Annotated in this window: 181 protein-coding genes, 7 tRNA genes and 1 other RNA gene; 98 read left to right on the top strand and 91 right to left on the bottom strand. The window is 70.8% G+C overall.

The genetic code is table 11. The features are described 5' to 3' along the window. Positions 1 to 380: tyrosine-type recombinase/integrase (locus tag BLT43_RS12960; protein ID WP_165612611.1), on the top strand; the 380-nt coding region annotated here is incomplete at its 5' end. Between the two features lie 92 nt (positions 381 to 472). Here the strand turns inward: BLT43_RS12960 and BLT43_RS12955 are convergent. After that, positions 473 to 562 (bottom strand) — tRNA-Ser (locus tag BLT43_RS12955). A gap of 301 nt (positions 563 to 863) precedes the next feature. Between BLT43_RS12955 and BLT43_RS12950 the strand changes: the two genes are divergently transcribed. The 3 genes from BLT43_RS12950 (at position 864) to BLT43_RS19155 (ending at position 3,605) form a co-directional block, all read left to right on the top strand. Next, positions 864 to 1,877 carry a LacI family DNA-binding transcriptional regulator gene (locus tag BLT43_RS12950; RefSeq protein WP_090113479.1) on the top strand — a complete coding sequence of 338 codons (1,014 nt, stop codon included), beginning with the start codon at positions 864 to 866 and terminating at the stop codon, positions 1,875 to 1,877. Between the two features lie 116 nt (positions 1,878 to 1,993). Further along, positions 1,994 to 3,295, top strand: a complete 1,302-nt coding sequence (gene xylA / locus BLT43_RS12945) for a xylose isomerase (protein WP_090113477.1) — start codon at positions 1,994 to 1,996, stop codon at positions 3,293 to 3,295. Positions 3,296 to 3,443: 148 nt separating this feature from the next. Continuing rightward, positions 3,444 to 3,605: an RSP_7527 family protein gene (locus BLT43_RS19155; protein WP_165612610.1), complete on the top strand. Its 162-nt coding sequence runs from the start codon at positions 3,444 to 3,446 to the stop codon at positions 3,603 to 3,605. A gap of 79 nt (positions 3,606 to 3,684) precedes the next feature. Here BLT43_RS19155 and BLT43_RS12940 read toward each other — a convergent pair whose 3' ends face one another. Next, positions 3,685 to 7,113 carry an indolepyruvate ferredoxin oxidoreductase family protein gene (locus BLT43_RS12940; protein WP_090113476.1) on the bottom strand — a complete coding sequence of 1,143 codons (3,429 nt, stop codon included), beginning with the start codon at positions 7,111 to 7,113 and terminating at the stop codon, positions 3,685 to 3,687. A 130-nt stretch (positions 7,114 to 7,243) separates the two neighbouring features. Here BLT43_RS12940 and BLT43_RS12935 point away from each other — a divergent pair, with 130 nt between their 5' ends. Further along, on the top strand, positions 7,244 to 7,708 hold the full coding sequence (locus tag BLT43_RS12935; RefSeq protein ID WP_090113474.1) for an Lrp/AsnC family transcriptional regulator: 465 nt from the start codon (positions 7,244 to 7,246) through the stop codon (positions 7,706 to 7,708). Here the strand turns inward: BLT43_RS12935 and BLT43_RS12930 are convergent. The 12 genes from BLT43_RS12930 to paaG form a co-directional block, all read right to left on the bottom strand. Continuing rightward, positions 7,705 to 8,313 (bottom strand): acyltransferase, encoded by a 609-nt coding sequence (locus BLT43_RS12930; protein ID WP_090113472.1) that lies wholly within the window; start codon positions 8,311 to 8,313, stop codon positions 7,705 to 7,707. The genes BLT43_RS12935 and BLT43_RS12930 overlap by 4 nt on opposite strands. Further along, on the bottom strand, positions 8,313 to 10,358 hold the full coding sequence (gene paaZ, locus BLT43_RS12925; protein WP_090113471.1) for a phenylacetic acid degradation bifunctional protein PaaZ: 2,046 nt from the start codon (positions 10,356 to 10,358) through the stop codon (positions 8,313 to 8,315). Before paaZ ends, BLT43_RS12930 begins: the two co-directional genes overlap by 1 nt. 3 nt (positions 10,359 to 10,361) lie before the next feature. Then, positions 10,362 to 11,432, bottom strand: a complete 1,071-nt coding sequence (locus BLT43_RS12920; RefSeq protein WP_090113469.1) for a 2Fe-2S iron-sulfur cluster-binding protein — start codon at positions 11,430 to 11,432, stop codon at positions 10,362 to 10,364. Then, positions 11,432 to 11,917 (bottom strand): 1,2-phenylacetyl-CoA epoxidase subunit PaaD, encoded by a 486-nt coding sequence (gene paaD / locus BLT43_RS12915; RefSeq protein WP_165612609.1) that lies wholly within the window; start codon positions 11,915 to 11,917, stop codon positions 11,432 to 11,434. The genes BLT43_RS12920 and paaD overlap by 1 nt, the downstream gene beginning before the upstream one ends. A 5-nt stretch (positions 11,918 to 11,922) precedes the next feature. After that, positions 11,923 to 12,672 (bottom strand): 1,2-phenylacetyl-CoA epoxidase subunit PaaC, encoded by a 750-nt coding sequence (gene paaC / locus BLT43_RS12910; protein ID WP_090113466.1) that lies wholly within the window; start codon positions 12,670 to 12,672, stop codon positions 11,923 to 11,925. Further along, on the bottom strand, positions 12,672 to 12,956 hold the full coding sequence (gene paaB / locus BLT43_RS12905) for a 1,2-phenylacetyl-CoA epoxidase subunit PaaB (protein ID WP_090113464.1): 285 nt from the start codon (positions 12,954 to 12,956) through the stop codon (positions 12,672 to 12,674). The genes paaC and paaB overlap by 1 nt, the downstream gene beginning before the upstream one ends. A 5-nt stretch (positions 12,957 to 12,961) precedes the next feature. Continuing rightward, complete coding sequence (paaA, locus tag BLT43_RS12900) at positions 12,962 to 13,936, bottom strand: 1,2-phenylacetyl-CoA epoxidase subunit PaaA (protein ID WP_090113463.1); 975 nt, start codon at positions 13,934 to 13,936, stop codon at positions 12,962 to 12,964. A 12-nt stretch (positions 13,937 to 13,948) separates the two neighbouring features. Beyond that, entirely contained in the window at positions 13,949 to 15,157 is a 1,209-nt protein-coding gene (pcaF, locus tag BLT43_RS12895) for a 3-oxoadipyl-CoA thiolase (protein WP_090113461.1), read from the bottom strand. A 151-nt stretch (positions 15,158 to 15,308) separates the two neighbouring features. Next, entirely contained in the window at positions 15,309 to 16,160 is an 852-nt protein-coding gene (locus tag BLT43_RS12890) for a PaaX family transcriptional regulator (protein ID WP_090113460.1), read from the bottom strand. Positions 16,161 to 16,215: 55 nt separating this feature from the next. After that, positions 16,216 to 17,526, bottom strand: a complete 1,311-nt coding sequence (paaK, locus tag BLT43_RS12885) for a phenylacetate--CoA ligase PaaK (RefSeq protein ID WP_090113458.1) — start codon at positions 17,524 to 17,526, stop codon at positions 16,216 to 16,218. A gap of 49 nt (positions 17,527 to 17,575) precedes the next feature. Next, the gene (paaI, locus tag BLT43_RS12880) at positions 17,576 to 18,022 is read right to left on the bottom strand and encodes a hydroxyphenylacetyl-CoA thioesterase PaaI (RefSeq protein ID WP_090113456.1); all 447 of its coding nucleotides are present in this window, start codon (positions 18,020 to 18,022) and stop codon (positions 17,576 to 17,578) included. After that, positions 18,019 to 18,816, bottom strand: coding sequence for a 2-(1,2-epoxy-1,2-dihydrophenyl)acetyl-CoA isomerase PaaG (gene paaG / locus BLT43_RS12875; RefSeq protein WP_090113455.1), 798 nt, complete (start codon positions 18,814 to 18,816; stop codon positions 18,019 to 18,021). The genes paaI and paaG overlap by 4 nt, the downstream gene beginning before the upstream one ends. Positions 18,817 to 19,019: 203 nt before the next feature. Here paaG and BLT43_RS12870 point away from each other — a divergent pair, with 203 nt between their 5' ends. The 6 genes from BLT43_RS12870 (at position 19,020) to BLT43_RS12845 (ending at position 24,543) form a co-directional block, all read left to right on the top strand. Next, entirely contained in the window at positions 19,020 to 20,162 is a 1,143-nt protein-coding gene (locus tag BLT43_RS12870; RefSeq protein ID WP_090113453.1) for an ABC transporter substrate-binding protein, read from the top strand. A 15-nt stretch (positions 20,163 to 20,177) separates the two neighbouring features. Further along, a complete protein-coding gene (locus BLT43_RS12865; protein ID WP_090113452.1) occupies positions 20,178 to 21,050 on the top strand; it encodes a branched-chain amino acid ABC transporter permease in 873 nt (290 codons plus the stop codon). Further along, on the top strand, positions 21,050 to 22,087 hold the full coding sequence (locus tag BLT43_RS12860) for a branched-chain amino acid ABC transporter permease (protein WP_090113450.1): 1,038 nt from the start codon (positions 21,050 to 21,052) through the stop codon (positions 22,085 to 22,087). Before BLT43_RS12865 ends, BLT43_RS12860 begins: the two co-directional genes overlap by 1 nt. After that, entirely contained in the window at positions 22,084 to 22,872 is a 789-nt protein-coding gene (locus tag BLT43_RS12855; RefSeq protein ID WP_207497529.1) for an ABC transporter ATP-binding protein, read from the top strand. Before BLT43_RS12860 ends, BLT43_RS12855 begins: the two co-directional genes overlap by 4 nt. After that, positions 22,865 to 23,575 (top strand): ABC transporter ATP-binding protein, encoded by a 711-nt coding sequence (locus BLT43_RS12850; protein ID WP_090113497.1) that lies wholly within the window; start codon positions 22,865 to 22,867, stop codon positions 23,573 to 23,575. The genes BLT43_RS12855 and BLT43_RS12850 overlap by 8 nt, the downstream gene beginning before the upstream one ends. Before the next feature lie 71 nt (positions 23,576 to 23,646). Further along, positions 23,647 to 24,543 (top strand): dihydrodipicolinate synthase family protein, encoded by an 897-nt coding sequence (locus tag BLT43_RS12845; RefSeq protein WP_090113446.1) that lies wholly within the window; start codon positions 23,647 to 23,649, stop codon positions 24,541 to 24,543. Positions 24,544 to 24,597: 54 nt separating this feature from the next. Here BLT43_RS12845 and BLT43_RS12840 read toward each other — a convergent pair whose 3' ends face one another. From BLT43_RS12840 to BLT43_RS12820, 5 genes are all read right to left on the bottom strand, one after another. Continuing rightward, a complete protein-coding gene (locus BLT43_RS12840; protein ID WP_090113445.1) occupies positions 24,598 to 25,629 on the bottom strand; it encodes a dipeptide ABC transporter ATP-binding protein in 1,032 nt (343 codons plus the stop codon). Further along, complete coding sequence (locus tag BLT43_RS12835; RefSeq protein ID WP_090113443.1) at positions 25,626 to 26,603, bottom strand: ABC transporter ATP-binding protein; 978 nt, start codon at positions 26,601 to 26,603, stop codon at positions 25,626 to 25,628. The genes BLT43_RS12840 and BLT43_RS12835 overlap by 4 nt, the downstream gene beginning before the upstream one ends. Before the next feature lie 4 nt (positions 26,604 to 26,607). Next, positions 26,608 to 27,516 (bottom strand): ABC transporter permease subunit, encoded by a 909-nt coding sequence (locus BLT43_RS12830; RefSeq protein WP_090113442.1) that lies wholly within the window; start codon positions 27,514 to 27,516, stop codon positions 26,608 to 26,610. Continuing rightward, positions 27,516 to 28,523, bottom strand: coding sequence for an ABC transporter permease subunit (locus tag BLT43_RS12825; protein WP_090113440.1), 1,008 nt, complete (start codon positions 28,521 to 28,523; stop codon positions 27,516 to 27,518). Before BLT43_RS12825 ends, BLT43_RS12830 begins: the two co-directional genes overlap by 1 nt. 313 nt (positions 28,524 to 28,836) lie before the next feature. Continuing rightward, entirely contained in the window at positions 28,837 to 30,420 is a 1,584-nt protein-coding gene (locus BLT43_RS12820; protein WP_090113438.1) for an ABC transporter substrate-binding protein, read from the bottom strand. Between the two features lie 199 nt (positions 30,421 to 30,619). Between BLT43_RS12820 and BLT43_RS12815 the strand changes: the two genes are divergently transcribed. The 4 genes from BLT43_RS12815 to nadC all read left to right on the top strand — a co-directional run bounded on the left by BLT43_RS12815 (position 30,620) and on the right by nadC (position 35,607). Then, positions 30,620 to 32,071, top strand: a complete 1,452-nt coding sequence (locus BLT43_RS12815) for a hypothetical protein (RefSeq protein WP_090113437.1) — start codon at positions 30,620 to 30,622, stop codon at positions 32,069 to 32,071. Positions 32,072 to 32,148: 77 nt separating this feature from the next. Beyond that, on the top strand, positions 32,149 to 33,201 hold the full coding sequence (gene nadA, locus BLT43_RS12810; RefSeq protein ID WP_090113435.1) for a quinolinate synthase NadA: 1,053 nt from the start codon (positions 32,149 to 32,151) through the stop codon (positions 33,199 to 33,201). A 7-nt stretch (positions 33,202 to 33,208) separates the two neighbouring features. Beyond that, a complete protein-coding gene (locus BLT43_RS12805; RefSeq protein WP_090113433.1) occupies positions 33,209 to 34,768 on the top strand; it encodes an L-aspartate oxidase in 1,560 nt (519 codons plus the stop codon). Next, positions 34,765 to 35,607: a carboxylating nicotinate-nucleotide diphosphorylase gene (gene nadC, locus BLT43_RS12800; protein ID WP_090113431.1), complete on the top strand. Its 843-nt coding sequence runs from the start codon at positions 34,765 to 34,767 to the stop codon at positions 35,605 to 35,607. The genes BLT43_RS12805 and nadC overlap by 4 nt, the downstream gene beginning before the upstream one ends. Here nadC and BLT43_RS12795 read toward each other — a convergent pair. Genes BLT43_RS12795 through BLT43_RS12780 form a run of 4 tightly spaced genes read right to left on the bottom strand, consistent with a single transcriptional unit; the run spans position 35,604 to position 40,380 of the window. After that, complete coding sequence (locus BLT43_RS12795; RefSeq protein WP_090113429.1) at positions 35,604 to 36,797, bottom strand: OpgC family protein; 1,194 nt, start codon at positions 36,795 to 36,797, stop codon at positions 35,604 to 35,606. The genes nadC and BLT43_RS12795 overlap by 4 nt on opposite strands. Continuing rightward, positions 36,790 to 38,571: a glucans biosynthesis glucosyltransferase MdoH gene (gene mdoH / locus BLT43_RS12790; RefSeq protein WP_090113427.1), complete on the bottom strand. Its 1,782-nt coding sequence runs from the start codon at positions 38,569 to 38,571 to the stop codon at positions 36,790 to 36,792. The genes BLT43_RS12795 and mdoH overlap by 8 nt, the downstream gene beginning before the upstream one ends. Before the next feature lie 4 nt (positions 38,572 to 38,575). Continuing rightward, a complete protein-coding gene (locus BLT43_RS12785; protein ID WP_090113424.1) occupies positions 38,576 to 38,767 on the bottom strand; it encodes a hypothetical protein in 192 nt (63 codons plus the stop codon). After that, positions 38,767 to 40,380 (bottom strand): OpgD/OpgG family glucan biosynthesis protein, encoded by a 1,614-nt coding sequence (locus tag BLT43_RS12780; protein WP_090113422.1) that lies wholly within the window; start codon positions 40,378 to 40,380, stop codon positions 38,767 to 38,769. Before BLT43_RS12780 ends, BLT43_RS12785 begins: the two co-directional genes overlap by 1 nt. 429 nt (positions 40,381 to 40,809) lie before the next feature. Between BLT43_RS12780 and BLT43_RS12775 the strand changes: the two genes are divergently transcribed. Both BLT43_RS12775 and argE read left to right on the top strand, forming a co-directional pair. Further along, positions 40,810 to 41,994, top strand: coding sequence for a M24 family metallopeptidase (locus BLT43_RS12775; protein ID WP_090113421.1), 1,185 nt, complete (start codon positions 40,810 to 40,812; stop codon positions 41,992 to 41,994). Between the two features lie 2 nt (positions 41,995 to 41,996). Beyond that, positions 41,997 to 43,115 (top strand): acetylornithine deacetylase, encoded by a 1,119-nt coding sequence (argE, locus tag BLT43_RS12770; protein ID WP_090113420.1) that lies wholly within the window; start codon positions 41,997 to 41,999, stop codon positions 43,113 to 43,115. Between the two features lie 18 nt (positions 43,116 to 43,133). Here argE and BLT43_RS12765 read toward each other — a convergent pair whose 3' ends face one another. Continuing rightward, positions 43,134 to 43,697 (bottom strand): copper chaperone PCu(A)C, encoded by a 564-nt coding sequence (locus BLT43_RS12765; protein WP_090113419.1) that lies wholly within the window; start codon positions 43,695 to 43,697, stop codon positions 43,134 to 43,136. A 192-nt stretch (positions 43,698 to 43,889) separates the two neighbouring features. On the opposite strand from BLT43_RS12765, the gene BLT43_RS12760 reads away from it, so the two are divergent. Both BLT43_RS12760 and BLT43_RS12755 read left to right on the top strand, forming a co-directional pair. Beyond that, entirely contained in the window at positions 43,890 to 44,909 is a 1,020-nt protein-coding gene (locus tag BLT43_RS12760; protein WP_090113418.1) for a glycosyl transferase family protein, read from the top strand. Next, positions 44,906 to 45,871, top strand: coding sequence for an NAD(P)-dependent oxidoreductase (locus tag BLT43_RS12755; protein ID WP_090113417.1), 966 nt, complete (start codon positions 44,906 to 44,908; stop codon positions 45,869 to 45,871). The genes BLT43_RS12760 and BLT43_RS12755 overlap by 4 nt, the downstream gene beginning before the upstream one ends. Here BLT43_RS12755 and BLT43_RS12750 read toward each other — a convergent pair. The 5 genes from BLT43_RS12750 to BLT43_RS12730 form a co-directional block, all read right to left on the bottom strand. Beyond that, entirely contained in the window at positions 45,858 to 46,400 is a 543-nt protein-coding gene (locus tag BLT43_RS12750) for a L,D-transpeptidase (protein ID WP_090113414.1), read from the bottom strand. The genes BLT43_RS12755 and BLT43_RS12750 overlap by 14 nt on opposite strands. A gap of 171 nt (positions 46,401 to 46,571) precedes the next feature. After that, a complete protein-coding gene (locus tag BLT43_RS12745; protein WP_090113412.1) occupies positions 46,572 to 48,068 on the bottom strand; it encodes a replicative DNA helicase in 1,497 nt (498 codons plus the stop codon). A 211-nt stretch (positions 48,069 to 48,279) separates the two neighbouring features. Continuing rightward, complete coding sequence (locus BLT43_RS12740) at positions 48,280 to 48,954, bottom strand: orotate phosphoribosyltransferase (protein ID WP_090113410.1); 675 nt, start codon at positions 48,952 to 48,954, stop codon at positions 48,280 to 48,282. A gap of 22 nt (positions 48,955 to 48,976) precedes the next feature. Beyond that, positions 48,977 to 50,029 carry a dihydroorotase gene (gene pyrC / locus BLT43_RS12735; RefSeq protein ID WP_090113408.1) on the bottom strand — a complete coding sequence of 351 codons (1,053 nt, stop codon included), beginning with the start codon at positions 50,027 to 50,029 and terminating at the stop codon, positions 48,977 to 48,979. A 61-nt stretch (positions 50,030 to 50,090) separates the two neighbouring features. Then, positions 50,091 to 51,047 carry a hypothetical protein gene (locus BLT43_RS12730; RefSeq protein WP_090113407.1) on the bottom strand — a complete coding sequence of 319 codons (957 nt, stop codon included), beginning with the start codon at positions 51,045 to 51,047 and terminating at the stop codon, positions 50,091 to 50,093. 244 nt (positions 51,048 to 51,291) lie between these two features. Between BLT43_RS12730 and BLT43_RS12725 the strand changes: the two genes are divergently transcribed. Both BLT43_RS12725 and BLT43_RS12720 read left to right on the top strand, forming a co-directional pair. After that, entirely contained in the window at positions 51,292 to 53,589 is a 2,298-nt protein-coding gene (locus tag BLT43_RS12725; RefSeq protein ID WP_110559018.1) for an OmpA family protein, read from the top strand. Between the two features lie 206 nt (positions 53,590 to 53,795). Then, on the top strand, positions 53,796 to 54,122 hold the full coding sequence (locus BLT43_RS12720; RefSeq protein ID WP_090113403.1) for a GYD domain-containing protein: 327 nt from the start codon (positions 53,796 to 53,798) through the stop codon (positions 54,120 to 54,122). A gap of 174 nt (positions 54,123 to 54,296) precedes the next feature. Here the strand turns inward: BLT43_RS12720 and infC are convergent, their stop codons facing one another. After that, positions 54,297 to 54,878: a translation initiation factor IF-3 gene (gene infC, locus BLT43_RS12715; RefSeq protein WP_090113401.1), complete on the bottom strand. Its 582-nt coding sequence runs from the start codon at positions 54,876 to 54,878 to the stop codon at positions 54,297 to 54,299. A gap of 143 nt (positions 54,879 to 55,021) precedes the next feature. Between infC and BLT43_RS12710 the strand changes: the two genes are divergently transcribed. Continuing rightward, entirely contained in the window at positions 55,022 to 55,594 is a 573-nt protein-coding gene (locus BLT43_RS12710; RefSeq protein WP_090113399.1) for a hypothetical protein, read from the top strand. Positions 55,595 to 55,703: 109 nt separating this feature from the next. On the opposite strand, the gene BLT43_RS12705 is transcribed toward BLT43_RS12710, so the two are convergent. From BLT43_RS12705 to BLT43_RS12685, 5 genes are all read right to left on the bottom strand, one after another. After that, positions 55,704 to 56,534, bottom strand: a complete 831-nt coding sequence (locus tag BLT43_RS12705; protein WP_090113398.1) for a ferredoxin--NADP reductase — start codon at positions 56,532 to 56,534, stop codon at positions 55,704 to 55,706. A 55-nt stretch (positions 56,535 to 56,589) separates the two neighbouring features. After that, the gene (locus BLT43_RS12700; RefSeq protein WP_090113397.1) at positions 56,590 to 56,997 is read right to left on the bottom strand and encodes a DUF934 domain-containing protein; all 408 of its coding nucleotides are present in this window, start codon (positions 56,995 to 56,997) and stop codon (positions 56,590 to 56,592) included. A 63-nt stretch (positions 56,998 to 57,060) separates the two neighbouring features. Continuing rightward, complete coding sequence (locus tag BLT43_RS12695) at positions 57,061 to 57,804, bottom strand: phosphoadenylyl-sulfate reductase (protein WP_090113396.1); 744 nt, start codon at positions 57,802 to 57,804, stop codon at positions 57,061 to 57,063. Then, positions 57,794 to 59,476, bottom strand: a complete 1,683-nt coding sequence (locus BLT43_RS12690) for a nitrite/sulfite reductase (protein WP_090113395.1) — start codon at positions 59,474 to 59,476, stop codon at positions 57,794 to 57,796. Before BLT43_RS12690 ends, BLT43_RS12695 begins: the two co-directional genes overlap by 11 nt. 2 nt (positions 59,477 to 59,478) lie before the next feature. Then, positions 59,479 to 59,778 carry a DUF2849 domain-containing protein gene (locus BLT43_RS12685; RefSeq protein WP_090113394.1) on the bottom strand — a complete coding sequence of 100 codons (300 nt, stop codon included), beginning with the start codon at positions 59,776 to 59,778 and terminating at the stop codon, positions 59,479 to 59,481. A 142-nt stretch (positions 59,779 to 59,920) separates the two neighbouring features. Here BLT43_RS12685 and BLT43_RS12680 point away from each other — a divergent pair, with 142 nt between their 5' ends. Continuing rightward, complete coding sequence (locus tag BLT43_RS12680) at positions 59,921 to 60,382, top strand: Lrp/AsnC family transcriptional regulator (protein WP_090113393.1); 462 nt, start codon at positions 59,921 to 59,923, stop codon at positions 60,380 to 60,382. On the opposite strand, the gene BLT43_RS12675 is transcribed toward BLT43_RS12680, so the two are convergent. From BLT43_RS12675 to BLT43_RS12645, 7 genes are all read right to left on the bottom strand, one after another. Continuing rightward, entirely contained in the window at positions 60,379 to 61,548 is a 1,170-nt protein-coding gene (locus BLT43_RS12675; RefSeq protein WP_090113392.1) for a cytochrome P450, read from the bottom strand. The two genes, BLT43_RS12680 and BLT43_RS12675, sit on opposite strands and share 4 nt — an antisense overlap. Positions 61,549 to 62,032: 484 nt before the next feature. Beyond that, on the bottom strand, positions 62,033 to 62,782 hold the full coding sequence (gene tpiA, locus BLT43_RS12670) for a triose-phosphate isomerase (protein WP_090113391.1): 750 nt from the start codon (positions 62,780 to 62,782) through the stop codon (positions 62,033 to 62,035). 180 nt (positions 62,783 to 62,962) lie between these two features. Further along, positions 62,963 to 63,343 (bottom strand): HesB/IscA family protein, encoded by a 381-nt coding sequence (locus BLT43_RS12665; protein WP_090113390.1) that lies wholly within the window; start codon positions 63,341 to 63,343, stop codon positions 62,963 to 62,965. Between the two features lie 62 nt (positions 63,344 to 63,405). Then, the gene (locus BLT43_RS12660) at positions 63,406 to 65,058 is read right to left on the bottom strand and encodes a mechanosensitive ion channel family protein (RefSeq protein ID WP_090113388.1); all 1,653 of its coding nucleotides are present in this window, start codon (positions 65,056 to 65,058) and stop codon (positions 63,406 to 63,408) included. Between the two features lie 141 nt (positions 65,059 to 65,199). After that, positions 65,200 to 65,556 (bottom strand): SUF system Fe-S cluster assembly protein, encoded by a 357-nt coding sequence (locus BLT43_RS12655; protein ID WP_090113386.1) that lies wholly within the window; start codon positions 65,554 to 65,556, stop codon positions 65,200 to 65,202. A 143-nt stretch (positions 65,557 to 65,699) separates the two neighbouring features. Next, positions 65,700 to 66,746: an ACR3 family arsenite efflux transporter gene (gene arsB, locus BLT43_RS12650; protein WP_090113384.1), complete on the bottom strand. Its 1,047-nt coding sequence runs from the start codon at positions 66,744 to 66,746 to the stop codon at positions 65,700 to 65,702. Beyond that, positions 66,743 to 67,087: an ArsR/SmtB family transcription factor gene (locus BLT43_RS12645; RefSeq protein ID WP_090113382.1), complete on the bottom strand. Its 345-nt coding sequence runs from the start codon at positions 67,085 to 67,087 to the stop codon at positions 66,743 to 66,745. Before BLT43_RS12645 ends, arsB begins: the two co-directional genes overlap by 4 nt. A 111-nt stretch (positions 67,088 to 67,198) precedes the next feature. On the opposite strand from BLT43_RS12645, the gene tgt reads away from it, so the two are divergent. The 4 genes from tgt (at position 67,199) to BLT43_RS12625 (ending at position 72,377) form a co-directional block, all read left to right on the top strand. Further along, positions 67,199 to 68,323: a tRNA guanosine(34) transglycosylase Tgt gene (gene tgt, locus BLT43_RS12640; RefSeq protein ID WP_090113380.1), complete on the top strand. Its 1,125-nt coding sequence runs from the start codon at positions 67,199 to 67,201 to the stop codon at positions 68,321 to 68,323. A gap of 179 nt (positions 68,324 to 68,502) precedes the next feature. Continuing rightward, on the top strand, positions 68,503 to 69,600 hold the full coding sequence (locus BLT43_RS12635) for an alkene reductase (RefSeq protein WP_090113378.1): 1,098 nt from the start codon (positions 68,503 to 68,505) through the stop codon (positions 69,598 to 69,600). 179 nt (positions 69,601 to 69,779) lie between these two features. Then, the gene (gene lon, locus BLT43_RS12630; RefSeq protein WP_090113376.1) at positions 69,780 to 72,194 is read left to right on the top strand and encodes an endopeptidase La; all 2,415 of its coding nucleotides are present in this window, start codon (positions 69,780 to 69,782) and stop codon (positions 72,192 to 72,194) included. A gap of 108 nt (positions 72,195 to 72,302) precedes the next feature. After that, positions 72,303 to 72,377, top strand: a tRNA-Val gene (locus BLT43_RS12625). Between the two features lie 53 nt (positions 72,378 to 72,430). Here BLT43_RS12625 and BLT43_RS12620 read toward each other — a convergent pair. Further along, on the bottom strand, positions 72,431 to 73,324 hold the full coding sequence (locus BLT43_RS12620) for a 5'-methylthioadenosine/S-adenosylhomocysteine nucleosidase (RefSeq protein ID WP_090113374.1): 894 nt from the start codon (positions 73,322 to 73,324) through the stop codon (positions 72,431 to 72,433). Positions 73,325 to 73,403: 79 nt separating this feature from the next. Further along, positions 73,404 to 73,661 carry a hypothetical protein gene (locus BLT43_RS12615; RefSeq protein ID WP_090113372.1) on the bottom strand — a complete coding sequence of 86 codons (258 nt, stop codon included), beginning with the start codon at positions 73,659 to 73,661 and terminating at the stop codon, positions 73,404 to 73,406. Positions 73,662 to 73,737: 76 nt separating this feature from the next. On the opposite strand from BLT43_RS12615, the gene soxR reads away from it, so the two are divergent. From soxR to BLT43_RS12590, 5 genes are all read left to right on the top strand, one after another. Next, positions 73,738 to 74,205 (top strand): redox-sensitive transcriptional activator SoxR, encoded by a 468-nt coding sequence (gene soxR, locus BLT43_RS12610; RefSeq protein WP_242652294.1) that lies wholly within the window; start codon positions 73,738 to 73,740, stop codon positions 74,203 to 74,205. Then, positions 74,202 to 74,798: a histidine phosphatase family protein gene (locus BLT43_RS12605; protein WP_090113370.1), complete on the top strand. Its 597-nt coding sequence runs from the start codon at positions 74,202 to 74,204 to the stop codon at positions 74,796 to 74,798. The genes soxR and BLT43_RS12605 overlap by 4 nt, the downstream gene beginning before the upstream one ends. Positions 74,799 to 74,810: 12 nt before the next feature. Further along, positions 74,811 to 74,886: transfer RNA gene (locus BLT43_RS12600), tRNA-Val, on the top strand. 210 nt (positions 74,887 to 75,096) lie between these two features. Then, positions 75,097 to 75,173, top strand: a tRNA-Asp gene (locus tag BLT43_RS12595). 29 nt (positions 75,174 to 75,202) lie between these two features. Then, a tRNA-Asp gene (locus BLT43_RS12590) sits at positions 75,203 to 75,279 on the top strand. 209 nt (positions 75,280 to 75,488) lie between these two features. Here the strand turns inward: BLT43_RS12590 and BLT43_RS12585 are convergent. Continuing rightward, positions 75,489 to 76,871, bottom strand: coding sequence for a M20/M25/M40 family metallo-hydrolase (locus tag BLT43_RS12585; RefSeq protein WP_090113368.1), 1,383 nt, complete (start codon positions 76,869 to 76,871; stop codon positions 75,489 to 75,491). 209 nt (positions 76,872 to 77,080) lie between these two features. Here BLT43_RS12585 and hemA point away from each other — a divergent pair, with 209 nt between their 5' ends. The 5 genes from hemA (at position 77,081) to BLT43_RS12560 (ending at position 82,627) form a co-directional block, all read left to right on the top strand. Continuing rightward, positions 77,081 to 78,304 (top strand): 5-aminolevulinate synthase, encoded by a 1,224-nt coding sequence (hemA, locus tag BLT43_RS12580; protein WP_090113367.1) that lies wholly within the window; start codon positions 77,081 to 77,083, stop codon positions 78,302 to 78,304. A gap of 122 nt (positions 78,305 to 78,426) precedes the next feature. Continuing rightward, positions 78,427 to 79,713, top strand: a complete 1,287-nt coding sequence (locus BLT43_RS12575) for a helix-turn-helix domain-containing protein (protein ID WP_090113364.1) — start codon at positions 78,427 to 78,429, stop codon at positions 79,711 to 79,713. Between the two features lie 44 nt (positions 79,714 to 79,757). Further along, a complete protein-coding gene (gene ispG / locus BLT43_RS12570) occupies positions 79,758 to 80,891 on the top strand; it encodes a flavodoxin-dependent (E)-4-hydroxy-3-methylbut-2-enyl-diphosphate synthase (RefSeq protein ID WP_090113362.1) in 1,134 nt (377 codons plus the stop codon). A 169-nt stretch (positions 80,892 to 81,060) separates the two neighbouring features. After that, the gene (locus tag BLT43_RS12565) at positions 81,061 to 81,783 is read left to right on the top strand and encodes a DUF1236 domain-containing protein (protein ID WP_090113360.1); all 723 of its coding nucleotides are present in this window, start codon (positions 81,061 to 81,063) and stop codon (positions 81,781 to 81,783) included. Positions 81,784 to 81,931: 148 nt separating this feature from the next. Next, on the top strand, positions 81,932 to 82,627 hold the full coding sequence (locus BLT43_RS12560) for a lysozyme inhibitor LprI family protein (RefSeq protein ID WP_090113359.1): 696 nt from the start codon (positions 81,932 to 81,934) through the stop codon (positions 82,625 to 82,627). Here BLT43_RS12560 and BLT43_RS12555 read toward each other — a convergent pair. Next, positions 82,624 to 83,073 carry a GNAT family N-acetyltransferase gene (locus BLT43_RS12555; protein WP_090113358.1) on the bottom strand — a complete coding sequence of 150 codons (450 nt, stop codon included), beginning with the start codon at positions 83,071 to 83,073 and terminating at the stop codon, positions 82,624 to 82,626. The two genes, BLT43_RS12560 and BLT43_RS12555, sit on opposite strands and share 4 nt — an antisense overlap. A gap of 144 nt (positions 83,074 to 83,217) precedes the next feature. On the opposite strand from BLT43_RS12555, the gene BLT43_RS12550 reads away from it, so the two are divergent. After that, entirely contained in the window at positions 83,218 to 83,829 is a 612-nt protein-coding gene (locus tag BLT43_RS12550) for an SH3 domain-containing protein (RefSeq protein ID WP_090113357.1), read from the top strand. Between the two features lie 54 nt (positions 83,830 to 83,883). On the opposite strand, the gene BLT43_RS12545 is transcribed toward BLT43_RS12550, so the two are convergent. Next, a complete protein-coding gene (locus BLT43_RS12545) occupies positions 83,884 to 84,633 on the bottom strand; it encodes a DsbA family protein (RefSeq protein WP_090113356.1) in 750 nt (249 codons plus the stop codon). A gap of 122 nt (positions 84,634 to 84,755) precedes the next feature. Between BLT43_RS12545 and BLT43_RS12540 the strand changes: the two genes are divergently transcribed. Together BLT43_RS12540 and BLT43_RS12535 are read left to right on the top strand one after the other, a co-directional pair. Continuing rightward, positions 84,756 to 85,916 (top strand): pyridoxal phosphate-dependent aminotransferase, encoded by a 1,161-nt coding sequence (locus tag BLT43_RS12540; protein WP_090113355.1) that lies wholly within the window; start codon positions 84,756 to 84,758, stop codon positions 85,914 to 85,916. Then, complete coding sequence (locus BLT43_RS12535) at positions 85,913 to 87,142, top strand: N-acetylmuramoyl-L-alanine amidase (RefSeq protein WP_090113354.1); 1,230 nt, start codon at positions 85,913 to 85,915, stop codon at positions 87,140 to 87,142. The genes BLT43_RS12540 and BLT43_RS12535 overlap by 4 nt, the downstream gene beginning before the upstream one ends. Positions 87,143 to 87,197: 55 nt before the next feature. On the opposite strand, the gene BLT43_RS12530 is transcribed toward BLT43_RS12535, so the two are convergent. After that, positions 87,198 to 87,869 carry a class I SAM-dependent methyltransferase gene (locus BLT43_RS12530; protein WP_242652293.1) on the bottom strand — a complete coding sequence of 224 codons (672 nt, stop codon included), beginning with the start codon at positions 87,867 to 87,869 and terminating at the stop codon, positions 87,198 to 87,200. 154 nt (positions 87,870 to 88,023) lie between these two features. Here BLT43_RS12530 and BLT43_RS12525 point away from each other — a divergent pair, with 154 nt between their 5' ends. The 3 genes from BLT43_RS12525 to BLT43_RS12515 all read left to right on the top strand — a co-directional run bounded on the left by BLT43_RS12525 (position 88,024) and on the right by BLT43_RS12515 (position 92,967). Continuing rightward, complete coding sequence (locus tag BLT43_RS12525) at positions 88,024 to 90,546, top strand: penicillin-binding protein 1A (protein WP_165612607.1); 2,523 nt, start codon at positions 88,024 to 88,026, stop codon at positions 90,544 to 90,546. A 95-nt stretch (positions 90,547 to 90,641) separates the two neighbouring features. After that, on the top strand, positions 90,642 to 91,766 hold the full coding sequence (gene prfB / locus BLT43_RS12520) for a peptide chain release factor 2 (protein ID WP_090113353.1): 1,125 nt from the start codon (positions 90,642 to 90,644) through the stop codon (positions 91,764 to 91,766). A 130-nt stretch (positions 91,767 to 91,896) separates the two neighbouring features. After that, a complete protein-coding gene (locus tag BLT43_RS12515; RefSeq protein WP_090113352.1) occupies positions 91,897 to 92,967 on the top strand; it encodes an FAD-dependent oxidoreductase in 1,071 nt (356 codons plus the stop codon). A 62-nt stretch (positions 92,968 to 93,029) separates the two neighbouring features. On the opposite strand, the gene BLT43_RS12510 is transcribed toward BLT43_RS12515, so the two are convergent. The 4 genes from BLT43_RS12510 to bcp all read right to left on the bottom strand — a co-directional run bounded on the left by BLT43_RS12510 (position 93,030) and on the right by bcp (position 96,361). Beyond that, a complete protein-coding gene (locus tag BLT43_RS12510; protein ID WP_090113351.1) occupies positions 93,030 to 93,533 on the bottom strand; it encodes a bactofilin family protein in 504 nt (167 codons plus the stop codon). Continuing rightward, a complete protein-coding gene (locus BLT43_RS12505; protein ID WP_090113350.1) occupies positions 93,523 to 94,851 on the bottom strand; it encodes a M23 family metallopeptidase in 1,329 nt (442 codons plus the stop codon). The genes BLT43_RS12510 and BLT43_RS12505 overlap by 11 nt, the downstream gene beginning before the upstream one ends. A gap of 212 nt (positions 94,852 to 95,063) precedes the next feature. Next, positions 95,064 to 95,891 carry a ferritin-like domain-containing protein gene (locus BLT43_RS12500; protein ID WP_090113349.1) on the bottom strand — a complete coding sequence of 276 codons (828 nt, stop codon included), beginning with the start codon at positions 95,889 to 95,891 and terminating at the stop codon, positions 95,064 to 95,066. Beyond that, positions 95,888 to 96,361: a thioredoxin-dependent thiol peroxidase gene (gene bcp / locus BLT43_RS12495; RefSeq protein WP_423222127.1), complete on the bottom strand. Its 474-nt coding sequence runs from the start codon at positions 96,359 to 96,361 to the stop codon at positions 95,888 to 95,890. Before bcp ends, BLT43_RS12500 begins: the two co-directional genes overlap by 4 nt. A 181-nt stretch (positions 96,362 to 96,542) precedes the next feature. On the opposite strand from bcp, the gene BLT43_RS12490 reads away from it, so the two are divergent. From BLT43_RS12490 to uvrA, 7 genes are all read left to right on the top strand, one after another. Beyond that, positions 96,543 to 99,815 carry a YhdP family protein gene (locus BLT43_RS12490; protein ID WP_090113347.1) on the top strand — a complete coding sequence of 1,091 codons (3,273 nt, stop codon included), beginning with the start codon at positions 96,543 to 96,545 and terminating at the stop codon, positions 99,813 to 99,815. Then, a complete protein-coding gene (gene queA, locus BLT43_RS12485) occupies positions 99,812 to 100,864 on the top strand; it encodes a tRNA preQ1(34) S-adenosylmethionine ribosyltransferase-isomerase QueA (RefSeq protein ID WP_090113345.1) in 1,053 nt (350 codons plus the stop codon). Before BLT43_RS12490 ends, queA begins: the two co-directional genes overlap by 4 nt. A gap of 102 nt (positions 100,865 to 100,966) precedes the next feature. Beyond that, entirely contained in the window at positions 100,967 to 102,244 is a 1,278-nt protein-coding gene (locus BLT43_RS12480; protein WP_090113343.1) for an MFS transporter, read from the top strand. A gap of 85 nt (positions 102,245 to 102,329) precedes the next feature. After that, positions 102,330 to 102,944 carry a DUF924 family protein gene (locus BLT43_RS12475; RefSeq protein WP_090113341.1) on the top strand — a complete coding sequence of 205 codons (615 nt, stop codon included), beginning with the start codon at positions 102,330 to 102,332 and terminating at the stop codon, positions 102,942 to 102,944. A 104-nt stretch (positions 102,945 to 103,048) separates the two neighbouring features. After that, the gene (gene lpdA, locus BLT43_RS12470) at positions 103,049 to 104,443 is read left to right on the top strand and encodes a dihydrolipoyl dehydrogenase (RefSeq protein WP_090113339.1); all 1,395 of its coding nucleotides are present in this window, start codon (positions 103,049 to 103,051) and stop codon (positions 104,441 to 104,443) included. A 155-nt stretch (positions 104,444 to 104,598) separates the two neighbouring features. Beyond that, on the top strand, positions 104,599 to 104,961 hold the full coding sequence (locus tag BLT43_RS12465) for a peptidoglycan-binding domain-containing protein (protein ID WP_090113337.1): 363 nt from the start codon (positions 104,599 to 104,601) through the stop codon (positions 104,959 to 104,961). Between the two features lie 205 nt (positions 104,962 to 105,166). Further along, positions 105,167 to 108,043, top strand: a complete 2,877-nt coding sequence (gene uvrA, locus BLT43_RS12460) for an excinuclease ABC subunit UvrA (protein WP_090113489.1) — start codon at positions 105,167 to 105,169, stop codon at positions 108,041 to 108,043. Between the two features lie 84 nt (positions 108,044 to 108,127). Here uvrA and BLT43_RS12455 read toward each other — a convergent pair whose 3' ends face one another. From BLT43_RS12455 to BLT43_RS12440, 4 genes are all read right to left on the bottom strand, one after another. Continuing rightward, entirely contained in the window at positions 108,128 to 108,760 is a 633-nt protein-coding gene (locus tag BLT43_RS12455; RefSeq protein ID WP_090113335.1) for a hypothetical protein, read from the bottom strand. A gap of 38 nt (positions 108,761 to 108,798) precedes the next feature. Beyond that, positions 108,799 to 109,950, bottom strand: coding sequence for a carboxylate-amine ligase (locus BLT43_RS12450; protein WP_090113333.1), 1,152 nt, complete (start codon positions 109,948 to 109,950; stop codon positions 108,799 to 108,801). Positions 109,951 to 110,052: 102 nt separating this feature from the next. Continuing rightward, complete coding sequence (locus BLT43_RS12445; RefSeq protein ID WP_090113331.1) at positions 110,053 to 110,388, bottom strand: cupredoxin domain-containing protein; 336 nt, start codon at positions 110,386 to 110,388, stop codon at positions 110,053 to 110,055. 111 nt (positions 110,389 to 110,499) lie between these two features. After that, on the bottom strand, positions 110,500 to 111,999 hold the full coding sequence (locus BLT43_RS12440; RefSeq protein ID WP_090113329.1) for a CoA-acylating methylmalonate-semialdehyde dehydrogenase: 1,500 nt from the start codon (positions 111,997 to 111,999) through the stop codon (positions 110,500 to 110,502). Between the two features lie 114 nt (positions 112,000 to 112,113). Here BLT43_RS12440 and BLT43_RS12435 point away from each other — a divergent pair, with 114 nt between their 5' ends. The 5 genes from BLT43_RS12435 (at position 112,114) to BLT43_RS12415 (ending at position 116,419) form a co-directional block, all read left to right on the top strand. Further along, positions 112,114 to 113,019, top strand: coding sequence for a LysR family transcriptional regulator (locus tag BLT43_RS12435; RefSeq protein ID WP_090113327.1), 906 nt, complete (start codon positions 112,114 to 112,116; stop codon positions 113,017 to 113,019). Between the two features lie 49 nt (positions 113,020 to 113,068). Continuing rightward, positions 113,069 to 113,503 (top strand): CBS domain-containing protein, encoded by a 435-nt coding sequence (locus BLT43_RS12430; protein WP_090113324.1) that lies wholly within the window; start codon positions 113,069 to 113,071, stop codon positions 113,501 to 113,503. Positions 113,504 to 113,594: 91 nt separating this feature from the next. Then, positions 113,595 to 114,089 carry a pantetheine-phosphate adenylyltransferase gene (coaD, locus tag BLT43_RS12425; RefSeq protein ID WP_090113322.1) on the top strand — a complete coding sequence of 165 codons (495 nt, stop codon included), beginning with the start codon at positions 113,595 to 113,597 and terminating at the stop codon, positions 114,087 to 114,089. Between the two features lie 78 nt (positions 114,090 to 114,167). Then, entirely contained in the window at positions 114,168 to 115,487 is a 1,320-nt protein-coding gene (locus BLT43_RS12420) for a L,D-transpeptidase family protein (protein WP_090113320.1), read from the top strand. Beyond that, positions 115,484 to 116,419 carry an extensin-like domain-containing protein gene (locus BLT43_RS12415; protein ID WP_090113318.1) on the top strand — a complete coding sequence of 312 codons (936 nt, stop codon included), beginning with the start codon at positions 115,484 to 115,486 and terminating at the stop codon, positions 116,417 to 116,419. Before BLT43_RS12420 ends, BLT43_RS12415 begins: the two co-directional genes overlap by 4 nt. A gap of 47 nt (positions 116,420 to 116,466) precedes the next feature. Here the strand turns inward: BLT43_RS12415 and gap are convergent, their stop codons facing one another. Further along, entirely contained in the window at positions 116,467 to 117,468 is a 1,002-nt protein-coding gene (gene gap, locus BLT43_RS12410) for a type I glyceraldehyde-3-phosphate dehydrogenase (protein ID WP_090113317.1), read from the bottom strand. Positions 117,469 to 117,691: 223 nt separating this feature from the next. On the opposite strand from gap, the gene BLT43_RS12405 reads away from it, so the two are divergent. Continuing rightward, positions 117,692 to 118,195: a DoxX family membrane protein gene (locus tag BLT43_RS12405; protein WP_090113315.1), complete on the top strand. Its 504-nt coding sequence runs from the start codon at positions 117,692 to 117,694 to the stop codon at positions 118,193 to 118,195. On the opposite strand, the gene tkt is transcribed toward BLT43_RS12405, so the two are convergent. Then, entirely contained in the window at positions 118,152 to 120,167 is a 2,016-nt protein-coding gene (gene tkt, locus BLT43_RS12400) for a transketolase (protein WP_090113313.1), read from the bottom strand. The genes BLT43_RS12405 and tkt overlap by 44 nt on opposite strands. Positions 120,168 to 120,408: 241 nt before the next feature. On the opposite strand from tkt, the gene BLT43_RS12395 reads away from it, so the two are divergent. Together BLT43_RS12395 and BLT43_RS12390 are read left to right on the top strand one after the other, a co-directional pair. Further along, entirely contained in the window at positions 120,409 to 120,870 is a 462-nt protein-coding gene (locus tag BLT43_RS12395; RefSeq protein ID WP_090113311.1) for a hypothetical protein, read from the top strand. Further along, entirely contained in the window at positions 120,870 to 121,271 is a 402-nt protein-coding gene (locus BLT43_RS12390) for a cell division protein ZapA (protein ID WP_090113308.1), read from the top strand. Before BLT43_RS12395 ends, BLT43_RS12390 begins: the two co-directional genes overlap by 1 nt. A 42-nt stretch (positions 121,272 to 121,313) precedes the next feature. On the opposite strand, the gene BLT43_RS12385 is transcribed toward BLT43_RS12390, so the two are convergent. Continuing rightward, positions 121,314 to 122,006, bottom strand: a complete 693-nt coding sequence (locus BLT43_RS12385; protein WP_090113306.1) for a winged helix-turn-helix transcriptional regulator — start codon at positions 122,004 to 122,006, stop codon at positions 121,314 to 121,316. Between the two features lie 231 nt (positions 122,007 to 122,237). Here BLT43_RS12385 and BLT43_RS12380 point away from each other — a divergent pair, with 231 nt between their 5' ends. Continuing rightward, on the top strand, positions 122,238 to 122,729 hold the full coding sequence (locus tag BLT43_RS12380) for a cupin domain-containing protein (RefSeq protein WP_207497527.1): 492 nt from the start codon (positions 122,238 to 122,240) through the stop codon (positions 122,727 to 122,729). Positions 122,730 to 122,793: 64 nt separating this feature from the next. On the opposite strand, the gene grxD is transcribed toward BLT43_RS12380, so the two are convergent. The 6 genes from grxD to BLT43_RS12350 all read right to left on the bottom strand — a co-directional run bounded on the left by grxD (position 122,794) and on the right by BLT43_RS12350 (position 128,040). Continuing rightward, entirely contained in the window at positions 122,794 to 123,168 is a 375-nt protein-coding gene (gene grxD, locus BLT43_RS12375; RefSeq protein WP_090113301.1) for a Grx4 family monothiol glutaredoxin, read from the bottom strand. Between the two features lie 53 nt (positions 123,169 to 123,221). Beyond that, positions 123,222 to 123,464: a BolA/IbaG family iron-sulfur metabolism protein gene (locus BLT43_RS12370; RefSeq protein WP_090113299.1), complete on the bottom strand. Its 243-nt coding sequence runs from the start codon at positions 123,462 to 123,464 to the stop codon at positions 123,222 to 123,224. Positions 123,465 to 123,546: 82 nt separating this feature from the next. Next, positions 123,547 to 125,736: a phosphoribosylformylglycinamidine synthase subunit PurL gene (gene purL / locus BLT43_RS12365; protein ID WP_090113297.1), complete on the bottom strand. Its 2,190-nt coding sequence runs from the start codon at positions 125,734 to 125,736 to the stop codon at positions 123,547 to 123,549. A gap of 80 nt (positions 125,737 to 125,816) precedes the next feature. After that, complete coding sequence (locus BLT43_RS12360; protein WP_090113294.1) at positions 125,817 to 126,344, bottom strand: hypothetical protein; 528 nt, start codon at positions 126,342 to 126,344, stop codon at positions 125,817 to 125,819. 122 nt (positions 126,345 to 126,466) lie between these two features. Continuing rightward, entirely contained in the window at positions 126,467 to 126,856 is a 390-nt protein-coding gene (locus tag BLT43_RS12355) for a glyoxalase superfamily protein (RefSeq protein WP_090113292.1), read from the bottom strand. A 278-nt stretch (positions 126,857 to 127,134) separates the two neighbouring features. Further along, on the bottom strand, positions 127,135 to 128,040 hold the full coding sequence (locus BLT43_RS12350; protein ID WP_090113291.1) for a LysR family transcriptional regulator: 906 nt from the start codon (positions 128,038 to 128,040) through the stop codon (positions 127,135 to 127,137). A gap of 333 nt (positions 128,041 to 128,373) precedes the next feature. On the opposite strand from BLT43_RS12350, the gene murI reads away from it, so the two are divergent. The 8 genes from murI to BLT43_RS12310 all read left to right on the top strand — a co-directional run bounded on the left by murI (position 128,374) and on the right by BLT43_RS12310 (position 135,306). Beyond that, on the top strand, positions 128,374 to 129,186 hold the full coding sequence (gene murI / locus BLT43_RS12345; protein WP_090113290.1) for a glutamate racemase: 813 nt from the start codon (positions 128,374 to 128,376) through the stop codon (positions 129,184 to 129,186). Between the two features lie 136 nt (positions 129,187 to 129,322). Continuing rightward, positions 129,323 to 130,351 (top strand): N-acetyl-gamma-glutamyl-phosphate reductase, encoded by a 1,029-nt coding sequence (gene argC, locus BLT43_RS12340; RefSeq protein WP_090113289.1) that lies wholly within the window; start codon positions 129,323 to 129,325, stop codon positions 130,349 to 130,351. Beyond that, complete coding sequence (ccmE, locus tag BLT43_RS12335) at positions 130,351 to 130,809, top strand: cytochrome c maturation protein CcmE (RefSeq protein WP_090113288.1); 459 nt, start codon at positions 130,351 to 130,353, stop codon at positions 130,807 to 130,809. Before argC ends, ccmE begins: the two co-directional genes overlap by 1 nt. Before the next feature lie 45 nt (positions 130,810 to 130,854). After that, positions 130,855 to 131,466 carry a holin-associated N-acetylmuramidase gene (locus tag BLT43_RS12330; protein WP_090113287.1) on the top strand — a complete coding sequence of 204 codons (612 nt, stop codon included), beginning with the start codon at positions 130,855 to 130,857 and terminating at the stop codon, positions 131,464 to 131,466. Further along, complete coding sequence (locus BLT43_RS12325; RefSeq protein WP_090113286.1) at positions 131,457 to 131,990, top strand: holin family protein; 534 nt, start codon at positions 131,457 to 131,459, stop codon at positions 131,988 to 131,990. Before BLT43_RS12330 ends, BLT43_RS12325 begins: the two co-directional genes overlap by 10 nt. A gap of 57 nt (positions 131,991 to 132,047) precedes the next feature. After that, on the top strand, positions 132,048 to 134,021 hold the full coding sequence (locus BLT43_RS12320; protein WP_090113285.1) for a heme lyase CcmF/NrfE family subunit: 1,974 nt from the start codon (positions 132,048 to 132,050) through the stop codon (positions 134,019 to 134,021). Further along, on the top strand, positions 134,018 to 134,461 hold the full coding sequence (locus BLT43_RS12315) for a cytochrome c-type biogenesis protein (RefSeq protein ID WP_090113284.1): 444 nt from the start codon (positions 134,018 to 134,020) through the stop codon (positions 134,459 to 134,461). The genes BLT43_RS12320 and BLT43_RS12315 overlap by 4 nt, the downstream gene beginning before the upstream one ends. A 68-nt stretch (positions 134,462 to 134,529) precedes the next feature. Continuing rightward, the gene (locus BLT43_RS12310) at positions 134,530 to 135,306 is read left to right on the top strand and encodes an enoyl-CoA hydratase-related protein (protein WP_090113283.1); all 777 of its coding nucleotides are present in this window, start codon (positions 134,530 to 134,532) and stop codon (positions 135,304 to 135,306) included. Between the two features lie 59 nt (positions 135,307 to 135,365). Here BLT43_RS12310 and BLT43_RS12305 read toward each other — a convergent pair whose 3' ends face one another. The 3 genes from BLT43_RS12305 to gltX form a co-directional block, all read right to left on the bottom strand. Next, the gene (locus BLT43_RS12305; RefSeq protein WP_090113282.1) at positions 135,366 to 135,947 is read right to left on the bottom strand and encodes a hypothetical protein; all 582 of its coding nucleotides are present in this window, start codon (positions 135,945 to 135,947) and stop codon (positions 135,366 to 135,368) included. Between the two features lie 449 nt (positions 135,948 to 136,396). Continuing rightward, complete coding sequence (locus BLT43_RS12300; RefSeq protein WP_090113280.1) at positions 136,397 to 137,692, bottom strand: citrate synthase; 1,296 nt, start codon at positions 137,690 to 137,692, stop codon at positions 136,397 to 136,399. 109 nt (positions 137,693 to 137,801) lie between these two features. Continuing rightward, entirely contained in the window at positions 137,802 to 139,205 is a 1,404-nt protein-coding gene (gene gltX, locus BLT43_RS12295; protein WP_090113278.1) for a glutamate--tRNA ligase, read from the bottom strand. A 51-nt stretch (positions 139,206 to 139,256) separates the two neighbouring features. Between gltX and BLT43_RS12290 the strand changes: the two genes are divergently transcribed. After that, a complete protein-coding gene (locus BLT43_RS12290; RefSeq protein WP_090113276.1) occupies positions 139,257 to 141,386 on the top strand; it encodes a ComEC/Rec2 family competence protein in 2,130 nt (709 codons plus the stop codon). 62 nt (positions 141,387 to 141,448) lie between these two features. Here the strand turns inward: BLT43_RS12290 and lexA are convergent, their stop codons facing one another. The 7 genes from lexA to BLT43_RS12255 form a co-directional block, all read right to left on the bottom strand. Further along, positions 141,449 to 142,129, bottom strand: a complete 681-nt coding sequence (gene lexA / locus BLT43_RS12285) for a transcriptional repressor LexA (protein WP_090113274.1) — start codon at positions 142,127 to 142,129, stop codon at positions 141,449 to 141,451. A 69-nt stretch (positions 142,130 to 142,198) separates the two neighbouring features. Then, the gene (locus BLT43_RS12280; protein ID WP_090113272.1) at positions 142,199 to 143,371 is read right to left on the bottom strand and encodes a molybdopterin molybdotransferase MoeA; all 1,173 of its coding nucleotides are present in this window, start codon (positions 143,369 to 143,371) and stop codon (positions 142,199 to 142,201) included. After that, positions 143,368 to 143,838 carry a cyclic pyranopterin monophosphate synthase MoaC gene (gene moaC / locus BLT43_RS12275; protein WP_090113270.1) on the bottom strand — a complete coding sequence of 157 codons (471 nt, stop codon included), beginning with the start codon at positions 143,836 to 143,838 and terminating at the stop codon, positions 143,368 to 143,370. Before moaC ends, BLT43_RS12280 begins: the two co-directional genes overlap by 4 nt. After that, positions 143,838 to 144,644, bottom strand: coding sequence for an indole-3-glycerol phosphate synthase TrpC (trpC, locus tag BLT43_RS12270; protein ID WP_090113268.1), 807 nt, complete (start codon positions 144,642 to 144,644; stop codon positions 143,838 to 143,840). Before trpC ends, moaC begins: the two co-directional genes overlap by 1 nt. 9 nt (positions 144,645 to 144,653) lie before the next feature. Then, on the bottom strand, positions 144,654 to 145,343 hold the full coding sequence (locus BLT43_RS12265; RefSeq protein ID WP_090113266.1) for a uracil-DNA glycosylase: 690 nt from the start codon (positions 145,341 to 145,343) through the stop codon (positions 144,654 to 144,656). A gap of 7 nt (positions 145,344 to 145,350) precedes the next feature. Further along, a complete protein-coding gene (gene trpD / locus BLT43_RS12260) occupies positions 145,351 to 146,367 on the bottom strand; it encodes an anthranilate phosphoribosyltransferase (protein ID WP_090113265.1) in 1,017 nt (338 codons plus the stop codon). Continuing rightward, positions 146,364 to 146,969 (bottom strand): anthranilate synthase component II, encoded by a 606-nt coding sequence (locus tag BLT43_RS12255; RefSeq protein ID WP_090113263.1) that lies wholly within the window; start codon positions 146,967 to 146,969, stop codon positions 146,364 to 146,366. The genes trpD and BLT43_RS12255 overlap by 4 nt, the downstream gene beginning before the upstream one ends. 160 nt (positions 146,970 to 147,129) lie before the next feature. On the opposite strand from BLT43_RS12255, the gene BLT43_RS12250 reads away from it, so the two are divergent. Together BLT43_RS12250 and BLT43_RS12245 are read left to right on the top strand one after the other, a co-directional pair. Next, complete coding sequence (locus BLT43_RS12250) at positions 147,130 to 148,863, top strand: divergent polysaccharide deacetylase family protein (RefSeq protein WP_090113261.1); 1,734 nt, start codon at positions 147,130 to 147,132, stop codon at positions 148,861 to 148,863. Between the two features lie 94 nt (positions 148,864 to 148,957). Then, a complete protein-coding gene (locus BLT43_RS12245; RefSeq protein ID WP_090113259.1) occupies positions 148,958 to 149,368 on the top strand; it encodes a DoxX family protein in 411 nt (136 codons plus the stop codon). 71 nt (positions 149,369 to 149,439) lie between these two features. On the opposite strand, the gene trpE is transcribed toward BLT43_RS12245, so the two are convergent. The 5 genes from trpE to fabI all read right to left on the bottom strand — a co-directional run bounded on the left by trpE (position 149,440) and on the right by fabI (position 155,568). Continuing rightward, positions 149,440 to 150,951: an anthranilate synthase component I gene (gene trpE / locus BLT43_RS12240; protein ID WP_090113258.1), complete on the bottom strand. Its 1,512-nt coding sequence runs from the start codon at positions 150,949 to 150,951 to the stop codon at positions 149,440 to 149,442. An 8-nt stretch (positions 150,952 to 150,959) separates the two neighbouring features. Beyond that, entirely contained in the window at positions 150,960 to 152,858 is a 1,899-nt protein-coding gene (locus BLT43_RS12235; protein ID WP_165612606.1) for a peptidylprolyl isomerase, read from the bottom strand. Positions 152,859 to 152,949: 91 nt separating this feature from the next. Further along, positions 152,950 to 154,122 carry an aminotransferase gene (locus BLT43_RS12230; RefSeq protein WP_090113254.1) on the bottom strand — a complete coding sequence of 391 codons (1,173 nt, stop codon included), beginning with the start codon at positions 154,120 to 154,122 and terminating at the stop codon, positions 152,950 to 152,952. A 129-nt stretch (positions 154,123 to 154,251) separates the two neighbouring features. Beyond that, positions 154,252 to 154,755, bottom strand: a complete 504-nt coding sequence (gene gpt, locus BLT43_RS12225; RefSeq protein ID WP_090113252.1) for a xanthine phosphoribosyltransferase — start codon at positions 154,753 to 154,755, stop codon at positions 154,252 to 154,254. A 6-nt stretch (positions 154,756 to 154,761) separates the two neighbouring features. Continuing rightward, positions 154,762 to 155,568 (bottom strand): enoyl-ACP reductase FabI, encoded by an 807-nt coding sequence (fabI, locus tag BLT43_RS12220; RefSeq protein WP_090113250.1) that lies wholly within the window; start codon positions 155,566 to 155,568, stop codon positions 154,762 to 154,764. Positions 155,569 to 155,750: 182 nt separating this feature from the next. Between fabI and pdxH the strand changes: the two genes are divergently transcribed. From pdxH to BLT43_RS12185, 7 genes are all read left to right on the top strand, one after another. Further along, positions 155,751 to 156,356 (top strand): pyridoxamine 5'-phosphate oxidase, encoded by a 606-nt coding sequence (pdxH, locus tag BLT43_RS12215; RefSeq protein ID WP_090113248.1) that lies wholly within the window; start codon positions 155,751 to 155,753, stop codon positions 156,354 to 156,356. A 100-nt stretch (positions 156,357 to 156,456) separates the two neighbouring features. Further along, a complete protein-coding gene (locus BLT43_RS12210) occupies positions 156,457 to 157,017 on the top strand; it encodes a cold-shock protein (protein ID WP_090113246.1) in 561 nt (186 codons plus the stop codon). Further along, positions 157,014 to 157,493 (top strand): DUF192 domain-containing protein, encoded by a 480-nt coding sequence (locus tag BLT43_RS12205; protein ID WP_090113244.1) that lies wholly within the window; start codon positions 157,014 to 157,016, stop codon positions 157,491 to 157,493. Before BLT43_RS12210 ends, BLT43_RS12205 begins: the two co-directional genes overlap by 4 nt. A 64-nt stretch (positions 157,494 to 157,557) precedes the next feature. Beyond that, positions 157,558 to 157,634 (top strand) — tRNA-Pro (locus BLT43_RS12200). 645 nt (positions 157,635 to 158,279) lie between these two features. Beyond that, on the top strand, positions 158,280 to 160,286 hold the full coding sequence (locus BLT43_RS12195; protein WP_090113242.1) for a hypothetical protein: 2,007 nt from the start codon (positions 158,280 to 158,282) through the stop codon (positions 160,284 to 160,286). A gap of 61 nt (positions 160,287 to 160,347) precedes the next feature. Further along, complete coding sequence (locus BLT43_RS12190) at positions 160,348 to 160,941, top strand: exopolysaccharide biosynthesis protein (RefSeq protein ID WP_090113240.1); 594 nt, start codon at positions 160,348 to 160,350, stop codon at positions 160,939 to 160,941. Positions 160,942 to 161,010: 69 nt separating this feature from the next. Further along, positions 161,011 to 163,074 (top strand): NAD(+) synthase, encoded by a 2,064-nt coding sequence (locus BLT43_RS12185; protein ID WP_242652292.1) that lies wholly within the window; start codon positions 161,011 to 161,013, stop codon positions 163,072 to 163,074. Here the strand turns inward: BLT43_RS12185 and BLT43_RS12180 are convergent. After that, on the bottom strand, positions 163,071 to 163,736 hold the full coding sequence (locus BLT43_RS12180) for a hypothetical protein (protein WP_090113238.1): 666 nt from the start codon (positions 163,734 to 163,736) through the stop codon (positions 163,071 to 163,073). The genes BLT43_RS12185 and BLT43_RS12180 overlap by 4 nt on opposite strands. Positions 163,737 to 163,904: 168 nt before the next feature. Between BLT43_RS12180 and BLT43_RS12175 the strand changes: the two genes are divergently transcribed. From BLT43_RS12175 to BLT43_RS12120, 12 genes are all read left to right on the top strand, one after another. Next, on the top strand, positions 163,905 to 164,936 hold the full coding sequence (locus BLT43_RS12175; protein WP_090113236.1) for a cytochrome c oxidase subunit II: 1,032 nt from the start codon (positions 163,905 to 163,907) through the stop codon (positions 164,934 to 164,936). After that, positions 164,933 to 167,503 carry a cytochrome c oxidase subunit I gene (ctaD, locus tag BLT43_RS12170; protein ID WP_090113234.1) on the top strand — a complete coding sequence of 857 codons (2,571 nt, stop codon included), beginning with the start codon at positions 164,933 to 164,935 and terminating at the stop codon, positions 167,501 to 167,503. Before BLT43_RS12175 ends, ctaD begins: the two co-directional genes overlap by 4 nt. Positions 167,504 to 167,513: 10 nt before the next feature. Continuing rightward, positions 167,514 to 167,939, top strand: coding sequence for a hypothetical protein (locus BLT43_RS12165; protein WP_090113232.1), 426 nt, complete (start codon positions 167,514 to 167,516; stop codon positions 167,937 to 167,939). Further along, complete coding sequence (locus BLT43_RS12160) at positions 167,936 to 168,514, top strand: cytochrome c oxidase assembly protein (protein ID WP_090113231.1); 579 nt, start codon at positions 167,936 to 167,938, stop codon at positions 168,512 to 168,514. Before BLT43_RS12165 ends, BLT43_RS12160 begins: the two co-directional genes overlap by 4 nt. Then, entirely contained in the window at positions 168,511 to 169,668 is a 1,158-nt protein-coding gene (locus BLT43_RS12155) for a c-type cytochrome (protein ID WP_090113230.1), read from the top strand. Before BLT43_RS12160 ends, BLT43_RS12155 begins: the two co-directional genes overlap by 4 nt. Positions 169,669 to 169,778: 110 nt before the next feature. Then, complete coding sequence (locus BLT43_RS12150) at positions 169,779 to 171,008, top strand: ABC transporter substrate-binding protein (RefSeq protein ID WP_090113229.1); 1,230 nt, start codon at positions 169,779 to 169,781, stop codon at positions 171,006 to 171,008. Continuing rightward, entirely contained in the window at positions 170,980 to 171,840 is an 861-nt protein-coding gene (locus BLT43_RS12145) for an ABC transporter permease (protein ID WP_242652291.1), read from the top strand. Before BLT43_RS12150 ends, BLT43_RS12145 begins: the two co-directional genes overlap by 29 nt. Before the next feature lie 2 nt (positions 171,841 to 171,842). After that, positions 171,843 to 172,640, top strand: a complete 798-nt coding sequence (locus BLT43_RS12140; protein ID WP_090113227.1) for an ABC transporter permease — start codon at positions 171,843 to 171,845, stop codon at positions 172,638 to 172,640. Then, complete coding sequence (locus BLT43_RS12135; RefSeq protein WP_090113226.1) at positions 172,637 to 173,686, top strand: ABC transporter ATP-binding protein; 1,050 nt, start codon at positions 172,637 to 172,639, stop codon at positions 173,684 to 173,686. The genes BLT43_RS12140 and BLT43_RS12135 overlap by 4 nt, the downstream gene beginning before the upstream one ends. A gap of 103 nt (positions 173,687 to 173,789) precedes the next feature. After that, a complete protein-coding gene (locus tag BLT43_RS12130) occupies positions 173,790 to 174,545 on the top strand; it encodes a cytochrome c biogenesis CcdA family protein (protein ID WP_090113225.1) in 756 nt (251 codons plus the stop codon). A gap of 67 nt (positions 174,546 to 174,612) precedes the next feature. After that, on the top strand, positions 174,613 to 175,827 hold the full coding sequence (locus tag BLT43_RS12125; protein ID WP_090113224.1) for a hypothetical protein: 1,215 nt from the start codon (positions 174,613 to 174,615) through the stop codon (positions 175,825 to 175,827). Beyond that, positions 175,824 to 177,170, top strand: a complete 1,347-nt coding sequence (locus BLT43_RS12120; RefSeq protein ID WP_090113223.1) for a cytochrome P450 — start codon at positions 175,824 to 175,826, stop codon at positions 177,168 to 177,170. The genes BLT43_RS12125 and BLT43_RS12120 overlap by 4 nt, the downstream gene beginning before the upstream one ends. Before the next feature lie 45 nt (positions 177,171 to 177,215). Here BLT43_RS12120 and BLT43_RS12115 read toward each other — a convergent pair whose 3' ends face one another. The 9 genes from BLT43_RS12115 to BLT43_RS12075 form a co-directional block, all read right to left on the bottom strand. Continuing rightward, complete coding sequence (locus tag BLT43_RS12115) at positions 177,216 to 177,446, bottom strand: N-(5'-phosphoribosyl)anthranilate isomerase (RefSeq protein ID WP_090113221.1); 231 nt, start codon at positions 177,444 to 177,446, stop codon at positions 177,216 to 177,218. A gap of 23 nt (positions 177,447 to 177,469) precedes the next feature. Continuing rightward, positions 177,470 to 177,688, bottom strand: coding sequence for a ribbon-helix-helix domain-containing protein (locus tag BLT43_RS12110; protein ID WP_090113219.1), 219 nt, complete (start codon positions 177,686 to 177,688; stop codon positions 177,470 to 177,472). Then, positions 177,681 to 177,857 (bottom strand): DUF4169 family protein, encoded by a 177-nt coding sequence (locus tag BLT43_RS12105; protein WP_090113217.1) that lies wholly within the window; start codon positions 177,855 to 177,857, stop codon positions 177,681 to 177,683. The genes BLT43_RS12110 and BLT43_RS12105 overlap by 8 nt, the downstream gene beginning before the upstream one ends. Further along, positions 177,854 to 179,245 (bottom strand): class II fumarate hydratase, encoded by a 1,392-nt coding sequence (fumC, locus tag BLT43_RS12100; RefSeq protein ID WP_090113215.1) that lies wholly within the window; start codon positions 179,243 to 179,245, stop codon positions 177,854 to 177,856. The genes BLT43_RS12105 and fumC overlap by 4 nt, the downstream gene beginning before the upstream one ends. A gap of 63 nt (positions 179,246 to 179,308) precedes the next feature. Continuing rightward, complete coding sequence (locus BLT43_RS12095; protein WP_090113486.1) at positions 179,309 to 179,740, bottom strand: SspB family protein; 432 nt, start codon at positions 179,738 to 179,740, stop codon at positions 179,309 to 179,311. Positions 179,741 to 179,867: 127 nt separating this feature from the next. Continuing rightward, positions 179,868 to 180,536, bottom strand: coding sequence for a DUF1194 domain-containing protein (locus BLT43_RS12090; protein ID WP_090113213.1), 669 nt, complete (start codon positions 180,534 to 180,536; stop codon positions 179,868 to 179,870). A gap of 101 nt (positions 180,537 to 180,637) precedes the next feature. After that, positions 180,638 to 180,991: a transfer-messenger RNA gene (ssrA, locus tag BLT43_RS12085) on the bottom strand. Positions 180,992 to 181,022: 31 nt separating this feature from the next. Continuing rightward, positions 181,023 to 181,304 (bottom strand): hypothetical protein, encoded by a 282-nt coding sequence (locus BLT43_RS12080; protein ID WP_090113211.1) that lies wholly within the window; start codon positions 181,302 to 181,304, stop codon positions 181,023 to 181,025. Between the two features lie 121 nt (positions 181,305 to 181,425). Beyond that, entirely contained in the window at positions 181,426 to 182,469 is a 1,044-nt protein-coding gene (locus BLT43_RS12075) for an ABC transporter substrate-binding protein (RefSeq protein ID WP_090113209.1), read from the bottom strand. A gap of 157 nt (positions 182,470 to 182,626) precedes the next feature. Here BLT43_RS12075 and BLT43_RS12070 point away from each other — a divergent pair, with 157 nt between their 5' ends. The 8 genes from BLT43_RS12070 (at position 182,627) to BLT43_RS19455 (ending at position 193,796) form a co-directional block, all read left to right on the top strand. Then, a complete protein-coding gene (locus BLT43_RS12070; protein WP_090113207.1) occupies positions 182,627 to 183,616 on the top strand; it encodes an MDR family oxidoreductase in 990 nt (329 codons plus the stop codon). A 140-nt stretch (positions 183,617 to 183,756) separates the two neighbouring features. Beyond that, on the top strand, positions 183,757 to 185,472 hold the full coding sequence (locus tag BLT43_RS12065; RefSeq protein ID WP_090113485.1) for a BCCT family transporter: 1,716 nt from the start codon (positions 183,757 to 183,759) through the stop codon (positions 185,470 to 185,472). Between the two features lie 319 nt (positions 185,473 to 185,791). After that, positions 185,792 to 187,213, top strand: a complete 1,422-nt coding sequence (locus BLT43_RS12060) for a cryptochrome/photolyase family protein (RefSeq protein WP_090113205.1) — start codon at positions 185,792 to 185,794, stop codon at positions 187,211 to 187,213. Between the two features lie 76 nt (positions 187,214 to 187,289). Beyond that, positions 187,290 to 188,498, top strand: coding sequence for an SAM-dependent methyltransferase (locus tag BLT43_RS12055; RefSeq protein WP_090113203.1), 1,209 nt, complete (start codon positions 187,290 to 187,292; stop codon positions 188,496 to 188,498). A gap of 16 nt (positions 188,499 to 188,514) precedes the next feature. Then, entirely contained in the window at positions 188,515 to 188,955 is a 441-nt protein-coding gene (locus BLT43_RS12050) for a TrgA family protein (protein ID WP_090113201.1), read from the top strand. Beyond that, entirely contained in the window at positions 188,952 to 190,094 is a 1,143-nt protein-coding gene (locus tag BLT43_RS12045; protein WP_090113199.1) for an NUDIX domain-containing protein, read from the top strand. The genes BLT43_RS12050 and BLT43_RS12045 overlap by 4 nt, the downstream gene beginning before the upstream one ends. A gap of 52 nt (positions 190,095 to 190,146) precedes the next feature. Then, positions 190,147 to 191,181 (top strand): cysteine synthase A, encoded by a 1,035-nt coding sequence (locus tag BLT43_RS12040; RefSeq protein ID WP_090113197.1) that lies wholly within the window; start codon positions 190,147 to 190,149, stop codon positions 191,179 to 191,181. After that, complete coding sequence (locus BLT43_RS19455) at positions 191,178 to 193,796, top strand: DUF3772 domain-containing protein (protein WP_090113196.1); 2,619 nt, start codon at positions 191,178 to 191,180, stop codon at positions 193,794 to 193,796. The genes BLT43_RS12040 and BLT43_RS19455 overlap by 4 nt, the downstream gene beginning before the upstream one ends. Here BLT43_RS19455 and BLT43_RS12030 read toward each other — a convergent pair. Continuing rightward, positions 193,793 to 194,947, bottom strand: coding sequence for an AI-2E family transporter (locus BLT43_RS12030; RefSeq protein WP_242652290.1), 1,155 nt, complete (start codon positions 194,945 to 194,947; stop codon positions 193,793 to 193,795). The two genes, BLT43_RS19455 and BLT43_RS12030, sit on opposite strands and share 4 nt — an antisense overlap. A gap of 116 nt (positions 194,948 to 195,063) precedes the next feature. Here BLT43_RS12030 and BLT43_RS12025 point away from each other — a divergent pair. After that, positions 195,064 to 195,153, top strand: a tRNA-Ser gene (locus BLT43_RS12025). Positions 195,154 to 195,229 lie beyond the last annotated feature (76 nt).

The raw sequence follows: 195,229 nt of genomic DNA, 5'->3' as shown, positions 1-195,229 counted from the left end.
ACCGACTGCGCTATCGGCGGCTGAAGACGGAAGACAGCGGGGGCGTTCTGATCGACATACCCATCCATCCTGAACTCCAAGCGGTTATCGACGCTTGCCCCGATCAGGCCTTCACCTTCCTGGAAACCGCAGGCGGAAAAAGTCGGTCTCCAAACGGTCTGGGCAACAAGATGCGGAAATGGTGCGACGAAGCGGGTCTGCCTAAATGCACTTCGCACGGTCTACGGCGCGCGATCGCCAGGCGCCTGGCAGAGGCCGGGGCGCCACCGCACGAAATCATGGCCGTCACCGGCCACCGCACCCTTGCAGAGGTGATGCGCTATACTCAGGACGTAAACCGACCCGCTCTGGCCACTGATGCCATCACAAGGCTAAGGTAGAACATAAATTGAACGACGCTATGGCGAACCTTACAAATAGGTTCGCCAGAATGAAGCATAAGCCACTGAAAAGGAATAGAAAATGGTGTGTATGGCGGAGACGAAGGGATTCGAACCCTCGAGACGGTTTCCCGCCTGCACCCTTAGCAGGGGTGTGCCTTCGACCACTCGGCCACGTCTCCGCCGGTGTGTCTATGCAAGCGCGGGAGGGGAAACAAGGGCTTTCTTGGCGTGAAGCACGAAGAGCGTGCGATGGGCCGGTCGCACCAGCCCTGCCGGCCGCCCGGGCCGCGCGCCGTCGCCGGGGTTGGTCTTGCGCCGGAACGCCGGAAAGGCGGGACCGGGTACGTGGTCCCGCGACGGGTTCGACCCCTTCGGCGGGCTGGGTCGCGGCATCGGCGCGTCGGTCGCCTGCCTGACTTACGTTGCCCATGGATGGCGCCGGGGCTAGGGTCAGGACGAGGGCTGCAGAAGGATGATGCCATGGCACGGCCGACCATTCACGACGTGGCCCGCCGGGCCGGGGTCAGCCTCTCGACGGTCGACCGGGTGCTCAATGGCCGGGCCGGAGTGCGGGCGGCGACGCGCGAGCGGGTGGAGACGGTGATGCGCGACATCGGCTTCGTGCGCGACCTCGCGGCGGCCAACCTGTCGAAGCGCCGCCGCTACCGGTTCCTGTTCCTGCTGCCGCGCGGCGACAACGCGTTCCTGCGCGGGCTGGAGGCGGCGCTGCGGGCCGAGTGCCCCGGCGCGCTCGCGCAGCGCATGGAGATCGCCTGCGAAACGGTGCCGCCGCTCGACCCCGACGCGCTGGCGCGGCGGCTCGACGCGGTCGAGCCGGGGGTCGACGGCGTGGCGCTGGTCGCGACCGAGGGGGCGGCGCTGCGCGAGGCGGTGCGCCGGGCCGCGACGCGCGGCCTCGCCGTGGTGACGCTGGTCTCCGACCTGCCGGGAACGGCGCGGGCGGGCTTCGTGGGCATCGACAACGTGGCGGCCGGGCGCTGCGCGGCGGGGCTGCTCGGCCGGTTCTGCCGGGGGCGCAGCGGGCCGGTGGCGCTGCTGGCCGGTGCTATGGTGCTGCGCGACCATGCGGAGCGGCGGCTCGGCTTCGAGCAGGTGATGCAGGCCGAGTTCCCGTGCCTCGAAGTGCTGCCGCCGCTCGAGGGCCGCGACGAGGACGGGCGGGTGGAGCGCCTCGCCCGCGATCTGCTCGATCGTCACCCGCGTCTTGCCGGGATCTACAGCCTCGGGGCGGGCAACCAGGGGCTGATCCGGGCGCTGGAAGGCCGGGCCGATCCGCCCTGCGTCGTCGCGCACGAGCTTGCCGACCACACCCGCGAGGCGCTGATCTCGGGGCGGATCGACGCGGTGCTGCACCAGGATCCGGGCGCCGAGATCCGCGCCGCCATCGCCATGCTGCGGGCGCAGGCGGATGGCGAGGCGATGCCGGCGCCGCGGATCGGGATCGAGGTCTTCCTGCGCGACAACCTGCCCTGAGCCGGGGCGTGCGCTTCTCGCAAGAGCATTTCTGATGTACGTTAGTCAGAAATGCGGATTCGTCCGGTGGACGCACCCGCGCAGCGCCGCCGCGCGCGGCAGGGGAGGGCCGACAGATGAGCGACTTTTTCAAGGATATTCCCGAGATCCGCTTCGCGGGGCCGGACAGCGATTCGGAGTTCGCGTACCGCCACTACGACCCGGACGAGACGGTCCTGGGAAAGCGGCTGGAGGACCAGCTGCGCTTTGCCGTGGCCTACTGGCACAGCTTTGCCTGGGAGGGCGGCGATCCGTTCGGCGGGGCGACCTTCGAGCGGCCCTGGTTCGGTAACGGCATGGCGCAAGCGAAGCTGAAGGCCGACACCGCCTTCGAGATGTTCCGCATCCTCGGCCAGCCCTATTTCTGCTTCCACGACGCCGATGTGCGGCCCGAGGGCGAGAGCTTCGCCGAGAACACCCGCGCGCTGCGCGAGATCACCGACCACTTCCAGAAGAAGATGGAGGAGACCGGCACCAGGCTGCTCTGGGGTACGGCCAACCTCTTCTCGCACCGCCGCTACATGGCGGGCGCGGCGACCAACCCCGACCCGGACGTCTATGCCTTCGCCGCGGCGACGGTGAAGAGCTGCATCGACGCCACCCACCAGCTGGGCGGCGAGAACTACGTGCTCTGGGGCGGGCGCGAGGGCTACGAGACGCTGCTCAACACCGACATGGGGCGCGAGCGGCAGCAGGCCGGCCGCTTCCTGTGCCAGGCGGTGGAGTATGCCCGCAAGATCGGCTTCGAGGGCACCATCCTGATCGAGCCCAAGCCGCAGGAGCCGACCAAGCACCAGTACGACTACGACGTCGCCACGGTCTACGGCTTCCTCAAGGATTTCGGGCTGGAGCGCGAGGTGAAGGTCAACATCGAGCAGGGCCACGCGATCCTCGCCGGGCACAGCTTCGAGCACGAGATCGCGCTGGCGCGCGAGCTGGGGATCTTCGGTTCGATCGACATGAACCGCAACGACTACCAGTCGGGCTGGGACACCGACCAGTTCCCCAGCAGCGTGCCCGAGGTGGCGCTGGCCTATTACGAGATCCTGAAGGCCGGCGGCTTCACCACCGGCGGCACCAATTTCGACGCCAAGCTGCGGCGCCAGTCGCTCGACCCCGAGGACCTGATCCTCGCCCATGCCGGCGCGATGGATGTCTGCGCGGCGGGTTTCAAGGCGGCGGCGCGGATGTGGGAGGACGGCCGGCTCGAGGCGGCGCGCGAGGCGCGCTACGCGGGCTGGGACACGCCGCAGGCCAAGGCGATGCTCGACGGCGACCTCGAGGCCATCGCGGCCCGGGTCGAGGCCGAGGGCATCGCGCCCGCGCCGCGCTCCGGGCGGCAGGAGCGGCTCGAGAACCTCGTGAACCGCTACCTCTGAGACGGGCCGCGCGGGCAGGGGCCGCCCCGCCCGCGCCACCGGTGTCATGCGGATGCTGCATGGCGGCATTGACTGGCTTTTCCGGGCCCATGGGGCCATTTGCAGGGCACGGGCGATGAGGCCCGCGATGACCCGACAAGAGCCGACAATGACCCAGACCGTCCGCTACACCCAACCGACCCAAGCCGAGCTTGACACCATCATGGCCGAGGCGCGCCAGCTGCGTTCCGACATGATCGCCGCCGCCTTCCGCGGCCTCGGCGTCCGCATCCGCGGCCTGTTCGCCGCCGGCAAGCCGGCCCACGCCTGATCGCAGGCGCGACCGGCGCCGAGCGCCGGATCGAATGCAAGCGGGGGCCGCGAGAGCGGCCCCCTTGCCGTTTCCGGGGTCAGGCCAGCGCGGCGCGCGCCGTCTCGACCCGCTCGCGCGTCTCGCGCGCGGCCTTCTCCTTCACCGGCCCGAAGCCGCGGATCTCCATCGGCGCGGCGAGGATCTCGCGCGATGCCTCCAGCCGGTCCGGACCGGCCTTGGCGCAGTCTGCCATCAGCCCCTCGAACCAGCCGATCAGCTCGCGCTCCATCCGCCGCTCGGCGGTGTAGCCGAACGGGTCGAGCGCGGTGCCGCGCAGCCGCTTCATCCGCGCCAGCGCCTTGAAGCCCGGCCTGATCCACGGCCCGAAGGCGCGCTTGCGCGGCCGGCCGCGGTTGTCCTTGCCGAGCGGCAGCAGCGGCGGGGCAAGGTGGTGCTTGACGGTGAAGTCGCCCTCGAACTCGGCCTTGAGCCTGTCGTCGAAGCCGGTCTCGGTGTGCAGTCGTGCCACCTCGTACTCGTCCTTGTAGGACATCAGCTTGAACAGCGACTTGGCGGCGAGGCGGGTCAGCTCCTCGGCCTCCGCCTCGGGCAGATCGAGGCTCTGGCAGAAGGCCGAGAGCCGGTCGCGGTAGCGCTGGGCCCAGGCCTCGTCCTGGTAGTCGGCGAGGAAGGCCGCGCGACGTTCGATCAGCCGCTCCAGCGTGTCCTCGGGCGCGGGCGCCCGGCCCAGCGCCGGCTCCAGCACCTCGGGCCGCGCCGCCATCAGCCGGCCATAGGCCAGCGCCGTGCGGTTCTTCTCGATCGCGACGCCGTTCAGCTCGACCGCCTGCTCCAGCGCGGCGAGGCTGACCGGCACGAGGCCGCTCTGCCAGGCATGGCCCAGCATCATCACGTTGGAGAAGACGCTGTCGCCCAGAAGCGTCTCTGCCACGGCGTTGGCGTCGAAGGCGTCGAGCTTCTCGGCCCCGACCGCCTGCGCGATCGCCGCCTCGCGCGCGTCGACCTTCAGGTCGGCGTCGCGGTGCAGCACCAGATCGCCCGTCGGCATCTCGGCGCGGTTCAGCACGACGCGGGTGCCCTTCCGGTAGCAGACGCTGGCCTTGGGCGAGGAGGAGGCGACGATGTCGCAGGCGATCACCGCGTCGGCCGTGCCCGCCTCGATCCGCACCTGGTGGATCTCGTCGGGGGTGCGGGCGAGGCGGATATAGCTCAGCACGGTGCCGAACTTCTGCGCGAAGCCGGTGAAGTCGAGCACGCTCGACCCCTTGCCCTCAAGATGCGCGGCCATGGTGATCAGCGCGCCCACCGTGACGACGCCGGTGCCGCCGACGCCCGAGACCAGAAGCTCGTAGGGCTTCGACAGGCTCGGCAGTTCTGGCAGCGGCAGCTCGCGCGCCAATGCCTGCGCGTCGAGACCGGCGCCCTCGCGCTTCTTGCGGGTCGCGCCCTCGACGGTGACGAAGCTCGGGCAGAAGCCCTCGAGGCAGGAGAAGTCCTTGTTGCAGCTCGACAGGTTGATCTTGCGCTTGCGGCCGAACTCGGTCTCCTTCGGCTCGACCGAGAGGCAGTTCGAGGCGACCGAGCAGTCGCCGCAGCCCTCGCAGACCAGCTCGTTGATATAGGCGAAGCGCTTGGGGTCCTCCATCGTGCCGCGCTTGCGGCGGCGCCGCTTCTCGGTGGCGCAGGTCTGTTCGTAGATCAGCACCGTGACGCCGGGGATCTCGCGCAGCTCGCGCTGGATGCGGTCGAGCTCGCGGCGGTGGTCGATGGTGGTGCCCTTCGGGAAGTCGGCGTGTTCGAACTTCAGCGGGTCGTCCGAGACCAGCGCGATGCGTTCGACCCCCTCGGCGCGGCAGGATTGGGCGATGGCCTGCACGCTGACCGGCCCGTCGACCGGCTGGCCGCCGGTCATGGCGACGGCGTCGTTGTAGAGGATCTTGTAGGTGATGTTGGTCTTCGCCGCGACGGCCTGCCGGATGGCGAGGCTGCCCGAGTGATACCAGGTGCCTTCGCCGAGGTTCTGGAAGATGTGGCGGTTGCCGTTGAACTTCGAGGTCACGGCCCATGGCACGCCTTCGCCGCCCATCTGCGCGTAGCCCAGCGTCTCGCGCTCCATCCACGACGCCATGACGTGGCAGCCGATGCCGGAATTGGCCTGGCTGCCCTCGGGCAGCTTGGTCGAGGTGTTGTGCGGGCAGCCCGAGCAGAAATAGGGGGTGCGGGTCGCGCCGGGAATGGTCAGCACCGGCGGCGGCGTTTCGGTCAGCGCGCGCGCCTTGGCCGGGAAGCCCTCCTCGGGGAAGAGCTTGTCGAGGCGCTGGGCCAGCGCGGGCAGCAGCACCTTGGGCGACAGCTCGCCGGTCCAGGGCAGCAGCGCGTCGCCCGGCCCGTCGAACTTGCCGACCATGCGCTCGGGCTTGTGGCCGGGCCAGTCGTAGAAATACTCCTTGAGCTGGCTCTCGATGATGCCGCGCTTCTCCTCGACGACGAAGACCTCCTGCTTTTCCTGCACGAAGTCGAGCGCCGCCTTGCGCGCCAGCGGCCAGACCATGCCGACCTTGTAGATGTCGATGCCGAGCCGGCGGCAGGCCTCCTCGTCGAGGCCCAGAAGCCGCAGCGCCTCCATCAGGTCGAGATGGCCCTTGCCGGTGGTGACGATGCCGAAGCGCGCATCCTCGATGCCGTAGATCGCGTGATCGATCGGGTTGGCCTCGGCGAAGGCCTGCACGGCGGCGAGCTTGTGCTGCATCCGCGCCTCGATCTCGGGCGAGGGCAGGTCGCGCAGGCGCACATGCAGCCCGCCCTGCGGCGCGGTGTAGTCGGGCTGCACGAAGTGGCGGTCGGGGCGCAGATCGACCGACTGGCCGCTCTCGACCGTCTCGGAGATTGCCTTGAAGCCGACCCATGTGCCCGAGAAGCGCGACAGCGCGAAGCCCCATTCACCGAAGGGGAGGTATTCGGCGACCGAGGCCGGGTTCAGCACCGGCATGAACCACGCCATGAAGGCGACGTCGGACTGGTGCGACATCGAGGACGACACGCAGCCATGGTCGTCGCCCGCCACCACCAGCACGCCGCCCTTGGCCGAGGAGCCATAGGCGTTGCCGTGCTTGAGCGCATCGCCCGAGCGGTCGACGCCGGGGCCCTTGCCGTACCACATCGAGAACACGCCCTCGACCTCGCGGCGCGGGTCGAGCGCGACCTGCTGGGCGCCGAGCACGGCGGTGGCGCCGAGATCCTCGTTCACCGCCGGCAGGAACTCGATGCGGTGGTCCTTGAGCTGCTTCTCGCCGCGCCACATCTCCATGTCGAGCGCGCCCAAGGGCGAGCCGCGATAGCCCGAGACGAAGCCGGCGGTGTTCAGCCCCGCCTTGCGGTCGCGCCGCGCCTGGTCGAGCATCACCCGCACCAGAGCCTGCGTGCCGGTCAGGAAGACCCGGCCCTCGGTCCGCTCGTAGCGGTCCGAAAGCTTGTAGCTACGGAAACTGTGCGACTGGTCTGTCATGGCGGAGCCCTCCCTCGACTCTGGCTGGGGCCAGCATGGACCCCGCCGGCTGGATATTGCTTTCAGTTTCGCGCGATTGGCGGTAGTTTGCGGAATGCCGTTTCAGGCTGCTGCCCGTTTCCGGAATGCTATGGTCACGACCCTCGATCCCGCCGACATCCGCATCCTGACCGCGTTGCAGGAGGACGGCCGCCTCTCTAATGCCGATCTGGCCGAGCGCGTCGGCATGTCGGCCTCGTCCTGCTGGCGGCGGATGCGGGCGCTGGAGGAGGCGGGCGCGATCGAGCGGCCGGGCGTGCGGCTCAACCCCGAGGCCTGCGGGCTGGGCTTCCAGGCGATCGTGCATGTCAGCCTCGTGCGCCACGAGATGCGGCCCGTCGAGGATTTCATCCGCGCGGTGCAGGCGCGGCCCGAGGTGCAGGAATGCTACGCCACGACCGGGCAGGCGGACTACCACCTGCGGGTGCTGTGCCGCGACCTCGCGGCCTACAACGCGTTTCTCGAGCAGTTCCTGTTCCGCCAGCCGGCGGTGGCCAGCGCCCAGACCAACATGGTGCTGCGCGCCGTCAAGACGCGCAGCAAGCTGCCGCTCTAGGGCTTCGGCGTGGCGAGGTATTTCGGGTCGTAGGCCGGGGCCTCGATCCGCTTCCGCCCCTCCTCGGCGCGGGGCAGGGGGTCGCAGGCCACGAGCTTCTCGCCCGCTTCCGCCGCGAGGCGGGTGTAGATCGCGGTGCCCTGGCTCTTCCAGGCGACCTCGTCCTCGGTCAGTTCGCGGATGACCTTGGCGGGCATGCCCACGACCATGGAACGCGGCGGGATCTGCATGCCGGCCTTCACGAAGGCCAGTGCGGCGACGATGCTCTCGGCCCCGATCACCACGTCGTCCATGATCACCGCGTTCATGCCGACCATGGCGTTCTCGCCCACCCGGCAGCCATGCAGCACCGCGCCGTGGCCGACATGGCCGCGTTCCTCGATCACCACGTCCTTGTTGGGGAAGGCGTGCATGACGCAGGTTTCCTGCAGGTTGGCGTTGGCGCCGACGACCACGCGACCGAAATCGCCGCGCAGGATCGCGCCGGGGCCGACATAGGCGCCGGGGCCGACATGGGTGTCGCCGATCAGTACCGCTTCGGGGTGGACGAAGGCCGTCTCGTCCACCACCGGCACGACGCCATCATAGGCGTAGACCTTGGCCATCAGAGATCGCGCGGCTGCTTGGCGACCAGCGTCAGCACGTCGTACTGCGCCACCACCTCGGCATCGTCGCGCAGCACGGTGCAGTCCCAGCGGACCTCGCCGTAATCGTCGGTCTCGCGCGGGTTGATCTGCTTGGCGGTGAGCTGGACGCGCAAGGAGTCGCCTGCGTTCACCGGGGTCATGAAGCGCAGATTGTCGACGCCGTAATTGGCCAGCACCGGCCCCTCGTCGGGCTGCACGAAGAGCCCGGCGGCGAAGGAGACGATCAGGTAGCCATGCGCGACGCGGCCCTCGAAGAACGGGTTCCGCTTGGCGGCCTCCTCGTCCATGTGGGCGTAGAAGGTGTCGCCGGTGAAGTTGGCGAAATGCTCGATGTCCTCAAGCGTGACCTTGCGGGCCTCGGTGACGACGGTGTCGCCGATCTCCAGCTCGGCCAGCGACTTGCGGAAGGGGTGGACGTCCGTTTCGCGACGGCTCGCGCCCGGCATCCACTGGCCGATCACCGCCGTCAGCTGGTCGGGCGTGCCCTGCAGCGCGGTGCGCTGCATGAAGTGCTTGACCGCGCGCATGCCGCCCAGCTCCTCGCCGCCGCCCGCGCGGCCGGGGCCGCCATGCACCATCTGCGGCAGGGGCGAGCCGTGGCCGGTCGAAGTCTTGGCCGAGAGGCGGTTGCCGAACAGCACCCGGCCATGCAGCTTGGCGATGCCGCGGCCCAAGGTCTTGGCGACCTCGGTGTCGTCGGTGAAGACCGAGGCCACGAGCGAGCCCGCGCCGCGGTTGGCGATGGCGATGGCGTCCTCGAGCGTGTCGTAAGGCATCAAGGTGCAGACCGGGCCGAAGGCCTCGATCTCGTGCGGCGCCTTGGCGGTGAGCGGCTCGTCGCAGACCAGCACGCAGGGCGACACGAAGGCGCCTTTCTCCGGCACAGGCCCCGGTGCGATGGCGACGCGCGCCTCGGCGCCGATTGCCTCGACCGCCTTCCGCACTTCCTCGACCTGGTCGGTCGAGGCCAGCGCGCCCATGCGGGTGGCCGCGTCGCCGGGATGGCCGATCACGGTCTTCTCGATCCGGGCGCGCAGCGCCTCGACGGCCGGCTCGACCAGCGCGCGCGGCAGGATGGCGCGGCGGATGGCGGTACATTTCTGGCCCGCCTTGGCTGTCATCTCGCGATGCACTTCCTTGACGAAAAGCTCGAATTCCGGGCTATCGGGCGTGGCATCTTGACCGAGGATGCAGGCGTTCAGGCTGTCCGCCTCGGCTGTGAAGCGCACCGCGTTCTCGATGATCGCGGGCGTGTTGCGCAGCTTGCGCGCGGTCGCGGCCGAGCCGGTGAAGGTCACCACGTCCTGGCAGGTCACGCGGTCCAGCAGGTCGCCGGTGCGGCCGCAGATCAGCTGCAGCGCGCCCTCGGGCAGCTCGCCGGTCTCGAGGATCAGCCGCACGCAGGCCTCGGTCAGATAGGCGGTCTGGCTGGCGGGCTTCACGATGGCGGGCATCCCCGCGAGCCAGGTGGGGGCGAGCTTTTCCAGCATGCCCCAGACCGGGAAATTGAAGGCGTTGATGTGGATCGCTACGCCCTCGAGCGGCATCAGCACGTGCTGGCCGATGAAGCTGCCGTCGCGCGACAGGATCTCCGGCGTGCCGTCGGGGATCACATGGGCGTTGGGCAGCTCGCGCCGGCCCTTCGAGGCGTAGGAGAGCATCGTGCCGATGCCGCCCTCGATGTCGATCCAGCCGTCGGAGCGGGTGGCGCCGGTGGCGGTGGAGATCGCGTAGAGCTCTTCCTTGCGCTCCATCAGCGCGAGGCCGATGCGCTTCATCATCATGGCGCGCTGATGCGTCGTCATCTCGCGCAGGGCGGGGCCGCCCACCTCGCGGCCGTGGCGCAGCATCTCGCCCATGTCGAGGCCGGTGGCATCGACACGGGCGACCGGGTCGCCGGTCGCGGCGTCGGCGACGACCTGGCCCTCGCCGGTGCCGGCCTGCCAGCGGCCCGCGACGTAGCTTTCAAGGCGGCGCGGCTCGGTGGGGATGGCGTCCAGCATGTCTCAGTGTCCTTCGTATTCGATGACGATCTCGTCCGAGAGCGGCAGGCACTGGCAGGTCAGCACCAGCCCGTCCGCCACCTCGTGATCCTCGAGAGCGTAGTTCTGCATCATTTCCACCTCGCCCGACTTCACCCGGCCGATGCAGGTCGAGCAGACCCCGGCCTTGCAGGAGTAGGGCGCGTCGATGTCGTGCTCGCGCGCGGCATCGAGCACCGACTGGCCGGCGCGCGGCATGCGGAACGAGCGCGACACGCCGTCGAGGATGACGGTGGCTCGCACCATCTCGCCGCTCTCGCGCGCGGCCTCTGCGGCGGCCCGCATTTTGGCGCGGCCCGGCTGGGCGGCGCCGAACAGCTCGAACTTGATGCGGTCCTTCGGCATGCCTGCCGCCTCGAGCGCGGAGGCCACGTCCTTCATCATCGCCTCGGGGCCGCAGATGAAGGCCATCTCGGCCTCGGGGCTGACCCAGGGGCCGAACAGCGCGTGGCACTTCTCGGCGTCGATCCGGCCCGAGAACAGCTCGATCTCCTGCGCCTCGCCCGAGAAGACATGCACGATGTTCAGCCGGTCGAGATAGCGGTCCTTGAGGTCGCCCAGCTCGGACTTGAACATCACCGACGACAGCTGCCGGTTGCCGTAGACCAGCGTGAAGCGCGCCTGCTTCGATCCCTGCAGGATGCTCTTGGCGATCGACAGGACCGGCGTGATGCCCGATCCGGCGGCGAAGCCCAGATAGTGCTTCTCGCCGGCCTCCTCGGGGGCGTGGAAGCGGCCCTGCGGCGGCAGCGCGTCGAGCGTGTCGCCGACCTTCAGCTCGTGCTTGGCAAAGCTCGAGAAGGCGCCGCCATCGACCTTCTTGATGCCGACGCGCAGCCCCTCCTCGGGCGTGGCGCAGATCGAGTAGGAGCGGCGCAGCTCCTCGCCGTCGAAGTCGCGGCGGAAGGTCAGGTACTGGCCCGGGCGGAAGCGGAACTTCTCGCAATCGCCCTTGGCGGGCGCGAGCGAGACCACCACGGCGTCGCGGGTGTCGTGGTCGATGCCGGTGACGGTCAGCGGAAAGAACTCTTGCATCAGATCGCCTTGAAATAGTCGAAGGGCTCGCGGCAGTCGCGGCAGCGGAACTGCGCCTTGCAGGGGGTGGAGCCGCGGCCCGCCAGCATCTCGGTGTTCTCCGAGCCGCAGATCGGGCAGGCGGCGGACTGGGCCGAGAGCATCCCGGCGCAGTTGGCCGCGTTCAGCTGCGGCGGCGCGATGCCGTAGTCGAGCAGCTTCTGCCGCCCCTCCTTCGTGATCCAGTCGGTCGACCAGGGCGGCGACATCTTGCGGCGCACCTCGACCTTCTCGACCCCGTGCTCGCGCAGCGCCGTCTCGATGTCGAGCGCGATCACCAGCGTCGCGGGGCAGCCGGCATAGGTGGGCGTGACGTCCACCACCAGCGTGTCGTCCTCCCAGGCCACGTCGCGGACGATGCCGAGATCGACCACCGAGATCGCCGGGATCTCGGGGTCGGGCACCTCGCCCAACCAGTCGCGCACGGTGTCGGTGTCGGGCCGCATGGCGCTCACCAGCGGGCGTCGGGGTAGGTGCGCGGGATCGACTGCATCTCGGCCAGGATGTAGCCCATCGTCTCGGTGTGGATCCCGGTGCGGCCGCCGGTGCGGGCGTGGCCGTTCTCGGGGACAGCCAGCGTCGCGCGGTCGAGCGTCGCGGTGGTCTCGGCCTCGAAGGCGCGCCGCACCCGGTCGAGATCGGGCAGCACGCCCTGCTCGGAGAGCGTCGCCTCGACCTCGTCGGTCGCCATCAGGTCGGCGGCGTAGGGCCAGAGCGCGTCGAGCGCGGCCTGCATCTTGGCCCGGCTCTCGTCCGAGCCGTCGCCCAGCCGCACGATCAGGTCGCGCGAGCGGTCGATGTGGTAGCGCACTTCCTTGACCGATTTCTGCGCCAGCTCGCGGATGCCGTCATGGCCGCTTTCGCACAGCGCCTCCTGCATCGGCAGGTGCCAGGCGTCGAACAGGTATTGCCGCATCAGCGCGTGGGCGAAGTCCACGTTGGGCCGCTCCACCAGCTGCGCGTTGAGGAACTGCCGCTCGGTGCGGAAAAAGGCGAGGTCGTCGGGCGTGCGGCCCTTTCCCTCGGCCTCGGAGGCCAGCTCGTACCAGAGCTGGGTCTGGCCGATCAGGTCGAGCCCCATGTTGGCGAAGGCGATGTCCTCCTCCAGCACCGGCGCGTGGCCGCACCACGCCGCCGTCTGCTGGCCGAGGATCAGCGTCGTGTCGCCCATCCTGAGACAGAAGGTGACGAGCGGATCCATCACATCGCCCCCACGTCTTCGGGGATGTCGAAGAAGGTCGGGTGGCGGTAGACCTTCGACTTCGGCGCGGCGAAGTTGTGCTCGGCCGCGTCGGGGTCGAAGGCGGTGATCTTGTTCGACTCGACCACCCAGATGCTCACGCCCTCGTTGCGCCGGGTGTAGACGTCACGCGCGTTCTTCAGCGCCATCTCGGCGTCGGGCGCGTGCAGCGAGCCCACGTGCCGGTGCGACAGCCCATGCTGGCCGCGGATGAAGATTTCCCAAAGGGGCCATTCCTTGCTCATCGAAGTCACTCCGCCGCGATGTTGTGCTGTTGCTGTTTCTCGGCATGGGCGGTGAGCCCGTCGCGGAACCATTCGCCGTCGTCCCAGGCCTTGTTGCGGGCCTCGAGCCGGTCGCGGTTGCACGGGCCGTTGCCCTTGATCACCTCGAAGAACTCGGACCAGTCCGGTTCGCCGAAATCGTAGCCGCCCTTCTCCTCGTTCCACTTCAGCTCCGGGTCGGGCACGGTCAGGCCCAGCCACTCGGCCTGCGGCACGGTCTGGTCGACGAATTTCTGCCGCAGCTCGTCATTGGTGTTCTGCTTGATGCCCCACTTCATCGACTGCTCGGAATGCACCGAGTCCTTGTCGGAGGGGCCGAACATCATCAGCGAGGGCCACCACCAGCGGTTCAGAGCGTCCTGCGCCATCGCCTTCTGGTCGTCGGTGCCTTGGCAGAGCTGGCGCATGATGTCGAAGCCCTGCCGCTGGTGGAAGCTCTCTTCCTTGCAGATGCGGATCATCGCGCGCGAGTAGGGGCCGTAGGAGCAGCGCTGCAGCGGCACCTGGTTCATGATCGCCGCGCCGTCGACCAGCCAGCCGACCGCGCCCATGTCGGCCCAGGTCAGGGTCGGGTAGTTGAAGATCGAGGAATACTTGGCCTTGCCCGACAGAAGCTGCGCGGTCATCTCGTCGCGCGAGATGCCCAGCGTCTCGGCGGCGCAGTAGAGGTAGAGCCCGTGGCCCGCCTCGTCCTGCACCTTGGCCAGAAGGATGGCCTTCCTTTGCAGCGAGGGCGCGCGGGTGATCCAGTTGCCCTCGGGCAGCTGGCCCACGATCTCGGAATGGGCGTGCTGGCCGATCTGGCGGATCAGCGTCTTGCGGTAGCCCTCGGGCATCCAGTCATTGGCCTCGATCCGCACGCCGCGGTCGATCTTGGCCTGGAATTCGAGCTCCTGCTCGGTGCCTTCCGACTGTCCGGTCTCGACGAGTTGCGCATACATGGATCGATCTCCTCAGTCTGCGGCTTCGATGATGGTGGCGATGCCCTGGCCGACGCCGACGCACATGGTGCAAAGCGCGTAGCGTCCGCCACGGCGGCGCAGCTCATAGGCGGCGGCGGTCACGAGGCGCGCGCCCGACATGCCGAGCGGATGGCCGATCGCGATCGCGCCGCCATTGGGGTTGATATGGGGCGCGGCAGGGTCGAGGTCGAGGTCCCGCAGCACGGCGAGCGCCTGCGCGGCGAAGGCCTCGTTCAGCTCGATCACGTCCATCTGGTCGAGCGTGAGCCCCGCCTTGTCCAGAACCTTGCGCACCGCCGGCACCGGGCCGATGCCCATGACGCGGGGCGGCACGCCGGCGGCGACGGTGGCGACGACGCGCGCGATCGGCTTCAGACCGTTGCGCTTGGCGCTCTCGGGCGTGGCCAGAAGCAGCGCCGCCGCGCCATCATTGACGCCGGAGGCGTTGCCGGCGGTGACGGTCAGGTCCGGGCCGTTCACGCCCTTGAGCTTGGAAAGCTTGGCGGCATCGGTGCCGGGGCGGGGATGCTCGTCGCGGTCGACCACGACCGGGTCGCCCTTGCGCTGCGGGATCGAGACGCTCATCAGCTCCTCGGCGAAGAGGCCCTTCTCCTGCGCCGCGGCCCAGCGGGACTGGCTTTCGGCGGCGAAGGCATCCTGGTCTTCGCGCGAGATGCCCCATTGCTCGGCCACGTTGTCGGCGGTCTCGGGCATCGAATGGGTGCCGTATTCCGCCTTCAGCTTCGGGTTCGGGAAGCGCCAGCCGATGGTGGTGTCGTAGATCTCCGCCTTGCGCGAGAAGGGGGTCTCGGCCTTGCCCATCACGAAAGGCGCGCGCGACATGCTCTCGACGCCGCCGGCGAGCACGAGGTCGTAGTCGCCGCAGCGCAGGCCGCGCGCCGCCATGCCGACCGCGTCCATGCCCGAGCCGCAGAGCCGGTTGATCGTGGTGCCGGGCACCTCGACCGGAAGGCCCGCCAGCAGCGCCGCCATGCGTGCGACGTTGCGGTTGTCCTCGCCGGCCTGGTTGGCGCAGCCGTAGATGACGTCGTCGACCGAGGCCCAGTCGACGCCGCCATTGCGCTCGAACAGCGCGCGAATCGGCATCGCCGCGAGATCGTCGGCCCGCACATTGGCCAAAGCGCCGCCATAGCGGCCGATGGGCGTGCGGATCGCGTCGCAGATCAGGGCCTCGGTCATGTCGCCTCACATGTTTCGTCGTGTCTCGGGGATAATGTGACACGTGACGTGTCACAAATCAAGTCAGGTATGGGCGCAAGCGTGATGTATCGGCGCGGCGCCGCGCGAGACCGCGGGCGGCGCTTCGCGTCACGGCTGCCGGGGGCAGGGATCAGTGGTAGGAGAGATCGGCGATGCGCCGGGCGATCCGGGTCGGATCGGCGGTCAGCGGGCCGTCGCGGTCGACGAAGTCGCGCGCCACGGCGCGGTCGGCCTCCGGCGTGAGCTGAAGGTAGAGCCGCGCGAAGAGCGCCCGCACCTCGGGCCCCTTCCAGCCCTCGGGCAGAAGGCCCAGCGGCAGGGCCGGGTCCGACAGCGCGATGTCGCGGTAGACATGCACCAGAAGCAGCCGCAGCCCGAGCGCCTCTTCGGGGCTGCAGAGGATGCCTTCGAGTGGCGCGAAGCCCGCCACGAAGCGCTCCATCCGCTCCGACAGCGCCTCGAGCGGCCATGCGGCGCGGGCCATCTCCGTGAGGTCGTCCTCGGTGGTGGCGCGGAAATGCGGCGCGCCCAGAGGGGGCAGGGGGTCGCCCCGGTCGGGCAGGATCGCGAGATAGGGCTCGGCCATGCCGAAGCGCAGCCGGGTCAGACGCGCCACCAGCGCCTCGCGCCCCGGCCCCTGCGGCAGCGCCACGAGATGCCAGCCCTGCAGCGGCTCGGCGCGCGGACGGCGATAGATCAGCCGGGCGGCGCGCTGGAATTCCTTCTCGGCGGCGGGGGTAAGCCGGTAGTAGCTCTTGCGCCCGTCCTTCACCCCCTCGATCCGCTCGGCCGCCACCAGCCGCGACACGGCGGTGCGCACGCGGCTTTCGCTCAGCCCCACGGCGGCGCAGGCGCTGATGATGTTGCCCATCCAGATCTCGCCACCGCGCGGCGCCACCACGTCGCCGTAGAGCGTCACGATGAAGGCCCCGGCGCTGACCGGGAAGGCGGCGAGTGTGGCGTGCAGGGCGTCGGGGGACATGGCGGCTCCGGGGCTTGCGCGAGGGCGGTCTAGCGCCCTCGCGTCAAGGGGGCAATCAGCCCTTGGGCCGGGCGTCGACGACGCGCTTGGCCTTGCCCTCGGACCGCTGGATCGAGCCCGAGGGTTTGATCTCGACCTTGCAGGACACGCCGACCACGCTTTTCACATGGCCCATCAGCTCGCGCGCGGCGGCCTGGGCCGCAGCCTCGTCGCCATCGGTCTTGCACTCGCAATGGATGCACATCTCGTCCATCCGGCCCTTGCGGGACAGGTGGATCTGGTAATGCGGGGCGAGGCCCGCGCATTTCAGGATCTGCTCCTCGATCTGGGTCGGGAAGACGTTGACGCCGCGCAGGATGATCATGTCGTCGCTGCGCCCCGTCACCTTCTCCATCCGCCGCATCGAACGCGCGGTGCCGGGCAGAAGCCGCGTCAGGTCGCGGGTGCGGTAGCGGATGATCGGGAAGGCCTCCTTGGTGAGCGAGGTGAAGACCAACTCGCCTTCCTGCCCGTCCTCGACCGGCTCGCCGGTCTCGGGGTCTATGATCTCCGGGTAGAAGTGATCCTCCCAGATGTGCAGCCCGTCCTTGGTCTCGACGCATTCCTGCGCCACGCCCGGGCCCATCACCTCAGACAGGCCGAAGATGTCGACCGCGTCCATGTCGAAGGCCTGCTCGATCTCCTCGCGCATGGCGTTGGTCCAGGGCTCGGCCCCGAAGATGCCGGTCCTGAGCGAGCTTTGCCGCGGGTCGAGCCCGGCGGCGCGGTAGGCGTCGAGGATCGACAGCATGTAGGAGGGCGTGACCATGATGATCGAGGGCTTGAAATCCTCGATCAGGGTGATCTGCCGCTCGGTCATGCCGCCCGAGACCGGCACCACGGTGCAGCCCAGCCGCTCGGCCCCGTAATGTGCGCCCAGGCCCCCGGTGAAGAGGCCGTAGCCATAGGCCACGTGGCAGATGTCGCCCGGCGCGCCGCCCGCGGCGCGGATCGAGCGCGCCATCACGTCGGCCCATGTGTCGATGTCGTTCTTGGTGTAGGCCACCACGGTCGGCTTGCCGGTGGTGCCCGACGAGGCGTGCAGCCGCGCGATCTGGCTCTGCGGCACGGCGAACATGCCGAAGGGATAATTGTCGCGCAGGTCCTGCTTCACGGTGAAAGGAAACTTCTTCAGGTCCGACAGCGACTTCAGGTCGTCCGGGTGGACGCCGGCTTCGTCGAACTTGGCGCGGTAGAAGGGCGAGCCCTCATAGGCGCGGGCCAGCGTCTGCTTCATCCGCTTGAGCTGCAGCGCCGAGATCTCGTCGCGCGAGGCGGTCTCGATCGGGTCGAGGGGCGCGCGCGCCCCGGTGGGTCTGGTGAGCATGTCGTCCTCCCTCTGGCGCGTCGCCGCGCCTCTCTCATCCGGTCGCGGGTCAGCCGTCCTTGGGCACCCGCACGATCCGCGAATTGCCGCGGAAACTGGCGATCAGCGTGCCGTCCTCGCGGTGCACCGCCACGTCGTAGAGCCCCGAGCGCCCGGCCCGCGTCACCTCGGTGCCGGTGCCGATCAGCATGTCGCCCAGCCGCCCCGGCGCGTGGTAGGTGATGTCGCAATGGCTGCCGACGGCCTGGTAGTCGTAGCTGTTGGCCGCGAAGGCGAAGACGCTGTCGGCGAAGGCGAAGGTGAGCCCGCCATGCAGCGTGCCGTGGCCGTTCACCATGTCCTCGCGCACCCGCATCCGCATCTTGGCGTAGCCGGGGCCGACCTCCAGAAGCTCCATCCCCATGGCCTTGCTGGCGGTGTCCTCGTCCCACATTTCCTGCGTGCGCTTCTCGGCCTGGGCCTGCGGATCGAGCTTCATCTGCACCGCCCCGCTCATTGCGCGCGCCCGGTGAAGGCCGGCTCCCGCTTTTCGGTGAAGGCGCGCACGCCCTCGGCATAGTCGGGCGAGAAGCCCGCCTTGCGCTGCAGATCGCGCTCGAGATCGAGGCTGGCGTCGAGATCCTGCCCGCCCGCGGCCTGGATCGCCTGCTTGGTCAGGCCGAAGCCGTAGGTCGGCCCCTTGGCGAGGCTGCCCGCCAGCGCCTCGGCCTCCTCGATCAGCGCCGCATCCGGCACGGCGCGCCAGATCAGGCCCCATTCGGCCGCCTGCGCCGCGCCGAGCGGCTGGCCGGTCAGCGCCAGCGCCTTGGCGCGCGCCTCGCCCAGCGCCCGGGTCAGGGTCCATGTGCCGCCCGAATCCGGCACGAGGCCGAGCTTGGCGAAGGACTGGATGAAGCGCGCGCTCTCGCCCGCCAGCACGATGTCGCAGGCGATGGCGAGGTTGGCGCCGGCGCCGGCCGCGACGCCGTTGACCGCGCAGATCACCGGCTTGGGCAGGGCGCGGATCGCGCGCACCAGCGGGTTCCACAGCGTGCCGATGGTCTCGCCCAGATCCGGCGCGCCGCCCTCGGCGTCGGGATGCCGCTGCCCGAGATCCTGCCCGGCGCAGAAGCCGCGGCCCGCCCCGGTGAGCAGCACCGCGCGCACCGCGTCGTCCTCGGCCGCCCGGGCGATCGCGGCGCGCAGCGCGGCGTGCAGTTCGGGCGTGAAGGCGTTCAGCCGGTCGGGCCGGTTGAGCGTCAGGCGCAGCACGCCATCCGATTGCTGCTCGAGCAGAACTGGCTCGGTCATGGTCCCTCCCTCAGGTCTCCCGCGCCCGGTCCGCCGACCCGTCTTCCGACCGGTCCTCGGCCCGTGCCCTCCCCTCAAAGGGGCACGGAAACGGGGCGCTTTCGGGAAAAATGTGTTGCATGACGGACGCGCTTGGTCAATGAATAAAGCGTCACGGAATGCCGAAAATGCGTGCGTCGATGTGATGAAAAGGGAGGAAAGACATGACAAGACAAGCCGTTGCCGCCGGTGTTTCGGCGCTGGCCCTGCTGGCGGGCGCCCCCGCCATCGCCGAGATCAAGATCGGTGCCACGCTCGCCGTCACCGGCCCGGCGGCCTTTCTGGGCGACCCCGAGGCCAAGACGCTCGAGATGCTGGTCGAGGAGCTGAACGCCAACGGCGGCATCGACGGCGAGGAGGTCGAGCTGGTCCTCTATGACGACGGCGGCGACCCCAACAAGGCGCGCACCTTCGCCACCCGCCTGATCGAGGAGGACGAGGTGGTCGCGGTGATCGGCGGCTCGACCACCGGCGCGACCATGGCGATGGCGCCGCTCTTCGCCGACTACGAAATTCCCTTCATCTCGCTCGCGGGCGCGGTGGTCATCATCGACCCGGTGCAGGAATACGTCTTCAAGACGCCGCACACCGACCGCATGGCCTGCGAGAAGATCTTCGCCGACATCACGGCGCGCGGCCTGACGAAGGTCGGCATGATCTCGGGCACCGGCGGCTTCGGCGCCTCGATGCGCGAGCAGTGCCTCGACGTGGCCGGCGCCGCCGGCGTCGAGATCGTCGCCGACGAGACCTACGGGCCCAACGACAGCGACATGACCCCGCAGCTCACCAACATCGCCGGCACCGACGGCGTCGAGGCGGTGGTGAACCCGGGCTTCGGCCAGGGCCCGGCGGTGGTCACCCGCAACTACGCCCAGCTCGGCCTCGAGATGCCCTTCTACCAGAGCCACGGCGTCGCCTCCGACGAGTTCATCAAGCTCGCCGGCGACGCGGCCGAGGGCGTGCGCCTGCCCGCCACCCCGCTGCTGATCCCCGACCAGCTGGCCGAGGACGACGTGCAGCGCCAGCCGGTGCAGGACTACATCGCCGCCTACGAGGCCGCCTACGGCGAAAAGCCCTCGACCTTCGGCGGCTACGCCTACGACGCCTTCCACCTGCTGACCCACGCGATCCGCGAGGCCGGCGCCGAGGACCCGGCGGCAATCCGCGACGCGATCGAGGCGATCGAGGGCCATGCCGGCGTCACCGGCGTCTACAGCTTCACCCCCGAGGACCACATGGGCCTCGACCTCTCGGCCTTCCGCATCCTCGAGATCAAGGATGGCGGCTGGACCCCGGTCGAGCAGTAACGAAAGGATCCCGGCTTGTCGGAGCTTCTGCAATTCCTGATCTCCGGGGTCACGGTGGGCGCGATCTACGCGGCCATCGCCCTCGGCTTCACGCTGATCTACAACGCCTCGGGCGTGGTGAACTTCGCCCAGGGCGAGTTCGTGGTGATCGGCGGGATGACGGCGGCCGCGCTGATCGCCGCGGGCGTGCCGGTGATCCTCGCCGCGCCCATCGCCGTGGTGGCGGGCACGCTGGTGGGCATATTGCTCTACCGGCTGGCGATCCGGCCCGCCGGGCAGGCGCCGCTTGTGACGCTGATCATCATCACGATCGGCGCCAGCATCTTCCTGCGCGGCGCGATGCAGGCGGTCTTCGACAAGCAGATCCACCGCTATGACGGCTTCTCCGGCGACGCGCCCCTGCGCGTCGGGGGCGCCACCATCCTGCCGCAGAGCCTCTGGATCGTCGGCGGCAGCATCGCGGTCTTCGCCTTCCTCGCCTGGTTCCTGAACCGGACCCGCGCGGGGCGGGGCATCAAGGCCACCGCCTCGAACCGCATGGCCGCAGCCCTCGTCGGCATCAACACCGGGCGGGCGATGAACCTTTCCTTCGCGCTCTCGGCCGGCATAGGCGCGCTCGCGGGCGTGCTGGCGACGCCCGTGACCTTCACCAGCTACGACGTCGGCGTGCTGATGGCGCTCAAGGGCTTCTCGGCCACCATGCTGGGCGGCGTCGGATCGCCGCTGGGCGCGCTGGCGGGCGGCCTGCTGATCGGGCTGATCGAGGCGCTGACCGCGGGCTACATCTCGTCAGACTACAAGGACGCCGCCGCCTTCATCGTCATCCTTCTCGTGCTGTTCCTGCGCCCGCAGGGCCTGTTCGGCGCGCGCATCGTGGAGCGGGTGTGATGGCCGGGCAGGGGACGACCACCGACGTCGCACCGGCCGGAACCGGGCGCCGCGAGTATTCGAAGAGTGAAGGCGCGGGGCGCCGGCGCATCGGGCCGGGCCTGCGCACCTTCCTGATCTTTGTCGCGCTCGTCGCGCTGGGCGCGCTGATCTTTCCGTCGAGCTACTTCTACCGGGTCGGCACGCTGGTCTGGATCAACACGCTCGCCGTCACCGGCATCGTGGTGCTCCTGGGCTATGTCGGCCTCGTCAGCCTCGGCCATGCCGGCTTCTTCGCCATCGGCGCCTATGTCACGGCGATCGGGCCGAACTACGGCATCCCGTCGCCGCTCGCCATGGCCGGGGGCGTGGCGCTGGCCGGGCTGCTCGCGCTGATCGTGGGGCGGCCGATCCTGAAGTTGTCCGGCTACTACCTCGCCATCGCGACGCTGGGCCTCGGCATGCTGATCTGGATGGTGCTGTCGAAGGAAGCCTGGCTCACCGGCGGCCCCGACGGCATGGTCGTGTCGGGCATGAACGCCCGCAACCTCTTCAAGATGGTCGGGCTGAGCCTGAAATCGGCCGAGGCATGGTACTGGGTCGCGGGCCTCGTCGCCGCCATTGGCGCGGCCATCGCCGTGAACCTCGCGGGCAGCCCCTCGGGCCGCGCGCTCCGGGCGATCCATGACAGCGACGTCGCCGCGCGCTCGCTTGGCGTCGACGTGGCGAAGGCCAAGTCGCGCGCCTTCGTGATCTCGGCGATCTACGCCGCCGTGGCCGGCGCGCTCCTGGCGCTGGCCAACGGCTACATCACGCCCGACACCGGTGGCTTCATGCACTCGGTCGAGATGGTGACCATGGCGGTGCTGGGGGGCGCGGCCTCGGTCTACGGCGCGCTCGTGGGCGCGCTGATCCTCACCGCGCTGCCGCAGGTGCTCACCGTCTTCGCCGATTACGAGCACATGGTGCTCGGCGGCATCATGGTCCTGACCATGATCCTGATGCGCCGCGGCCTCGTGCCCTTCATCGCCGACCTCTGGAACCGGAGGAAATCATGAGCCTCGAGATCGACGGCATCGGCATCAGCTTCGGCGGCATCAAGGCCGTGGACGATGTCAGCTTCACCGCGAAACCGGGCGAGGTGACATCGATCATCGGCCCCAACGGCGCCGGCAAGACCACGCTCTTCAACCTCGTCTCGGGCGTCTATGCCGCGAGCGCGGGCCGCGTGCGGATCGACGGGAAGGACGTGACCGGGCTGCCCGCCCACGCGCTGGCGCGCCGCGGCATGGCGCGCACCTTCCAGAACCTGCAGGTCTTCCCGCAGATGAGCGCGCTCGACAACGTCATGACCGGCTGCCACATGCAGGAGAAGTCGAACCTGCTCGCCGACCTCCTGGGCCTCGGCCCGGCGCGGCGCGAGACCGACAGGAGCCGCGCGAGCGCCATGGCGGCGCTGGAGCGGGCGGGCCTCGCCGAGCTGGCCCACCGGCCGGCCTCGGAGATGTCCTACGGCCAGCTCAAGCGGCTGGAGATCGCCCGCGCGCTGGTCACCGGCTGCACCATCCTGCTGCTCGACGAGCCGGCGGCGGGCTGCAACGCGGTCGAGACCCGCGAGGTCGACGACCTGATCCACGCCATCGCCGACGAGGGCAAGACCGTGGTGCTGATCGAGCACGACATGCGCATGGTGATGCGCATCTCCTCGCACATCGTGGTGCTCGACCAGGGCCGCAAGATCGCCGAGGGCGGCCCGGAGGACATCCGCACCGACCCGCACGTCATCGCCGCCTATCTCGGCGCCCATGGCGCCGCCGAAGCCGAGGCCGCCGCTCATGCCTGAACCGCTTCTGTCCATCGAGGGCCTGCGCACCGCCTACGGCCCGATCGAGGTGCTGCACGGGGTCGACCTGACCGTGAACGAGGGCGAGATCGTCTCGCTCGTCGGCGCCAACGGCGCGGGCAAGACCACGCTGATGCGCTGCATCTCGGGCGTGCAGCCGGTGAAGGCGGGCGCGATCCGCTTTGGCGGCGCCGACCTCACCCGCCAGCCCGACCACGCCCGCGCCGGCCTCGGCATCGCCCATTCGCCCGAGGGGCGGCAAATCTTCGGCGACCTCAGCGTGGTCGAGAACCTGCGGCTTGGTGGCTACCACCGCACCGACGATCTCGGCCCCGATCTCGAGGAGGTCTACGGCCTCTTCCCGATCCTGCGCGACAAGGCCGATCTGCCCGCGGGCGGGCTTTCGGGCGGCCAGCAACAGATGCTCGCCATCGGCCGCGCCATCATGGGCCGGCCGAAGCTGATGCTGCTCGACGAGCCTTCGATGGGTCTCGCCCCGGTGCTGGTCGACCAGGTGCTCGCGGTGGTCAAATCGCTGCGCGACCGCGGCGTGACGCTCTTGATGGTCGAGCAGAACGCCTATGCCGCGCTGTCGATCGCCGATCGCGGCTACGTCATGGAGCAGGGCGAGATCACCCTTGAGGGCAAGGCCTCCGACCTGATCGCCGATCCGCGCATCCGCGAGGCCTATCTCGGGGCCTGATGGGCGGGGCTCTTGTTCCGCCGGACGAATGCAGGGAAGGTCCTCCCGAGCCATGCCACGGGAGGGCCTTCATGACGATCTTCACCGGCCTCTCGGCCTTTCCGATCACCCCGGCCGATGCCGAGGGACGCGTCGACGCCGATGCGCTTTCGCGCCTGCTGGAGCGGCTCTGCGCGGCCGGGGTCGACTCCATCGGCCTGCTCGGCAGCACCGGCGGCTATGCCTATCTCTCGCGCGAGGAACGCGGACGCGCGGTCTCGGCCGCGGCTGAGGCCGTGGCGGGGCGGGTGCCGCTGATCGCGGGCGTCGGCGCGCTGCGGACCGATACGGCGATGGCGCTGGCGCGGGAGGCCGAGAAGGCCGGGGCCGACGGGCTGCTGCTCGCCCCGATGTCCTATACGCCGCTGACCGACGAGGAGGTGCACGAGCATTTCCGCGCCGTCGCGGCGGCGACGAGCCTGCCGCTCTGCATCTACAACAACCCCGGCACCACGCATTTCCGCTTCGGCCTGCCGCTGTTGCAGCGGCTCGCCGATCTGCCCGGCGTCGAAGGCGTGAAGATGCCCCTGCCGGCCGGCACCGCTCTGGCCGAGGATCTCGCCGCCCTGCGCGCAGGCCTGCCCGAGGGCTTCGCCGTCGGCTACAGCGGCGACTGGGGCTGCACCGAGGCGCTGCTTGCGGGGGCGGATGCGTGGTTCAGCGTCGCGGGCGGGCTCTGGCCCGGACCCACGCTGGAACTCGCCCGCGCCGCTCAGGCGGGCGACCGCGACGGGACGGCGCGGATCGAGGCGGCCTTCATGCCGCTTTGGGAGCTGTTCAAGGAGTTCGGCAGCCTGCGCGTGGTCCATGCGGCGGCCAACCTCATGGATCTGACGCAGGCCCGGCCGCCGCGCCCGATCCTGCCGCTGACGGGGGCGGATCTCGACCGCGTCGCCGCGGCGCTGGCGCGGGTCGAGGCCGTCGCCTGAACGCAAAACGCCGCCGGAGGACCGGCGGCGTTTCTCGTCAACGGGATCGTGGCTTCAGCTCTTCGGCGCCTCGGGCGAGGCCGTGCCGTCGCCCTCGGGGAAGAAGCAGGCCGATTTCTGCGTCGCGCCGTCGAGCAGCGGCCGCGCGGCGCGGCACTTGTCCTGCGCCTTCCAGCAGCGCGGCGCGAAGGCGCAGCCCGGCGGCACCGCGAGCGGCGAGGGCAGCTCGCCCTGCAGCTTGATCCGCTCCTTGCCCGCCTCCGGGTCGGCGCGCGGCGTCGCCGACAGGAGCGCCTTGGTGTAGGGGTGCTGCGGGTTGTCGAAGATCATGTCCTTCGGACCCGTCTCCACCGCCCGGCCCAGATACATCACCGTCACGTCGTCGGCGACGTGGCGCACCACCGACAGGTCGTGGCTGATGAAGAGGTAGGCCAGCTGCATCCGCTCCTGCAGGTCGATCAGCAGGTTCAGCACCGAGGACTGGATCGACACGTCGAGCGCCGAGACCGGCTCGTCGAGCACCAGCACTTCCGGCTCCAGCATCAGCGCCCGGCCGATGGCGACGCGCTGCCGCTGGCCACCCGAGAACATGTGCGGGTAGCGGTCGAAATGCTCGGGCCTGAGGCCCACCAGCCGCAGCATCTCGCGCGCCTTCTCCTCGCGCTCGGCCGCCGGCATCTGCGGGCGGTTGATCAGCAGCGGCTCCATCAGGATCTGGCCGATCCGCTGGCGCGGGTTGAGCGAGCCGTAGGGATCCTGAAACACGATCTGCACCTTGGAGCGCAGGCTCTTCCAGGCGTCGGGCGTGGCCTTGGTGCCGTCGATGCTCAGATCGCCGCGCGTCGGCTCCTCGATCAGCGTCACCACGCGGGCGAGGGTGGACTTGCCGCAGCCGGACTCGCCCACCACCGCCAGCGTGCGGCCCGGGGTCAGCTCGAAATCGAGCTCGGACAGCGCGCGCACGGTCTTGGGCTTGCCGAACAGGCCGCCGCCCACCTCGTAGTGGCGGGTGAGACCCTTCGCGGTGACGACGGGGCCGGCTTGGGGCCTTGTCGTGTTCGGGGCGTCTGTGGTCACGGCACTCACGAGGCGAGCCTTTCGTCGGTGTTGAGCGGGTAGTGGCAGCGCGCCAGGCCGAGATCGGCCCCGCGCGGCTCGGGCGGCACCTTGCGGCAGTGGTCGTCCGCGAACTTGCAGCGCGGCGAGAACAGGCAGCCCTTCGGCCGGTCGAACTGCCCCGGCACCACGCCCGGGATGGTCGGAAGCCGCTTGTCGGTGGCGCGCTCGGGCAGGGCGGCGAGCAGCGCCGAGGTGTAGGGGTGGTGCGGCGCGCGGAACAGCGGGCGCACCGGCTGCTCCTCGACCTTCTGGCCTGCGTAATGCACCGAGACGCGCTGCGCGGTCTCGGCCACCACGCCCATGTCGTGGGTGATCAGCACCAGCCCCATGCCGGTCTCGTCGCGCAGCTTGACCAGCAGGTCGAGGATCTGCGCCTGGATCGTCACGTCGAGCGCGGTGGTCGGCTCGTCGGCGATCAGGAGCTTGGGATTGCACGAGATCGCCATGGCGATCATCACCCGCTGGTTCATGCCGCCCGACATCTGGTGCGGGAAGGCCTTGAGCCGCTGTTCGGGGTCGGGGATGCCGACGAGGTCGAACAGCTCCACCGCGCGCTTCTGCGCGGCCTTGCGGTCCATGCCGAGATGGATGCGCAGCGTCTCGCGGATCTGGAAGCCCACGGTGAAGCAGGGGTTCAGCGAGGACATCGGCTCCTGGAAGATCATCGCCATGTCCTTGCCGACGATCCGGCGGCGGCCGCGCGCCGAGAGCTTCGACAGGTCGTGCCCGTCGAAGGTCATCTCGTCGGCGGTGACCTTGGCGGTCCAGGGCAGGAGCCCCATCAGCGCCAGCATCGACACCGACTTGCCCGAGCCGCTCTCGCCGACGATGGCCAGAACGTCGCCGCGGTCGACGTCGAGATCGACCTTGTCGACGGCCCGGAACCGGCCGCCGGTGGTGGCGAACTCGACCGAGAGGTTGCGCAGTCTCAGAAGACTCATGAGATCAGCTCCGCTTCAGTTTCGGGTCGAGCGCGTCGCGCAGACCGTCGCCCATCAGGTTGATGGCGAGCACGGTGATCAGGATCGCGAGGCCGGGCAGGGTGACCACCCACCAGGCGCGCAGGATGAACTCGCGCGCCTCGGCCAGCATGGTGCCCCATTCCGGCGTCGGCGGCTGCGCGCCCATGCCGAGGAAGCCCAGCGCCGCGGCGTCGAGGATCGCGGTCGAGAAGCTGAGCGCCGCCTGCACGATGATCGGGGCGAGGCAGTTCGGCAGCACGGTGACGAACATCAGCCGCCACAGCCCCGCGCCCGCGACCCGCGCCGAGGTCACGTAGTCCTTGTTCAGCTCGCCGATCACGCTGGCGCGCGTCAGGCGCACGTAATGCGGCTGCAGCACGATCGCGATGGCGATCATCGCGTTGATCAGCGACGGCCCGAGGATCGCCACCAGCACCAGCGCCAGAAGCAGCGACGGGAAGGCGAGGATGATGTCCATCAGCCGCATGATGATCGCGTCGAGCCATTTCGGCGAGAAGCCCGCCAGCAGGCCGATCAGGATGCCGCCCGAGGCCGCCACCACCACGACGACGATGCCGACGAAGAAGGAGTAGCGCGCGCCGTTCAGCAGCCGCGAAAGCATGTCGCGGCCCAGAGGGTCGGTGCCGAGCGGGAAGGTCCAGCTGCCGCCCTCCTGCCATACCGGCGGCAGCAGCGTGTATTGCCGGAACTGCTCGGTCGGGTCGTGCGGCGCGATCCACGGCGCGGTCGCGGCGATGAAGACGAAGGCCACGAAGACCCAGAAGCCGAACACGGCGCCGCGGTTTTCGCGGAAGTAGAACCAGAACTCGCGCAACCGGCCGGGGCGCTTCTCGACCTGGGTTTCCACTTCTTCGGAGAGTGCGTGGTCCATCAGCGCTTCCTGATCTTGGGATTGATGAGGCCGTAGAGCAGGTCGACGGTCAGGTTCACGATCATCACCATCACGGCGATCAGCAGCAGCCCGCCCTGCACGACCGGGTAGTCGCGGCGGAAGATGCTGTCGACCATCCACTTGCCGATGCCCGGCCAGCTGAAGATGGTCTCGGTCAGGATCGCGCCCGCGAGCAGCGTGCCGACCGACAGGCCGATCACGGTGATGACGGGGATCAGCGCGTTCCTGAGCGCGTGCAGGCCGTTGATCCGGCCCGGCGGCAGGCCCTTGGCGCGCGCGGTACGGATGTAGTCCTCGCCCAGCACCTCGAGCATCGCCGAGCGGGTCTGGCGCGCGATCACCGCCAGCGGGATGGTGCCCAGCACGATGGTCGGCAGGATCAGGTGCCGCACCGCCGAGCCGAAGGCGCCGTCCTGGCCCGACAGCAGGCTGTCGATCAGCATGAAGCCGGTGACGTTGTCGAAGTAGTAGAGCAGGTCGATCCGGCCCGAGACCGGGGTCCAGCCGAGATTGCCCGAAAACACGATGATCAAGAGCAGCGCCCACCAGAAGATCGGCATCGAATAGCCTACGAGCGCGGTCGACATCAGCGTCCGGTCGAAGAACTTGCCGCGGTTCATCGCGGCGATCACGCCGGCCGGCAGGCCCAGCGCCACCGCGAAGATCATCGCGCAGATCGACAATTCCAGCGTCGCCGGGAACAGGGCGAAGAACTCGTCCCAGACCGGTTTCTTGGTGACGTAGCTGTTGCCGAGGTCGCCCTGGAGTACGCCTGTCAGGTAGTCCCAGAACTGGACGAAGATCGGACGGTCGAAGCCGAACTGCTTGACCAGCTCGTCGTAGCGTTCCTGCGTCATGCCGCGCTCGCCGGCCATGACGATGATCGGGTCGCCCGGCAGCACGCGGATGAAGGCGAAGGAAATGAGGGTCACGCCGATGAAGGTCGGCACGAAGGTCGCGAAGCGCGACAGCACGTAGCGCAGCATTTAACGGCCCGCCTTGCTGGGGCCCGGGCGCGCGGGTGCGGCGGGGCCGGTGGGGTGGGGGATGACCATGCCGGAACGGGTCTCCTGTTGCTTGGCGATCGGGGTCTCGGAAAGGGGCGGCCCGATGGGCCGGTCCTTGAAGCGGGCCGCATATCACGCGGATCGCGGTTCTGTCGAGTTTTCGTGATCCGTGACGCGGGGTCTGTCCCAGCCTGCGCCCGGCGCGACGCGCCGGTCAAGCGGGCTGGCCCGGATACGAGAAGGGTCCGGGGCCATGACGGCCCCGGACCCCCGGGTCACGATTTCGCGCGGATTACTCGGCGATCGAGACGTTGTCGAAGATGTGGCCGCCCAGCGGGTGCACCACGTAGCCCTCGACTTCGGAGCGCATCGGCATCGCCACGACCGAGTGGGCGATGGTGGCCCAGGGCGCCTGGTCCTTGAAGACCTGCTGCGCCTCTTCGTAGATCGCGGCGCGCTCTTCCTGGCTCGACTTGGTCTTGGCGTCCTGGATCAGGGCCTCGAACTCCTCGTTGCACCACTGGGCGCGGTTCGAGCCGCCGACGCCGTCACAGCCCAGCAGCACGGCGAGGAAGTTGTCCGGGTCGCCGTTGTCGCCGGTCCAGCCCAGCAGCACCGCACCGTCGCGCTCGACGTCCTTCGAACGCTCGAGATACTCGCCCCACTCGTAGGACACGATCTCCACGTCGACGCCGATCTCGGCCATGTCTTCCTGGATCAGCTCGGCCATGCGCCGGGCGTTCGGGTTGTAGGGGCGCTGCACCGGCATCGCCCAGATCTTCATCGACAGGTCCTCGACGCCGGCATCCGCGAGCATCTGCTTGGCGGCTTCCGGATCGTAGGGGTCGTCCTCGATGGAGTCGTTGTAGGACCACATGGTCGGCGGGATCGGGTTCTTGGCGACCTCGCCCGAGCCCTGGAACACCACGTCGAGGATCGCCTGCTTGTCGATCGCCATGTTGAGGGCCTTGCGGACCTCGGGCTGGTCGAACGGCGCCTGCTGGGTGTTGTAGGCCAGGTAGCCGACGTTCAGGCCTTCCTGCTCCATCACCTCGATGCCCTCGGCCTCCTTCATCGCGGCGATGTCGGCGGGGTTCGGGTAGGGCATGACGTGGCACTCGCCCGCCTGCAGCTTCTGGTAGCGCACGGAGGCGTCGGGCGTGATCGCGAAGATCAGGTTCTCGACCTTGGCGGGCTCGCCCCAGTAGTCGTCGAAGCGCTCGAAGCGGATCACCGCGTCCTTCTGGTAGGCCACGAACTCGAACGGGCCGGTGCCGATCGGCTGCTGGTTCAGCATCTCGGGGCTGTCGGCGACGCTGTCGGCGTATTCGGCCGAGAGGATCGAGGCGAAGTCCATCGCGAGGTTGGCGATGAACGGCGCCTCGGGGCGGGTCAGCCGGAACACCACGGTGTAGTCGTCGACCTTCTCGATGCTCTCGATCAGGTCGGGCATCGACATGCCCTGGTAGTATTCCCAGGTGCCGCCCGAGGCCATGTGGAACGGGTGGTCGTCCTGGCCCTGGCGCTGGAAGGTGAACAGCACGTCATCGGCGTTGAAGTCGCGCGACGGCGTGAACTGGTCGTTCGAGTGGAACTTCACGCCCTGGCGCAGGGTGAAGGTGATCTCGGTGCCGTCCTCGGACACTTCCCAGCTCTCGGCCAGGCCCGGCACGACGTTGGTGGTGCCGGTCTCGAACTCGACCAGCTGGTTGTAGACCGTGTGCGACGAGGCGTCGAAGGTGGTGCCGGAGGTGTAGAGCGCCGGGTCGAAGCCCTCGGGGCTGCCTTCCGAGCAATAGACGAGGTTCTGCGCCTGCGCGGCGCTCGCGAGGGCAATGGTGGCTGCGCCGGCGGCGAGCCAAGTCTTCATCTTCATAGCAATCTCCCTGTCTGCCCGGCCCTGGCGCGGCAAGAGCCGGCCGGTCCGATGCGTTGTGCGGTCAACCTGTCCCACCCCGCGCCGGCAGGCAAGTCCCTTGCCCCTGTTTCCGCTGCGGCAGCGGCGGCCCGCCCGGCGCGCTTGAAGCCGGCTTTGGCGGGCGCTAGGTCCGAAGGGAGTTCCCGGAGCCCTCGACATGGTCTTCCCCTTTCGCCGCCCGGCGGCCGCCGCGGCGACCACGCCCGCCGGCGCGCCGCCCGACACGCCGGCCGCGTCGCGCCCCGCGCCGCTTCTCGGCGTGGTGCTGATGGTGCTGGCGCTGCTGGCGACGTTGAAGGAATGGGCGCCGGGCTCGCCCGCCGCGACGGCGGCCGCGCTCGCGGTGCCGCTGGCGGTGGCGCTGCTGGCGCTGCGGCTCGGGACCCGCCGGCTCGGCTTCGTGCTGGTGGCGCTGGCGATCACCGCCGGGCTCTGGGCCGAGGGCGGCGACTGGAGCGCGCCGGTGATGCAGGGGCTCGGCTCGGCCGCCTTCATCGGCGCCTTCTTCACCGCGCTGGCCACGCTGCGCTCGGCGGCCGAGAGCTCGCCCGCGATCCGCGCCTGCGGGCTCTACCTCGCCCAGCAGCCGCCGGGGCGGCGCTACGCTGCGCTGACGCTGGGCGGGCAGGCCTTCTCGGTGCTGCTGAACTACGGCTCGATCGCGCTTCTGGGCAGCCTCTCGGTTGCCAACGCCGCGCAGGACAAGGACCCCGAGATCCGCTTCCACCGCTCGCGCCGGATGCTGCTCGCGGTGCAGCGCGGCTTCATCTCGATCCTGCCCTTCTCGCCGCTCTCCTTCGCGGTGGCGATCACCGGCGGCTTCCTGCCCGACGCGCCCTATGCCCAGACCGCGCTGCCGGCGCTGGTCACCGGCGCGATCGTCGCGGGCACCGGCTGGGCGATGGACACGATCTTCAAGCCGCGCCTGTCGAAACCCGCCCCGGCCCGGGCCGCGCCCGAGGGCGGCCCGTCGGTGGTGCTGCCGCTGCTCGGGCTGCTGGCGCTCCTGGGCGTCGCGGTGCTGGCGCTGCATTTCGCCTTCGGGGTGCGCGTGGTCGGCGCGGTGCTGGTGGTGGTGCCGACGATCGCGCTGGGCTGGCTTCTTTTGCAGGAAGGCCCGCGCGGCGCCGCGCGCCGGGTTTGGCGCTACACCAGCGTCGAGCTGCCGGGCTACCGCTCCGAGTTGCAGCTTTTGATGCTCGCGGGCTATATCGGCACAGCCGGCGCGGCGCTGCTCGTGCCACGCGCCGCGGCGCTCGGCCTCGACCTGACGCAGATCCCGGCGCCTCTGCTGCTGGCGGGGCTCGTCTGGCTGATCCCGCTCACCGGGCAGATCGGCATGAACCCGATCCTCTCGGTGTCGCTGCTCTTCCCGCTTTTGCCGTCGCCCGAGGCCATGGGCGTGAGCCCGGTCGCGCTCTTCCTCGCGATCACCGCCGGCTGGACGCTGTCGGGCATCACCTCGCCCTTCACCGCGACGACGCTCCTGATCGGCAACTTCGCCGGGCGCAGCGCCGCCCATGTCGGCCTGCGCTGGAACGGCGCCTACGCCGCCGTCACCGGCGCGTTGCTGACCCTGTGGGTGCTGGGCTTCGCCTTTCTTCGGTAAGCCGCGCCGCGTCTGGAACTCTTGGTTCGGGGGCTGTAAGCAACCACCCCATCGGTTGACGCAAGGGGACCCCCGAAATGATTGAGACCCGGATCATGCGCGACGCGCTCGCGCGGCACTACGACCTTGCGCCCTCGCTCGCGGCGGCCGAGCGTCAAGCCGATCTCTACGCGCGCATGGACAAGGTGCTGAGCCCGGCCGACTGGGCGATCCACGCGCCCTATGTCGAGGCGATCAACCGGCTCAAGCGCGAGCGCGGAGCGGTGATCCTCGCCCACAACTACATGACGCCCGAGATCTATCACGGCATCGCGGACGTGGTGGGCGACAGCCTGCAGCTCGCGATCGAGGCGACGCGGGTGGAGGCGGACGTGATCGTGCAATGCGGCGTGCATTTCATGGCCGAGACCTCGAAGATCCTGAACCCCGCCAAGACCGTGCTGATGCCCGACATGGAGGCCGGCTGCTCTCTGGCCGAGAGCATCGACGCCTCCGGCATCGCCGAGATGCGCGCCAGGTACCCCGGCGCGCCGGTAGTGAGCTACGTCAACACCACCGCCGAGGTGAAGGCGGCCTCCGACATCTGCTGCACCTCCTCGAACGCGCTGCAGATCGTCGAGGCGCTGGATGCCGAGACCATCATCATGACCCCCGACCAGCACCTCGCGCGCAACGTCGCGAAGGCGTCCTCGAAGCGCATCGTCTGGTGGGAGGGCAGCTGCATCGTGCACGAGCAGTACACGGCCGAGGAAATGCGCGCCTACCGCGCCGCCGACCCCGAGGTGAAGATCATCGCCCACCCCGAGTGCACGGTCGAGGTGACGGCGGAAGCGGACTTCACCGGTTCCACCAGCGGCATCATCGACTGGATCGACCGCGAGCGCCCCGCGAAGGCGCTGCTGGTGACCGAGTGCTCGATGGCCTCGAACATCACCGACGCCTTCCCGGACGTGACCTTTCAGAAGCCGTGCAACATGTGCCCCTACATGAAGATGATCAGCCTCGAGAAGGTGCTCTGGTCGCTGCACACCATGTCGCCCGAGGTGGTGGTCCCCGAGGAGGTCGCCGCCCCCGCCCGCCGCGCGGTGGAGCGGATGATCGACCTGTCGCGCAGCCTGGCCCGGGCCTGACAGGGGCATGACCCGGCTGCGCACCGAACGCGTCGTCATCATCGGTGCCGGTCTCGGCGCGATCTCGGCGGCGCTGGCGCTGGCGCCGCGCCCGGTCCTGATGATCGCGCCCGAGCCGCCGGGGCAGGGGGCGAGCAGCGCCTGGGCGCAGGGCGGCGTCGCCGCCGCGATGGACGCGGCCGACAGCGCCGAGGCCCATGCCGCCGACACGGTGGCCGCAGGCGCGGGCACGGTCGATGCCGCCATCGCCGCGATGGTCACCGCGGCCGCGCGCGACCACATCCACGGCCTCACCGATCTCGGCACCCCCTTCGACCGCGACGGCGCGGGCGGCTACGTGCTGTCGCGCGAGGCCGCGCATTCGGCGGCGCGGGTGGTGCGGGTCAAGGGTGACCAAGCCGGGCGGCGGATCATGGACACGCTGGTCGCGGCGCTCGACGCGACGCCATCGGTGCAGGTGCTGCCCGGCGCGCTGCTGACCGGGATCGAGACCCGCGCGGGGCGCGTCACCGGCGTGCGGATCGAGGCCGCCGAAGGCTCCGCGCCGGTCGTGGTCGAGGCCCCGGCGGTGCTGATCGCCGGCGGCGGCTCGGGCGGGCTGTGGCTGCACACCACCAACCCGCCGCGCATCCGCGGGCAGGCGATCGGCGCGGCGGCGCTGGCCGGGGCCGAGATCGCCGATGCCGAGTTCGTGCAGTTCCACCCCACCGCCATCGCCAGCGGCGAGGACCCGCTGCCGCTCGCGACCGAGGCGCTGAGGGGCGAGGGCGCGTGGCTGGTCGACCGCGACGGCCGCCGCTTCATGCGCGGCCTCCACCCCGACGCCGAGCTGGCGCCGCGCGATGTCGTCGCCCGCGCCGTCTTCGCCGAGCGGCAGGCCGGGCGCGCGCCCGCCCTCGACACCCGCGCCGCGCTGGGCGCCAGCGTCACCGAGCGCTTCCCGGCCGTGGCCGAGGCCTGCGCGCGCGCCGGGATCGACCCCGTGGGCGGCACCATTCCCGTGGCCGCGGCCGCGCATTACCACATGGGCGGCATCGCCACCGACGCGCGCGGCCGCGCCAGCCTGCCGGGCCTCTGGGCCTGCGGCGAGGCGGCCTCGACCGGGCTGCACGGCGCCAACCGGCTGGCCTCGAACGGGCTTCTGGAGGCGCTGGTCTTCGCCCGCGCCTGCGCAGAGGACATCGCCGCGACACTCGGGCCTGCCCCCGTGGCCCCGGCGCTCGACATCGCCTTCGCGCCCGGCGGGCGGGCGGCCGACCCCGCGGCCGTGGCCCGCCTGCGCCGCGTGATGACCGACCATGTCGCCGTGCTGCGCGACGGCAAAGGGCTGCGGACCGCGCTGGCGGAGATCGCCGTGCTGGAAAGCGCCCATGACGCGCCCGCCTTCCGCACCATGTCCGCCACGGCCACGCTTGTCGCCGCCGCCGCGCTGCGGCGCACCGAGAGCCGCGGCGGGCATTGCCGCACCGATTTTCCCGACACCGACCCCGCGCAGGCGCGGCGCAGCCGCATGACGCTGGCCGAGGCCCTGACCATCCGCGCCGACTGCGCGAAGGAGACCGCATGACCGAGATCCCCGACCTGCTGCTCGAGCCGATGGTGCGCCACGCGCTGCACGAGGATCTCGGCGGCTACGGCGACGTCACCACCCGCGCGGTGATCCCCGCCGGGCTGACCTACCGCGCGAAGCTCAATGCGCGCGAGGCGGGCGTGGTCTCGGGGCTGCAGATCGCGGCCATCGCCTTCCGGCTGGTCGACGCGACGCTCGAGATCACCGCCCGCAAGCGCGACGGCGAGGCCTGCGCGCCGGGCGACACGCTGATGGAGGTCGCGGGGCCCGCGAGCGCCATCCTTTCGGCCGAGCGCGTGGCGCTGAACTTCGCCGGGCGGCTTTCCGGCATCGCCACGCTGACCTCGGAATTCGTGGCCGAGACCCGTGGCACGAACACCCGCGTCACCTGCACCCGCAAGACCACGCCGGGGCTGCGCGCGGCCGAGAAGCTCGCCGTGCTGCATGGCGGCGGCTTCAACCACCGCTACGGTCTTTCGGACGCGATCCTGATCAAGGACAACCACATCGCCGCCGCCGGCGGCATCCGCGCCGCGCTCGCGGCGGCGAAGCTTCATGCCTCGCACATGCTCAAGGTCGAGATCGAAGTGGATACGCTCGACCAGCTGGCCGAGGCCCTCGACGAGGGCGGGGCCGACGTCGTGCTGCTCGACAACATGTCGACGCCGGATCTCGCGGAAGCCGTGCGCATGGTCGGGGGCCGTCTGGTCACCGAGGCCTCGGGCAACATGCGGCGCGAGCGGGTGGCCGAGGTCTGCGCGACCGGGGTGGACTACGTCTCCTCCGGCGCGCTGACCCACTCGGCCCGCACGCTCGATCTGGGCCTCGACTTCTAGGCGGCACGCTTCGTCTCGGGCGCGGGCACCGCGACGGGCTTTCGCGCGTCGCGGTCCGCGGGCCAGTACTGCCGCGCCGCCGCCAGCGCCAGTTGCAGCGCGAGGCCGCCCGCGAGCATCGCGGTGTCGAGCGCGAAGTTCTCGCCCGTCTCGGTCTTGATGCCCTGCAGCAGGTAGGCCAGCACCGAGCCCAGCGCGAAGACCGGCAGCGCCTGCCGCCCCAGAAGCGCCAGAGGCGCGGCGATGCGCGAGCCGCAGGCGCGGCGCACGGCGGGCCACGACGCCAGCACGTAGAAAAGCGCCAGCACGTGCAGCAGGCGCGGCACGTTGAGATAGGGCTTGGAAAACGCGGTGAAGAAGCCCGGCACCCCGTGTTGATGCGCGAGCCAGAGCCCGTGATTGCCCGCCTTGCCGACCGGCGGCACGTTCATCCAGACCAGCGACAGCACCAGAAAGCCCACCGCCAGCGCCATCAGCCAGGGCTTGGCCGGGACCAGCCGGCGGCCCTGCTTGGCGGCGATGCCGGCGACGAGGCCCAGCACGAACAGGAGCTGCCAGGCGAAGGGGCTGAACTGCCAGCCGCCCGCAGGCCAGGCCGGCATGTTGATCCGCCAATGCGCCGCCACGGCCCAGAGCGCAACCGACAGGCCCAGCGCCCAGAGCGGCCGACGCAGCGCGCCCCAGATCGCCAGCGGCGCGGCCATCAGGAGCACGAAGTAGAGCGGCAGGACGTTGGCGTAGCCGATCTGGAACAGCAGCGTCGGCACGCCGACGAGAAAGCCCAGCGGGTCGCGGAACAGCAGCCCGATGCCGTGTTTCCACGTGAGCCCCGGCGCCTCGGCGAAGAGCGCGAGCCCGGCGGCGATGCCGAGCGCCGCGAAGGTGATCAGCAGGTGGACGAGGTAGAGCGTCCAGGCCCGCCGCCAGACCCGCGCCAGCCCGCGCCACGGCCAGCGCACGCGGAAGTCGCTGGAATAGGCGAGGCCGGCCGAGATCCCGGCCATCAGCACGAAGCCCTCGGCCGCGTCGGAGAATCCGAAATTGCGGCTGGTGAAGTCTTCCCAGAAGTTGCCCGGCACGTGGTTGATGAAGATCATCACCAGCGCGAGGCCGCGCAGCACGTCGAGGCGCGGGTCGCGCGCGGACGGCATCCGGGTCGCGACCGGGATGGAGACGGGGGCGTCAGGCATGCTGCGGCTCCGCGGCGGGGGCGGGAAGATCGGGGGCGGCCGGGGCCGACCAGCGGGCGGCGATCCGGGCCTGCCGGTGCAGGATCGGCGTGGGGGCGGTCTCCGACGGCACGGCGTAGAGCCAGCTCGTGCCGGGGCGCGAGCTCCACCAGATCACCAGCGGCGCCGCGATCATCGGGCCCGCGACCGGCAGCAGCCAGCCCACCAGCGCGGGCGAGAGCCACCATGCGGCGCCGAGCCCGGCGAGGCCCGAGGCGGTGATCCAGCGGCTCGCATCCCACGAGGCGCGCAGCGAGAGCGCGCCGTCGCCGCGGGCGCTGGCCGGCCAGCCGCCGTCGCGGCCCATCAGCACCTGCACGACCGAGCGGGTCTGGAACATCAGGAAAATGGGCGCGGTGACGCTGGAGAGCGCCAGCTCCGACAGCATCGAGGCGAGCGCCCGCACCCCGCCGCCGAAACCCGCCGCCCGGCCGCGCCGCCACGCGTCAAGCGCGATCAGGAGCTTGGGCAGCACCAGTAGGCCGAGCACGCCCACGATCAGCCCGGCGGTGCGGGTGGCCTCGTTCGGCGGCAGCACCGGGAAGGGCCAGTGCGGCAGCGGGAAGTAGTCGGGCAGGGTGCGGAAGGAGGGCGCGAGGATCGAGGTGACGAGGAAACCCAGCCAGAACAGCGACGACAGATAGGCGAGGATGCCCTGCACGAAGACGAAGCGGCTCCAGGGCTTCAGCCCCGGCGCGGCCAGCAGCCGCGCGTGCTGCAGGTTGCCCTGACACCAGCGCCGGTCGCGCTTGGCATGGGCGACGATGTTCTCGGGGCCTTCCTCGTAGGAGCCCGCCAGATCCTCGTCGATCCGCACGGTCCAGCCGGCGCGCGCCAGAAGCGCCGCCTCGACGTAGTCGTGGCTCAGGATGTGGCCGCCGAAGGGCGGCGGGCCGCTCAGGTCGGGCAGGGCGCAGCTCTGAGCGAAGGCGCGCACGCGGACCATGGCGTTGTGGCCCCAGAACGGGCCGGTCTCGCCCTGCAGCGCCGCGACGCCGCGCGCGAAGACCGGCGAGTGCAGCGCCGCCGAGAACTGCATCGCCCGGCCGAAGCGCGAGCGGGCGTGGATCACGCCGGGCAGGCTTTGCAGCAGGCCGAGATCGGGGTCGGCCTCCATGCGCCGCGCCATCTCGATGACGGTTTCGGCCTCCATCAGGCTGTCGGCGTCGAGGATCAGCGCGTAGTCGTAGGCCGCGCCGGAGCGGCGGATGAATTCCTCGATGTTGCCGGCTTTGCGGCCGGCGTTGGACTCGCGGCGGCGGTAGAAGATCCGGCCTTCGGCGTCGCGCTCGCGCAGAAGCCGCAGGAACCACTGCGCCTCGCGCGCAGCACCCGCCTCCGAGCGGGTGTCCGACAGGATGGCGAAGTCGAAGCGGTCGGCCCATTCGGTCGCGGCCAGCGCCTCGTCCATCGCGGCGACCCGGCCGAAGGTGGCGGCGGGGTCTTCCTCGTAGACCGGCACGAGGATCGCGCAGCGGCCCGCGATCGGCGCGGACGGGTCTGCCGGGACGGGGCGGCGGTGCGTCAGGAGGCCGGTCAGCGCCTGCGCGGCGCCCCAGGCCAGCCAGAAGGTCGCGGCGAAGATGAACAGGCTGCGCAGGAACTCGATCGCCAGGCCGCCGGTCTGCCGTTCGGCGAAGAACAGCGTGAAGGCGCCGGCGGCGGCGGCGAGGCTCGCGCCGAGGGCAACGGCCCTGGCGCGGAACACGCGCCGGGCCTCGGCCGGACGGGTCATGGCGTCAGGCCCCGAGGCGCTGTGCGAAGAGGCCGATCAGGCGCGGCAGCAACGGGCCGCGGGCCGGCGCGCGTTCGAGCACCTGCCGCGGCATGGCGAGGGCGGCGTCGGGCAGGGCGCCCAGCCGCGCGGCCTCGCGCTCGGTCGAGGCGGGATCGGTCGCGATCCCGACGGGGATGGCGGTCGGTTGGGACATCAGGCGTTGATCCATTGATAGAGCCAGGTCTCGGAGAGCTTGCGGTCGAAGCCCGCGACATGGGCGGCCAGCTCGACCGTCTCGCCCTCGGGGGCGGTGACGTCGAGCACGACCCTCCAAACGCCGTTCGCCTCGATCCGTTCCAGGGTCTGCGAGATAATTTTGCCGCCCTTGGCATTGGCCTTGAGCGTCACCTCGGCATCGGCGGGCAGATCGGCCAGCAGGCCTCCCTCGAGGTCGATCACGAACTTGCGGCTGTTGGCCTCGGCCTCGACGCCCGAGACGCCGCCCGCGCCGGCGCGGGTCTCGGCGACATGGGCGATCTCGGCGGCGGGGTCGACCGGCAGGTCGCCCCAGCGCAGCCGGTAGGCGTATTCGCGTGCCTCGCCGGCCTCGACCTTCTTCTCGGGCACCCAGAAGGCGACGATGTTGTCGTTGGCTTCGAGGTCGGTGGGGATCTCGACGAGGCGCACCGCGCCGCGGCCCCAGTCGCCCTGCGGCTCGACCATCAGCGAGGGTCGGCGCTCGTAGCGTGCGCCGCCGTCCTGATAGGCCTCGAAGTCGCGGTCGCGCTGGTGCAGGCCGAAGCCGCGCGGGCTCTCTTCCGAGAAATACGAGCCCGACAGCCGCGGCGGGTTGTTCAGCGGCCGCCAGATCACGTCGCCGTCGCGGCGCCGGATCATCAGACCGTCGCTGTCATGCACCGCCGGGCGGTAATCGTCGAAATCGGCGCGGTTCTTCTCGGAATAGAGGAACATCGAGGTCAGCGGCGCCACGCCGAGCTGCTCGGGCGCGCGGCGGAAGAACAGCCGGGCGGTGACGTCCATCACCGTCTCGGCGCCCGGCGTCACGACGAAGCGGTAGGCGCCGGTGAGGCTCGGGCCCTCGAGCGCGGCGTAGATTACCACGCTCTTGCCCGCCTTCTCCAGCCAGAAGCGCGAGAAGCGAGGGAATTCCTCGGCCTCCGAGGTCGCGGTGTCGATCGCCACGCCGCGCGCGCTCAGCCCGTAGCGGCTGTTCTTGCCCAGCGCACGGAAGTAGCTCGCGCCGAGGAAGGCCACCAGCTCGTCCTCGCGGTCGGGGCGGTTGAGCGGGGCGTTCAGCCGGAAGCCGGCGACGCCGGGCAGCTCGTCCACGGTCTCGGCCTTCTTCTCCAGGGGGCCGTGATAGCGGAAATCCTCGGTGGTGAAGGCCAGCGGCCGGGCCAGACCGTCCTCCACCTCGTAGAGGCGCACGGGCTCCTGGAACAGCCAGCCCATGTGGAAGGCATGCACGCGGTAATCGGTGTCGGCGTCGTCGCGCCAGCGGGCGCGGTCGGGCCGGAAGGCGATCATCCGGTAGTCGTCATAGCCCAGCTCGCCCAGCCCCGAGCCGACGGTCTCGGGCTCGGGGGCGGGCCGCGTGGCGGCGGCGCGCATCGTCTCGGTCAGCGCGTCGAAGCTGAAGGTCTCGGGCTCGGGCGCGGCGCCGCTGGGCGGAATCACCCGGGGGGCCTCGTCGGCCATGGCGGGGCCGACCCGACCGATCCCGGCGAGCACCGGCGCGGTCAGTGCCAGCGCCTGCAGCAGGGCACGGCGGTCGATCGTCGAGGGGGCAGGGCGGGTCTTGGTCATGTCAGGTCTTCTAAGGCGATGGAGTCGCGCGGGAATCGGCAGTGATGTTGCACGATCCCATGATCCAGCCTGGAGCGGCTTGCAATGCGCTTGCCGAAGGGGGTGCCATGCAAGCAGAGGGGCTTGACAGGCCGATTTCCGCCATTGAACGGCGCAAGCCCTTGCCGCGTTGGCCGAAACCGGGTCGGCAAGGGTTTGCCAAGGCTCGGCGAGGTTTCGCGAAGCGGGCCGCGGGCCTGCCATCGCGCCAAGGCGCAGGGCAGGAAGATCGCCGCTGCCGGCCCTGCCTGCCAGGAATGGCTCTTCCATGACGTGTTTTCCGGCGCGCGAACTCATCCGGTCGTTTTCGTCACCTGCGGCGCCGCCCCCGGCCTAGACCGGGGGGTGCGCGGCGGGGTTCGGTGAACGCGTCGACCGCGAGGAGGAGCCATGGGACCGCACACCGCGCCGTTCAGCCGCGCCGAATACGAACGCCGCCTGTCGAAGACCCGCCGCGCCATGGAGGCCGCCGGGGTCGACCTGCTCTTCGTCACCGACCCGTCGAACCAGAACTGGCTCACCGGCTATGACGGTTGGTCCTTCTACGTCCACCAGGGCGTGCTCCTGCCGCTCGACGGCGAGCCCTGCTGGTGGGGCCGGATGCAGGACACCGCCGGCGCGCAGCGCACGGTTTGGATGCCGGAAGCCTGCATCCTCGGCTATGCCGACCACTACGTGCAGTCGGTCACGCGCCACCCGATGCAGGACCTCGCCGCGCAGATCCTGCGGATGGGCCACGGCGGCGCCCGGATCGGCGTCGAGATGGACAACTACTATTATTCCGCCAAGGCCCATGCCGTGCTGCAGACCGCGCTGCCCAATGCCGAGTTCGTCGATGCGACGGCGCTCGTGAACTGGCAGCGGCTGGTGAAGTCCGATGAGGAGATCGACTTCATGCGCCGCGCCGCGCGGATCTCCGAGACCATCGCCCGGCTGGCGATCGAGCTGGCCGAGCCGGGCCGGCGCAAGAACGAGCTGGTGGGCGAGGTGATGCGCGCCGCCGTGCGCGGCACCGGCGACGACTGGGGCGACTATGCCGCGATCGTGCCACTGATGCCCTCTGGCGCCGATGCCAGCGCGCCGCATCTCACCTGGAACGGCGAGGAGATGAAGCGCGGCGAGGCCACCTTCTTCGAGCTGTCGGGCTGCGTGCGCCGCTACCACGCGCCGCTCTGCCGCACCGTGCATCTCGGGCCGCCGCCCAAGGCGATGGCCGAGGCGTCGGAGGCGCTGAACGAGGGCCTTGCCGCCGGGCTCGAGGCGGCGCGGCCCGGCAACACCACGCAGGACATCGCCGCCGCGCTGCATGCGCCGCTCAGGCGCATCGGCATCCACCGCCCGAACCGCTGCGGCTACCCGGTGGGGCTGAGCTACCCGCCGGACTGGGGCGAGCGCACCGCGAGCCTGCGCAAGGGCGACCTGACGGTGCTGGAGCCGGGCATGACCTTCCACTTCATGCCGGGCATCTGGATGGAGGAGTGGGGGCTCGAGACCACCGAGACCATCCTGATCCGCGAGAGCGGCCCGGCCGAGACGCTCTGCGACCTCGACCGCCGGCTCTTCGTAAAGGACTGAGGATGCTGGAGGACGCCATCGACCTCTTGGCGCAGATGGTGGCGCATCCGACCGTGTCGGACCGCCCCAACCGCGCGCTGGCCGAGATGCTGGCCGACCGGCTGCGTGGCGACGGCGCGCGGGTGCGGCTTCTGCCCGACGCCACGGGCGAGAAGGCGAACCTCGTGGCCTCCTTCGGCCCGGATCGGCCCGGCGGGCTGATGCTGTCGGGGCATCTCGACGTGGTGCCGGCGGGCGAGGGCTGGTCGTCCGACCCGTTCCGGCTGCGTCGCGAGGGCGGGCGCCTTTACGGACGCGGCAGCTGTGACATGAAGGGTTTCGTGGCGGCCTGCGTGGCGCTGGGCCCGCGTTTCGCCGCCGCCGATGCGCCGGTCCACATCGCGCTCACCCATGACGAGGAGGTGGGATGCGTCGGCGCGGGGGCGCTGGCCCAAGCGATGCGCCGTGAAGTGCCGCGCCCCGCTCTCTGCATCGTCGGAGAGCCGACCCGGCTCGGCGTGGTCGAGGGGCACAAGGGCTGCTGCGAATACACCACCCGTTTCACGGGCCGCGACGGCCACGGCTCGGCGCCCGAGCGCGGTATCAACGCCGCCGAAGCCGCGGCGCGCTTCGTGACGCGGCTCTCGGCGCTGGCGCAGGAGCTGAAGGCGATGCGCCCCGATGGACCGTTCGACCCGCCATGGGCGACGATCAATGTCGGCCGGGTCGCGGCCGGGGCGGCGCGCAACGTGATCGCGGGGCAGGCCGAGGTCGAATGGGAGATGCGGCCGGTCTCGCAGGCCGAGGCGTCGCACGTGAAACGCGCGCTCGCCGATCACGTCGCGGCCGAGACGACGGCACGGCCGGGGCTCGGGATCGAGACCGAATGCTTCGGCGAGGTCGAGGGGCTGCGGCCCGTGCCGGAAAACGCCGCGCGCGACCTGCTGGCCGAGCTGACGGGCGCCGCCCCCGGTCTCGTCGCATTCAGCACCGAGGCCGGCATCTGGCAGGGCCTCGGCATCGACACGGCGATCTGCGGACCCGGCGACATCGCGCAGGCGCACCGGCCCGACGAGTATCTCGAGGAGGCGCAGCTCGCCGCCTGCCTCGACCTGCTGCAGCGCGTGGCGGCCCGGATCTGACACCGGGCCAAGGCGGGCTCAGAGCGCGCCGTGGTCCCCGGCCTCGGCGTCGTGCGCCGTGTCGTCATGCGTCATGTCGCCGTGATCCATCGTGCCATGCTCCATGTCGTCATGGTCCATGTGGTCGTGACCCGTGGCGCTGCCGCGCGGCTCGACCACGAACTCGACCGCGATCTCGCCGGCCTGCTCGAACACCAGTGTGGCGGGGAAGCGTTCATCGACCTCGAAGGGGTCGCCGTCGAGCCCCATGAACATCACATGCGCGCCGCCGCCGGGGGCCAGCGTCACGGTCTCGCCCGGCGCGATCTCGATGCGCTCGAGCGGCAGCATCTTCATCACGCCATCCTCCTCGACCGAGTCGTGCAGCATGACCTTCGGAAAATCCGCCTCGACCGCGATCAGCGCGTCGGCGGTCTCGCCGTCGTTGCGGATCTCGAAATAGCCCGCCCCGGTCAGCGCGCGCGCGGGCGTCTCGATCGCGTAGGGGTGCAGCACGGCAATGTCGCCCGCGTCGTAGTCATGCGCCGCGGCGGCGGCGGGCGCGAGGGCGGCCAGAAAGGCGAGCGGGCGGAGAATGGTCATGTTGCGGTCCTTGTCGTCCTGTGCCGGGTCGGCACGGCCCCGCGATACCAGCCCGGTCGGGCGGGAAAAAGCGGCCCGTTGCCGCAGCTTGCCTCGAAGAAGGCGGCTCCGCATTGACCGTTCGGTTTCCCTTCGGCCCCGTTCGGCCCTAGGTATCGAACCGATTCCGGTGCCTGACGCGAGGAGAGCGACATGACCCAGCCCATCGACAGCCCGGCCGGTCGCACGGCGCTCGCCCCCTTCGTGCGGACCGTGGCGCGCGGTCCGGGGCGCGGACGCGCCCTGACGCGCGAGGAGGCGGCCGAGGCGCTCGGCCTCGTGCTCGACGGCACCGCAGCGCCGGAGGCGGCGGGGGCGCTGCTGATGGTGATGCGCTACCGCGGCGAGGCGGCCTCCGAGATCGCGGGCTTCGCCGATGCGCTGGCCTCGGGGCCCGACTGGCGGCAGGCGCGGCCCGATCTCGACTGGCCGAGCTACGCCGCCGGCCGCACCCGCGGGCTGCCGTGGTTTCTCCTGGCCGCCAAGCTGGTGGCCGGCGCCGGGCACCGGGTGACGCTGCATGGCTGGAACGCGCATCGCCACGAGATCCGCGACGCGCTGCCGGGCCTCGGCATCCCCGTGGCCGAGAGTGGCGATGCGCTGGGCCGCGCGCTCGACGCCCAGTCCATCGCTTACGTGCCGCTCGAGGCCTGGTCGCCCGGCGGCCACCGGCTGATCCGGCTGCGCGAGGTGTTCGGGCTCAGATCCTGCATCAACACCGTGCTGCGCGTCGCCAACCCCTTCGGCGCGCGGGCGCAGGTCGAGGGCGTGTTCCACCCGCCCTATCGCGGGCTGCAGACCGATGCGGGGGCGCTGATGGGGCAGCAGAACCTGCTGATCATCAAGGGCGCGGGCGGCGAGTTCGAGCGCAACCCGTCGAAGGAGATCGAGCTGTTCGGCCTGCTCGACGGCGCGGAGGTCGACCTGACCGCGCAGGCGCTGCGCGAAGAGACGCGGCGGCTCGCCGACCCGGGCGGCACGCCCGAGGACCTGCGGCGGCTCTGGACCGACGCGCTGGAGGATGAATTCAGCCGGGCGCTGGTCACAGGCACGGCGGCGCTGGCGCTGCTGGCCCTGCGCGCCGCGCCCGATCTCGCGCGTGCCGAGGCGATGGCCGAGGAGTTGTGGGAGGGCCGCGACCGCGAGGCGCTGCCCGAGGGAGACGTGGCATGAAGGCCTTTCCGATGTTCCTCGCCACCACGGGTCGGCGGATCGTGATCCTCGGCGGCGGCGAGCAGGCGGCGCAGAAGGCGCGGCTGGTGATCCGCACCGATGCCGAGATCGTCGTGGCCGGGCTCGATTTCGACGACGAGCTGCGCGCGCTGGCCGATGAGGGCCGGGTTCGGCTGGAGGATGCGCGCGAGATCCGGGCCGATCTGTTTAAGAACGCCGCGCTGGTCTTCGTCGCCACCGGTTCGGCCGGGGCGGACGGGGCGCTGCACGCGCTGGCCAAGGGCATGGGCGCGCCGGTGGTCAACGTGGTCGACCGGCCGGCGCTGTGCGACGCGCTGACGCCCTCGATCGTCGACCGCGACCCGGTGGTGGTGGCGATCGGCACCGAAGGCACCGCCCCGGTGCTGGGCCGCCAGATCAAGACCGCGGTCGAGACCATGCTCGAGCCGCGGCTCGGTGCGCTGGCGGCGCTGGCGGGGCGGATGCGGGGTGCCGTCGGGCAGCGGCTGTCGTCGCGGGCGCGGCGCGACTTCTGGGTCTGGGTGTTCTCGGGTCCGGTGCGCGCGGCGCATACGGCCGGCCACGAGCAGCGCGCGGCGAAACTTCTGAAGGCGCGGCTCGACGAGGGGCCGGGGGCTGCGGAGGGTTCGGTCGCCTATGTCGGCGCGGGGCCGGGCGCGGCCGATCTGGTGAGCCTGCGCGGCGTGCGGCGGATGCAGGAGGCGGATGTGATCGTGCACGGGCCCGACCTGCCGCGCGAGATCCTCGAACTGGCCCGCCGCGACGCCGAGCGCGAGATCGCGGCCGACCCGGTGGCGGCCGCGCTCGAGGCGGCGCGCGAGGGCCAGCGCGTGGTGCTCTTGGTGCCCGGTGCCGCGGCTGAGCTGCCAGAGACGCTCGCCGCCGCGCAGGGCGCGCTGGCGGTCGAGCACGTTCCGGGGGTGGCGGCTAGACCACCGTGACCCAGCTGCCGAGCGGCACCTGCTCGTAGAGCGTCATCACGTCCTCGTTGCGCAGGCGGATGCAGCCGTTCGAGACCGAGCTGCCGATGGTCTCGGGGTTGGTGGTGCCGTGGATGCGGTAATAGGTGTCGCGCCCGTCCTTGTAGAGATAGAGCGCCCGCGCCCCGAGCGGGTTGTCGGGCCCGCCCGGCACCCCGTCGGAATATTTCGCGTATTTCTCGGGCTCGCGCGCGATCATCGCGTCGGTCGGCCGCCAGGAGGGCCACTCCGCCTTGCGCTCGATCTTGGCCTCGCCCTTGAACTCCAGCCCCGCGCGCCCGACGCCGACGCCGTAGCGCATCGCCACGCCGGGGCGGCGGATGTGGTAGAGGTGGAAGTCTTCGGGAATGACGTAGATGTCTCCGACGCCGAGCCTGGGATGCACGCGCACCTCGCGCGGCAGCAGCTCGGCGCGGGCCTGGGCCGCGAGCGGCCGCGCGATCGGCGTGGTCAGCGCGGCGAGCAGCAGGCCGCGGCGGGTGATGGTCATGGTCGTCGTCCTTCTCAGTCCCGTTGCCCCAGTCCTGACAGGAACCCCCTTTGCCCATCTCCTCGCATATCGCGGCGGGGCAGGGCACATCACGAAACGGGGAGCGACCACGCGCTCCTCGCAACTTCTTTCTAAAAATACGCGGATCTGACGCCGCGGCTTGGCACGCGATCAGAAGTCGCGCGCGCCGCCTTCCTGCTGCCACGGCTTGATGAGGTTGCCGAAGCGGGTGAAGCGGCCCTCGAAGCTGAGATCGACCGAACCGATCGGGCCGTGACGCTGCTTGCCGATGATCACCTCGGCCTTGCCGTGCAGGCGCTCCATTTCTTCCTGCCAGACGGCCATCTTGTCCATCTCGTGGTCGCCGGGCTTCTCGCGCTCCTTGTAGTATTCCTCGCGGAACACGAACATCACCACGTCGGCGTCCTGCTCGATTGAGCCGGATTCGCGCAGGTCCGACAGCTGCGGCCGCTTGTCGTCTCGGCTCTCCACCTGGCGCGAAAGCTGCGACAGCGCGACCACGGGGATGTCGAGTTCCTTGGCGATGGCCTTGAGGCCCTGCGAGATCTCGGAGATCTCGTTCACCCGGTTCTCGCCCTTGCCGGTGCCCTTCACCAGCTGCAGGTAGTCGACGAAGAGCGCGTCGAGGCCGTGGGTCCGCTTGAGCCGCCGCGCGCGGGCGGCAAGCTGCGAGATCGGCAGCGCCGGCGTGTCGTCGATGTAGAGCGGACAGCTCTCGAGCTGCTTGGCGGCGTCGACGAAGCGGCGGAACTCGGCCTCGGTCATGTCGCCGCGGCGGATCTGCTCGGACGGCACCTCGGAGGCTTCCGACAGGATACGGGCGGCGAGCTGCTCGGCCGACATCTCGAGGCTGTAGAAGCCCACCACGCCGCCGTTGATCGCGCCCTCCGAGCCGTCGGGCATGGTGCCGCGCTTGTAGGCCTTGGCGATGTTGAAGGCGATGTTGGTCGCGAGCGACGTCTTGCCCATCGAGGGGCGGCCGGCGAGGATCAGAAGGTCCGAGCGGTGCAGGCCGCCGAGCTTCTTGTCGAGATCGACGAGGCCGGTCGAGACGCCGGCGAGGCCGCCGTCGCGCTGGTAGGCGGCGTTGGCGACCTTCACCGCGTCGGTCACGGCGCGCAGGAAGGACTGGAAGCCGCTCTCGGAGGTGCCCTGCTCGGCCAGCTTGTAGAGCTTCTGCTCGGCCTCGACGATCTGCTCCTTGGGCTCGGAGGAGACCTCGACCTTGGCGGCGCGGTCGGCGATGTCGCGGCCGAGCTGGATCAGCTCGCGGCGAATCGCGAGGTCGTAGATCATCTGCGCGTAGTCGCGCGCCGCGAAGCCCGAGATCGCCGCACCGGCGAGGCGGGCGAGATAGGCCGGGCCGCCCAGCTCCTTCAGCCCCTCGTCATCCTCGAGGAAGGTCTTGAGCGTCACCGGCGAGGCCAGCGCGTTCTTGGCGATGCGCTGGGCCGCGACGTCGAAGATGCGGGCGTGGACCGGGTCGTAGAAGTGATCCTTCGACACGATCATCGCGATCCGGTCGAAGACATCGTTGTTGATCAGGATCGCGCCCAGCAGCTGCTGCTCGGCCTCGATCGAATGCGGCAACGGGTCGGGCTTTGCCTCTTCGACCTCGCCCGGCCGGAAAGTCGTGATCTCGTTCATTGCCGTCACCCTTTGCCCGTCGTGGCGCCTGCGCGCCGCGTGACCTCGCTGATAGACAGCGCCGGGGCGGGGACGCAACTTGTATAAGCCTGTGGACAAGTTGTGGGAAAGCCGGCCCCTGCCACATCTTGGCCCGACACTCTCCCGCAGGTCAACATCTTGTTGACGTGGCGGCAATCCGGCCAGCGGATTGCCGCCACGGCGTCACATCTCAGCCACGCGAGGCGGCCCAGCCGGCGGGGTCGCGCAGGTAACGCTCGACCTCGTCGAGCGTGGCTGCGTCGAAGGCCTCCGACGCGCGCGCCTCCGCCAGAACGTCCCACCAGGTGCACAGGTGAATGAGCCCGATGCCCTTCTCGGCCAGCGCCTCGGTCACGCCCTCGAAGATGCCGTAGTAGAAGATCACCGCCGTCCAGTCGCAGGTGGCGCCGGTCTCGCGGATCGCCTCGACGAAGCTCAGCTTCGAGCCGCCATCGGTGGTCAGGTCCTCAACCAGCAGCGCGCGCTGGCCTTCCGACATCGCGCCCTCGATCCGGGCGTTGCGGCCGTAGCCCTTGGGCTTCTTGCGCACGTAGCTCATCGGAAGCGCCATGCGCTCGGCCACCATGGCGGCGAAGGGGATGCCCGCCGTCTCGCCGCCGGCGATATTGTCGAAGGCCTCGAAGCCCGCCTCGCGCATGATCGATACGGCGAGGAAATCCATCACCGTGGCGCGGATGCGCGGGAAGGAGATCAGCTTGCGGCAGTCGACATAGGTCGGCGCCTGCTTGCCGGAGGCATGGGTGAAGGGCTCGGCCGCGTTGAACTGGACCGCGCCGATCTCCAGCAGCATCCGGGCGGTCAGCCGCGCGATCTCGTCCTTCGGGGGGTAGCCGGTGGGAATCATGTCTGTCTCTTCGTCGTGGGGATCAGTCTTCGACGCGCCAATGCAGCGGGAAGCCGGGGTCGAAGACGGTGACCGGGCCGTCGCCGGTCTCGATCTTCGCGGGGTAGGCGACGGGCGCGCCCTTCACGAGCGTCACCGTGTCCTCGTTGACCGGCAGCCGGTAGAAGCGCGCGCCGTTCAGCGCGGCGAAGGCCTCGAGATGGTTCAGCCGGCCCGCCGCCTCGAACACCTCGGCCAGGCAGGACAGCGTGTTGGGCGCGGTGAAGATGCCGGCGCAGCCGCAGGGCTGCAGCTTGGCCGGGTCGCTGTGCGGCGCGCTGTCGGTGCCGAGGAAGAAGCGCGGATCGCCCGACACCGCCGCCTGCACCAGCGCCACGCGGTGGCGTTCGCGCTTGGCTACCGGCAGGCAGTAGAAATGCGGCCGGATGCCGCCCGCCAGGATGTGGTTGCGGTTGATGATCAGGTGATGCGTGGTGATCGTCGCGGCGAGGTTCTTCGGGCTGTCGCGCACGTAGTCGACGGCGTCGGCCGTGGTGACGTGCTCCATCACGATGCGCAGGTCCGGGGTCTTCTTGCGGATCGGCTTCAGCACGCGCTCGATGAACACCGCCTCGCGGTCGAAGATGTCGATCGCCGGGTCCGTCACCTCGCCATGCACGCAGAGCGGCATGCCGATCTCGGCCATGGTCTCGAGCACCGGGCGCACGCGGTCGAAGTCGCGCACGCCGGAGGCCGAGTTGGTGGTGGCGCCGGCCGGGTAGAGCTTCACCGCCGTGGCTATGCCCTGCTGATGCGCGCGGCGCACCTCGGCCGGGTCGGTCTCCTCGGTGAGGTAGAGCGTCATCAGCGGCGTGAAGCGGCTGCCCTCGGGCAGGGCGGCGCGGATGCGGTCGCGATAGGCCTCGGCCTGCGCGGCTGTGACCACCGGCGGCACGAGGTTCGGCATGACGATGGCGCGGCCGAAATGCCGGGCGCTTTCGGGGGCGACGGCCTTGAGCATCGCGCCGTCGCGCAGGTGCAGGTGCCAATCGTCGGGGCGGCGGATCGTGATCCGGTCGAGATGCGCGTCTTTCATGGCACGGGCCATACACCCGCCCGCCGGTCCTGACCATAGGTCACGGCTGCGGGCGGCGCATTCATCCCGCCCGCGGCACGGGCGGCGAGCGGTGCTGCGGCGCGGCGGCCTGAAGCACGGCGAGCTTGCGGGCGAAGAGCGCCGCGTCGGGCGTGGTCAGGCCATGCCGGCAGAGCCGCGCCAACAGGCCGGGGCGCCCGGCCTCCTCGAGCCGGCGCAGCATCAGTCGCAGGTAATGCGGGCTCGCGCGGCGGGCGCGCCACAGCCGGGCGAAGCTCTCGACGTCGAGCCGGTCCTCCATCGCCGCCTCGATCAGCGGCGCCACCAGCCCCTCGGCCTCGAGGATCATCTCGAGCCGGCTGCCGGCATGGGCGGCGCGCAACGGCGTGACGTTGGGTCGGCGGAACAGCGCGGCATGGATCGCGTCTGCCGGGTGCAGCGGGTCGTGCAGCACATGCACCTCATGCGCCGCCTCGACCATGTCGGGCGCGTAGCCGTAGCGGCTGGTGAAATCGAGCCGCCGCTGCGCGAGGTGGCGCCGGTCCCAGCCGGCGACGGCCGGGTCGAGCGTGGCGACGGGGCGCAGCGCCAGCACCCGCGCGCCCGGCGCGGCGACCGAGTAGGCCGCGGCCGCGTAGCCGCCGGCATGGTGGCCGAAGAACAGCACGCGCTCGAAATCCTCGAAGAAGCCGTCATCGACCAGCCGGTCGACATAGCCCCAGACCTGCGGCGTGCGGAACCAGCCCTCGTCATCCGAGATCAGCGCCAGCAGCGACCAGCCGTTGCGGCGCACCAGGTCGAAGCCGCGCGGCGCGCCGTCGGGCCGGCGGGCGATGGCGTCGCGGGTCTCGAAGGTCACCAGCAGCCGCGGGCCGGCATCGACGAACAGCGCCATGTCGGCCTCGCCCAGCGGTTCGCAATAGCCGTGTTCCTCGCCGATCGCCTCGATCCGGGTCTGCCATTCCCTGTCCGACAGGCCGGTCAGGTCGATCTCCAGATCGGGGGCGGAATGGGTCATCGGGCGCTCCGTTGATGCGAATGGCGGCGGGCCGGGCCGGTCTCGATGGTTGGGAAAATCCTGCGCGATTGCGGCGGAAGTTGGCAAGCGTGGTGCTCATTTTCGGTTGGGCGGGGCCCGTCCGGGGCGCAATGGCGGCCGGTTATCGGATAACCGGGGGCCGCGCGGAACCGGAATGCGCCCTGCCGGAGTTGCAGTCGCGACGCTGCCCCCGCGAGGGGGCGGTCCGAAAGGAGCCATGTCCATGAAACCAAGTTTCCGAACCACCACCGCGCTGGCGGCCAGCCTGTCGCTGATGATGCCGCAGATCGCCGGGATCGCGCAGGCCCAGTCCGCCGGCCAGCCCGGCACGCTCTACTGCCTCGACGGCGCCGAGCCGCCCTGCGCCGAGGGCCCCGAGGCCGGGCTGCCGCTGCTCGAGCTCGACGTCGAGACGCTGCGCGAGCTGGCGGCCGCTGGCCGGATCGATGCCGGGGCGCTGGCCCCCTACGGGCTGACGCCGGAGCTGCTGCGCGACGGCGACCCGGCCGACATTGCCGCGGCGCTGGATGCAGCGCGCGGTGGTGCCGCGCCGGCCGCGAGCGCCGCGCCCGAGGCTGATGCCGCGGCCGGTGTGGCGCCCGCCGAAGCGGTGACGGAAGAGGCCGCCGACCCGGCCGCGACCGCGCCGGCCGAGCAGCCCGTCGCGGAACCCGCCGCGCCGGCCGAAGCGGAACCGGCCGGCGAGGCCGCCGCCGAGAGCGTGCCGGCCGAGACCCAGGCCGCGCCCGAGGCCGCCCCCGAAGCCCAGGCCGAGGCTGAGGCAGCAGCCCCGGCCGAGACCGAGGCGCAGGACGACCAGGCCCGGCGCGATGCGCTCGCCGCCGAGGTCGAGGCCCTGGCCCAGGAACAGGCCGCATCCGAGGCGCAGGCCGACACGGCCGCCGCGCCCGAGGCGGAAGCCGTGGCTGAACCGGAGGCGCAGGCCGAGGCGCCGGCCGAGGCCGAAGCCGTGCCGGCCGAGACGGAAACCGATGCGGCCGCCGCGGCCGAGGCGCCGGCCGAAGCCGAAGCGCCGGCCGAGCCCGACATGACCGGCGAGACGGCCGAAGCCGAAGCGCCCGCCGCGACCGAGGCCGAGTCGACCGGCACCGGCGAGGCCACCGACGCGCAGGCCGCGCCGGAGATGACGGACGAGGCCCCGGCCGATCCGGCGGCGCAGGCGGAGGCCGGTGCCGATGCGGCCGCGGAGACCGACGCGCCGCAAGCGGATGCGGCGACCGAGGCCGACAGCACGGCCGAGACGGAGCAGGCCGAGACGACCGACCCGCAACCCGAAGCCGAGGCGACCGCCGAAGCCGGTGCCGAAGCCCCGGCCGCGACCGAGGCCGAAACCGCTGCCGAGGCCGAGGCCGAGGTCGACCCGACCGTGGAGGACACGCAGCCCGTCGCCGCGGCCGCCGCGACCGAGGACGCGCCAGCCGAGGTCAGCGAGGAGCGGATCGACGAGACCAACTCGCGCCAGAGCGACGAGGAGTTCGACACCGAGGTCGCCGCGACCGCCGCTGCCGATGCGGCGACCGGGGACGAGGCCGGTGACGAGGCCGGCGCGCAGCCCGAGGCCGACGCGACCGCCGAGACCGCCGAGGCCGGCTCGGATGACGACGGCATGTCCGACTTCCAGAAGGCGCTTCTGCTGGGCATCGGCGCCGTCGCGGTCGGCTCGCTCCTGAAGAACGGGCAGGAGGTCGTGGCCAACACCGGCGACCGCGTGGTGGTCGAGGGTGAGAACGGCCTGACGATCTACCGCGACGACGACGCGCTGCTGCGCCAGCCCGGCGCCGACCTGCGCACCGAGACCTTCTCGGACGGCTCGACCCGCACGACGCTGCTGCGCGAGGACGGCACCAAGGTGGTGACGATCCGCGACGCGCAGGGCCGCGTGCTGCGCCGCAGCCGGATCTTCGCGGACGGCACCGAGATCGAGCTGTTCGACGACCTCGCCCAGGCCGAGCCGGTCGACATCCGCAGCCTGCGCGAGATCGAGCCGCGCCCGGTGACGCTGTCGGCGCGCGAGGCGGACCGCGAGGCGCTGCTGCAGGCGCTGCGGGCCGGGGCGGTGGCCGACACCGGCCGCAGCTACAGCCTGCGGCAGGTGCGCGAGATCGAACCGGTGCGCCAGCTGGTGCCGGCGATCGACCTCGACACGCTGACCTTCGACACCGGTTCGGCGGCGCTGCGACCCGAGCAGACCGACGCGCTGGTCGATCTGGGCCTGCTGATCGAGGAGTTCCTGCGCGAGAACCCGCGCGAGGTGTTCCTGATCGAGGGTCACACCGACGCGGTGGGCGATGCCGCCTACAACCTCGCGCTCTCCGACCGGCGGGCCGAGACGGTGGCGCTGGCGCTGACCGAGACCTTCGACATCGCGCCCGAGAACCTCGTGGTGCAGGGCTACGGCGAATCCTTCCTGAAGGTCGAGTCGCAGACCGCCGAGCAGGCCAACCGCCGCGCGACGGTGCGCCGGATCACGCCGCTTCTGCAGACCGCCGCGGCGCAGTGATCCGCCGGATATGGTGACGATGACGGGCCGCCCTCGGGCGGCCCGTCTTTTTTGCGCTGTTGCTCATGGCGGGCCGGGCGACGCCGATCCCGGCCCGCCACGGCCTTCATTCGTGATAGGATCGCCGTCACGGGGCTGCGGGACCAGACGGGCGGGCGTCATGCCCGGCCGCGCTTTGCCATCCAGGCTGATCCGAGGAGGCCGAAATGCCGAGATACATCGTGACAGGTCGATATTCCGCATCCGCCCTGAAGGGGATGATCGCCAAGCCCAGCGACCGCGAGGCCGCCGCCCGCGCCGTCGTCGAGGCCGCCGGCGGCCGGCTGGAGCGCTACTTCCTGACCACCGGAGAGACCGATTTCTCGATCGAGGTGACGATCGACGAGGTGAGCGACCTGATCGCCGGGCTGATGGCGGCCGGGGCGAGCGGGGCGGTCGAGGGGTTCAAGACCGTGCAGGCCTTCACCACGGCGGAGTTCACAGCGATGCAGGAAAAGGCGGGCGAGATCGCGAAGGCCTATTCGGCGCCCTAGCGCGGCGCAGCCGGTCGTATCGCGATCGGTGCCTCGCCGCCCAGGACCACTGCCAGCGGATGCCGCGGTGCCTGCGGTCGCGGCATCCGAATGCCCAAGGGGCAGGGGGCTTCTGTCACCCGAAACGAAAAAGGCCGCCCCGGTGGGCGGCCTTCGCGTCCATGCGGACCCGTCTCACTTCTGGGTCGGGCCGATCATCATGACCATCTGGCGGCCTTCCATCTTCGGCATGTTCTCGACCTTGCCGATCTCGGCGACGTCTGCGGCGACGCGCTGCAGCAGCTCGCGGCCGAGCTCCTGGTGCGCCATCTCGCGGCCGCGGAAGCGCAGAGTGACCTTCACCTTGTCGCCCGCCTCGAGGAACTTAAGCACGTTCTTCATCTTGACGCTGTAGTCGTGCACGTCGGTGTTGGGGCGGAACTTGACCTCCTTGATCTCGAAGGTCTTCTGCTTCCGGCGCGCCTCGGCCTCTTTCTTCTGGGTCTCGTACTTGAACTTGCCGAAATCCATGATCTTGCAGACCGGCGGCGAGGCGTTGGGCGAGATCTCGACCAGGTCGAGACCGGCCTCCTCGGCCAGGGACAGGCCGCGATCCGGCGTGACCACGCCGAGGTTTTCGCCTTGGGCGCCGATCAGGCGGATTTCGGCCACGCGGATACGTTCGTTGACGCGGGGGCCGGTGTCGCGCGTCGGGGGCGCGTTGTGAGGTCTGCGGGCTATGGTGAACGTCCTTCGGTTGTTCGCTTGAATGGGCAAAAAGGTAGTCGCCCCGGTAGTGCGTTTCAAGCCGCAAAACAAGGGGCCGCGCGCGTATCGCGCGTTCCGGTCGGGGTGGCCCGCGCCGCATCGCGCCCTAGTTGACCTCCCGAGATCCGAAGGAATTTACGAGGAAGAACGCTATGATGAGGATACTCGCCATCGTCGCGGCGGCCGTGCTCGCGGTGATCGCGGTGACCATGCTGGTCGGGCAGGACGAAGGGACGGAATCGCTGGCCGAGGGCAGCGAGGTCGACCAGCTGGCCGAGCCCCCGACCGCGGACATCGTCGACGAGGAAGGCGGGGCCGACGCCGAGCCGGTCGAGGAGCTGGGCGAGGAGCCGGTCCCGGCCGCAGACCAGACCACCACCGAGGCGATGACCGACGAGGTCGAGGAGGAAACCGTCCCCGCGGCCGAGGGCACCGAGCCCGAGGTGGTGCAGAGCGATGTCGGCCTCGCCGAGGAGGTCGAGACCGAGGCCGAGGCGAAGCTCGGCACCGAGCTGGCGGGCAGCGCCGAGGGTCTGGAGCGGCTCGATGCGCTGCTCACGCCAGAGGGCTTCGACTACGACGCCGTGCAGGAGGCCATCTCGAACTCGGATCTGGAGCAGAGCCGCAAGGACCAGCTCGCCAACGCGCTGGAGAAGGCCAACCCCTACCGGCCGCTGCGCGACGCGCTGCTCGAGGACATCCGCGCCGATCTCGGGCTGGACTGAGCCCTGCCCGTGCCGGCCCCGCCCGTGCCGACCACGGCCGGGCCGGCACATGAAAACGCCGCGCGGAGGATGCCGCGCGGCGTGAATTGCGACCGGCCCGAAGGCAAGGTCAGCCGACGAAGGCCTTCTCGATCACGAACTCGGCCGGGTCGGAGTTCGCGCCCTCGCGCAGGCCCGCCTTCTCCAGCAGCGCCTTGATGTCGAGGTTGAAGGCGAGGCTGCCGCAGACCATGGCGCGGTCGGTTTCGGGGTCGAGCGCCGGCACGCCGAGATCCGCGAACAGCTCGCCATTCTCGATCAGGTGGGTGATCCGGCCCATCTTCGGGCTCTCTTCGCGGGTGGTGGTCGGGTAGTAGACCAGCTTGTCGAGGTTCTCCTCGCCGATCAGCTCGCGCAGCATCTCGTCGGTCTTGACGCTCTCGACCAGCTCGCGGCCATAGGTCAGCTCGGCCACGTCGCGGCAGGTGTGGGTGACGATCACCTGCTCGAACTTCTCGAAGGTCTCGGGGTCGCGCAAGAGCGAGGCGAAGGGCGCGAAGCCCGTGCCGGTCGAGAACAGCCACAGCCGCTTGCCGGGGATCAGCGCGTCATGCACCAGCGTGCCGACGGGCTTGGGGCGCAGGATCAGGTGGTCGCCGGGCTGGATGTGCTGCAGCTTCGAGGTGAGCGGGCCGTCCTGCACCTTGATCGAGTAGAACTCCAGCTCCTCGTCCCAGTTGGGCGAGGCGATCGAATAGGCCCGGAGCAGCGGCTTGCCGTTGTCACCCATCAGGCCGATCATCACGAACTCGCCCGAGCGGAAGCGCAGGCTCTGCGGCCGGGTCACGCGGAACGAGAACAGGCTGTCGGTGTAGTGGCGCACGCTCGTCACCACCTGGGCGTCGGGCGAACGGGCCACATGGGTGGCGGCGGTCTGGGTCACGGGGCTTTGCTCGGTCATTCGTGTCTCTCGCTCGGCTCAATAGGGGAAAGCGGACGGCGGGGAAAGGCGGCGCTCAGCCGCGCAGCCGTGCCTGGTAATGATGGGCCTGCCAGTCGGCGCGGGCGAGCCACTGCGCCTCGGGCTGGCGGGCGGCCAGATCGTCGGAGATCTCGACCTCGTCGAAGCCCGAACGCCGGGCCATGGCGTATTGATCCGCGATCACGTGGCCCGCCGCGCGCAGCCGGCCGGTGAAGCCGAGCTGGCGCAGGTCGCGCGCATGGGTGAAGCCGCGCCCGTCCGAGAAGGCCGGGAATAGCACCCGGATCGCGGCGATCTCGCCCAGCCGGCCGACCAGCTCGCGCGGGTCGTCGGCCGGGGCGATCTCGACCGCGGTGTCGGCCTCGCCCAGCTCGGCCAGCGGCACGAAGCCGCCGGTGAAGTCGTCGGGGGCAAAGCCCTTGTCGGTCACGATCACGGTCATGTCGTCCTCATCGGGGCCCGTGCCCCTGCCTGTCTTTCTGTCTGTGGCGTCCGCCGGTCCGGCTCAGGCCTCGGCGGGCTTGCCGCGCACCATCCGGCCGTTCACGAAGTGGATGCCGCACTCTTCCTTGTCGCTGTCGCGCCAGCGCCCGGCGCGCGGATCCTCGCCCGGCGCGACCTTGCTGGTGCAGGGCTGGCAGCCGATCGAGGGGTAGCCTTTCGCCACCAGCGGGTGCCGGGGCAGGCGGTTCTCGGCGATATAGTCCTGCAGGTCGGTGCTGGTCCAGTGCGCGAGCGGGTTGATCTTGATGCGCAGGTCGTCCTCGTTCTCGAAGAACTCCAGCGCCGCGCGGGTCTTGCCCTGGTAGCGCTTGCGCCCGGTGATCCAGCTGTCGAAGCCCGAGAGCGCCCGCTGCAGCGGTTCGGTCTTGCGGATGGCGCAGCACAGGTCGGTGTCGGACTTGTGCAGGATCCCCTCGGGGTCGTGCTCGGCCAGCGCCTCGGGCCGGGCGCGGATGGTGCGCACCTCCTTGAGGTTCAGCCGCTCGGCCAGCTCCATCTGGTATTCGAGCGTCTCGGTGAACAGCATCTCGGTGTCGATGAACAGCACCGGCGTGGTCCGGTCGATCACCGAGACGAGGTGCAGCAGCACCACCGATTCCGCCCCGAAGGAGCTGACCAGGGCGATCCGGCCGAGCGCGTGCTCGGCCAGCGCCTTCTCCAGCACCGCGGTCGCGCCGTGATGGCGGTAGCGGGCGTTCAGCTCGGCGACGGTCTCGTCGATCCGGTGCGGGGTCTCATGCAGCATCGGCCCTCTCCCGCTTCGCCTCCTGCTCGGGGTAGAGCACCGCCTTGAACGGCGCGGGCCCGAGCCGGCGATAGGCCTGCAGGAAGGTCTCCTCGGGGCCCGCGCGCAGGTCGAGATAGCCCAGCACCAGCCGCTCGATCGCCGGCACGATCTCGTCGGCCGAGAAGCCGGGGCCGGCGCGCTCGCCGATGCTCGCGGTCTCGTCGCCCGAGCCGCCCAGCGTCACCTGGTAGTTCTCGACCCCGGCGCGGTCGAGGCCGAGGATGCCGATATGGCCGACATGGTGGTGGCCGCAGGCGTTGATGCAGCCCGAGATCTTGATCTTGAGCGGGCCGACATCGTGCTCGAGCTTCAGCTCCTCGAAGCGCAGCGCGATCTGCTGCGCGACCGGGATCGAGCGGGCCGTGGCCAGCGCGCAGTAATCCATGCCGGGGCAGGCGATGATGTCCGAGACCAGCCCGATATTGGCGGTGGCGAGGCCGTGCTCGCGCAGCTTCGCGTGCAGCTTCGGCAGGTCCGACTTGTGGACATGCGGGAGGATCACGTTCTGCTCGTGGCTGATGCGCAGCTCGTCATGGCCGAAGTCCCGGGCGAGATCGGCCAGCACGCGCATCTGCTCGGCGGTGGCGTCGCCCGGGGTCTGGCCCGGCTTCTTGATCGAGACCGAGACGATGGCATAGCCCTCGGCCCGGTGGGCTGCGAGGTTGGTGTCGGCCCAGCTGCGGAAGACCGGGTCGGCTCGGTAGGCCGCGTCATAGGCGTCGGTCGGCGCGTTGCGCCAGGCCGGCGGCGCGAACTGCGCGCGGATTTCCTCGAAGAGCTTTACGTCGACGCCGGTGAAGGCGGCCTTGGTGCGCTCGAACTGGGCGAGGACGGCGTCGCGGAAGGTGTCGAGGCCGTTCTCGAACACGGTGATCTTGATCCGCGCCTTGTACTTGTTGTCGCGCCGGCCCATCAGGTTGTAGGCCGCGACGATCGCCTCGCAGTAGGGCAGCAGGTCTTCCTGCGCCACGAACTCCTCGATCACCTTGCCGATCATCGGGGTGCGGCCGAGGCCGCCGCCGACCAGCAGCTTGTAGCCGATCTCGCCGTGCGCGTTCTCGACGATCTGGATGCCGATGTCATGCGCCTGGATCACCGCACGGTCATGCGCGGCGCCGGTCACGGCGATCTTGAACTTGCGCGGCAGGAATTGGAACTCCGGGTGGTCGGTCGACCACTGGCGCAGCAGTTCGGCCACCGGGCGCGGGTCGGCCACCTCGTCGGCGGCGGCGCCGGCGAAGTGGTCGGCGGTCACGTTGCGGATCGTGTTGCCGGAGGTCTGGATCGCGTGCATGCCGACATCGGCCAGCGCCTGAAGCATGTCCGGCACGTCCTTCAGCGCCGGCCAGTTGTACTGGATGTTCTGGCGCGTGGTGAAATGGCCGTAGCCGCGGTCCCACTTCTCGGCCAGCAGCGCCAGCGTGCGCATCTGGTCGGAGCTGAGCGTGCCGTAGGGGATCGCCACGCGCAGCATGTAGGCGTGCAGCTGCAGGTAGAGGCCGTTCATCAGCCGCAGCGGCTTGAACTCGTCCTCGGTGAGCGAGCCGTCGATGCGGCGCTCGACCTGGGCGCGGAACTGGTCGACGCGCTCTTGCACGAAGGCGCGGTCGAAGTCGTTGTAGTGATACATGCTCAGAGCTCCACCTGCTTGCCGTGGGTGTAGTTCGACGGGCCGCGCGTGCGGAAGGTCTCGCGGAAATGCGTGGGCTCGGGGCCCTCGGCTCCGGGCCGGGCGTCGGCGAGATAGGGGCCGACCACCACGTCCGGCTGGCTCTGCGCGAGCAGCAGCCGCAGCTCGGCATGGGCCTCCTCGTCCAGAAGCTCGGCCTCGCGCATGTCCGGCGTCCAGCGACCGTCTTCGGTGAGCCACACGGCATCGCCTTCGAGCAGGCGGTTCGCGGTGACGACCTTGGGCGTGAACTGGCGGGGCATGGCACTGACTCCGTCTTTGGGCTTGAAGGCTGATATAGGACATTCGTCTTGCTTCTGGCCATGGGGGCGGGCAGATAAGGAATGTATGTTCCTGAAGGCGCCCTTTCTGGAACGGACGTCCCAATCTGCGACGGAGGTGCGAATGTCGTTCCAGCCCGACGAGACCGACCGGAAGATCCTGATCGAGCTGCAGCGCGACGCGGGCCGTTCGCTCGACGAGATCGCCAAGGCGGTGGGCTCCTCGAAGACCCCGGTCTGGAACCGGATCCGCAAGATGCGCGAGCGCGGCATCATCGGCGCGCAGACCGTGCTGCTCGATGCCGAGGCGCTGGGCTTCGACGCGACCTTCTTCGTGCTGATCCGCACCTCGGAGCACGACGCCGAATGGCAGGCGCGCTTCCTCAGGGCGCTGCGCGACCGGCCCGAGGTGCAGGAGGCGCACCGTCTGGCGGGCGACATCGACTACATCCTGAAGGTCCGGGTGCGCAACGCGCGGGCCTATGACGTGTTCTATCAGGCGCTGATCGCCGAGGTGAAGGTGCAGAGCGTCACCGCGCTTCTGTCGATGGAGGAGATCAAGTCGACGGTGGCGCTGCCGCTCTAGCCTGCCGCCACGTCGAGCCGTTCCAGCCCGTGGAAATGGTAGAGGTCGGCGTAGCGCGGCCGCGCGGTCAGGCGCAGCTTCGGGCAGCGCTCGAACAGAATCTTCAGCGCGATCTCCATCTCCAGCCGCGCCAGCGGCGCGCCGACGCAGAAATGGATGCCCGCCCCGAAGGCCAGATGCGCGGGCCCGGAGCGGCCGGGCAGGAAGCGGTCGGGCTCGGCATAGGCGGCCGGGTCGCGGTTCGCCGCGCCGAGCAGGCAGGCGATGCGGTCGCCGCGCCGGAAGCTCTGGCCGAGGATCTCGAGATCCTCGTAGACCCAGCGGGTGAATATGTGCAGCGGCGGGTCGAAGCGCATGATCTCCTCGATCACCGGCGCGTCGATCTCGCGGATGTCGCGCCCCAGCAGCGCCTTCACCCCGTTGCCCATGGTGTGCACCGTGGCCTCGTGCCCGGCGTTCAGGAGCAGGATGCAGGTCGAGATCATCTCCTCGGTCGAGAGCTTCTCGCCCTTTTCCTCGACCGCGATCAGCTCGGAGATCAGGTCGTCGCCCGGCACGCGCCGCTTCTCGGCGATGTAGACGCCGAGGAAGTCGCGGAAGGCCTGCGTCGCCATCTCGGCTGCGTCCTCCATCGTGCGGGTGCGCCGCGCCTGGTACATGCCGACCATCGCGTTCGACCAGGCCAGCAGGTCGTCGGCGCGGCTTTCGGGCAGGCCCATCAGCCGCGCGATCACGATCACCGGCACCGGGCGGGCATAGGCCTCGAGCAGGTCGAAGGACGCATCGCGCGGGAACGCGTCGACCAGCCGGTGGCACAGCGCCTCGATCTTCGGCGCCAGCGCCGCGACCCGGCGCGAGGTGAAGGCACGCAGCACCAGACCGCGCAGGCGCGTGTGGCTCGGCGGTTCCAGCTCCAGCATCGAGTTCGCCTCTGTGGCGTAGAAGGCGGCGAGGTGGTCGGGGATGTCCCTGATCCCATCGACCGGGGCCTCGCGGCCCATCCGCCGGTCGCGCAGCACCAGCGAGGCCGCCTCGAAGCCCGGCGCGCAGGCCATGCCGTAGTCGCTCCAATGGAAGAACGGCCCCAGCGCCCGGGCCCGGTCGTAGAACGGATAGGGGTTCTGGACGAATTTCGGCTCGGTCGGGTCTTGGGACAATGTTTCCATGCAAGAACCGTGGCCTGCGGCACCGGGCTTGGCAAGCATCAAGCCGCCGGGGCGCGCCGCTGCGGTGTGGAGGATCGCTGCGGTGACCCCCGGCCCATGAGCCTGCGAGCGATGCGCCGGACGCTTGCTGCGCGGGGTCCGTTATGGCGGACGCGAGCAGGGCCAAGCGTTACCGCGCGCGCGGGGCAGGGGGCCGGTTTCACCGGGCGTCGGCCGATCCCCGCCGATGCTTCACGTCTGCGGGAACGGCGATGCCTGACGCGCGTTGCCAGTCTGCTGTCCGCACTAGGTGCGGATTTGAGGACCCAGCAACCGGCCGGGATCGCGGATCGCCACCGGGGCCGGGTCATCGGGGCCTGCTGCCTGACACCGGCGTCGTCAGGCGAAGGCAGTTGCCGCGGGGCTGCTCCCGACCGTGCTCGGGGGATCGTGGATATGGCCGGCGCTCATGCGCCGGCCATCATGCATTTGCCCGGGGCGGGTCTCAGAGGCTGGATTCGAGCGCCGAGACGATGGGCGAGAAATCGGTCGATTTCAGGCTCGCCCCGCCGACCAGCGCGCCGTCCACATCGGCGGTGGCGAAGATCGCCTCGGCGTTGTCGGCCTTGACCGAGCCGCCATAGAGCAGGCGGATGCCGTCGGCTTCCTCGCCGAAGCGCTCGCGCAGCTTGTCGCGGATCGCGCCGTGCACCTCGGCGATCTGCTCGGTCGAGGGCACCTTGCCGGTGCCGATCGCCCAGATCGGCTCGTAGGCCACGACGGTGTTCTGCGCCGTCGCGCCGTCGGGCAGCGAAGCCGCGAGCTGCCCGGCCACCACGTCGAGCGTCGTGCCGCCCTCGCGCTGCTCGAGGCTTTCGCCGACGCAGACGATGGCGGTGAGCTTGGCGCGGTGCGCCGCCTCGACCTTGGCGTGGACGATGGCGTCGGTCTCGCCGTGATCGGCGCGGCGCTCGGAATGGCCCAGGATCACATGCGTGGCCCCGGCCTCGGCCAGCATCTCGGCCGCCACGTCACCGGTATGCGCGCCGCTCTGCTCGGCGTGGCAGTCCTGGCCGCCGACCCGGATCGGCTGGCCGCCCAGGGTGAAGGCCACGCGCGAGACCAGCGTCGCGGGCGGGCAGACCACGATCTCGACCCGGGGCGCGGCCCAGGCGATCCCCAGCGCGTCGATCTCCTTGAGATCGGCGCCGGTGCCGTTCATCTTCCAGTTCCCCGCGACCAACTTGCGACGCATCTGCTGTCCTTTCCTGTGAGAAGAGTTGCGCCTGTGTAGCGCACCGCCACGGAAGTCTAAACCGCCCAGCCCGCGGGCGGGCGATCCCCTACGCAGGATCGGCGGAAATCCCGGCCCGGCACGCCGTCGCGGCGCACCGGCCCCCGGCGGGGCGGTGCCGCATCGGCCGGGCGCCGGGCCTCAGCCCTCGCCGCGCTCGGCGGCCAGCTCCTCGACATCCTTGAACTTGATCGACTCGCCGCAGCCGCAGGCGTCGGCGACGTTCGGGTTGCGGAACTTGAAGCCCGATTCCAGCAGCGAGGTCTCGTAGTCGATCTCGGTGCCGAACAGGAACATCTGCGCCATCGGCGCGATCAACACCCGCGCGCCGTCCTGCTCGACCGTCTCGTCGTTCGGGTCGGCGTCGTCGACGTAATCCATGGTGTATTCCATGCCCGCGCATCCGCCCTTCTTGACGCCGATGCGCAGCCCCGCATGACCGCCCTTCTGCATCAGACGCGAGATCTGCTGCGCGGCGGCGGGGGTGATCGAGACGGCCTGCTTGCCGGGAATCGAGAACATGGGGGCCTCCTGGATTGGCACCTTGCAACATAAGCCCCCGGGCGCGCCGTCTCAAGCCGGGGTCAGGCGGCCTCGGCCGGGTTGGCCCGCGGAAACATCGGCCGGCCGTCGCGCGCCATGGCGCGGGCGCGGTCCAGAAGCGCCTCGCGCACCTCGCAAGACAGCATCCAGGCGGTGTCGGCCTTGGCGCAGGCGAGGCAGAACCAGACCTCCTGGCCGAACACGTCCTGGTCGGCCACCATCACGAAATGCTGGTCGCGGTCCTGCACCTCCTTGGGGTCCTGTTCGTCGATGATCTCGAAGAAGGCCTCGCGCAGCGGCTGCACCTCGGTGTCATGCGCGAGCTTCACCTTGATCGTGCGGATCATCGAGGGGTCGTTCATGGTCCAGTTCTCGAAATGCTCGGCCACGAACTCCGAGACCGGCACCACCAGCCGCACCCCGGTCCAGTCGAGCAGCTGCACATAGGTGAAGTTGATCCGCTCGACCGTGCAGATGTGGCCGCGGAACTCCAGCTTGTCGCCGATCTTGGCCGAGCGGTTCATCGCGATCTGCAGGCTGGCGAGGATGTTGCCGAGGATGTGGCGCGCGGCGAAACCGATCAACAGCGTCAGCGCACCGGCCGAGGCGAGGATCGACAGGCCGAGCCCGCCGAAGAACTGCGCCTCCGACAGCACGATCGCGCCGCCGATCAGCACGATCGCCACGATCAGCACCCGCCGCCAGGCGGCGATGCGGGTGGCGAGGTTGCGGCGCGCCTCCATGCGCGGGTCAGACAGGGTGTCGTCCTCGAAGGGCACGATGCGGTTGAGCACGGCGTCGACGCCGTTCATCACGAAGATCAGCGCCGCGGCGGTGAAGCCCAGCGCGATCATCGGCCCCAGCACCGAGTTGATCCGGCCCGAGAAGATGAACAGCGAGTTGCTCAGCACCAGCAGGATCGCCGAGCAGGTCGCGAGGATGATCGGCATCCGCGTGGCGCGCAGCACGTCCGTGGCGAGGCGCGAGCGGACCCGTCGGGCGAGCATGGCCTGCGCCCGCCCGGCCGCCCAGCCGGCGCCCCCCACAAGCGCCAGCATCGCAGGCAGCGCGACCAGCTCCCAGCGCCTGAGATCCCAGAAGGTCTCGACCCGCCAGAGGTCGGGCAGCTCCTCCTCGAACCAGGTCGGGCCGTAGAGTGCGTGTAGTCGCGGGATGTTGGCCACGGTCTGGCGCGAGAACACCCAGACCGCGTCGCCGTCCGCGGGCTTCAGCCGGTTCAGGCGGATCGCCACCGGCCGCTTCCCGGTCTCGACCACGTCGATCAGGATCGAGCGCTGCACCTGTCCCGCGACCGGGCTTTCGGCATTGGCATTGGCGTCGAGCGCGTCCGGCCGCTCCAGCAGTTCGGTCCAGTTGATCACCGCCTTGCGCTGCAGCACGTCGACGAGGTCGGCGGCGAGCCGCGCGCCGCGCTCGGGCTGCTCCTCGGGCGGGACGTCGCGCAGGTCGAGCAGATGCGCGGCCAGGCCGGGCTGGCCCGCCGCCACGAGGTCGAGCAGCGCCTCCATCGCCGATTGCGGCGTGTCGCGGTCCAGGCTCTGCGGCGGCTCGGGCAGCCCCTCGTTCAGCGTGTCGACTTCGAAGAAGCGGGTCTCCTGCGCCTGCGCCGTCAGGGCGAGACACGCCCACAGGAATAGGGCGGCGCAGAGGCGGATCGGCGCGGCAGGGGTCACGAGGCGTCTCCCGGTCTTTGACCGGTCCAACCGGGTGGCGGCCGGGGGGGTTCCGGCCGCGCGGGGCGCTGTGCGGGCGCGCACGAAAAAGGGGCGCGTGATGCGCCCCCGTTCCAAGGTCGTCTCAGGCGGCGCGTCGCCTCACATGAAGCCGAGCTCGAGCCGCGCCTCGTCGGACATCATCTCCATGCCCCATTGCGGCTCCCAGACGAGGTCGACATCGACCTGCTTGACGCCCGGCACGGCGCCGACGGCGTCGGCGACCCAGCCCGGCATCTCGCCCGCCACCGGGCAGCCCGGCGCGGTCAGCGACATCTTGATGTCGACCGCGTTCTCGGCGTCGATGGCGACCGTGTAGACCAGCCCGAGGTCGTAGATGTTGACCGGGATCTCGGGGTCGTAGACCGAGCGGCAGGCTTCCACGACCTGCTCGTAGAGCGGGTGGTCGGTCGAGGAGGGCGCGATCAGCGGGGTGCCTTCGAGTTGCGTGTCGGGCATGGGCGGTCCTTGGCTTGAATGCGCGGTCCGGCGAGCGGCGCCGATACCTGAGCGATCATATAGGAAAACGCGCGCTCGGGGTAAAGGGCGGGGCGGCGCGCGGCGCCGTGTTCCCCGCCGGGCCGGACGACATGCCGCGCCGCTCAGGCCGCCGCGAAACGCGCCCGCGTGCGGTTGGCGAAGGCCACGAGCGACAGCATCACCGGCACCTCGACCAGCACGCCGACCACGGTGGCGAGCGCGGCGCCCGAGTTCAGCCCGAACAGGCTGATCGCCACGGCGACGGCCAGCTCGAAGAAGTTCGAGGTGCCGATCAGCGCGCAGGGCGCGGCGATGCGGTGCGGCACCTTCAGGGCGAAGGCCGCGGCATAGGCGATGGCGAAGATGCCGTAGCTCTGCAGCAGGATCGGCACCGCGATCAGCGCGATGACCAGCGGCCGGTCGAGGATCACCTCGCCCTGCAGGCCGAACAGGATCGCGACCGTGGCGATCAGCCCCAGCGCCGAGACCGGCTTCACCTTGGCCTGCACCTCGGCGATGCGCTCGGCGCGACCCAGCATCCGCCGGGTCAGCAGACCGGCGGCGAGCGGCAGGGCGACGTAGAGCAGCGTCGCCAGCACCAGCGTCTCCCACGGCACGACGATCTCGGTCACGCCCAGAAGCAGCGCGACGATCGGCGCGAAGGCCACGACCATGATCAGGTCGTTCACCGAGACCTGAACCAGCGTGTAGGTCTCGTCGCCGCGGGTGAGCTGCGACCAGACGAAGACCATCGCGGTGCAGGGCGCGGCCCCGAGCAGGATCAGCCCGGCGATGTACTGCGCGGCGTCCTCGGGCGCGACGAAGGGGGCGAAGACATGCTCGAAGAACAGCACCGCCAGGAGCGCCATGGTGAAGGGCTTGATCAGCCAGTTCACCGCCAGCGTGATCATCAGCCCCTTCGGCTGGCGGGCGATGCCGCCCAGCGCCGCCGGATCGACCCCCAGCATCATCGGGTAGACCATCGCCCAGATCAGCACCGCCACGACGAGGTTGATCGAGGCGATTTCGGCCGCGGCGATGGCGGCGAAGAGCCCCGGCACCCAGGCGCCCAGCGCGATGCCGCCGATCATGGCGAGGCCCACCCAGAGGCTGAGCAGCCTTTCGAAGCCCGCCATGGCGGCGGGCGGTTGCGCGGTGGTGTCGGTCATTCGGTCTCCGGGGGGCAGCAGGCGACCCGCTCCATCAGCGGCTGGCAGATCTCGGGGCGGCCGCCGCAGCAATCCTCCATCAGGAAGGACAGCAGGTCGCGGGTGGTGTCGTAATCGGCGAAGTAGCGGATCGAGCGCCCCTCGCGGGCGTTGCGCACCAGCCCGGCGGCGTGCAGCACCGAGAGGTTGGCCGACATGGTGTTCTGACGGGCGTCGAGCGCCGCGGCGATCTCGCCGGCCGCCATGCCGTCGGGGCCGGCCTGCACCAGCAGCCGGAAGGCGGCGAGCCGGGTCGGCTGGGCCAGCGCCTGGAAGGCAGAAATCGCGTTTTTCTCATCCATGAATCCGGAAGTATCGATATATGGGGGCGCGGTCAATCGGCCGCGGCGTCGCGGGGCGCCTGCCATGCCGCCGCGATTGCGCGGGCGCGTCCGAGCCGCTATCGCGGCGCCATGAGCTTTTCCTTCGCCCTGAACGCCACCGACGGCGCCGCCCGCACCGGGGTCATCTCGACCCCGCGCGGCGAGATCCGCACCCCCGCCTTCATGCCCGTCGGCACCGCCGCCACGGTGAAGGCGATGATGCCCGAAAGCGTGCGCCAGACCGGCGCCGACATCCTTCTGGGCAACACCTACCACCTGATGCTGCGCCCCACGGCCGAGCGGATCGACCGTCTCGGCGGCCTGCACAAGTTCATGAACTGGGAGCGGCCGATCCTCACCGACTCGGGCGGCTTCCAGGTGATGAGCCTCGCGAGCCTTCGCAAGCTCACCGAGCGCGGCGTCACCTTCAAGAGCCATATCGACGGCTCCAAGCACGAGATCACGCCCGAGCGCTCGATGGAGATCCAGCGACTTCTGGGCTCGGACATCGTCATGGCCTTCGACGAATGCCCGGCGCTGCCCGCCGACCGCGCGCGCATCGCCGAGTCGATGCGGCTGTCGATGCGCTGGGCGCGGCGGAGCCGCGACGCCTTCGGCGACCGGCCGGGCCATGCGCTGTTCGGTATCCAGCAGGGCGGGCTCGAGCGAGACCTGCGCGAGGAAAGCGCCGAGGCGCTGAAGGAGATCGGCTTCGAGGGCTACGCCGTGGGCGGCCTCGCGGTGGGCGAGGGGCAGCAGGCGATGTTCGGCGTGCTCGACTACGCGCCCGCGCAGCTGCCCGTCGACAAGCCGCGCTACCTGATGGGCGTCGGCAAGCCCGACGACATCGTCGGCGCGGTCAAGCGCGGCATCGACATGATGGACTGCGTGCTGCCCTCGCGCTCGGGCCGCACCGGACAGGCCTGGACCCGGCGCGGACAGGTCAACCTGCGCAACGCGCGCCACGCCGACGACCCGCGCCCGCTCGACGAGGACTGCAGCTGCCCGGCCTGCCGCAACTACAGCCGCGCCTACCTGCACCACGTGACCCGCAGCCAGGAGATGATCGCCGGCATGCTGCTCACCTGGCACAACCTGCACTACTACCAGGAGCTGATGGCGGGGATGCGCGAGGCGATCGCGGCGGGGCGCTTCGCCGCGTGGGAGGCGGAGTTCCACGCCCGGCGCGAAGAGGGCGACATCGAGCGGCTCTGAGACCCGGCAGTGCGGGCGCGGGCCCGCAACCCTGCGCCGAACAGGCGGCGGGTTCCCCCTGCATCGGTGCGGCGGCGCACATGCGACCGCACGGCGCGGCCGTCTTGTGGTGACGGGGCGCGGGCCTAGCTGCCTCGCGTCCCCGACACCCAAGCCTGACATTCAGGAAGGACCGCAGAATGACCGACAAGCTGTTCACCCAGGGCCGCCTCGGCGAGGTGGATCTGAAGAACCGCGTCGTGATGGCCCCGATGACGCGCAACCGCGCCCAGGACGGCACCGACGCGCCCTACGACATCCATGTCGAGTATTACCGCCAGCGCGCCGGCGCGGGCCTCATCATCACCGAGGCCACGCAGATCACCCCGGAGGGCAAGGGCTACATCAAGACCCCCGGCATCCATAGCGACGAACAGGTCGAGGGCTGGAGGAAGGTGGTCGAGGCCGTGCAGGAAGAGGGCGGCAGGATCGCGCTGCAGCTCTGGCATGTCGGCCGGATCAGCCACGTCTCGCTGCAGCCCGATGGCCAGCAGCCGGTCGCGCCCTCGGCGATCCGGGCCGAGGCGCAGACCTTCACCGAGAACGGCTTCGAGGCGACCTCCGAGCCGCGCGCGCTCGGGCTCGAAGAGATGCCGCGCATGGTCGAGGACTGGCGCCGCGCCGCCGAGAACGCCAAGCGCGCCGGCTTCGACATGGTCGAGATCCACGCCGCGAACGGCTACCTGCTCGACCAGTTCCTGCGCGACGGCGCCAACAAGCGCGACGACGCCTATGGCGGCTCGCCCGAGAACCGTTCGCGGCTGGTGCTCGAGATCGTCGACGCGGTGGCCGAAGTGATGGGCGCGGGCCGCACCGGCATCCGCCTGTCGCCGCTGGTCGAGGTCGCCGACCTCAAGGACAGCGACCCGCTCGCGACCTACGGCCACCTGATCCCCGAGCTGAGCCGCCGCGGCCTCGCCTACCTGCACATGGTCGAGCCGGGCACGCGGGGCGATCTCTCGACCGAGGGCGGGCAGACCACCAAGCTGTTGCGCGAGCTGTTCGAGGGCGCCTACATCGCCAATGCCGGCTACGACCGCGAGAGCGGCATCCGTGTGGTCGAGCAGGGGCAGGCCGATTTCGTGGCCTATGGCCGGCCCTATATCGGCAACCCGGACCTCGAACGTCGCCTTGAGCTGAACGAGCAGATCGCCGAGAGCGACCAGTCGAGCTGGTATGGCGGCGGGCTCGAGGGCTACATCGACTACCCGACATTATGGGAACAGAAGGCCGCCTGACGGTCTTGAGACATCGGGCGGGGATGCGTCCCCGCCCGGACACGCCGCCGCGACCGGCACGTCCGTCGCGCTTGAACTGTCAGGCCGCTTCACCCAAGTAAGATGCCGGACAGGAGACGGCCCGGATGCTGCCGCGCAGCGGGGCATGGCCGTCTTGCCAAGAACAAGGAATGACGAGCATGCAAGAGCCCCTCAGCCCCTCCTACCCGGTGCTGCCTCTGCGCGATATCGTGGTCTTCCCGCACATGATCGTGCCGCTTTTCGTGGGGCGCGAGAAATCCGTGCGCGCGCTCGAGGAGGTGATGGCGGAGGACAAGCAGATCCTGCTGTCCAGCCAGGTCGACCCCGCCGTCGACGAGCCCACCGCCGAAGGCATCTACAAGGCCGGCGTGCTGGCCAACGTGCTGCAACTCCTGAAACTGCCGGACGGCACCGTGAAGGTGCTGGTCGAGGGCAAGGCGCGCGTCCGCATCACCGAATTCGTCGAGAACGAGAACTTCTTCGAGGCCAAGGCCGAGTATCTCGACGAGCAGCCGGGCGACCGCGACATCGTGGCGGCGCTGGTCAACAGCGTCGGGCAGGAGTTCGAGCGCTATTCGAAGGTGCGCAAGAACATCCCCGAGGAGGCGCTCGCCGCGGTCACCGAGACCACCGAGTCCGCCAAGCTGGCCGACCTCGTCGCCGGCCATCTCGGCATCGACGTCAAGCAGAAGCAGGACCTCCTTGAGACGCTCGACATCGGCGAGCGGCTGGAGAAGGTCTATGGCCTGATGCAGGGCGAGATGTCGGTCCTGCAGGTCGAGAAGAAGATCAAGACCCGCGTCAAGTCGCAGATGGAGAAGACCCAGCGCGAGTATTACCTGAATGAGCAGATGAAGGCCATTCAGAAGGAACTCGGCGACGGCGAGGAGGGCGGCAACGAGGTCGCCGAACTCGAGAAGCGGGTCGAGGAGACCAAGCTTTCGAAGGAGGCGCGCGAGAAGGCCGAGGCCGAGATCAAGAAGCTCAAGAACATGAGCCCGATGTCGGCCGAGGCCACGGTGGTGCGCAACTACCTCGACTGGCTGCTCTCGATCCCGTGGAATGCGCCTTCCAAGACCAAGAAGGACCTGAATCACGCCCAGAAGGTGCTCGACGGCGACCATTTCGGCCTCGAGAAGGTCAAGGAACGGATCGTCGAGTATCTCGCGGTGCAGCAGCGCTCGAAGACGCTGAAGGGGCCGATCATGTGCCTCGTCGGCCCGCCGGGCGTCGGCAAGACCTCTCTAGGCAAGTCGGTCGCCAAGTCGACCGGGCGCGAGTTCATCCGCATCTCGCTCGGCGGCGTGCGTGACGAGTCCGAGATCCGCGGTCACCGCCGGACCTATATTGGCTCGATGCCGGGCAAGATCATCCAGGCGCTGAAGAAGGCCAAGACCTCGAACCCGCTGATCCTCTTGGACGAGATCGACAAGATGGGCCAGGACTTCCGCGGCGACCCGGCGAGCGCGATGCTCGAGGTGCTCGACCCCGAGCAGAACGGCACCTTCGTCGACCACTATCTCGAGGTGGAATACGACCTGTCGAAGGTGATGTTCCTGACCACGGCGAACTCCTACAACATGCCGGGGCCGCTTCTGGACCGGATGGAGATCATCTCGCTGGCCGGCTACACCGAGCAGGAGAAGCGCGAGATCGCCCGCCAGCACCTGCTGCCCAAGGTCTTGAAGAACCACGGGCTGAAGGAGAAGGAGTTCGCGATCGACGACGGGGCCCTGACCGAGATGATCCGCACCTACACCCGCGAGGCGGGCGTGCGGAACCTCGAGCGCGAGCTGTCGAAGCTGGCGCGCAAGGCGGTCACCAAGATCGTCCGCAAGGAGGTCGACGCGGTCGAGATCACCTCGGACAACCTCGACGACTATCTCGGCGTCAAGCAGTTCCGCTACGGGCTGGCCGAGAAGGAGGACCAGGTCGGCGTGGTCACGGGTCTGGCCTGGACCAGCGTCGGCGGCGACCTTCTGTCGATCGAGGCGCTGCGCCTGCCGGGCAAGGGCCGGATGAAGACCACCGGCAAGCTGGGCGACGTGATGAAGGAATCGATCGATGCGGCGTCGAGCTACGTCCGCTCGATCGCGCCCTCGATCGGCGTCAAGCCGCCGCGCTTCGACCGGATGGACATCCACGTCCACGTCCCCGACGGGGCGACCCCGAAGGACGGGCCCTCGGCCGGTCTCGCCATGGTGACCTCGATCGTGTCGGTGCTGACCGGCATCCCGATCCGCAAGGACATCGCCATGACCGGCGAGGTGAGCCTGCGCGGCAACGCCATGCCGATCGGCGGCCTGAAGGAGAAGCTCCTGGCCGCGCTTCGGGGCGGCATCAAGACGGTGCTGATCCCGGAGGAGAACGAGAAAGATCTCGCCGAGATCCCCGACGTGGTGAAGCAGGGGCTGGAGATCATCCCGGTCGCGCATGTGTCGGACGTGCTCAAGCACGCGCTGGTGCGCCAGCCCGAGCCGATCGAATGGGATGAGGAGGCCGAGGAGGCCGCCGCCGCGGCGCGGGCGCTCGAGGCCCGCGAGGGCGGGGCCGGGACGTCGGCCCATCACTGAGACGGAAGGAGGCGCCCCGCGGGGCGCCTCTTTTTTTCCGGCGCGGGCAAGATTGCCGCGAGGGAGGTCTTGCGCCCCGCCGCGGGCCCCGCTAAATGACGCGCCAACGGGTGATTAGCTCAGTGGTAGAGCGCTTCGTTCACATCGAAGATGTCAGGAGTTCGAATCTCTTATCACCCACCATGATACGGAAGGCGCGCCCCTCGGGCGCGCCTTTTGCGTTTCAGGCCCCCCGTTCAGTCCACCGCTTCGGGCAGCCGCGCCAGCACCGCCCGCATCAGCCGGGCCGAGTTCTCGGCCGCGACCGACATGAAGGCCACCATCTCGTTCTCGTCGCCGCCGCCGCCCGCGAGGTCCGACAGCGAGCGGAAGGCGATGAAGGGCACGCCGTTGGCATGCGCCACCTGCGCCATCGCCGCGCTTTCCATGTCGAGCACGCGCGCCTCGAAGGCCGAGAAGACGTGCTCGCGGAAGGCGGCGTTGTCCATGAAGACCGGGCCGGTGACGCCGTTGCCGCCCAGGATCACCCGCGCGGGCGCGTCGCCGCAGCGCTCCAGCTCGACCTCGCGGGCCGCGTCGCGCGCGATCTCCATCAGCCCCGGGTCGGTGTCGAACCAGAACCGGCTTTCCGGCGCGCTGGCGCCCGCCGGCAGCACGCCCACCGGGCAGGCATGCATCATGCCGTAATTCGCCACCGGTGCGCTCATCCAGCCCGGCAGCACGTAGCCGGCCGCGGTCTCGCGCGCGAAGGCGCCCTCGAGGAACTGGCCCCAGCGTTCCGGCACCACCACGTCGCCGATCCCGAGCGAGGGGTCGACGCCGCCGGCGATGCCGGAGAACAGGATCGCGCTGACGCCGAAATGGTCGAGCGCGGCCTGCGTGGTCATCGCGGCGTTGACGGTCGAGATGCCCGACAGGAACAGCACGATCTCGCGCCCGTCGAGCCGGCCTGTGATGTAGCGCGCCGGGCCGATGCGATGCGTCTCGCCATCCTCGAGCGCGGCCTCGAGCAGCGCGATCTCCGGCGGGAAGGCCGAGATGACGGCGATTCGCGGCGTGGCGTCGGGCGGGCCGGAGGCGGCGGGCAGGGGGCGCCCGCCGGGCGCGAGCGAGCTGGGGAAGTGGGTCATGCAGGTCTCCGCGGCTGGTGCGACGGCCCCAGCTACGGCGCGGACGGCCCCGGCGTCCAGTGCCGCCGGGGCCGCGCGCTCAGAACAGCCGCCCGCCCGGCCCGACCACGGGGCGGTGGCTGTCGGGCTCGGCCTCCAGCCCCATGTCGCGGGCGAGGTGCCGGTTGAGCCGGATGTCGCGCAGCCGCACGAGATCCGCGCCGTGGCGCAATGACTGCACCTCGTCCGCCACCGCGTCGTCGAGCGGTGTCCGGGCGCGGCCGCGCGGCGCGAGGAGGAGGGCGATCCGGCGCAGCGCGCCGAGCGGCCGTGCGGGGCGGGGGAAGGTGGCGGTCATGATGGCTCCTCAAGGCTTGCGATTCTCGCTCAAGGCCCACAAGCTGCGGCCTCAAGTAAGGTTGAGGTCAAGCGCCATGCCGGGGAAAACCGTGCCGAACGATCTGAGCGTCGGGCAGATGGCCGAGCGCGCCGGCGTGCCGGTCTCGACGCTGCATTTCTACGAGGCGGAGGGGCTGATCCGCAGCTGGCGCACCGACGCCAATCACCGCCGCTACGACCGGCGCGAACTCAGGCGCGTGGCGATCATCAAGGTGGCGCAGTCGGTCGGCGTGCCGCTGTCGGAGATCCGCGAGGTGCTCGACCGGCTGCCGCGCGAGCGCGCGGTGTCGGCCCGCGACTGGGCCGAGGCCGCCGCGCCCTGGCGCGCCATGCTCGAAGAGCGGATCGCGCTGCTGACGCGGCTGCGCGACCAGATGGGGCACTGCATCGGCTGCGGCTGCCTCTCGCTCGACAGCTGCCCGCTCTACAACGCGCAGGACCGTCTCGGCGGAACGGGCCCCGGCCCGCGCCGCTGGACCGGCAGCCGGGAGGAGCGGGCATGAGCTACCCCGAGATCTACGTGCTGCGCCATGGCGAGACCGAGTGGAACGCCGCGCGACGGATGCAGGGCGGCCTCGATTCGCCGCTGACGCCGCTGGGGCGCGCGCAGGCCCGCGCCATGGGCCGCGCGCTCGCGGCGCGGGGAATCACCGCCGTCACGCACCGGGTGCTGACCTCGCCGCAGGGCCGGGCGCGGGCCACGGCCGAGCTGGCGCTGGGCCCGGATCACGCGCCCGAGCCCAGGCTGCGCGAGATCGCGATGGGCGACTGGTCGGGCCGCGACCGGGCCGAGATCGACCGCCGCTGGCCCGGCCCGCCGGGCGAGCATTTCCTCGACTTCTACGCCCGCGCGCCGGGCGGCGAGGGATTCGCCGCGCTCTGGGCGCGCTGCGCGCTGCTCTTGGCCTCGCTCGACGGCCCGGCGGTGCTGGTGACGCATGGCATGACCTCGCGCGTGCTGCGCACCATCGCCACCGGCGGCGGTCGCGCGGACCTCGCGGCGCTGCCGGGCGGGCAGGGGGTGGTGTTCCGGGTGGCGCAGGGGCGGCACGAGCTGATCCCCGCGCCTCTTGCGGGGGGCGCCGAGGCGGGCTAGACCCGCCGCCGCGGGTGGTTAGCTCAGTTGGTAGAGCGCTTCGTTTACACCGAAGATGTCGGGGGTTCGAGCCCCTCACCACCCACCATCCCCCCACGCCCGATCCGAACGACCGGCCCCTTCGGCGCCGCGCCTTTGCGCGGGCCCGGCCGCCTGCCACGGGCCGTATGCGCGATTGCCGCGCGGTCATCCCGACAATCGTCCCGCTCCGCGTTTTTTGCGTCGATCTTCGCTTGACGCCCCCCGCCACTGTGCCTAGAACCCGCCTCACGTTCGGCGCTGCCGGACGACGAGATGCGCGGTTGTAGCTCAGTTGGTTAGAGTACCGGCCTGTCACGCCGGGGGTCGCGGGTTCGAGCCCCGTCAACCGCGCCATTCTCGTCTTCCGAAACGTACGACCGTGTGCGGTTGTAGCTCAGTTGGTTAGAGTACCGGCCTGTCACGCCGGGGGTCGCGGGTTCGAGCCCCGTCAACCGCGCCACCAACGCCATCACGGCCCCGTCGCTCATCCGAGCGCGGGGCCGTTTGCGTTTCAAGGCCATGCGGGGCGCCGGCCGCAGCCCGGGGATCCGAGTGTTTTCGGAGCAAAGTAACCCGATCCCGCGGTCATCGCGCTGCGGCCTACTTTACTCCTGAAATACTCACGGCGACCGGCGGGCCGTCCCGCCCGCCGGTCCGGTCCTTGGCGGCTCAGCCCTTCTCGGACAGCGCCGCCAGCACGCGCGCCCAGCTGCGGATGCCCTTGTGGAAGCTCCGCAGGTCGTATTTCTCGTTCGGGCTGTGGATCAGGTCGTCATCGTTGCCGAAACCGATCAGCATCGAATCCATTCCCAGCTCGGTCTTGAAATAGCCCGCGATCGGGATCGATCCGCCGGCGCCGACGAAGGCCGCCGGGCGCGGCCATTCGGCGCTGAGCGCCTGGCGCGCGGTCTCGAAGGCGGGGTCGTCGGTCGCCATGACGCTCGCGGGCGCGGCGCCGTGCTCGTGGAACTCGACCTTGCAGTCCTCGGGCAGCATCTCGCGCACCCGGGCGCGGAACGCGTCGCGGATCGCCAGCGGGTCCTGCCGACCGACCAGCCGGAAGCTGATCTTGGCGCTGGCCTTCGAGGGCAGCACGGTCTTGAAGCCCGCCCCGGCATAGCCGCCGGCGATGCCGTTCACCTCGCAGGTCGGCCGCGCCCAGAGCATCTCGAGCGGGCCGCGATCCGCTTCGCCCGCGGGCCTGGAGAGGCCCACCGCGCCGAGGAAGCCCTCGGCGTCGAATCCCAGGCCCTCCCACTGCGCGCGCATCTCGTCCGAGATCTCGGGCACGCCGTCGTAGAAGCCGGGCAGGGTGACGCGGCCGTCCTCGTCATGCAGCGAGGCGATGATCCGGCTCAGCACCTTGATCGGGTTCGCCGCCGGGCCGCCATAGGCGCCCGAATGCAGGTCGCGGTCGGGGCCGGTGATAATCACCTCCTCGCCGACGAGGCCGCGCAGCATGGTGGTGATGGCGGGCGTGTCGCGGTCGAAGAGGCCGGTGTCGCAGATCAGCGCGAGGTCGGCGCGCAACTCGTCCGCATGCGCGCGCAAAAACGGCACCAGCGAGGGCGAGCCGGATTCCTCCTCGCCCTCGAACAGGATCGAGACGCGGGCGGGCAGGGCGCCATGCACCGCCACCCAGGCGCGGCAGGCCTCGAGAAAGGTCATCAGCTGGCCCTTGTCGTCCGAGGCGCCGCGGCCGCGGATCACCTTGCCGGCGGGCGTGTCCTCGAGCGCCGGCTCGAAGGGCGGGCTGTCCCACAGCTCGAGCGGGTCGGCCGGCTGCACGTCGTAATGGCCGTAGAACAGCAGGTGGCGCGCGCCCTCACCCATGGTGCCGGTGACCATCGGGTGTCCGGGCGTGTCGCGCCGCGCCGCGTCGACGAAGCCGATCTCCTTCAGATCCTCGACCAGCCAGTCGGCGGCGGCGCGGCACTCGTCGCGATAGGCCGAATCGGTCGAGATGGAGGGGATGCGCAGGAGCCGCAGCAGCCGCTCCACGGCGCTCTCGATATTGGCATCGATATGGGAGAGGACGGGGTCGAGTGTCATGAAAACTCCTGCTAAACTTGGCCGCACAGTGACGGGCGCCCCCGCGGCTGTCCAGCGTCCGCAGGGGTTGCGTGACGCGCAGGGCACCCATGCCGCGGGGCGGCATATTGTAGCGTGTTGTCCGCCCGGGATCGCGCCTATATGGAACTTGACCTGAAGACGGGGCACGCGTCCGCCCGGCCCGCCAGACGAAAAGGGGAACATCGCCCGTGGATTACGAAGCAGGGCTCGACGCCGCCATCGGCAAGCTGCACAGCGAAGGCCGCTACCGCACCTTCATCGACATCGCCCGCCGCAACGGCCAGTTTCCGCATGCCACCTGGCACAAGCCGGACGGCACCGAGGCACCGGTCACGGTCTGGTGCGGCAACGACTATCTCGGCATGGGCCAGCACCCCGTCGTGCTCGCCGCGATGCACGAGGCGCTCGAGGCGGTGGGGGCGGGCTCCGGCGGAACCCGCAACATCTCGGGCACCACGATCTACCACAAGAAGCTCGAGGCCGAGCTGGCCGACCTGCACGGCAAGGAAGCGGCGCTGCTGTTCACCTCGGCCTACATCGCCAACGACGCGACGCTGTCGACGCTGCCGCGGCTGTTTCCCGGGCTGATCATCTACTCCGATGAGCTGAACCACGCCTCGATGATCGAGGGCATCCGCCGCAACGGCGGCGCCAAGCGGGTATTCCGCCACAACGACGTGGCGCATCTGCGCGAGCTTCTGCAGGCCGACGACCCGGCCGCGCCCAAGCTCATCGCCTTCGAGAGCGTCTACTCGATGGATGGCGATTTCGGCCCGATCGCCGAGATCTGCGACCTCGCCGAGGAGTTCGGCGCGCTGACCTATCTCGACGAGGTGCACGCGGTCGGCATGTACGGGCCCCGCGGCGGCGGCGTCTCCGAGCGCGACCGGCTCGCGCACCGGGTCGACATCATCAACGGCACGCTGGGCAAGGCCTACGGCGTGATGGGCGGCTACATCGCGGCCTCGGCCAAGATGGCCGACGCGGTGCGCTCCTACGCCCCGGGCTTCATCTTCACGACCTCGCTGCCGCCGGCGGTGGCGGCCGGCGCGGCGGCGAGCGTCGCGCATCTGAAGACCGACCAGGCGCTGCGCGACGCGCACCAGACCCAGGCGAAGATCCTCAAGACCCGCCTGCGCGGGCTCGGCCTGCCGATCATCGACCATGGCAGCCACATCGTGCCGCTGATGGTGGGCGATCCGGTGCACACCAAGCTCATCTCGGACATGCTGCTGGCCGATCACGGCATCTACGTGCAGCCGATCAACTTCCCGACCGTGCCGCGCGGCACCGAGCGGCTGCGCTTCACCCCGTCGCCGGTGCATGGCCCGCGCGAGATGGATGCGCTGGTGAGGGGATTGGACAGTCTATGGTCGCATTGTGCGCTGAATCGCGCCGAACTCACCGGCTAGCAATATAGCCCCGTGCGGCCGAGTCCGGCCCGTGCTATGATGAACCTTAAGGCCGCCCGGGAGTTGTGCGAAGAACAGCCCCGGAGGGCCGTCGGGGGCGGGCAGAGACGGGAACACTCGATATGATCGGGCGGAGCTTCAGGCGCGCAAGTGTCGCTGAGGAGGCCGAAGTCAAGGGCTTCGACGCCTTCGAACTGCGCTTGGGTGACATGATGCGCGGTGAGCGCGCGACCTTGGGCAAGAGCCTGCTCGACGTGCAGCGCGAGCTGAAGATCAAGGCCGCCTACATCGCCGCGATCGAGAACTCCGACCCCTCCGCCTTCGACACGCCGGGCTTCATCGCGGGCTATGTGCGCTCCTATGCGCGCTACCTGAAGATGGACCCCGACCGCGCCTACGAGACCTTCTGCCGCGAGTCGGGCTTCACCACCGCGCATGGCATGTCGCACGCGGCCAAGCCGCGGGCCGAGGCCGGCGCCGTGCCCTCGAGCAGCCTCGGCAAGGACATCTTCTCCGACGCCGCCACCCCCTTCCTGCCGCCGGCCGAGCGCATCCTCGCCGGCTTCGAGCCGCGGGCGCTGGGCTCGGTGGTGGTGCTGCTCGCGCTTCTGGGCGGGCTCGGCTATGGCGGCTGGTCGATGCTGCAGGAGGTGCAGAAGGTGCGCCTCGCCCCGGTCGAGCAGGTGCCCGAGGTGGTGGCCGAGGTCGACCCGCTGGCCGGCGGCACCCGCCAGGGCGACACGCCCGAAACCGGGATCGAGACCGCCTCGGTGGCGCCGGCGGCGCCCGACGTGCTCGACCGGCTCTACCGTCCGCAGGCGCTCGACCTGCCGGTGATGACCCCGCGCGACGGGCCGATCGCGGCGCTGGTGACCCAGCCGCGCCGCCCCGGCCAGCAGGACACCGCGCCCTCCGACGTGGAGCGCGCGCTGGCCGAGGCCGGTGCGAACGGCGCGGGCGCCAGCCCGATGCTGGCCGCGCTCGACGCCGCACCCGGCGCGACCGAGCCGGAAGTGGCGCTGCCCGAGGTCGCCCTGGCCGAGCTGCCCAGCGTGCAGGTCACCGAGGAGCCCGACCCCAAGGTGCGGATGGTCGCGGTGCGCCCGGCCTGGGTGCGCGTGAACTCCGCCGACGGCACCACGCTCTACGAGGGCATCATGAATGGCGGCGACAGCTGGGAGGTGCCCGCGCTCGAGACGCCGCCCAACGTCCGGGTGGGCGAATCCGGCGCCGTCTACTTCGCCATCGGCGGCCAGCATTACGGCCCGGTCGGCGATCCCGGCGTCGTGACCAAGAACCTCGCCTTGTCGGTGGACAATCTGACCTCCAGCTATCAGGTTGCCGACCTGGAAAGCGACTCGGACCTGGCAGAGCTGGTTCGCGTGGCCGAGGTCGCGTCCGAAGAATGACGCCGCGCCGCTGACCCGCGCGGCCAGATCCGCGAGAGGTCCCGATGTCCCTGCACGCCGTCCGTCCCTGGCGCGAGATCCAGCGCCGCAAGTCGCGCAAGATCATGGTGGGCTCCGTGCCCGTGGGCGGCGACGCCCCGATCTCGGTGCAGACCATGACCAACACCGAGACCACGGACGTGCCCGGCACCATCGCCCAGATCACCCGCGCCGCCGAGGCCGGGGCCGACATCGTCCGGGTCTCGACCCCCGACGAGGACAGCACCCGCGCCCTGAAGGAGATCGTGCGCGAAAGCCCGGTGCCGATCGTCGCGGACATCCATTTCCACTACAAGCGCGCCATCGAGGCGGCCGAGGCGGGCGCCGCCTGCCTGCGGATCAACCCCGGCAACATCGGCGACGCCAAGCGCGTGGCCGAGGTGGTGCGCGCCGCCCGCGACCATGGCTGCTCGATCCGCATCGGCGTCAACGCCGGCTCGCTCGAGCGGCACCTGCTCGAGAAATACGGCGAGCCGTGCCCCGACGCGATGGTCGAAAGCGGCCTCGACCACATCAAGCTTCTGCAGGACCACGACTTCCACGAGTTCAAGATCTCGGTGAAGGCCTCCGACGTGTTCCTTGCCGCCGCCGCCTACCAGCAGCTGGCCGACGCCACCGATGCGCCGATCCATCTGGGCATCACCGAGGCGGGCGGGCTGATGTCCGGCACGATCAAGTCGGCCATCGGCATGGGCAACCTTCTCTGGATGGGCATCGGCGACACGATCCGCGTCAGCCTCTCGGCCGATCCGGTCGAGGAGGTGAAGGTCGGTTTCGAGATGCTGAAGTCGCTCGGCCTGCGCCATCGCGGCGTCAACATCATCTCCTGCCCCTCCTGCGCGCGGCAGGGCTTCGACGTGATCAAGACGGTCGAGACGCTCGAGAAGCGGCTCGAGCACGTCAAGACGCCGATGTCGCTCTCCATCATCGGTTGCGTGGTCAACGGCCCCGGCGAGGCGCTGATGACCGATGTCGGCTTCACCGGCGGCGGCGCCGGCAACGGCATGGTCTACCTTGCAGGCAAGCAGAGCCACCGCATGTCGAACGAGCAGATGGTCGACCACATCGTCGAGCAGGTCGAGAAGAAGGCCGAGGAGATCGAGGCCCGCAACGCCGCCGCGAAGGCCGCGGCCGAGTAGCCCTGACGCGAGGTCACGAGGCGTCGGACGGACCTTGCCGACGCCTCGGCGGAATGCCGCAAATATCTGCGATCGGGCGGCTTTCCGGAGTGAAACCGGATGCCTCGTTCGGCGTTTCTGCTCCATCCCGAGGCCGGGACACCCGGCCCCGAACGATTGGAGACGAATTATGCTGAAGAGCAAACTCCTGATGACCTCCGCGGCCGCGATCCTCGCCGCCGCCCCGGTGCTGGCGCAGACCGCCACCACCACCACCGAAGCCACCGCCAACGCCGAGACGGCGGTTGCGGGCACCACCGCGATGGCCGCGACCGAGCTCAACCTGCGCGCGGGTCCGGGCCCGGACATGGAGATCATCGACGTGATCCCCGCCGATGGCGAGGTGACGGTCGAGGGCTGCCTGGAGAGCGCCAACTGGTGCCAGGTGACGCTGAACGGCACCACCGGCTGGGCCTATGGCGATTACCTGACCGTGCAGCAGGCCGAGGCCGCCGAGCCGGTGATCCTCTACGACAACCGCACCGAGCTCGAGGTCGCCACCGTGACCTACGACAACGAGGCCAATGACGGCGGCGCGGCGCTGGCCGGCGCGGCCACCGCCGCCGGCACCGCCGCCGCGCTGGCGGCCGGCCCGGCCGGCGTGATCGGCGCCGCGGTGATCGGTGCCGCGGCGGGCGACGCGCTCAACCCCGACCAGGAAACCGTGACCTATGTGCGCGAGAACCCGGTCGACCCGGTGCTTCTGCAGGGCGAGGTCGTGGTCGGCGCGACCATCCCGACCGAGGTCGAGCTGACGCCGATCCCGGATGCCGAGTACAGCTACCTCTACCTCAACGGCACCCCGGTGCTGGTCGAGCCCGAGGCGCGCGAGGTGGTCTACATCGTCCGCTGATCCGCCAACGGACTGACGCATGGGGGGCGGCCTTCGGGCCGCCCCTTTCTTTTGGTCGAGACCGGATGATCGGGCAGACCCGGCCCGCCGGGACGTGACAGCCTGTATGGGGCACGCCGCGCCGGCGCCGTCCAGACAGGAGGCCGCCATGTTCCGCCCGATCGCCATCCTTCTCGCCCTTCTTTCCCTCGGCCTCGCGGGGCCCGAGGCCGAGGCGCAGCCCAGCTTCGACTGCGCCCGCGCCGGCACCGCGACCGAGCACGCGATCTGCGGCTCAGGCAGGCTCTCCGCCCTCGACCGCGAGATCGCGGCCGCCTATGCCGCGGCGCGCGGCTCGGCCGGCGCGGCGCAGCGCGAGGCGATCCGGGCCGACCAGCGCTGGTGGCTCGGCGCGCGCGACGGCTGCGGCAACCAACCCGAATGCCTCGAGAAAGTGATGCGGCGGCGGCTCGATGCGCTGCGCGGCATCGATGGCGGCGCGCCGATGCGCGGCGACCTGACCGGTCTCTACTGCCCGAACGAGGCCGCGCATCTTTCCGTGGTCCATCGCGGCGACCGGCTGGATTTCGAGTTCGGCTATTTCGGCGCCAATGGCCATTCCTGCGGCACGCCGCTCATGGCCGGGCGGCGCGCCGGTGACGGCTGGGTGGCGCGGCGGGACGGCTGCGAGCTGGTGCTGCGACAGGTCGGCTCCGAGATCGTGGTCACCACCACCACCTTCGAGGCCTGCCGGCAATTCTGCGGCGCGCGCACCGCGATCCGCGAGTTCCGCGTGCCGCTCAGGAGCCGCAACCCCGCCATCACCGACGTGGCCGGGCACAACTGGTGGGAGCGGGGCTGCTAGTTCAGCGGCTTCTTGAAGCCGACATGGCTGGCCGCGTAGCCCGCCGCCTCATAGAACCGCCGCGCATCGGCGCGGGTGGCGTTGCTGGTCAGTTGCATCAGCGCGCAGCCGGCCGCGCGGGCGCGGGCCTCGGCATCCGCGAGCAGCCGCCGCCCGAGACCCTGGCCGCGCATCTCCGCCGCCACGCGCACGCCCTCGATCTGCGCGCGCCGCGCCGCCGCCAGCGACAGGCCCTGGATGAAGGCCAGCTGGTAACAGGCGACGACCCGCTCGCCCGTCACCGCGACGTAGAGCCGGTTGCCCGGCTCGGCCTGCATCGCGTCGAAGGCGGCGAGGTAGCCCGCCATGTCGCCGGTCTCGCGCCCGCGCCCCAGCGCGTCGTCGGCCAGAAGCGTCACCACCTGCGGCACGTCCTCTCGCTGGGCTTCGCGGAATTCGGTCTTCATGCGCCTGTCCTTCGCTTGCGTGTCATGGCCGTCCGGCCACAGCCGGCGCCCCCCGCAACCGGGCACGGGATCGCATCGGGCGCAAGCGCGTTTGGCCTGCGACAAGCGCGGGCCGCGACGGCCCCCGCAACCCGGAGACAGTTCATGACTTCCCGAATCCTCACCCTCGCCGCCGCAGGCGCGCTCTCCACGCTCGCGCTGCCGGCCTTCGCGCAGGCCACCGCCAGCGCCACCGCCGATCTCAACATCCGTTCGGGCGCGGGCCCGGCCCACGAGGTGGTCGGCATGATCCCCGCCGGGCAGGAGGTCGAGGTGTCCGGCTGCCTCGAGCCCGCCACGTGGTGCGAGGTCACGCATGACGGCGTGACCGGCTGGGCCTCGGGCGGCTACCTGACCGCCATCATCGACACCACGCCGGTCGTGATCTACGAGAGCGCCGACGCCGCCGGGATCACCACGATCACCTACGACCCGACGCTGCCCGACGGCACGGTGACGCTGAACGGCGCGCTGATCGCCGCCGACACCACGGGGCAGGGCGCGCAGGTCGAGATCGACGACGGCGCGATCACCTATCTCAACGACAACCCGGTCGAACCGATCTACCTCGACGGCGAGGTGGTGCTGGGCGCCGGCCTGCCCGAGACGGTGACGCTGACCCCGGTGCCCGAAAGCGCGCTCGCCTACGCCAACATCAACGGCCAGGCGGTACTGGTCGCGCCAGAGACGCGGCGCGTGGCCTATATCGCGCGCTGACACGGAAAGGGGCGGCCCATGGGGCCGCCCCTCACCCCGTCCGTTCGGGTCGGATCACTCCGCGCGCAGCTCGGACACCATCTGCTGCATCTGCTGCAGCGGCAGGTAGCCGCGCAGCATCCGGTCACCCATCACGAAGCTCGGCGTGCCCGAGATCTGCATCGCCTGCGCCAGCTCGTAGTTCTCCTGGATCACCTCGGCGACCTCGCGCGAGCCCATCTTCTCCTGCACGTCGGCGAACTCGATCCCGAGCCCGTCGGCCAGCGCCGAGAGCGAATTCTCGTCGACATCGGCGCGCATGGTCATCAGCGCGTTGTGCGCCTCCTTGTAGGCGTCGTCGCCCTCGAGCATCCGCACCGCCAGCGCGAAGCGCGAGGCCATGAGCGACTGCTCGCCGAGGATCGGGAACTCCTTCAGCACGTAGCGGATGTTGCCGTCGCCCTCGACCAGCTCCTCGACCTCCGGGAAGGCGCGTCGGCAGTAGCCGCACTTGTAGTCCATGAACTCGACCACGGTGATGTCGCCCTCGGGGTTGCCGCCGACCCAGTCGCCCTCGTTCTCGAACAGCGCCTCGGCGTGCTGTTCGATCATCGCGCTGTCGCCCTGCGCGGCGGCCTCGGCCTGGCGCTCGTCGAGCACGGCGATCGCCTCCATCAGCACCTCGGGGTTCTCCAGCAGGTAGGCGCGCACCTCGGCGCGGAACGCCTCGCGCTCGGCGTCGCTCATCGCGTCGAGATCGAGCGCGGCGGCGGGGGCGGCCAGCGCCAGCAGCGCGGGGACGGCGCGGGTGAGATTGCGCAGCATCTGGAATATCCTCTCTCGTGTCGGGGTCGGACAGACCACATCCCGCGCCCCCTGCCAAGCGGGGCCATTGACCTGGGGGGGGCGGGATTGGCACAACCCGGCCGAACCATAGGAGGGGCGAGATGCGGAACTCAAGGCGCGGCCAGGTCGATCCCTTCATCGTGATGGACGTGATGGAGGCCGCAAGGCAGGCCGAGGCGGCGGGCCGCCACATCATCCACATGGAGGTCGGCCAGCCCGGCACCGGCGCGCCGCGCGAGGCGGTCGAGAAGCTCGCGCGCGAGATGCAGGCCGGGCCGATGGGCTACACCGTGGCGCTGGGCCTGCCCGAGCTGCGCGCCCGGATCGCCCGGCATTACGGCGAATGGTACGGCGTCGATCTCGACCCGGCCCGCGTCGTCGTCACATCGGGCGCCTCGGGCGCGTTCCTGCTGAGCTTCACCCAGCTCTTCGACACCGACGCGCGCGTCGGTCTCGGCGCGCCCTGCTACCCGTCCTACCGGCAGATCCTGAAGGCGCTCGACATGACGCCGGTCGACATCCCGACCCGGCTCGCGCACCGGATGCAGCCGGTGCCCGGCGACGTCGCGGCGCACGAACTCGACGGGCTGATCGTCGCCTCGCCCTCGAACCCGGCGGGCACCATGCTCGACCGCGACGGGCTGCGGGCGCTGTCCGACGCCTGCGCCGCGCGCGACGCCGCGCTGATCTCGGACGAGATCTATCACGGGATCGGCGGGCGCGGCGTCTCGGCGCTGGAGGTGACAGACGAGACCCACGTGATCGGCTCCTTCTCCAAGTATTTCTCGATGACCGGCTGGCGCGTCGGCTGGCTGATCGTGCCGCCCGAGCACGTGCGCGGCATCGAGCGGATCGCCCAGAACATGTTCATCTGCACGCCGCACGCCTCGCAGCGGCTGGCGCTGCACGCGATGGACGCGACCGAGGAGCTCGACGCCAACGCCGCCGTCTACGCCCGCAACCGCGAGCTGATGCTGGAGCGGCTGCCGAAAGCGGGCTTCACCCGCTTCGCGCCGCCCGACGGCGCCTTCTACGTCTATGCCGACGTCTCCGCCTTCACCGGTGACAGCCGCGCCTTCGCCGCCGAGATCCTCGATGAGGCGGGCGTCGCGGTGACGCCGGGGCTCGATTTCGACCCCGCGAACGGCCACCGCTGGATGCGCTTCTCCTATGCCCGCTCCACAGCCGACATCGAGGAGGGGCTCGACCGGCTGACCCGCTTCATGGCCGCGAGGGGCCACGCGGAGGCGGGCGCGGCATGACCCCCCGCGGCGGGCGCGGTCCGCGCCTCAGGGGGCTGCTCGCATGCGCGGCGCTGGCGCTGCTGCTGGCCGCGCCCGCCGCCGCGCAGCCCTTTTCCGGCCTCGCCCGACTCGACGTGGCCGAGAGCCATGTCCGCGACGCCCGGCGCGGCGGGCTGGAAGTCGAGCTGGCGCTGAGCCAGCCTGTGCCGTGGCGGGTCTTCACGCTCGACGCGCCGCGAAGGCTGGTGCTGGATTTCGCCGAGGTCGACTGGGCCGGGGCCGACCCGGCGGCGCTGCTCTCGGGCGAGCGCGCGGCCGGGCTGCGGCTGGGGCAGGGGCGGCCGGGCTGGTCGCGGCTGGTGCTCGACCTCGCCGGGCCGATGCTGGTCGAGACGGCCGAGATGCGCGCCGGCGACGGCACGAGCGGCGCGGTGCTGCGGCTGCGGCTCGTCCCCACCGATGCCGAGAGCTTCGCCGCGGCCGCCAAGCCCGCCGACCCGGCCGGCGCGACGCTCGACGCGCCGCTGCCCGAGGCGCCGGGGCCGCTGGTGGTGGCGATCGATCCCGGCCATGGCGGCGTCGATCCGGGCGCGATGCGCGAGGGGCTGGTCGAGGCCGACCTGATGCTGGCGCTGGCGCGCGAGACCGCCGAGGCGATCGACCGCTCGGGCACGATGCGCGCGGTGCTGACCCGCGACGCCGACGCCTTCGTGTCGCTGGCGCAGCGCATGACCATCGCCCGCGCCGCCGGGGCCGACCTGCTCATTTCGCTGCATGCCGACGCGCTGGAGGTGGACGAGGCCTCCGGCGGCGCGGTCTACACCCTGTCGGACGAGGCGCTCGACCGCGCCTCGGCCCGCATGGCCGAGCGCCACCAGCGCGGCGACCTGCTGGCCGGCGTGGACCTGTCGGGGCAGGACGACCGGGTGGCGACCGCGCTGATGGATCTCGCCCGTCTCGACACCGTGCCGCAGAGTGAGCGCCTCGCCGGCGCGCTGATCGAGGGGCTGCGGCAGGCCGGCGCGAAGCTCAACGGCACGCCGCACCGCGCGGCGCCCCTGGCGGTGCTGAACGCGGCCGACTTTCCTTCGGTGCTGGTCGAGGTGGGATTCCTGTCGAATGCCGGCGACCGGATCCGGCTGACCGAGCCCACGGGCCGGGCGGCGATCGTCTCGGGGCTGGTCGCGGGGCTGCAGGCTTGGGCCGCCGAGGAGGCCGCCCGCGCGCCGCTGCGCCGGCGCTGAAACGCGAAACGGCCCGCGCGGTGGCGGGCCGTTCGAAGCGCGTCCGGGCGGTGGCTCAGCCCTTCTTCGGGGCGTCCTCGCGCGGCAGGCCGTCGAAGCGCGCCAGCCAGACCGAGTGCATGCCGCAATCGGGATCCTCGGGGATGAAGGCCAGCGGCTTGAAGCCGTGCATCTCCAGAAGACCCTTGTAGGTCTTGGGGCTGAGGCTTTCGTGGAAGATCGGCTTGCCCGCCACGTCGCCGATCGCGGTGCCGGCCGAGGGGCCGGAGGTGAACATCAGCGCGCAGCCGGGCGCGGCGTGTTCGGCGAAGACCGGGAACATCGCCTGCTGGTCGGGGGCCGCGAGGTGGAAGAAGCTGTCCCATGCCAGGATCGCGTCGAACTTCTCGTTCAGCTTCAGCCCGCGCATGTCGAGATGGAAGGCCCGCGCCTCCGGCAGGTTCTGCTGGAACATCGCCAGCATCGAGCGCGCGGCGTCGACGCCGGTGACCACCGCGCCGCGTTCGGCGAGGTAGGAGGCCAGCGGCTTGCCGCTGCCGCAGCCGAGGTCGAGCACCCGGCGCCGTCCGACATGGCGCGGCGCCGCCGCCAGCATGCGGTCGAGCCAGCGCCGCTCGATCAGGCGGCGGTCGCGCCCCTTGGCCCAGTCCGGACCTGCGGCGTCGTAGGTCGCGATCACGTCGTCGGGCGTGGCGCGGCGGGAAGGTGTCGAGTCGGTGGGCATCATGACCATCGTTTTGGGTTCCCTCGGGCGAAAGGGCAATCCCCTCGCCAAAGCGTGACCCCCTGTTCCGGCGTTTTCGCGCCGATTTCAAGCCTTGCGGTTTTGACCCGACCCGCCGCGAGGCCTATAAGCGCCCGAGCCTTCCCGGAGACCTCCCTTGCTGCGCTTTCTCATGTCCTTCCTCGGCGGCATCTTCTCGATGCTGACGCTCGGCCTCGCCATGGGTGCGCTGACCCTCGGCGCGATCTTCTACGTCTATGGCCGCGACCTGCCCAGCCACGAGGTGCTGGCGCAGTACACGCCGGCGACGATCAGCCGGGTCTATGACGGCGAGGGCCGGATTCTCGACGAGTTCGCCACCGAGCGGCGGCTGTTCACCCCGGCCGAGGAGATCCCCGAGCTGGTCAAGCACGCCTTCGTCTCGGCCGAGGACCAGAACTTCTACCGCCATGGCGGCTTCGACGTGAAGGGCATCGTCGCCGCCGGCGTCGAGGCGGTGCGCTCGCGCGGGCAGGAGCTGCGCGGCGCCTCGACCATCACCCAGCAGGTGATGAAGAACTTCCTGCTCGACGGCTCGCGCACGATCGAGCGCAAGATCAAGGAGCTGATCCTCGCGGTCCGGATCGAGGGCGCGATGGACAAGGAGCGCATCCTCGAGCTGTATCTGAACGAGATCTTCCTCGGGCAAAACTCCTACGGCGTCACCGCCGCCGCGCAGAGCTACTTCAACAAGCCGCTGTCGCGGCTCGCGCCGGGCGAGGCGGCCTATCTCGCGGCGCTGGCGCAGCGGCCCGGCAACCTGCACCCGGTGCGGCAATACGAGGACGCGGTGAACCGCCGCAACTACGTGCTGCGCCGCATGGCCGAGGACGGCTACATCGAGGAGGCGGTCTACCGCGAGGAGCGCGGCCGCCCGCTCAACACCGTGCAGTCGGGCGACATCGACAGCTTCCGCTCGGCGCTGCCGCCGCGCGACTACTTCACCGACGAGATCCGCCGCCAGCTGTCGGCCGAGTTCGGCGAGGAGGAGTTCTTCTCGGGCGGCCTGTCGGTGCGCGCCACCATCGACGACGAGCTGCAGACCGAGGCCGCGCATGCGCTGCAGCGTGCGCTCGAGCAGTACGACCGGGGCTTGGGCCGCTGGCGCGGCACCGGCGAGACGATCCCGGTCGAGACGCTCGGGGACGAGGTCGCATGGCGCAAGGCATTGTCGGAGGCCGACGTGCCGCGCGACGTGACGCTCGAGGGCGAGTGGCGCCCGGCTGTGGTCATGGCGGTCGAGGAGAACCAGCTGCGCCTCGGCATCGAGGGGCTGGCCGATGACGGCAGCGAGCCGCATGTCGTGCCGCGCGACGACATCGCCTGGATGCGCGGCGACTTCTTCGAGAACTTCGAGGTGGGCGACGTGGTGCTGGTGCGCCGGATGACCTCGGACAGCGACGGCAGCTTCATCCGCTGGAGCCTGCGGCAGGTGCCGCAGGTGCAGGGCGCCTTCGCGGCGATGGACGTCAACACCGGCCGGGTGCTCGCCATGCAGGGCGGCTTCTCCTACCAGGACAGCGTGTTCAACCGCGCCACCCAGGCGCAGCGCCAGCCCGGCTCGTCCTTCAAGCCCTTCGTCTATGCCGCCGCGCTCGACAGCGGCTACACGCCCGCGACGATTGTCGTCGACGCGCCGATCGAGATCAACACGCCGCAGGGCATGTGGCGGCCGCAGAACGCCTCGAACCGCTTCTACGGGCCGACGCCGCTGCGCACCGGCATCGAGCAGTCGCGCAACATCATGACGATCCGCCTCGCGCAGGAGGTCGGCATGGACACGGTGGCCGATTACGGCGAGCGCTTCGGCGTCTACGACGATCTCGGCCCCTACCTGTCGAACGCGCTGGGCTCGCAGGAGACGACGCTCTACCAGATGGTCGCGGCCTACGCGATGTTCGCCAATGGCGGCGAGCGGGTCGAGCCGACGCTGGTGGACCGGGTGCAGGACCGCTACGGCCGCACGCTCTACCGCCACGACCAGCGCAACTGCGTCGACTGCACGCTGGCCGCCCTGCCGGCGGGCGAGGCGCCGACGATCCAGTCGAACCGCGAGCGGATCATGAACGCGGTCACCGCCTACCAGCTGACCTCGATGATGGAGGGGGTCGTGCAGCGCGGCACCGCGCGCGGCATCAACCTGCCGGTGCCGATCGCCGGCAAGACCGGCACCACCAACGACGCCAAGGACGTCTGGTTCGTGGGCTTCTCGTCGAACATCGTGGCGGGCTGCTACATCGGCTACGACAACCCGCGCTCGCTGGGTTCGGGCGCCTCGGGCGGCGGCATCTGCGGCCCGGTGTTCGAAAGCTTCATGCGCCGCGCGATCGACCGCTTCGGCGGCACCCAGTTCCCGGTCCCCGACGAGTGCCAGTTCATCAAGATCGACCGCTTTTCCGGCGCGCGTCTGCCCGACAGCGCCTCGGGCGACAACGTGATCTCGGAATGCTTCCGCATCGGCGAGGAGCCGCTCTTCGGCGTGGCCTTCGACGGCGGCTTCGAGATGTCGGGCGACCTGCCGCTCTATGACGAGGTCGGCGGTTCGCAGCCGGCCAAGCAGGTCACCAAGTCGACCGGCGGCACCGCCACGGTCGGCCCCAAGGCCAGCTTCGGCACGCTGTCCTCGGGCGGGCTCTACTAGGCTTCGGCGCGCCGTCACGCGGCGCGCCCGGCTTGCCGGGAGCCGAGGGGCGCGCTATCACGCCCCTCAATTCCGCCATTGCGAGAGAACCGATCATGCGCGCAGAGACGCAAGCCAACATCGCCGCCATCGAGAAGTCGCTCGCGCTGCTGGCCAAGCGCATGGACCGCGAGACCGCGGCGCACCGGCTCGAGGAGTTCGACGCCCGGGTCGAGGACCCGACGCTGTGGGACGACCCGGCCGCGGCGCAGAAGCTGATGCGCGAGCGGCAGATGCTGGTCGACAAGATCGGCACCTATGATTCGATCGCCCAGCAGCTCAAGGACAATGCCGAGCTGATCGAGATGGGCGAGATGGAGGGTGACGAGGAGATCGTGGCCGAGGCCGAGGCGGCGCTGAAGTCGCTGCGCGAGGCCGCCCGCGCCAAGGAGCTCGAGGCGCTGCTCGACGGCGAGGCCGACGGCAACGACACCTTCCTCGAGATCAATGCCGGCGCGGGCGGCACCGAGGCCTGCGACTGGGCGCAGATGCTGCAGCGCATGTATGTGCGCTGGGCCGAGAAGCGTGGCTACGAAGTCGAGATGCAGTCCGAGGAGGCCGGCGGCGAGGCCGGCATCAAGTCGGTCGCCTACAAGATCACCGGCCCCAACGCCTATGGCTGGCTGAAATCCGAGAGCGGCGTGCACCGGCTGGTGCGCATCTCGCCCTTCGGCAAGGGCACGCGCGAGACCTCCTTCGCCTCGGTCTGGGTCTACCCGGTGGTCGACGACAACATCGAGATCGAGGTGAACCCCTCCGACATCCGGGTCGACACCTACCGTTCCTCGGGCGCGGGCGGCCAGCACGTGAACACCACCGACTCGGCGGTGCGGATCACCCACCTGCCCACGGGCATCGTCGTGACCTCGTCGGAGAAGTCGCAGCACCAGAACCGCGACATCGCGATGAAGGCGCTGAAGTCGCGGCTCTACCAGCAGGAGCTCGACCGCCGCAACGCCGAGATCAACGCCCAGCACGACGCCAAGGGCGATGCCGGCTGGGGCAACCAGATCCGCTCCTACGTGCTGCAGCCCTACCAGATGGTGAAGGACCTGCGCACCGGCCACGAGACCTCGGACACGCAGGGCGTGCTCGACGGCGATCTCGACGGCTTCATGGCGGCGACGCTGGCGGGGCAGGTCTCGGGCAAGAGCCGCGCCGAGGCGACATCCGAGGACTGACGCCCCGACTTCACTCCCGAAATACTCCGGGGTCCGGGGCGGAGCCCCGGTCCCGCATCTGCCCCTTCGCGCGCCGCGTCTTGCCCGGCCGGCCCGCGCCTCCCTAGACTGGCGCGGGGGAGGAAAGCCGATGAAGGTGCTGATCTGCGGCGCCGGACCGACCGGTCTCACCGCCGGGGTGGAGCTGGCCCGGCGCGGCGTCGAGGTGACGGTGTTCGAGAAGCGCACCGCGCCCTCGCCGCTGTCGCGCGCGGTCGGCATCAACCCCGAAAGCCTGCAGCGGCTGGAGCCCTCCGGCGTCACCGCCGCGCTCCTGGCGGAAGGTGTCAGTTATCGCGGCCTCGTGCTCTACCGCGGCGACCGGGTCTGGACCACGCTCGATTTCGACGCCGCCCGGCCCGAGCGCTTCGGCCGGCGCCACATGTTCGGCCTGCCGCAGGACCGCACAGAGGCGATCCTCGCCGCCGCGCTCGAGCGCCATGGCGGCACCTTGCGGCGCGGCTGCGAGGTGACGGGCGTGGCGCAGGACGAAGGCGGCGTCCGGGTGACGCTGTCGGATGGCAGCGAGGCGCGGGGCGGCTGGCTGGTGGGCGCCGACGGCACGCATAGCCGGGTGCGCGAGGCCGTGGCGATCGGCTATCCCGGCCACCGCCTGCCGGATGTCTGGTCGATCGCCGACATCGACGCGCCCGGCTGGCCGCATCGCGACCGCGTGGCGCTGGCGCTCTTGCCCGAGGGCCGCCTGGCCGCCGTGGTGCCTCTGGGCGGCGCGCGGGTGCGGATGATCTCCAACACCGAGGACGCGCTCGCCGCCGAGCCGTTCGGCGTCACGGTCGCGGCGCGGCATGACAGCGGCCAGTTCCGCGTCGCGCTGCGCATGGCCGAGCGGTTCCGGGCGGGGCGGGTGCTTCTGGCGGGCGACGCGGCGCATTCGCATTCGCCGGCGGGCGGGCGCGGCATGAATCTCGGCATCGCCGATGCCTGCGAACTGGCCGAGCGGCTGGTGGTGGGCGAGATCGACGGCTATGGCGCGGCGCGCCGGCGCGCGGACGCCCGGATCATCGCCGGGGCCGAACGGATGCGCCGCGTGGTGACCGCGCGCAGCCACGCGGCGCGGCTGGCGACGCTGGGCCTGTTGCGGCTGGCGACGACGCTGCCGCCGCTCAGGGCGCGGCTGGCGTCGAACTTCCTCTACGGCTGAAACGGAAACGGGCGCCCCGGTCTCCCGGCGCGCCCGTCATCCCGTGATCCCGAAGGTCCGCGTCAGCTCTGCTCGTCCAGCGAGGGCTTCGGCAGCGGCTTCGGCGTGCCGGTGTTGTTCAGCGGGTCGTCCTGCCGCTGCACCGAGCCCTCGAAATGCGCGCCGCTCTCGATCGCGATGGTCTTGTGGATGATGTCGCCCTCGACCCGGGCGGTCGAGGTGAGGCGGACCTTGAGGCCGCGCACCCGGCCGACGATGCGGCCATTGATCACCACGTCGTCGGCGACCAGTTCGCCCTTGACGGTGGCGCCCTCGCCGACGGTCAGCAGGTGGGCGCGGATGTCGCCCTCGATCTGGCCTTCGACCTGGATGTCACCGGTGGTCTTGATGTTGCCCTTGATGTGCAGGTCGGCCGACAGCACCGAGGCGGGCGGCTTGGCCTTGGGGGCGGCGGGGCGGTAGTCTTGCTGGCCCTGCGGCTGCGCGGGCTTGGTCGGCGCGTCCATCTGGGGGGTCCCTTCGGCTGTCCTCGGTCCGGGCTCGTTGATCTTGCTCTTAGAAAACATCTTTTCCAGCTCGTATGTAGGTCATGGGATTGACGGGAGTCCCCCCGACGCGCACCTCGTAATGGAGGTGGGGTCCGGTCGATCGTCCGGAGTTGCCCATATCACCGATCCGATCGCCGCGCGATACCCTTTGGCCGACCTTGACCCGGATCTTGTTCAGGTGCGCGTAACGGGTCTCGATCCCGAACTCGTGCTGGATCTTGATCAGGCGGCCATAGCCCGAGGCCCAGCCCGCCTCGGTCACCACGCCGTCGGCGGTGGCGACCACGGGGGTGCCGATCGGGGCCGCGAAATCGGCACCGGCATGCAGCCGGCCCCAGCGCTGGCCGAAGCCGCTGGTGAAGCGGTAGGAGGCGTTCACCGGGTTGCCGAAGGGCGCCTTCTCGGCGGCGATGCGGTAGAGGTTGATCTCGTCCATCCGGTCGAGCAGGGCGTTGGCGCGCTCGGCGTCATGCGCGCCGTGGCCGGCATGGCCGCCCATGGTCGAGAACTGGATCGGCGTCAGCGCGCCGCCGCCGATGCCGGAATAGCCCTTGCGGACCTGCTTGAGCATGCTGTCGGGGTCCATGCCGGCGGCGCGGAACATGTCGCCCAGCGGCTCGACCGAGACGGTCATCGCCTCCTCGAGCTTGCGGAAGATCTCGTCGTTGCGCTCGGTCATCAGCCGCAGCTCGAGCTGCAGCTCGTTGGCCTGCTCGAAGGCCAGCTCGGCGTCCTCGGCGAGGCTGTCGCGCTCCTCGGCGGTGTCGGCCAGCGCGCCCGACAGGATGTCGAGCGTGTTCTCGATCGCCTGCGCGTCGGCGCCGCCGGGCAGGCTGCCGCCCTCGGCCAGCGCCAGTTCGAGCCGCTCGGCCGCCTCGCGCGCGGTCTCGCGCTCGAGCATGGTGCGGCGCAGCGCGCCCTGCACCACGCCGAGGCCGGTTTCCATCTCGCGCGAGCGCTCTTCCGAGGCCAGAAGCTCGCTCTGCATGTTCGAGATGGTCTCCAGCGCGGCGGAGAAACGCTCCTGCGCGGCGGCGGCTTCGCTGGCGCGCAGGTCGCGCTCCTGCGACAGGGCGTTCAGCCGCTCCTCGTAGATCATCTGGTCGCGCTGCGCCTGGGCGCGGAAATTGCCCGCCCCGATCGAATCCATCAGCACGATCGCGGTGGCGGTGATGGTCCATCCCACGGTGAGCGTCGCGCCCGCCCATGCGACCAGCTGGGTCGAGGGGTGCAGCCGGATGAACCGGGTCTCGGTGTCGGAGCGCAGGAAGAGACGCTTCTCGGGAAACCGGCGCTCGAGCGCCGCGTGAAGTTTCTGTGCCAGCTTGATCCGCACCCGTCTGTCCCCGTGTTGCCCCGGTCACAGCCTCCCATTTTTCGAGAGTGCCGCCACGGAGGTGTTACCGACCGGGTCCCGGCCTCGCAACAGCTTTGGCCGGGATCGGGGGCGCTCAGCCGACCATGGCCCAAAAGTGGCGGATTCCCGCCGAAACCGAAGCCCGTGTGGCACTGTTGCGTCAGTGCAACTCTCGAATTCGCTTGCCTTTTTCAGCGACGGCCCTGCTCGGCCTCCTCGGCGAGCGGCCAGTAGAAGTCGGGCGGCAGCCCGGCCTCGGCGCGCTTTTCCTCGTTGAAGGGCGGCTTGAGCTTGGCGTGGAAATGCCGGCGCACGAGGTCGCGGAACACCGGCGCGGGGTCGAGGTCGTGCCGCCCGCACAGGAAATGGAACCACTTCGAGCCGTAGGAGACGTGGTGGACTTCCTCTGCGTAAATGATCTCGAGCGCCGCGACGGTGTCGGGATCGCCGGCCTTGCGGAAGATGTCGATCATGCCCGGCGTCACGTCGAGCCCGCGCGCCTCGAGCACCATCGGCACCACCGCGAGCCGCGCCATCAGGTCGCCCGCCGTGTCTTCGGCCGCGCGCCACATGCCGGCATGGGCGGGCAGGGCGCCGTAATGGCTGCCCAAGCTCTCCAGCCGGTCGCAGAGCAGGTTGAAGTGCTTCGATTCCTCGTCCGCCGCCTGCACCCAGTCGTCGAAATAGCCCATGGGCAGCGGCGTCGCGGCGAAGCGCGCCACCGCGTCCCAGTGCAGGTCGACGGCGTTCAGCTCGATATGCGCGACGGCGTGGATCAGCGCGATCCGGCCATGCTCGGAGCCGGGCCGGCGCTTGGGCATGTCGCGCGGCGCCAGAAGCTCGGGCCGCGCCGGCCGGGCCGGGCGGTCGGGCGGCGTCGCGCCGCCGATCTCCAGCGGCGTGCCCGCCGCGCGGCTGTCGCGCCAGAGCTTCGCCGCCGCGTGGCTGCGCGCGGTCTTCTCGCGCCCGTCGGCGGTGCTCAGCACCTCGACCGCCAGCTCGGTGAGCGTCGGGCTCATAGCGCGCGCACCGCGTCGAGGACCTCCTCGGCATGGCCCGCGACCTTCACCTTGGGCCAGACCTTCGCGACCTTGCCCTCGGCGTCGATCAGGAAGGTGGCGCGCTGGATGCCCATGAAGGTCTTGCCGTACATCTTCTTCTCGACCCAGACGCCGTAGCGCTCGGACACGTCGCTCTCGGCATCCGACAGAAGCGCCACGGCGAGGCCGTACTTGTCGCGGAACTTCTCGTGCTTGGCGATGCTGTCCTTCGACACGCCCAGCACCCGCGCCCCGGCAAGCTGGAACTCGGGCATGTGCTCGGTGAAGCCCTGCGCCTCCTTGGTGCAGCCCGAGGTGTCGTCGCGCGGGTAGAAATACAGCACCACCGGTGCGCCGCGATGCGCCGAGAGGCTGACCTCCTCGCCGCCGTCGCGCGGCAGGGTGAAGTCGGGGGCGTCCTGTCCCGGTTCCGGCATCTGGTGGCTCATGGCGCGTCCTCTCGCTCGTGATCGGCAGGCGGTGGTCACCGCCGTCAGAGGACTCTACGGTGGGGGCGAGGAAATCAAGGGGCCCCGGCCTGTCTTGCAGCACCATGTGACGAGGCCAAGGAGCCAACCGCCCCGAACGGGGCCGAAACGCGCCGCGCCGCGCGGGTCGCGCGGCGGCCGGGTGGCTTCGCTGCTGCGCGCGGCGATCGGGGTCGGGATGACGCTGGTGGCGCTGCCGGCCGCCATGGCGCTGGTGTTTCCGCTCTTGCTGATCGGCCAGACCGTCACCGCGCCGAGCTGGATCACCGCGCGGGTCGAGGCGCAGGCCGACGCGCTTTTGGCGGGGGGCGCGGTCGATTTCGGCGCGATCACCCTGACGCTCGGCACCGACCTGCATCCGCGCATCGGCCTGCGCGACACGGTGCTGCGCGACGCCTCGGGCGCGGTGCTGGCGCGCGTGCCGGAGGTCGAGGCGCTGGTCAGCCCGCGCGGGCTGCTGTTCGAGCGGCAGGCGCTGGCGCAGGAGGTGGTGCTGCGCGGCGCGGAGATCGGGCTCAGGCGCGACACGGACGGCCGGGTGGCGGTCAGCTTCGAGCGCGATCCCGGCCCCGCGATCGTGGTCGAGGACGGCCGCGCCAGCGGCCTCGCCGGGCTGTTGCGGCAGGTCGATCTGGTGCTCGACCGCCCGGCGCTCGCCGCGCTCGAGCAGGTCCGGGCCGAGGCGCTGGTGATCAACTACGCCGATGCCCGCGCCGGCCGCAGCTGGACCGCCGATGACGGCCGCCTCGCGATCGACCTGCGCGGCGGCCGCACCGACCTGTCGGGTCGGATGTCGATCCTGTCGGGACGCGACTACGCCACCGCGCTGGCCGTGGGGTACGAGCGCGCCGACGGCGCCGACGACGCCGAGGTCTCGGTCCGCATCGACCGGGCGCCGAGCTCCGACCTCGCCACCCAGCACCCGGCGCTGAGCTTCCTGTCGGTGCTCGACGCGCCGCTCTCGGCCGCTCTGTCGGGCCGGATCGGCATCGACGGCCGCCCAGGGCCCTTCAGCGCAGCGCTCAGGATCGGCGCGGGCGCGGTGGCGCCGGGCGGGGCCGGGGCGGATGCGCTGCGCTTCGACAGTGCCCGTCTCTACATGCGCTTCGACCCGAACCGCGACGAGATCGCCTTCGACGAGATCGCGATCGACGGCGAGAGGGTGCATCTCGACGGGCGCGGCAAGGCCTGGCTGCGCGAGATGCGTGACGGCTGGCCCGGCGCGCTGGTGGCGCAGCTGTCGCTGGCGGGGCTCACGCTCGACCCGCTGGGCGCGCTGCCGGCGCCGGTGGCGCTGGAGGAGGGCTGGCTCGACCTGCGGCTGCGCGCGCGGCCCTTCGGGCTCGAGATCGGCGGCTTCGGCGCCACCGACACCGAGACCGGCGCGCGGCTCGGCGGCTCGGGGCGGCTGGATTACCGCGACGACGGCTGGCACGCCGCGCTCGACGCGGAAGTCGACCGGCTGACGCCCGAACGCCTGCTCGATTTCTGGCCCGAACCCGCGAAGCCGCGCACCCGCGACTGGATCGCCACCCGGATCGAGGCGGGCGAGATGCGCGACGTCTCTGCCGCGCTGCGCATCCGGCCCGGCCAGCAGCCCGAGATCGGCCTGACGCAAAGCTTCGAGGGCGCCACCGTGCGCCCGCTCGACGGGCTGCCGCCGATCACGCAGGCGCGCGGCCATGCGAGCCTCGGCGGCAAGACCTTCTCGGTCACGCTCACCGGCGGCGGGGCCGAGGCGCCCGAGGGCGGGCGCGTCGATCTCGCCGGCAGCAGCTTCACCATCCCCGAGCTGGGCGGCCCGCGCCCCGATGCAAAGATCGCGCTCGAGGCCGAGGGGCCGGTCACGGCGATGCTGTTGCTGATCGACCAGCCGCCCTTCCGCTTCATGACCAAGGCGAACCAGCCGGTCGACCTGATCGATGGCCGCGCCCGCGCCAGCGCCGCCATCGCCCTGCCGCTCGGCAAGCCGGCGAGCCCCGAGGAGATCGACTGGAATGTCGCGGGCGAACTCAGCGACGTGGAAAGCGACCGCATCGTGCCCGGCCGCCGCGTCGCCGCCGGGCGGCTCGACGTCGCGGTCGGCCGCGACGCGCTGGAGGTCGCGGGGCCGGTGACGATCGACGGCCTGCCCGCCGATGTCGCCTTCCGCCAGCCGCTCGGCCCCGGCGCGGGGGCGGCGCGGCTCGACGGCACGGTCGAGGTCTCGCAGCGCTTCCTCGACACCTTCGGCATCGCGCTGCCCGACGGCACGCTGAGCGGCGAGGGCCGCGCCGATGTCGCTATGACGCTGGCCAAGGGCGCGCCGCCCGAGGTGGTGCTGTCGAGCCGGCTCGACGGCATCGGCCTCGCGATCCCGGCGCTGGGCTGGCGGCTCGCGCCCGGCACCACCGGCGACCTGGAGATCGCGGGGACGCTCGGGGCCACGCCCCGCATCGACCGGATCGCGCTCGACGCGGGCGGGCTCTCGGCGCGCGGATCGCTGAGCCTGCGCCCCGAGGGCGGTCTCGAGCGCGCCAGCTTCTCGCGGCTGCGGCTGTCGGACTGGCTCGACGTCTCGGCCGATCTCGTCGGCCGCGGCCCGGGCGAGACGGTGGGCGTCGAGATCGGCTCCGGCGCGCTCGACCTGCGCCGCGCCAGCTTCGGCAAGGGCGGCGGCGGGGCGGGCGGGCCGATCCGCCTCGCGCTCGACCGGCTGCGCGTGACCGACGCCATCGCCCTGACCGGACTGCGCGGCGATTTCTCGACCGTGGGCGGCTTCTCGGGCCGGTTCGAGGCAGAGGTCAATGGCGGCGCGCCGGTCTCGGGGCTGGTGGTGCCGGAGGCCGACGGCGCGGCGGTGCGGATCACCGGGCCCGATGCGGGCGCGGTGCTGCGCTCGGCCGGGCTCTACGGCACCGCGACGGGCGGCGCGCTCGACCTCGCGCTGCTGCCCGAGGGGCCGCCGGGGCACTACTCGGGCGAGCTGTCGGTCGCGGGGCTTCGGGTGCGCGACGCGCCCGCCATCGCGCAGCTGCTCGACGCCGCCTCGATCGTCGGTCTGCTGCAGCAACTCGACGGCCGGGGTCTTGCCTTCGACCGCATTCGCGCCGATTTCCGCATCACGCCGCAGACCCTGACCATCGCGCAGTCGAGCGCGGTGGGGCCGGGCCTTGGCATTTCCCTCGACGGGGCCTACAGCCTCGCATCCCGGCAGATGGAGTTCCGTGGCGTGGTGTCCCCCTTCTACATCCTCAACGGCATCGGTTCGCTGCTGACCCGCCCGGGCGAGGGGCTGATCGGCTTCAACTACACGCTGCGCGGCACGCCCGAGGACCCGGCGGTCTCGGTCAACCCGCTCTCGGCGCTGACGCCGGGGATGTTCCGCGAGATCTTCCGCCGGCCCGTGCCGACCCGCCAGGAGACAGCCCGATGAAGCTTTCGGATTTCGACTTCGACCTGCCCGAGGAGCTGATCGCGACGCGGCCGGCCAAGCCGCGCAGCTCGGCCCGGCTGCTGCTGGCGCGCGGCGACGCGATCGACGACCGCCACGTCTACGACCTGCCCGAGATCCTGCGCCCGGGCGACCGGCTGGTGCTGAACGACACCAAGGTGATCCCGGCGCGGCTTTCGGGGCTGCGCACCCGCCCCGGCGCCGAGGGCGAGGGGCAGGCCCGGATCGAGGTGACGCTGCTCACCCCGCGCCCCGACGGCACCTGGACCGCGCTGATCAAGCCCCTGCGGAAGCTGCGCGAGGGCGAGGTGATCGAGTTCTCCGACCGGCTCTCGGCCGAGCTGGTGGCCCGCGACGAGGGGCAGGGGGTGCTGCGCTTCGACCTCGAGGGCGACGCCTTCGACCGCGCTTTGCAGCAGGTCGGCGCGATGCCGCTGCCGCCCTACATCGCCGCCAAGCGCCCGGCCGACGAGGCCGACCGCGAGGATTACCAGACCGTCTGGGCCGCGCGCCCCGGCGCCGTGGCCGCGCCCACCGCCTCGCTGCATTTCGACGCGGCGCTGATGGCGGCGCTCGAGGCGCGCGGCGTCTCCTTCACCCATGTCACGCTGCATGTCGGCGCGGGCACCTTCCTGCCGGTCAAGGTCGACGACATCTCCGAGCACCGGATGCATGCCGAATGGGGCGAGGTGACCGAGGCCGCCGCGGCCGAGATCGCCGCCACCCGCGCCGCGGGCGGGCGGATCATCCCCGTGGGCACCACCGCGCTCAGGCTGATCGAGAGCGCGGCGCAGGGCGGCCAGATCGGGCCCTGGCGCGGCGAGACCGACATTTTCATCACGCCGGGCTTCGAGTTCCGCGTGGCGCACGGGCTGATGACCAATTTCCACCTGCCGAAATCGACGCTGATGATGCTGGTCTCGGCGATGATGGGCATGGACCGGATCCGGGCGATCTATGGTCACGCGATCGCCGAGCGCTACAGGTTCTTCTCGTATGGCGACGCCTCGCTGCTGCTGCCGCGCGGCTGAGACGCGGCCCGTTCGCAAAACCGCAGCGAATCGTCGCTACGTGGACAGATGGGGGCGGCCGGCCCCGCTAGCCGGGCGGCAGCCGGCGGAAAGGACAAGGCGATGATTCAGGTACTCGGGAGCTCCTGGGCGCTTCTGCTCGGCATGTTCATGCTGATGATCGGCAACGGCCTGCAGGGCACGCTGCTGGGCCTGCGCGGCGAGATCGAGGGCTTCTCGACGCTCGAGATGTCGGTGATCATGTCGGCCTATTTCGCGGGCTTCCTCTTCGCCTCGCGCTACGCGCCGATGATGATCCGCCGGGTCGGCCATGTCCGGGTCTTCGCGGCGCTGGGCTCGACCATCTCGGCGGTGCTGATCCTCTACCCGACCCTGACCGAGCCCTGGGCCTGGACGCTGGGACGGGTCGCCATCGGCTTCTGCTTCTGCGGCGTCTACATCACCGCCGAGAGCTGGCTCAACGACGCCGCCTCGAACGAGAGCCGGGGCAAGGCGCTGTCGCTCTACATGATCGTGCAGATGGCCGGCATCGTCATGGCCCAGTACCTCGTCACGCTGGGCGACGTGTCGGGCTTCGTGATCTTCATCATCCCCTCGGTGCTGGTGTCGATGGCCTTCGCGCCGATCCTTCTGTCGGTCAGCCCGGCGCCGGTCTTCACCACCACCAAGCCGCTGCCGCTCAAGCGGCTGATCGAGGCCTCGCCGCTGGCCTGCATGGGCATGTTCCTCTTGGGCGGCGTCTTCGCCGCGCAGTTCGGCATGTCGGCGGTCTACGGCGCGCGCGCCGGGCTGTCGGTGGCGCAGATCTCGCTGCTGGTCTCGGTCACCTATGTCGGCGCGCTGGTGCTGCAGTTCCCGATCGGCTGGCTGTCGGACCGGATCGACCGGCGCTGGCTGATCCTCGGCCTCTCGGCGGTGGGGGGCCTGGGCGCGATGCTCTCGGTCATGCTGCCGGGGCAATACGCGCTGATCCTCGTCTCGGCGGCGGTGGTCGGCGGCAGCTCCAACCCGCTCTACGCGCTGCTCATCGCCTATGCCAACGACTATCTCGACCGCGAGGACATGGCGGCGGCTTCGGGCGGGCTGCTGCTGATCAACGGCACCGGCGCGATCGCCGGCCCGATCGTGGTGGGCTGGATGCTCGACAACATCGGCCCGGCGGGCTTCTGGGCCTTCATCGCCTTCCTGATGCTGGGCCTCGCGGGCTACGCCGCCTGGCGGATGCTGCGCCGCCCCGATCGCGGCGTCGAGGTGGGCGACACCGTCTCCTACGCGCCGGTCACCCAGACCGCGACGCCGGTGGTGCTCGAGGTCGCGCAGGAGGTCTATATCGAGCACGAGATCGAGCAGCAGGAGGAGGGGCGCGACCACGCGGCCTAGGCGGCGGGCCGCGCGGGCCCGTCACGATGCTTGACCCGGCGCGGGGATGGGGCAGGTTGTTCCGGACACGGATCAGGAGGACGCCATGACCGCCACCCCCGTCACATCGGCCGCCGAGGCGCCGACCGAGGCCGAGAAGGTGCTGACCTTCTGGCTCGAGGAGGTCGAGGAAAAGCAGTGGTACATCCAGGACGACGCGCTCGACGCGACGATCCGCGACCGCTTCGAGACCTTCTGGCACCGGGCCGAGGCCGGCGAGCTGGGGCATTGGCTGACCGAGCCGCGCGGCGCGCTGGCCTACATCGTCGTCACCGACCAGTTCGCGCGGAACATGTTCCGCGGCGACGCCCGCAGCTTCAAGCTCGACGACCAGGCCCGCGCCGTGGCCAAGCTCGCGATCGACCGCGGCTGGGATCTCGAATTCGTGCCGCCGGGGCGGCAGTTCTTCTACCTGCCCCTGATGCATGCCGAGAACCTCGTCGACCAGGACCGCGCGGTGCGGCTGTGCTGCGACCGCCTGCCGGGCGCGGAGGACAACCTGCTGCATGCCCGCGCCCATCGCGAGGTGATCCGCGAGTTCGGTCGCTTCCCGCATCGCAACGAGACGCTGGGCCGCGAGACCACCCGCGCCGAGCGCGCCTTTCTTGAGGCGGGCGGCTACCGCACGGTGCTGGAGCGGCTGAAGGCGGAGGGCCACTGAGCCTTCCGCCCGGCGCAGGGCGGCCATGAGCGCGGATGGCTGGCAGCCCTCGGGAAACTAGTTTAACGTCAAACCAATTTTTTGGGATCGCCAGGAGGACACCGATGGCCGCCAGGAATTTCGACGTGATCGTGATCGGGGCCGGCCCCGGCGGCTACGTGGCCGCGATCAGGGCCGCGCAGCTCGGCAAGAAGGTCGCGATCGTCGAGCGCGAGAATCTCGGCGGCATCTGCCTGAACTGGGGCTGCATCCCGACCAAGGCGATGCTGCGCTCCTCCGAGGTGTTTCACCTGATGCACCGCGCCAAGGAGTTCGGGCTCAAGGCCGAGAGCGTCGGCTACGATCTCGACGCCGTGGTCAAGCGCTCGCGCGGGGTGGCCAAGCAGCTCTCCTCGGGCATCGGCCACCTGATGAAGAAGAACAAGGTCGAGGTGGTGATGGGCGAAGCCACCATTCCCGCCAAGGGCAAGGTCACCGTCAAGACCGACAAGGGCAGCGAGGAGCTGACCGCCAAGGACATCGTGCTGGCCACCGGCGCGCGCGCCCGCAACCTGCCCGGGCTCGAGGCCGATGGCGACCTCGTCTGGTCCTACCGCCACGCGCTGGTGCCGCCGCGGATGCCCAAGAAGCTCTTGGTGATCGGCTCGGGCGCGATCGGCATCGAGTTCGCTAGCTTCTACAACACGCTCGGCGCCGAGACGACGGTGGTCGAGGTGATGGACCGGATCCTGCCGGTCGAGGATGCCGAGATCTCGGCCTTCGCCAAGAAGCAGTTCACCAAGCAGGGGATGAAGATCCTCGAGAAGGCCACGGTCGAGCAGCTCGACCGCGGCAAGGGCAAGGTGACGGCGCATATCGAATCGGGCGGCAAGACCGAGACCCACGAGTTCGACACCGTGATCTCGGCGGTCGGCATCGTCGGCAACACCGAGGGGCTCGGCCTCGAGGAGCTGGGCGTCAAGATCGACCGCACCCATGTCATCACCGACGAATACTGCCGCACCGGCGTCGACGGGCTCTATGCCATCGGCGACATCGCCGGCGCGCCCTGGCTCGCGCACAAGGCCTCGCATGAAGGTGTCATGGTGGCCGAGCTGATCGCCGGCCAGAAGCCGCATCCCGTCAAGCCCGAGAGCATCGCCGGCTGCACCTACTGCCAGCCGCAGGTCGCCTCCGTGGGCTATTCCGAGGCCAAGGCCAAGGAGCTGGGCTACGACGTCAAGGTCGGGCGTTTTCCCTTCATCGGCAACGGCAAGGCGATCGCGCTGGGCGAGCCGGAGGGCCTGGTCAAGACCGTGTTCGACGCCAAGACCGGCGAGCTTCTGGGCGCGCACATGATCGGCGCCGAGGTGACCGAGCTGATCCAGGGCTACGTCGTCGGCCGCACGCTCGAGACCACCGAGGCCGAGCTGATGGAGACGGTGTTCCCGCATCCGACGCTGTCCGAGATGATGCATGAAAGCGTGCTCGACGCCTATGACCGGGTGATCCACTACTGATCCCCCGCCGTCCCGGCGCCGCTTACCGCACCCTTCTTGCACCCTTGCTGTGCGCCGCGGCGCAGCATCACATCCTCCCGACCGGGTCCGGTCGGGGGGATTTTGTGGTATGGTGTCCCGGCCCGGTGCTGTTGCCGGGAGAGGGGGTATCCACCATGATCAGTGCCTATTGTTTCGCGGCCGCGCTCGCTGCGAGCGTCGCCGTGACCGCGCCGGGCGCCCAGGCCGCCCTCGGGATGGAACCGCCCGAGGTGGCCCGCGCCCAGTTGCTGCTGGATCACCTTGGTTACGATCCGGGCGACATCGACGGCAGGGAGGGGCCGCGTCTCGCGGCCGCGATTGCCGCCTATCAGCGTGATCATGGCATGGCCGTGACGGGACGGCTCGACCGGGCGCTGGCGCACCGGCTGCTCGATCATGTCGCACGCCAGCCCTCGCAGGCGCTGCGCGCCACCGCGCCGCCCCGCATGGGGTTCCATCAGCGCTTTGCCTGGCCTTCCCGCATGGGAGGCTGGTGAGGCTTCGACCCCGTCGCGACGACATCGTCGCGACCGGCGCCCCTGCAGGGTTTCGCGGGGGCGTCGCCCGGCCTGCGACGCGAGGTCGCGCCGGGCGCGATGATCCGCGCAGCCCTGCCATGCGTTCACTTTAGGTTCTCATTTTGAGGTTGGAGAAACGGCGCCGAAGCCCTATCTTGCGGCCTTGACCAAGGTGGGGACCTTCATGGCCGAGCTGAAGCGGATCGAGGTGCGCGGCGCGCGCGAGCACAATCTCAAGAATGTCGACGTGGACATCCCGCGCGACGAGTTGGTGGTGATCACCGGCCTGTCGGGCTCGGGCAAGTCCTCGCTCGCCTTCGACACGATCTATGCCGAGGGGCAGCGCCGCTACGTCGAGAGCCTGTCGGCCTATGCGCGGCAGTTCCTCGACATGATGGAAAAGCCCGATGTCGACCATATCGCCGGCCTGTCGCCGGCGATCTCGATCGAGCAGAAGACCACCTCGAAGAACCCGCGCTCGACCGTCGGCACGGTCACCGAGATCTACGACTATCTCCGCCTGCTCTTCGCCCGCGTCGGCACGCCCTACAGCCCCGCCACCGGCCAGCCGATCGAGGCGCAGCAGGTGCAGGACATGGTCGACCGGGTCATGGCGATGGAGGAGGGCACGCGCGGCTACCTGCTCGCCCCGATCGTCCGCGACCGCAAGGGCGAGTACAAGAAGGAGTTCGTCGAGCTCCGCAAGCAGGGCTTCCAGCGCGTCAAGGTGAACGGCGAGTTTTACGAGCTCGAGAGCCCGCCTGTGCTCGACAAGAAGTTCCGCCACGACATCGACGTGGTGGTCGACCGCATCGTCGTGCGCGAGGGGCTGGAGACGCGGCTGGCGGATTCGTTTCGCACCGCGCTCGACCTCGCCGACGGCATCGCCGTGCTCGAGACCGCGCCGCGCAAAGGCGAGGGCGAGCCCGAGCGTGTCACCTTCTCCGAGAAGTTCGCCTGCCCGGTCTCTGGCTTCACCATCCCCGAGATCGAGCCGCGGCTGTTCTCGTTCAACGCGCCCTTCGGCGCCTGCCCGGATTGCGACGGCCTCGGCGTCGAGCTGTTCTTCGACGAGCGGCTGGTGGTGCCGGACGTGACGCTGAAGGTCGCCGACGGCGCCATCGCGCCGTGGCGCAAGGGCAAGACGCCCTATTTCCTGCAGACCATCGAGGCGATCTCCAAGCATTACGGCGTGTCCAAGACCGCCCGCTGGAAGGACCTGCCCGAGAACGTGCGGCAGGTGTTCCTGCACGGCTCGGGCGAGGAGAAGATCGACTTCCGCTACGACGATGGCGGCCGGGTCTATAAGGTGTCGCGCCCCTTCGAGGGGGTGATCCCGAACCTGCAGCGCCGCTACCGCGAGACCGACAGCGCCTGGATCCGCGAGGAGATGGAGCAGTACCAGAACAACCGCGCCTGCGGCACCTGCCACGGCTACCGCCTGCGCGAGGAGGCGCTCGCGGTGAAGATCGGGTCGCGCGAGGACCTGCGCCATGTCGGCCAGGTGGTGCAGATGTCGATCCGGGAGGCGCATGACTGGTGCGAGACGGTGCCGGCCGCGCTCACCAACCAGAAGAACGAGATCGCCCGCGCCATCCTCAAGGAGATCCGCGAGCGGCTGGGCTTCCTTAACAACGTGGGCCTCGACTACCTGACGCTGTCGCGCAATGCAGGCACGCTCTCGGGCGGCGAGAGCCAGCGCATCCGGCTGGCCTCCCAGATCGGCTCGGGCCTGACCGGCGTGCTCTACGTGCTCGACGAGCCCTCGATCGGCCTGCACCAGCGCGACAACGACCGCCTGCTGACCACGCTCAAGAACCTGCGCGACCAGGGCAACACGGTGATCGTGGTCGAGCATGACGAGGAGGCGATCCGCGAGGCCGACTACGTCTTCGACATGGGGCCGGGCGCGGGCGTGCATGGCGGCGCCATCGTCGCCCACGGCACGCCGCAGGAGATCATGGCCAACCCGGATTCGGTTACCGGCCAGTATCTCGTCGGCACCCGCGAGATCGCGGTGCCGACCGAGCGGCGCCCCGGCAACGGCAAGGCGCTCACCGTCCAGAAGGCCACCGGCAACAACCTCAAGGAGCTGACGGTCGACTACCCGCTGGGCAAGTTCGTCGCCGTCACCGGCGTGTCGGGCGGCGGCAAGTCGACGCTGACCATCGAGACGCTCTACAAGAACGCCGCGATGAAGCTCAACGGCGCGCGGCAGGCGCCGGCGCCTTGCGAGACCATCAAGGGCTTCGAGCATCTCGACAAGGTGATCGACATCGACCAGCGGCCGATCGGCCGCACCCCGCGCTCCAACCCCGCGACCTATACCGGCGCCTTCACCCCGATCCGCGACTGGTTCGCGGGGCTGCCCGAGGCCAAGGCGCGCGGCTACAAGCCGGGGCGCTTCTCGTTCAACGTCAAGGGCGGCCGCTGCGAGGCCTGCCAGGGCGACGGCGTCATCAAGATCGAGATGCACTTCCTGCCCGACGTCTACGTCACCTGCGAGACCTGCAAGGGCCAGCGCTACAACCGCGAGACGCTGGAGGTGAAGTTCAAGGGCAAGTCGATCGCCGACGTGCTCGACATGACGGTCGAGGACGCGCAGGAGTTCTTCTCCGCCGTGCCCTCGATCCGCGAGAAGATGGACGCGCTCTGCCGCGTCGGTCTCGGCTACATCAAGGTCGGCCAGCAGGCGACGACGCTCTCGGGCGGCGAGGCACAGCGGGTGAAGCTGTCGAAGGAGCTGGCGCGCCGCTCCACGGGCCGCACGCTCTACATCCTCGACGAGCCGACCACCGGCCTGCATTTCGAGGATGTGCGCAAGCTGCTCGAGGTGCTGCACGAGCTGGTCGAGGCCGGCAACACCGTCGTGGTGATCGAGCACAATCTCGACGTGGTGAAGACCGCCGACTGGATCATCGACATCGGCCCCGAGGGCGGCGATGGCGGCGGCACGCTGGTCGCGACCGGCACGCCCGAGCAGGTCTGCGAGGTCGAGGCCAGCCACACCGGGCGCTACCTCAAGCCGATGCTGAAGCCGCGCAAGATCGCGGCGGAGTAGGGCGCACGCTCCCGGGCGCAAAGTCCCCGAATGCAGAAAGGGCCGGCGGATCGCCGGCCCTTTTCCGTAGCAGACGGGTGTGGGTCAGTAGCCCGTCGGCCCGCTGAAGCTGCTCTCGACCCCCGCGAAGGGTTCCGAGGCCATCGCCGTGCCGCCGGCGCTGGGCGCGGGGTAGGTGACGGGCGTCGCGGTCGCGCCCGGCGTGCGTTGCATGTCCACCGTCGAGACCGTGGTCACGCCCGGTTGCTGCGGCGCGCTCTGGATCTGGGCGCTGCTGGTGGTCTCGACCCGGCGGCCGTCGCGCAGCGTGGTGACGGGCGGCGTGTCCTCGACGGTCGCCACCGCCGCGAGCGCGGGGTCCGTCGCCTCCGGGGCGGTCAGCGTGCTGGGCAGGTCGCCGCGGGCGCGCGGGCGCTGGCCGATCTCGACGGGGGCGAAGCGGCGCTCCGGGGCCGCCGCCGGGGCAGGGGCGGCCGCGGCCTGCTGCTGCGGCGCGCCGCGCGCCGCGACACCGCCCGCCGCGAGCGCCACGCGCGCCGCGGCCTCGAGGTCGCCGCTCTCGGCCGCCTGGCGCAGCCCGCGCTCGATCTGGCGGATCTCCTTCGACTGCGCGCCGGTCAGGCCCTGCAGCAGCTGCATCACGTCCGGGCTGGCCGGGGCGATGGCGGGGGTGAGCGCGAGGCCCAGTGCCGCGCCGTATTTGACGATCGTCTTCATGGGATCGATCTCCGTTCCGGTTTCGCGGTGCAAACACCTCAACCTGCGCGGCTGTTCCCGCCGACGCCTTCGCGGAACTCCTCGGCCGCGCCGCGCAGCACCTCGCGCAGCGCCTCGCGCGGCTCGGCCCCGGCCTCGCGCGCGGCGGCGAAGACCGCGCGCTGGCGCGCCGCGCTGTTGCCGCGCTCGGCGATCGTCATGCAGCCGCGCAGCTCGTCGAGGCAGCCCAGCGCGTCGGCATCCTCAGACATCATCTCGACCAGCTCGCCCAGCAATTCGCGCAGCGGCGCCAGACGGTTGCGGCCGAGATCGATCAGTGTGCCCTCGGTGCCGTAGCGCTGCGCCCGCCAGCGGTTCTCGCCGATCAGGAAGCGCTCATAGGTGCGCCAGCGCTGGTTGCGGGTCTTCAGCCGGTACAGCATCCGGATGGTCGACTGCACGAAGGCCGCGACCGACAGCGCCTCCTCCATGCGCGGCATCACGTCGGCGATCCGCGTCTCGAGCGTCGGCCAGGCCTCGGACGGGCGCAGGTCCCACCAGATCTTCGAGGCGTCCTCGATGATCCCGGTGCCAACCAGAGTCTCGACCATCTTGCGGTACTCGGCCCAGCTGTCGATCCGCGGCGGCAGGCCCGAGCGCGGCGTCTGGTCGAACACGTTGAGCCGCCAGCTCGACAGCTGCGTGTCCTCGCCGCGCCAGTAGGGCGAGGAGGCCGAGAGCGCCAGCACGAAGGGCAGGAAGAACACCGTCTGCTGCATCAGGTCGGCGCGCAGGTCGTGGTCCTCGCCCAGTCCCACATGCACATGCATGCCGCAGGTCATCAGCCGCCGGGCGATGCCGCCGATATCCTCGGCGATCTTGTCGTAGCGCGCGCCATGGCCGGTGCCGCGGCTCTCCGGGTCGGCCCAGGGGTGGCAGGAGACGGCGACGAGCGCGAGGCCGCGCTCCTCGGCCAGCTCGGCCAGCCCGCCGCGCAGATGCGCGAGATCGGCGCGGGCTTCATCGATGTCGGCCGCGACCGAGGTGCCGATCTCGATCTGGCAGTCGCGGAACTCGGGGCTGACATGGTCGCCGAGCCGCCGGCGCGCGGCCTCGAGCATGGTGTCGGGCACCGCGGCGAGATCCATCGTCGTCGCGTCGACGACGAGATACTCCTCCTCAATGCCGAGGCTGAAGGTCGGATCGGACATGCGCGGGCTCTCCTGCTTGCGGTGCAGCAGGCCAACGCCGCGGCGGCGTTCGCGGGTCCTGTCAGGACCGGTTCCGTGTCCTGTCGGAATCGGTCCCGTGTCCTAGCGGACCTGGATCGCGCCGCGCATCCGCGGGTGGATGGCGCAGAAATAGGGATAGCTGCCGGCGGCGGGGAAGGTCATCCGCACCGACTGGCCCATGCCGAGCCGGCCGCTGTCGAAGGCGCCGCTCTCGGCGGTCACCGTGTGCGGCGCGAGGTCGCGATTGGTGAAGACGACGCTGTCGCCGGGCGCGAGGCTGATCCGTGCGGGCACGAAGGCGAAGCCCTGGATCGTCACCTCGTGCACCATGCCCTCGGCGCGGGCCGAGACGACAAGGACGGGCAGCGCGCCGAGCGCGGCGAGGCTGCTGGACAGGACGGAGCGGCGGGTCGGCATGGCGGGTCTCCTTGGCGCCGAAGGGCGCGACGCCGAAAGCGTCGCGCCCCTCGCGCGGTCGGTCCAGCCACAATGGCGTGCTTCACGGCCCGCTGATGGGCCGTGACGGCCTCACTCCATCGGCTTGAAGTTGAATTCGCCGCCGTCCTTGATGCCCGAGGGCCAGCGCGCCGTGACCGTCTTGGTCTTGGTGTAGAACTTGAAGCTGTCGGTGCCGTGCTGGTTCAGGTCGCCGAAGGCCGACTTCTTCCAGCCGCCGAAGCTGTGATAGGCCAGCGGCACCGGGATCGGCACGTTGACGCCGACCATGCCCACGTTCACCCGGTTGGCGAAGTCGCGCGCGGCGTCGCCGTCGCGGGTGAAGATCGCCGTGCCGTTGCCCATCTCGTGGTCCATGGCGAGCTTCAGCGCCTCCTCGTAGGAGCCCGCCCGCACCGTCGAGAGCACCGGGCCGAAGATCTCCTTGCGGTAGATGTCCATGTCCGGGGTGACGCGGTCGAAGAGATGCGGCCCGAGGAAGAAGCCGTTCTCGTAGCCCTGCAGGCGGAAGTCGCGCCCGTCGACCACCAGCTCGGCGCCCGCATCGACGCCCGACTGCACCAGCTTGAGGATGTTCTCCTTGGCGGCGGCGGTGACCACCGGGCCGAAATCGACGTCGTCGCCGGAGGTGTAGGGGCCGACCTTCAGCTTCTCGATCCGCGGCTTGAGCGCCGCGACCAGCCGGTCGGCGGTCTCCTCGCCCACCGGCACGGCGACCGAGATCGCCATGCAGCGTTCGCCCGCCGCGCCGTAGCCCGCGCCCACCAGCGCGTCGGCGGCCTGGTTCATGTCGGCGTCGGGCATGACGATCATGTGGTTCTTGGCGCCGCCGAAGCACTGCACGCGCTTGCCGTGGCTGCAGCCCTTACCGTAGATGTACTCGGCGATCGGGGTGGAGCCGACGAAGCCCACCGAGGCGATGCCCTCATGCTCGAGGATCGCGTCCACCGCCTCCTTGTCGCCGTTGACGACCTGCAGCACGCCCTTGGGCAGCCCGGCCTCCTCCATCAGCTCGGCCAGCATCAGCGGCACCGTCGGCGCGCGCTCGGACGGCTTGAGGATGAAGGCGTTGCCGCAGGCGATGGCGGGCGCGAACATCCACATCGGGATCATGGCGGGGAAGTTGAACGGCGTGATGCCGGCCGAGACGCCGAGCGGCTGGCGCATCGAGTACATGTCGATGCCGGGGCCGGCGCCGTCGGTGTACTCGCCCTTCAAAAGATGCGGCGCGCCGATGCAGAACTCGGCCACCTCGAGCCCGCGCTGCACGTCGCCCTTGGCGTCGGGCAGGGTCTTGCCGTGCTCGCGCGACAGCGCCTCGGCCAGCGCGTCCATGTCGCGGTTCAGAAGCCGCACGAATTCCATCATCACCCGCGCCCGGCGCTGCGGATTCACCGCCGCCCATTTCGGCTGCACCTCGTGGGCGATCTGCACCGCGCGGTCGATCTCCTCGGCCGAGGCCAGCGGCGCCTGCGCCTGCACCTCGCCGGTGGCGGGGTTGAACACGTCCGCGAAGCGGCCAGAGCGGCCCTTCACGTGCTCGCCGCCCATGTAATGCGTCAGTTCCTGCATGTCCGGCCCTCCCGAAGCCGTGTCATCATCTGTCGAGACACAGGATAGCCTTGCGGGAATGCCGGTAAAAGGCGCAGTATCCCAAAACGGTCTTGCAATAATGTCGGGACGGCGATGGAGAACTGGGACGACATCCGCGTCTTTCTGGCGGTGGCGCGGGCCGAGAGCCTGTCGGGCGCGGCGCCGGCGCTGAAGATGGACCCGGCGACGCTGAGCCGGCGCATCGCGCGGCTCGAGGACCGGCTCGGCGCGGCGCTGTTCCTCAAGAGCCCGCAGGGCTACGCGCTGACCGAGCGCGGGCTCAGGCTGCAGGCGCATGCGGCGCGGGCCGAGGCGGCGCTGGCGCTGGTGGCCGAGACCGGCGAGGCCGAGCGCGGGCTCACCGGGCAGATCCGGATCGGCGCGCCCGACGGCTGCGCCAATTTCGTGCTGCCGCAGGTCTGCGCCGCGATCCAGGCCCGCAATCCGGGGCTGGAGCTGCAGATCCTCGCCCTGCCGCGGGTGGTGAACCTGTCCAAGCGCGAGGCCGACATGGCGATCACCGTGAGCCGGCCCGAGACGGGGCGGCTGATGGTGCAGAAGGTGACGGACTACCGGCTGCACCTCGCGCAGCGGCGCGACGCGCCGGTGCCCGAGAGCCTCGCCGCGCTCGGGGCGCGGGCGATGGTCGGCTACATTCCCGACATGATCTTCGACCGCGAGCTCGACTATCTGGGCGATCTCGGGGCCACGGCGGTGCCGCTGGCCTCGAACTCGGTCTCGGTGCAGCTGCAGATGCTGCGCCATGCCGGGATCGGCATCGTGCACGACTTCGCGCTGCCCTTCGCGCCGGAGCTGACCCGCGTCCTGACCGACCAGCTCAGCCTGACCCGGGCCTTCTGGCTGGTGCGCCACGCCGCCGATCGCCGCTCCGAGCGGCTCAACCGCTTCGCGGCGATGCTGCTGGCGGGTCTGCGCGCCGAAGTCGCCCGGCTCGAGGCGGGGCGCTTGACAGAGGGCATAACCCGGCGCGACGGTTGAATTAATGGTCCCGGCCGAGCGGGCCGGGGCATGAGCCAAGGAGGGCGCCATGCTCGTGCAACAGATCCTGAAGTCCAAGGCCAACGACGCGGTCGCGACCGTTCCCCCCGACGCCAGCGTCCGCAAGGCCGCCACCCTGCTGTCGGACAAGCGGATCGGCGCGCTGGTGGTCTCGAAGGACGGCAGGCACGCGCTGGGCATCATTTCCGAGCGCGACATCGTGCGGGAGATCGGCAAGCGGGGCCCCGGCTGCCTCGACGAGCGGGTCGAGCAGATGATGACCGGCGAGATCGAGACCTGCCACCGCGACGAGGTGGCCGACGAGGTGCTCAAGCGGATGACCGAGGGCCGCTTCCGCCACATCCCGGTGGTCGAGGGCGAGGAGATGGTCGGGCTGATCTCGATCGGCGACGTGGTCAAGGCGCGCCTGTCGGAGCTGTCGATGGAGAAGGATGCGCTGGAAGGCATGATCATGGGCCACTGAGCCCGCTTGCGGGCCGCGACCGGGCCGGGGCCTTGCATCCCGGCCCGCCATGGTGTCGTGTGCGCGCGCAACTTGCGGCGGGGGAGGCGTCATGCGCATCGGTCTTTATCCCGGGACCTTCGATCCGGTCACCTTGGGCCACACCGACATCATCCGTCGCGCCTGCACGCTGGTGGACCGTCTGGTGATCGGCGTCGCGATCAACCGCGACAAGGGCCCGCTCTTCTCGCTCGAGGAGCGGGTGGCGATGATCGAGGCCGAGACCGCGCCGATCGCCGCGGCCAGCGGCTCCGAGATCGTGGTGCACCCGTTCGAGAACCTGCTGATCGACGCGGCCAACGACGTCGGCGCCAGCGTCATCATCCGCGGCCTGCGCGCGGTGGCGGATTTCGAGTACGAGTACCAGATGGTCGGCATGAACCGGATGCTCGACAAATCGGTCGAGACGGTCTTCCTGATGGCCGAGGCGCGCCACCAGGCGATCGCCTCGAAGCTGGTCAAGGAGATCGCCCGCCTCGGCGGCGACGTCTCCTCCTTCGTGCCCGACGGCGTGGAGGCGGCGCTGAGGACACGGCTCGGCCGCTGAGGCGCTCCCGGTCCGGATCCCACCGGACCCCACGGGCCGCGGCGGCGTTGGACCTGCGACGATCCGCAGGAGACCGACATGACCGCCAGCCGCCTATCCCTGACCCTCTCCGCCGCGACGCTCGCCCTTGCCGCCGCCGGCGCGACCGCGCAAGAGGGCTCGACCGATCCCGCGCAGATCGCGGAAGAGACCCGCCGGGTGCTGGAACAGAGCGGCGGCGAACCGGCCACGCCGCAGGGCGAGGCCGGGGCAGCCGCGACGGAGGCCCCCGCGCCGCAGGGCGAGGCTGGCGCATCCGGCACCGCGCAGACGCAGACACAACCGGCGCAGCCGCAGCCGGGGCAGGGCGACCCTGCCCAGCCGCAACCCACCATGCCGCCCGCCTCCAGCAACGCCCAGCCCGAGACGCTGCGCATGCTCGGCCAGCCCGCGCCCGAGGCCGCGCCGGTCGAGAACGGCGCGATCAGCCTGCCCGGGGCCGGGCAGGCCTCCGACGGCGCGCCGACGCCGAACGAGATCGAGGCCGCCACCTACCAGGGCGGCCCGCTGCCCGAGGGCCAGTCGGCCCTGACCGCCAAGCTGCAGATCCTGCTCGACCGCGCGCATGTCTCGCCCGGCGTGATCGACGGCTGGAAGGGCGGCATGAGCCAGAGCGCCATCGCCGCCTTCGAGACGCGCGAGGGGCTGGCCGTGGACGGCGAGCTCGACCCTGAGGTCTGGCAGGCGCTGGGCGGCACCGCGACAGGGCCGGTGCTCAGCGCCTACACGATCACCGCCGAGGACGTCTCGGGCCTGAACCCGCCGCTGCCCGAGGATTACGCCAAGCTCGCCGAGATGCAGCGGCTGGGCTACGCCAGCACCGCCGAGAAGCTGGCCGAGCGCTTCCACATGGACGAGGGCTTCCTGAAGGAGCTGAACCCCGGCGCGACATGGGCCGAGGGTGAGAGCATCACCGTCGCCGACCCCGGCCCGCGCGCCGAGACGCGGGTGGCGCGGATCGAGGTGCGCAAGCAAAGCAACCGTCTCGCCGGCTTCGACGCCGAGGGGCGGATGGTGGTGAACTACCCCGTCACCATCGGCTCGGACCAGACGCCCTCGCCCTCCGGCACGGTCGAGGTGGTCGCGGTGGCGATGGAGCCGACCTACACCTACCGCCCCGACGTGAACTTCCAGCAGGGCGACAACGACGAGACGCTGATCCTGCCGCCGGGGCCGAACGGGCCCGTGGGCTCGGTCTGGATCGACCTGTCGCAGGAGACCTACGGCCTGCACGGCACCTCCGACCCGGATTCGATCTTCGACGCCGCCAGTCATGGCTGCGTGCGGCTGACCAACTGGGACGTCGAGGAGCTGGCCCACCTCGTCTCCGAGGGCGTCACGGTCGAGTTCGTCGAATGAGGGGGGCGGTACTGGCGCTGACGCTGCTGGCCCTGCCGGCGGCGGCGCAGGAGACGACGCCCGAGACCGTGCCGCTGCCCGAGCCCCGCCCCGAGGGGCTGGGCGAGGCGGCCGATGCCGCGCAGGGGGCGGCCGGGTCGGAAGAGGCCTCGGAGGATGCTGCCGAGGCCGAGGATGGCGCGGGCGAGGCGGATGCGGAGGCCGCGGACGAGGCACCCGACGACGCGCCCGGGGCGGAGGCCGAGGCCGCGGACGAGGCCCCTGAGGACGCGCCCGGCGCCGATACGCCGGCGGAGACCGGCGAAGGCGCGGATGCCGAGGCCGCCGAAACCCCGGAGGACACCGACCCGCCCGTGCGCGCGCAACTCGCCGCCTCGGAGGCCGATCGCGCCGCCTGCCGCGCCGCACTCGACGCGCTGGGCGCGGTCTGGGAGGAGGTCGACCCGGTGACGGACCCGGAGGTGGCCGATTGCGGCATCGACCACCCGCTGCGGCTCTCGGCGGTGCGGCCCGGCGTGGCGCTGTCGCCGCCCGCACCGATGCGCTGCGAGACGGCGCTGGCGTTGGCGCGCTGGAGCGCGGGTTTCATCGAGCCCGCCGCCGAACGGCTCGGACGCGGCGCGCTGACCGCGATCAGCCATGGCACGACCTACAATTGCCGCGGCCGCAGTTCCGATGCCGGAACTCTGTCCGAGCACGCCTTCGGCAACGCCGTCGACGTGATGGGGTTCGAGTTCGCGGAGGGCGCGCCCGTCGCGGTCGAGCCGCGCGAGCGCGACGGCACCATGGCCGAGGCCTTCCAGGACGCGGTGCGCGCCACCGCCTGCCTCGAATTCACCACCGTGCTCGGCCCCGGCACCGACGCCGCCCATGCCGACCACCTGCATCTCGACGTCAAGGCGCGCAACGGCGGCTTCCGGCTCTGCCAATGAAAAAGGCCGCCCGAGGGCGGCCTTTCCGTCTTGGAGCGGGCGGGCGATCAGCCCAGCTTGCCGAGCGCCACGGCGGTGTCGGCCATGCGGTTCGAGAAGCCCCACTCGTTGTCGTACCAGCTCAGGATGCGGCACATGGTGCCTTCCATGACCTTGGTCTGGTCGGTGTGGAACACCGAGCTGTGCGGGTCGTGGTTGAAGTCCGAGCTGACCAGCTTCTCGTCGGTGTAGCCGAGGATGCCCTTGAGCGGGCCGTCGGCGGCCTTGCGGATCGCCTCGTTGATCTCCTCCACGGTGGTCTCGCGCGCCGCCACGAAGGTCAGGTCGACGACCGAGACGTTCGGGGTGGGGACGCGGATCGCCACGCCGTCGAGCTTGCCGTTCAGTTCGGGCAGGGCGAGGCCCACGGCCTTGGCGGCACCGGTCGAGGTCGGGATCATCGACAGGCCGGCGGCGCGGGCGCGGTAGAGATCCTTGTGCATCGTGTCCAGCGTCGGCTGGTCGCCGGTGTAGCTGTGGATCGTGGTCATGAAGCCCTTCTCGATGCCGATGGCGTCGTTCAGGACCTTGGCCACCGGGGCGAGGCAGTTGGTGGTGCAGGACGCGTTCGAGACGACCTTGTCCTCGGCGGTCAGGCTCTCGTGGTTGACGCCGAAGACGATGGTCTTCTCGGCGCCCGAGCAGGGCGCGGAGACCAGCACCCGCTTCGAGCCGTTCTCGAGATGCAGCGCCGCCTTCTCGTGGGTGACGAAGATGCCGGTGCATTCCAGCGCCACGTCGACGTCGGACCAGGGCAGCTCCTTCGGATCGCGGATCGCGGTGACGCGGATCGGGCCGCGGCCGACATCGATGGTGTCCTCGCCGACCTTCACCTCGGCCGGGAAGCGGCCATGCACGCTGTCGTAGCGCAGCAGGTGGGCATTGGTCTCGACCGGGCCGAGATCGTTGATCGCGACGACCTCGATGTCGGTGCGGCCGGATTCGATGATGCCGCGCAGGACGTTGCGCCCGATGCGGCCGAAGCCGTTGATTGCAACCTTGACAGCCATGGGAGTCTCCTCGGAATTGCCGGGCAATGGGTTCGGCGCCAAGATCGGCATTTGCGGCGCGGCGTCAACCGCAGATCACGCCCGCGCGACGCCGTGAGCGCTGCCGTTTGCGCCAACGGCGCCCGCTTTCGCGCGGGCCGGGCGGCGCGCCGCGATGGCCGCCGCCGCCGCGGGCGCTAGGCTTGGCGGCACCGGGACGGGAGCAGGCGGCATGGCATCGAGTATGGCATCGAGGCAAGGGGGCGGGGCGGCGCGGGCCGACGACTGGCTGCTTCTGGCCGGGCGGCTGCTCATCGCGGCGCTGTTCCTGGGCGGCGCGGCGCAGAAGGCGCTCGAACCGGGGCAGGTGGCGGGGCTGCTGGCGGGCTGGCGGCTGCCGGGCGGTCTGGTCTGGGCGGCGTTGGCCTACAACGCGGCGGCCGGGGCGGCGCTGGCGCTCGGGCTGGCGGTGCGGCCCGTGGCGCTGTCGCTCGCGGCCTATTGCGGGCTCACCTCGTTTTTCCACCTGATCCCGTCAGACCCGTGGCAGATGACGATCTTCGTCAAGAACTGGGCCATCGCCGGCGGTTGCCTCGCGCTGGCCGTGGCCGGGGCGGGGCGGATCGCGTGGCGGCGCGGCCCACGGGCCGCGCATGAAAAAGGGCGGCCCGCGGGCCGCCCTTTCCGTCGATGGATCTGCCGTCTCAGAGCAGCGACTTCACCTTCTCGGCCACGGCCTCGGCGGTGATGCCGAACTCCTTGTAGAGTGTCTCGGCCGGGGCGGAGGCGCCGAAGCCCTCCATGCCGACGAAGCCGGCCTTCTGCTCGCGGCCGCGCTCGCCCAGCAGCAGGCGGTCCCAGCTCTGGCGCACGCCGGCCTCGACCGCGACCCGCACCGGCCCTGCGGGCAGCACGCGCTTGCGGTAGGCCTCGTCCTGCGCGGCGAAGAGCTCCATGCAGGGCACAGAGACCACGCGCACGCCGATGCCCTCGGCCTCGAGGATCTCGCGCGCCTTGACCGCGATCTCGACCTCGGAGCCCGAGGCCATGAGGATCGCCCGGCGCTTCTCGCCGGCCTCGCGCAGCACGTAGGCGCCCTGCTGGCTGAGGTTCTTGGTCTTGTGCTCGGTCCGCACCGGCGCGAGGTTCTGGCGGCTCAGCGCCAGCACCGAGGGCCGGTCGGCGGTCGACAGCGCGATCTCCCAGGCCTCGGCGGTCTCGACCGTGTCTGCGGGGCGGAACACGTAGGTGTTGGGCGTGGCGCGCAGCATCGACAGGTGCTCGACCGGCTGGTGGGTCGGGCCGTCTTCGCCGAGGCCGATCGAGTCGTGCGTCATCACGTAGACCACCGGCTGGTGCATCAGCGAGCTGAGCCGCATCGCGCCGCGGGCATAGTCGGTGAAGGCCATGAAGGTGCCGCCATAGGGCCGCAGGCCGCCATGCAGCGAGATGCCGTTCATCACCGCCGCCATGCCGTGCTCGCGGATGCCGTAATGGATGTAGCGGCCCTTGCGGTTGTCGGGGCCGAACACCTCCATGTCGCCGGACTTGGTGTTGTTCGAGCCGGTCAGGTCGGCCGAGCCGCCCACCGTCTCGGTCATCACTGGGTTGATGACGCCGAGCGCCATCTCCGACGACTTGCGGGTCGCGACCGACTTGGCCTCTTCCACGGCCTGCTTCTTGAAGCTGCGGATCTTCGAGGCCAGCGCCTTCGGGGTCTCGCGCGCGAAGGCGCGCTCGAACTCGGCCTGCTTGCGCTCGGACAGCTCCGCGAAGCGCTCCTTCCACTCGGCATGCGCCTTGGCGCCGCGCTCGCCCATCTTCTCCCAGGTCGACTTGACGTCGGCGGGGATCTCGAAGGGGCCGTGCTCCCAGCCATAGGCGGCCTTGGTGTCGGCGATCAGCTTGGCGTCGGTCAGCGCACCGTGGCCCTTGGCGGTGTCCTGCGCGGACGAGCCCAGCGCGATGTGGGTCTTGCAGGCGATCATCGAGGGGCGGTCATCGGCCTTGGCGGCCTCGATCGCGGCGTCGATCGCCTCCGGGTCGTGCCCGTCGATCGACTGCACGTGCCAGCCCGAGGCCTCGAAGCGCTTGGCCTGGTCGGTGACGTCGGCGATCGAGACCTTGCCGTCGATGGTGATGCCGTTGTCGTCGAAGAAGACGATCAGCTTCGACAGCTTCTGCATGCCCGCGAGCGCGATCGCCTCCTGGCTCACGCCCTCCATCAGGCAGCCGTCGCCGGCCATCACCCAAGTGTAGTGATCGACGATCTTGCGGCCGTACTTGGCGCGCAGCATCTCCTCGGCGATGGCGAAGCCCACGGAGTTGGCGATGCCCTGGCCGAGCGGGCCGGTGGTGGTCTCGACGCCGGCGAGATACTCGCTCTCGGGGTGGCCGGCGGTCTTCGAGCCCCACTGGCGGAAGTTCTTGATCTCCTCCAGCGGCACCTCGTCGTAGCCGGTCAGGTGCAGCACCGAGTAGAGCAGCATCGAGCCGTGGCCGACCGACAGGATGAAGCGGTCGCGGTCGGCCCAGTCGGGCGCCTTGGGGTCGAAGGTCGCGTGCTTGCCGAACAGCACGGTCGCCACGTCGGCCATGCCCATCGGCATGCCGGAATGGCCGGAATTGGCGGCGGCGACGGCGTCGAGCGTCAGCGTGCGGATGGCCGCGGCGGTCCGCCAGTGCTCCGGGTGCTTCTCGCGCAGGGCAGCGATGTCCATGGGTGTCCTCCGGTTTGGGCCGGGGCCGCGCCCGCGGCCCCCGTCGCGCAGGTATTGGCAGGCGGGCGGCGCGAGTTCAAGCGCGGCGCCTCGCGCGCCCGCGGGGGAGGAGCGCGGATTCGTGCGGTTTGCGGGCCGCGGGGGGCTGGTCTAGGTTCTCTCGGAACGCGGCTCGATTCGACGCGCCGGGGCCGGCCAGCGGCCCGGCGCGCGGCGGCCGGGGCAGGCAGGCAGGGGCGAGATGACCGAGATCACCGAATTGGAAAGCCGTCTCTCGGCGGCGCTGGACCGGATCGGCCGCGGGCTCGACCGGATCGAGGGCGGCACGCGCGAGGATGCGCGGCTGAGCGCCGAGCTGAGCCAGCAGCAATCGGCCAATGCCGAGCTCGAGAGCCGGCTCAGCGCGCTCAAGGCCGACCAGGACGGCCGGCTCGCCGCGCTCGAGGCCCGGATCGAGGCGCAGACCGCGCAGATGGTCGATCTCGACGGCCAGCTGCAGGTGCTGCGCCGCTCCAACGCCGAGCTGCGCGACGTCGCCTCGGCGCTGCGCGAGGCGATGGAGGCCGAGCTGACCGATCCCGAGCTGATCGACCGCGCCATGGCGGCCGAGCTCGACGCGCTCAAGGCCGCGCGCGAGGCCGAGGTGGCCGAGCTCGATGCCGTGCTGTCGGAACTGAAACCCCTGGTCGAGGAGAACGAGTGATGCCGCAGGTCGAGATCTCCGTCGGCGGCCGCGCCTTCACCGTGGCCTGCCAGCCGGGCGAGGAGCCCTATCTCGAGGCCGCGGCGCGGCTGCTCGACGACGAGGCGCAGACGCTGGTCGACCAGACCGGCCGGATGCCCGAGGGCAAGATGCTCTTGATGGCCGGGCTGATGCTGGCCGACCGGGCGGCGGGGCTCGAGGACCGGCTGCGCGCCGCCGAGGCGCATGTCAACCAGGTCGAGCGCCGGCTGACCCACACAGAGGCGGCGCTGGGCAAGGCGCGGGCCGAGCCCGAGCGCGTCGAGGTGCCGGTGATCCCGCACGGCCTGGTCGAGATGCTGGCCGAGATGACCGCCCGGGCCGAGGCGCTGGCCGAGCGGGTGGAGAAGGCCGGGGTCTGAGCCGCGATCCCGGTCCCCCGGATCGCCCCGCGGCGTCGCGGCTCAGCCCGCCAGCTTCGGCTCCCGCGCGAACACGCTGAAGCCGAGCCAGCGCCGCATCGTGGCGGCCAGCTCGCGCGAGCCGTCGAGCGCGATCTTCATCCCGGCCTGCTCGAGCGTTTCCAGACCCATCCACACCGCCGTCATGGTGCGCAGGTCCGTTGTGACGAAGAGATCGACCTCGAAGCCGGGATCGGCGGCGCAGAGATCGACCGCGCCATCGGGCTCCACCACCAGCCAGTAGTCGCGCCGGCTGGCGGGCAGCTCGGGGTAGCGGAACCTGACCGTCACCCGGCGGCGCGGCAGCGGCGCCGGGTCGAGGTTGCGGCGCATGTCCCACATCAGCAGCGAGGCGTCGAGATTGCGCAGCGAGACGCTGGCCTCGATCCAGCGCTGGCCCCAGGCCCCCATCGCCTGCACCACCGGGGCGAGGTCCTCTCCCGCCGGGGTCAGGCGGTACTCGCTGATCGCGGGCTCCCCCGGCGCCGGCTCGCGCATCAGCACGCCGGCCGCCTCCAGCTCCTTGAGGCGCTGCGACAGAAGCGTCGGCGACATGCGCGGCACGCCGCGGCGCAGGTCGTTGAACCGGGTCGAGCCGGCCACCAGCTCGCGCACGAGCAGCATCGTCCAGCGCTTGCACAGCACCTCCGCCGCCATCGCGACCGGGCAGAACTGGTGGTAGCTGTCCTGGCTCATGACCCGTCCCCACGCCCCACCGGGCAGGCGCCAGCATATCACGTTGCAGGCAGGCAGCCTGCCTCACCCATTGGGTGATACAGTTCCTGCACTCGTCAGCGGCCGCCCAAGGGCGCATTGTGCGGGAATCGGGCGGCCGGTCCCTCGCGCGGGGGTCGGTGCCGCACCCGACGAACGCAGCCCGCCCGCACCGGCGCGCGGCCGGCCGGGCCACTCCGGATGGAGCCCGTCATGATCCAGTTCCTCGTTTCCCCCCGCGCCCTGCTCATGATCGTCGCCGCCGCGATCTGGACCAGCTGGCAGGTCGTCCCGAGCTTCGCCGAGAGCGGCGAGCACGTGCTGCTGCCGCCCGAGGCGGTGAGCTTCCAGCCCGGCCCCGCGACGCTGCCCGAGGGCGCGCAGATCGCGGTGCTGTTCGGCAGCCCGGCCGAGGAGGGCCCCTTCGTGATCCGCCTGAAGTTCCCGGCGGGCTACGAGGTGCCGCCGCACCGCCATTCCAAGGCGGAAAATGTCACCGTCGTCTCGGGCCGCTTCGGCATGGCGACCGGCGAGAGCCACGACAAGAGCGCCGCCACCCCGATGGCGGCGGGCGGCTTCGTGCACATCCCGGCCGGGCATCCGCATTTCGCCTGGGCCGAGGAGGAGACCGTGGTGCAGATCAACGGCACCGGCCCGTTCGACGTGATCTATGTCGACGAGGCGGACGACCCGCGCATCAACTAGCGCCGGACATGCGAAGGGCCGCGCCTCGCGGCGCGGCCCTACGTCATGCGGTGCCAGGGGCGGTTCAGCCCTTGTTGGCCTCGCGGATCTTCTCTGCGGCGGCCTTGTCGAAGCTCACGCCGTTCTGCTCGAACAGCTGGTCGAGCTCGCCCGACAGCGTCATCTCGGTGATGATGTCGCAGCCGCCCACGAACTCGCCCTTCACGTAGAGCTGCGGGATGGTCGGCCAGTCGGAGTAGTCCTTGATGCCCTGGCGGATCGCGTCGTCGGCCAGCACGTTCACGTCCTGGTACTCCACGCCCATGAAGTTCAGCACGCCGGCGACGCGGCTGGAGAAGCCGCATTGCGGCATGGTCTTGGTGCCCTTCATGAACAGCACCACGTCGGTGCCGGTCACGGTGTCGCGGATCTGGGTCTGGGCGTCGGCGGTCTCGGCCATCGTCGTCTCCTGGTCTGTCTGGGGGGCCGCGCGGGGGCGCGCGGCGATGTGGCTCAGTCCGGCGCCTTGGTGGTCAGCGCCAGCGCGTGCAGCTCGCCCGCGGGGCCGTCCATCCGGCCCTTGAGCGCGGCGTAGACGGCGCGCTGCTGCTGCACGCGGTTCTTGCCGCGGAAGCTTTCGTCGATCACTTCGGCAGCGTAGTGATTGCCGTCACCGGCGAGGTCGGTGATGGAGATCTTCGCCTCGGGAAAGGTCTCGCGGAGCAGATCCTCGATTTCCTGCGCGCTCATCGCCATGTGGGGTCGTCCTCGCCTGTTTCCTTGCCCAAGATGTAGGCGGCGCCCCGGCGGCACGCAAGGCCGCCGCCGGGGCAGCGGCTCAGACCGCCAGCTCGGCCAGCGCGTCGGGCAGGTGCAGCGCCCGCTCGAAGGCGGTGCGGTAGAGATCCGACAGCCCGGCCAGCGGCGCCTCGGCGTCCCCGAGCTTCACCCGGTCGCCGCCGAAGCGTCCGACGCGCGCCAGCGGCAGGCCTGCGGCGCCGGCGGCCGCCTCCAGCAGCGCCGCGCTCTCCTCGTCGGCGGCGATCAGGTAGCGGCCCTGGTCCTCGCCGAACAGCGCCGCCGTGCCGGTGACGCCGATCTCGACGCCCAGCCCCGCGCCCTCGGCCATCTCGAAGGCGGCCAGCGCCAGCCCGCCATCCGACAGGTCGGTGCAGGCGCGGATGGTGGCGTGGTTGTCGCGGATGAAGAGGCCGTGCGCCTTTTCGGCCGCGAGATCGACGCGCGGCGCGTCGCCCTCGGCACGGCGCGCGGTCTCCCACAGCAGGGCCGACTGGCCGAGATGGCCCTCGGTCACGCCCAGCACCAGCGCCACGTCGCCCTCGCGCGGGGTGGTGCCGATGGCCCGGCCCGCCGTCTCGATCAGCCCGACGCCGCCGATGGTCGGCGTCGGCAGGATGCCGGTGCCGTCGGTCTCGTTGTAGAGCGAGACGTTGCCAGAGACGATCGGGAAGTCGAGCGCGGCGCAGGCCTCGCCGATGCCCTTGATGGCGCCCACGAGCTGGCCCATGATCTCGGGCTTCTCCGGGTTGCCGAAGTTCAGGTTGTCGGTCGCCGCCAGGGGCTTGGCGCCGGTGGCGACGAGGTTGCGCCAGGCCTCGGCCACCGCCTGCTTGCCGCCCTCATAGGGGTTGGCCTTGACGTAGCGCGGCGAGACGTCGGAGGTGAAGGCCAGCGTCTTGTCGGTGCCGTGCACCCGCACCAGACCCGATCCCGCCCCCGGCGCGCGCGCCGTGTCGCCCATCACCATGTGGTCGTACTGCTCCCAGACCCAGGACTTGCGGGCGTGGTTCGGACTGCCGATCAGCGCCTTCAGGCCCTCGATCGCGTCGATCTCCTCGACCGGGCCGAGCGGGGCCGCGGCCGGGGTCTCGACCCAGGGGCGGTCGTATTCCGGCGCGGTGCCCGACAGCGCCTTCAGCGGCAGGTCGGCCTTGGTCTCGCCGCCATGCACGATCAGGAAGCGGTCCTCGGGGATGGTCTCGCCGACGATGGCGAAGTCGAGGTCCCACTTGTCAAAGATCGCCCGCGCCTCGGTTTCCTTTTCCGGGCGCAGCACCATGAGCATCCGCTCCTGGCTCTCCGACAGCATCATCTCGTAGGCGGTCATGCCCGGCTCGCGGCAGGGCACGCGGTCGAGGTCGAGGCGGATGCCCAGATCTCCCTTGTCGCCCATCTCCACGGCCGAGCAGGTGAGGCCGGCCGCGCCCATGTCCTGGATCGAGATCACGGCGCCCGACGCCATCAGCTCGAGGCAGGCCTCCATCAGCCGCTTCTCGGTGAACGGATCGCCCACCTGCACGGTCGGGCGCTTCTCCTCGATCGTGTCGTCGAACTCGGCCGAGGCCATGGTCGCGCCGCCGACGCCGTCACGGCCGGTCTTGGCGCCGAGATAGACCACCGGCATGCCGACGCCCGAGGCGGCCGAGTAGAAGATCGCATCGGCATCCGCGAGGCCGGCGGCGAAGGCGTTGACGAGGCAGTTGCCGTTGTAGCTGGGGTGGAAGCGCACCTCGCCGCCCACGTTCGGCACGCCGAAGCAGTTGCCGTAGCCGCCGACGCCCGAGACCACGCCCGAGACGAGGCTGCGGGTCTTGGGGTGCTCGAGATCGCCGAAGCTCAGCGCGTTCATCGCCGCGATCGGGCGCGCGCCCATGGTGAAGACGTCGCGCAGGATGCCTCCCACCCCGGTCGCGGCACCCTGGTAGGGCTCGATGTAGCTGGGGTGGTTGTGGCTCTCCATCTTGAAGACCACCGCCTGGCCGTCGCCGATGTCGACCACGCCCGCATTCTCGCCGGGGCCGCAGATCACCTGCGGACCGGTCGTGGGCAGGGTGCGCAGCCATTTCTTCGACGACTTGTAGGAGCAGTGCTCGTTCCACATGGCCGAGAAGATGCCGAGCTCGGTGAAGCTCGGCTCGCGCCCGATGATCCCGAGGATGCGCTGGTACTCGTCGGGCTTCAGCCCGTGCGCGGCGATGAGGTCTTCGGTGATCTGGGGGTCGGACATGCGGGGGCTCTCCTGCTGGTCGCGCGCGTCATAGCGCCGCGACGCCGCAGGGGAAAGCGGGTTTCGACGCGGGCCGTCCCTCAGGCCGGCGCGCCGACCGCCCGCCGGGCGATCCAGCGCCGCGCGAGGAACAGGCCGAGCAGGGCCGCGGCGGCGTTCAGCGGCAGCTCCGCGACCGGCGGCCGCGCCAGCAGCAGCGCCGCGACGAGGGCCAGGAGCAGCAGCGCCAGAGAACCGCGCCGGCTGCCCGCGCCGGCCCGCCCGACGAAGCCCGAGGGCGTCAGCAGCGTCAGCGCCGCCCCGGTCAGCGCCACGGTGACGAGCAGCGCCGGCCGCAGGTGATCGAGCAGCAGCCGGCCCTGCGCGCCATGCCCGAGCAGGTGGAGCGTCTCGACCAGCGGCGCGCAAAGCAGGGTGAAGAGGTTGAGGCCCAGCGCGATCGTGTCCGGCCTCCGTCCGCGCCAGCCGAGCCACAGCATGAGCGCCAGCGCCAGCATGGCGCCGGTCCAGCCGGCGAGGCGCAGATCGTCGGTCAGAAGCAGCACCGCCAGGAAGCCGAGCCCCGGATAGCTTTCGGCCAGTCGCGCGGCGATCTTCGGACGGGGCATGGCGGATCACTCGCTGGCAGGTGTTGGACGGGCTGCGGGCCAAGATCCGGGCAGCCGCCCTGCGGGTCAAGCCGGGGCGGGCCGGTGAGCGGGGGGCCGTGGCGCGGCGGCCGCAGCCGCGCTCAGCGCTCCTCGCAGAAGCGCAGCCGGTTCGAGAAGGGGTCGATCACGATCATCTCGTCGCCCCAAGGCCGGGTCTCGATGTCGGGGCGGGCGTTGGGGTGGCGCTTGGCCAGCAGCGCGTCGCGGAAGGCGCCGAGCCCCTCGACCGGCAGGTAGGCGGCAGCACCCGGGCAGGCGTCGCCGTGATGGCCACTCAGATGCAGCACCGCGCCGCCGCGCGCGATCTCGGCATAGAGCGGCTTGCCGGGGGCGAAGCGATGCTCCCAGCGCACCTTGAACTCGAGAAAATCGACGTAGAAGGCGCGCGCCACCGCCTCGTCGAAGATGCGGAAGATCGGCACCGGCATGGCGAAGCGCGGCGGCAGGGACTTCGGATCGAAATTCCGCATGGTGCCGCCCTCCTGCTGCAACTGGCCTCAGCCTGCGCCGCGGCGGCACGTCAGGCAAGATGCCAGCGCCCAAAGGCGAGGCAAAAAAAAGCCGGGCACACAGGCCCGGCAAGTCCAACAGGGAGGTATGAAGCGATGCGCCGCAAAGCAGCATCGGCTTCGAAAGGTGAAATAGTGGGCAGTAAGTGAACGATCAAGTTCAAAACCCCTGACATGGGGGCAAGCCCGCCATGCGCCCGACGCATGTCTTGCGATTGAGCGGTTTCGGGGGCGTCTGCCTAATTTTCGCGCTGTTCGCGAAGACGACGGCGATGCGCCTGCACCTCCTCCTGCACGAAGTCGCGGAAGGCGGCGACGCGCTTGGACTGCCTGAGCTCCTCGGGATAGGCGAGGAACACCGGCACGTCGCCCGACTCCACCTCGGGCAAAACCCGCTCGAGCGAGGGGAAGTGCTGCGGCAGGTAGTCGGGCAGCACGCCGACGCCGAGATCGTTCAGCACCGCCTGCAGCACGCCGAAATAGTTGTTCACCGTGAGCAGCGAGGGGATGTTGTAGCTCATCAGCTCCTGCACCATCGCGGCCCCGGCCGAGACCTGCGCCGAGCTGGGGTTCTGGCAGACCAGCCGGTGGTTCTCGAAATCCTCGAGCGTCTCGAGCGCGCCGGCCTTCTCGAGATAGGAGCGGGTGGCGTAGAGCCGCATCTTCACGCTCATCAGCCGCTTGCGGATCAGGTCGGCCTGGCTCGGCTCCTTCATCCGGATCGCCACGTCGGCCTCGCGCATCGGCAGGTCGAGCACCCGCTCCTCGAGGATCAGGTCGATCTTCAGGTTGGGGTAGCTCTCGTAGAGCTTGCGCATGCGCGGCGCCAGCCACAGCGTGCCGAAGCCGATCGGCGTCGTCACCCGCAGCTCGCCGAACACCTCCTCCTCGCTGTCGCGGATGCGCGCGGCGGCGGCGTCGAGCCGCTTGGTCATCGCCCGCGTCGCGTCGAACAGGAGCTCGCCCTGCTCGGTCAGGATCAGCCCGCGCGCGTGGCGATGGAACAGCGTGGTGTTGAGCTGTTCCTCCAGCGCGCGGATCTGCCGGCTGACCGCCGACTGGCTCAGATGCAGCGAATCGCCCGCGTGGGTGAGGCTGCCGGCATCCGCGACCGCGTGAAAGATGCGCAGCTTGTCCCAGTCCATGTGCTGTCCAATCCCGTCCGTGTCGTCGCGCCGCGCAACTAGGCTGCGGCGGCTGCCTTGCAAAGCGCCTGCGCGGTTTTCCGCGTCGGCGCCAGCGCTTATGGCCATACCATAGCGGCTAAATATGAAAATTGGTCATTTTCTGACCGCCGGGACGCCGGGTCGCACCCGGCGCGGGCGGCGCCGGGGCCGCGCCGGCCGGGGGCGGCGGACGATCCCGGGCCCGAGACCGCCAAGTCGCGCCGCGGCCGATGGATTTCCCCGCCAAAGCCCCTTAAGGCTGGACCGACCCCCAATGGGGGGGGAGGAACGCAACAGGACACGGGGTGCGCGATGGCGGTCGGGATCTTCGATAGCGGGCTGGGCGGCCTGACGGTGCTGGACGCCGTGGCGAAACGCCTGCCGGAGGTGCCGCTGGTCTATTACGGCGACAACGCGCACGCGCCCTACGGCGTGCGCACCGCCGACGACATCTTCGACCTGACCACCCGCGCCACCGAGCGGCTGTTCGACGCCGGCTGCGACCTGGTGATCCTGGCCTGCAACACGGCTTCGGCCGCCGCGCTCCGGCGGATGCAGGAGGGCTGGGTGCCGCAGGGCAAGCGGGTGCTGGGCGTCTTCGTGCCGCTGATCGAGGCGCTGACCGAGCGGCACTGGGGCGACAACTCGCCGCCGCGGGAAGTGGGCGTGAAGCATGTCGCGCTCTTCGCCACCCCTGCCACGGTGCGGAGCCGCGCCTTCCAGCGCGAGCTGGCGTTCCGCGCCATCGGCGTCGACGTCGAGGCGCAGGCCTGTGGCGGCGTGGTCGACGCGATCGAGGAGGGCGACATGATCCTCGCCGACGCGCTGGTGCGCAGCCATGTCGACGCGCTCAAGCGCAAGATGCCGAACCCCGACGCGGCGGTGCTGGGCTGCACCCATTACCCGCTGATGGAAGAGGTGTTCCAGGATGCGCTCGGCCCGGAGGTCAAGGTGTTCAGCCAGGCCAGCCTCGTGGCCGAGAGCCTCGCCGACTATCTCGAGCGCCGGCCCGAGATGCGCGGCCCCGGCACCGAGAGCGCGTTCCTCACCACCGGCAACCCCAAGAACGTCTCGAACCGCGCGACCCAGTTCCTGCGCCGCCGCATCGAGTTCGTCGCGGCGTGACGCCGCGCCCACGATACCAGCGGCGTGACGCCGCGCCCATGATGACAGCGGCCCGATGCCGCGGCGTTTCCGGCCCGCGCGCCTCTGGTGCCGGGCCGCTTCGCTCCCCATCTGACAGGCCGACAGGAGCCGTGACATGACCCATTCCGCCGCCATCCTCGGGGCTTCCGGTTACACCGGGGCCGAGCTCGTCCGCCTGATCGCGACCCATCCGGGGATCGGGATCGCGGCGCTGTCGGGCGACCGCAAGGCCGGCATGGCGATGGGCGATGTCTTCCCGCATCTCGGCCATCTCGAGCTGCCGCCGCTGTGCAAGATCGAGGAGATCGACTTCTCGAAGATCGACATCGCCTTCTGCGCCCTGCCGCACGCGATGAGCCAGGCGGTGATCAAGGACCTGCCGCGCGACCTGAAGATCGTCGACCTCTCCGCCGATTTCCGGCTCAGGAACGACGGCGAATACGAAAAGTGGTACGGCAAGCCCCACGCCGCGATGGATCTGCAGGAAGAGGCCGTCTACGGCCTGACCGAGTTCTACCGCGACGAGATCCGCGCCGCCCGGCTGGTCGCCGGAACGGGGTGCAACGCCGCCACCGTGCAGTTCGCGCTGCGCCCGCTGATCGAGGCGGGGCTCATCGATCTCGACGACATCGTCTGCGACCTGAAGAACGGCGTCTCGGGCGCCGGCCGCTCGCTCAAGGAGAACATGCTGTTCTCCGAGCGGAGCGAGGACGTGCTGGCCTATTCCGCCGGCGGCACCCACCGCCACCTCGGCGAGTTCGACCAGGAGTTCAGCCAGATCGCCGGTCGCGACGTGCGCATCCTCTTCACCCCGCATCTGGTGCCGGTGAACCGCGGCATCCTCGCCTCCTGCTACGTCAAGGGCGACCCGCAGGCCGTGCACGAGGCGCTCGCGTCGCGCTACGCAACGGAGCCCTTCCTGCGGGTGCTGCCCTTCGGCAAGCTGCCGGGGATGAGCCACGTGCAGGGCTCGAACTTCTGCCATCTGGGCGTCGCGGGCGACCGGGTCTCGGGCCGCACGCTGGTGGTCTCGACGCTCGACAACCTGTGCAAGGGCTCCTCGGGCCAGGCGCTGCAGAACGCCAACCTGATGCTCGGCCTGCCTGAGACCGAGGGGCTGATGCTGGCCCCGGTGTTCCCCTGATGCGCAGCCTGAAGAAGACCCGCCGCGTGCAGGTGATCCTGCTCGCTGCCGTGGCGCTGGCGCTGGCGACCGCGATCATCGGCTACGCGATGCGCGATGGGATCAACTACTTCCGCTCGCCGAGCCAGGTGCTCTCCGAGCCCCCGGCGCCAAACGAGGTGTTCCGCATCGGCGGGCTCGTCGAGCCCGACAGCCTCGTGCGCGGCGAAAGCGAGACGGTGCGCTTCAACGTCACTGATGGCGGCGCCAGCGTGCCCGTGACCTATACCGGCATCCTGCCGGACCTCTTCGAGGAAGGGCAGGGCATGGTCGGGCAGGGGCGCTGGACCGGCGAGCGTTTCGAGGCGGTCGAGATCCTCGCCAAGCACGACGAGAGCTACATGCCGAAAGAGGTGATCGACGCGCTCGAGGAGCAGGGCGTCTACCGGGCACCGGACGCTGCCGCAGCGGCGGATTAACCTCCTTGTGACAGTCTTCCCCGCGGCTGGCGAAAGGGGGCTGGAATGCAGAGCGTGAGAGAGATCGCCGAGGCGATCGTCGCCCGAGAGGGCGGCTACGTGAACGACCCGGACGATCCCGGCGGGGCGACCAAGCACGGCGTGACGCTGGGCACGCTGCGCCGCCTCGGGCGCGACCTCGACGGCGACGGGCGCGTCACCGAGGCCGACGTGAAGGCGCTGACGCCCGATCAGGCGGTCGAGATCTTCATCGAGCACTACTACCGCCGCCCGCGCATCGACGCGCTGCCCGAACCGCTCCGGCCTTCGGTCTTCGACATGTATGTCAATGCCGGCGCCAACGCGGTGAAGATCCTGCAACGGCTCTTGCGCGACATGCGGATCGAGATCGCGGTCGACGGCATCATCGGCCCGCAGACCATCGCCGCGGCCGCGCGCGCGCAGCAGGCCGCGCCCGAGCATTTCGCCGACGCCTACGGCATCGCCCGGCGCAACTGGTACTACCGCCTCGCCGACCGCCGCCCCAGGAGCCGCAAATACGCGCGCGCCCGTGACGGCGGCAAGGGCGGCTGGATCCGCCGGGCCGAGGAGTTCATATCGCCGCGCTACCATCTGAGCGAGGCCGAGCATCGCGAGAGGGTGGCGTCATGGGGATGATCGGCGGGGTGATCGGCAGCGTCTTCGGCGCGCTCTTCGGAGAGCGGCGCAACGTGGTGGCCGAGACGGTCGAGGTCTTCCGCGAGAACGCCGAGGCCGGGGCGGGGCGGGCGGCGGAGCATCGCGCCCGCGTGCTGGCGCAGTTCGCGGCCGAGATGGCGCGCGAGCGGCGCGGGGGCTGGGACCGCTTCATCGACGGGCTGAACCGGCTACCGCGCCCGATGATGGCCTTCGGCACGCTCGGGCTGATCGGCGCGGCGATGGCCGACCCGGCGTGGTTCTCCGAACGGATGGCCGGCCTCGCGCTGGTGCCCGAGCCGCTGTGGTGGCTGATGGGGGCGATCGTCAGCTTCTATTTCGGCGCCCGGATGCAGGCGCATGGACAGGGCTTCGAGCGCGCCGTCGTCGCGGCGCTGGCGCAGGCGCCCGCGCCGCCCGGCCCGCGCCCGCGCGCCGGGCCGGCGACGACCGCCACGCCCGACCCCAACGCCGCGCTCGAGGACTGGCGCCGCACGCAGCCGTGACACCCTGTCCCGTTCCGCCCGATGGCGGGTCGGACGGGGATCGGATAGAGAGAAGACATGCTGGTAGAGCTTGGACATTTCGCCCTGATTCTGGGCTTCGTCACCGCCATCGTGCAGATGGTGGTCCCGATGGTCGGCGCGCAGAAGGGCTGGCGCGCCTGGATGGCGGTGGCCGAACCCGCCGCCACGGCGCAGTTCCTGTGCACCGGCTTCGCCTTCGCGGCGCTGACCGTGGCCTTCGTCACCTCGGATTTCTCGGTGGCGCTGGTGGTGGCGAACTCGCATTCGCTGAAACCGATGATCTACAAGATCAGCGGCGTCTGGGGCAATCACGAGGGCTCCTTGCTGCTGTGGCTGCTGATCCTGTCGGGCTTCGGCGCGGCGGCCGCATGGTTCGGCGGCAACCTGCCCGAGCGGCTGCGCGCGCGCGTGCTCTCGGTGCAGGGCGCGATCGGCGTCGCCTTCTTCGCCTTCATGCTCTTCACCTCGAACCCGTTCCTCAGGGTCGAGGTGCCGCCCTTCGACGGGCGCGACCTGAACCCGCTCCTGCAGGACCCCGGCCTCGCCTTCCACCCGCCGTTTCTCTACCTCGGCTATGTCGGCCTCTCGATGGCCTTCTCCTTCGCGGTGGCCGCGCTGATCGAGGGCCGGGTCGACGCCGCATGGGCGCGCTGGGTGCGGCCCTGGACGCTGGCGGCCTGGCTGTTTCTGACCATCGGCATCGCCCTGGGCTCGTGGTGGGCCTATTACGAGTTGGGCTGGGGCGGCTTCTGGTTCTGGGACCCGGTCGAGAACGCGAGCTTCATGCCTTGGCTCTTCGCCGCCGCGCTGCTGCACTCGGCCATCGTCACCGAGAAGCGCGAGGCGCTGAAGAGCTGGACCGTGCTTCTCGCGATCATCGCCTTCAGCTTCTCGCTCTTGGGCACCTTCATCGTCCGCTCGGGCGTGTTGACGAGCGTGCATGCCTTCGCCAACGACCCCGAGCGGGGCGTGTTCATCCTCGCCATCCTCGCCGTCTTCACCGGCGGCGCGCTGACGCTCTATGCCGCGCGGGCGCATGCGATGGAGGCCAAGGGCGTGTTCGGGCTCCTGAGCCGCGAAAGCGCGCTGGTGGCCAACAACGTGCTTCTGGCCGTCGCGGCGCTGGTGGTCTTCGTCGGCACGGTCTGGCCGCTGGTGGCGGAGATGGCCTTCGGCCGGGTGCTCTCGGTCGGGCCGCCCTTCTTCGACGCGGCCTTCACGCCCTTCTTCGTGGCGCTGGGCGTGCTGCTGCCCTTCGGCACGCTCTTCGCCTGGAAACGCGCGACCGGGGCCCGCGTCGCCCGCCAGCTCTGGCCCGCCGCGCTGCTGGCCGCCTCTGCTGCGCTTCTGGGCTACGCGCTGGGCTCGGGCCGTTCGGCGCTGGGGCCCTTGGGCCTCGCGCTCGGGGCCTGGGTGATCGGCGGCGCGCTGGTCGACATCTGGAGCCGCACCGGCCGCGGCGCCCCTGCCGCCCGGCTGAAGCGCTTGGCCCGCGTGCCGCGCGCCGATTGGGGCCGGGCGCTGGCGCATGGCGGGCTCGGCGTCACCATCATCGGCATCGCCGGGCTGCTGGCCTGGGAGCGCGAGGACATCCGCGTGGCCCAAATCGGCGACAGCTGGCAGATCGGCCGCTACGAGGTCACGCTCGACGCGGTGCGCGAGACCGAGGGGCCGAACTACCTGACCACCATGGCCGACATGACGCTGCGCGCGGACGGCGCCGAGATCGCGACGCTGCATCCCGAGAAGCGCTTCTACCCGGTGGCCGGCATGCCCACCACCGAGGCGGGGATCGATGGCGGCCTCTGGCGCGACCTCTACGTGGTGATCGGCGAGGAGCAGGATGGCGGCGGCTGGGCGGTGCGCTCGCACGTCAAGCCGATGGCGAACTGGATCTGGGGCGGCGCGATCCTGATGGCGCTGGGCGGGGGGCTGTCGCTCACCGACCGGCGGCTGCGGGTCGCCGCTGGCGCGCGGCGCGCGGCCCCGAGCGCGGTGGCGGCGCAATGAGGCGGCTGGCGCTCGCGCTCGCGCTCGTGGCCGCGCCGGCCTTCGCGGTCGAGCCGGACGAGATCCTCGACGACCCGGCGCTGGAAACGCGCGCCCGCGACATCAGCGCCGGCCTGCGCTGCCCGGTCTGCCGCAACGAGAACATCGACGACAGCAATGCCGGCGTCGCCCGCGACCTGCGGCTCTACGTGCGCGAGCGGCTGGTGGCCGGCGACAGCGACGCCGAGGTGGTGCAGGCGGTGGTCGACCGCTACGGCGAATACGTGCTGCTGAGCCCCGACGCCTCTGGCGCCAACCTCGTGCTCTGGCTCGCGGCCCCGGTGCTCCTGCTGGTCGCGGGCGGGGTGGCGGTGGTCTCGATCCGCCGCCGCGCCAAGGGGCCGGAGGACCGCCTCTCGGAAGAGGAGGAGGCGCGGCTGCGCGACATCCTCGACCGCTGACGCCGGGTCGCACCTTCCGTGCGCGTCAGCCCGGGTGCAGGCTGCGCCCGAACAGCGGAGGGACCCAGATGGACTACCAGACGATCACATTCGAAATCGAGGCCGGCACGGCGGTGCTGACGCTGAATCGGCCCGACAAGATGAACGCGCTCAACGGCCAGATGCGGGCCGAGATCACCCACGCGGTGCGCGCCGCGGCCGAGACCGCCCGCGTGCTGGTGCTGACCGGCGCGGGCCGCGCCTTCTGCTCGGGGCAGGATCTGGGCGACGCGGGCAACGCGGCGGCGACCGATCTCGAGCGGGTGCTGCGCGACGAATACGTGCCGATGCTCAACGCCATCACCGAGTGCCGTTTGCCGGTGATCGCCGCCGTCAACGGCCCGGCGGCCGGGGCGGGCGCGAACCTCGCGCTGGCCTGCGACGTGGTGATCGCCTCGCAGGAGGCCTATTTCACCCAGGCCTTCACCCGGATCGGCCTGATCCCCGATGCCGGCGGCACCTGGACGCTGCCGCGGCAGGTCGGTCTGGCGCGCGCCATGGGCGCCACGCTCTTCGCCGACAAGGTCCCGGCGCGGCAGGCGGCCGATTGGGGCATGATCTACGAGGCGGTGCCGGAAGAGGGCTTCGCGGCGCATTGGCGCGCGCGCGCGGCGCAGCTGGCGCAGGGGCCGACCGAGGCCTATTCGCATCTCAAGCAGGCGATGCGGGCGAGTTTCGAGAATTCCTATGCCGATCAGCTGACGCTGGAGGCGCAGCTGCAGGGCGCCTGCGGCCGCAGCCGCGATTTCAAGGAGGGCGTGGTCGCCTTCCTGCAGAAGCGTCCCCCGGCCTTCGAGGGCCGCTGAAGGGCCTCTGAAGCGCCCCTGACGGCCCCGGCAGGCCCTTTAGGGGCCTGTCCGGCGGCTCAGGCGATGCGGCGGGCCGGCTGGGCCGGCGCGGTGAGGGCCATGATCTCGTCCATGACGCCGCCGAAGACCGAGCCGTCGGTCGAGCGCCCGGCGCCCGGCACCGCCGCCGGGCGGGTGGGGAAGCGGCCGGTCACGGTCAGCCCGTCGCAGGCGGCGTGGTTGGCGGCCACCGGCGCGAGACGGACCACGAAGTCCTGGCCGGCCAGATCGTCGAGCGTGAGCACCAGGCTGTCATGGGCCAGCACCATCGCGGTGCGGCGCAGCGGCTGGCCGCGGCGGCTGTGCGGATGGGCGAGCAGGGCGGTGCAGTCATGGCCGCGCGAGCCGGCACCGAAGCGCTGCGCCCGCAGCTCGGGGCCCGACAGGCTCAGCCGGGGCAGCAGCTCGGCGGCGGCGAAGTCGAACTGCACGGCGGTGATGCCGAGCCCCTGCGCCTGATCCTCGTCCATCTGCAGGTCGATCATCAGACCGCCATCGCCGAGCTCGTGCAGCACCACCCGGATGTCGGCCGCGCCCGTGACGGTGGCTTCGCAGCTCTCGGCGGCGGGGGCGGGGTAAATATGGGCCTGAATGGTCATGCTCTTAATCCTTCCTGGCAATCACTCGGTAAAGCGAGATGGCGTCTGCAACGCTATCTATATCGGCACGAATTGCGGCGATGGCGTGGCAGAGCCTCGGGGCGTCCGGAAAAAATGCATTGCCTGTCAGGGCCTTAACCATTTGGACAAGTCCCTACGGATGGGTCGAAATGAGGGCTTTGCACGGAACACAACAAAAAAAGGGCTCCCAGCTAACGTGCGCGTTACCCCCTATCTGCCCGGACATGTCCGATTAGACAGGTCTTTTTGGCGACAGTTTCCTTGCGAGCGGGTGCATTGTTGCCGGTTTCGACCCCGCGTTTCGGGGCGCTTCGGCCGCTCATGGGAATGTGTCGGAATCATGGCGGGGGCCATGTTTTCGGCCCCACGAAAAAGGGCCCGGCGCTGCCGCCGGGCCCTTGCGATTCCTCCGCTTTCCTTACTTCAGGTCAGCGGTTCTCGATGTCGACGTAGTCGCGCTGCGCCGCGCCGAGATAGAGCTGGCGCGGGCGGCCGATCTTCAACTGCGGGTCGGCCAGCTGCTCCTTCCACTGCGACACCCAGCCCACGGTCCGCGCCAGCGCGAAGATCGGGGTGAACATCGAGGTCGGGAAGCCCATCGCGTCGAGGATGATGCCCGAGTAGAAGTCGACATTCGGGTAGAGCTTCTTCTCGGCGAAGTAGGGATCCTCCAGCGCCACGCGCTCGAGCTCCTTGGCGACCTGCAGCGTCGGGTTGTTCTCGACGCCCAGCAGGTCGAGCACCTCGTCGGCGCTTTCCTTCATCACCTTCGCGCGCGGGTCGAAGTTCTTGTAGACCCGGTGGCCGAAGCCCATCAGGCGGAACGGGTCGTTGCGGTCCTTCGCGCGGGCGATGAACTCGGGGATCCGGTCCGGCGTGCCGATCTCGCGCAGCATCTCGAGGCAGGCCTGGTTGGCGCCGCCATGCGCCGGGCCCCAGAGGCAGGCGATGCCGGCCGCAATGCAGGCGAACGGGTTGGCGCCCGAGGAGGAGGCGAGACGCACGGTCGAGGTCGAGGCGTTCTGCTCGTGGTCGGCGTGCAGCGTGAAGATCCGGTCCATCGCGCGGGCGAGGATCGGGTTCACCTCGTATTCCTCGGCCGGGACCGAGAAGCACATGCGCAGGAAGTTCGACGCGTAGTCGAGGTCGTTGCGCGGATACACGAAGGGCTGGCCGATCGAGTACTTGTAGGCCATCGCCGCGATGGTCGGCATCTTGGCGATCAGCCGGATCGAGGCGACCTCGCGCTGGTGCGGGTCGTTGATGTCGGTGCTGTCATGGTAGAAGGCCGACATCGCGCCGACCACGCCGACCATGGTGGCCATCGGATGCGCGTCCCGCCGGAAGCCCCGGAAGAAGTTGTGCATCTGCTCGTGGATCATCGTGTGACGCGTCACCAGCGTCTCGAACTCCTCGAGCTGCGCGGCCGAGGGCAGCTCGCCGTAGAGCAGCAGGTAGCAGACCTCGAGATAGTGGCTGTCCTTGGCCAGCTGCCCGATCGGGTAGCCGCGATGGGTCAGGATGCCCTTCTCGCCGTCGATATAGGTGATGGTCGAGTCGCAGGACGCGGTCGAGGTGAAGCCCGGGTCGTAGGTGAACACGCCCGCCTGCGCGTAGAGCTTGCGGATGTCGATCACCTCGGGCCCGTCGGTGGGGGCGTACATCGCCAGATCGTGGCTCACGCCGTCGATCGTCAGGGTCGCGGTCTTGGTGGTTTCGGCCATTCAGGTTCCCTTCATGCTCCCGCCCTGGCCCGGCCGGAGCCGGGCTGTGGCGCAAATTGCCTCTCGATGCCGCGTCCCTAGCTAGCGGGGAAACGGTGACGCGCCAGTGTCAGGCCGACGCATCTTTGACCCGCGCCACGCTTTCGTCGCGACCGAGCACAAGCATCATGTCGAATACGCTGGGGCTGACCATGCGCCCCGCCAGCGCGGCGCGCAGCGCGCCTGCAAGCTTGCCCAACCCGAGGCCATGCGCCTCGGCCAGAGCTGTCACGACCCCCTCCAGCGTGTCACGCTCCCAGCTAGCAGTTTGCAGCTGCGGCGTCAATTCTGCCAGTATACCACGGGATACATCGTCGAGGTTCTTGGCCGATTTCTCGTCCGGCGCGATCGGCCGGTCGGCGAGAACGAAGTGAGCCTTTTCAAGAAGTTCCGGGAAGGTCTTGGCCCGCTCCTTGAGATGCGGCATGGCCGCGAGCAGCCCGTCTCGCTGCCCTTCGGTCAGCTTGGGCCGGCCGATGGCGGCGAGGAATTCCTCGGCCTCATGCAGCAGCGCGGCATCGTCCGAGGCGGCGATGTGCTGGCGGCAGAGGTTCTCGAGCTTCTTCATGTCGAAGCGCGCCGGCGACTTGCCGATGCCGCCCAGGTCGAACCATTCGCGCGCCTCGGCGTCCGAGAAGTACTCGGCGTCGCCGTGGCTCCAGCCCAGCCGGGTCAGGTAGTTGCGCATGCCGGCCGCCGGGTAGCCCATCTTCTGGTACTCGGCCGCGCCGGTGGCGCCGTGGCGCTTCGACAGCTTCTTGCCGTCGGGGCCGAAGATCAGTGGCACATGCGCGAAGACCGGCAGCTCCCAGCCCATGGCGCGGTAGATCATCGCCTGGCGGAAGGCGTTGGTCATGTGGTCGTCGCCGCGGATCACGTGGGTCACGCCCATGTCGTGGTCGTCGACCACCACCGCGAGCATGTAGACCGGCGAGCCGTCCGAGCGCAGCAGCACCATGTCGTCGAGCTGGTCGTTGCCGATGGTGATCTCGCCCTGCACCTCGTCGCGGATCGTCGTGGCGCCGTCGCGCGGCGCCTTGATGCGGATCGCGAAGGGGGCGTCGGGGTGCTCGGCCTCGGCCACGTCGCGCCAGGGCGAGCGGAACAGCGTCGAGCCGCCCTTGGCGCGGGCCTCCTCGCGGAACGCCTCGATTTCCTCCTGCGTCGAGAAGCACTTGTAGGCGCTGCCCTCGGCCAGCATCTGGCGGGCCACCTCGGCGTGGCGCTCGGCGCCGGCGGCCTGGCTGATCGGCTCGCCGTCCCAGTCGAGGCCGAGCCATGTCAGCCCGTCGAGGATGGCCTGGGTGTTCTCGGGCGTGGAGCGGGCGCGGTCGGTGTCCTCGATGCGCAGCAGGAACTTGCCGCCGCGGCCACGCGCGTAGAGCCAGTTGAACAGCGCGGTGCGCGCGCCGCCGATATGCAGCGCGCCGGTGGGCGAGGGGGCGAAGCGGGTGACGACCGGGGTCTGGGACATGTCGGGGAGTTTTAACCTTTCGCTAACCATGAGGGGTCTAGCCTTGTCTGCATGGGGGATACTCAGGTCGGGGCGCGGAAACAAGCGTGGCGGCCGGGCGCGCCCGGCGCCGTCTTCGGCTGGGTCGAGGCGCTGCTGGCCCGGCAGAACGGCTATCTCGCGGCCTGGGCGCCGGTGGCGCTCGGCACCGGGATCGGCGCATGGTTCGCGCTGCTGCGCGAGCCGGGCCTTGCGGCCCATGGCTGGGGCGCGCTGCTGGCGGCCGGGGCGGCGGGCGTCGCGGTTTTCGCGCGCTCGGTCGCGTTGCGGGCGCTTCTGCTCTTCGCCGGCTTCGCGGCGGCGGGCTTCGTGCTGGCGGGGGCGCGGGCGCATGGGGTCGCGTCCCCGGTGCTGGGCTTTCGCTATTACGGCCCGATCGAGGGGCGGGTGGTCGAGATCGACCGCTCGGGCAGCGACCGGCTGCGGCTGACGCTCGACCGGGTGCGGCTCAAGGATGTCGCGCCGGGGCGCACGCCCGGGCGGGTGCGGCTGTCGCTGCTGGAGGCCAATCCGTGGCTGGTGCCCGCGCCGGGGATGCGGGTGATGACCACCGGGCATCTCTCGCCGCCGCCGGGGCCGGCCGAGCCGGGCGATTTCGACTTCCGCCGCCATGCCTGGTTCGAGGGGCTGGGCGCGGTGGGTTATACCCGCAATCCGGTGCTGCGCGCGACCGACAGTATCGAGGGCATGGCGCTGGGGCGGCTGCGCGACCGGCTGAGCCGCTGGGTCCGCGCCCGCATCCCGGGCGAGGCCGGCGGCTTTGCCGCGGCCGTGACCACGGGCGACCGCTCCGGGCTGGGGCAGGCCGCGAACGACGCGATGCGGGAGTCGAACCTCTACCACCTCGTCTCGATCTCGGGGATGCACATGGCGATGCTGGCGGGCTTCGTGTTCTGGCTGGTGCGCGCCGGGATCGCGGCGTTGCCGCCGCTGGCGCTCAGATGGCCCGCGCGCAAGATCGCCGCCGGGGCGGCGCTGCCGGCGGCGGCCTTCTACCTCGCGCTGGCCGGGCGCGACGTCGCGACCGAGCGCGCCTTCGTCATGGTCGCGGTCGGCCTCTGCGCGATCCTTGCCGACCGGCGGGCGATCAGCCTGCGGGTGGTGGGGATCGCGGCGCTCGTCGTACTGGCGCTGCGGCCCGAGACGCTGCTCTCGGCGGGGTTCCAGATGTCCTTCGCCGCCGCGCTGGCGCTGACGGCGGTGTTCGGGCGGCTGCCGCCGGGCTGGCACCGGCCGCGCGGCGCAGCGCGGTTGTGGATGCCCGTGGCGCTCCTCGCGCTGTCCTCGGTGGTGGCGGGCATGGCCACCGCGCCCTTCGCCGCGGCGCATTTCAACCGGGTGGCGCATTACGGGCTGATCGCCAACCTGCTCGCGGCGCCGGCGATGGGCCTCCTCGTGATGCCCGGCGCGGTGCTGCTGGCGCTGACCGCGCCGCTGGGGCTGGAGCGGCCGGCGCTGTGGATGGTCGAGATCGGCTCGAGCTGGATCCTGATCGTGGCCGAGCGCATCGCCGCGCTCGACGGCGCAAGCTCCGCAGTGATCGCGCCGCCCGGCCTCGTGCTGCCGCTGGTGGCGGCGGGCGGGCTCGTGCTGATGCTGTGGCAGGGGCGGGGCCGCTGGGCGGGGCTGGCGCCGCTGGCGCTGGCCGCGGGGCTCTGGGCCGGGGCCGAGCGCCCGGCGCTGCTGGTGGCCGAGAGCGGCGGGCTCGTGGGGCTGATGACGCCGGAGGGACGGGCGCTGTCGAAGCCGAAGGGCGACGGCTTCGCCGCCGCGGCCTGGCTGGAGAATGACGGGGCGGGGCGGGATCAGGCGGCGGCGCATGACCCCGTGGTGTTGCCGCGAGAAGACCGCGTGGTGCGGCTGCGGCTGGGCGGGGTCGAGGTGCTGCAGGTGTCTGGCAAGACCGCCCTGGCGGCGCTCAGGGGCTGCGACGGCGCGGCGCTGGTGATCGCCAACCATCCCGACCCGACGCCGCGCCCCTGCCTGCGCTACGACAGCCTCGACCTGCGGCGGCTGGGCGCCTTGGCGGTCGAGGCCGGGGCGGCGGGGCTCGACGTCACCAGCACGGCCGAGCGGGCGGGGCGCAGGCTGTGGTCCGACAGGGCGGCGCGCGACGCCTCGCCGCTGCTGTCATCCCGGTGAGCATGAACGCGAACGGCGCGGCCGGGGCGGGCCGCGCCGTGTCTCGCCCGACCGGGCGGCGCTCAGTAGCTGCGGATCAGGCCGACGAGGCGGCCCTGTACGCGCACCTGCTCGTCGGTGTAGAGCCGGGTCTCGTAGGCCGGGTTGGCGGCCTCGAGCGCGATCTTGCCGCCCTGGCGGCGGAAGCGCTTCAGCGTCGCCTCCTGATCCTCGATCAGCGCCACGACGATGTCGCCGTTGTCGGCGGTGCCGGTCTCGCGGATCACCACCACGTCGCCATCGTTGATCCCGGCCTGGATCATCGAGTCGCCGCGCACCTCAAGCGCGTAGTGGTTGCCCGAGCCGAGCATGGTGCCGGGCACGGCGATCTCGTGGCTGACCTCGCTGATCGCGGAGATCGGCACACCGGCGGCGATCCGGCCCATCACGGGCAGGTTCATCGCCAGCGCCGCGATCTCGGCGGGCATGTCGGCGGGCTTGGGGTCGGGCGTGGCCTCGGCCTCCTCGGCGGCGAGGCGGGCTTCCATCGCCTCGGGCAGCTTCAGGATCTCGAGCGCGCGGGCGCGATGGGCGAGGCGGCGGATGAAGCCGCGCTCCTCGAGCGCGGTGATCAGCCGGTGGATGCCGGATTTCGAGCGCAGGTCGAGCGCGTCCTTCATCTCGTCGAAGGAGGGCGGCACGCCGTCCCTGCGGATCCTCCGGTGGATGAACTCCAGCAGGTCGGATTGTTTTCGGGTCAGCATGGTTGCCCCTTTGCCGTGCCGTAGAGGTTGGTTCTCCGTTCTACGCACGTTCCCGTTTTGTGTCAAGTGTCAGAGGTCGATCACCTCGACCTCTGCTCCCGCGGGGCGTGCGGGGTCGTCGGGGGGCTGCACGATCAGCGCGTCGGCGGCGGCCAGCACCGACAGGAGCGAGCTGTCCTGCCTGGGGTGCGGGCGCACGCCGTCCGCGCCGAGATCGGCGCGCAGGTAGTGCTCGCGCGGGCCGTTGGCGGGCAGGTCGGCGGCGAGCCGGACCCGGCGGCGCGGCGCGGGGGCGGGCGGCAGGCCCGCAAGCGCGCGGATCAGCGGCACGAGGAAGACATGCGCGCAGACCATCGAAGAGACGGGGTTGCCGGGCAGGCCCAGTAGCAGCGCTTGGCCGAAACGGCCGGCCATCAGCGGCTTGCCGGGGCGGATCGCCACCTTCCAGAAGGCGCGCTCCATGCCGGCCTCGGCGGCCGCCGCGCCGACGAGGTCGTGATCGCCCACCGAGGCGCCGCCGACGGTCAGCACGATGTCGGCGCCGCGCGCCAGGTCGAAGGCCTGCGCCAGCGAGGCCATGCTGTCGCCGGCGATCGGCAGCAGCCGGGCGCGGCCGCCGGCCGCCTCGACGATGCCCGCGAGGCCGTAGGCGTTCGAGGCGATGATCTGGTCGGGACGCGGCTCGCCGCCGGGCGCGACCAGCTCGTCGCCGGTGGCGAGGATCGCCACCTCGGGCCGGCGCGCCACGGTCAGCCGGGCGGCGTTCATCGCCGCGGCGAGCGCGATGTCGGCCGGGCGCAGCAGGCGCGGCGCGGCGATGGCGTCGCCCGCGTGGAAGTCGATGCCGGCGGGCCGGATGTTGCGGTTGTCTGAGATGCCGTGGCCGAGGATCACCGTGTCGCCCTCGCGCGCGGTGTCCTCCTGGATCACCACGCGCTCGGCGCCTTCGGGGACCGGCGCGCCGGTGAAGATGCGGACCGCCTCGCCGGGCTTCACCGCGCTCGCGAAGCCGTGCCCGGCCGCCGCCTCGCCGATCACGGCGAGCCGCGTGCCCGCCGCGCAGTCGGTCTCGCGGATCGCGTAGCCGTCCATGGCGGAGGCCGCGAAGGGCGGCTGGTCGCGGGTTGCGGTGACGGGGGCGCGCAGCACGCGGCCCCGGGCGTCGGTCAGGCCGACCTCCTCGGTGCCGACGGGGGAGGCCAGCGCGAAGAGCCGGTCGAGCGCCTCGGCGACCGGGATCACGCCTCCCAGTGCCCCGACTTGCCGCCTTCCTTGGAGAGCAGGCGCACGCCGCCGATCTCCATGCCCTTCTCGGCGGCCTTGAGCATGTCGTAGATGGTGAGCCCGGCGACCGTGACGGCGGTGAGCGCCTCCATCTCCACCCCGGTGCGGCCGGTGGTCTTGACGGTCGCGGTGATCCGGACGCCGGGCAGGGTGTCGTCGGGCTCCAGATCCAGCGTCACCTTCGACAGCGGCAGCGGGTGGCAGAGCGGGATCAGGTCGGCGGTCTTCTTGGCCGCCATGATGCCGGCGAGCCGGGCGGTGCCGAGCACGTCGCCCTTGCCGGCGCGCCCCTGTTTCACGAGATCGAGCGTCTCCGGCGCCATCCGCACGACGCCCTCGGCCACGGCGCGGCGGTCGGTCACCGCCTTGTCGGTGACGTCGACCATGTGGGCGTGGCCCGCGGCGTCGAAATGCGACAGGGCCATCAGGCCCCCGGCGCGGTCAGCGGGTTCGACAGCAGCGTCCGCGTCGCGGCCGTCACGTCCTCCTGCCGCATCAGGCTCTCGCCGATCAGGAAGGCGCGGGCGCCGTAGCGGGCGATCTCGGCGAGGTCCTGGGGCGTGTTCAGCCCGCTCTCGGCGACGATCATCCGGTCGACCGGCACGTGCTTGGCGAGCTTGCGGGTGACGTCGAGCGAGGTCTCGAAGGTCTGCAGGTTGCGGTTGTTGATGCCGATCATCTTCGAGTTCAGGTTGGCCGCGCGCTCCAGCTCCTCGCGGTCATGCACCTCGATCAGCGCGTCCATGCCCCAGCGCTCGGCGGCCTCTTCCAGCTCACGCGCCTGCGCGTCGGAGACGCTGGCCATGATGATCAGGATGCAGTCGGCCCCGAGCGAGCGGCTCTCGGCCACCTGCCACGGGTCGTAGAGGAAATCCTTGCGCAGCACCGGCAGCGTGGTCTCGGCGCGGGCCTGCACGAGGTAGTCGTCGGCGCCCTGGAACGACGGCTCGTCGGTCAGGATCGACAGGCAGGCGGCGCCGCCGGCCTCGTAGGCGCGGGCCAGCGCCGGCGGGTCGAAATCGGGGCGGATCAGCCCCTTGGAGGGGCTCGCCTTCTTGATCTCGGCGATCAGGCCGTAGCCTTCGCGCGCGGCCTCGGTCAGGCGGTCGGCGAAACCGCGGGGGGCGGGGGCCTGGGCGGCGCGCGCCTCGATCTCGGAAAGCGGCAGCGCGGCCTTGCGCGCGGCGACCTCTTCGAGCTTGTAGGCCTTGATCTTGTCGAGAATGTCCATGTGTCGGTTCTAGCCGTCGGATGCGGTGTTGGAAAGCGTCTGTGCGTCGCCGCGCGATGCATGGCACCAGTCGATCGGGGCCTCGCCGCGCGCCTCGAGCCAGTCGTTGATCCGGCCGAAGGGGCGCGAGCCGAAGAAGCCGCGCCGCGCGGCGAGCGGCGAGGGATGCGCGGTCTCGATCACCAGATGCTCGGGCCCGGTGAAGGGGCGGGCCACCTTCTGCGCGTGGTTGCCCCAAAGGAGAAAGGCGCAAGGCCGCCGCGCGGCGCGGTCGAGCACCTGCGCCACCAGCCTGTCCCAGCCCCAGCGGGCATGGCTGCCGGGCTGGCCGGGATCGACCGAGAGCGCGGTGTTCAGAAGCAGCACGCCCTGCTGCGCCCAATGGGTGAGATCGCCGCTTTCGGGCGCGCAGCCGATGTCGTCGCGCATTTCTGCGAAGATGTTGCGCAAGCTCGGCGGCAGCTTCCGCAGATCGCCCGGCACCGAGAAGGCGAGGCCGGTGGCGTGGCCCGGCGTCGGGTAGGGATCCTGGCCCAGGATCACCACCCGGACGTCCTCGGGCGCGGTGAGGTCGAGCGCGCGGAACCTGAGTGCGGCGGGCGGCGCGACCGCGTCCCGCGCGGCCAGCCGGTCGCGCAGCGCCGGCCAGTCCTCGGCGAAGAAGGGCAGGTCGGCCCAGCCGGGTCCGGTGGGGCTCACCGCGGGCTCACTGCGCCGTGCTGATGGCGGCGAGCGTCGCCGCGGCGCGCTTGGCGGCGCCGGTGTCGATGCTCTCGGCCGCCAACGCAGCACCCTCGCGCAGGTCGCGCGCGCGGCCCGCCACCACGAGGCCGGCGGCGGCGTTCAGGAGCACCGCGTCGCGATAGGCGCCCGGCGCGCCCTCGAACAGCGCCCGCATGGCGCGGCCGTTCTCCTCGGGCGTGCCGCCGACGATCGCGGCGAAGGGGTGGACGGGCAGCCCGGCATCGGCGGGGGTGATCTCGAACTCCTCGACCCGGCCGTCCGACAGCTCGGCCACGCGGGTCGGCGCGGTGATCGACAGCTCGTCGGTGCCGTCGCCGCCATGCACCAGCCAGGCGCGCTCGGAGCCCAGCCGGGCCAGCGTCTCGGCCATAGGCACGATCAGCGCCGGGTCGTAGGCGCCGGTCACCTGCCGCCTGACGCCGGCCGGGTTGGTCAGCGGGCCGAGGATGTTGAACAGGGTGCGGATGCCGATCTCGGCGCGCACCGGGCCGACATGCTTCATCGCCGGGTGGTGCATCGGCGCCATCATGAAGCCGATCCCGGCCTCCCTGAGGCCGCGCTCGACCTTGTCGGGGCCGACCATCACCTGGATGCCGAGCTGGCCCAGCGCGTCGGCGGCGCCGGAGCGCGAGCTGAGATTGCGGTTGCCGTGCTTGGCCACCGGCACGCCGGCGCCGGCGATCACGAAGGCGGCGGCGGTCGAGATGTTGAGCGTGTGCTTGCCGTCGCCCCCCGTGCCGACGATGTCGATCGCGCCTTCGGGCGCCTCGACCTTGAGGCAGCGGGCGCGCATCACCGTCGCGGCGGCGGCGATCTCGGGCACGGTTTCGCCGCGCATCCGGAGCGTGACGAGGAAGGCGGCCATCTGCGCCGGCGTCGCGTCGCCGTCGAACAGGATCGAGAAGGCGGCCTCGGCCTGCTCGCGGGTGAGCGGGCCCTCGATCGCGGCGGCGATCAGCGGTTTCAGGCGCTCGCTCATGCCGCCACCGGGCTTTGGTGGGGCGCCCGGCCCGGCAGCCGGTCTAGGAAGTTCTTCAGCATCTGGTGGCCGTGCTCCGAGGCGATGCTCTCGGGGTGGAACTGCACCCCCTCGATCGGCAGGTCGCGATGCGCGAGGCCCATGATCGTGCCGTCGGCCAGCTCGGCCGTGATCTCGAGGCTCTCGGGCAGGCTGTCGCGCTCGACCACCAGCGAGTGGTAGCGCGTGGCGAGGAAGGGCGAGGGCAGCCCGGCGAAGACGCCGCGGCCCTGGTGCAGCATCTGCGCGGTCTTGCCGTGCACGATCTCGTGGCAGCGCACGACGCGGCCGCCGAAGGCCTGGCCGATGGTCTGGTGGCCGAGGCAGACGCCCAGAAGCGGCATGCGGCTCTCGGCGGCGGCGCGGGTCAGGTCGAGGCAGATCCCGGCCTGGTCGGGGTCGCAGGGGCCGGGGCTGAGCACGATGCCCTCGGGGCCCATCGCCATTGCCTCGTCGACGCCGATCTCGTCGTTGCGCTTCACGACCACCTCCGCGCCCAGCTCGCCCAGATAGTGCACGAGGTTCCAGGTGAAGCTGTCGTAATTGTCGATCAGGAGAAGCATCGTCCCTCCGGGCCGGGGATGGCGGGGCAAATTCGGGGCTACCGCAAGCGGGTCGTCCCTTGGTAAGGTCGCGCCATAAATGGGACCGAGCGGCGGGAAACGTCAAGGTCCGGGGCGCGAGACAGGATGCCGGTCCGGCCGGCGCAGCGGGGCAGGAGAGATGGGCGCTGGCTTCATCATCGGGGGAATCTGGGGGCTGCTGGTCTCGGCGGGGGCGCTGGCGGTGGCCTCGCTGATCGCCGAACCGCCGAGCCGCGACGTCGCCGGGGCCGGTGCGGGTGCGGGGGCCGAAGTTCTCGAGACTGTCGAGCCCGACGTCGCGCCTGCGCCGGACGCCCCCGAGGACGCCACCGACACCGAGACCGACCCGGCCACCGACACCGCGCCGGACCTGCCCGAGACCGCCCCCGACGCCGCGGCAGAGGTCGAGGCGCCGGGCGGATCGCCCTTCGAGGCCCCCGACGCGCCGCGTCTGCCCGAGACCGAGCCCGCGCGCGTGGCTGCGACCGACACGCCGCGGGCCGACGTGCCGGCCGGCCCCGCCGCCATCCCCGAGGCCGAGACCGCGCCCGCCGCGACGCCCGAGGCCAGCCCCGACGCCGCCGGGCCGGGCCCGGTGCCGCAGGTCGACGAGGGGCCGCAGGTGGCGCTCTCGGCCGAGACGCCGGTGCTGCCCTCGCCGCAGTCGCGGGTGATCGAGGTGCCGGCCTCCGAGGCCGACATCACCGTCTCGACCGAGACCCCGCCGCCGCCCTCGCAGGCGCCGCGCGAGGTGATCGTGGCCGAGTCCGACGAGACCAATGAGACCGGCGCGGCGGCCGGGATCGAGGTCGAGGTCGAGCCGGTGGAGGAGACGGCGGAGGCCCCCGAGGCCCCGGAGGCGGGCGCCCCGGCCGGGCCGGACGACGCCCCCGCCTCCGACCGGGCCGCCGGGCCGGGCGAGGGGCAGGGCGAGACGGGCAGCATCACCGTCCTGCCCGACGCGCCGCAACCCCCGGCGCCGCCGGCCGCGGCCGAGGCGCCCGGCGTGCCGGAGGCGCCCGACGGCTCGGGCCGGGTGATCATGCCGACCGGCGAGGCCGAGCGCGACCTTGCCGCGCTGGGCCTGCCCGGCGGCGAGACCGGCGTGCGGGTGCGCCGCCCCGGTGCCGACGCGGCGGCGCCCGAGGCGGGCGCGGCCGATGAAACGGCGCTGCCCGACGACGCGCCGGCGCTTTTGCGCTATGCCGCGCCGCATGACGCGCCGGCCGGCGCGCCGCTGTTCTCGGTCACCTTGATCGATGACGGGGCGCTCGACGCGGCGGTGCCGGCGGCGGCCTCGATCCCCTTCCCGGTGACGATCGCGATCGACCCCGAGCTGCCCGACGCCGCCGAGCGGATGGCGGCGTGGCGGGCGGCGGGCTACGAGGTGGCGGCGCTGTCGCGGCTGCCGCGCGGCGCGACGCCGGCCGATGTCGAGGTGGCCTTCGGCGCCGCCTTCGCGCAGCTGCCCGAGACGGTGGCGCTGGTCGATGCCGGCGATGGCGGGCTGAGCGCCGATGCCGGGGTGACGCGGCAGGCGCTGGACCGGCTGGCCGCCGACGGGCGCGGTCTGGCGGCGCTGGCGCAGGGGCTGGCGACGCCGCTGCGCCGCGCCGACGAGGCCGGCGTGCCGGCGGTCGAGATCTACCGCGACCTCGACGCCGCCGGGCAGGATGCGCGAGTGATCCGACGCTTCCTCGACCAGGCGGCGTTCCGCGCCCGCCAGCAGGGCGCGGTGGCGCTGCTGGCGCGGCTCAGGCCCGAGACCGTCACCGCGCTGACGCTCTGGGGCAGCCAGAACCGGGCCGGGCAGGTGGCGCAGGTGCCGCTTTCGGCGGTGCTGCAGATGCAGACGCTGGGGCCGGGGAAATAACGGATCTGCGCTTTTGCGCACAGAAACGGCGCTTTGACGAGTGCGTTGTGCGGGTCCATGTTGGCGTCAGATTGACCCAACGGGATTCTCGACCATGACCGCGAACGTCTCCACCCGCACCGATGGCGCCTCTGCCTGGGCGCCGCAGCTGCTCAGCGTGCTGCGCATCACCAGCGCGCTGATCTTCACCCTGCATGGCAGCCAGAAGCTGCTGGCCTTCCCGGCCACCGACCAGCAGCCGCCGCTTCTGTCGCTGTTCGGCATCGGCGGCCTGCTCGAGCTGGTCGGCGGGCTGCTGCTGCTGATCGGCCTCTTCACCCGCCCCGTGGCCTTCGTGATGTCGGGCATGATGGCGGTGGCCTACTGGATGTTCCACGCGCCGCAGAACCTGTTTCCGACGCTGAACGGCGGCGACGCGGCGATCCTCTACTGCTTCGTCTTCCTCTACATCGTCGCGGCGGGCCCCGGCCCCTGGAGCCTCGACGCGGCGCGCGGCAAGGCCTGATCCGACAGGGCCCGGCACGCGAAAGGGCGGGGAATTCCCCGCCCTTTTTCTTTGTCCGGACGTTCGGTGGCTCAGCCCTGGCCGCCGGGCCGGAACATCGCGGCGTCGGCCGCCGCGCGGCGCAGCGCGTTCGACTTGTGCACCGTCTCCTGGTACTCGGCCTCGGGGTCGCTGTCATGCACCACGCCGCCGCCGGCCTGGATGTAGAGCTTTTCGTCCTTCACCACGGCGGTCCTGAGCGCGATGCACATGTCCATGTCGCCGCCGGCGCTGAAATAGCCCAGGCCCCCGCCATAGATGCCGCGCTTCTCGGGCTCGAGCTCGTCGATGATCTCCATCGCCCGCACCTTGGGCGCGCCCGAGACGGTGCCGGCGGGCAGGCCCGCGAGCAGGGCCGACAGCGCGTCCTGATCGTCGCGCAGCTCGCCCACCACGTTCGAGACGATGTGCATGACGTGGGAATAGCGCTCGATGATGAACTTCTCGGTCGGGCGCACCGTGCCGGGTTTCGCGACCCGGCCGACATCGTTGCGCCCCAGATCGAGCAGCATCAGGTGCTCGGACAGCTCCTTGGCGTCGGCCAAGAGGCTCTCCTCGTGGGCGCGGTCCTCCTCGGGCGTGGCGCCGCGCGGGCGGGTGCCGGCGATGGGCCTTATCGTCACCTCGCCGCCCATCACCCGCACGAGGATCTCGGGGCTGGCGCCGACCACCTGGTAGCCGCCGAAATTGAAGTAGAACATGAAGGGCGAGGGGTTGGTGCGCCTGAGCGAGCGGTAGAGCGCGAAGGGCGGCTCGGCGAAGTCCTGGGTCCAGCGCTGGGCCGGCACCACCTGGAAGATGTCGCCGGCGCGGATGTACTCCTTGGCCTTCTCGACGGCGGCGAGGTAGCCCTCGTGGCTGAAGTTCGACACCGGCGCGGACAAGGGCGCGGGGGCCTGCAGCGCGCGCGCCTCCTGCGGCACGGGGCGGTCGAGCGCGCGCATCGCCTCGGTCACCCGCTCGGCGGCCTGGGCATAGGCGGCGCGGGCGGATTGCCCGGCCCCGGCCCAGGCCGGCGCGACGAGGATCACCTCGCCCTTCACCCCGTCGAGCACCGCCACGACCGTGGGGCGCAGCATCACCGCGTCGGGCAGGCCGAGCGGGTCGGGGTTGACGTGGGGCAGGCGCTCGACCAGCCGGATCATGTCGTAGCCGAGATAGCCGAACAGGCCGGCGGAGGCGGCGGGCAGGTCCTCGGGCAGGTCGATCCGGCTTTCGGCGAGGATCGCGCGCAGCGTGTCGAGCGGGTGGCCCTCGAGATCCTCGAAGGCGTCGTCGTCGTAGCGCGCGGCACGGTTGACGCGGCTGGTCTCGCCCCGGCAGTCCCAGACGAGGTCGGGGTTCAGGCCGATGATCGAGTAGCGGCCGCGCACCTCGCCGCCGGTCACGCTTTCCAGGAGGAAAGCGTGCCGGCCCTCGCCGCCGAGCTTCAGCATCAGCGAGACCGGCGTGTCGAGATCGGCCGCCAGCCGGGTCCAGACCACCTGGTTCGCGCCGTTCTCGTAGCCGGTGCGGAAGGTCTCGAAATCGGGGCCGAGCGTCATGGGATGCCTTACCTGAAGGAGCTGTGGACCGCCTGGATGGCGGCGTCGTCGATGCGGATCTCGGTGTTGGCCTGCACCTCGGTGGCGTAGGCGGCGTAGATGTCCTGCGCGATCGAGCCGGCGAGCCGCTGTTCGATGGCCTGCCGCTCGGCCGCCACGGCCGGGTCGTCGGCCTCGGGCGCGGCGGTGGCGTCGAGCCGGACCACGGCGGCGCCCTCGGGCAGCGCGATGGCGCGGGTCTCGCCCTCTTCCATCTCGAAGATCTCGGTCACGAAGCCGGGCGCGGTGCCCTCGACGAAGTCGCGGCGGGTCAGGGCGTCGACGTCGCGCGGCGCGAGGCCCGCGGCCTCGAAGGAGGCCCCGCCCGCGATCTCGGCGGCCAGCGCCTCGGCGCGCTCGGTGAGCATCGTCTGCCGGGTCTCGGCCATGATGTCGGCCACCACCTGCTCGCGCACCTCATCGAGCGGGCGCAGCGCCGGTTCGGTCACGCCGTCGAGCCGCAGCGCGAAGACGCCGCCATCCTCGAAGCCGATCAGCTCGGGGAAGTCGCCCTGCTCGGCCACGGCGGCGGCCTGACGGAAGGGGGCGTAGGCGGCGATGCCGTCGGTCTCGCCCTCGGACCAGGACAGGCTGCCGAGCTCCATGCCGGTGCGCTCGGCCAGGTCCTCGAGCGCCGCGCCGCCGGCGAGCAGATCCTCGATCTCGTCGGTCGCGTCCTGGATCTCGCGCCGCGCCATGGCGCGGGCCAGCTCGCCGCGCAGATCGGGCGCGGCCTCCTCGAAGCTCACTTCCTCGGCGCCGAGCACGGCGTTGACCCTAAACAGCGCCGGGCCGAGGCCGGTCTCGACCGGGCCGACCACCTCGCCGGCCTCTGCCGCGAAGACCGGCTCGGCGGCGTCGCCCAGATCGCCGCGCGCCACGTCGCCCAGATCGGCGTCCGACAGGTCGAGCCCGCGCGCCTCGACCAGCGCCTCGAACTCGGCCTCGCCGGCGTCGAGACGGGCCTTGGCCTCCGTTGCGGCCTCGGCATTGGGGTAGACCAGGCGCTCGACCAGGCGGCGCTCTTCCTGCACGTAGTCGTCGATGCGCTGCTCGTAGAGGGCGCGGACGTCCTCCTCGGGCACCTCGATGCTCTCGCTCACGGTTTCGGGGCGCAGCCAGGCATAGGTGATCTCGCGCCGCTCGGGCGCGGTGTAGGCCTCGGGCGCGGCCTCGTAACGGGCCTGGATCTCGGCCTCGGAGGGGGCGGGGATCTCGGGGTCGAGGGTGATCTCGGGCAGCAGCACGCGCGGGCCGTCGCCCGCGGGCGCGGCGGCGGCGGCGGGCGAGAGCGTGACGGGCGCCCAGGTGATGTCGCGGCGCGCCATCAGGAAGTCGATCATCGCGTCGACATGCGGCTGGGGCGCGGCGATGCCGTTCACCACGGCGCTTTCGAGCAGCGCGCGGGCCTCGCCCTCGCGCAGCCCGGTCTCGAACTCGGAGACGGTCAGGCCGTTGCGGCGCAGCGCCTCGCGATAGGCGTCGCGGTCGAACTGGCCGTCGAGCCCCTGGAAGGCGCCGATCTGCAGCACCTGCTCGCGCACCCGCTCGTCGCCGACCGACAGGCCGAGGCGGTCGGCTTCGTTGTCGAGCACCCGCTCGGTCACCAGCCGGCCCAGAACGGCGCGGTCGAGGCCGATCTGCTGCGCCTGCGCGAGGCTCACCGCCTCGCCGGTCTGGCTTTCGAAGGCGCGGATGCGGCTTTGCAGCGCGTTGGCGTAGGCCTGCACCTCCAGCTCCTTTTCGCCGACCGTGCCGAGCCGGGTCGCGTGACCGGTCAGCCCCGTGGCGCCGAACCCGATGAGGCCCACGAAAAGCAGGATCAGGATGATCCAGACGAAGACGCGGTTGCCCTTTTTCTCAGCCATGACGGTCCCCCTGTCGCAGGCCTCGGCATGGGCCCGGATGCGTGTCGGTGTTGCATAGGCAAGAGGGGCAGGGCGCGCAAGCCGGGCGGGCCTAGCCGAAGCCTGCGAGCCGGTCCTCCAGCGCCGCGATGCCGGCCCGGTCGACATTGGCGAAGGCGATGCGCAGCTGTTTACGGCCCCGGGCGGAGCCCTCGGGCGTGAACATCGTGCCGGGCAGCAGGAGCACGCCCGCCTCGTGCACGAGGCGCTTGGCGAGCGCGTCCGAGGCCGCGTCGAACGGGTGCTCGATCCAGGCGAAATAGGCGCCGCAGCCCATCAGCCGCCAGCCGCGATCCGCGAGGCGGCCGAAGCTTTCGGTCACGGCGGCACGACGGTCGAGGATCTCGGCCCGCTCGCCCGCGAGCCACTGGCCGAGGTTGCGCATGCCCCACAGCGCGGCGCGCTGGCCCAGGCTGGTGGGGCAGATGGTGACGGTGTCTAGGAACTTTTCGGCCTCGGCCAGCCGCGCGGGCGAGGCGGTGAGCGCGCCGATCCGGTGGCCGGTCAGCCGGTAGGCCTTGGAGAAGGAGTAGAGCTGAATCAGCACCTCGTCCCAGTCGGGATCGGCGAAGAGGTCGTGCGGCGCGCCCGTGCGCGCGTCGAAGTCGCGATAGGTCTCGTCGAGGATCAGCGCCAGCCCGCGGGCGCGGCACAGGTCGCGGAAGGCGGCGAGCAGATCGGACGGGTACTCGACCCCGCCGGGGTTGTTGGGGCTGACCAGCACGATGGCGCGGGTGCGCTCGGTGATCAGCGCCGCCGCCGCCTCGGGGTCGGGCAGCAGGTCGTCGCCGGTCGCGAGCGGCACGGTCCTGAGCCCCGCCATGTCGTTCCACATGCGGTGGTTGAAGTACCACGGCTCGGGCAGGATCACCTCGTCGCCCTCGCCGCAGAGCGCGGCGAGCGCCGCGCAATAGGCCTGGTTGCAGCCCGAGGTGATCGCCACCTGCTCGGGGCGGACCTCGCCGCCGTAATCCGCGCTCCAACGCCCGGCGATCTCGGCGCGCAGCTCGGACAGGCCGAGCACGGGGCCGTAGAGATGCGCCTGTGCATCCTCCATCACCATCCGCGCCATCGCCTCGCGCAAGGGACGCGGCGGCGGGTCGAGCGGCGCGGCCTGGCTGACATTGATCAGCGGCCGCTCCGGCGGGAAGTCGACCCCCTCGAGCCAGCGCCGCGCCTCCATCACCGGTGGCTGGAAGGTGGAGCGGGTGCGGGCGATGGTCATGCGGCCTCCTGATGCGGTCGCGCGGAGGCTAGCGACGGCGGCGGGGGCGCGCAAACCCCAAAGCACTGGGCCAGAAACGCAAACGACCGGCCGCGCGGGGCCGGTCGTTCGATGTGTTGGGCGGTGGTGTCAGTCGCGGCCGCGATAGGGCTCGACATATTGCAGCGCCATGTCCCAGGGAAAGAAGATCCAGGTGTCCTGGCTCACCTCGGTGACATAGGTGTCGACCTGCTTGTTGCCGAGCGGCTTGGCGTAGACGGTGGCGAAATGCGCCTTGGGGTACATCTTGCGCACCAGCTCCAGCGTGCGGCCGGTGTCGACCAGGTCGTCGATCACCAGGATGCCGGTGCCGTCGCCCATCATCTCGGCGTCGGGGGCCTTGAGCACCTTGGCGTGCGACTGGCTCTGGTGCTCGTAGGACTTGACCGAGATGGTGTCGACGGTGCGGATGCCCAGCTCGCGGGCGAGGATCATCGCCGGCGCCATGCCGCCGCGGGTGATCGCCACCACGGCCTTCCAGGCGCCGTCGTCGGGCCCGCGCCCGTCGAGCCGCCAGGCCAGGGCGCGGCTGTCGCGGTGCAGCTGGTCCCAGGAGACGTGGAAGCCTTTCTCGTGCGGCAGTCGGTCGGTCATCGCTCTCTAGCCTTTCGTGATGTCGGGCGCGTCCGGGTTCTTCATGCCGATGACGTGGTAGCCCGCATCGACGTGATGCACCTCGCCCGTCACCGCCGATCCGAGATCGGACAGCAGGTATAGCGCGGATTTGCCGACCTCGTCTTGGGTGACGGTGCGGCGCAGGGGCGAATTGTACTCGTTCCACTTCATGATGTAACGGAAATCGCCGATGCCGGAGGCCGCGAGCGTCTTGATCGTGCCGGCCGAGATGGCGTTGACGCGGATGTTGTCGCGGCCGAGATCCTCGGCGAGGTACTGCACCGAGGCTTCCAGCGCCGCCTTGGCCACGCCCATGACGTTGTAATGCGGCATGACCTTCTCGGCGCCGTAATAGGTCAGCGTCAGGCAGGAGCCGCCCTCGTTCATCATCGCCGAGGCGCGCTTGACCACCGAAGTGAAGGACCAGACCGAAATGTCCATCGACATCAGGAAGTTGTTCTTAGAGGTGTCGACGTAGCGGCCGCGCAGCTCGGACTTGTCGGAGAAGCCGATGGCGTGGACGATGAAGTCGAGCTTGCCCCATTTCTCCTCGAGTTGGGCGAACAGCTGGTCGATGCTGTCCTCGTCGCCGACGTCGCAGGGCAGCACGATGTCCGAGCCCAGCTCGGCCGCCAGCGGGCCGACCCGCTTGAGCAGCGCCTCGCCCTGATAGGAGAAGGCGAGCTCGGCGCCGGCATTGGCGCAGGCCTTGGCGATCCCCCAGGCGATCGACTTGTCGTTTGCGAGACCCATGATGAGTCCGCGTTTTCCTGCCATCAGCTGCGATGTCATGAATGTCCCTCTTGCCGGTCCGGCACCGTTTCGATCCGGTTTAGGCGATCGCCGGGGGGGCATCAAGGCCACTGGGCGACGTGGCGTCACCGTGGCATCAATCGAACGGGCGGCGCATCCACGCGTCGAATGAGATAGACTGCACCCACCAGGTGTCGGGTGCGAGTGACGAAAGAGGGTTGATGACGGACCGTGATGGGATCTTCGCCGGCGAGGATCCGTTCGAGATCGCGCGTCGCTGGCTGTCGGAGGCCGAGCGCAGCGAACCGAACGATCCCAACGCGATCGCGCTGGCCACGGTCGATCCGCAGGGGTTGCCGGACGTGCGGATGGTGCTCCTCAAGGAGATCGAGGCCGACGCCTTCGTGTTCTACACCAATTACGAGAGCGCCAAGGCCGGGCAGATCGAGGCCGCGGGCAAGGCGGCCTTCGTGATGCACTGGAAGTCGCTCGCGCGGCAGATCCGCGTGCGCGGCATCGTCGAGCGCGAGGACGGCCCCAAGGCTGACGCCTATTTCCGGTCGCGTTCGCTCAAGAGCCGGCTCGGGGCCTGGGCCTCGCGCCAGAGCCGGCCGCTGGCCTCGCGCGCGGCGCTGGTGGCCGAGGTGACGCGGCAGGGCGTTCTGCGCGGGCCCGACCCGGCGCGGCCCCCCTTCTGGGGCGGCTACCGGATTCGGCCGCTGGAGATCGAGTTCTGGGCCGATGGGGCATTTCGGCTTCACGACCGGCACAAATGGTCGCGAGCCGAGCCCGGAGAACGGTTCGAAGTGATACGGTTGAGCCCATGATTTCACGTGGAATGAAATTGGGGGCTTGTGCGGAAACCGCGCCTGTGATGCAGAGACGCCCGACGTTGGGACGGGCGGTCCGGGGCCGCTGGAGGCACGAATGAGCGAGATGGTGGACAAGGACTCCGACGGCAAGATCGAAGTGGCGGGTCATGTGAAATGGTTCGACACGGCCAAGGGGTTCGGCTTCATCGTTCCCGATTCAGGCGGGGCGGACATCCTGCTGCACGGCAACGTGCTGCGCAATTACGGCCAGAACTCGGTCGCCGACGGCACGCGGATCCGGATCCTCGCGCAACGCACCGAGCGCGGCATCCAGGCGGTCTCGATCATCGCGCTCGAGGCGCCGGCGCAACCCGGCGCGGCGCCGCTGGCGGACTTCGCCGAGTTCGACCCCGCCTTCCTCGCCGCGCTGCCGCTCGAGCCCGCGCGGGTGAAGTGGTTCGACAAGGCCAAGGGCTTCGGCTTCGCCAACCTGTTCGGCGCGCCCGACGACATCTTCTTGCATATCGAGGTGCTGCGCAGCTCGGGCTTCGCCGACCTTCAGCCCGGCGAGGCGGTGGCGCTGAAGGTGATCGAGGGCAAGCGCGGCCGCATGGCGACCGCGATCCTGGCCTGGGATGCGGCGCTGCACGCCGACGAGCGGGGCGGCGCCGCATGATGCGAATCGCGCCGGGCCTGCTGGCCGCCCTCATGGCCCTTGCGGGCCCCGCCGCGGCCGCCGTCTGCGCCGAGGACGAGGTGCTGCTGCGCGGCGAATGGGGGCAGGCGCGATTCGACGTCGAGGTCGCCGACGACGACGCCGAGCGCGCGCGCGGCCTGATGTTCGTCGAGGAGATGCCGCGCATGTCGGGCATGCTCTTCGTCTACGACAGCCCGCGCTTCGCCTCGTTCTGGATGCGAAACACGCTGATTCCGCTCGACATCATCTTCGCGGGCGCGGATGGGCGGGTGCGGCACGTGCATGAGGGCGCGGTGCCCCTCGACGAGACGCCGATCCCCGGCGGGCCGGACATCCAGTACGTGCTCGAGGTCAATGGCGGCATGGCGGGACGGCTCGGCATCGCGCCGGGCGACACGATGCGCCACCCCGCGATCGGCAGCGCCGCGACCCCCGCCGCCGACCCCTGCGACTGAGCCGGGAGAATGGCTCGGGCGGCGCTTGCGCCCGGGCCGCGCGCGGCCTAGAAGGGCCACGGTTCGGGGCGTAGCGCAGCCTGGTAGCGCATCTGTTTTGGGAACAGAGGGTCGCAGGTTCGAATCCTGCCGCCCCGACCAGATCCTCACATCATTCGAGGTATCGGCCGGTCCCGCGGGCCCTTCGGGGCCTTGGGTATCGTCCTTCTGCCGTTCGCGACCCGGCCCGCTGCCGAATTGAGAGCGGGCGAAGCTCACCGTTCTCCCGGCTGACCGGGACGCGCCGGGAGGCGTGCCGTCGTCGTTCGGTCGACGTCGTTGCGATCGGGCCGGGGCGCGGTCGGACTGGCAGATCGTGCGAATCCCCCCGAGGCCCGGCACCCGCCGTCGCGGCCGGTCCGGCTCCGGCGACGGCGCATCGCCCCGGAATCGGCGCTGTGGCACGTCGGATACACCCTTCGGTGGACAACTCGGCCCCGCTGTTGTCCCGGCCTGTGGATAGATTGCGAACCTGCGGCGGCTGCCTCGGGGTCAGCCTGTCGCCACCGCCGCATCGCCCTGATTCGCAGGGCGATTCCGGGCCTCGGCCCCGTGAATGACCCTGTGGATAAGCCTGTGGGTGAAGCCCGTGGGGCGGGGGATGGATTTCGCGCCTGTCTGGCGCGCGCCGGGAATCCGCCGCGGCCCGGGTGGCACGCGTTGACCGTCTGCCGGGCCTGCCACAGGGTCGGTCGGATCGCCGGGGCAGGCTCCGGCAATTGGCGATTCCGACGGACGAGGGCAGGCATGCGGATCGAGCGGCGCTTCACGACGGCCGGGCAGGACCCCCTGTCCGGGCTCGCCATGCGCCGGCTGCCCGAGGGCGGCGCGCTGGTGCCCTTCGACTGGAGCGAGGCGGAGGCGAACGCCTTCGCCGCCCATGGCCTCGCGCCGGTGCCGGTGCCCGCGCGCCAGAGCCGGATGCCGGAAGCGGGCCTGCCGATGGCGCTGTGGCCCGCCGCGGGCGATGCGCCGCGCGACGCGGCCGAGCGCGACGCCCGCGCCGCGATCGGCCGGCTGGCCGGCGCGCTGGCGCATGGCGGCTGGCAGCAGGGCCGTTTCGCGCGCCCCGCCGACGCCATGGCCTTCCGCGACGAGATCGCGGCGACCCTGCTGCGGCGCATGGCGGTGCCGGACCGGGCCTTCTGGCAGGGCGTCGGGCTGGGCTGGGCCTACGGCATCGACGGCGATGCGGGCCGCATGGCCGAGCCCGCCGCCGTGGCCGCGACCGAAGAACTGCTCGGGGCGGCGCGGGGTGCCGCGCTGATCCGTGCGGCCGGGCCGGTCGCGCCGCGTCAGGTGGCGCCGCTCGACGCGGTGGCGGGCGCCCAGCGGCAGGGTGCGGCGGCGGATCTGGCCCGGGCGATCGGTGCTGCGCGGGTGGCGGGACTGTCGGACCAATGGATCGGCCGCGCGGTGCGCCATGGCCGCCAGGACCGGCCCGGCCGGCCGCCCTGGCGCGACCTGCCGGCCCCCGGCGCGCGGACCGCGCTGCGGCTGGCGGTCACCTCCGAGCCCGGCCCGGCGCTGGCCGCGGCGCTGTGCGACGGCGTCCGCCTCGACCTGCAACTGGCCGAACGGCGCGGGCCTGCGCCGCGCGCGGCGCTGCGTCTCACCGCATTCGATGCGGATGGCGGCTTCGACCGGGCGGGCTTCGTCCATGCCGCGGGGCTCTGGGCGCTGGCGCTCGACATCGCGGCCGGGCCGGGCGGGCTCGGTCTGCTCGATCTCGGGGCATGGTTGGCGGGGCAGGGGCTGGCCTATGCCACGCCGGCCGCCCGCGCGGCGGCCGCCGAGGCTGGGGACCTGCTGCAGCAGGGCTGCGCGCAGGCCGGGGGGCGCACCGTCGCCGCCATCGGCCGGATCGACGCCGCCGCGATCGCCGGCTGCCCGGCCGAGCCGCTGGCGCCGCTCGCCGCGCTGGTGACGGAGACCGAGATGGCCGGCGAGGCGCATCAGCGCGCCCCGCATCCGGCGGTGATGCGCGGGCTCGAGGCGCTCGGCCTCGACGCCGCGGCGCGGATGGCGGCGATCCGACACCTTGCCGGGCACGGCACGCTCGACGCGGCCCCCGGCCTCGACCACGCGGCGCTGCGCCGGCGCGGCTTCGGGACCGAGCAGATCGCCCGCGTCGAGGCGGCGCTGGCCGAAAGCGGCGGGCTGCGGCAGGCGCTGACGCCGTGGCGGCTGGGCCGCGGCTTCTGCGCGCAGGCGCTTGGGCTGGAACTGGCCGACTACGCCGACCCGAGGCGCGATTTCCTGGCCGATCTGGGCATCTCGCCGGCGGTGCTGGCGCGGGCCGAGCGGCACGTCTTCGGCCATGGCACGCTGCGCGGCGCGCCGGGGCTGAGCGAGGCGCAGGCGATGGTGTTCGACCACGCCGCCCCCGGCGGCGCCAGGGCCGACCAGGTCGATGTCGCGGCGCAGATCGACATGGCGGCGGCGCTGCAGGCGGCGGTCGCGGGCGAGGTCGTGTCGCGCATCGCCCTGCCGGATGCCGCCGGGCCGGCCGAGGCCGCCGCCGCCATCGAGCGCGCCCGGGCCGCGGGGCTCGGCCGCGTGGTGCTGCACAGAGACGCCGACGCCGCCGCGCTGGCGACGCTGAGCGAGTTGGAGCGCGCCCTGCCGCGCCGGGCCGAGCCCGCGATGGCCCCGCCGCAGCGGCTGCTGGACGACGCCGCGCCCGCGCCGGGCCGCGCCACGCGGGCCCGCCCGCGCCGCGCCGCCCGCAAGCGCCCCGATCGTCACGCCTGACCGGAACAGCCGCCCCGGCCCGGTGTTGGCCTCGCGAAGCGAACGGGAGCCGGGGCGAGGCATGGCCAAGCAGACACACGCGGTCGAGGATATCCTCGACCGGTTGAAGCAGCAGGGGCGCGACGCGCAGCAGGTCACGGTCGACGACGTGATCTCGGCGCTGGGGAACCGCGGCCACGGGCCGTTCCTCTTCGTGCCGGCGCTGATCGAGATCTCGCCCATCGGCGGCATTCCCGGCGTGCCGACGCTGCTGGCGCTGATCATCTCGATCTTCGCGGTGCAGCTGGTGCTGCGGCGCGACGATCTGTGGCTGCCGGGCGTGCTGCGACGGCGCAGCGTGCCGGGCGACAAGCTGCGCGCGGCGGCCGAGAAGATGGAGGGCGTCGGCGACTGGCTCGACCGCTGGTTCCACGGCCGATGGACGCGCCTGACCGGCGCGCGCGCGACGCGGCTGGCGGGGGTGGCGGTGCTGGTGCTGTGCCTGACCGTACCGCCGCTGGAGCTGGTGCCCTTCGCCTCGACCGCGCCGATGGCGGCGATCGTGGCGATCGGGCTGGCGCTGACGCTGCGCGACGGGCTGCTGATGGCGCTGGGGCTGGCGCTCGCGCTCGCGGCGCTGGGCGTCGGCGGCTGGTTCGCGCTGGGCGGTGGCTGAGCGGCGGGGCTGGCGCATCCGGCCCGGGCGCGCCATGGTCGCCGCGCCGCAGATGCAGGAGGAGATGCCGTGAGCAAGATCGACCGCAACGGACCCGACGCCTTCCGGGCGCTGCATCGGCACGGCTTCGTCAGGATCGCCACCGCCACGCCGGCCGTGCGCCCGGCCGACGTCTCGTTCAACCGCGACGCGGTGATCGCAGAGGCGAAGCGCGCGCACGAGGCCCGCGCCGATCTCGTGGTGTTTCCCGAGCTGTGCCTGTCCTCCTACGCGATCGACGATCTGCACATGCAGAGCGCGCTTCTGAACGCCGCCGAGGCCGCCGTGCTGGCGGTGGCCGAGGCCAGCGCCAAGCTTGCCCCGGTGCTGCTCGTGGGCGCGCCGCTGCGCCACGAGGGGCGGATCTACAACTGCGCCGTGGCGATCTCGCGCGGGCGGGTGCTGGGCGTGGTGCCGAAGAGCTTCCTGCCGAACTACCGCGAGTTCTACGAGAAGCGCTGGTTCGCCGAGGGCCGCCACGTGACCGGCCGGACCATGCGGATCGGCGAGATCGAGGCGCCGTTCGGCGCCGACCTGATCTTCGAGGCCGAGGATCTGCCGGGCCTGATTTTCCACACCGAGATCTGCGAGGATTTCTGGGCCCCGGTGCCGCCCTCGTCGCGCGCCGCCACCGAGGGCGCGCTGATCCTGACCAATCTCTCGGCCTCGAACATCGTGATCGGCAAGGCCGACGACCGCCACGTGCTGTGCCGCAGCCACGGCATGCGCAGCTTCGCGGCCTATGCCTATTCCGCCGCCGGCCCCGGCGAGAGCACCACGGATCTGAGCTGGGACGGGCAGGGCGCGATCTACGAGATGGGCGACCTGCTGGCGCAGTCGGCGCGCTTCGACCTCGAGCCGGAGCTGTGCCTCGCCGATGTCGACACCGAGCGGCTCCGGAACGAGCGCATGCGCACCGGCACCTTCAACGATGCCGGCCAGGGCCAGGCGCCGTTGTTCCGCCGGGTGCGGTTCAAGCACCAGCCGCATTGGCAGGATGCGGGCCTGATCCGTCCGATCCGGCGCTATCCTTACGTGCCCAACCGCGAGAGCCATCTCGATCTCGACTGCTACGAGGCCTTCAACATCCAGGTCGAGGGTCTGCGCCGCCGCTTCGAGGCGGTGGGCGGCGGCAAGCTGGTGATCGGTATCTCGGGCGGGCTCGACAGCACGCATGCGCTGATCGTCGCGGCCAAGGTCTGCGACCGCATGGGTCTGCCGCGCGACACCATCTTGGGCTACACCATGCCCGGCTTCGCCACCGGCGACGCGACCAAGTCGAACGCCTGGAAGCTGATGAAGGCAATGGGCATCGCGGCGGCCGAGATCGACATCCGCCCGGCGGCGCGGCAGATGCTGTCGGACATGGGCCACCCCTTCGCGGAGGGCGAGCCGGTCTACGACGTGACCTTCGAGAACGTGCAGGCGGGGCTCAGGACCGACTACCTGTTCCGGCTGGCCAACCAGAACCGCGGCATCGTGGTCGGCACCGGCGATCTGAGCGAGCTGGCGCTGGGCTGGTGCACCTACGGCGTCGGCGACCAGATGAGCCATTACGCCGTGAACGCGGGCGTGCCCAAGACGCTGATCCAGTACCTGATCCGCTGGTCGGTGACCTCGGGCCAGTTCGACCCCGCGACCGACAAGGTGCTGACCGCGATCCTCGACACCGAGATCTCGCCCGAGCTGGTGCCCGCCGACGCCGAGGGCGGCATGCAGTCCACCGAGGAGAAGATCGGGCCCTACGCGCTCAACGACTTCTTCCTGTTTCACGTGATGCGCTACGGCCTGCCGCCCTCGAAGGTGGCCTTCCTGTGCTGGCACGCCTGGCACGACGCGGAAAAAGGCCTCTGGCCGATCGGCTTTCCCGAGGAGAAGCGCCGCGAATACGACCTCGCGACGATCCGGCACTGGCTGGAGCTGTTCCTCAAGCGCTTCTTCGGCTTCTCGCAGTTCAAGCGCTCGGCGCTGCCGAACGGGCCGAAGGTCTCGGCCGGCGGCGCGCTCTCCCCGCGCGGCGACTGGCGCGCGCCCTCGGATGCGAGCGCGGCCGTCTGGCTGGAGGAACTCGAAGCCTCGGTGCCGAAGAGCTAGGGTTTGAGCCGCGCCAGAACGCGCGCGAAGCCCGACAGGAAGGCGGCCTCGGCGAAGAGCTTGGCCGCCTCCTCGACGATGCCGAGCACGTCCGCCCAGAGCGGCCGCCGCGCCTCGGCGATGTCGAGGAGGTCCAGCCATTCGCTGCCGTTCGAGATGAGGTCGATGACGACCTGCAGCGCCAGCAGCGAGAAGCCGAGGCCGAGCCAGGGCAGCAGCCCGCCGAACCGGCGCAGCTCGGAGCGGCAGAGCCAGAGCACGGCGAGGCCGGCCAGCCCGTAGAGCCCGATGATCGCGTCGTCGAGCCGGTCGGTCAGGGCGGTCTGCTCCATCCCGAGGATGTAGTGGATCAGCCGGTCGAGGTTCTCGTGCACCTGCGCGAGATCGTCGAGCGCGAGGAAGGCGAAGCCCGCGCCGATCGCGACCCAGACCGCGCGTGGATCGCGCAGGAGGGGTTTCGCGCGGTCGCGGCGGATGCGGCCTATCCGGAAGGCGGTCCAGGAGATCGCGGCCAGGAGCAGCACCGAGCCGTAGGTGACGATGCCGCTTTCGCGGAACTGGCGGTCGAGCTGGTCCTGCAGCACGCCCAGCGCGACGGCGAGCACGAGCAGGAGGGTGGCCGCGCCGAAGACGCGGGCCGGGGTGAAACGGTCGGGGGTCATGCTGCGGCTCCGCATCGGCGTTACGAGGCCGTTCCATAGCCGCCCGGCGCGCCCGAGAAAACCTTTTCGATGCCGCCACTTTGTTCGCCCTGCGACCGTTGACCGCAGGCGCGCGCGCGCTCTCATTGTCGTGACCCGCGCAGCGGCGGGGGCTTCGACGGGACGCAGATGACAGCCAGCCTTCGTGCCGAAACGACCGGGCCGCGCCCGCGCGCACCGCGCCGGGCCGCCGCGCGGCTGTGGCCGCTGGCGGCGCTGGCGCTTCTGGCGGGCTGCGAGGGGCGGCAATCGGTGCTGGTGCCGGCGGGCGAGGATTCGCGCGTGCTGGGCGACCTGTTCTGGGTCATGCTGGTGGGCGCGGTGCTGCTCTGGATCGGCATGAACGGGCTGTTCTACTGGGCCACGCGCCGCAGCCCGGCGGCGCATTCGCAATACCTCGCCAACTGGCTGGTGATCCTGGGCGGCATCCTGTTTCCGACCGTGACGCTGGGCGCGCTGCTGGTCTACGGGCTTTCGATCATGCCCGACCTGCGCGCCACCGGCGACGGCCCGGTGATCCGCGTGACCGGCGAGCAGTGGTGGTGGCGGGTGGAGTACGAGCGCGCCGACGGCAGCACCGTGACCACCGCCAACGAGATCCGGCTGCCGGCGGGCGTGCGCTCGACCTTCCTGCTCGACAGCAAGGAGGTGATCCACTCCTTCTGGGTGCCGAGCCTCGGCGGCAAGATGGACATGTTCCCCGGCCGCGTGACCGAGATGACGCTGGGGCCCGAGCGGCCGGGCGTCTATCGCGGCCAATGCGCCGAGTTCTGCGGCGAGAGCCACGCCTGGATGGCCTTCGAGGCCGAGGTGATGGAGCCCGCCGCCTTCGAAGCCTGGCTCGAGGCCGAGGCCGCTGAGGCGCGGCCGCCCGAGGGCGCGCTGGCCGAGCGGGGCCGGGCGCTGTTCTTCGCGCAGGGCTGCGGCGGCTGCCACGCGGTGCGCGGCACGCCGGCCGTGGGGCAGGTGGGGCCGGACCTGACGCATGTGGGCTCGCGCCATTCGCTCGCCGCCGGGCGGCTCGGCACCTCGGTCGAGGACTTTGCCAAGTGGGTCGCCAACCCCGGCGCCTGGAAGCCCGGCGCCGAGATGCCGGCCTACGCGCATCTGACGGACGACCAGCTCGGCGCGATCGCGACCTATCTCGAGGGGCTCGAATGAAGCAGAACCGCATCCCCGCAGGCGATCTCGCGCCCGAGGGCATCTATCCCCCGACCGAGGAGATGCTCGACGAGCCGGTGCCCGACGAGGTGCGCGCGCGGCAGGAGGACAACCTGCGCGCGGCGTGGAAGACGCCGCAGGGCTGGCGCTATTGGACGGCGGTAAACAACTCCGAGGTCGGGCTCTGGTACACGCTGACGGCCTTTTTCTTCATGCTGATGGCCGGGGTCATGGCGCTCTTGATGCGGTTGCAGCTCTGGGCGCCCGAGAACGACCTGATCTCGGCCGACCGCTTCAACCAGCTCTTCACCATGCATGGCTCGGCGATGATGTTCCTCTTCGCCGTGCCGATGTTCGAGGCGATCTCGATCCTGATCCTGCCCGCTTTCTTGGGCGCGCGCGACATGCCGTTTCCGCGGCTCTCGGCCTATGGCTACTGGTGCTTCCTGATCGGCGGCGTCTTCGTGATCGGCTCGATCCTGTTCGACGCCGCGCCCAAGGCGGGCTGGTTCATGTACCCGCCGCTCGCCACCAAGGAGCAGGGCATCGGCTCCGACATCTGGCTCTTGGGCCTTTCGTTCATCGAGGTGGCCTCGATCGCGGCGGCGGTCGAGCTGATCGTCGGCGCGCTGAAATGCCGGCCGCCGGGGATGCGCGTGAATGTCATGCCGCTCTACGCGTGGTACGTGCTGGTGGTCGGCGGCATGATCCTCTTCGCCTTCCCGCCGCTGATCGCGGGCGATTTCCTGTTCGAGCTGGAGCGCTCGTTCGACTGGCCCTTCTTCGACCCCACGCGCGGCGGCGACCCGATGCTGTGGCAGCACCTGTTCTGGATCTTCGGCCACCCGGAGGTCTACATCATCTTCCTGCCCTCGATCGCCATCGCCGCGATGGTGGTGCCCACCGTCGCGCGCCGGCCGATCCTCGGCTATTCGTGGATCGTGCTCTCGGCGGTGGGCACGGGCTTCCTGAGCTTCGGGCTCTGGGTGCACCACATGTTCACCACCGGCCTGCCCAACATCTCGCTTGGCTTCTTCTCGGCGGCGTCCGAGGCGGTGGTGATCCCCACCGGCATCCAGCTCTTCGCCTTCGTCGCGACGCTGATCGCGGGGCGGGTGGTGATGACGCTTCCGATGCTGTGGATCGCGGGGGCGCTCGCGATCTTCACCGCGGGCGGGCTCACCGGCGTCATGGTCGCCATTGCGCCCTTCGACTGGCAGGTGCACGACACCTACTTCATCGTGGCGCACCTGCACTACACGCTGTTCGGCGGCATGATCTTTCCGGTGATCGCCGGGGTCTACTACTTCTTCCCGTTCTTCCGGAAGAAGATGCTGTCCGAGCGGCTCGGGCGCTGGGCCTTCTGGCTGATCTTCACAGGCTTCAACATCTGCTTCCTGCCGATGCACTTGACGGGTCTCCTGGGCATGCCGCGCCGGGTCTACACCTATCCCGAGGGGCTCGGCATCGACTGGCTGAACCAGATCTCGACCGTCGGCGCTTTCATCATCGCGGCGGGCTTCGCGGTCTTCGCCTGGGACATCCTGCGCCCGAAATCCGGCCAGCCGCAGATCGAGCGCAACCCCTGGGGCGGCGGCACGCTGGAATGGAGCCACGAGATCCCCGAGACGAAATGGGGCGTCCGCTCGATCCCCTATGTCACCACGCGCTACCCGCTGTGGGACCAGCCGAAGATGGTCGACCGGATGGATCGCGGCCGTTACTACCTGCCCGACGCCGAGGAGGGGCTGCGCGAGACCATCGTGACCAGCGTGATCGACGCGCGGCCCCTGCAGGTGCAGCGCGTGACCGGCCCGGCCTACATCACCATCCTCGCCGCCGGTTTCACCGGCGGGGCCTTCATCTTCCCGACCTTCCATCTCTACCCGCCGGCGATCGTCTGCGCCGCCTTCGCGGTGGTCTGCATCTGCTACTGGCTCTGGACCAGCACGGCGCGGCCGCCCGAGGCCGACATGAAGGAGGCCGGGCTGGGGCTGCGGCTGCCCACCTACGCGGCGGGGCCGCAGGCGGTGGGCTGGTGGGCGGTCTGGATCACCATGCTGGGCGACGCCACGGCCTTCGCCTCTCTGGTCTTCGGGGTGTTCTTCTACTGGACCTCCAACGCCGCCTTCCCGCCGCCCGGGGCCGAACATGCGAGCGGCACTCTCGTCGCGCTGGCCACCGCCGCCTTCGCGGCCGCGTGGCTGGCGACGCGCGCCGCGCGCGGGCTGAACCGCGCGGGCCGGGTCGGCGCGGCGCGGGCCGGGCTGGTCGCCGGGCCGCTGCTGACGGCGGCGGGCATGGCGGCGATCATTTTCTCGGTGCTCGACCTCGACCCGACCACCCACGTCTACCCGGCGATGATGTGGGCGCTGATGGTCTGGCTGGTGGCGCATGCCAGCGCGGGGCTGATCATGCAGCTCTACTGCCTCGCGGGCTCGCTCTTCGGCAAGCTCACCCCGCGCTACGACGCGGATCTGTGGAACGTCACGCTGTTCTGGCACTTCCTCGGCCTCACCGCGCTGGTCACCGGCGCGATGATCGGCCTCGTGCCGCGGATGATGTGAGGAGGACGCCATGGCCGAACCCGGACGCGACGACCGCCAGCCCACCGCGCATGAGGACGAACGCGAATTCGCCGAGGAGCGCGAGAGCCTGTGGCGGATCACGCTCGGCCCGACGATCTGGGCCGGGCATTTCCTGATCTGCTACGCCTCGGTCTCGGTCTACTGCTTCCGGCTGGAGCGGATGTTCGGCATGGAGGGGCTGCGGCTGGCCCTGGGCGCGCTGACGCTGGCCTGCCTCGCGGCGATCGGCTGGATCGGCTGGCGCGCCTTCCGGCGCTGGGAGGTCTGGGGCACGGGCGAGTTCTCCAACCCTGTGGGCAATGCCGAGGACCGGCACCAGTTCCTCGGCCATGCCGGCTTCCTGCTGGCGCTGGTCTCGTTCATCGGCGTGGTCTTCGACGCGCTGCCGCTCCTGCTGATCGGGAGCTGCCGGTGAGGCCGGTGCCGCTGATCCTGGGCCTCGGCCTTCTGGCGGCGGTCTGGCTCGCGCCGCTGACGCTGTGGCTCGGGGCCGAGTTCGCGGGCCACATGCTGCGGCACATGGTGCTGGTGGCGGTGGCGGCGCCGCTTCTGGTGATCGGCTGGCCGGGTCTGGCGCGGGGCTTCGCGCTGAATCCGCTGATCGCCGCCGCGCTGGAATTCGCCGTGGTCTGGGCCTGGCACCTGCCGCGCGCGCATGGGCTGGCCTTCACCCACACCGCGTGGTTCGCAGCCGAGCAGGCGAGCTTCCTGCTCGCCGGGCTCCTGGTCTGGGCCGGCTGCCTGCGCGCGGGCCATCCGCTGGCCGGGGCGGGGGGGCTCCTGCTCACCTCGATGCACATGACGCTTCTGGGCGCGCTGTTGATCCTCGCGCCGCGCGATCTCTATTCCGCATGGTGCGGGCTGATGCCGGACCTGACCGGCCAGCAGCTGGGCGGCATCCTGATGCTGGGGATCGGCACGCCGGTCTATCTGGTGGCGGGGCTGTGGCTGACCGCCCGCGCGGTGAACGAAAGGGAGGCCGCGGCATGAGGCAGCGGACGCGGACGGTGATCGGCACGCTTGCGGTGCTGGGCGCGCTGGGCGCACTCGCCGGCGGCGCCACCGTGGCCTTCGGCCTCTACAACGTCTCGGCCCGCGCCGGGCACCTGCCCCCCGTCTACTGGGCGCTGCACACCACCTTCCGGCAATCGGTCGACCTGCGCGCGGACCACCCCGAGACCCCGCCGCCCGACCTGAACGACCCGGCGCTGGTCGAGCTCGGCGCGCGGCATTTCGAGACCGCCTGCGCGATGTGCCACGCCGTGCCCGGCGAAGACCGCAGCGCCACGGTGGCGCGGATGAACCCCGAACCGCCGCATGTCGAGCAGGCGGTGGGCGACTGGACGCCGGAGGAGCTGCACTGGATCGTCTACGAGGGCGTGAAGATGTCCGGCATGCCGGCCTGGCCCAGCGCCCGGCCCGACGACGTCTGGGCGGTGGTGGCCTATCTGCGCGCGATCCAATCGGGCGCGGTGCCGGCCGAGCGGCAGGCCGAGCTGGTCGCGCGCGCGGATCTCGACGGGCCGGAGGGCGCGGCGTGGTGCGCGGGCTGCCATGCCTCGGTCGCGGCGCATGTACCGCGGCTCGACATCTTCGAGGCCGATTACATCGAGGCCGCGCTCATGGCCTACCGCGAGGGCCGGCGCGAGAGCGGGATCATGAGCCAGGCCGCCTCCGAGCTGTCGCCCGAGGCGCTGCGCGAGCTGGCCGTCTGGTTCGCCGAGGGCGGCGCGGCGCCCGAGCGCGTAAGCGCGGCAGATCACGACCCGGAGCTACTGGCGCGCGGCGAGGATCTGGCGAAGGCGGGCTCGGACGACGTGCCGGCCTGCACCGCCTGCCACGGGCCGGGGCCGCGCGACCTCGAGGGCTTTGGTGGCGAGGAACTCGAGGGGCATTTCCCGCCGCTCGCCGGGCAGGACGAGGCCTACCTCATCACCCAGCTGCGGCTCTGGCGCGACGGGGTGCGCGGCGGCAGCGAGGCCCATGACCTGATGCGCGTCGCGGCGCAGGATCTGACCGAGGCCGAAATCGAGGCACTGGCCGCCTGGTATGCCGGTCTCGACCCCGCCACCGGTGCCGCGGCACGGGCGGGGCAGGCCAATGCGCCCAACCCGATGCGCCCGGCCAAGGATGGCGGCCACTAGGCGGCCATATTGCAAAGCCCTGACATTTTGGTGTGTTGCGGGATCGTCGCCGCGCGGGCATCAGGAAGCCGACCGCCCGGCAGGGGCGACGCGACCGACGGGAGAACGGCATGAAGACGGTGATCGGGGGGATCGGCGGGGCGCTGGTGCTGGCGGCGGGCATGGCGCCCTTTGCCGCCACGGCGCAGGACGGCGAGGCGCTGCTGGCGATGGAATGGGACGAGATCGTCGAGGCCGCGCGCGGCGGCGAGGTGAACGTCTTCATGTGGGGCGGGGCCGACAACATCAACGCCTATGTCTCGGACTACATCGGCGGGCTCCTGGCCGACGAATACGGCATCACCCTCAACCGCGTGCCGCTCACCGACACCGCCGAGGCGGTGAACATCGTTCTGGGCGAGGTCGAGGCCGGTGCCGCCGAGGGCGCGGTCGACATGATCTGGATCAACGGCGAGAACTTCCGCACCATGAAGCAGGGCGACCTCGCCTGGTGCGGCTATGTCGAGAAGCTTCCCAACGCCGAGCTGGTGGATTTCGACAACCCCGCCATCGCCAACGATTTCGGCACGCCGGTCGAGGGCTGCGAGGTGCCGTGGAGCCGGGTGCAGTTCGCCTTCGCGCATGACACCGCCCGCACCGAGGAGCCGCCGCGAACCATCCCCGATTTGCTCGACTGGGCGCGCGCCAATCCCGGCCGCTTCACCTATCCCGCGCCGCCCGACTTCACCGGCGCGGCCTTCGTGCGCCACGTCTTCATCCATGCCGCGGGCGGCCCCGAGACGCTGATCGGGCCATTCGACCAGGCGAAGTTCGACGAGGTCGCCGTGAAGGCCTGGGACATCCTCAACGATCTGGAGCCGTCGCTCTGGCGCGAGGGCAGGACCTACCCGACCTCGATCACCCAGTTGCAGCAGATGTTCGCCAACCGGGAGGTGGACCTGTTCTTCACCTACGACCCGGCCGAGGTCGGCACGGCGGTGGTGAACGGCATTTTCCCCGAGACGGCGATGTCCTACGGGCTCGAGGACGGGACGCTGGCCAACACCAACTACATGGTCATCCCGGTCAATTCGCCCAACAAGGCCGCCGCGATGGTGCTGCAGAACCTGCTGCTGTCTGGCGAGGCGCAGCTCGAGAAGGCGCAGCCCGACGTCTGGGGCGCGGCCACGGTGATCGAGCCCGACCGGGCCTCGGACGAGGTGCAGGCGGGCTTCGCGGCGCTCGAGCGGCACCCCTCGGTCGTGGCGATCGAGGAGCTGGGGCAGGCGGCGCTGCCGGAGCTTCAGGCCGACTGGACCCAGGCCATCGAGGATGGCTGGATCGAGAACGTCGGCAACTGAGGTGCTGGGGCGCGGGCATCCCTGGCTGTCGCTCGCGCCCGCGCTTTGCGTGATCGCGGTGCTGTTCGGCGGCGGGCTGGTGCTCGGCCTCGCAGGCAGCTTCGCCGAGCGCGGCGGCGGCTGGTCGCTCGACGCCTGGGCACAGGTGCTCTCCGAGGGCCGGGTCTGGCGCTCGCTCGGCCTGTCGCTGTGGATCGCCGGGGCCTCGACCGCGCTCTCCTGCGGCATCGGCCTCGGTGCGGCGCTGCTGTTGCGGCGCAGCTTTCCGGGGCAGGGGCTGGCGCGGCTGCTGTTCCAGATCAACCTGACCATCCCGCACGCGGTCGGCGCGCTGGGCATCCTGTGGCTCTTGTCGCAGTCGGGCTTTCTCGCGCGGCTGGTGGCGGGCGCGGGCGGCATCGACACGCCGGCCGACTTCCCGCCGCTGACGCAGGACCGCTTCGCCATCGGCATCATCGCGCATTACGTCTGGAAGGAGGTGCCCTTCGTCGGGCTGATCCTCCTGGCCAACATGCAGTCGCTCGGCGACGACCCGGAATCGGCGGCCCGCACGCTCGGCGCCGGGCCCTTCGCGGCGATGCGGCTGGTGCTGCTGCCGCTGCTGATGCCGGCGCTGGTCCGCGCCGGCGCGATCGTCTTCGCCTTCGCCTTCGGGGCGTGGGAGGTCCCGGTGCTGCTGGGCCAAAGCTCGCCCGCCGCGCTGCCGGTGCTGGCGTGGCAGCGCTTCACCTCGCCCGACCTCGCCGCCCGGCCCGAGGCGATGGCGCTGGCGATGCTGATCGCGCTGGTCTCGGCGCTGCTCATTCGCGCGGCCTTCACGGCGCGCCGATGAACATGGGCCTGCTCCGCGTCGTGGCCGGCCTCGTGCTGGTCTGCTGCCTCGTGGCGCCGCTGCTGCCGCTGGGGCTGTGGTCGGTGGCGCGCGGCTGGTTCTTCCCGCAGGTGCTGCCCGCGACATGGACGCTGGAGCCCTGGGCGCGCGCCTTCGCGCCGCGCTCGGAGATCCCCGGCGCGCTTCTGACCACCACGACCGTCGCTCTGGCCTCGGCGGGGCTGGCGCTGGCGCTGGGCATCCCGGCGGGGCGGGCGCTCGGGCTCTACAAGTTCCGCGGCAAGGCGCTGGTCGAACTGGCGCTGCTCGCCCCGGTGATCGTGCCGGGCATCGCGGTGGGTCTGGGCATCCACGGCGTGTTCCTGCGGCTGGGGCTGACCAACTCGATGGCGGGCGTGATCCTCGTGCATCTGGTGCCGACGCTGCCCTACGTGGTCTTCGTGATGTCGGGCGTCTTCGCCAATTACGACGCCGAGGCCGAGGCGCAGGCGCGCAGCTTGGGCGCGCGGCCGATGCAGGTGCTGTGGCACGTCATGCTGCCGGCCATCGCGCCCGGTGTGATGGTGGCGGGTCTCTTCGCCTTCCTCGTCTCGTGGTCGCAATACATCCTGACGCTCACGATCGGCGGCGGGCGGGTGGTGACGCTGCCGCTTCTGCTCTATGCGCAGGCCGGCGCAGGGCGCAACGACCAGGCCGGGGTGCTCGCGATGCTGAGCCTCGCGCCGGGGCTGGTGATCCTCGCGCTGACCGCGCGCCAGCTCACGGGGCGCGGCCTGGCTCTGGGCGGAGGGGCGCGGTGACGCGGCTGACACTCGACGGATTGACGCTGCACCACCCGGGCGCGGAGCGCGCGGCGTTGTCGGAACTCGCGCTCAAGGTCGAGCGCGGCGAGATGCTGGCGCTGCTCGGCCCCTCGGGCTGCGGCAAGACCACGGCGCTGCGGGTGGTGGCGGGGCTGATCGCGCCCGATGCCGGCGACGTCCGGCTCGACGGCGAGAGCGTGCTGCGCCTGCCGCCCGAAAAGCGCGACGCGGTGCTGGTGTTCCAGAGCGGCCAGCTCTTCGCGCACATGACGGTGGCCGCCAATGTCGGCTTCGGGCTCAGGATGCGCCGCACGGCCCGGGCCGAGATCGCGCGCCGGGTCGGCGAGGCGCTGGAGCAGGTGCAGCTCGCGGGTTTCGGGGACCGCCGCCCGCACGAGCTGTCGGGCGGGCAGCGGCAGCGCGTGGCGCTGGCGCGCGCGCTGGTGCTGCGCCCGAAGGTGCTGCTTCTGGACGAGCCGCTCTCGGCGCTCGACGCCAATCTGCGCGGCGAGATGCGGGCGCTTGTGCGCCGTCTGCAGCGCGAGACCGGGATCACCACGCTGGTCGTCACCCACGACCAGGAGGAGGCGGCGGTGCTGGGCGACCGGGTGGCGCTGATGCTCGACGGGCGCATCCGCCAGATCGGTGCGCCGCGCAGCCTCTGGACCCGGCCTGCCGATCTCGACGTGGCGCGCTTCTTCGGCGGCTGCAACTTTATCCCCGGCCGCTCCTCTGGCGGCGCCTTCGACTGCGCGCTGGGCCGCCTGGCGCTGCCCGAGGGCGCGCCCGAGGGGCAGGGCTGCCTGACGCTGCGCCCCGAGGCGATCGAACCCGCGACCCAGCCGGGACCCAACGACAACGTCGTGGGCGCGCGCATCCTCGACACCCGCTTCGAGGGGCTCCTGACCCGGATCACGGCCGAGGCGGGGGGCCAGCGGCTCGAGGCCCTGATGCGCGCGGGCGCCGCGCGCGGCGCCGAGCCGGGCCGCGACATGCTGTGGCGCCTGCCGCCCGAGGCGCTGTGGGTGCTGCCGGGGGTCTGAGCGGACGGCATCCGGGGCGAAACAATCCCCACGACCAATTGACCGGCGCGGCGATGACGCGCCCGCACGACACGCGTAGGCTTGCGCAGAAGGAGAGAACCGCATGTTTTCAGCCGAGATGATCCTCGACGCGACGCTGCTGCCGGCGATGATGATCGCCCTCACGGCGGGCCTGCTGTCCTTCCTCAGCCCCTGCGTGCTGCCGATCGTGCCGCCCTATCTCGCCTATATGGGCGGGGTGTCGGTCTCCGACCTTTCGGCGCCCGCGCGCGAGCGGCGCCGCGTGCTGACGGCGGCGCTGTTCTTCGTGCTGGGGCTGTCGACCGTGTTCCTGCTTCTGGGCGTCGCCTTCTCGGCGCTGGGGCGGATGTTCCTGCAGTTCCAGGGCTGGTTCAACGTGATCGCGGGTATGACGATCATGATCTTCGGCGCGCATTTCACCGGGGTGATCCGCATTCCGTTCCTCGACCGCGAGGCCCGGATGACGGGCGGCGACCGGGGCGGCTCGGCCTTCGGGGCCTACGTGCTGGGGCTGGCCTTCGCCTTCGGCTGGACGCCCTGCCTCGGGCCGATCCTCGGCACCATCCTCGGGCTGGCCGCCACCGAGGCCGAGGTGACGCGCGGCGCGGCGCTGCTCGCGGTCTATGCCGCCGGTCTCGGCATCCCCTTCCTGCTGGTCGCGGCCTTCTTCCCGAAGCTCACCGGCGCGATGGCCTGGATGAAGCGCCACATGGGCCGGATCGAGCGGACCTCTGGGCTGCTTCTGTGGACCGTGGGGCTGATGATGCTGACCGGGCAGTTCTCGGATTTCAGCTTCTGGCTGCTCGAGACCTTCCCGGCGCTGGCCGCGCTCGGCTGACGCCCGTTTTCCGCCTTCAGCCTGCCGTTTCCGGCCGCTAGGCTGGGCGGCAGGCATGGGAGGTGGGATGCGGCAGGTCAGGAAACGGCGGGTGTTCTACATCCCGGGCTTCGACCCGATCCACCCGCGCCGCTACCGCGAACTCTACCGCAAGGAAGCCGCGGCGCAGGCCGGGATTTCCGGTTTTGATCTGACGCTTTCGCCGATGCAGGGCCGGCGCTTCGGCTGGTGCACGCGGGCCCGGATCGAGGGGGCGGAGGTCGAGGCCGAATTCGAGGTGCTGGTCTGGTCCGACATCGTGCGCGCGCAGATGCAGGGCGGCCTTGTCGCGACCTATGCGCAGCTTGTCCGGACCGCGTGGACCTACATCTCGACCGGCGCGCTCAGGCGGCTGATGCGGCTGCGCAAGGGGCCGGTGATCGCCGCTTTCTACCCGGTGGCGGCGCTGCTGTTGCAGCTTGCGCTGGCGCTGGGGATCGGCGCGCTGCTCGGGGCGGGCGCGGCCTCGCTGGCCGGTCTGGTCGGCCTACCGGGCGGCCTGGCGCGCTGGCCCGTGTGGCTCGCCTCGGCCTGGGCGGTGCTGGAGTGGTTCCGCCGCCACGACAACCGGCTCTTCGCGCATTACCTCATGCATGACTACGCCTTCGCCGCGCGCAGGAACGGCGCCAACCCCGATGCGCTGGAACACCGGCTCGACGGCTTCGCCGACCGGCTGGCCGAGGCGCTGTGCTCCGACGCCGACGAGGTACTGCTGGTCGGGCATTCCTCTGGCGCGCATCTTGGCGTGTCGGTGCTGGCGCGGCTGATCCGCTCGGGGCGGGTGCCGGAAGGGGGGCCGGCGCTGGGGTTCCTGTCGCTCGGGCAGGTGGTGCCGATGATGTCCTTTCTGCCGCGGGCCGAGGGGTTGAGAAGCGATCTCGCCTACCTGTCGACCCGCGAGGAGATCGCCTGGGTCGACGTCACCGCGCCGGGCGACGGCTGTGCCTTCGCGCTGTGCGACCCGGTGGCGGTGTCGGGCGTGGCGCCCGAGGGGCAGCGTTGGCCGCTCGTCATCTCGGCCGCCTTCACACAGACGCTGAGCCCGGCGCGCTGGCGCGAGCTGCGCTGGCGCTTCTTCCGGCTGCATTTCCAGTATCTCTGCGCCTTCGACCGGCCCGGTGACTACGACTATTTCCGCGTCACCGCCGGGCCGCTGACGCTGGCCGAGCGCTTCGCGGGGCGTGCGCCCTCGCGGCAGGTGATCCGCGCCGCCACCTCGCCGCACGTCACCGTCGCCGCATGAGCCCGCTGCCGCCCAAGCCCGTGCCGCGCGCGCCGCGCGTGTCGCTCTGGCGGCACCTGCGGCTGTTTCGCGCCGACATCCTCTCGGCCCAGCCGGCGCGGCTCTACCGCGCCTGGATGGCCGAGTTCCGCACGCCCTTCTTCCACAGCTTCCTGCTCAACGACCCGAAGCTGGTGCGGCTGGTGCTGCAGGAGCGGCCGCGCGACTTTCCAAAGTCGGACCGGATCGGCGCCGGGCTGCGACCGCTGCTGGGCAATTCGGTGTTCCTCACCAACGGCGCGACATGGGAGCGGCAGCGGCGGATCATCGACCCGGCCTTCGAGGGCGGGCGGCTGAAGGAGAGCCTTCCCGCGATGCGGGCGGCGGGGGAGGCGGCGGTGACGCGGCTGGCGCCGCTGGCCGACGGCCGGACGGTTGAGATCGAGGAGATGGCGAGCCACGCCGCCGCCGACGTCATTTTCCGCACGCTGTTCTCGATCCCGATCGAGCACGAGGTGGCTTCAGAGACCTTCCACGCCTTCCGCGCCCATCAGCGCAGCCAGCCGCTTCTGAACCTCGCGGCCTTCCTGCGGGGCCCGCGCTGGATGCCGCGGCTGTTTTCGCGCGAGACGCGGGCGACGGCGCGGCGTATCCGGGCGCTGATCGCGGGGTTGGTGGAGGATCGGGCCGCGGAGATCGCGGCGGGGCGGGCGCCGCCCGATCTCGCCACCAAGATCATGACGACGCCGGACCCCGAGACCGGCGAGACCTTCACGCCCGAGGAGATGGTCGACCAGGTGGCGATCTTCTTCCTCGCCGGGCACGAAACCAGCGCCTCGGCGCTGGGCTGGGCGCTCTACCTGCTGGCGACGCATCCGGAGGTGCAGGAACGGGCGGCCGGGGAGGCGCGCGGGGCCGCGCGGCTGTCGGACATGCGGTTGATCCGCGACGTCTTCCGCGAGGCGCTGCGGCTCTACCCGCCGGTGCCGATGATGGTGCGCGAGGCGGGGCGGGAGGAGCGGTTTCGGGAGCGCAAGGTGCGGCGCGGCGCGCAGCTGGTGCTGTCGCCCTGGCACCTGCACCGGCACGAGCGGTTCTGGGACGACCCGGACGGCTTCGACCCGGATCGCTGGAACCGGGCGGAGGGGCGGGAGAGCGCGCGCGCGGCCTACATGCCGTTCAGCGCGGGGCCACGGGTCTGCCCCGGCGCGGGCTTCGCCATGGCCGAGGCGGCGGTGCTGCTGGCGGCGTTGCTCGGGCGGTTCCGGTTCGAGGCGGTGGCGGGGGACGAGCCCGTGCCGGTGGCGCATCTGACGGTGCGGGCGCGGGACGGGATCAGGCTGCGTGTGACCGAGCGGGGATAGTCAAAACTCTTCGAAGAGTTTTGCAATTTCCTTCGAAGGAAATTGTCAGTGCAAGGGGCGGATGGGGTCGCGGTTGCAGAAGATCACGACCTGACCCGCGTTCTCGACGGCCCGGAAGCCCCGGCGCTCGATCTCGTGCAGGAACCGCGTGCGCCCGACGATCCGGTCGACATCCCGAAGGCTGCGCCGGACGATTCCGCCGGATGCGGCGGCGCGGGAGGCGAAAAGCTGGCAGAGCCAGCGCTCGGCGCTGATCTCGACGGGCAGGGTGGTCATGGCCCGATCGAAGCAGCGTTAGGTTAACGATCCATGAACCGCCGCAGCACGAACACCCGGATCGCCGAGGCGAGCCCGACATCGCCGCGCCCCTCGTCGATCTCGGCGGCGAGGCCGTTGATGGTCTTGCCCTCGGCGCCGGCGATGTCGCGGAAGGCCCGCCAGAACACGTCCTCGAGCGAGACGCTGGTGCGGTGGCCCCTGAGCGTCAGCGAGCGCTTGACCGGCCGGCCGTCACTCATCGTCGCGGCGATGCCCGTCGAGCCGCTTTGCCGTCGCCTCGGCCTCTGCGCGCTCGCGCGCCTTCTCGGCCTTGCTGCGGCCGAACTTCGCGGCGTTGGCGTCGGCGCGGGCCTTCTTCTCGGCCCGCGCCTTCTGTTTGCGAACCTGGTTGAGGTTCACCGGCTTCATTTCGGCCCGATCATCTCCTCGGGGCGCACCACGCGCTCGAAGGTCTCGGCGTCGACGAAGCCGAGGGCGATCGCCTCTTCCTTCAGCGTCGTGCCGTTCTTGTGCGCGGTCTTGGCGACCGTGGTGGCGTTGTCGTAGCCGATGGTCGGCGCCAGCGCGGTGACCAGCATCAGGCTTTCGCGCATCAGCTTGTCGATCCGTTCCTCGTTGGCCGCGATACCCGAGACGCAGTTGTCGGTGAAGGCCACTGCCGCGTCGCCCAGAAGCTGCATCGACTGCAGCACGTTGTAGGCCATCATCGGCTTGTAGACGTTGAGCTCGAAATGGCCCTGGCTGCCGGCGAAGCCCACCGCCGCGTCGTTGCCGAAGACATGGGCGCAGACCTGGGTCAGCGCCTCGCACTGGGTCGGGTTGACCTTGCCGGGCATGATCGAGGAGCCGGGCTCGTTCTCGGGCAGCATCAGCTCTCCGAGGCCGCAGCGCGGGCCGGAGCCCAAGAGGCGGATGTCGTTGGCGATCTTGAACAGCGAGCCCGCGACCACGCGCAGCGCGCCCGACATCTCGACCATCGCGTCATGCGCGGCCAGCGCCTCGAACTTGTTGGGCGCGGTGACGAAGGGCAGGCCGGTGATCTCGGCCATGTTCCTGGCGACGGTCTCGCCCCAGCCCATGGGCGTGTTCAGCCCGGTGCCGACGGCGGTGCCGCCCTGCGCCAGCTCGTGGATGCGGGGCAGGGCGCCCTTGATGCGCTCGATGCCCATCGCGACCTGGTGGGCGTAGCCGCCGAATTCCTGGCCCAGCGTCAGCGGCGTCGCGTCCATGGTGTGGGTGCGGCCGATCTTGATGATGTCCTTGAAGGCCTCGGCCTTCTCGACCAGCGCGGCGTGCAGCTTCTCGAGCCCCGGCAGGGTCACGTCGCGCGCGGTGGTCGCCACGGCGATGTGCATCGCGGTCGGGAAGGTGTCGTTCGAGGACTGGCCCATGTTGCAGTGGTCGTTCGGGTGCACCGGCGACTTGGAGCCCATCTCGCCGCCGAGGATCTCGATCGCGCGGTTGGCGATCACCTCGTTGGCGTTCATATTGGACTGGGTGCCCGAGCCGGTCTGCCAAACCACCAGCGGGAAGTGATCATCGAGCTGGCCGGCCACGACCTCGGAGGCGGCCTTGATCATCGCGTCGGCGATCTCGGGCTCGATCTTGCCGCGCGCCTTGTTGGCCTGCGCGCAGGCCTGCTTGATCACGCCGAGCGCCCGCACGATCGCCACGGGCTGCTTTTCCCAGCCGATCGGGAAGTTCTGGATCGAGCGCTGCGTCTGCGCGCCCCAATACCGACCGGAAGGCACCTCGAGCGGGCCGAAGCTGTCGGTTTCGGTGCGGGTCTGGGTCATCGCGGTCTCCCTGGTATGCCGTCGCATGCCATCTACCGCGCCGCCCCGCGCCGGGGCAATTCCCTATTTGCGGAAGCTGTCGAGGCTGACGACCTGCGCCTCGCCCTTCTTGGGCTCGTCGTCCTCGGGCTCGGCCATCTCCTGCATCGGCGCCTCCTCGGTGTCCTCGTCCTCCTGCGTCTCGAAGCGCAGGCCGAACTCGACCGAGGGGTCCACGAAGGTGCGGATCGCGTCGTAGGGGATGTAGAGACCTTCGGGGCTGTCGCCGAAGTTCAGCGTCACCGAGAATCCCTCGTCCGTCACCGCGAGGTTGTCGAACCAGTGCTGCAGCACGATGGTCATCTCGCCCGGGTAGCGGTCCGACAGCCAGTCCGCGATCTCGACGTCGGGATGCATGGTGTCGAAGGTGATGAAGAAGTGGTGCTTGCCGGGCAGGCCCTCCTCGGCGACGCGGGCCAGCACCTCCTGGATCAGCCCGCGCATCGCGCGATGCATCAGGTTGCCGTAATCGATGGTCCGGTCCGAATTGCGTGTCACGTAGCGTCACCCTCAGAAGTCGCGATCAGCATAAGGGATTCGAGGCGGGATGAAAGGGGGTCCCGGGGGGCGCGGGCGCGCCGGCTCAGGGCGGTGTGGCCTGGCCGACCACGCGGACCAGCTCGCGCCGGAGCTTGGCCTTGATCGCGCGGGGGTAGTCGCGATGCGCCCGCGCGGTCATCACGAAGCCGTCGCGGCTGACCAGTCGCCGGGCGTAGAACTGGCTGATCGCCACCCCCATGCTCTCGATCGCGATGCCGTTGACGGTGACGCCCTCGAGCTCGGCGCGCCGGCGCGCCGTCTCGACGTCGCCGCCGTCATTGGGCGTGCCGTCGCCCGAGATGTCGATCACCTTGCGGTGGCAGACCGGGCCGGCGGCGATCAGGTCGAGCGCGGCCTCGATCGCCTCGGCCGGCGCGGTGCCGCCCAGCGTGAAGGCGCGCGGCGTGGCGCGCACCTCGGCGGCGAAGCGCGCCAGCGTGGCGCGGTCCTGCATCGAGGTCCATGGGGTGGTGACGCGCTGCTGCGAGGAGGCCGACCATTGCAGCACCGTCATCGACACCTTGCCGACGGTCGCGGCCTCGATCACCATCGGGTCGGCCAGCGCGTCGGCCAGCCCGTCCACCTGCAGCCGGTATTCGGCCTCGTCGACCGAGTTCGACACGTCGATCGCCAGCACGAGCGCGGTGTCGCAGGCCGCGACGGCGGTAGGGACACTGGCAATCCACAAGGCGAGGGCGAAGGGCCGGGCCATGACCCATGCTGCCCCAGCGTCACCGTCCGGGGCAAGCGTTGCGGTTCGCGCCTCACGCGATCGGCATGAACGGGCCGGTACGGTTCGGGAAAGAGGGGGGAAGTGCAGGCTTCTGTTGCCAGGTGCCTGCGAACCCCGCCTTACGCGGCTAGGCGCAAGGACTTAAGTTTCGGCGGACCGAGACTGCTTAGGCAGCCACAGCCATTGCCGGAGCACGGTTGTCGTTGGCAACTGTACATTTCGGACCGATAACGGTGGTACCTCACCGGGACAAAGCCACTCCTTTACACGTTCGTCGATCCTGTTTCGGCCCCATCTGCCCCCAACGAGGGATGTTTGGTGGAGCCGCCGGGTACCGCCCCCGGGTCCGATCCGCTTATTACGAGCGCGTTTATGCCCATAGTTCCCGAAGGAACATGCCGAATATAGGCGGGACGGCGGGGCTTGAAAAGGGGCGGCGCCGCGGAAAGCGGGCGCAATCGGCGCTCAGAACAGCCCGACCGCGCCCTGCGCCCAGACGAGGCCGAGGGCGGCGGCCAGCCCGGCGGACACCGCGATGCGAAACCGGCGGGACCGGCCGCGCACCAGCCGGGCCTGCAGCCCGATCGCCGCCGTCAGGATCGCCGCCGCGAGCGCGAAGTCGGCCGGCGACCAGCGCACCGCCGGCGTCATCTGCATCGCCAGGAAAGGCACCGCCAGCAGCGCAGGCATGATGCCGAGCCGCCACCGCCAGCCGCGCGCCGCGTCTCCGGATCCATCCGGGGTCATGACCGCCTCCCTTGGGGTTGCCGCGGGGACAAGGTAACGCGACGCCCGTTCCCGGTCACGCCGGAACGGCAGAGGGCGGGCCGATGGCCCGCCCTCCGGTTTGCTCGCGAGGTGGCGCGGCTCAGAAGCCGGCCTTGATCATCTCGAAGGTCTCGGCGTGGCGTTCGCGCAGGTCGTTGGAGATCGGCAGCTGGGCCAGCACCGGCACATCGATCTTCTCGAGCCCCGAGGCCCTGAGCGTCTCCTCGTCGATCTCGCCCAGCGCCGCGGCGTTGGCGGTGCCGAAGCCGGCCTCGAGCAGCGGCATCGCCGCCTGCGGCCCGAGGATCGCGTTGACGTAGTCGTAGGCCTTGTCCTCCGAGCCCGGCGCGTCCTTCATGTTGACGTAGCCGCACAGCCACAGCGAGGAGCCTTCCTCGGTCTCGCGCTCGAAGCCGATCGGGCGGCCTTCCTCGACCATGGTCGGGTAGGTCTCGTTCCAGGCCCAGCTCACCAGCACCTCGCCGGTGGCCATCAGCTGGCTCAGCTCGGCCGGGTCGACCCAGTAGGTGCGCAGGTTCGGGTGCACCTCGCGCAGCCAGGCCGCCGCCGCCTCGAACTGCTCGTCCGTGGCCTCGGTCCAGTCGGTGGTGCCGGTCGCGAGATAGGCCAGCGCGAAGGCGTCGTCGACGTTGTCCGGCAGCGCCATGCGGCCGGCGAACTTCGGATCCTTGAAGACCTGCAGCGACGCGACGTCGTCCTCGGTGACCTCCTCGGGGTTGTAGGCGATCGCGGTCGAGCCGAAGTCGGTCGGCATGAAGAAGACCTCCTCGGTGGCCGCGCCGATGTCGGTGCCGGTGAGGTCCTGGTTCAGGTCGGCCCAAGCGTCGATCCGTGTGGTGTCCCAAGGCTCGATCAGCCCGCTCTCGGCCCATTTGGTGACCGAGCCCGCGCAGATGTGGGTGACGTCGGCCTGGAAGCCCGAGCGCAGCTTCTGGAACGCCTCCTCCTCGTCGCCGAAGAAGGAGAAGGTCGGGCCGGTGCCGTGCTTCTCCACATAGGCGGGGTGGAACCCGGGCACCTCGAAGCCGGGATAGTCGAGCACGGTCAGCTCGGAATCCTGCGCCGCGGCGGCGCTGGCGAGGGCGGCGAGAGAGGCGGCGCCGAGAAGGCGGAGATGGATCATCGATGGTCTCCCTGTGGTGGCGCGACGGGCGCGCGGCAAGGCGACCGTAGAAGCGGCCCCGCGCCGCATCAAGGCCCGTCGCGCGCCGCCGATTGCATCCCGCAACCAGACGTGCCTCACTGCCCGCGACGCAGCCAAGGCCCTAAGGAGGACGCCCATGTTCAAGGCGCTCGTGGTGGAGAAGGACGAGGACGGCGCGACCCGCGCCGAGGTGCAGGAGGTCGACGAGGCCCGCCTGCCGGAGGGCGACGTCACGGTCGCGGTCGAGTACTCGACGCTGAACTACAAGGACGGACTCTGCATCGGCCCCGGCGGCGGGCTCGTGCGCCAATACCCGCACGTGCCGGGGGTGGATTTCGCCGGCACGGTCGAGGCCTCGGACGATCCGCGCTACTCGCCGGGCGACAAGGTGGTGCTGACCGGCTGGCGCGTGGGCGAGACGCATTGGGGCGGCTACGCGCAGAAGGCGCGGGTCAAGGCCGACTGGCTGGTGCCGCTGCCAGACGCGCTGTCGACCCGCGACGCGATGGCGGTGGGCACCGCCGGTCTGACCGCGATGCTGGCGCTGATGGCGCTCGAGGCGCACGGGCTCGAGCCGGGGCAGGGGCCGGTGCTGGTCACCGGCGCGTCCGGCGGCGTCGGCTCGGTCGCGACCGCGCTTCTGGCCTCGAACGGCTACGAGGTCGCCGCCGTCACCGGCCGGCCCGAGACCGAGGACTACCTGCGCGATCTCGGCGCGAGCCGCATCGTGCCGCGCGCCGACCTGGCCGAGACGGTGAAGAAGCCGCTCGAGAGCGAGGTCTGGGCCGGCTGCATCGACGCGGTGGGCGGGCCGATGCTGGCGCGGCTCCTGGGGCAAGTGAAGGCGCGCGGCTCGGTCGCGGCGGTGGGCCTCGCCGGCGGCACCGAGCTGCCGGCCAAGGTCACGCCGTTCCTGCTGCGCGGGGTCAACCTGCTGGGCATCGACAGCGTGACCGAGCCCTATGACGCGCGGGCCCGGGCCTGGGACCGGATCGCGGCGGAGCTGCCGATGGACAAGCTGCGCGCGATGATCCGGCCCGCGCGCCTCGACGACCTGCCGGGTCTCGGGGCCGAGATCCTCAAGGGCCAGGTCCGCGGCCGGGTGGTGGTCGACGTCAACGGCTGACGGCGCGGCGCGTCATCCCGCAGGGGGCGCGATCCGGCCAGTCGGGTCGCGTTCCGTGCAAGACTATGCGAAGGGCACGTTTTCTTGACCTTCCCCCCCGGGGGCTAGGTCGTCGTGAAACAGCTAGCATGGGGGTGACGATGACGACGCCGGACACCGATCCAGACGCGGCAGACGCCACGCGTCTCATAGACGAGACCGACTACGAGGTCGGACAGGACAACATCCAGACGCAGATCGGGCCCTTCGGGCTCGACATCCACAACCCGGTCTTCCTGATCGCCGGGCTGGGCATCGTGGCCTTCGTGATCGGCACGCTGATGGTGCCCGACCAGGCCACCGCGCTGTTCGAGAGCGTGCGCGACTGGCTGACCGCGAACTTCAGCTGGTTCTTCATCCTCGGCGGCAACATCTTCGTGCTGTTCGGGCTGCTGCTGATCGTCACGCCGCTCGGCTCGGTGCGGCTCGGCGGCGAGAGCGCCACCCCCGATTTCGGCTATGCCGGCTGGTTCGCGATGCTGTTCGCCGCCGGCATGGGCATCGGCCTGATGTTCTACGGCGTCTCCGAGCCGCTGTCGCATTTCTCGACCTCCGTGGCCGAGCAGGCCGGCACGCCGGAAAGCTGGGCGCCGCTGGCCGGCGCGCCGGGCGACCCCGAGCAGGCGCGGATGCTGGGCATGGCCGCCACCATCTACCACTGGGGCCTGCACCCTTGGGCGATGTACGCGGTGGTGGCGCTGGCGCTGGCGCTGTTCTCCTACAACCAGGGCCTGCCGCTCTCGATCCGCTCGGCCTTCTACCCGCTGCTGGGCGAGCGCGTCTGGGGCTGGAGCGGCCACGTGATCGACGTGCTCGCGGTCTTCGCGACGCTGTTCGGCCTCGCCACCTCGCTGGGCTTCGGCGCCGAGCAGGCGGTCGCGGGCATGGACTACCTGTTCGGGGTGGGCGACACCGCCGAGCAGACGCGGCAGGTGTTCGGCTTCAGCTACAACAACCCGCTGCTCGACCCCGAGGGCAACGAGGTCGGCCGCACCGGCGCGGGCATCAAGATCGTGCTGATCCTCGCCATCACCGCGATCGCGCTGGTTTCGGTCATGGCCGGTCTCGACGGCGGCGTGAAGCGCGCCTCCGAGATCAACATGTTCCTCGCCTTCATGCTGCTGCTCTTCGTGCTCTTCGTTGGCCCGACCGGCACCATCATCTCGACCTTCTTCGGGTCGCTCTGGGCCTACATCGTCAACTTCCCGGCGCTGAGCCAGCCCTTCGGCCGCGAGGACGCGAACTTCAGCCAGGGCTGGACCGCCTTCTACTGGGCCTGGTGGATCAGCTGGTCGCCCTTCGTCGGCATGTTCATCGCCCGCGTCTCGCGCGGCCGCACGGTGCGCGAGTTCATGATCGCCGTGCTCCTCGTGCCCTCGCTGGTCTGCGTGCTGTGGATGAGCGTGTTCGGCGGCACCGCGATCACCCAGGTGGTGCAGGACGGCTTCCGCGGCGCGGCCGAGGCGGCGCTGCCGGTGCAGCTGTTCGAGATGCTGAGCCAGCTGCCGCTGGCGACCATCACCTCGCTGATCGGCATCGTGCTGGTGATCGTGTTCTTCGTCACCTCGTCTGACTCGGGCTCGCTGGTGATCGACACCATTACCGCCGGCGGCAAGACCGACGGTCCGCTGCCGCAGCGGGTGTTCTGGTGCATCTTCGAGGGCCTCGTCGCGATCGCGCTTCTGCTGGGCGGCGGTCTCGCGGCGCTGCAGGCGATGGCGGTGGCCACCGGCTTCCCCTTCGCCATGGTGCTCCTGGTGATGTGCGTGGCGATCTTCATGGCGCTGCGCAACGAGCGCAAGAACCCGGTGCCCTGACCGGCAGGGCGGCCCGCCGCGCGGCGGGCCGCCACCACCTTGCAGGACCGTGCCGCATTGCGGCGAAAGGCCGGGAGACCGGCCTTTCTCGTTTTCATGACGCGCCGGGATGCGCGCCATGATGCTCTCGCCGACCCTGTCCGCCGGCGGCTTCGGCCTTCTCTCCGCTTGAGGCCAGAGCCTGACGCGCCTCTCGCTGGCCGCGCTTGTCCAAGGCCTCGTCCGGCAGCTGCTGCCTCGCACAGTCGACGTCGCGGCCGACTTGATCCGCCGGGCGCGGCGCTAGCTCTCGGGGCGCGTTGCACGAGGAAAGGCCCCGATGACCGCACCGATCCTGCTCTGGTTCCGCCGCGACCTGCGGCTCTGCGACCACCCGATGTTGGCGGAGGCGGTCGAGACCGGCGCGCCGCTGATCCCGGTCTTCCTGCATGACGAGGTGGTCGAGGGGCAGGGCGCCGCGCCGCGCTTCCGGCTCGGGCTGTCGGTCGAGAGCTTCGCGAAGGATCTCGACGCGATCGGCTCGAAGCTGGTGCTGCGCCGCGGCCGGGCGCTGGGCGCGCTGCGCGAGCTTGCGCAGCAGACCGGTGCGCGGGCGGTGTGGTGGAGCCGGGCCTACGACCCCGATGCGCGGGCGCGCGACGAGGAGGTGATGGCCGGGCTCGACGCCGAGGGCATCGAGACGCGCGACTTCGAGGGCCACCTGCTGTTCGAGCCGGAGAGCGTCGAGACCCAGACGGGCGGCTTCTACAAGGTCTACACGCCCTACTGGAAGGCGGTGCGCGGCCGCGATCCGGGCGCGCCGCTGCCCGCGCCGGCCAAGCTGCCCGCGCCCGAGAGCTGGCCCGAGAGCGCCCGTCTCGCGGACTGGCAGATGGCGCGCGACATGCGGCGTGGCGCCGAGATCGTCGCCAGGCACGTCACCGTCGGCGAGCGGGCGGCGCGGGCGCGGCTCGACCGCTTCGTGGCCGAGCGGATCGAGGATTATGCCGTCGCCCGCGACCGGCCCGACATCGACGGCACCTCCGGGCTGTCGGAGAACCTGACCTATGGCGAGATCTCGCCGCGCGCCTGCTACGCCGCCGGACTGGCGGCGCGCGATGACGGCAAGGACGGGGCGGGCGACTTCCTCAAGGAGCTGGTCTGGCGCGAGTTCGCCTACCACCTGCTGCACCACACGCCGCGCCTCGCCAGCCGCAACTGGCGCGCCGAATGGGACGGGTTTTCCTGGTCCGAGGACGGCGAAAGCGACGCCGCCACCGCCTGGAAGCGCGGCCGCACCGGCATGCAATTCGTCGATGCCGCCATGCGCGAGATGTACGTGACGGGGCGGATGCACAACCGCGCGCGGATGATCGTCGGCTCCTACCTCACCAAGCACCTGCTGACGCATTGGAAGATCGGGCAGGACTGGTTCGCCGATTGCCTGATCGACTGGGATCCGGCCAGCAACGCGCTGGGCTGGCAGTGGATCGCGGGCTCCGGCCCCGATGCCACGCCCTATTTCAGGGTCTTCAACCCCGAGACCCAGCTTTCGAAGTTCGACCCCGAGGGCGCCTACCGGACAGCCTGGATCGCCGAAGGGCAGGCGGACCCGCCCGAGACCGCGCGCGACTACTTCCGCGCCGTGCCGCAAAGCTGGGGGCTGGACCCGGACGCGGCCTACCCCGAGCCCGTCGTCACCGCCGCCGAGGGGCGCGAGCGCGCGCTCGCCGCCTATGGCGAATTGCGTGGCCGGCCTTGAACTTGCGCGCCTGAAGCCGTGACAATGCCATAACGTCGAGTAAGCTGGTCAACGGCAGCGAGTGGGAGGCACAACCATGATCCTCACCGGCACCGAGGGCCAGAGTGATCTGCCGCGCTATTTTCCGCAGGTCTTCGACGCCGTGCGGTCGATCCCGCGCGGCCGGCTCGACATCACCCTGCCGGACGGCCGCGTGTTTCGCGGCGAGGGGGCCGCGCCGGGCTATGTCGCGGCCGTCGAGGTCCACCACCCCGACGCCTTCGCCCGGCTGATCCGCGAGGGCGATCTGGGCTTTTCGGAGGCCTACATGGAAGGCTGGTGGTCGACGCCCGACCTGATGGCCTTCATGGACCTGATCCATGACGACGCCGACCAGCTCTTCGACGGCTTTCCCGGGCAGGGGCTGGTGCGCGCCTACGAGAAGCTGCGTTTCTGGCTGCATTCCAACACCCGGCGCCAGGCCCGCCGCAACATCAGCTACCACTACGATCTGGGCAACGAGTTCTACCGGCTCTGGCTCGACGAGACGATGACCTATTCCTCGGCGCTGTTCGACGGCGGCCAGCAGAGCCTCGAGGCGGCGCAGCGCCGCAAGTACGAAAGCCTGATCGACGCGATGGCGGTGCGGCCGGACGACCACGTGCTCGAGATCGGCTGCGGCTGGGGGGGCTTTGCCGAATACGCGGCGCGCGAGCGCGGGCTGCGCGTCACCGGGCTGACCATCAGCCGCGAGCAGTTCGACTACGCGCAGCGCCGCATCGCGAAGGCCGGGCTTTCGGAGCGGGTGACATTGAAGCTGCAGGACTACCGCGACGAGCGCGGCCGCTACGACGGCATCGCCTCGATCGAGATGTTCGAGGCGGTGGGCGAACGCTACTGGCCGGTCTTCTTCGACCGGGTGCGCGACTGCCTCGCCCCCGGCCGCAACGCGACATTGCAGATCATCACCTTGCCAGACCATCGCTTCGCGCAGTATCGCAAGGGGGTGGATTTCATTCAGAAATACATCTTTCCGGGCGGGATGCTGCCCAGCCCCTCGGTGCTGCGCGCGCTGACGGAGACGGCCGGGCTGCGTTTCGCCGGCTCCGTCACCTTCGGCGAAAGCTATTCGCGCACGCTGCGCCAGTGGCACGAGACCTTCAACGCGCGCTGGGACGAGGTAACCCGTCTCGGCTTCGACGACCGGTTCCGCCGCATGTGGAACTTCTATCTTTGCGCCTGCGCCGGGACGTTCCGGGGGGGCAATTGCGACGTCGCGCAGTTCACCGTGACGCGCCCCGCCTGACCTGGGAGAGACCTCGATGCCCACCGCCTCCAAGCTCAGCGCCGCGCTGCTCTTCGCCGCGCTGGCCTATCTCGCCTCGCTGGTCGGCCTGCGGCTGCTGCACGGGGAGCTGCCCGCGGGGCGCATCCCCGAGATCAACGCCGGGATCGGCCTGCTGATCGGCTGGTTCTTCGTCGGCCGCCGGGTCGGGGGCGGGCTGCGGATGGGGGCGAGCAACGGCCTGACGGCGACGATACTGGGGCTGGCTCTGGTGCTGGTGCTGCATGGCCTGCTGCATGTGCTGCGGCTGTCGATGCGGCTGAACCTGCGCGACCCGATGGAGGCGGTCGAGACGCTGATCGAGTTCACGGTGCTCAACGCCGTCAAGCTCGCCACGCCGTCGATGGCGATGCTGCTGATCCTGGGCGGCGCGCTGATCGGCACGATGGTCGAGCTGGTCTCGCGGCGCGCCTCGTGAGCCGTCCGGTCTTCCTCTACGGCCCGCTCGCCCATCCGCCGCTGCGCGCGGCCTTCGGCGCGATGCCCGATGACGCCCGCGCGGCGTGGCTGTCGGGGCACGGGCTGCGATGCGCGGCGTCGGGCGACGAGGGCGCGCCGCCGCTGCTCGTGGCCGCGCCGGGGGAGGCGGTGGAGGGCCTGCTGCTGCCCGACCCGGAGCCGGACCTTGCGGCCCGGATCGGCGCCTATGGCACGGCGCTCGGGCTCGAGCCCTGCGAGGTCGTGGTCGAAAGCGGGGCGCAGGCGGGGCGCGCGGCGCTGAGCTGGCGGGCGCGCGGCCGGGCCGAAGGGGCATGGGACGTCGAGGAGTGGGCGCGGCGCGACGGCGCGATGGCGGCGCTGGTGGCCGAGGAGATCCTGTCGCTCGACCCGGTGCCGGGGCCGGACGACACGGCGCGGCAGATGCCGATGATGCGCAGCCGCGCCGCCGCGCGGCTGCGCGCGGCCAGCACGCCGGCCCCGGCCCGGCTGCGCCACGACCCGCTGCCGGGGCAGTGGCGGCTCGAGCCGGCGGCGGCGCTGTCGGGCGGGTTCTTCCGGCTGGCGCAGATGCGGATGTCGCATCACCGCTTCGACGGCGGCGAGAACGCGGATCTGCGGCGCGAGGTGCTGGTGGGCATCGATGCTGCGCTGGTGCTGGCCTACGACCCGGCGCGCGACCGGGTGCTCCTGGTCGAGCAGTTCCGCGCCGGACCGGCGCGGCGCGGCTCGCGCAACCCCTGGATCCTGGAGCCGGTGGCCGGCATCGTCGATGCCGGCGAGACCCCGATCGAGGCCGGAAGGCGCGAGGGCCGGGAGGAGGCCGGGCTGGTGCTGTCGCGGCTCGAGCCGATCTTTTCGGGCTATCCCTCGCCGGGCTCGAGCACCGACTTCTTCCACTGCTTCCTCGCCGTCGCGGAGCTGCCGCAGCAGGGCCCCTGGGCCGGCGGGCTCGAGGCCGAGCACGAGGACCTGCGGCTGCACGTGGTCGCGCTCGATCTCGCGCTCGAGATGATCGGCGCGGGCGAGATCGACGCGCTGCCGCTGATCGCGATGCTCTACTGGCTGCACGCCAACCGTGCGCGGCTGCGCGCCGAGGCCGAGATCCCGGTCGCTTGAGTTCCGGGCCCGCGCTGCCTATGGCTTGGACGACACGAGGAAAGGCCGCCCCATGGACATCAAATCCGATCTCGCCGCCGCCGTCGGCAACACCCCCCTGATCCGGCTGCGCGCCGCCTCCGAGGCGACTGGCTGCGAGATCCTGGGCAAGGCGGAGTTCCTGAACCCCGGCCAGTCGGTCAAGGACCGCGCCGCGCTGTGGATCATCCGCGACGCCATCGCCAAGGGCCAGCTCAAGCCCGGCGGCACCATCGTCGAGGGCACCGCCGGCAACACCGGCATCGGCCTGGCGCTGGTCGGCGCCTCGATGGGCTTCAAGACGGTGATCGTGATCCCCGAGACCCAGAGCCAGGAAAAGAAGGACATGCTGCGGCTCGCCGGGGCCGAGCTGGTGCAGGTGCCCGCCGCGCCCTACCGCAACCCCAACAACTACGTGCGCTACTCCGGCCGGCTGGCCGAGGAGCTGGCCAAGACCACGCCCGAGGGCGTGATCTGGGCCAACCAGTTCGACAACGTCGCGAACCGGCAGGCGCATGTCGAGAGCACCGGCCCCGAGATCTGGGAGCAGACCGGCGGCAAGGTGGACGGCTTCATCTGCGCGGTGGGTTCGGGCGGTACGCTCGCCGGCGTCGCCGAGGCGCTGCAGCCCAAGGGCGTGAAGATCGGCCTCGCCGACCCCGAGGGCGCGGCGCTGCACATCTTCTACACCACGGGCGAGCTGAAATCCGAGGGCGATTCGATCACCGAGGGCATCGGGCAGGGGCGGATCACCGCCAATCTCGAGGGCTTCACCCCCGATTTCAGCTACAAGATCCCCGACAGCGAGGCGCTGCCGATCGTGTTCGACCTCCTGAAGCAGGAGGGGCTGTGCCTCGGCGGATCGTCGGGCATCAACATCGCCGGCGCGATCCGCCTGGCGCGCGAGCTGGGGCCGGGCCACACCATCGTGACGATCCTGTGCGACTACGGCAATCGCTACCAGTCGAAGCTGTTCAACCCGGACTTCCTGAAGACCAAGGGGCTGCCGGTGCCGGGCTGGCTCGACCGCGGGCCCTCCTCGATCCCGGGCGTCTTCGAGGACGCATGACGGGGCGGGCCCGGGCGGGCCGCGCCGTCTCGCGCGCCGGGCGCCTCGCGCTCTGGCTCGTGCTTTTGGGCTGGGCCGGCCTGGCCGCGGCGCAGGGCATCGCCCCCGCGCCGGGCGGGCTGTTCGACGCCCCGGCCGAGCAGGAGACCGAGCCGGCGGCGGAGCAGGGGGCGGAGGGCGAGGCCGAGGCCCAGCCCGCCGAGGACGCCGCGCCCGAGCCTGAGGCTGAACCCGAGCCGGAACCCGCGCCGCGGCTTACCCCGGCCGAGGCCTATGGCCCCTACCGGCCGGGCGATCTGCCCGGCACGGCACCGCTGTCGCAGGCGCTGGAGCAGGAGGGCCTGGACTGGGCCCGCTGGGAGCGCACCGCCGCGCGCAGCGAGGCGCTGTCGGAGCGCGGCAGCGGCTCCGATTTCGCGATGCAGAGGCTGCGCGAGGAGCTGGTGATCTGGCGCGACAGGTTCCAGCGCGCCCGCGGCGCCAACGCCGCGCGCATCTCCACCGTCGAGGCGCAGATCGCGGCCCTCGGCCCGCCGCCCGAGGACGGTGAGGAGGACGCCTCGATCGCCGAGCGTCGCGCCGCGCTGAGCGCGCAGCTGACCCGGCTGCGCGCGCCGGTGCGGCTGGCCGACGAGGCCTATGCCCATGCCGACGGCCTGATCCGCGAGATCGACCGGCTGATCCGCGAACGACGCGGCCGCGCGCTCGGCAATCGCGGGCCGACCCCGCTCAACCCCGCGCATTGGCCCGAGGCGGCGGGCGTGCTGTTCGACCGCCTCGCCGCGCTGCGGGCCGATCTCTGGGCCGGCTGGAGCGCGGCCGCCCGGCAGGACGTGCTGCGCGCCCGGCTGGCCGAGGTGCTGTTCCTGGGGCTCGCCGGCGGGCTGATGATGCGCGCCGGCTTCTGGGCCCGGCAGCTGCGCCGGCGCGTGCTCGAGGCCGACCGGCTCGGCGCGCGGGCGATGGCCTTCGGCGTCTCTCTGGGCCAGTTCCTTCTGCCCTTCGCCGGGCTGGTGCTGGTGGCGCGCGGGCTCGACCTGACCGGGCTCGACGGGCGCCGGGTCTCGGCGCTGTTGCAGACATTGCCGCTGGCGGGCCTGTCGGTGCTGCTGGCGCGCTGGATGGCGGGGCAGTTCTTCGGGCCGGAGGCGGCGCAGCCGATCGCCGGCATCGCGCCGGCGCGGCAGACCCGCGCCCGGGCCGAGCTGATGGTGCTGGGCTGGTCGCTCGCCGCGATGCAGATGCTCGCGGCGCTGATCTCGTCGGGCGACGCACCGGCCACCGCGCTGGCCGCACTGTCGCTGCCGATGCAGGTGGTGGTGGCGGCGCCGCTCTTCCTGCTCGGCCGCACGCTCGCGGGCGTCACCCGCGACGGCACGGCCGCGCCCGCGGCCGACGCGCCGCTCGCCGCCGAGCTGCCGCGCCGCGACAGCACCAGCCTGCGCCAGGGCCTTTTGTCGGTGCTGGGCAAGGTGGCGATGGTCGTGGCCGTGATCGCGCCGCTCCTGTCGGTGCTGGGCTACGCGGCGCTGTCGGACGCGCTCCTGATCCCGGCGGTGCAGACCATGTTCCTGATCGGCGTGCTGGTGATCCTGCAGCGCCTCGCCTTCGACATCTGGACCTTCGCCACCGGCTCCGAGGACCGGGCCCGCGCGGCGCTGGTGCCGGTGCTCCTGGGGCTGGTGCTGATCCTCGCGGCGCTGCCGCTCGGGGCGCTGATCTGGGGCGCCCGGCCCGAGGACCTGGCCGAGATCTGGACCCGCTTCCGCGAGGGCTATTCCTTCGGCGAGACGCGGCTGCAGCCGACCGACCTGCTGTGGCTGTTCCTCGTCTTCACCGTGGGCTACGCGCTGACGCGGATGATCCAGCGGGCGCTGCGCTCGGTCGTGCTGCCGCGCACGCGGCTCGATCTCGGCGGCCAGAACGCCATCGCGGTGGGCTTCGGCTATATCGGCATCACCACCGCGGCGATCCTCGCCATCACCTCGGCCGGGCTCGACCTGTCGAACCTCGCCATCGTCGCCGGTGCGCTCTCGGTCGGCATCGGTTTCGGCCTGCAGAACATCGTGTCGAACTTCGTCTCGGGCATCATCCTGCTGATCGAGCGGCCGATCTCGGAGGGCGACTGGATCGAGGTCGGTGGCCAGTCGGGCTACGTGCGCGACATCTCGGTGCGCTCGACCCGGATCGAGACCTTCGACCGCACCGACGTGATCGTGCCCAATGCCGACCTGGTCTCGAACCAGGTCACCAACTGGACCCGCGGCAACTCGGTCGGGCGGGTGATCGTGCCGGTACGCGTGGATTTCACCAGCGATCTCGGCCAGGTGCACGACATCCTGCAGGACATCGCCGAGAGCCATCCGCTGGTGCTCGCCAATCCCGAGCCGGCGGTGCTGTTCCGCAGCTTCGGCCCGGAGGGCTACGAGTTCGAGATCCGGGCGATCCTGCGCGACATCAACTTCGTCGTGGTGGTGCAGTCCGAGATGAACCACGAGATCGCGCAGCGCTTCCGCGCGGCGGGGATCAAGGTGCCCTATCCGCAGCGCGACCTGTGGCTCAAGAACGCCGGGGCATGGCGGGCGGCGGGCGGCGAGGGCGACGGCGAGGGCTAGCGCCGCACCGCCCGGTGCACCCGGCCGATCGCCGCCGCGGTCGGCGCCGAGATCTCGGGCTCGGGCAGCCCCTCGCGCGACAGAAGGATCGCGACCGGCCGCAGCGCCGGGATCTCGGAGCAGACGATCATCGCGGCCACGGTGATCGGAACCGACAGGAACATCCCCGGGATGCCCCAGACCGCGCCCCAGAAGGCGAGCGAGATGATGATGCCGAAGCTCGACAGCCTGAGCGCGCGGCCCATCATCATCGGGTCGAGCACGTTGCCGTTGACGAACTGGATGATGCCGGTGATCGCGAAGATCGCCGCCGTGATCCGGGCGTCGCCGAGTTGCACATAGGCCACCAGCGCCACCAGCAGCGTCGCCACGATCGAGCCGATGTTGGGGATGTAGTTCAGGATGAAGGTCAGGATGCCGAGCGCCACGGCGAGCTCGAGCCCGAACAGACCGGCCAGCGCCCAGACCATCACCCCGGTCATCAGCGAAACGATGGTTTTGACCAGCAGGTAGCGGTTCACCCGGCGGATGATCGAGCCGATGATCCGTCCGACCCGGTCGGCCTTGACCGGGTCGCCGGTGAAGTTGACGAGCTTGGTGGCGAACCAGACCCGTTCGGCGAAGAGGAAGCCCACGAAGAGGATCACCAGCACCGTGCCCTGCATGAGGTTGCCGGCCTGGCCCGCGAAGGCGCGCAGGTAGCCGCCCAGCTCGACCGTCCTGAGCGAGTTGAGCACCGCGGCCTCCGTGCTTTCGCCCAGCCACGAGAACAGCGCCGCGATCGCCTCGGGCGCGCGGTCGGCATAGCTCAGCGTCGTGACCAGCACGGTGTTGATCTGGTTCAGCACCACCGAGGTCAGCGTCAGCAGGATCGCCGCCAGCGCCACGAAGGCGGTGATCGAGGCGAGCCAGTTCGGGATGCCGACCGGCCCGATCCGGGCGCGGGCGATGAAGGAGATGGCGTCGCTCATCAGCGAGAAGATCACGATGGCCGTGGCCAGCGAGATCAGCAGGAAGCGCGCCTGCACCAGCAGGAACAGCACCACCGCGAAGGCGATGATGATCAGCGCCACCGCTTGCACGCGGTTCGGGTCGCCGGGCGCGCCGGAGCGGGCGGCGGGCAGGGCCGAGGGACGGGGCGGGGGGGTCATCGGGTCGGGTCGGGCTGGCTCTTCATGCCGCACACTATGCGCGAGCGCGCCGGGGGTCGCAATCTGCCCATGGCCCCCTTGCATTGCCCCGCCGCTCTCGCTAGTCAGCGCGCAACGGAGCGGTGGCCGAGTGGTCGAAGGCGCACGCCTGGAAAGTGTGTAGGCGGGAAACCGTCTCGAGGGTTCGAATCCCTCTCGCTCCGCCACATTTTATGCAGAAAAAACCTAGCAAGCATCTGAAGTGGTTTGGAAAATATCTGAGCCTTCTTACAGGTGTTTTTG

Origin of the sequence: Limimaricola pyoseonensis, assembly GCF_900102015.1 — a bacterium.
GTDB classification, from domain to species: domain Bacteria; phylum Pseudomonadota; class Alphaproteobacteria; order Rhodobacterales; family Rhodobacteraceae; genus Limimaricola; species Limimaricola pyoseonensis.
This window is presented reverse-complemented; position numbering and strand designations above follow the sequence as displayed.

Excerpts from the sequence above, each read along its gene's own strand:
- BLT43_RS12950 (WP_090113479.1), top strand. The coding sequence starts at position 864 with ATGGCACGGCCGACCATTCACGACGTGGCCCGCCGGGCCGGGGTCAGC.
- xylA (WP_090113477.1), top strand. The coding sequence starts at position 1,994 with ATGAGCGACTTTTTCAAGGATATTCCCGAGATCCGCTTCGCGGGGCCG.
- BLT43_RS19155 (WP_165612610.1), top strand. The coding sequence starts at position 3,444 with ATGACCCAGACCGTCCGCTACACCCAACCGACCCAAGCCGAGCTTGAC.
- BLT43_RS12940 (WP_090113476.1), bottom strand. The coding sequence starts at position 7,113 with ATGACAGACCAGTCGCACAGTTTCCGTAGCTACAAGCTTTCGGACCGC.
- BLT43_RS12935 (WP_090113474.1), top strand. The coding sequence starts at position 7,244 with ATGGTCACGACCCTCGATCCCGCCGACATCCGCATCCTGACCGCGTTG.
- BLT43_RS12930 (WP_090113472.1), bottom strand. The coding sequence starts at position 8,313 with ATGGCCAAGGTCTACGCCTATGATGGCGTCGTGCCGGTGGTGGACGAG.
- paaZ (WP_090113471.1), bottom strand. The coding sequence starts at position 10,358 with ATGCTGGACGCCATCCCCACCGAGCCGCGCCGCCTTGAAAGCTACGTC.
- BLT43_RS12920 (WP_090113469.1), bottom strand. The coding sequence starts at position 11,432 with ATGCAAGAGTTCTTTCCGCTGACCGTCACCGGCATCGACCACGACACC.
- paaD (WP_165612609.1), bottom strand. The coding sequence starts at position 11,917 with ATGCGGCCCGACACCGACACCGTGCGCGACTGGTTGGGCGAGGTGCCC.
- paaC (WP_090113466.1), bottom strand. The coding sequence starts at position 12,672 with ATGGATCCGCTCGTCACCTTCTGTCTCAGGATGGGCGACACGACGCTG.
- paaB (WP_090113464.1), bottom strand. The coding sequence starts at position 12,956 with ATGAGCAAGGAATGGCCCCTTTGGGAAATCTTCATCCGCGGCCAGCAT.
- paaA (WP_090113463.1), bottom strand. The coding sequence starts at position 13,936 with ATGTATGCGCAACTCGTCGAGACCGGACAGTCGGAAGGCACCGAGCAG.
- pcaF (WP_090113461.1), bottom strand. The coding sequence starts at position 15,157 with ATGACCGAGGCCCTGATCTGCGACGCGATCCGCACGCCCATCGGCCGC.
- BLT43_RS12890 (WP_090113460.1), bottom strand. The coding sequence starts at position 16,160 with ATGTCCCCCGACGCCCTGCACGCCACACTCGCCGCCTTCCCGGTCAGC.
- paaK (WP_090113458.1), bottom strand. The coding sequence starts at position 17,526 with ATGCTCACCAGACCCACCGGGGCGCGCGCGCCCCTCGACCCGATCGAG.
- paaI (WP_090113456.1), bottom strand. The coding sequence starts at position 18,022 with ATGAGCGGGGCGGTGCAGATGAAGCTCGATCCGCAGGCCCAGGCCGAG.
- paaG (WP_090113455.1), bottom strand. The coding sequence starts at position 18,816 with ATGACCGAGCCAGTTCTGCTCGAGCAGCAATCGGATGGCGTGCTGCGC.
- BLT43_RS12870 (WP_090113453.1), top strand. The coding sequence starts at position 19,020 with ATGACAAGACAAGCCGTTGCCGCCGGTGTTTCGGCGCTGGCCCTGCTG.
- BLT43_RS12860 (WP_090113450.1), top strand. The coding sequence starts at position 21,050 with ATGGCCGGGCAGGGGACGACCACCGACGTCGCACCGGCCGGAACCGGG.
- BLT43_RS12855 (WP_207497529.1), top strand. The coding sequence starts at position 22,084 with ATGAGCCTCGAGATCGACGGCATCGGCATCAGCTTCGGCGGCATCAAG.
- BLT43_RS12850 (WP_090113497.1), top strand. The coding sequence starts at position 22,865 with ATGCCTGAACCGCTTCTGTCCATCGAGGGCCTGCGCACCGCCTACGGC.
- BLT43_RS12845 (WP_090113446.1), top strand. The coding sequence starts at position 23,647 with ATGACGATCTTCACCGGCCTCTCGGCCTTTCCGATCACCCCGGCCGAT.
- BLT43_RS12835 (WP_090113443.1), bottom strand. The coding sequence starts at position 26,603 with ATGAGTCTTCTGAGACTGCGCAACCTCTCGGTCGAGTTCGCCACCACC.
- BLT43_RS12830 (WP_090113442.1), bottom strand. The coding sequence starts at position 27,516 with ATGGACCACGCACTCTCCGAAGAAGTGGAAACCCAGGTCGAGAAGCGC.
- BLT43_RS12825 (WP_090113440.1), bottom strand. The coding sequence starts at position 28,523 with ATGCTGCGCTACGTGCTGTCGCGCTTCGCGACCTTCGTGCCGACCTTC.
- BLT43_RS12820 (WP_090113438.1), bottom strand. The coding sequence starts at position 30,420 with ATGAAGATGAAGACTTGGCTCGCCGCCGGCGCAGCCACCATTGCCCTC.
- BLT43_RS12815 (WP_090113437.1), top strand. The coding sequence starts at position 30,620 with ATGGTCTTCCCCTTTCGCCGCCCGGCGGCCGCCGCGGCGACCACGCCC.
- nadA (WP_090113435.1), top strand. The coding sequence starts at position 32,149 with ATGATTGAGACCCGGATCATGCGCGACGCGCTCGCGCGGCACTACGAC.
- BLT43_RS12805 (WP_090113433.1), top strand. The coding sequence starts at position 33,209 with ATGACCCGGCTGCGCACCGAACGCGTCGTCATCATCGGTGCCGGTCTC.
- nadC (WP_090113431.1), top strand. The coding sequence starts at position 34,765 with ATGACCGAGATCCCCGACCTGCTGCTCGAGCCGATGGTGCGCCACGCG.
- BLT43_RS12795 (WP_090113429.1), bottom strand. The coding sequence starts at position 36,797 with ATGCCTGACGCCCCCGTCTCCATCCCGGTCGCGACCCGGATGCCGTCC.
- mdoH (WP_090113427.1), bottom strand. The coding sequence starts at position 38,571 with ATGACCCGTCCGGCCGAGGCCCGGCGCGTGTTCCGCGCCAGGGCCGTT.
- BLT43_RS12785 (WP_090113424.1), bottom strand. The coding sequence starts at position 38,767 with ATGTCCCAACCGACCGCCATCCCCGTCGGGATCGCGACCGATCCCGCC.
- BLT43_RS12780 (WP_090113422.1), bottom strand. The coding sequence starts at position 40,380 with ATGACCAAGACCCGCCCTGCCCCCTCGACGATCGACCGCCGTGCCCTG.
- BLT43_RS12775 (WP_090113421.1), top strand. The coding sequence starts at position 40,810 with ATGGGACCGCACACCGCGCCGTTCAGCCGCGCCGAATACGAACGCCGC.
- argE (WP_090113420.1), top strand. The coding sequence starts at position 41,997 with ATGCTGGAGGACGCCATCGACCTCTTGGCGCAGATGGTGGCGCATCCG.
- BLT43_RS12765 (WP_090113419.1), bottom strand. The coding sequence starts at position 43,697 with ATGACCATTCTCCGCCCGCTCGCCTTTCTGGCCGCCCTCGCGCCCGCC.
- BLT43_RS12760 (WP_090113418.1), top strand. The coding sequence starts at position 43,890 with ATGACCCAGCCCATCGACAGCCCGGCCGGTCGCACGGCGCTCGCCCCC.
- BLT43_RS12755 (WP_090113417.1), top strand. The coding sequence starts at position 44,906 with ATGAAGGCCTTTCCGATGTTCCTCGCCACCACGGGTCGGCGGATCGTG.
- BLT43_RS12750 (WP_090113414.1), bottom strand. The coding sequence starts at position 46,400 with ATGACCATCACCCGCCGCGGCCTGCTGCTCGCCGCGCTGACCACGCCG.
- BLT43_RS12745 (WP_090113412.1), bottom strand. The coding sequence starts at position 48,068 with ATGAACGAGATCACGACTTTCCGGCCGGGCGAGGTCGAAGAGGCAAAG.
- BLT43_RS12740 (WP_090113410.1), bottom strand. The coding sequence starts at position 48,954 with ATGATTCCCACCGGCTACCCCCCGAAGGACGAGATCGCGCGGCTGACC.
- pyrC (WP_090113408.1), bottom strand. The coding sequence starts at position 50,029 with ATGAAAGACGCGCATCTCGACCGGATCACGATCCGCCGCCCCGACGAT.
- BLT43_RS12730 (WP_090113407.1), bottom strand. The coding sequence starts at position 51,047 with ATGACCCATTCCGCCCCCGATCTGGAGATCGACCTGACCGGCCTGTCG.
- BLT43_RS12725 (WP_110559018.1), top strand. The coding sequence starts at position 51,292 with ATGAAACCAAGTTTCCGAACCACCACCGCGCTGGCGGCCAGCCTGTCG.
- BLT43_RS12720 (WP_090113403.1), top strand. The coding sequence starts at position 53,796 with ATGCCGAGATACATCGTGACAGGTCGATATTCCGCATCCGCCCTGAAG.
- BLT43_RS12710 (WP_090113399.1), top strand. The coding sequence starts at position 55,022 with ATGATGAGGATACTCGCCATCGTCGCGGCGGCCGTGCTCGCGGTGATC.
- BLT43_RS12705 (WP_090113398.1), bottom strand. The coding sequence starts at position 56,534 with ATGACCGAGCAAAGCCCCGTGACCCAGACCGCCGCCACCCATGTGGCC.
- BLT43_RS12700 (WP_090113397.1), bottom strand. The coding sequence starts at position 56,997 with ATGACCGTGATCGTGACCGACAAGGGCTTTGCCCCCGACGACTTCACC.
- BLT43_RS12695 (WP_090113396.1), bottom strand. The coding sequence starts at position 57,804 with ATGCTGCATGAGACCCCGCACCGGATCGACGAGACCGTCGCCGAGCTG.
- BLT43_RS12690 (WP_090113395.1), bottom strand. The coding sequence starts at position 59,476 with ATGTATCACTACAACGACTTCGACCGCGCCTTCGTGCAAGAGCGCGTC.
- BLT43_RS12685 (WP_090113394.1), bottom strand. The coding sequence starts at position 59,778 with ATGCCCCGCCAGTTCACGCCCAAGGTCGTCACCGCGAACCGCCTGCTC.
- BLT43_RS12680 (WP_090113393.1), top strand. The coding sequence starts at position 59,921 with ATGTCGTTCCAGCCCGACGAGACCGACCGGAAGATCCTGATCGAGCTG.
- BLT43_RS12675 (WP_090113392.1), bottom strand. The coding sequence starts at position 61,548 with ATGGAAACATTGTCCCAAGACCCGACCGAGCCGAAATTCGTCCAGAAC.
- tpiA (WP_090113391.1), bottom strand. The coding sequence starts at position 62,782 with ATGCGTCGCAAGTTGGTCGCGGGGAACTGGAAGATGAACGGCACCGGC.
- BLT43_RS12665 (WP_090113390.1), bottom strand. The coding sequence starts at position 63,343 with ATGTTCTCGATTCCCGGCAAGCAGGCCGTCTCGATCACCCCCGCCGCC.
- BLT43_RS12655 (WP_090113386.1), bottom strand. The coding sequence starts at position 65,556 with ATGCCCGACACGCAACTCGAAGGCACCCCGCTGATCGCGCCCTCCTCG.
- arsB (WP_090113384.1), bottom strand. The coding sequence starts at position 66,746 with ATGACCGACACCACCGCGCAACCGCCCGCCGCCATGGCGGGCTTCGAA.
- BLT43_RS12645 (WP_090113382.1), bottom strand. The coding sequence starts at position 67,087 with ATGGATGAGAAAAACGCGATTTCTGCCTTCCAGGCGCTGGCCCAGCCG.
- tgt (WP_090113380.1), top strand. The coding sequence starts at position 67,199 with ATGAGCTTTTCCTTCGCCCTGAACGCCACCGACGGCGCCGCCCGCACC.
- BLT43_RS12635 (WP_090113378.1), top strand. The coding sequence starts at position 68,503 with ATGACCGACAAGCTGTTCACCCAGGGCCGCCTCGGCGAGGTGGATCTG.
- lon (WP_090113376.1), top strand. The coding sequence starts at position 69,780 with ATGCAAGAGCCCCTCAGCCCCTCCTACCCGGTGCTGCCTCTGCGCGAT.
- BLT43_RS12620 (WP_090113374.1), bottom strand. The coding sequence starts at position 73,324 with ATGACCCACTTCCCCAGCTCGCTCGCGCCCGGCGGGCGCCCCCTGCCC.
- BLT43_RS12615 (WP_090113372.1), bottom strand. The coding sequence starts at position 73,661 with ATGACCGCCACCTTCCCCCGCCCCGCACGGCCGCTCGGCGCGCTGCGC.
- soxR (WP_242652294.1), top strand. The coding sequence starts at position 73,738 with ATGCCGGGGAAAACCGTGCCGAACGATCTGAGCGTCGGGCAGATGGCC.
- BLT43_RS12605 (WP_090113370.1), top strand. The coding sequence starts at position 74,202 with ATGAGCTACCCCGAGATCTACGTGCTGCGCCATGGCGAGACCGAGTGG.
- BLT43_RS12585 (WP_090113368.1), bottom strand. The coding sequence starts at position 76,871 with ATGACACTCGACCCCGTCCTCTCCCATATCGATGCCAATATCGAGAGC.
- BLT43_RS12575 (WP_090113364.1), top strand. The coding sequence starts at position 78,427 with ATGATCGGGCGGAGCTTCAGGCGCGCAAGTGTCGCTGAGGAGGCCGAA.
- ispG (WP_090113362.1), top strand. The coding sequence starts at position 79,758 with ATGTCCCTGCACGCCGTCCGTCCCTGGCGCGAGATCCAGCGCCGCAAG.
- BLT43_RS12565 (WP_090113360.1), top strand. The coding sequence starts at position 81,061 with ATGCTGAAGAGCAAACTCCTGATGACCTCCGCGGCCGCGATCCTCGCC.
- BLT43_RS12560 (WP_090113359.1), top strand. The coding sequence starts at position 81,932 with ATGTTCCGCCCGATCGCCATCCTTCTCGCCCTTCTTTCCCTCGGCCTC.
- BLT43_RS12555 (WP_090113358.1), bottom strand. The coding sequence starts at position 83,073 with ATGAAGACCGAATTCCGCGAAGCCCAGCGAGAGGACGTGCCGCAGGTG.
- BLT43_RS12550 (WP_090113357.1), top strand. The coding sequence starts at position 83,218 with ATGACTTCCCGAATCCTCACCCTCGCCGCCGCAGGCGCGCTCTCCACG.
- BLT43_RS12545 (WP_090113356.1), bottom strand. The coding sequence starts at position 84,633 with ATGCTGCGCAATCTCACCCGCGCCGTCCCCGCGCTGCTGGCGCTGGCC.
- BLT43_RS12540 (WP_090113355.1), top strand. The coding sequence starts at position 84,756 with ATGCGGAACTCAAGGCGCGGCCAGGTCGATCCCTTCATCGTGATGGAC.
- BLT43_RS12535 (WP_090113354.1), top strand. The coding sequence starts at position 85,913 with ATGACCCCCCGCGGCGGGCGCGGTCCGCGCCTCAGGGGGCTGCTCGCA.
- BLT43_RS12530 (WP_242652293.1), bottom strand. The coding sequence starts at position 87,869 with ATGATGCCCACCGACTCGACACCTTCCCGCCGCGCCACGCCCGACGAC.
- prfB (WP_090113353.1), top strand. The coding sequence starts at position 90,642 with ATGCGCGCAGAGACGCAAGCCAACATCGCCGCCATCGAGAAGTCGCTC.
- BLT43_RS12515 (WP_090113352.1), top strand. The coding sequence starts at position 91,897 with ATGAAGGTGCTGATCTGCGGCGCCGGACCGACCGGTCTCACCGCCGGG.
- BLT43_RS12510 (WP_090113351.1), bottom strand. The coding sequence starts at position 93,533 with ATGTTTTCTAAGAGCAAGATCAACGAGCCCGGACCGAGGACAGCCGAA.
- BLT43_RS12500 (WP_090113349.1), bottom strand. The coding sequence starts at position 95,891 with ATGAGCCCGACGCTCACCGAGCTGGCGGTCGAGGTGCTGAGCACCGCC.
- bcp (WP_423222127.1), bottom strand. The coding sequence starts at position 96,361 with ATGAGCCACCAGATGCCGGAACCGGGACAGGACGCCCCCGACTTCACC.
- queA (WP_090113345.1), top strand. The coding sequence starts at position 99,812 with ATGAAGCTTTCGGATTTCGACTTCGACCTGCCCGAGGAGCTGATCGCG.
- BLT43_RS12480 (WP_090113343.1), top strand. The coding sequence starts at position 100,967 with ATGATTCAGGTACTCGGGAGCTCCTGGGCGCTTCTGCTCGGCATGTTC.
- BLT43_RS12475 (WP_090113341.1), top strand. The coding sequence starts at position 102,330 with ATGACCGCCACCCCCGTCACATCGGCCGCCGAGGCGCCGACCGAGGCC.
- lpdA (WP_090113339.1), top strand. The coding sequence starts at position 103,049 with ATGGCCGCCAGGAATTTCGACGTGATCGTGATCGGGGCCGGCCCCGGC.
- BLT43_RS12465 (WP_090113337.1), top strand. The coding sequence starts at position 104,599 with ATGATCAGTGCCTATTGTTTCGCGGCCGCGCTCGCTGCGAGCGTCGCC.
- uvrA (WP_090113489.1), top strand. The coding sequence starts at position 105,167 with ATGGCCGAGCTGAAGCGGATCGAGGTGCGCGGCGCGCGCGAGCACAAT.
- BLT43_RS12455 (WP_090113335.1), bottom strand. The coding sequence starts at position 108,760 with ATGAAGACGATCGTCAAATACGGCGCGGCACTGGGCCTCGCGCTCACC.
- BLT43_RS12450 (WP_090113333.1), bottom strand. The coding sequence starts at position 109,950 with ATGTCCGATCCGACCTTCAGCCTCGGCATTGAGGAGGAGTATCTCGTC.
- BLT43_RS12445 (WP_090113331.1), bottom strand. The coding sequence starts at position 110,388 with ATGCCGACCCGCCGCTCCGTCCTGTCCAGCAGCCTCGCCGCGCTCGGC.
- BLT43_RS12440 (WP_090113329.1), bottom strand. The coding sequence starts at position 111,999 with ATGCAGGAACTGACGCATTACATGGGCGGCGAGCACGTGAAGGGCCGC.
- BLT43_RS12435 (WP_090113327.1), top strand. The coding sequence starts at position 112,114 with ATGGAGAACTGGGACGACATCCGCGTCTTTCTGGCGGTGGCGCGGGCC.
- BLT43_RS12430 (WP_090113324.1), top strand. The coding sequence starts at position 113,069 with ATGCTCGTGCAACAGATCCTGAAGTCCAAGGCCAACGACGCGGTCGCG.
- coaD (WP_090113322.1), top strand. The coding sequence starts at position 113,595 with ATGCGCATCGGTCTTTATCCCGGGACCTTCGATCCGGTCACCTTGGGC.
- BLT43_RS12420 (WP_090113320.1), top strand. The coding sequence starts at position 114,168 with ATGACCGCCAGCCGCCTATCCCTGACCCTCTCCGCCGCGACGCTCGCC.
- BLT43_RS12415 (WP_090113318.1), top strand. The coding sequence starts at position 115,484 with ATGAGGGGGGCGGTACTGGCGCTGACGCTGCTGGCCCTGCCGGCGGCG.
- gap (WP_090113317.1), bottom strand. The coding sequence starts at position 117,468 with ATGGCTGTCAAGGTTGCAATCAACGGCTTCGGCCGCATCGGGCGCAAC.
- BLT43_RS12405 (WP_090113315.1), top strand. The coding sequence starts at position 117,692 with ATGGCATCGAGGCAAGGGGGCGGGGCGGCGCGGGCCGACGACTGGCTG.
- tkt (WP_090113313.1), bottom strand. The coding sequence starts at position 120,167 with ATGGACATCGCTGCCCTGCGCGAGAAGCACCCGGAGCACTGGCGGACC.
- BLT43_RS12395 (WP_090113311.1), top strand. The coding sequence starts at position 120,409 with ATGACCGAGATCACCGAATTGGAAAGCCGTCTCTCGGCGGCGCTGGAC.
- BLT43_RS12390 (WP_090113308.1), top strand. The coding sequence starts at position 120,870 with ATGCCGCAGGTCGAGATCTCCGTCGGCGGCCGCGCCTTCACCGTGGCC.
- BLT43_RS12385 (WP_090113306.1), bottom strand. The coding sequence starts at position 122,006 with ATGAGCCAGGACAGCTACCACCAGTTCTGCCCGGTCGCGATGGCGGCG.
- BLT43_RS12380 (WP_207497527.1), top strand. The coding sequence starts at position 122,238 with ATGATCCAGTTCCTCGTTTCCCCCCGCGCCCTGCTCATGATCGTCGCC.
- grxD (WP_090113301.1), bottom strand. The coding sequence starts at position 123,168 with ATGGCCGAGACCGCCGACGCCCAGACCCAGATCCGCGACACCGTGACC.
- BLT43_RS12370 (WP_090113299.1), bottom strand. The coding sequence starts at position 123,464 with ATGGCGATGAGCGCGCAGGAAATCGAGGATCTGCTCCGCGAGACCTTT.
- purL (WP_090113297.1), bottom strand. The coding sequence starts at position 125,736 with ATGTCCGACCCCCAGATCACCGAAGACCTCATCGCCGCGCACGGGCTG.
- BLT43_RS12360 (WP_090113294.1), bottom strand. The coding sequence starts at position 126,344 with ATGCCCCGTCCGAAGATCGCCGCGCGACTGGCCGAAAGCTATCCGGGG.
- BLT43_RS12355 (WP_090113292.1), bottom strand. The coding sequence starts at position 126,856 with ATGCGGAATTTCGATCCGAAGTCCCTGCCGCCGCGCTTCGCCATGCCG.
- BLT43_RS12350 (WP_090113291.1), bottom strand. The coding sequence starts at position 128,040 with ATGGACTGGGACAAGCTGCGCATCTTTCACGCGGTCGCGGATGCCGGC.
- murI (WP_090113290.1), top strand. The coding sequence starts at position 128,374 with ATGGCGGTCGGGATCTTCGATAGCGGGCTGGGCGGCCTGACGGTGCTG.
- argC (WP_090113289.1), top strand. The coding sequence starts at position 129,323 with ATGACCCATTCCGCCGCCATCCTCGGGGCTTCCGGTTACACCGGGGCC.
- ccmE (WP_090113288.1), top strand. The coding sequence starts at position 130,351 with ATGCGCAGCCTGAAGAAGACCCGCCGCGTGCAGGTGATCCTGCTCGCT.
- BLT43_RS12330 (WP_090113287.1), top strand. The coding sequence starts at position 130,855 with ATGCAGAGCGTGAGAGAGATCGCCGAGGCGATCGTCGCCCGAGAGGGC.
- BLT43_RS12325 (WP_090113286.1), top strand. The coding sequence starts at position 131,457 with ATGGGGATGATCGGCGGGGTGATCGGCAGCGTCTTCGGCGCGCTCTTC.
- BLT43_RS12320 (WP_090113285.1), top strand. The coding sequence starts at position 132,048 with ATGCTGGTAGAGCTTGGACATTTCGCCCTGATTCTGGGCTTCGTCACC.
- BLT43_RS12315 (WP_090113284.1), top strand. The coding sequence starts at position 134,018 with ATGAGGCGGCTGGCGCTCGCGCTCGCGCTCGTGGCCGCGCCGGCCTTC.
- BLT43_RS12310 (WP_090113283.1), top strand. The coding sequence starts at position 134,530 with ATGGACTACCAGACGATCACATTCGAAATCGAGGCCGGCACGGCGGTG.
- BLT43_RS12305 (WP_090113282.1), bottom strand. The coding sequence starts at position 135,947 with ATGACCATTCAGGCCCATATTTACCCCGCCCCCGCCGCCGAGAGCTGC.
- BLT43_RS12300 (WP_090113280.1), bottom strand. The coding sequence starts at position 137,692 with ATGGCCGAAACCACCAAGACCGCGACCCTGACGATCGACGGCGTGAGC.
- gltX (WP_090113278.1), bottom strand. The coding sequence starts at position 139,205 with ATGTCCCAGACCCCGGTCGTCACCCGCTTCGCCCCCTCGCCCACCGGC.
- BLT43_RS12290 (WP_090113276.1), top strand. The coding sequence starts at position 139,257 with ATGGGGGATACTCAGGTCGGGGCGCGGAAACAAGCGTGGCGGCCGGGC.
- lexA (WP_090113274.1), bottom strand. The coding sequence starts at position 142,129 with ATGCTGACCCGAAAACAATCCGACCTGCTGGAGTTCATCCACCGGAGG.
- moaC (WP_090113270.1), bottom strand. The coding sequence starts at position 143,838 with ATGGCCCTGTCGCATTTCGACGCCGCGGGCCACGCCCACATGGTCGAC.
- trpC (WP_090113268.1), bottom strand. The coding sequence starts at position 144,644 with ATGGACATTCTCGACAAGATCAAGGCCTACAAGCTCGAAGAGGTCGCC.
- trpD (WP_090113265.1), bottom strand. The coding sequence starts at position 146,367 with ATGAGCGAGCGCCTGAAACCGCTGATCGCCGCCGCGATCGAGGGCCCG.
- BLT43_RS12255 (WP_090113263.1), bottom strand. The coding sequence starts at position 146,969 with ATGCTTCTCCTGATCGACAATTACGACAGCTTCACCTGGAACCTCGTG.
- BLT43_RS12250 (WP_090113261.1), top strand. The coding sequence starts at position 147,130 with ATGGGCGCTGGCTTCATCATCGGGGGAATCTGGGGGCTGCTGGTCTCG.
- BLT43_RS12245 (WP_090113259.1), top strand. The coding sequence starts at position 148,958 with ATGACCGCGAACGTCTCCACCCGCACCGATGGCGCCTCTGCCTGGGCG.
- trpE (WP_090113258.1), bottom strand. The coding sequence starts at position 150,951 with ATGACGCTCGGCCCCGATTTCGAGACCTTCCGCACCGGCTACGAGAAC.
- BLT43_RS12235 (WP_165612606.1), bottom strand. The coding sequence starts at position 152,858 with ATGGCTGAGAAAAAGGGCAACCGCGTCTTCGTCTGGATCATCCTGATC.
- BLT43_RS12230 (WP_090113254.1), bottom strand. The coding sequence starts at position 154,122 with ATGACCATCGCCCGCACCCGCTCCACCTTCCAGCCACCGGTGATGGAG.
- gpt (WP_090113252.1), bottom strand. The coding sequence starts at position 154,755 with ATGACCGACCGACTGCCGCACGAGAAAGGCTTCCACGTCTCCTGGGAC.
- fabI (WP_090113250.1), bottom strand. The coding sequence starts at position 155,568 with ATGACATCGCAGCTGATGGCAGGAAAACGCGGACTCATCATGGGTCTC.
- pdxH (WP_090113248.1), top strand. The coding sequence starts at position 155,751 with ATGACGGACCGTGATGGGATCTTCGCCGGCGAGGATCCGTTCGAGATC.
- BLT43_RS12210 (WP_090113246.1), top strand. The coding sequence starts at position 156,457 with ATGAGCGAGATGGTGGACAAGGACTCCGACGGCAAGATCGAAGTGGCG.
- BLT43_RS12205 (WP_090113244.1), top strand. The coding sequence starts at position 157,014 with ATGATGCGAATCGCGCCGGGCCTGCTGGCCGCCCTCATGGCCCTTGCG.
- BLT43_RS12195 (WP_090113242.1), top strand. The coding sequence starts at position 158,280 with ATGCGGATCGAGCGGCGCTTCACGACGGCCGGGCAGGACCCCCTGTCC.
- BLT43_RS12190 (WP_090113240.1), top strand. The coding sequence starts at position 160,348 with ATGGCCAAGCAGACACACGCGGTCGAGGATATCCTCGACCGGTTGAAG.
- BLT43_RS12180 (WP_090113238.1), bottom strand. The coding sequence starts at position 163,736 with ATGACCCCCGACCGTTTCACCCCGGCCCGCGTCTTCGGCGCGGCCACC.
- BLT43_RS12175 (WP_090113236.1), top strand. The coding sequence starts at position 163,905 with ATGACAGCCAGCCTTCGTGCCGAAACGACCGGGCCGCGCCCGCGCGCA.
- ctaD (WP_090113234.1), top strand. The coding sequence starts at position 164,933 with ATGAAGCAGAACCGCATCCCCGCAGGCGATCTCGCGCCCGAGGGCATC.
- BLT43_RS12165 (WP_090113232.1), top strand. The coding sequence starts at position 167,514 with ATGGCCGAACCCGGACGCGACGACCGCCAGCCCACCGCGCATGAGGAC.
- BLT43_RS12155 (WP_090113230.1), top strand. The coding sequence starts at position 168,511 with ATGAGGCAGCGGACGCGGACGGTGATCGGCACGCTTGCGGTGCTGGGC.
- BLT43_RS12150 (WP_090113229.1), top strand. The coding sequence starts at position 169,779 with ATGAAGACGGTGATCGGGGGGATCGGCGGGGCGCTGGTGCTGGCGGCG.
- BLT43_RS12145 (WP_242652291.1), top strand. The coding sequence starts at position 170,980 with ATGGCTGGATCGAGAACGTCGGCAACTGAGGTGCTGGGGCGCGGGCAT.
- BLT43_RS12140 (WP_090113227.1), top strand. The coding sequence starts at position 171,843 with ATGGGCCTGCTCCGCGTCGTGGCCGGCCTCGTGCTGGTCTGCTGCCTC.
- BLT43_RS12130 (WP_090113225.1), top strand. The coding sequence starts at position 173,790 with ATGTTTTCAGCCGAGATGATCCTCGACGCGACGCTGCTGCCGGCGATG.
- BLT43_RS12125 (WP_090113224.1), top strand. The coding sequence starts at position 174,613 with ATGCGGCAGGTCAGGAAACGGCGGGTGTTCTACATCCCGGGCTTCGAC.
- BLT43_RS12120 (WP_090113223.1), top strand. The coding sequence starts at position 175,824 with ATGAGCCCGCTGCCGCCCAAGCCCGTGCCGCGCGCGCCGCGCGTGTCG.
- BLT43_RS12115 (WP_090113221.1), bottom strand. The coding sequence starts at position 177,446 with ATGACCACCCTGCCCGTCGAGATCAGCGCCGAGCGCTGGCTCTGCCAG.
- BLT43_RS12110 (WP_090113219.1), bottom strand. The coding sequence starts at position 177,688 with ATGAGTGACGGCCGGCCGGTCAAGCGCTCGCTGACGCTCAGGGGCCAC.
- BLT43_RS12105 (WP_090113217.1), bottom strand. The coding sequence starts at position 177,857 with ATGAAGCCGGTGAACCTCAACCAGGTTCGCAAACAGAAGGCGCGGGCC.
- fumC (WP_090113215.1), bottom strand. The coding sequence starts at position 179,245 with ATGACCCAGACCCGCACCGAAACCGACAGCTTCGGCCCGCTCGAGGTG.
- BLT43_RS12095 (WP_090113486.1), bottom strand. The coding sequence starts at position 179,740 with ATGCATCGCGCGATGCGCGGGCTGATCCAGGAGGTGCTGGCCCGCGTC.
- BLT43_RS12090 (WP_090113213.1), bottom strand. The coding sequence starts at position 180,536 with ATGGCCCGGCCCTTCGCCCTCGCCTTGTGGATTGCCAGTGTCCCTACC.
- BLT43_RS12080 (WP_090113211.1), bottom strand. The coding sequence starts at position 181,304 with ATGACCCCGGATGGATCCGGAGACGCGGCGCGCGGCTGGCGGTGGCGG.
- BLT43_RS12075 (WP_090113209.1), bottom strand. The coding sequence starts at position 182,469 with ATGATCCATCTCCGCCTTCTCGGCGCCGCCTCTCTCGCCGCCCTCGCC.
- BLT43_RS12070 (WP_090113207.1), top strand. The coding sequence starts at position 182,627 with ATGTTCAAGGCGCTCGTGGTGGAGAAGGACGAGGACGGCGCGACCCGC.
- BLT43_RS12065 (WP_090113485.1), top strand. The coding sequence starts at position 183,757 with ATGACGACGCCGGACACCGATCCAGACGCGGCAGACGCCACGCGTCTC.
- BLT43_RS12060 (WP_090113205.1), top strand. The coding sequence starts at position 185,792 with ATGACCGCACCGATCCTGCTCTGGTTCCGCCGCGACCTGCGGCTCTGC.
- BLT43_RS12055 (WP_090113203.1), top strand. The coding sequence starts at position 187,290 with ATGATCCTCACCGGCACCGAGGGCCAGAGTGATCTGCCGCGCTATTTT.
- BLT43_RS12050 (WP_090113201.1), top strand. The coding sequence starts at position 188,515 with ATGCCCACCGCCTCCAAGCTCAGCGCCGCGCTGCTCTTCGCCGCGCTG.
- BLT43_RS12040 (WP_090113197.1), top strand. The coding sequence starts at position 190,147 with ATGGACATCAAATCCGATCTCGCCGCCGCCGTCGGCAACACCCCCCTG.
- BLT43_RS19455 (WP_090113196.1), top strand. The coding sequence starts at position 191,178 with ATGACGGGGCGGGCCCGGGCGGGCCGCGCCGTCTCGCGCGCCGGGCGC.
- BLT43_RS12030 (WP_242652290.1), bottom strand. The coding sequence starts at position 194,947 with ATGACCCCCCCGCCCCGTCCCTCGGCCCTGCCCGCCGCCCGCTCCGGC.